The 230,686-nt window shown below is 44.7% G+C and carries 222 protein-coding genes, 2 pseudogenes, 2 riboswitches and 1 other annotated feature (1 of these 227 running past the window's edge); of the genes and pseudogenes, 65 read left to right on the top strand and 159 right to left on the bottom strand.

Annotation, left to right across the window (positions count from 1 at the left end; genetic code table 11):
- Positions 1-99: 99 nt before the first annotated feature.
- Both spxA and EJA10_RS01845 read right to left on the bottom strand, forming a co-directional pair.
- A complete protein-coding gene (gene spxA / locus EJA10_RS01850; RefSeq protein WP_125478284.1) occupies positions 100-495 on the bottom strand; it encodes a transcriptional regulator SpxA in 396 nt (131 codons plus the stop codon).
- A 433-nt stretch (positions 496-928) separates the two neighbouring features.
- A complete protein-coding gene (locus EJA10_RS01845; RefSeq protein ID WP_125478283.1) occupies positions 929-1,498 on the bottom strand; it encodes a GNAT family N-acetyltransferase in 570 nt (189 codons plus the stop codon).
- A 207-nt stretch (positions 1,499-1,705) separates the two neighbouring features.
- Between EJA10_RS01845 and EJA10_RS01840 the strand changes: the two genes are divergently transcribed.
- On the top strand, positions 1,706-1,894 hold the full coding sequence (locus EJA10_RS01840) for a hypothetical protein (RefSeq protein WP_125478282.1): 189 nt from the start codon (positions 1,706-1,708) through the stop codon (positions 1,892-1,894).
- A gap of 101 nt (positions 1,895-1,995) precedes the next feature.
- Here the strand turns inward: EJA10_RS01840 and EJA10_RS01835 are convergent, their stop codons facing one another.
- The 6 genes from EJA10_RS01835 to EJA10_RS01810 all read right to left on the bottom strand — a co-directional run bounded on the left by EJA10_RS01835 (position 1,996) and on the right by EJA10_RS01810 (position 9,204).
- Positions 1,996-3,180, bottom strand: coding sequence for a putative glycoside hydrolase (locus tag EJA10_RS01835; RefSeq protein WP_125478364.1), 1,185 nt, complete (start codon positions 3,178-3,180; stop codon positions 1,996-1,998).
- 194 nt (positions 3,181-3,374) lie between these two features.
- Complete coding sequence (locus tag EJA10_RS01830) at positions 3,375-4,316, bottom strand: ABC transporter ATP-binding protein (protein WP_125478281.1); 942 nt, start codon at positions 4,314-4,316, stop codon at positions 3,375-3,377.
- 22 nt (positions 4,317-4,338) lie between these two features.
- A complete protein-coding gene (locus EJA10_RS01825; protein WP_125478280.1) occupies positions 4,339-5,373 on the bottom strand; it encodes an ABC transporter ATP-binding protein in 1,035 nt (344 codons plus the stop codon).
- Between the two features lie 18 nt (positions 5,374-5,391).
- Positions 5,392-6,420, bottom strand: coding sequence for an oligopeptide ABC transporter permease (gene opp3C / locus EJA10_RS01820; RefSeq protein ID WP_125478279.1), 1,029 nt, complete (start codon positions 6,418-6,420; stop codon positions 5,392-5,394).
- Positions 6,420-7,349, bottom strand: coding sequence for an oligopeptide ABC transporter permease (gene opp3b, locus EJA10_RS01815; RefSeq protein ID WP_125478278.1), 930 nt, complete (start codon positions 7,347-7,349; stop codon positions 6,420-6,422). The genes opp3C and opp3b overlap by 1 nt, the downstream gene beginning before the upstream one ends.
- A gap of 145 nt (positions 7,350-7,494) precedes the next feature.
- On the bottom strand, positions 7,495-9,204 hold the full coding sequence (locus EJA10_RS01810) for a peptide ABC transporter substrate-binding protein (protein WP_125478277.1): 1,710 nt from the start codon (positions 9,202-9,204) through the stop codon (positions 7,495-7,497).
- 272 nt (positions 9,205-9,476) lie between these two features.
- On the opposite strand from EJA10_RS01810, the gene EJA10_RS01805 reads away from it, so the two are divergent.
- Together EJA10_RS01805 and trpS are read left to right on the top strand one after the other, a co-directional pair.
- Positions 9,477-9,836, top strand: coding sequence for a DUF3899 domain-containing protein (locus EJA10_RS01805; protein WP_125478276.1), 360 nt, complete (start codon positions 9,477-9,479; stop codon positions 9,834-9,836).
- 68 nt (positions 9,837-9,904) lie between these two features.
- Positions 9,905-10,131: a binding site (T-box leader), on the top strand.
- A gap of 81 nt (positions 10,132-10,212) precedes the next feature.
- On the top strand, positions 10,213-11,202 hold the full coding sequence (gene trpS / locus EJA10_RS01800) for a tryptophan--tRNA ligase (RefSeq protein WP_125478275.1): 990 nt from the start codon (positions 10,213-10,215) through the stop codon (positions 11,200-11,202).
- A 179-nt stretch (positions 11,203-11,381) separates the two neighbouring features.
- Here trpS and EJA10_RS01795 read toward each other — a convergent pair whose 3' ends face one another.
- Entirely contained in the window at positions 11,382-12,128 is a 747-nt protein-coding gene (locus EJA10_RS01795; RefSeq protein ID WP_125478274.1) for a YjbA family protein, read from the bottom strand.
- 81 nt (positions 12,129-12,209) lie between these two features.
- Positions 12,210-12,425 carry a YuzI family membrane protein gene (locus EJA10_RS01790; protein WP_211340515.1) on the bottom strand — a complete coding sequence of 72 codons (216 nt, stop codon included), beginning with the start codon at positions 12,423-12,425 and terminating at the stop codon, positions 12,210-12,212.
- A gap of 501 nt (positions 12,426-12,926) precedes the next feature.
- On the opposite strand from EJA10_RS01790, the gene EJA10_RS01785 reads away from it, so the two are divergent.
- Positions 12,927-13,715, top strand: a complete 789-nt coding sequence (locus tag EJA10_RS01785; RefSeq protein WP_125478273.1) for a nuclease-related domain-containing protein — start codon at positions 12,927-12,929, stop codon at positions 13,713-13,715.
- A 36-nt stretch (positions 13,716-13,751) separates the two neighbouring features.
- On the opposite strand, the gene opp4C (EJA10_RS01780) is transcribed toward EJA10_RS01785, so the two are convergent.
- From opp4C (EJA10_RS01780) to EJA10_RS01720, 13 genes are all read right to left on the bottom strand, one after another.
- The gene (gene opp4C / locus EJA10_RS01780; protein ID WP_125478272.1) at positions 13,752-14,660 is read right to left on the bottom strand and encodes an oligopeptide ABC transporter permease; all 909 of its coding nucleotides are present in this window, start codon (positions 14,658-14,660) and stop codon (positions 13,752-13,754) included.
- Positions 14,661-14,671: 11 nt separating this feature from the next.
- Positions 14,672-15,637 carry an oligopeptide ABC transporter permease gene (gene opp4B, locus EJA10_RS01775; RefSeq protein WP_125478271.1) on the bottom strand — a complete coding sequence of 322 codons (966 nt, stop codon included), beginning with the start codon at positions 15,635-15,637 and terminating at the stop codon, positions 14,672-14,674.
- A 37-nt stretch (positions 15,638-15,674) separates the two neighbouring features.
- Positions 15,675-17,396 (bottom strand): oligopeptide ABC transporter substrate-binding protein, encoded by a 1,722-nt coding sequence (opp4A, locus tag EJA10_RS01770; protein ID WP_246017640.1) that lies wholly within the window; start codon positions 17,394-17,396, stop codon positions 15,675-15,677.
- 47 nt (positions 17,397-17,443) lie between these two features.
- Positions 17,444-18,430 carry an ABC transporter ATP-binding protein gene (locus EJA10_RS01765; protein ID WP_125478270.1) on the bottom strand — a complete coding sequence of 329 codons (987 nt, stop codon included), beginning with the start codon at positions 18,428-18,430 and terminating at the stop codon, positions 17,444-17,446.
- Positions 18,430-19,452: an ABC transporter ATP-binding protein gene (locus tag EJA10_RS01760; protein ID WP_125478269.1), complete on the bottom strand. Its 1,023-nt coding sequence runs from the start codon at positions 19,450-19,452 to the stop codon at positions 18,430-18,432. Before EJA10_RS01760 ends, EJA10_RS01765 begins: the two co-directional genes overlap by 1 nt.
- Before the next feature lie 179 nt (positions 19,453-19,631).
- Positions 19,632-20,414: a DUF2268 domain-containing putative Zn-dependent protease gene (locus EJA10_RS01755; RefSeq protein WP_246017639.1), complete on the bottom strand. Its 783-nt coding sequence runs from the start codon at positions 20,412-20,414 to the stop codon at positions 19,632-19,634.
- A 138-nt stretch (positions 20,415-20,552) separates the two neighbouring features.
- Entirely contained in the window at positions 20,553-21,392 is an 840-nt protein-coding gene (gene opp4C / locus EJA10_RS01750) for an oligopeptide ABC transporter permease (RefSeq protein ID WP_246017647.1), read from the bottom strand.
- Positions 21,393-21,479: 87 nt separating this feature from the next.
- Positions 21,480-22,430, bottom strand: coding sequence for an ABC transporter permease (locus EJA10_RS01745; protein WP_125478267.1), 951 nt, complete (start codon positions 22,428-22,430; stop codon positions 21,480-21,482).
- 124 nt (positions 22,431-22,554) lie between these two features.
- Positions 22,555-24,204 carry a peptide-binding protein gene (locus EJA10_RS01740; RefSeq protein ID WP_125478266.1) on the bottom strand — a complete coding sequence of 550 codons (1,650 nt, stop codon included), beginning with the start codon at positions 24,202-24,204 and terminating at the stop codon, positions 22,555-22,557.
- Between the two features lie 95 nt (positions 24,205-24,299).
- Positions 24,300-25,328: an ABC transporter ATP-binding protein gene (locus EJA10_RS01735; RefSeq protein WP_125478265.1), complete on the bottom strand. Its 1,029-nt coding sequence runs from the start codon at positions 25,326-25,328 to the stop codon at positions 24,300-24,302.
- The gene (locus EJA10_RS01730; protein WP_125478264.1) at positions 25,325-26,308 is read right to left on the bottom strand and encodes an ABC transporter ATP-binding protein; all 984 of its coding nucleotides are present in this window, start codon (positions 26,306-26,308) and stop codon (positions 25,325-25,327) included. The genes EJA10_RS01735 and EJA10_RS01730 overlap by 4 nt, the downstream gene beginning before the upstream one ends.
- 414 nt (positions 26,309-26,722) lie before the next feature.
- Positions 26,723-27,964 (bottom strand): beta-ketoacyl-ACP synthase II, encoded by a 1,242-nt coding sequence (gene fabF, locus EJA10_RS01725; protein WP_125478263.1) that lies wholly within the window; start codon positions 27,962-27,964, stop codon positions 26,723-26,725.
- Between the two features lie 57 nt (positions 27,965-28,021).
- Entirely contained in the window at positions 28,022-28,954 is a 933-nt protein-coding gene (locus tag EJA10_RS01720; protein WP_125478262.1) for a beta-ketoacyl-ACP synthase III, read from the bottom strand.
- Between the two features lie 181 nt (positions 28,955-29,135).
- On the opposite strand from EJA10_RS01720, the gene EJA10_RS01715 reads away from it, so the two are divergent.
- Positions 29,136-29,507, top strand: a complete 372-nt coding sequence (locus tag EJA10_RS01715; RefSeq protein WP_125478261.1) for a hypothetical protein — start codon at positions 29,136-29,138, stop codon at positions 29,505-29,507.
- 31 nt (positions 29,508-29,538) lie between these two features.
- Here EJA10_RS01715 and EJA10_RS01710 read toward each other — a convergent pair whose 3' ends face one another.
- The 4 genes from EJA10_RS01710 to EJA10_RS01695 all read right to left on the bottom strand — a co-directional run bounded on the left by EJA10_RS01710 (position 29,539) and on the right by EJA10_RS01695 (position 32,463).
- On the bottom strand, positions 29,539-29,727 hold the full coding sequence (locus EJA10_RS01710) for a ComZ family protein (RefSeq protein WP_125478260.1): 189 nt from the start codon (positions 29,725-29,727) through the stop codon (positions 29,539-29,541).
- A gap of 21 nt (positions 29,728-29,748) precedes the next feature.
- A complete protein-coding gene (locus tag EJA10_RS01705) occupies positions 29,749-30,699 on the bottom strand; it encodes a BMP family ABC transporter substrate-binding protein (protein ID WP_125478259.1) in 951 nt (316 codons plus the stop codon).
- A gap of 143 nt (positions 30,700-30,842) precedes the next feature.
- On the bottom strand, positions 30,843-31,658 hold the full coding sequence (locus EJA10_RS01700; protein WP_125478258.1) for an NAD-dependent epimerase/dehydratase family protein: 816 nt from the start codon (positions 31,656-31,658) through the stop codon (positions 30,843-30,845).
- A 67-nt stretch (positions 31,659-31,725) separates the two neighbouring features.
- The gene (locus tag EJA10_RS01695; RefSeq protein ID WP_125478257.1) at positions 31,726-32,463 is read right to left on the bottom strand and encodes a hydrolase; all 738 of its coding nucleotides are present in this window, start codon (positions 32,461-32,463) and stop codon (positions 31,726-31,728) included.
- A gap of 481 nt (positions 32,464-32,944) precedes the next feature.
- Between EJA10_RS01695 and EJA10_RS01690 the strand changes: the two genes are divergently transcribed.
- Positions 32,945-33,133, top strand: coding sequence for a YjzD family protein (locus EJA10_RS01690; protein WP_125478256.1), 189 nt, complete (start codon positions 32,945-32,947; stop codon positions 33,131-33,133).
- Positions 33,134-33,172: 39 nt separating this feature from the next.
- Here EJA10_RS01690 and clpB read toward each other — a convergent pair whose 3' ends face one another.
- Positions 33,173-35,773, bottom strand: a complete 2,601-nt coding sequence (gene clpB / locus EJA10_RS01685) for an ATP-dependent chaperone ClpB (protein WP_125478255.1) — start codon at positions 35,771-35,773, stop codon at positions 33,173-33,175.
- A gap of 202 nt (positions 35,774-35,975) precedes the next feature.
- Positions 35,976-36,158: a YjzC family protein gene (locus tag EJA10_RS01680; protein WP_125478254.1), complete on the bottom strand. Its 183-nt coding sequence runs from the start codon at positions 36,156-36,158 to the stop codon at positions 35,976-35,978.
- Positions 36,159-36,310: 152 nt separating this feature from the next.
- Between EJA10_RS01680 and EJA10_RS01675 the strand changes: the two genes are divergently transcribed.
- Entirely contained in the window at positions 36,311-37,123 is an 813-nt protein-coding gene (locus tag EJA10_RS01675) for an undecaprenyl-diphosphate phosphatase (protein ID WP_125478253.1), read from the top strand.
- Between the two features lie 502 nt (positions 37,124-37,625).
- On the opposite strand, the gene argF is transcribed toward EJA10_RS01675, so the two are convergent.
- The 7 genes from argF to argC all read right to left on the bottom strand — a co-directional run bounded on the left by argF (position 37,626) and on the right by argC (position 47,047).
- Positions 37,626-38,582: an ornithine carbamoyltransferase gene (gene argF / locus EJA10_RS01670; protein ID WP_125478252.1), complete on the bottom strand. Its 957-nt coding sequence runs from the start codon at positions 38,580-38,582 to the stop codon at positions 37,626-37,628.
- A complete protein-coding gene (locus EJA10_RS01665; RefSeq protein ID WP_125478251.1) occupies positions 38,579-41,680 on the bottom strand; it encodes a carbamoyl-phosphate synthase (glutamine-hydrolyzing) large subunit in 3,102 nt (1,033 codons plus the stop codon). The genes argF and EJA10_RS01665 overlap by 4 nt, the downstream gene beginning before the upstream one ends.
- Entirely contained in the window at positions 41,673-42,752 is a 1,080-nt protein-coding gene (locus tag EJA10_RS01660; protein WP_125478250.1) for a carbamoyl phosphate synthase small subunit, read from the bottom strand. The genes EJA10_RS01665 and EJA10_RS01660 overlap by 8 nt, the downstream gene beginning before the upstream one ends.
- 75 nt (positions 42,753-42,827) lie before the next feature.
- On the bottom strand, positions 42,828-43,982 hold the full coding sequence (locus EJA10_RS01655) for an acetylornithine transaminase (protein WP_125478249.1): 1,155 nt from the start codon (positions 43,980-43,982) through the stop codon (positions 42,828-42,830).
- Positions 43,979-44,752, bottom strand: a complete 774-nt coding sequence (argB, locus tag EJA10_RS01650) for an acetylglutamate kinase (RefSeq protein ID WP_125478248.1) — start codon at positions 44,750-44,752, stop codon at positions 43,979-43,981. Before argB ends, EJA10_RS01655 begins: the two co-directional genes overlap by 4 nt.
- A gap of 13 nt (positions 44,753-44,765) precedes the next feature.
- Complete coding sequence (gene argJ / locus EJA10_RS01645; protein ID WP_125478247.1) at positions 44,766-46,001, bottom strand: bifunctional ornithine acetyltransferase/N-acetylglutamate synthase; 1,236 nt, start codon at positions 45,999-46,001, stop codon at positions 44,766-44,768.
- 11 nt (positions 46,002-46,012) lie between these two features.
- Positions 46,013-47,047: an N-acetyl-gamma-glutamyl-phosphate reductase gene (argC, locus tag EJA10_RS01640; protein WP_125478246.1), complete on the bottom strand. Its 1,035-nt coding sequence runs from the start codon at positions 47,045-47,047 to the stop codon at positions 46,013-46,015.
- A 221-nt stretch (positions 47,048-47,268) separates the two neighbouring features.
- Here argC and EJA10_RS01635 point away from each other — a divergent pair, with 221 nt between their 5' ends.
- A complete protein-coding gene (locus tag EJA10_RS01635; protein WP_125478245.1) occupies positions 47,269-47,961 on the top strand; it encodes a Crp/Fnr family transcriptional regulator in 693 nt (230 codons plus the stop codon).
- Between the two features lie 35 nt (positions 47,962-47,996).
- Here the strand turns inward: EJA10_RS01635 and EJA10_RS01630 are convergent, their stop codons facing one another.
- The 4 genes from EJA10_RS01630 to EJA10_RS01615 form a co-directional block, all read right to left on the bottom strand.
- Positions 47,997-48,713 carry a YwiC-like family protein gene (locus tag EJA10_RS01630; protein WP_125478244.1) on the bottom strand — a complete coding sequence of 239 codons (717 nt, stop codon included), beginning with the start codon at positions 48,711-48,713 and terminating at the stop codon, positions 47,997-47,999.
- A 225-nt stretch (positions 48,714-48,938) separates the two neighbouring features.
- Entirely contained in the window at positions 48,939-49,367 is a 429-nt protein-coding gene (locus EJA10_RS01625) for a respiratory nitrate reductase subunit gamma (protein WP_125478243.1), read from the bottom strand.
- 144 nt (positions 49,368-49,511) lie between these two features.
- Positions 49,512-50,039, bottom strand: coding sequence for a molybdopterin-guanine dinucleotide biosynthesis protein B (gene mobB, locus EJA10_RS01620; RefSeq protein ID WP_246017638.1), 528 nt, complete (start codon positions 50,037-50,039; stop codon positions 49,512-49,514).
- Positions 50,027-51,292 carry a molybdopterin molybdotransferase MoeA gene (locus tag EJA10_RS01615; protein ID WP_125478242.1) on the bottom strand — a complete coding sequence of 422 codons (1,266 nt, stop codon included), beginning with the start codon at positions 51,290-51,292 and terminating at the stop codon, positions 50,027-50,029. The genes mobB and EJA10_RS01615 overlap by 13 nt, the downstream gene beginning before the upstream one ends.
- A 223-nt stretch (positions 51,293-51,515) precedes the next feature.
- Between EJA10_RS01615 and ric the strand changes: the two genes are divergently transcribed.
- On the top strand, positions 51,516-52,214 hold the full coding sequence (gene ric / locus EJA10_RS01610; RefSeq protein WP_125478241.1) for an iron-sulfur cluster repair di-iron protein: 699 nt from the start codon (positions 51,516-51,518) through the stop codon (positions 52,212-52,214).
- Positions 52,215-52,378: 164 nt separating this feature from the next.
- Here ric and cls read toward each other — a convergent pair whose 3' ends face one another.
- The 3 genes from cls to EJA10_RS01595 form a co-directional block, all read right to left on the bottom strand.
- Positions 52,379-53,890, bottom strand: coding sequence for a cardiolipin synthase (gene cls / locus EJA10_RS01605; RefSeq protein WP_125478240.1), 1,512 nt, complete (start codon positions 53,888-53,890; stop codon positions 52,379-52,381).
- Positions 53,891-54,134: 244 nt separating this feature from the next.
- On the bottom strand, positions 54,135-55,151 hold the full coding sequence (moaA, locus tag EJA10_RS01600; RefSeq protein ID WP_125478239.1) for a GTP 3',8-cyclase MoaA: 1,017 nt from the start codon (positions 55,149-55,151) through the stop codon (positions 54,135-54,137).
- 333 nt (positions 55,152-55,484) lie between these two features.
- Complete coding sequence (locus EJA10_RS01595; protein ID WP_125478238.1) at positions 55,485-56,984, bottom strand: MFS transporter; 1,500 nt, start codon at positions 56,982-56,984, stop codon at positions 55,485-55,487.
- A 374-nt stretch (positions 56,985-57,358) separates the two neighbouring features.
- Between EJA10_RS01595 and EJA10_RS01590 the strand changes: the two genes are divergently transcribed.
- Positions 57,359-58,057 (top strand): Crp/Fnr family transcriptional regulator, encoded by a 699-nt coding sequence (locus EJA10_RS01590; RefSeq protein ID WP_125478237.1) that lies wholly within the window; start codon positions 57,359-57,361, stop codon positions 58,055-58,057.
- A gap of 94 nt (positions 58,058-58,151) precedes the next feature.
- Here EJA10_RS01590 and EJA10_RS01585 read toward each other — a convergent pair whose 3' ends face one another.
- The 3 genes from EJA10_RS01585 to EJA10_RS01575 form a co-directional block, all read right to left on the bottom strand.
- Entirely contained in the window at positions 58,152-59,279 is a 1,128-nt protein-coding gene (locus EJA10_RS01585) for a TIGR04053 family radical SAM/SPASM domain-containing protein (protein ID WP_125478236.1), read from the bottom strand.
- A 195-nt stretch (positions 59,280-59,474) separates the two neighbouring features.
- On the bottom strand, positions 59,475-59,786 hold the full coding sequence (locus EJA10_RS01580; RefSeq protein ID WP_125478235.1) for a metal-sulfur cluster assembly factor: 312 nt from the start codon (positions 59,784-59,786) through the stop codon (positions 59,475-59,477).
- Between the two features lie 76 nt (positions 59,787-59,862).
- Positions 59,863-60,630: a prolyl oligopeptidase family serine peptidase gene (locus tag EJA10_RS01575; protein WP_125478234.1), complete on the bottom strand. Its 768-nt coding sequence runs from the start codon at positions 60,628-60,630 to the stop codon at positions 59,863-59,865.
- Between the two features lie 213 nt (positions 60,631-60,843).
- Between EJA10_RS01575 and EJA10_RS01570 the strand changes: the two genes are divergently transcribed.
- The 3 genes from EJA10_RS01570 to EJA10_RS01565 all read left to right on the top strand — a co-directional run bounded on the left by EJA10_RS01570 (position 60,844) and on the right by EJA10_RS01565 (position 62,191).
- Positions 60,844-61,662: a Cof-type HAD-IIB family hydrolase gene (locus EJA10_RS01570; protein WP_125478233.1), complete on the top strand. Its 819-nt coding sequence runs from the start codon at positions 60,844-60,846 to the stop codon at positions 61,660-61,662.
- A 184-nt stretch (positions 61,663-61,846) separates the two neighbouring features.
- The gene (locus tag EJA10_RS23180; protein WP_170169028.1) at positions 61,847-61,999 is read left to right on the top strand and encodes a hypothetical protein; all 153 of its coding nucleotides are present in this window, start codon (positions 61,847-61,849) and stop codon (positions 61,997-61,999) included.
- The gene (locus EJA10_RS01565) at positions 62,000-62,191 is read left to right on the top strand and encodes a DUF3813 domain-containing protein (RefSeq protein WP_125478232.1); all 192 of its coding nucleotides are present in this window, start codon (positions 62,000-62,002) and stop codon (positions 62,189-62,191) included.
- A 44-nt stretch (positions 62,192-62,235) separates the two neighbouring features.
- Here the strand turns inward: EJA10_RS01565 and EJA10_RS01560 are convergent, their stop codons facing one another.
- Both EJA10_RS01560 and EJA10_RS01555 read right to left on the bottom strand, forming a co-directional pair.
- A complete protein-coding gene (locus tag EJA10_RS01560) occupies positions 62,236-63,021 on the bottom strand; it encodes a BsuPI-related putative proteinase inhibitor (RefSeq protein ID WP_125478231.1) in 786 nt (261 codons plus the stop codon).
- Between the two features lie 22 nt (positions 63,022-63,043).
- Positions 63,044-63,886 carry a YitT family protein gene (locus EJA10_RS01555; RefSeq protein WP_125478230.1) on the bottom strand — a complete coding sequence of 281 codons (843 nt, stop codon included), beginning with the start codon at positions 63,884-63,886 and terminating at the stop codon, positions 63,044-63,046.
- Positions 63,887-64,015: 129 nt separating this feature from the next.
- On the opposite strand from EJA10_RS01555, the gene EJA10_RS01550 reads away from it, so the two are divergent.
- Positions 64,016-64,876 (top strand): DegV family protein, encoded by an 861-nt coding sequence (locus EJA10_RS01550; protein WP_125478229.1) that lies wholly within the window; start codon positions 64,016-64,018, stop codon positions 64,874-64,876.
- Between the two features lie 64 nt (positions 64,877-64,940).
- Complete coding sequence (locus EJA10_RS01545; RefSeq protein WP_125478228.1) at positions 64,941-65,072, top strand: DUF3941 domain-containing protein; 132 nt, start codon at positions 64,941-64,943, stop codon at positions 65,070-65,072.
- A 24-nt stretch (positions 65,073-65,096) separates the two neighbouring features.
- Here the strand turns inward: EJA10_RS01545 and EJA10_RS01540 are convergent, their stop codons facing one another.
- Positions 65,097-65,960 carry a CvfB family protein gene (locus tag EJA10_RS01540; protein ID WP_125478227.1) on the bottom strand — a complete coding sequence of 288 codons (864 nt, stop codon included), beginning with the start codon at positions 65,958-65,960 and terminating at the stop codon, positions 65,097-65,099.
- A 143-nt stretch (positions 65,961-66,103) separates the two neighbouring features.
- Here EJA10_RS01540 and EJA10_RS01535 point away from each other — a divergent pair, with 143 nt between their 5' ends.
- The 3 genes from EJA10_RS01535 to EJA10_RS01525 all read left to right on the top strand — a co-directional run bounded on the left by EJA10_RS01535 (position 66,104) and on the right by EJA10_RS01525 (position 69,821).
- A complete protein-coding gene (locus EJA10_RS01535) occupies positions 66,104-66,595 on the top strand; it encodes a YajQ family cyclic di-GMP-binding protein (protein WP_125478226.1) in 492 nt (163 codons plus the stop codon).
- Positions 66,596-66,864: 269 nt separating this feature from the next.
- Complete coding sequence (locus EJA10_RS01530; protein ID WP_125478225.1) at positions 66,865-68,517, top strand: CoA-disulfide reductase; 1,653 nt, start codon at positions 66,865-66,867, stop codon at positions 68,515-68,517.
- A 437-nt stretch (positions 68,518-68,954) separates the two neighbouring features.
- Positions 68,955-69,821 (top strand): SDR family oxidoreductase, encoded by an 867-nt coding sequence (locus EJA10_RS01525; protein ID WP_125478224.1) that lies wholly within the window; start codon positions 68,955-68,957, stop codon positions 69,819-69,821.
- A 42-nt stretch (positions 69,822-69,863) separates the two neighbouring features.
- Here EJA10_RS01525 and EJA10_RS01520 read toward each other — a convergent pair whose 3' ends face one another.
- The 5 genes from EJA10_RS01520 to EJA10_RS01500 form a co-directional block, all read right to left on the bottom strand.
- Positions 69,864-70,907 carry a LacI family DNA-binding transcriptional regulator gene (locus tag EJA10_RS01520; protein ID WP_125478223.1) on the bottom strand — a complete coding sequence of 348 codons (1,044 nt, stop codon included), beginning with the start codon at positions 70,905-70,907 and terminating at the stop codon, positions 69,864-69,866.
- A gap of 125 nt (positions 70,908-71,032) precedes the next feature.
- The gene (locus EJA10_RS01515; protein WP_125478222.1) at positions 71,033-72,565 is read right to left on the bottom strand and encodes an alpha-amylase family glycosyl hydrolase; all 1,533 of its coding nucleotides are present in this window, start codon (positions 72,563-72,565) and stop codon (positions 71,033-71,035) included.
- Between the two features lie 71 nt (positions 72,566-72,636).
- Positions 72,637-73,479, bottom strand: a complete 843-nt coding sequence (locus EJA10_RS01510; RefSeq protein WP_125478221.1) for a sugar ABC transporter permease — start codon at positions 73,477-73,479, stop codon at positions 72,637-72,639.
- A gap of 1 nt (position 73,480) precedes the next feature.
- The gene (locus EJA10_RS01505; protein WP_125478220.1) at positions 73,481-74,764 is read right to left on the bottom strand and encodes a carbohydrate ABC transporter permease; all 1,284 of its coding nucleotides are present in this window, start codon (positions 74,762-74,764) and stop codon (positions 73,481-73,483) included.
- A 417-nt stretch (positions 74,765-75,181) separates the two neighbouring features.
- A complete protein-coding gene (locus tag EJA10_RS01500; protein WP_125478219.1) occupies positions 75,182-76,459 on the bottom strand; it encodes a sugar ABC transporter substrate-binding protein in 1,278 nt (425 codons plus the stop codon).
- 287 nt (positions 76,460-76,746) lie between these two features.
- On the opposite strand from EJA10_RS01500, the gene EJA10_RS01495 reads away from it, so the two are divergent.
- Both EJA10_RS01495 and EJA10_RS01490 read left to right on the top strand, forming a co-directional pair.
- Entirely contained in the window at positions 76,747-78,507 is a 1,761-nt protein-coding gene (locus EJA10_RS01495; RefSeq protein ID WP_125478218.1) for an alpha-glycosidase, read from the top strand.
- Positions 78,508-78,720: 213 nt separating this feature from the next.
- Complete coding sequence (locus EJA10_RS01490; RefSeq protein WP_125478217.1) at positions 78,721-80,079, top strand: MATE family efflux transporter; 1,359 nt, start codon at positions 78,721-78,723, stop codon at positions 80,077-80,079.
- Positions 80,080-80,266: 187 nt separating this feature from the next.
- On the opposite strand, the gene EJA10_RS01485 is transcribed toward EJA10_RS01490, so the two are convergent.
- The 8 genes from EJA10_RS01485 to asnB form a co-directional block, all read right to left on the bottom strand.
- Positions 80,267-81,325, bottom strand: coding sequence for a tartrate dehydrogenase (locus EJA10_RS01485; protein ID WP_125478216.1), 1,059 nt, complete (start codon positions 81,323-81,325; stop codon positions 80,267-80,269).
- 216 nt (positions 81,326-81,541) lie between these two features.
- Positions 81,542-83,512 carry a TRAP transporter permease gene (locus tag EJA10_RS01480; RefSeq protein ID WP_125478215.1) on the bottom strand — a complete coding sequence of 657 codons (1,971 nt, stop codon included), beginning with the start codon at positions 83,510-83,512 and terminating at the stop codon, positions 81,542-81,544.
- A gap of 54 nt (positions 83,513-83,566) precedes the next feature.
- The gene (locus EJA10_RS01475; protein WP_125478214.1) at positions 83,567-84,610 is read right to left on the bottom strand and encodes a TAXI family TRAP transporter solute-binding subunit; all 1,044 of its coding nucleotides are present in this window, start codon (positions 84,608-84,610) and stop codon (positions 83,567-83,569) included.
- Between the two features lie 79 nt (positions 84,611-84,689).
- Positions 84,690-85,742: a DctP family TRAP transporter solute-binding subunit gene (locus EJA10_RS01470; protein WP_246017637.1), complete on the bottom strand. Its 1,053-nt coding sequence runs from the start codon at positions 85,740-85,742 to the stop codon at positions 84,690-84,692.
- Positions 85,743-85,918: 176 nt separating this feature from the next.
- A complete protein-coding gene (locus tag EJA10_RS01465; RefSeq protein ID WP_125478213.1) occupies positions 85,919-86,578 on the bottom strand; it encodes a response regulator in 660 nt (219 codons plus the stop codon).
- Complete coding sequence (locus tag EJA10_RS01460) at positions 86,575-88,173, bottom strand: ATP-binding protein (RefSeq protein WP_125478358.1); 1,599 nt, start codon at positions 88,171-88,173, stop codon at positions 86,575-86,577. Before EJA10_RS01460 ends, EJA10_RS01465 begins: the two co-directional genes overlap by 4 nt.
- A gap of 165 nt (positions 88,174-88,338) precedes the next feature.
- Positions 88,339-89,418: an NAD(P)H-dependent flavin oxidoreductase gene (locus EJA10_RS01455; protein WP_125478212.1), complete on the bottom strand. Its 1,080-nt coding sequence runs from the start codon at positions 89,416-89,418 to the stop codon at positions 88,339-88,341.
- 310 nt (positions 89,419-89,728) lie between these two features.
- Entirely contained in the window at positions 89,729-91,576 is a 1,848-nt protein-coding gene (gene asnB, locus EJA10_RS01450; protein ID WP_125478211.1) for an asparagine synthase (glutamine-hydrolyzing), read from the bottom strand.
- 186 nt (positions 91,577-91,762) lie between these two features.
- On the opposite strand from asnB, the gene EJA10_RS01445 reads away from it, so the two are divergent.
- Positions 91,763-92,323 carry a DUF2777 domain-containing protein gene (locus EJA10_RS01445; RefSeq protein ID WP_125478210.1) on the top strand — a complete coding sequence of 187 codons (561 nt, stop codon included), beginning with the start codon at positions 91,763-91,765 and terminating at the stop codon, positions 92,321-92,323.
- 35 nt (positions 92,324-92,358) lie between these two features.
- Here EJA10_RS01445 and EJA10_RS23870 read toward each other — a convergent pair whose 3' ends face one another.
- The 7 genes from EJA10_RS23870 to EJA10_RS01415 all read right to left on the bottom strand — a co-directional run bounded on the left by EJA10_RS23870 (position 92,359) and on the right by EJA10_RS01415 (position 99,378).
- The gene (locus EJA10_RS23870; RefSeq protein WP_281274455.1) at positions 92,359-92,619 is read right to left on the bottom strand and encodes an EAL domain-containing protein; all 261 of its coding nucleotides are present in this window, start codon (positions 92,617-92,619) and stop codon (positions 92,359-92,361) included.
- Complete coding sequence (locus EJA10_RS01440) at positions 92,616-94,427, bottom strand: putative bifunctional diguanylate cyclase/phosphodiesterase (RefSeq protein WP_281274454.1); 1,812 nt, start codon at positions 94,425-94,427, stop codon at positions 92,616-92,618. The genes EJA10_RS23870 and EJA10_RS01440 overlap by 4 nt, the downstream gene beginning before the upstream one ends.
- Positions 94,428-94,557: 130 nt before the next feature.
- Positions 94,558-94,911 carry a YisL family protein gene (locus EJA10_RS01435; RefSeq protein ID WP_125478209.1) on the bottom strand — a complete coding sequence of 118 codons (354 nt, stop codon included), beginning with the start codon at positions 94,909-94,911 and terminating at the stop codon, positions 94,558-94,560.
- A gap of 95 nt (positions 94,912-95,006) precedes the next feature.
- Entirely contained in the window at positions 95,007-95,915 is a 909-nt protein-coding gene (locus tag EJA10_RS01430) for a fumarylacetoacetate hydrolase family protein (RefSeq protein WP_125478208.1), read from the bottom strand.
- On the bottom strand, positions 95,912-96,442 hold the full coding sequence (locus EJA10_RS01425; protein WP_125478207.1) for a DNA topology modulation protein: 531 nt from the start codon (positions 96,440-96,442) through the stop codon (positions 95,912-95,914). Before EJA10_RS01425 ends, EJA10_RS01430 begins: the two co-directional genes overlap by 4 nt.
- Entirely contained in the window at positions 96,442-97,626 is a 1,185-nt protein-coding gene (locus tag EJA10_RS01420) for a DUF418 domain-containing protein (protein ID WP_125478206.1), read from the bottom strand. The genes EJA10_RS01425 and EJA10_RS01420 overlap by 1 nt, the downstream gene beginning before the upstream one ends.
- A 159-nt stretch (positions 97,627-97,785) precedes the next feature.
- Positions 97,786-99,378, bottom strand: coding sequence for a long-chain-fatty-acid--CoA ligase (locus EJA10_RS01415; protein ID WP_125478205.1), 1,593 nt, complete (start codon positions 99,376-99,378; stop codon positions 97,786-97,788).
- Positions 99,379-99,612: 234 nt separating this feature from the next.
- Between EJA10_RS01415 and EJA10_RS01410 the strand changes: the two genes are divergently transcribed.
- From EJA10_RS01410 to EJA10_RS01385, 6 genes are read left to right on the top strand one after another with little or no spacing between them, the layout of a single operon-like run.
- Positions 99,613-99,834, top strand: a complete 222-nt coding sequence (locus tag EJA10_RS01410; protein WP_125478204.1) for a spore germination protein — start codon at positions 99,613-99,615, stop codon at positions 99,832-99,834.
- 14 nt (positions 99,835-99,848) lie between these two features.
- On the top strand, positions 99,849-100,118 hold the full coding sequence (locus tag EJA10_RS01405) for a spore germination protein GerPB (protein WP_125478203.1): 270 nt from the start codon (positions 99,849-99,851) through the stop codon (positions 100,116-100,118).
- A gap of 24 nt (positions 100,119-100,142) precedes the next feature.
- The gene (gene gerPC / locus EJA10_RS01400) at positions 100,143-100,760 is read left to right on the top strand and encodes a spore germination protein GerPC (RefSeq protein ID WP_281274453.1); all 618 of its coding nucleotides are present in this window, start codon (positions 100,143-100,145) and stop codon (positions 100,758-100,760) included.
- Entirely contained in the window at positions 100,757-100,939 is a 183-nt protein-coding gene (locus EJA10_RS01395; protein WP_125478202.1) for a spore gernimation protein GerPD, read from the top strand. Before gerPC ends, EJA10_RS01395 begins: the two co-directional genes overlap by 4 nt.
- Positions 100,940-100,941: 2 nt before the next feature.
- The gene (locus EJA10_RS01390) at positions 100,942-101,325 is read left to right on the top strand and encodes a spore germination protein GerPE (RefSeq protein WP_125478201.1); all 384 of its coding nucleotides are present in this window, start codon (positions 100,942-100,944) and stop codon (positions 101,323-101,325) included.
- Positions 101,326-101,356: 31 nt separating this feature from the next.
- On the top strand, positions 101,357-101,575 hold the full coding sequence (locus EJA10_RS01385; protein ID WP_125478200.1) for a spore germination protein: 219 nt from the start codon (positions 101,357-101,359) through the stop codon (positions 101,573-101,575).
- Here EJA10_RS01385 and EJA10_RS01380 read toward each other — a convergent pair.
- The 3 genes from EJA10_RS01380 to addB form a co-directional block, all read right to left on the bottom strand.
- Positions 101,572-101,880: an HNH endonuclease gene (locus EJA10_RS01380; protein ID WP_125478199.1), complete on the bottom strand. Its 309-nt coding sequence runs from the start codon at positions 101,878-101,880 to the stop codon at positions 101,572-101,574. The genes EJA10_RS01385 and EJA10_RS01380 overlap by 4 nt on opposite strands.
- Before the next feature lie 131 nt (positions 101,881-102,011).
- Positions 102,012-105,794, bottom strand: a complete 3,783-nt coding sequence (gene addA / locus EJA10_RS01375; RefSeq protein WP_125478356.1) for a helicase-exonuclease AddAB subunit AddA — start codon at positions 105,792-105,794, stop codon at positions 102,012-102,014.
- A gap of 1 nt (position 105,795) precedes the next feature.
- Entirely contained in the window at positions 105,796-109,371 is a 3,576-nt protein-coding gene (addB, locus tag EJA10_RS01370; RefSeq protein WP_125478198.1) for a helicase-exonuclease AddAB subunit AddB, read from the bottom strand.
- 237 nt (positions 109,372-109,608) lie between these two features.
- Here addB and EJA10_RS01365 point away from each other — a divergent pair, with 237 nt between their 5' ends.
- Positions 109,609-110,754, top strand: a complete 1,146-nt coding sequence (locus EJA10_RS01365; protein ID WP_125478355.1) for an MFS transporter — start codon at positions 109,609-109,611, stop codon at positions 110,752-110,754.
- Between the two features lie 16 nt (positions 110,755-110,770).
- Here EJA10_RS01365 and EJA10_RS01360 read toward each other — a convergent pair whose 3' ends face one another.
- From EJA10_RS01360 to EJA10_RS01310, 11 genes are all read right to left on the bottom strand, one after another.
- A complete protein-coding gene (locus tag EJA10_RS01360) occupies positions 110,771-112,297 on the bottom strand; it encodes a class I adenylate-forming enzyme family protein (RefSeq protein ID WP_125478197.1) in 1,527 nt (508 codons plus the stop codon).
- Between the two features lie 224 nt (positions 112,298-112,521).
- Positions 112,522-112,854 carry a hydrolase gene (locus EJA10_RS01355; protein WP_125478196.1) on the bottom strand — a complete coding sequence of 111 codons (333 nt, stop codon included), beginning with the start codon at positions 112,852-112,854 and terminating at the stop codon, positions 112,522-112,524.
- A 315-nt stretch (positions 112,855-113,169) separates the two neighbouring features.
- On the bottom strand, positions 113,170-113,910 hold the full coding sequence (fabG, locus tag EJA10_RS01350) for a 3-oxoacyl-ACP reductase FabG (RefSeq protein ID WP_125478195.1): 741 nt from the start codon (positions 113,908-113,910) through the stop codon (positions 113,170-113,172).
- 12 nt (positions 113,911-113,922) lie between these two features.
- On the bottom strand, positions 113,923-114,825 hold the full coding sequence (phaZ, locus tag EJA10_RS01345) for an intracellular short-chain-length polyhydroxyalkanoate depolymerase (protein WP_125478194.1): 903 nt from the start codon (positions 114,823-114,825) through the stop codon (positions 113,923-113,925).
- Positions 114,826-114,831: 6 nt separating this feature from the next.
- Complete coding sequence (locus tag EJA10_RS01340) at positions 114,832-115,866, bottom strand: 3-oxoacyl-ACP synthase (RefSeq protein WP_125478193.1); 1,035 nt, start codon at positions 115,864-115,866, stop codon at positions 114,832-114,834.
- Positions 115,863-116,045 (bottom strand): hypothetical protein, encoded by a 183-nt coding sequence (locus EJA10_RS01335; RefSeq protein ID WP_125478192.1) that lies wholly within the window; start codon positions 116,043-116,045, stop codon positions 115,863-115,865. The genes EJA10_RS01340 and EJA10_RS01335 overlap by 4 nt, the downstream gene beginning before the upstream one ends.
- Positions 116,045-117,052, bottom strand: a complete 1,008-nt coding sequence (locus tag EJA10_RS01330; protein WP_125478191.1) for a branched-chain amino acid ABC transporter permease — start codon at positions 117,050-117,052, stop codon at positions 116,045-116,047. The genes EJA10_RS01335 and EJA10_RS01330 overlap by 1 nt, the downstream gene beginning before the upstream one ends.
- A 7-nt stretch (positions 117,053-117,059) precedes the next feature.
- A complete protein-coding gene (locus EJA10_RS01325) occupies positions 117,060-117,920 on the bottom strand; it encodes a branched-chain amino acid ABC transporter permease (RefSeq protein ID WP_125478190.1) in 861 nt (286 codons plus the stop codon).
- 17 nt (positions 117,921-117,937) lie between these two features.
- Complete coding sequence (locus tag EJA10_RS01320) at positions 117,938-118,645, bottom strand: ABC transporter ATP-binding protein (protein ID WP_125478189.1); 708 nt, start codon at positions 118,643-118,645, stop codon at positions 117,938-117,940.
- Positions 118,623-119,396 (bottom strand): ABC transporter ATP-binding protein, encoded by a 774-nt coding sequence (locus tag EJA10_RS01315; RefSeq protein ID WP_125478188.1) that lies wholly within the window; start codon positions 119,394-119,396, stop codon positions 118,623-118,625. Before EJA10_RS01315 ends, EJA10_RS01320 begins: the two co-directional genes overlap by 23 nt.
- A 129-nt stretch (positions 119,397-119,525) precedes the next feature.
- A complete protein-coding gene (locus EJA10_RS01310) occupies positions 119,526-120,770 on the bottom strand; it encodes a substrate-binding domain-containing protein (protein ID WP_125478187.1) in 1,245 nt (414 codons plus the stop codon).
- 183 nt (positions 120,771-120,953) lie between these two features.
- On the opposite strand from EJA10_RS01310, the gene EJA10_RS01305 reads away from it, so the two are divergent.
- Both EJA10_RS01305 and EJA10_RS01300 read left to right on the top strand, forming a co-directional pair.
- Entirely contained in the window at positions 120,954-121,211 is a 258-nt protein-coding gene (locus tag EJA10_RS01305) for a DUF3949 domain-containing protein (protein ID WP_246017636.1), read from the top strand.
- Between the two features lie 346 nt (positions 121,212-121,557).
- Entirely contained in the window at positions 121,558-121,875 is a 318-nt protein-coding gene (locus EJA10_RS01300) for a hypothetical protein (RefSeq protein WP_125478186.1), read from the top strand.
- A gap of 3 nt (positions 121,876-121,878) precedes the next feature.
- Here EJA10_RS01300 and EJA10_RS01295 read toward each other — a convergent pair whose 3' ends face one another.
- The 6 genes from EJA10_RS01295 to EJA10_RS01270 form a co-directional block, all read right to left on the bottom strand.
- A complete protein-coding gene (locus tag EJA10_RS01295) occupies positions 121,879-122,280 on the bottom strand; it encodes a VOC family protein (RefSeq protein ID WP_125478185.1) in 402 nt (133 codons plus the stop codon).
- A gap of 11 nt (positions 122,281-122,291) precedes the next feature.
- Positions 122,292-125,540 carry an AfsR/SARP family transcriptional regulator gene (locus EJA10_RS01290; RefSeq protein WP_125478184.1) on the bottom strand — a complete coding sequence of 1,083 codons (3,249 nt, stop codon included), beginning with the start codon at positions 125,538-125,540 and terminating at the stop codon, positions 122,292-122,294.
- 100 nt (positions 125,541-125,640) lie between these two features.
- A complete protein-coding gene (gene lepB, locus EJA10_RS01285; RefSeq protein ID WP_125478183.1) occupies positions 125,641-126,195 on the bottom strand; it encodes a signal peptidase I in 555 nt (184 codons plus the stop codon).
- 36 nt (positions 126,196-126,231) lie between these two features.
- Positions 126,232-126,846 carry a TVP38/TMEM64 family protein gene (locus EJA10_RS01280; protein WP_125478182.1) on the bottom strand — a complete coding sequence of 205 codons (615 nt, stop codon included), beginning with the start codon at positions 126,844-126,846 and terminating at the stop codon, positions 126,232-126,234.
- A 125-nt stretch (positions 126,847-126,971) separates the two neighbouring features.
- Complete coding sequence (locus EJA10_RS01275; protein ID WP_125478181.1) at positions 126,972-127,919, bottom strand: LCP family protein; 948 nt, start codon at positions 127,917-127,919, stop codon at positions 126,972-126,974.
- Between the two features lie 140 nt (positions 127,920-128,059).
- The gene (locus EJA10_RS01270) at positions 128,060-130,045 is read right to left on the bottom strand and encodes a S9 family peptidase (protein ID WP_125478180.1); all 1,986 of its coding nucleotides are present in this window, start codon (positions 130,043-130,045) and stop codon (positions 128,060-128,062) included.
- Positions 130,046-130,555: 510 nt separating this feature from the next.
- Here EJA10_RS01270 and EJA10_RS01265 point away from each other — a divergent pair.
- The gene (locus EJA10_RS01265; protein WP_125478179.1) at positions 130,556-130,957 is read left to right on the top strand and encodes a YhjD family protein; all 402 of its coding nucleotides are present in this window, start codon (positions 130,556-130,558) and stop codon (positions 130,955-130,957) included.
- A 20-nt stretch (positions 130,958-130,977) separates the two neighbouring features.
- Here the strand turns inward: EJA10_RS01265 and EJA10_RS01260 are convergent, their stop codons facing one another.
- Complete coding sequence (locus EJA10_RS01260) at positions 130,978-131,559, bottom strand: competence protein ComK (RefSeq protein ID WP_125478178.1); 582 nt, start codon at positions 131,557-131,559, stop codon at positions 130,978-130,980.
- Between the two features lie 192 nt (positions 131,560-131,751).
- Between EJA10_RS01260 and EJA10_RS01255 the strand changes: the two genes are divergently transcribed.
- Positions 131,752-131,988, top strand: a complete 237-nt coding sequence (locus EJA10_RS01255; protein WP_125478177.1) for an IDEAL domain-containing protein — start codon at positions 131,752-131,754, stop codon at positions 131,986-131,988.
- Positions 131,989-132,094: 106 nt separating this feature from the next.
- On the opposite strand, the gene EJA10_RS01250 is transcribed toward EJA10_RS01255, so the two are convergent.
- The 10 genes and pseudogenes from EJA10_RS01250 to EJA10_RS01205 all read right to left on the bottom strand — a co-directional run bounded on the left by EJA10_RS01250 (position 132,095) and on the right by EJA10_RS01205 (position 141,881).
- On the bottom strand, positions 132,095-133,378 hold the full coding sequence (locus EJA10_RS01250; protein ID WP_125478176.1) for a M48 family metallopeptidase: 1,284 nt from the start codon (positions 133,376-133,378) through the stop codon (positions 132,095-132,097).
- Between the two features lie 140 nt (positions 133,379-133,518).
- Positions 133,519-134,517 (bottom strand): aliphatic sulfonate ABC transporter substrate-binding protein, encoded by a 999-nt coding sequence (locus EJA10_RS01245; protein ID WP_125478175.1) that lies wholly within the window; start codon positions 134,515-134,517, stop codon positions 133,519-133,521.
- 16 nt (positions 134,518-134,533) lie between these two features.
- The gene (locus EJA10_RS01240) at positions 134,534-135,289 is read right to left on the bottom strand and encodes an ABC transporter permease (protein WP_125478174.1); all 756 of its coding nucleotides are present in this window, start codon (positions 135,287-135,289) and stop codon (positions 134,534-134,536) included.
- A complete protein-coding gene (locus EJA10_RS01235; protein ID WP_125478173.1) occupies positions 135,273-136,061 on the bottom strand; it encodes an ABC transporter ATP-binding protein in 789 nt (262 codons plus the stop codon). The genes EJA10_RS01240 and EJA10_RS01235 overlap by 17 nt, the downstream gene beginning before the upstream one ends.
- Before the next feature lie 159 nt (positions 136,062-136,220).
- Positions 136,221-136,526 carry an AzlD domain-containing protein gene (locus tag EJA10_RS01230; RefSeq protein WP_125478172.1) on the bottom strand — a complete coding sequence of 102 codons (306 nt, stop codon included), beginning with the start codon at positions 136,524-136,526 and terminating at the stop codon, positions 136,221-136,223.
- Positions 136,519-137,247: an AzlC family ABC transporter permease gene (locus tag EJA10_RS01225; RefSeq protein WP_246017635.1), complete on the bottom strand. Its 729-nt coding sequence runs from the start codon at positions 137,245-137,247 to the stop codon at positions 136,519-136,521. Before EJA10_RS01225 ends, EJA10_RS01230 begins: the two co-directional genes overlap by 8 nt.
- A 274-nt stretch (positions 137,248-137,521) precedes the next feature.
- Positions 137,522-138,297: pseudogene (locus EJA10_RS01220) on the bottom strand (enoyl-CoA hydratase-related protein).
- A gap of 104 nt (positions 138,298-138,401) precedes the next feature.
- Complete coding sequence (locus EJA10_RS01215; RefSeq protein WP_125478171.1) at positions 138,402-139,958, bottom strand: fatty acid--CoA ligase family protein; 1,557 nt, start codon at positions 139,956-139,958, stop codon at positions 138,402-138,404.
- A gap of 167 nt (positions 139,959-140,125) precedes the next feature.
- A complete protein-coding gene (gene lplA / locus EJA10_RS01210; RefSeq protein WP_125478170.1) occupies positions 140,126-141,115 on the bottom strand; it encodes a lipoate--protein ligase in 990 nt (329 codons plus the stop codon).
- A gap of 31 nt (positions 141,116-141,146) precedes the next feature.
- Complete coding sequence (locus EJA10_RS01205) at positions 141,147-141,881, bottom strand: MBL fold metallo-hydrolase (RefSeq protein WP_125478169.1); 735 nt, start codon at positions 141,879-141,881, stop codon at positions 141,147-141,149.
- Positions 141,882-142,051: 170 nt separating this feature from the next.
- Here EJA10_RS01205 and yhfH point away from each other — a divergent pair, with 170 nt between their 5' ends.
- On the top strand, positions 142,052-142,186 hold the full coding sequence (yhfH, locus tag EJA10_RS01200) for a protein YhfH (RefSeq protein WP_125478168.1): 135 nt from the start codon (positions 142,052-142,054) through the stop codon (positions 142,184-142,186).
- Positions 142,187-142,298: 112 nt separating this feature from the next.
- Here the strand turns inward: yhfH and EJA10_RS01195 are convergent, their stop codons facing one another.
- The 5 genes from EJA10_RS01195 to hemE all read right to left on the bottom strand — a co-directional run bounded on the left by EJA10_RS01195 (position 142,299) and on the right by hemE (position 148,825).
- On the bottom strand, positions 142,299-144,500 hold the full coding sequence (locus EJA10_RS01195; protein WP_125478167.1) for a YhgE/Pip domain-containing protein: 2,202 nt from the start codon (positions 144,498-144,500) through the stop codon (positions 142,299-142,301).
- A gap of 76 nt (positions 144,501-144,576) precedes the next feature.
- Positions 144,577-145,149, bottom strand: coding sequence for a TetR/AcrR family transcriptional regulator (locus EJA10_RS01190; protein WP_125478166.1), 573 nt, complete (start codon positions 145,147-145,149; stop codon positions 144,577-144,579).
- Between the two features lie 146 nt (positions 145,150-145,295).
- On the bottom strand, positions 145,296-146,723 hold the full coding sequence (gene hemY, locus EJA10_RS01185; protein ID WP_125478165.1) for a protoporphyrinogen oxidase: 1,428 nt from the start codon (positions 146,721-146,723) through the stop codon (positions 145,296-145,298).
- 25 nt (positions 146,724-146,748) lie between these two features.
- A complete protein-coding gene (gene hemH, locus EJA10_RS01180; protein WP_125478164.1) occupies positions 146,749-147,687 on the bottom strand; it encodes a ferrochelatase in 939 nt (312 codons plus the stop codon).
- A 91-nt stretch (positions 147,688-147,778) separates the two neighbouring features.
- Complete coding sequence (gene hemE / locus EJA10_RS01175; protein WP_125478163.1) at positions 147,779-148,825, bottom strand: uroporphyrinogen decarboxylase; 1,047 nt, start codon at positions 148,823-148,825, stop codon at positions 147,779-147,781.
- Positions 148,826-149,477: 652 nt separating this feature from the next.
- Here hemE and EJA10_RS01170 point away from each other — a divergent pair.
- Positions 149,478-149,984: an antibiotic biosynthesis monooxygenase family protein gene (locus EJA10_RS01170; protein WP_125478162.1), complete on the top strand. Its 507-nt coding sequence runs from the start codon at positions 149,478-149,480 to the stop codon at positions 149,982-149,984.
- 32 nt (positions 149,985-150,016) lie between these two features.
- Here the strand turns inward: EJA10_RS01170 and EJA10_RS01165 are convergent, their stop codons facing one another.
- From EJA10_RS01165 to liaF, 3 genes are read right to left on the bottom strand one after another with little or no spacing between them, the layout of a single operon-like run.
- Positions 150,017-150,658 carry a response regulator transcription factor gene (locus tag EJA10_RS01165; protein ID WP_125478352.1) on the bottom strand — a complete coding sequence of 214 codons (642 nt, stop codon included), beginning with the start codon at positions 150,656-150,658 and terminating at the stop codon, positions 150,017-150,019.
- Entirely contained in the window at positions 150,658-151,692 is a 1,035-nt protein-coding gene (locus EJA10_RS01160) for a sensor histidine kinase (RefSeq protein ID WP_246017634.1), read from the bottom strand. Before EJA10_RS01160 ends, EJA10_RS01165 begins: the two co-directional genes overlap by 1 nt.
- A 17-nt stretch (positions 151,693-151,709) precedes the next feature.
- The gene (gene liaF, locus EJA10_RS01155) at positions 151,710-152,471 is read right to left on the bottom strand and encodes a cell wall-active antibiotics response protein LiaF (RefSeq protein WP_125478161.1); all 762 of its coding nucleotides are present in this window, start codon (positions 152,469-152,471) and stop codon (positions 151,710-151,712) included.
- 272 nt (positions 152,472-152,743) lie between these two features.
- On the opposite strand from liaF, the gene EJA10_RS01150 reads away from it, so the two are divergent.
- Together EJA10_RS01150 and EJA10_RS01145 are read left to right on the top strand one after the other, a co-directional pair.
- Positions 152,744-154,135: a hypothetical protein gene (locus EJA10_RS01150; protein ID WP_125478160.1), complete on the top strand. Its 1,392-nt coding sequence runs from the start codon at positions 152,744-152,746 to the stop codon at positions 154,133-154,135.
- A 210-nt stretch (positions 154,136-154,345) separates the two neighbouring features.
- Entirely contained in the window at positions 154,346-155,509 is a 1,164-nt protein-coding gene (locus tag EJA10_RS01145; protein ID WP_170169032.1) for a M20 family metallopeptidase, read from the top strand.
- 822 nt (positions 155,510-156,331) lie between these two features.
- Here the strand turns inward: EJA10_RS01145 and EJA10_RS01140 are convergent.
- The 3 genes from EJA10_RS01140 to EJA10_RS01130 form a co-directional block, all read right to left on the bottom strand.
- Positions 156,332-157,054: an EcsC family protein gene (locus EJA10_RS01140; protein WP_125478158.1), complete on the bottom strand. Its 723-nt coding sequence runs from the start codon at positions 157,052-157,054 to the stop codon at positions 156,332-156,334.
- Between the two features lie 101 nt (positions 157,055-157,155).
- Positions 157,156-158,367, bottom strand: coding sequence for an ABC transporter permease (locus EJA10_RS01135; RefSeq protein WP_125478157.1), 1,212 nt, complete (start codon positions 158,365-158,367; stop codon positions 157,156-157,158).
- Entirely contained in the window at positions 158,360-159,100 is a 741-nt protein-coding gene (locus EJA10_RS01130) for an ABC transporter ATP-binding protein (RefSeq protein ID WP_125478156.1), read from the bottom strand. Before EJA10_RS01130 ends, EJA10_RS01135 begins: the two co-directional genes overlap by 8 nt.
- Positions 159,101-159,691: 591 nt before the next feature.
- Here EJA10_RS01130 and EJA10_RS01125 point away from each other — a divergent pair.
- The 3 genes from EJA10_RS01125 to EJA10_RS01115 all read left to right on the top strand — a co-directional run bounded on the left by EJA10_RS01125 (position 159,692) and on the right by EJA10_RS01115 (position 161,999).
- Positions 159,692-160,111, top strand: a complete 420-nt coding sequence (locus EJA10_RS01125; protein WP_125478155.1) for an HIT family protein — start codon at positions 159,692-159,694, stop codon at positions 160,109-160,111.
- Positions 160,112-160,271: 160 nt separating this feature from the next.
- The gene (gene serC / locus EJA10_RS01120) at positions 160,272-161,354 is read left to right on the top strand and encodes a 3-phosphoserine/phosphohydroxythreonine transaminase (protein ID WP_125478154.1); all 1,083 of its coding nucleotides are present in this window, start codon (positions 160,272-160,274) and stop codon (positions 161,352-161,354) included.
- A 123-nt stretch (positions 161,355-161,477) separates the two neighbouring features.
- The gene (locus EJA10_RS01115; RefSeq protein WP_125478153.1) at positions 161,478-161,999 is read left to right on the top strand and encodes a tryptophan transporter; all 522 of its coding nucleotides are present in this window, start codon (positions 161,478-161,480) and stop codon (positions 161,997-161,999) included.
- Positions 162,000-162,142: 143 nt separating this feature from the next.
- Here EJA10_RS01115 and yhzF read toward each other — a convergent pair whose 3' ends face one another.
- A complete protein-coding gene (gene yhzF / locus EJA10_RS23175) occupies positions 162,143-162,334 on the bottom strand; it encodes a membrane protein YhzF (protein WP_125478152.1) in 192 nt (63 codons plus the stop codon).
- Between the two features lie 172 nt (positions 162,335-162,506).
- Here yhzF and EJA10_RS01105 point away from each other — a divergent pair, with 172 nt between their 5' ends.
- Both EJA10_RS01105 and EJA10_RS01100 read left to right on the top strand, forming a co-directional pair.
- The gene (locus EJA10_RS01105) at positions 162,507-162,875 is read left to right on the top strand and encodes a YtxH domain-containing protein (RefSeq protein ID WP_125478151.1); all 369 of its coding nucleotides are present in this window, start codon (positions 162,507-162,509) and stop codon (positions 162,873-162,875) included.
- 242 nt (positions 162,876-163,117) lie between these two features.
- Positions 163,118-163,693: an HTH-type transcriptional regulator Hpr gene (locus tag EJA10_RS01100; RefSeq protein WP_125478150.1), complete on the top strand. Its 576-nt coding sequence runs from the start codon at positions 163,118-163,120 to the stop codon at positions 163,691-163,693.
- Here EJA10_RS01100 and EJA10_RS01095 read toward each other — a convergent pair.
- Positions 163,690-163,845: pseudogene (locus EJA10_RS01095) on the bottom strand (DUF1878 family protein); the annotation flags it as partial. The gene EJA10_RS01100 and the pseudogene EJA10_RS01095 sit on opposite strands and share 4 nt — an antisense overlap.
- Before the next feature lie 151 nt (positions 163,846-163,996).
- On the opposite strand from EJA10_RS01095, the gene EJA10_RS01090 reads away from it, so the two are divergent.
- On the top strand, positions 163,997-164,185 hold the full coding sequence (locus EJA10_RS01090; protein ID WP_125478148.1) for a hypothetical protein: 189 nt from the start codon (positions 163,997-163,999) through the stop codon (positions 164,183-164,185).
- Positions 164,186-164,378: 193 nt separating this feature from the next.
- On the opposite strand, the gene EJA10_RS01085 is transcribed toward EJA10_RS01090, so the two are convergent.
- From EJA10_RS01085 to EJA10_RS01075, 3 genes are all read right to left on the bottom strand, one after another.
- Positions 164,379-164,471: a YjcZ family sporulation protein gene (locus EJA10_RS01085; RefSeq protein WP_125478147.1), complete on the bottom strand. Its 93-nt coding sequence runs from the start codon at positions 164,469-164,471 to the stop codon at positions 164,379-164,381.
- Between the two features lie 91 nt (positions 164,472-164,562).
- Positions 164,563-164,646: a YjcZ family sporulation protein gene (locus EJA10_RS01080; protein ID WP_125478350.1), complete on the bottom strand. Its 84-nt coding sequence runs from the start codon at positions 164,644-164,646 to the stop codon at positions 164,563-164,565.
- Positions 164,647-164,740: 94 nt separating this feature from the next.
- Complete coding sequence (locus EJA10_RS01075; protein ID WP_125478349.1) at positions 164,741-164,821, bottom strand: YjcZ family sporulation protein; 81 nt, start codon at positions 164,819-164,821, stop codon at positions 164,741-164,743.
- A gap of 194 nt (positions 164,822-165,015) precedes the next feature.
- Between EJA10_RS01075 and EJA10_RS01070 the strand changes: the two genes are divergently transcribed.
- A complete protein-coding gene (locus EJA10_RS01070) occupies positions 165,016-165,897 on the top strand; it encodes a peptidylprolyl isomerase (protein ID WP_125478146.1) in 882 nt (293 codons plus the stop codon).
- Between the two features lie 134 nt (positions 165,898-166,031).
- On the opposite strand, the gene EJA10_RS01065 is transcribed toward EJA10_RS01070, so the two are convergent.
- The 7 genes from EJA10_RS01065 to EJA10_RS01035 all read right to left on the bottom strand — a co-directional run bounded on the left by EJA10_RS01065 (position 166,032) and on the right by EJA10_RS01035 (position 174,731).
- A complete protein-coding gene (locus EJA10_RS01065) occupies positions 166,032-166,214 on the bottom strand; it encodes a sporulation YhaL family protein (protein ID WP_125478145.1) in 183 nt (60 codons plus the stop codon).
- 143 nt (positions 166,215-166,357) lie between these two features.
- Positions 166,358-167,302, bottom strand: a complete 945-nt coding sequence (gene yhaM, locus EJA10_RS01060) for a 3'-5' exoribonuclease YhaM (protein WP_125478144.1) — start codon at positions 167,300-167,302, stop codon at positions 166,358-166,360.
- Between the two features lie 75 nt (positions 167,303-167,377).
- Positions 167,378-170,380: an ATP-binding protein gene (locus EJA10_RS01055; RefSeq protein ID WP_125478143.1), complete on the bottom strand. Its 3,003-nt coding sequence runs from the start codon at positions 170,378-170,380 to the stop codon at positions 167,378-167,380.
- Between the two features lie 18 nt (positions 170,381-170,398).
- Positions 170,399-171,622, bottom strand: a complete 1,224-nt coding sequence (locus EJA10_RS01050) for a metallophosphoesterase family protein (RefSeq protein ID WP_125478142.1) — start codon at positions 171,620-171,622, stop codon at positions 170,399-170,401.
- Positions 171,623-171,743: 121 nt separating this feature from the next.
- The gene (locus EJA10_RS01045) at positions 171,744-172,439 is read right to left on the bottom strand and encodes a Type 1 glutamine amidotransferase-like domain-containing protein (RefSeq protein ID WP_125478141.1); all 696 of its coding nucleotides are present in this window, start codon (positions 172,437-172,439) and stop codon (positions 171,744-171,746) included.
- A 146-nt stretch (positions 172,440-172,585) separates the two neighbouring features.
- A complete protein-coding gene (locus EJA10_RS01040; RefSeq protein ID WP_125478140.1) occupies positions 172,586-173,839 on the bottom strand; it encodes an ABC transporter permease in 1,254 nt (417 codons plus the stop codon).
- Positions 173,832-174,731, bottom strand: a complete 900-nt coding sequence (locus EJA10_RS01035) for an ABC transporter ATP-binding protein (RefSeq protein WP_125478139.1) — start codon at positions 174,729-174,731, stop codon at positions 173,832-173,834. The genes EJA10_RS01040 and EJA10_RS01035 overlap by 8 nt, the downstream gene beginning before the upstream one ends.
- Positions 174,732-174,879: 148 nt before the next feature.
- On the opposite strand from EJA10_RS01035, the gene EJA10_RS01030 reads away from it, so the two are divergent.
- Positions 174,880-175,065: a YhzD family protein gene (locus EJA10_RS01030; protein WP_125478138.1), complete on the top strand. Its 186-nt coding sequence runs from the start codon at positions 174,880-174,882 to the stop codon at positions 175,063-175,065.
- Positions 175,066-175,112: 47 nt separating this feature from the next.
- Here the strand turns inward: EJA10_RS01030 and EJA10_RS01025 are convergent, their stop codons facing one another.
- The 4 genes from EJA10_RS01025 to EJA10_RS01010 form a co-directional block, all read right to left on the bottom strand.
- Entirely contained in the window at positions 175,113-175,904 is a 792-nt protein-coding gene (locus tag EJA10_RS01025; RefSeq protein ID WP_125478137.1) for an enoyl-CoA hydratase, read from the bottom strand.
- A gap of 422 nt (positions 175,905-176,326) precedes the next feature.
- The gene (locus EJA10_RS01020; protein ID WP_125478136.1) at positions 176,327-177,835 is read right to left on the bottom strand and encodes a coproporphyrinogen III oxidase; all 1,509 of its coding nucleotides are present in this window, start codon (positions 177,833-177,835) and stop codon (positions 176,327-176,329) included.
- Positions 177,836-177,973: 138 nt separating this feature from the next.
- On the bottom strand, positions 177,974-178,846 hold the full coding sequence (locus tag EJA10_RS01015; protein ID WP_125478135.1) for a Cof-type HAD-IIB family hydrolase: 873 nt from the start codon (positions 178,844-178,846) through the stop codon (positions 177,974-177,976).
- Between the two features lie 139 nt (positions 178,847-178,985).
- On the bottom strand, positions 178,986-179,342 hold the full coding sequence (locus EJA10_RS01010; protein ID WP_125478134.1) for a YlbF/YmcA family competence regulator: 357 nt from the start codon (positions 179,340-179,342) through the stop codon (positions 178,986-178,988).
- Positions 179,343-179,540: 198 nt separating this feature from the next.
- On the opposite strand from EJA10_RS01010, the gene EJA10_RS01005 reads away from it, so the two are divergent.
- From EJA10_RS01005 to EJA10_RS00980, 6 genes are all read left to right on the top strand, one after another.
- Positions 179,541-180,644: a YheC/YheD family endospore coat-associated protein gene (locus tag EJA10_RS01005; protein ID WP_125478133.1), complete on the top strand. Its 1,104-nt coding sequence runs from the start codon at positions 179,541-179,543 to the stop codon at positions 180,642-180,644.
- 20 nt (positions 180,645-180,664) lie between these two features.
- Positions 180,665-181,750: a YheC/YheD family endospore coat-associated protein gene (locus tag EJA10_RS01000; protein WP_170169027.1), complete on the top strand. Its 1,086-nt coding sequence runs from the start codon at positions 180,665-180,667 to the stop codon at positions 181,748-181,750.
- The gene (locus tag EJA10_RS00995; RefSeq protein WP_125478131.1) at positions 181,747-183,114 is read left to right on the top strand and encodes a YheC/YheD family endospore coat-associated protein; all 1,368 of its coding nucleotides are present in this window, start codon (positions 181,747-181,749) and stop codon (positions 183,112-183,114) included. Before EJA10_RS01000 ends, EJA10_RS00995 begins: the two co-directional genes overlap by 4 nt.
- The gene (locus EJA10_RS00990) at positions 183,111-184,295 is read left to right on the top strand and encodes a YheC/YheD family endospore coat-associated protein (RefSeq protein ID WP_125478130.1); all 1,185 of its coding nucleotides are present in this window, start codon (positions 183,111-183,113) and stop codon (positions 184,293-184,295) included. Before EJA10_RS00995 ends, EJA10_RS00990 begins: the two co-directional genes overlap by 4 nt.
- A 365-nt stretch (positions 184,296-184,660) precedes the next feature.
- Positions 184,661-184,873: a YheE family protein gene (locus EJA10_RS00985; protein WP_125478129.1), complete on the top strand. Its 213-nt coding sequence runs from the start codon at positions 184,661-184,663 to the stop codon at positions 184,871-184,873.
- A 101-nt stretch (positions 184,874-184,974) separates the two neighbouring features.
- Positions 184,975-185,160: a hypothetical protein gene (locus tag EJA10_RS00980; RefSeq protein WP_125478128.1), complete on the top strand. Its 186-nt coding sequence runs from the start codon at positions 184,975-184,977 to the stop codon at positions 185,158-185,160.
- Positions 185,161-185,380: 220 nt separating this feature from the next.
- Here the strand turns inward: EJA10_RS00980 and EJA10_RS00975 are convergent, their stop codons facing one another.
- Positions 185,381-185,641, bottom strand: a complete 261-nt coding sequence (locus EJA10_RS00975) for a metal-sensitive transcriptional regulator (protein WP_125478127.1) — start codon at positions 185,639-185,641, stop codon at positions 185,381-185,383.
- Positions 185,642-185,807: 166 nt separating this feature from the next.
- On the opposite strand from EJA10_RS00975, the gene EJA10_RS00970 reads away from it, so the two are divergent.
- Positions 185,808-186,707: a PucR family transcriptional regulator gene (locus tag EJA10_RS00970; protein ID WP_125478126.1), complete on the top strand. Its 900-nt coding sequence runs from the start codon at positions 185,808-185,810 to the stop codon at positions 186,705-186,707.
- 138 nt (positions 186,708-186,845) lie between these two features.
- A complete protein-coding gene (locus tag EJA10_RS00965) occupies positions 186,846-187,946 on the top strand; it encodes an ABC transporter ATP-binding protein (protein WP_125478125.1) in 1,101 nt (366 codons plus the stop codon).
- A 51-nt stretch (positions 187,947-187,997) separates the two neighbouring features.
- Here EJA10_RS00965 and EJA10_RS00960 read toward each other — a convergent pair whose 3' ends face one another.
- Positions 187,998-188,240: a hypothetical protein gene (locus EJA10_RS00960; protein ID WP_125478124.1), complete on the bottom strand. Its 243-nt coding sequence runs from the start codon at positions 188,238-188,240 to the stop codon at positions 187,998-188,000.
- Between the two features lie 367 nt (positions 188,241-188,607).
- Here EJA10_RS00960 and EJA10_RS00955 point away from each other — a divergent pair, with 367 nt between their 5' ends.
- Positions 188,608-188,811: an alpha/beta-type small acid-soluble spore protein gene (locus EJA10_RS00955; RefSeq protein ID WP_125478123.1), complete on the top strand. Its 204-nt coding sequence runs from the start codon at positions 188,608-188,610 to the stop codon at positions 188,809-188,811.
- A gap of 85 nt (positions 188,812-188,896) precedes the next feature.
- Here the strand turns inward: EJA10_RS00955 and fumC are convergent, their stop codons facing one another.
- From fumC to EJA10_RS00920, 7 genes are all read right to left on the bottom strand, one after another.
- Positions 188,897-190,276 carry a class II fumarate hydratase gene (gene fumC, locus EJA10_RS00950; protein ID WP_125478122.1) on the bottom strand — a complete coding sequence of 460 codons (1,380 nt, stop codon included), beginning with the start codon at positions 190,274-190,276 and terminating at the stop codon, positions 188,897-188,899.
- Positions 190,277-190,751: 475 nt separating this feature from the next.
- A complete protein-coding gene (locus EJA10_RS00945) occupies positions 190,752-192,749 on the bottom strand; it encodes an ABC transporter ATP-binding protein (protein WP_125478121.1) in 1,998 nt (665 codons plus the stop codon).
- On the bottom strand, positions 192,736-194,502 hold the full coding sequence (locus EJA10_RS00940) for an ABC transporter ATP-binding protein (protein WP_125478120.1): 1,767 nt from the start codon (positions 194,500-194,502) through the stop codon (positions 192,736-192,738). The genes EJA10_RS00945 and EJA10_RS00940 overlap by 14 nt, the downstream gene beginning before the upstream one ends.
- A 433-nt stretch (positions 194,503-194,935) precedes the next feature.
- Complete coding sequence (locus tag EJA10_RS00935) at positions 194,936-195,142, bottom strand: sigma-Y antisigma factor component (protein ID WP_125478119.1); 207 nt, start codon at positions 195,140-195,142, stop codon at positions 194,936-194,938.
- Positions 195,139-195,483 (bottom strand): YxlC family protein, encoded by a 345-nt coding sequence (locus EJA10_RS00930; RefSeq protein WP_125478118.1) that lies wholly within the window; start codon positions 195,481-195,483, stop codon positions 195,139-195,141. The genes EJA10_RS00935 and EJA10_RS00930 overlap by 4 nt, the downstream gene beginning before the upstream one ends.
- Positions 195,455-196,000, bottom strand: coding sequence for an RNA polymerase sigma factor SigY (gene sigY / locus EJA10_RS00925; RefSeq protein ID WP_125478117.1), 546 nt, complete (start codon positions 195,998-196,000; stop codon positions 195,455-195,457). Before sigY ends, EJA10_RS00930 begins: the two co-directional genes overlap by 29 nt.
- 144 nt (positions 196,001-196,144) lie before the next feature.
- The gene (locus tag EJA10_RS00920; RefSeq protein ID WP_125478116.1) at positions 196,145-197,425 is read right to left on the bottom strand and encodes an MFS transporter; all 1,281 of its coding nucleotides are present in this window, start codon (positions 197,423-197,425) and stop codon (positions 196,145-196,147) included.
- A 258-nt stretch (positions 197,426-197,683) separates the two neighbouring features.
- Here EJA10_RS00920 and EJA10_RS00915 point away from each other — a divergent pair, with 258 nt between their 5' ends.
- Positions 197,684-198,007, top strand: a complete 324-nt coding sequence (locus tag EJA10_RS00915; RefSeq protein WP_125478115.1) for an HPr family phosphocarrier protein — start codon at positions 197,684-197,686, stop codon at positions 198,005-198,007.
- A 258-nt stretch (positions 198,008-198,265) separates the two neighbouring features.
- Here the strand turns inward: EJA10_RS00915 and EJA10_RS00910 are convergent, their stop codons facing one another.
- A complete protein-coding gene (locus EJA10_RS00910; protein ID WP_125478114.1) occupies positions 198,266-200,581 on the bottom strand; it encodes a transglycosylase domain-containing protein in 2,316 nt (771 codons plus the stop codon).
- A 285-nt stretch (positions 200,582-200,866) separates the two neighbouring features.
- Here EJA10_RS00910 and EJA10_RS00905 point away from each other — a divergent pair, with 285 nt between their 5' ends.
- Positions 200,867-201,385 (top strand): universal stress protein, encoded by a 519-nt coding sequence (locus EJA10_RS00905; RefSeq protein ID WP_125478113.1) that lies wholly within the window; start codon positions 200,867-200,869, stop codon positions 201,383-201,385.
- A gap of 57 nt (positions 201,386-201,442) precedes the next feature.
- On the opposite strand, the gene EJA10_RS00900 is transcribed toward EJA10_RS00905, so the two are convergent.
- Positions 201,443-201,907: a helix-turn-helix transcriptional regulator gene (locus tag EJA10_RS00900; RefSeq protein ID WP_125478348.1), complete on the bottom strand. Its 465-nt coding sequence runs from the start codon at positions 201,905-201,907 to the stop codon at positions 201,443-201,445.
- A 184-nt stretch (positions 201,908-202,091) separates the two neighbouring features.
- Here EJA10_RS00900 and EJA10_RS00895 point away from each other — a divergent pair, with 184 nt between their 5' ends.
- From EJA10_RS00895 to EJA10_RS00885, 3 genes are all read left to right on the top strand, one after another.
- The gene (locus tag EJA10_RS00895) at positions 202,092-202,286 is read left to right on the top strand and encodes a hypothetical protein (RefSeq protein ID WP_125478112.1); all 195 of its coding nucleotides are present in this window, start codon (positions 202,092-202,094) and stop codon (positions 202,284-202,286) included.
- 81 nt (positions 202,287-202,367) lie between these two features.
- The gene (locus EJA10_RS00890; protein WP_125478111.1) at positions 202,368-202,811 is read left to right on the top strand and encodes a nuclease-related domain-containing protein; all 444 of its coding nucleotides are present in this window, start codon (positions 202,368-202,370) and stop codon (positions 202,809-202,811) included.
- 76 nt (positions 202,812-202,887) lie between these two features.
- Entirely contained in the window at positions 202,888-203,325 is a 438-nt protein-coding gene (locus tag EJA10_RS00885) for a hypothetical protein (RefSeq protein ID WP_125478110.1), read from the top strand.
- Positions 203,326-203,384: 59 nt separating this feature from the next.
- Here EJA10_RS00885 and EJA10_RS00880 read toward each other — a convergent pair whose 3' ends face one another.
- The 4 genes from EJA10_RS00880 to thiT all read right to left on the bottom strand — a co-directional run bounded on the left by EJA10_RS00880 (position 203,385) and on the right by thiT (position 206,625).
- Positions 203,385-203,540: a FeoB-associated Cys-rich membrane protein gene (locus EJA10_RS00880; RefSeq protein WP_125478109.1), complete on the bottom strand. Its 156-nt coding sequence runs from the start codon at positions 203,538-203,540 to the stop codon at positions 203,385-203,387.
- A gap of 21 nt (positions 203,541-203,561) precedes the next feature.
- Positions 203,562-205,571: a ferrous iron transport protein B gene (gene feoB / locus EJA10_RS00875; protein WP_125478347.1), complete on the bottom strand. Its 2,010-nt coding sequence runs from the start codon at positions 205,569-205,571 to the stop codon at positions 203,562-203,564.
- Positions 205,571-205,795 (bottom strand): FeoA family protein, encoded by a 225-nt coding sequence (locus EJA10_RS00870; RefSeq protein WP_125478108.1) that lies wholly within the window; start codon positions 205,793-205,795, stop codon positions 205,571-205,573. Before EJA10_RS00870 ends, feoB begins: the two co-directional genes overlap by 1 nt.
- 233 nt (positions 205,796-206,028) lie before the next feature.
- Positions 206,029-206,625 (bottom strand): energy-coupled thiamine transporter ThiT, encoded by a 597-nt coding sequence (gene thiT / locus EJA10_RS00865; RefSeq protein WP_125478107.1) that lies wholly within the window; start codon positions 206,623-206,625, stop codon positions 206,029-206,031.
- 107 nt (positions 206,626-206,732) lie between these two features.
- A riboswitch (TPP riboswitch) is annotated at positions 206,733-206,839 on the bottom strand.
- 247 nt (positions 206,840-207,086) lie between these two features.
- Here thiT and EJA10_RS00860 point away from each other — a divergent pair.
- Entirely contained in the window at positions 207,087-208,217 is a 1,131-nt protein-coding gene (locus EJA10_RS00860; RefSeq protein ID WP_125478106.1) for a histidine kinase N-terminal domain-containing protein, read from the top strand.
- Positions 208,218-208,344: 127 nt separating this feature from the next.
- Here EJA10_RS00860 and EJA10_RS00855 read toward each other — a convergent pair whose 3' ends face one another.
- A complete protein-coding gene (locus EJA10_RS00855) occupies positions 208,345-209,619 on the bottom strand; it encodes a dicarboxylate/amino acid:cation symporter (RefSeq protein WP_125478105.1) in 1,275 nt (424 codons plus the stop codon).
- A gap of 112 nt (positions 209,620-209,731) precedes the next feature.
- Here EJA10_RS00855 and EJA10_RS00850 point away from each other — a divergent pair, with 112 nt between their 5' ends.
- Positions 209,732-210,274, top strand: coding sequence for a GNAT family N-acetyltransferase (locus EJA10_RS00850; protein ID WP_125478104.1), 543 nt, complete (start codon positions 209,732-209,734; stop codon positions 210,272-210,274).
- Between the two features lie 3 nt (positions 210,275-210,277).
- Here EJA10_RS00850 and EJA10_RS00845 read toward each other — a convergent pair whose 3' ends face one another.
- Positions 210,278-211,345, bottom strand: a complete 1,068-nt coding sequence (locus EJA10_RS00845; protein ID WP_125478103.1) for an ATP-binding protein — start codon at positions 211,343-211,345, stop codon at positions 210,278-210,280.
- A gap of 495 nt (positions 211,346-211,840) precedes the next feature.
- Between EJA10_RS00845 and EJA10_RS00840 the strand changes: the two genes are divergently transcribed.
- Positions 211,841-213,190, top strand: coding sequence for a hemolysin family protein (locus tag EJA10_RS00840; RefSeq protein WP_125478102.1), 1,350 nt, complete (start codon positions 211,841-211,843; stop codon positions 213,188-213,190).
- Positions 213,191-213,228: 38 nt separating this feature from the next.
- On the opposite strand, the gene EJA10_RS00835 is transcribed toward EJA10_RS00840, so the two are convergent.
- From EJA10_RS00835 to EJA10_RS00795, 9 genes are all read right to left on the bottom strand, one after another.
- Positions 213,229-214,188, bottom strand: coding sequence for a cation diffusion facilitator family transporter (locus EJA10_RS00835; protein ID WP_125478101.1), 960 nt, complete (start codon positions 214,186-214,188; stop codon positions 213,229-213,231).
- 130 nt (positions 214,189-214,318) lie between these two features.
- On the bottom strand, positions 214,319-216,115 hold the full coding sequence (locus EJA10_RS00830) for a TIGR04190 family B12-binding domain/radical SAM domain protein (RefSeq protein ID WP_125478100.1): 1,797 nt from the start codon (positions 216,113-216,115) through the stop codon (positions 214,319-214,321).
- A 259-nt stretch (positions 216,116-216,374) separates the two neighbouring features.
- On the bottom strand, positions 216,375-216,728 hold the full coding sequence (locus EJA10_RS00825; protein WP_125478099.1) for a hypothetical protein: 354 nt from the start codon (positions 216,726-216,728) through the stop codon (positions 216,375-216,377).
- 125 nt (positions 216,729-216,853) lie between these two features.
- Positions 216,854-217,198, bottom strand: a complete 345-nt coding sequence (locus EJA10_RS23865) for a DUF4153 domain-containing protein (RefSeq protein WP_484177328.1) — start codon at positions 217,196-217,198, stop codon at positions 216,854-216,856.
- Positions 217,107-218,315, bottom strand: a complete 1,209-nt coding sequence (locus EJA10_RS23860; protein WP_125478097.1) for a DUF4153 domain-containing protein — start codon at positions 218,313-218,315, stop codon at positions 217,107-217,109. Before EJA10_RS23860 ends, EJA10_RS23865 begins: the two co-directional genes overlap by 92 nt.
- A gap of 102 nt (positions 218,316-218,417) precedes the next feature.
- The gene (locus EJA10_RS00810; RefSeq protein ID WP_125478096.1) at positions 218,418-219,059 is read right to left on the bottom strand and encodes an HAAS signaling domain-containing protein; all 642 of its coding nucleotides are present in this window, start codon (positions 219,057-219,059) and stop codon (positions 218,418-218,420) included.
- Positions 219,046-219,387: a PadR family transcriptional regulator gene (locus EJA10_RS00805; RefSeq protein WP_125478095.1), complete on the bottom strand. Its 342-nt coding sequence runs from the start codon at positions 219,385-219,387 to the stop codon at positions 219,046-219,048. The genes EJA10_RS00810 and EJA10_RS00805 overlap by 14 nt, the downstream gene beginning before the upstream one ends.
- 121 nt (positions 219,388-219,508) lie before the next feature.
- Positions 219,509-219,832 (bottom strand): quaternary ammonium compound efflux SMR transporter SugE, encoded by a 324-nt coding sequence (gene sugE, locus EJA10_RS00800; RefSeq protein ID WP_125478094.1) that lies wholly within the window; start codon positions 219,830-219,832, stop codon positions 219,509-219,511.
- A gap of 60 nt (positions 219,833-219,892) precedes the next feature.
- Positions 219,893-219,989, bottom strand: a riboswitch (guanidine-I (ykkC/yxkD leader).
- A 48-nt stretch (positions 219,990-220,037) separates the two neighbouring features.
- Positions 220,038-222,395: an EAL domain-containing protein gene (locus EJA10_RS00795; RefSeq protein ID WP_125478093.1), complete on the bottom strand. Its 2,358-nt coding sequence runs from the start codon at positions 222,393-222,395 to the stop codon at positions 220,038-220,040.
- A 441-nt stretch (positions 222,396-222,836) separates the two neighbouring features.
- Between EJA10_RS00795 and EJA10_RS00790 the strand changes: the two genes are divergently transcribed.
- A complete protein-coding gene (locus tag EJA10_RS00790) occupies positions 222,837-223,493 on the top strand; it encodes a DUF3939 domain-containing protein (RefSeq protein ID WP_125478092.1) in 657 nt (218 codons plus the stop codon).
- 200 nt (positions 223,494-223,693) lie between these two features.
- On the opposite strand, the gene EJA10_RS00785 is transcribed toward EJA10_RS00790, so the two are convergent.
- Positions 223,694-224,062: a YidH family protein gene (locus EJA10_RS00785; protein WP_125478091.1), complete on the bottom strand. Its 369-nt coding sequence runs from the start codon at positions 224,060-224,062 to the stop codon at positions 223,694-223,696.
- A gap of 138 nt (positions 224,063-224,200) precedes the next feature.
- On the opposite strand from EJA10_RS00785, the gene EJA10_RS00780 reads away from it, so the two are divergent.
- Both EJA10_RS00780 and EJA10_RS00775 read left to right on the top strand, forming a co-directional pair.
- Complete coding sequence (locus tag EJA10_RS00780; RefSeq protein WP_125478090.1) at positions 224,201-224,887, top strand: DUF421 domain-containing protein; 687 nt, start codon at positions 224,201-224,203, stop codon at positions 224,885-224,887.
- Positions 224,888-224,985: 98 nt separating this feature from the next.
- Complete coding sequence (locus EJA10_RS00775; RefSeq protein WP_125478089.1) at positions 224,986-225,306, top strand: ArsR/SmtB family transcription factor; 321 nt, start codon at positions 224,986-224,988, stop codon at positions 225,304-225,306.
- A 32-nt stretch (positions 225,307-225,338) separates the two neighbouring features.
- Here the strand turns inward: EJA10_RS00775 and EJA10_RS00770 are convergent, their stop codons facing one another.
- The 3 genes from EJA10_RS00770 to EJA10_RS00760 form a co-directional block, all read right to left on the bottom strand.
- Positions 225,339-226,268 carry a cation diffusion facilitator family transporter gene (locus EJA10_RS00770; RefSeq protein WP_142999641.1) on the bottom strand — a complete coding sequence of 310 codons (930 nt, stop codon included), beginning with the start codon at positions 226,266-226,268 and terminating at the stop codon, positions 225,339-225,341.
- A gap of 696 nt (positions 226,269-226,964) precedes the next feature.
- Positions 226,965-228,377: a SpoVR family protein gene (locus EJA10_RS00765; RefSeq protein ID WP_125478087.1), complete on the bottom strand. Its 1,413-nt coding sequence runs from the start codon at positions 228,375-228,377 to the stop codon at positions 226,965-226,967.
- Positions 228,378-228,445: 68 nt separating this feature from the next.
- Entirely contained in the window at positions 228,446-228,769 is a 324-nt protein-coding gene (locus EJA10_RS00760; protein ID WP_125478086.1) for a DUF3889 domain-containing protein, read from the bottom strand.
- A 224-nt stretch (positions 228,770-228,993) separates the two neighbouring features.
- Between EJA10_RS00760 and EJA10_RS00755 the strand changes: the two genes are divergently transcribed.
- Positions 228,994-229,248: a YhdB family protein gene (locus EJA10_RS00755; protein WP_125478085.1), complete on the top strand. Its 255-nt coding sequence runs from the start codon at positions 228,994-228,996 to the stop codon at positions 229,246-229,248.
- 110 nt (positions 229,249-229,358) lie between these two features.
- On the opposite strand, the gene EJA10_RS00750 is transcribed toward EJA10_RS00755, so the two are convergent.
- Together EJA10_RS00750 and EJA10_RS00745 are read right to left on the bottom strand one after the other, a co-directional pair.
- On the bottom strand, positions 229,359-230,018 hold the full coding sequence (locus tag EJA10_RS00750; RefSeq protein WP_125478084.1) for a response regulator: 660 nt from the start codon (positions 230,016-230,018) through the stop codon (positions 229,359-229,361).
- A gap of 18 nt (positions 230,019-230,036) precedes the next feature.
- Positions 230,037-230,686, bottom strand: the 3' portion of a protein-coding gene (locus EJA10_RS00745) for a GAF domain-containing sensor histidine kinase (protein WP_125478083.1). It continues 469 nt past the right edge of the window; 650 of the gene's 1,119 nt are visible here — the last part of the coding sequence; its start codon lies beyond the right edge, outside the window; the stop codon is at positions 230,037-230,039.

Raw genomic sequence — 230,686 nt, 5'->3', positions numbered from 1 at the left:
TCGTACTAAAATAAACAGAAAGCCACGTGCTCGGAATGGGCTTTCGGATAATCGATTTTTGTAAACAAAAACAAAAAGCCCCCATAAGGGAGCCTTGTATTAGTTGACCAGTCTTTGAGCTTCTCTCAGCTGGAATGTACGTACTTTTCTTGGCAGGAATCGTCTGATTTCATCTTCATTGTACCCAACCTGCAGTCGCTTTTCATCAATGATAATCGGGCGTCTCAGCAATCCCGGATTTTCTTTAATCAATTCGAATAATTCCTGTAATGGCATGGTTTCGAGATTCACATCCAGCTTTTGGAATGTCTTTGAACGTGTTGAAATGATTTCATCCGTCCCATCCTCGGTCATGCGCAGGATTTCTTTTATTTCATCAATAGATAAAGGCTCAGAGAAGATATTCCTTTCCTGATATGGAATCTCATGTTCTTCCAGCCATGATTTCGCTTTTCTGCAAGAGGTACAACTTGGTGAAGTGTATAAAGTGACCATTGGTTATTCACACTCCCTTAGATTTACTTATATATTATTTGCTGCAAATGAGCTGTCATTTTCTTAAATAATAATAAGTTTAATTTTATAATTCCTATTGATTATTATACACCAAGGATCGGATAAAAGGTATCCCTTTCAAGAAAATATTCCGGGTAACTATGTAAGAATTTTCTCTTCTATATATATAACGAACTAAAAAGAAAAAGGTTTCATTAAATTTAATTATTTTTCATCGCCCTTCTAGTCCTATCTATATAAATATTCGTATAATTTTCGCTGCATGTGTCCGTATCGCTTGATTTTTCATAATTTAATAATTTATACCCGCCTTCGAGAAGAATAAACTGTTTTTTAAAAAAATATCATTTCTCATTTAAGTGCATGAAAATGAAAACGCAACCATGGTTGATACACCAGGTTGCGCTGTTTTTTATAAGTCCTCGAGCAGGTCGTCCCGCTTGTCTTCCATGGTCAAGACTTCATCAACCGGCTGGTACGACTCTCCGTAGAACGTTTTGTCCTTATATGTGTGGATTAAATTATAGGTTTTTTTCATTGCCTCATACACAAGCTCTTCTGATTCCTGATTTGGGGCCCGAAACAGGATTTCCATTTCATTGATTTCTTTTGTGGCCAGCGACCTTCTCCTGTAACCGATCGTCCTCGCGTGTTCAAAGCCTTCGCGTTTATAGAACTTAAGCCGTTTTTCTGTATCGGTATCCTCATAATTAATGGGCTCTACTTCAAGAATGATGGGCTTTCCTTTTTCTTTCAGCATCTCTATGAGCTTGTGTCCTAAACCCTGCCCTCTCGTTTCCTTTGATACAAATAGATAATCGATGAAGACAAAGTCATCTGTTTCGACGTACATAAGCACATGGCCCGAACCTTCATCTTTATGATAAATCTCTGGCCGTTCCTTCAACAGGGTTTCCATATGTTCTTTTGATTTCATTTCCTCAATTGGGAAATACTGATTCAATTTTTCATACCAATGCATTGCTTATCTCCTTTTTACATTTATTCCATCCTGATAAGCACCCAGCTTTTCTTATATATACATGATCAAAATGCTAGTATTATTTTTTCTTTATAAAGTTCTTTTAATACGCGAACAATTCTTTTAAAATAAAGATGAACGGGGATCATGAATATATTTATCACAACTGCATTCTTTAGATTGTGAAAAAAAAGGTGGAGGTTTATCATGGGCGGTTACATAATGGATTTAACCATCGTTGCTTTGCTGATCGTGGGAATCACTGCTACAATTGGTGTCATCACCAATGGAGTGGGAAACAAATTCTTCAGCGGCAATAAAAGAAATGAATTCGTCGACCAGTCAACACGATTGCAACACGGCTGGAAAAACGTTGGCGGCGGACATAAATCCTAGATTCCGTTTCCGATTATTTATTATACCGATAATTCCAAAGATAATCTAATGATATGAAAAAGGCTGAAATGAGTTCATTTCAGCCTTTTTCATTTTCTTTACTAAGGTGTGTAATCGACATTCGGGGTGTATCGGTTGCTTGCGTTCCATAGCAGGTATTCATCAATTCCCTGATCCTTCAGTGCCCTGATCTGGTCCTCAACCTCTTTCTTTCCATATACAAGGTAATTTCCTTTTCCTAACCATGAGGCAGTGAAGTCCTGAAGCCACGGGCGTGAGACTGGAGGGGTCTTCAACTCAGAAAGTTTTCGGTTCTCGAGCTTTGCATATTCTTCAACAAGTCGATACGGTTCAGTATCAGGCTTGGCGATCCCAAAATAAGAAGTCCAATGGCTCGGATAAATCATGGAAGAAATGACATCCACATTTTCGGAAATCTTCGAAAAGTTTTGGCCGATGCCCGGAGCCTCAGGCAAAGTAGCTGTATAACCAAAAATGTCTACCGACACTTTTACATCATAAGGTCTCAGTTTTTCGCGTGCATAGGCTACAAAATCAGTTACTGCTTTTACACGCTTTTGCACATTATCCATTTCCACATCTTTATAGTCCCCAATGGAGTACTCAAGAGTCGCATCCCTTTTTTCGAATCCCTCAGGGAAGCGTACATAATCAAACTGGATTTCCTGGAAGCCCATTTTCGCCGCTTCAATCGCAATCTGTACATTATAATCCCATACATCCTGGACAAATGGATTTACGAACGACTCTCCCCTTCCATTCTTCCAGACCTTGTCCCCATCCTTGAAAGACCACTCAGGCTTCTTATTGGCCAGTTCTGTATCCTTGAACACAACTACCCTTGCAATCGGGTAAATTTGTTTTTCCTGAAGGGTATCCATCAGCTTTTTCATATCTTTGATATAAGGCTTGCCAATATCCCTAAAAGGAGAATTTTCTTCCGGTTTGTATGTAAGGTATCCATGATCTTCTTTGATGTCAATAACCATAGCATTCAGGTCTGTCTCATCCACCAGCTTAGTGAGGCTTGAAAACTTCTCTCCGCCAGCAGAGTTCCCGGTCACATAAATGCCTCTAACGGCATCAGGATATTCGAATTCATACCCTGAGCTGAATTTGAATCTAGGCATTTGCTCTGGAATATCCCTAACCAATGATTGATGCTCCCTAACAGGAAGCTGTTCTGTTTGCTGTTCGGCAAAAGCGGTGCCGCCAGCCTGTGAAAAAGAGGCAGCCAATAGTGCTGCTGCTGCGATTTTTTTCAATTGCACATGCATCTCTCCCTTCAAACTTCCATGACTCATACATGATAGCGAAAAATAGTATATTTATCTATATGTCTATTTTACCCACTTTCGACAGTTTTAGATATTATAGTTTAATATTTTCACTTGGCATATATTTCCTGCATTTGTAACTTCAAAAAAAGAACGATCTCAAATGAAGAGATCGTCTAAGTTTATTTCACATATTGCTGCTGGTATTGCTTTAATTCTTTTTCAGAACAATACACGTAGTGCCCTGGCGAAACTTCGCGCATCTTCACTTCTTCACCGTCTGCGTACTGATGTACGTTCGGATCATATGTCTTGCGTCGGCGTGTACGCTCAGATTCTGGGTCTGGAAGCGGAATCGCAGACAGAAGCGACTGAGTGTAAGGATGCAGCGGGTTGTTGTAAAGGTCTTCAGCAGGAGCTAATTCTACCAGCTTGCCGAAGTACATAACACCAATTCTGTCACTGATATATTTAACCATTGATAGATCGTGTGCGATAAACAAGTATGTTAAACCTTTTTCACGCTGAAGCTTCTTCATCAGGTTGACAACCTGTGCCTGAATCGAAACATCAAGAGCTGAAATTGGTTCGTCTGCGATAATGAATTCGGGCTGCACTGCAAGTGCGCGTGCAATACCGATACGCTGTCTTTGTCCGCCTGAGAACTCATGCGGATAACGGTTGGCGTGTTCTCTGTTTAATCCAACGGTTTCGAGCAGCTCATACACCATTTCCATTCTGTCCTTATTGCTTTTAGCAAGACCATGGATATCAATGCCTTCAGCAATGACGTCGGATACCTTCATTCTTGGGTTCAAGGATGCATAAGGATCCTGGAAAATCATCTGCATGCTTCTGTTGAATTTCTTTAGATCTTTTTTATTTTTCTTGCCATGAACATTTTCGCCTTTGTAAAGGACTTCTCCATCAGTCGCTTCATACAGCCTGATGATCGTTCTGCCAGTTGTGGATTTACCACAGCCTGATTCACCAACAAGCCCAAGTGTCTCTCCTTTAAAAATATCAAAAGAGATTCCATCAATGGCTCTTACTTCATTGGGTTGACCCATGTTGAAGTACTGCTTAAGATTCTTTATTTCAAGAAGCTTTTCTCTATTTTCCATTAGGCCAGTCCTCCTCCTACAGTTATTTCGCGCCCATGAATTTGCGCATTCTGCTCTTCACAGCTGCCGGTGGTTCTACTTTAGGAGCATCTGGATGCAACAGCCATGTAGCAGCGTAATGAGTGTCGGAAACTTTAAACATCGGAGGCTGTTCTTCTAAGTCGATTTGCATTGCATATTCGTTACGCGGCGCAAATGCATCTCCCTTTGGAGGGTTCAGCAAGTTAGGCGGCGTTCCTGGAATTGCATACAGTTCTTCTTCTTTTGCATCCAAACTTGGCATTGAGCTGATCAATCCCCAAGTGTAAGGGTGTTGCGGGTTGTAGAAAACTTCATCAACAGTACCGATTTCCACGATTTTACCACCATACATAACGGCTACCCTGTCAGCAACGTTCGCAACGACTCCAAGGTCATGCGTGATAAAAATAATCGAAGTGTCGATTTTATTCTGCAAATCCTTCATAAGCTCAAGAATCTGTGCCTGAATCGTTACGTCCAAAGCAGTTGTCGGCTCATCGGCAATCAAAACCTTCGGATTGCAGGCTAGGGCAATCGCAATAACAACCCTTTGCCTCATACCGCCAGAAAATTGGTGCGGATATTGCTTTATCCTTAATTCAGGTTTAGGAATTCCTACAAGCTTAAGAAGCTGGAGTGCACGCTCTCTTGCAGCAGATTTACTCATGTCCTGATGCTTGATTAGCGGCTCCATGATTTGTTTCCCTACAGTCATTGTCGGGTTCAATGAAGTCATCGGATCCTGGAAAATCATCGAAATATCTTTTCCGCGGATCTTTTGCATTTGTCTATCCGTCAATTTTGTTAAATCCTTACCATCAAACAAGATTTCACCCTGCTTAATTTCAGAGTTGCCTGGCGGCAGAAGTTTCATGATGGCCTTGGTTGTTACCGATTTACCTGAACCAGACTCACCCACGATCGCAAGGGTTTCACCCTTTTTCAGTTCAAAGTTCACACCGCGGATCGCTTTCACTTCGCCCGCAAATGTATGGAAGGAGATATTTAAGTCCTTAACTTCTAGAATATTTTCCATAATACATTCACCTGCCCTTTAATCACGCATTTTCGGATCAAGCGCATCGCGCAATCCGTCTGCCAGCATATTGAACGTAATCATGATAATACTGATGACAACAGCTGGAATTATCATCTCATGTGGGTGCAATCTCAGCACTTTAAATCCTTCATCAATCAATGTACCAAGTGATGCATAAGGCTCCTGAAGTCCCAGTCCGATAAAGCTCAAGAACGCTTCGAAGAATACCGCATTCGGAATCGTGAACATCGTGTTGATAATAATGACACCCGCAAGGTTTGGCAACAAGTGTTTTGAGATGATCTTTCCATCACTGTTACCTAAAGTTTTGGAGGCAAGGACAAATTCCTGCTCCTTAAGTTTAAGTGTTTGCGCACGTACGACACGGGCCATACCTACCCAGCCAGTGATCGTCAATGCGATCGTAATAGATATGATACCAGGATCAAGTACCAGAATCATCAGAATTACAACAATCATCGTAGGAATACCAACAAGAATTTCAGTAATCCTCTGCATGACATTATCCAGTCGTCCGCCGAAATATCCAGAAATCGATCCATAGGCAACACCGATGATCATATCAATCGTCGCAGCCAACAGTGCGATATACAAGGAAATCTGTGTACCTTTCCAGACACGGGTAAAGAGGTCGCGTCCGAGAGCATCGGTACCAAACCAGTAGTATTCATCTACCTTTTTCACTTCATACATATCAATTTCCTTGCCCGCTTTATTCACCTTTACTCCATCAAATGGAAGCCAGCTGATATGTTCAAGTCCCTGAATTTTTGGCGGCAAGTTGTTGTGGCTAACATTTTGCTTGTCAAACTCTTTTCCGCTGATCAGTGGTCCAACCAGGGCAAGTATCACAACAATTCCCATAACTATTAAGCTGAAAAGCGCACCTTTATTCTTACGGACACGCATCCAAGCATCCTGCCAGAATGTTAAGCTTGGCTTGTTGATTTCCTCGCTTTTAGACGCATCAATTTCAGCCGGTCTAAAACGATCTTTTGAAATTTTTGGTTCAAAGTCAGCCATTACTTATTCCCTCCAGACAGCCTGATGCGTGGATCGATGATTCCATAGAGAATATCCACAACAAGGATGATAACTACGAATAAAGCAGCAAAAAGAATGGTTGTTCCCATGATAACAGGGTAATCATTAACTGTAATTGATTTTACGAACTGTTCACCTAGACCCGGAATCGCAAAAATCTTCTCAATTACAAGAGAACCTGTCATCAATGAAATCGCCAACGGTCCTAGTACAGTAACCAATGGAATTAAAGCATTTCTTAAGGCATGCTTAAAAGCGATTTCAAAGAAGCTTGCACCTTTTGCTTTCGCCAATGTGATATAGTCAGAACTTAGAACTTCAATCATTTCAGTTCTCATGAAACGTGCCGCAATGGCGATTGGCAACATGGATAGAGCAATTGTTGGCAGGATGGTGTATTCAAATCCACGCCAGAAGAGAACTGGGAACCAGCCTAATTTAACGCCAACAAAATATTGAAGCAAACCAGCAAATACGAAGTTCGGAATCGATTTACCCAAAACAGCAACAAATGTAGAACTATAGTCAACCCAGGTATTCTGCCTCAAAGCCGCGAATATACCAAGCAAGATACCGACAATCGTTCCCAAAAGCATGGCCTGTGCTCCTAGCTGCATGGATGGTCCAAGGCGCTTAAACATCAAGTCCGTAACTGGTGTGTTGTTGAACTGGAAGGAAATTCCAAGGTCACCTTTCAGCAGATTGCCAATATATATGGCATACTGCACAGGTACAGGCTGATCCAGACCATATTTTGCCTTCATGATTTCCATTTGAGCAGGACCTAATTTATTTGCACTAGCAAATGGTGTACCTGGAATGATCTTCATTAGGAAGAATGTTAGGGACGCAATGATGAATAGTGTCAAAAACATATAAAGTACCCTTTTTAACAGGTATTTTGCCATATCTGTGCACCTCCTGTATTATTTCAATTTTCCCTATTGTTCGACAAATGCCGCACAGGGAAAAAGAGAGTATATCTAGATATACTCTCTTTCTATCATCAGAATTATTACACTCTGAAATAAGAAACTGCTTCAATTATTATTATTATTCAGCTTCAGTGATCTTAACCCACTGGAAGCTATAGTCAGGACCGTAGTTATAGATCGCAAGACCTTTTACTGCTGGGTTTAATAGGATGTTATTTGCACGCTGGTATACAGGAGCTAGACCAGCATCTTCTTCAAGCATGATTCTTTCAGCTTCCTGCTGTGCTTCCCAGTTCTTTTCTGGGTCAGTAGCTAGTTCGCCTTGAGCAGCTTTGATCAGCTCATCATACTTCTTGTTAGAATATCCCATTCTGTTGCTTCCGCCATCAGTGATCCAAAGGTCAGTGAACGACAATGCGTTACCGTAGTCAGGACCCCATCCAGCGAATTGAAGATCGTAATCCATAGCGTTGTCACGCTCTAAACGTACTGCGAAAGGAACACTTTCAAGTTTGACAGTCAAACCAGGAAGATTTGTTTCTAATTGGTTCTTGATGTAAGCATCTGTCTTCTTAGCTGCTTCAGTGTCTCCACCAAGGTAGCGGATTTCAAGCTTATCTACACCAAGTTCCTTAAGACCTTGTTCCCAGTGCTTCTTAGCTTCTTCAGCATTGAAAACGATTAGGTCGCCGTGCTTTTCACGGAAGTCTTCTCCGTTAGGGCCTGTTACGAAGTCTTTTGGTACAAAGTAGTTTGCAGCTACAGATCCATTGTTAAGGATGCTATTAGCAAGGTCTTCTTTATTGAAGCCCATAGCGATCGCTTTACGGATATTAACGTTTGCAAGAGCTTCGTTCTTTTGGTTCATCTTGATCCAGAATACTACTGGGTCATTCCATCTAAGCATACGATCGTCGCCTTCGTATGAAGGTACGATGTCAGAAGAAAGCAATCCAGTCATGTCTGTTTCGCCAGCTTCAAATGCATTTACAGCAGAGTTTGAATCTTTAACGACGTTAACAGTGATTTTCTCAAGAGTTACATCGTCAGCACTGTGGTACTCAGGGTTTTTCACAAGTACCCACTCAGTTGCGTCAGTACCTTCCCATTTTTCCATTTTGAATGGACCGTTGTAAAGTAAGTTTTCAGCATTGCTAGCGAACGCGTCGCCTTTTTCAGTTACGAACTTTTCGTTCTGTGGGTAGAATGTTGGGAATGCGAATAGGTCTTCCCAGTATACTACTGGCTTTTCAAGAGTTACTTCTAGAGTCTTGTCGTCAAGCGCTTTAACGCCAAGGTCCTCAAGGTTGTAATCTTTCTTAGCAGCACCAGCTTCTGTGATTTCAGCTGCTCCCTTGATTTTGCCACCCATCATGTAAGGACCATATGGTGAAGCAGTTGCAGGGTCGATCGCACGGCGCCATGCGAACACGAAGTCGTGTGCAGTTACAGGCTCACCGTTAGACCATTTAGAATCTTTAAGTTTGAAAGTGTAAACTTTCTGGTCATCGCTGATTTCAGGTGCTCCGTCTGCAAGTGCAGGAACAGGCTTGTGATCCTGGTCAAGACGGTATAGACCTTCACCTACGTTGTTTATGTAAGTGAAACTTGTAGAACCTTCAGCAAGTACGGTGTCCATAGTTGGGATTTCAGAAGAATCCAGCATTCTTAATTCCTGTGGTACGTTAGCTACTTCTTCGCCTGTTGCGTCATCTTTGTCAGCAGGCTTTTCTCCCTCAGTATTGTCTTTTCCGCCGCTGCACGCAGTCAGGAAAAGAGAGAATACTAGAGTCAGAATCAAAAGCAATGAAAATTTTGACTTTTTCAAAGGTATGCCCCCTCTTTTTTGTTGTTTTCTGAAAACTTTTTACATTCCCTATTATACATAGATTAAATTAAATGTTCAATATTTTTACGATAAAAATTTACAACATTGAAACAATAGTAATAATTTTCCTTGATAAAATGTGTTATAATGGTGACTTATCAGCCTTTTACCATAAAAATAAGGGTTTTTCTTTTGTAATATTTCGCGTTTTTCAACTGAAATATTCACGGAATTACTTTTATGAAATAACAATATAAGGGAGAAATTATAAAATGCGTAATAGAGTTGGGAAAATTTTTTATGGATTTTTTGGCTCACAGTTACTAGTTACTATCATTTCGTTAGTTAATTACGGAGGATTGTCACTGCTCAACTATATAAATATCTCTTTTTACGTTGCAAGCATCCTGCTGTTCACATCCCTGATGGTCTTCACCATTAATTCAGGTTTCTTCGATACAATGTCCTATTCTTTCCGGACAGTTTTTGCCGGAAAGGAAGAGAAAAAGAAATCATTCGAAGAAATGACACCCTTGTCTGAACTGATCACTTTCAATGCCAATCCCCTCCTCGTTGTCGGGCTCTTGGATTTCCTGCTGATGCTTGCAGCATTGTACATTTATTATTTGTAAAAATCAGCCTGAGTCCCTTGCTTATTGACCAGGATTTGATTATAATCTTTTTAATAATAATCCATGGTTACAAAGCAATGATGAAGAGTAGTACCTTTGCATTAGGCTTTCAGAGAGTTTGTGGTTGGTGGGAACAAACAGCCTGGCATTGGGAATGGACTTCTGAGCTCCTGTTTCGAACCCAAGTAGATTCAGGCGTAAATCCTGCGTTAAAGGAATCCATGCTTCACTGGCATGGGCAGAGTGACTCATTCGTGAGTAATTAGGGTGGCAACACGGACCATTCGTCCCTACGTAGGTAGGGGTGAATGGTCTTTTTTTATATTCTTTTGGCTTTGCAAGCCCTAGGAACACTTTTTTATCAGGAGGAATTTATATGCAAACCATTTTTTCAGGCATTCAGCCAAGCGGCACGATCACCCTTGGCAACTATATCGGCGCCATGAAGCAATTTACTGAACTGCAGGAAGAATATAATTGTTACTTCTGCATCGTCGACCAGCATGCCATCACTGTCCCGCAGGACCGCCTGGAGCTTCGCAAAAACATTAAAAGCCTGGCGGCACTGTATATCGCTTCCGGAATCGATCCGGATAAAGTTACACTTTTCATCCAGTCGGAGGTCCCTGCCCACGCTCAGGCAGGATGGATGATGCAATGTGTCGCGTATATCGGCGAACTGGAAAGGATGACACAGTTCAAGGATAAATCAACGGGCAAAGAAGCGGTATCAGCAGGGCTTTTAACATACCCTCCTTTGATGGCTGCGGATATCCTGCTGTATGGAACGGATCTTGTACCTGTTGGAGAAGACCAGAAGCAGCATCTTGAACTGACAAGAGATCTGGCTGAGCGCTTCAACAAAAAATACAATGACATCTTTACAATCCCGGAAGTTCGGATCGCCAAGGTTGGTGCAAGGGTCATGTCCCTTCAGGACCCATTGAAGAAAATGAGCAAATCCGATCCAAACAATAAAGCTTTCATTTCCATGCTGGATGATCCCAAGCAAATTGAGAAGAAAATCAAGAGTGCTGTCACAGACTCAGAAGGCATCGTGAAATATGACAAAGAAAACAAACCGGGAATCTCCAACCTCTTGTCCATCTATTCCATTTTGTCCGGCAAGTCAGTTGAAGATATTGAGAAAGAATATGAAGGAAAGGGTTATGGCGATTTTAAAGCTGACCTTGCTAAAGTAGTAATTGATGTAATCGAGCCAATCCAGAAAAAGTACTTCGAACTCATTGATTCACCTGAACTGGATGCTATTCTTGATCAAGGTGCTGAAAAAGCCAACCGCGTAGCAGGCAAAATGATCAAGAAGATGGAGAACGCGATGGGCCTTGGCCGCAAACGCAAGTAAATATAATCGAGAGCTGGATGATTCCGGCTCTTTTTTTGTGCAATTGCAAACAAAAACGCATGCGCTTCGAAGGGCTAGGCTCTGGAGCTTGATTAGGAAATCTTCATGAAGTGATCCATAACTCAATACTTTATAATTTCCTTAACCACAAGAAAAAGAGCTGATACAGATTCAGCTCTCTAGTTTACTTTTGGACCATGCTCCATTTCCCATAGCTTTTCGAAAAAGGATTGTCCTTTTATGATGTTTTCGCAAAACTTTTCATGTTTTCCCGACCAGCCATACTTCGTTTCTTCATAAAGCTGCTCCCATACCTCTTCAAAAGAAAGCTGTTGGATTTCTTCATATAACTCCGGCTTCCATTCCGTGAACCAATAGCGGACTTCGGCCACATTTTTCGAAGAGCTGAGCTGGTCCATCGCCATGAACAACAGCTGCTTCAATTGTCTTTCTTTTCTCGTCAACCCCCGCATCAAGTCCGGAGATGGGGACAGGATGTGGAAATCCTTCAATGCGGTTTGGTCATTGAATCCGTAATGGATTGTATCCTGGTTTTCAATCATTTCATAAACCAGCTGTTCCTGTCTTGGGATTAGTCGGCTCTTCCGGATCGGAATATTGTAGCCGATCGTATCGACCGCCAGTATTCCAGTACCATCCGATACGACGAAACAGTAATCCAGCTGTGTGCGTTCATGGTTTTTCCTCAAGTATGCCTTGCGGTAAATATCATCCAGAAGCTGTTGAGGCAACTCTGATAAATCATTTTCAATGTAATTAAATAACAGATGGTCAATTTTCAGAAGCGGCACCTGATCAAGGAGCTCCACTCCATCATCTTTGCGCCATTCATGGAAATGACAGACATTATAGCCGTTCTCTTCCCCTTCGAACCAGTTTACCCAGACATCATGAAGATACAACATGATTTATAACCCCTCACTTCAAGAAACTGTTTGTCCATCAGTATGGGCAGCACTAAGTAAAATTATTCCTTAAAAGGAAGATCAATTTGCATCATGATCGTGGGGCCAATAAATGCTCATCCAGATAATCCCGATCCCCGCAGGCAGAAGGTAGCACTCCACCCTCCTGGAGATAAAAGCCAGATACTCATCAACTCCGTGGCCAGCCGTAATCAAATTTAAGTAAGCAATCGTGCTGACCCCTCCGGAAACAGCCAGTCCAAAACCAATCGTCAGCACAAATAATCTAAAAATCATCAGAGTGGCTCATTTCAATATATTTTCTTCTACTACACACTACCCTCACCCCGGCCTGTCCATTTTTATCATTTATATGAAGGAATGGGGGTGGAAAGTACCTGTAACTGCTTTAATTGTGGCATTTTAGAATATAATCAGTTTTTCATGAATATCTGACCAGTTTAAGGAATATATCGTCTACTTAAGGAATATATTCATTTTTTAAGGAATAACCCTTCTTTGTCAAAAGATCTCCACATTTATCTATAGGAAATCATACTTTTTCAACGAATTTTCTTCAATAATCCATCTAAAGGAGTGAGATTTTGTTTTCCAAAGACAGAGATGTACCTTATAAACTGAAAGCCCAAGAGGCCCTAATGCGCCGTCTCCGTGAAAATCACCCCATACTGCCAATCATTGAAGAAGATCACCGAAAAAAGCTGGCCGGATTAAGAGGTGAAAAGGAACTGGATTATCAATTAACGTTCCTGCCGGAAAATAAATACCTTATAATCAATGACCTGCGCTTACAGCAAGGCGGCCACTTTTTTTCAAATCGATACCCTCCTGATTTCTCCTCATCTTTCCTTTATTATCGATTCCAAAAATATTGCAGGAACAATTATCTTTGATCATGAATTCAGCCAGTGTATCCGGATCTTTAATGAAAAGGAAGTAGGTATCCCTAATCCCTTTACCCAAGCACAAAGACACTTTCGCCAATTGTCTCAGTGGCTCGCTGAACATAAACTCCCGCCTTTGCAATTCGAATACCTTGTGGTCATTGCAAATTCTTCTACAATTATAAAATCGAAAGGGTCACATCATCATCACAATTTCCGCGTTGTTCATGCTGATCTTCTGTTATCAAGATTAATTGATTTAGAGAAACGTTATCCTAAAGGCGCTTTTGACATGAAAGAGATTAAAAGAATTGCAAAACAATTGGTCAAATTCCACGTTCCCTTCAAACCAAATATATTTGATATCTATTCAATCCATCCGGATGAAATCAAAAAAGGAGTCCAATGCCCTCAGTGTATGGCAATCCCCATGCGAAAAATCCACGGCACCTGGTATTGCCCTAACTGCCATAAAACTTCTAAAACTGCTCATATCCACGCACTTAGTGATTATTATTTTCTTTACGGACAACATATAACTCTCCGTCAATTTTCTGATTTCCTTCTGTTCCCGAGTACAAAAACGAAGGCTGCTTCCACTCACCTTATTTCCCTTAATCTTCCCTTTACTGGCACAAAAAAGGGGCGGGTCTATGACCTCACCCCTCTAATAGAAAAATAGACAAAATAAAAAATCTACCTGTTAATGGTAGATTTTTTAACGGCGTGATCTTGGATTCAATGCGTCCTTTAATCCTTCACCTACAAAGTTGATTGACAAGATTGTAAGAGTGATGGCAAGGGCTGGTGGAATCCAGATCCACGGCTTTCCTTGTAGTACGTCTGGTTCATTTGCGAATGCCAGCATATTTCCCCAGCTTGGGATTTCTGATGGAACACCGAATCCTAAGAAGCTTAGTCCTGTTTCGGCAACGATCATGGAAGCGAACAGGATTGTCGCTTGTACGATGATGGTTGATAATACGTTGGGAAGCAGGTGCTTCGTGATTACCTTGAATGGTGAGCAGCCGATTGAAATGGCAGCCAGAATGTATTCATTCTCTTTTTCAGCCAGAATCTTGCTTCGGACAATCCTCGCAACACCGCCCCAGCTCAGTAAGCTGATAACCAAGATCAAGATGACTAGACCATTGATTTTACCATGGAAAATGGTAGCCAATACGATTACGAAGACCAGGAATGGGAAGTTCAGTACGAAGTCAGTGAAACGCATCAGCATGCTGTCAACGATTCCGCCGAAGTAACCAGCGATTGATCCGACAATTGTACCAAACAAGATAACGAATAGCGTACAGCTAATTCCAACTAATAGTGACACCCTGCCGCCATAGAGCAATCTTGTGAATACGTCACGTCCGTTTTTATCCGTTCCAAGCCAGTGTTCCGCAGATGGCTTCAGGGACATGGAACCAATATTGATTTTTGTAATGTCAATTGTAGTGATATATGGTGCCAGGAAAGAGAGTACGGTTACGAAGATCAAGAAGATCAAGCTTGTCATCGCCAGTTTATTTTTTATAAACTTTCTGCGGGCGATGGCCCAAGGAGAGAGACCCTTTTCTGGCTTCAGGTTAATCTGTGTGTTTTTTGCAGTTGAAATTTCCATAGCCATCCTCCTTAATCAAGCCTGATCCTTGGATCAACGATTCCATAAAGAATATCTGCAACCAGGTTGCCAAACAGTGTCAGGAATGAGAACATCATCGTCAATGTCATAAGAACTGGATAGTCCCGCTGACTGACTGAGTTCAGGAATAACTGACCGATTCCCGGATATGTGAAGATGGTTTCGGTGATGATTGCGCCGCCAACCAATGCCACGATATCGAATCCAAGGAATGTAATAAGCGGAATGATTGAATTCCGTAGGATGTGCTGATTGTAGATCTTGCTTTCTGGTGTACCTTTTGCTCTTGCTGTTCTTACAAAATCCTTGCGGCTGTTTTCTATAATGTCATTACGCAGGAATTGCGTATAGCTTGCAGTACTCAATAAACCTAAAACAAGTGCTGGTAAGAACACATGATGAATTCTGCTTAACCAGTAGCCAGCTGTACCTTCTGTTGTCGAGATATCAACCGATCCATTGGAAGGAAACCACCCTAAATTGAACGAGAAGAAATAGATGGCGAACACACCTGCAACGAATGAAGGCAGTGCCAATCCTATATAGTTTGCGGTACCTATGGCGTTGTCGCCAATTGTGTACGGCTTCCTGCCGGCATAAATACCCATGATAAATGCTAAAACATAAGTGATTAAAATACTAGAAAAACCAAGGAAAATTGTATTTGGCAAACGTTCTGCAATGATTTCACTTGCCGGAATCTTATAACGGGTTGATTTCCCGAAATCTCCCTGCATGAAGTTTGTGATCCATGTGAAATACTGGATGTGGACCGGGTCATTATATCCCAGCTTTTCGCGCATCTCTTCTATGTATGCCGGATCCGTGTTGTTCGGATCGATCTCCCCACTAAGTGAGTCCCCTGGCATAAGTTTCGCCAGGGAAAACACTACAATGGAGATAAGGAAAAGCATAGGTATCATTCCGAGTATGCGTCGTAAACTGTACTTAAGCATATGCATTCTCCTTAACTGAATAGGTGGGGCTTAATGATTATTGCTTGATCCACCATTCATGAGGTGAGTTAGAACCAGAAACGTCGAACTTAACGCCTTGAACACGCTTGGAAACAGCCATAACTTCTTCTAGTTCAAGGATTGGAAGTGATGGAACTTCTTCGTTGAAAATCTTCTGCCAGTCAGCATACAGCTGTGCACGCTTCTCAGTGTCAGTTCCAACTACTTCAAGGTCAACAGCATCTTCCAGAAGCTTTTGAGCTTCATCATTTACCCAACGAGGGTAGTTCCATACAGACTCGATACCCCAAAGTGGTAGTGGATCTGGATCTGCGCCAGTTCCCCATCCGCCGTAGAATACTTCTAGAGCTGGGTCGTCTTTTTCAAGCTGATCGTAGTAAAGGTTAACGTCAGTCATTTGAAGCTCAGACTTCAGGCCAACAGCTTCCCAGTACTGAGTCATAGCTTTTGCACGTGCTTCGAAAGTAGGGTTTCCAGTTGCATAGTGAGAGAACTTAACAGTGAACTTCTCACCTTTTGGATCTTCACGGAATCCATCTCCGTCTTTGTCAACATAACCAGCTTTATCAAGGATTTCTTTTGCTTTTTCTGGATCATATTCATATTGGATCGGCATATCTTTGTTGTCTGCAGCAATCCAGTGTGAAGATGGGATCGGACGGTTTAACGGCTTTCCTAATCCGCTGAAGAATGCGTCTACCCACTCTTGACGGTTGATTGCGAAAAGCATAGCCTGACGCAATTCTTTGCTTGCATACTTGTCTTTATCCATTACGTTTTTCTTGCCATCGTACTTACCAAGCTTGAAGCCAATGTAGTAGTAAGATAAGCCAGGGAATCTTACAACTTCAACGTTATCAAGAGCTTCGATTTCAGGAAGAACTGTTGGGTGGAATGGAGTCATATCAAGTGAACCATTCTTAAGTTCTCCAGTTGTAAGAGAGCTGTCGATAACCTTAACAACGATCTTGTCCAGGTGTGGCGCACCTTTCCAGTAGTTTTCGTTTTTAACTAGTTCTACTGATTCACCAGGGATAACCTTTGCAACTTTGAATGGACCAGTTCCTACAGGCTTCGTACGAACCTGCTCAGAAGCAGCCATGTCTTTAGGATCGATTCCTTCGAATTCTTTGCGTGAAAGCGGGTAAGCCCAAACGTTTTCAAGGTTGTTTACGCGAGCTTTGTCAAAAGTGATTTTCAAAGTATAGTCGTCAACTACTTCAAGACCAGCAATCTTGTCAGCCTTTCCTTCGTTGAAATCCTTTGCACCTTCGATTGTGTTAACGTTAGACCAGCGCTGGTGTTCTCCACCAAGAGTAGCGATTGTTTCAAGAGCGAATACCCAGTCATGAACTGTAAGTTCTTCGCCATTGTGCCATTTTACACCTTTTTCAAATGTGAAAGTGAAAACCTTGTTATCATCGGTAGTCCAGCTAGCGATGTTTGGCTCTGCCTTAAGGTTCTCATCATAGTCGATCAATGCATCGTCGAAGAATGCGATGATGTCATCGTCTCCGTCAGCATCGTAGAAGTTCCAGTTCAAAAGGCCTTTGAACTCAGAGCTTAAAGCGTAAGTCAATGTGCCGCCATCTTGCGGTCCTGTTTCTTCTGCTGCGTTGTCCTTGTCGTTTTCTTTTGGATCATTTGATGTCTTCTTCGTGTCTCCTCCGCTGCACGCAGCAAGGAATGTTGATAAAACCAATACTAGCATCGCTAGCCAAAGCAATGGTTTCTTCATGATTTTCCCCCCGTTTTTTATTGTATTTTTTCGCAAAAATTATTGCCCTAGTAAAGGTGGCAAGCAACTCGGTGTCCTGGCTTCACCTCCTTTAAAGCTGACTTCACTTGGGAACACTCTGCCATCGCTGCCGGGCAGCGCGGATGGAATGGGCAGCCAGTCGGAGGGTTCAATGGACTTGGCACGTCTCCTTCCAGGACAATCCTTTCCTTCTTCCTGCGCGGGTCCGGCATTGGAATGGCTGAAATCAAAGCCTGTGTATATGGGTGGAGCGGCTCAGCATACATGCTGTTGCGTTCAGCAATTTCAACCATATTGCCGAGGTACATTACGCCGATCCGGTCACTCATATGCTTAACGACACTAAGGTCATGAGCGATGAATAAGAAAGTGAGATCAAATTCCTTCTGAAGCTGTTTTAATAGATTAAGAACCTGGGATTGCACGGAAACGTCCAGTGCTGATACCGGCTCATCGGCGATGATCAGCTTAGGTCTCAGCGCTAGTGCCCTGGCAATGCCGATCCTTTGTCTTTGTCCGCCGGAAAATTCGTGGGCGTATTTATAATAAGCATCTTCAGGAAGACCTACTTTAGTTAATAAATCCATTACTTCATCCTTCAGGTCGTTCATGCTGACATTCTTGAAGTTCCTGATTGGTTCGGAAACGATATCGCCAACCATTTGCATTGGATTAAGCGAAGCGTATGGATCCTGGAAAACCATCTGGATATCCTGGCGGATCGCCTGCAGTGTTTTGCCTCGCAGTTTGGTGATATCCTTCCCTTCGAAAAGGATTTCCCCATCTGTGGCATTCAGCAAGCGGATGATCGTCCTGCCTGTTGTTGATTTACCGCAGCCTGATTCTCCTACAAGCCCGAGTGTTTCACCCTTTTTGATTTCGAATGAAACATCATCGACAGCTTTTACATTGCCGATGGTGCGGCGGAAGAATCCGCCTTTCACAGGATAGTAGGTTTTCAGGTTTCTAATTTCCAGCAAATTCTCGTTATCTATCAAAGTTGTATTGCTCATTATGCCTTAACCCCTTCTTTTGGCATACTTGCTTCATATAGAATGCACGCCACTTCATGTCCCTGTTCGATCTCACCAAGCTGTGGTGTGATCGTTGTACACTCAGGCATTGCTTTCGGGCATCGGTTCGCAAATCGGCAACCGGTTGCCGGCATGTTCTTGAGGGATGGTACAATCCCTTTAATGGAGCTCAACTCTTCTTTATCTTCATCCATTTTTGGAATCGCGCCCATCATCAGTTCAGTGTATGGATGCTTTGGGTTGTAGAAAAGAGTATCGACATCCGCTCTTTCTACGATTCTGCCTGCGTACATGACGATGACTTCATCACACATCTCCGCGACAACTCCAAGGTCATGAGTGATCATGATGACGGACATATCGTTTACTTCCTGAATGCTTTTAAGCAATTCGAGGATCTGGGCTTGTACCGTTACATCCAATGCTGTAGTAGGCTCGTCTGCAATCAGAAGCTTCGGCTGGTTCGCGATTGCCATCGCAATCATTACCCTTTGCCTCATTCCGCCGGAAAGCTGGTGCGGATATTCATCCACAATCTTCTCTGGTCGTGATATACCAACGCTCTTCAGCAATGCTACGCTTTTTTGCCTTGCCTCTGCTTTCGATATCTTTGTGTGATTGAACAGGACTTCCTGAAGCTGGAACCCAATCGTGAACACCGGATTCATGGATGTCATTGGTTCCTGGAAGATCATTGAGATATCACGGCCACGGATTTTGTTCATTTCCTTTTCAGACATTTTTTCCAGGTGTACACCTTCAAAAATGATTTCTCCGCCGCGGATTTTTCCGACCCCTTTTGGAAGGAGCTGCATAACTGACAGACTCATTACCGATTTCCCGCACCCTGATTCGCCAACAACCCCGACAATCTGCCTTGGTTTGACATTGAAACTGACCTTGTCAACAGCATTATAAAACTCTCCATCAATATTAAATGCTGTCTCCAGGTTCTTGACCTCAAGCAAAGGTGCTTCTTTATGTATTGAATAGTTGCTCATTGGGACACCTTCTCACATTTTAAATAATATAATATTCTGCAAATTCAATATATTTTAATAAAATGTTATTACAGATTTATTACATTTGCAATACTTTTTTTTCAATTGGGAAATTTATTACTTTTAAAAAAATTAAAGAAACCCCTTTGTTACGGGGTTCTTAAGCACAAAAAAATATTTTAAAATTTTAGCAACTTTGTAAATTCTGTGGATGGAATAATGAATGATGTTTTTTCAGTAAAATTTTCACGTTGCTTATATTGTTTTACAATTTCGTAGCCTAATGCATAGCCTAGTAGTCTCGGGCGGCTTCCTAAACCAAACAAAATTTGATCATGCAACACATCATTTCTATTGATGGAGAGCTTTTCTGAGATATCTTTCTTCCAATATTCCGCAAGGCTTTTTGTCGAATATCGCCTGCTCCATTCACCAGTGTATTTTTTTCCGCAATGATCAGCAACGGCATGCTCTGCCAGACCTTCAAGTATGATGGAATCCAGCAATGTATATTCCTCTGGGTTGCGCTTCTGTGCCTGCATCCTGCACACATGGTGATATTCATGGACAAACAAGGCTTCTATCTCTTTTTCATCCTCAACTGGAGTCAGGAACAAAAACATCTTATCCATGAAAGAAACACCGGATTTTCCTTTCCCCTCCCTCATTAACCTTGCATTCGATTCATCCATTGGAAAAATGAAAATGGGGATATCCGGGCCATTCCATTTCTTTTTATACTTAGTGAAAATCCTTTCAATCAGCTTCCAGAATCCCTTCACTTTCAGCTGTTCGTAAATTTTTTTTGTTCGGCGGTCCGGCTTGTACATACCAAAATTCTTTAAATAGTTGTAAATTTTTTTCGGGTCATCGACACCCGGAAAGTGTTCAAGCAGGTTTTCACATATTTTCTTTGGATTGTTAAATTCATTTTCAAGCCACTTATCTGTCCTGACGATCACATTGCATTCCCTCCAAATCCATTCTCTTTTACAGCTATTCTATGAATTTGGCAGCCAATGGTTCGGAAGGTCGGAACAGAGCTGAAAATTTTCCCAACATATTAAAAAGCCAGGAGAATCCCTGGCTATTCAATGTATTTATTCATTTATTTTCGGATCAAGCGCATCCCTTAGTCCGTCGCCGACAAAATTAAAGCAAATGACGGTCATCAGGATCATCAATCCTGGCGCCAACGGATACCACCAGGATTTTAAAAGGATGGTGAAGTTTTGTGCATCCTGAAGCATATTCCCCCAACTTGCGTGCGGCGGCTGAATTCCGAGTCCAAGATAACTCAGGCCAGACTCCGCCAGGATGACGTAGCCTACAGCCAATGTAGCGGATACGATGATCGGCCCCATTGCATTGGGCAGGATATGCGAGAAAATAATCGTCATCGTCTTGGTTCCGATTGTTTTGGATGCTAGAACGAATTCCCTAGTCCTTAAGGATAAAAATTCCCCTCTCACCAATCGGGCAGTGGTTGTCCAGCCAAGCAGAGCGAAGATCAAGATCAGCTTATCGACACCTGGCTTGAAGATCGTCACCAGCGTGATCAGCAGGAAAATGGACGGTATCGATAAAATAACATCAACGAATCTCATGATCATCGCATCGACAATTCCCCCAACATACCCTGCGACTGCACCAAGGAAGGTTCCGATTGTAATGGATCCCAGCACTGATGCAAAGCCGACCAGAAGGGAAATTCTTGCACCATAGAGCAGCCTTGAAAAAACATCCCTGCCAAACCGGTCTGTCCCAAGCCAGTGCTCACTGTTTGGCGGCTGCAGCTTCAACAGCAGGTTTTGCTTTGATGGTGAATAGGGTGCAATGACCGGTGCCAGGATTGCCGCTGTGATGATGACAATCAAGAACACACCGCCGAAAACCGCCAGTTTATTTTTAAAAAACTTTCTTGCCATGATCCCCAGCATCGTGTCACGACTGGTATTGATACCGTGCACGTCAAGACTGCCTGAGGTATTTCCAGCCAGATTTGGATTTGCCATATTTACCTCCCCTTAGTACTCAATCCTCGGATCAAAGATTGCGTATAAAATATCCGCAATCAGGTTCCCGATTACGACGAACACTGCCGAAATAACCGTTAAGCCCATCAGCACCGGATAATCGCGCTGGAACGCTGAGTCTACGAATAACAAGCCAATTCCTGGCCAGGTAAAAATCTTCTCCACGATGACGGCACCGCCGATGAAAGAAGGAATCATCAATCCAAAAATCGTGATGACCGGGATTAATCCATTTCGCAGTCCATGTTTGTATATGACCTTGTTCTGTTTGAACCCTTTTGCTCTGGCCGTCCTCATGTAATCCTGCTTGATGACCTCGATCATGCTCGACCTTGTGTATCTTGTCAGTCCGGCCATATCCGCGGATGCGAGCACAAAGGCAGGCAATATCAAATGATGTATTCGGTCCCAGAGGCTGAACGGGGCGTTCAAAGTCGCTACTCCTCCAGTCGGGAACCAATTCACCTGGACCGCAAAAACCATGATCAAAATCAGCCCAAGGAAGAAGTTAGGCGTCGCAACACCAAGGAAAGAAGTTACCGTTACTGTATAGTCTAGCTTTGAATAGGGCTTTGTCGCGGAAATGATGCCAAATGGAATTGATATCAGCAGGGCCAGCACTGTGGAAACGACCATCAATAAAATTGTATTCGGCATTCTGTTCATAATCATTTCAATTACCGGAACACCTTTGCGAATCAGCGAAGTTCCAAAGTCACCTTGCAGCATGGCTCCGAGCCATTTAAAATACTGGATATGAACTGGATCATTCAGCCCGTACTTCTCCATGAACCTTTCCTTGTCAGCCGGACTGATCGTCGGGTCCATCATCAGGCTGGCCGGATCCCCGGGAGCAAGTTTCATGATCGCAAAGGAGACTATTGTAATTCCTAACAGCAAAGGAATGGCCATCAGTATTCGGCGAATGATATAAGATAGCATGGCGATTCTCCTTTTAAAAATAAGAGATTTATTTTCATGACTGGGATTGTCTTGTTTTCAGGGTTAAAAAGAAAGGGAAGGGAATCCCCCTTCCCTCTCAAACTCTATACGGGTGTGAAAGGATTTACTTTTTCAGCCACCATTTGTTGATTTCATAGAAATCGTCCTTGGCGTGGAAAACATATCCTTCAAGATTCGCTGGCATAACCCTGTGTACATTTGGATAGTACAGGAATGTGTATGGCTGATCTTCTGCCAGGATCTTGTAAATGTCAGCATACGCTGCTTTATATTCATCTTGGTCAAGAATCTGTTTTGCTTCTTCCATCAGCTTATCTGCCTCAGGATTTGAGTACCAGACGAAGTTCAAGCCTTTTTCCATCTGGCTTGTGTGGAAAATATCATATTGATCTGGGAATGTAGACAAGCTCCATCCAAGTACAAGCGCGTCATAATTCCAGTTCGGTGCGGAAATCTGCTCAATGAAGGCACTCCATTCCACGATTTCCGGCTTTGCTTCAATTCCTACTTCCTTCAGCTGTTCCTGAAGGACTACGACGATATCTTCACGGACTTTATTGCCCTGGTTTGTTTTAACAGTGAAAGAGAATTTCTTTCCATCTTTATCGAGAATTCCGTCGCCATCAGTGTCTTCCCAACCAGCTTCGGCAAGCAGCGCCTTGGCTTTATCGACGTCGTAACCAAATACTGTAACATCATCATTGTAGGCAAAAGACAGCGGGCTTTCCGGTACATGCGCAACTTTGCCGTCACCATTCATGACAGAAGAGACAATTGCTTCCCTGTCGATCGCATGAGTGATTGCCTGACGTACTTTTTTATCTTTGAACAGGTCATTTTTCTGGTTATAGCCTAGGTATGTGTAAGAAAGAGCTAAGCCTGACTCCACTTTCACACCTGGGAATGATTTAACGGTTTCGATGTCTGTGCCCGGGACGCCAGCTGCGAAGTGGATATCACCAGCCTGAATCTGCGCGATCATCGCATCCATATCAGGAACAATTTTGTATGTGAGAGTATCTAGGTATGGTCTGCCCTGGAAATAATCATCAAATGCCTCAACCTTTACATACTCGCCATCTTTCCACTCAACAAATTTGAATGGACCGGTACCAATTGGCTTCTTCGTGTTGAATTCATGCTCACCCAAGTCAGCTACTGGTACATCCTTCAAAATATGTTCAGGAAGGATGAAGTAGCTCAAAGAAACAGGATAGAAGGAAGCATCCTTTTTATTCAGCTTGAACTCGACAGTATAATCATCGATTTTTGTGACGGTCTCCAATGCCTCGAAAGCAGAGCCGCGCTCTCCGTTATAATCCGGATCTTTCGGAACACTGAAGGTAAAGACGACGTCATCAGCAGTGAATTCTTCACCGTCATGCCATTTGATTCCTTTTTTCAATTTTGCCGTGAATGTCAGGCCATCATCTGAAGCCTGAATGTCCTCCGCCATGCTGAGCGTCGGGTTGAATTCAGTATCAGAGGACACCAGACTGTCAAAGATGAAACCTTCGATATTCGAGCTAGCCGTGTCAGTAGAATATAATGGATTGAACACGGTTGGTGATCCAGTTGAACCAATGATTAAATCCCCGCCTTGCTGCGGACCACTCGCTTCCTCTTCCTTTTTGCCGTCATCACCAGGAGTTTTTTCTGGATCCTTCGCAGAGTTTCCTGTACATGCAGTCAGGAAAATCGACAGGATCAAGGTAAGACTAATCAACAACCAAGAAGCTTTTCTTAATTTCACTTCATTTCCCCCTTAATTTTCATCGTATTTTTTTATGGTTATAAAATGTGTTGAAAGGTGCTGCTATCTCCTCCTTTCAATCCTTGCAGCTGCCGTTATGTATAAAGATGGCAGGCAACAAAATGATTGTTCTTGACTTCTTTGAAGTCAGGATTCACTTGCTTGCACAGGTCGAATGCAGCAGGGCACCTTGTATGGAAGACACACCCTTTAGGCGGGTTTGCAGGGCTCGGAAGCTCACCTTTTAGGATTACCCGCTCCCGTTTTACTGCCATGCTGCCTTTTTTTCTTGGAACAGGAACAGCGGACAGCAGAGCCTGGGTGTAGGGGTGCAGCGGCTCGGTATAAAGCTCCTTTTTCGAAGCGAGTTCCATCATTTTTCCCAGATACATCACGCCAACCCTGTCGCTTATATGCCGCACGACACTCAAGTCATGCGAGATAAAGATATAGGTGAGGCCAAATTCCTCCTGAAGATCCTCCATCAAGTTGATGATTTGGGCCTGGATTGAAACGTCCAGTGCAGATACTGCTTCATCCGCGATGATCAGCTCTGGATTCAATGCCAGCGCTCTGGCAATCCCAATCCTTTGTCGCTGTCCCCCTGAAAATTCATGAGGATAACGATTGATGAAGGAAGCATTCAATCCAACCTTTTCTAATAGGTTCTCTACCTTTTCATCACGTTCTTTGCCTCTTAGGAGATGGTGGGTATCAAGAGGCTCCCTGATGATGGATCTTAAAGTCTTTCTAGGGTTGAGAGAAGCGAACGGGTCCTGGAAAATCATCTGGATATTTTTTCGTACATCCTTACGCAGATCACTCTCAGACAGATGCGAGATATCCTTGCCATTGAAGATGATTTTTCCATCAGTAGGTTCATAGAGACGAATCACTGTCCTTCCGACAGTAGATTTGCCGCAGCCGGACTCACCGACGATTCCCAGTGTCTCTCCTCTATTCACCTTCAAATTTATTCCGTCGACTGCTTTTATATGACCGACAGTCTTTTGGAGGAAGCCGGATTTGATAGGGAAGTGTTTTTTTACATCTATTAATTCAAGCAAGCTTTCTGAGCTCTTTTTTTCCAGGCTGGCCTTTTCAGCTTCGTTAATAGAAATCATCGCTGCCCCTCCTTCCCATCATGTAAAAAGCATCGAACAGAGCGATTTCCAAACTTCCTTGAAAGCTCGGGAAGTTCACTGAAGCAGCGGTCAAATGCATTCGGACATCTCGGAGCAAAGCGGCAGCCTGACGGCAGGTTTTCAGGCGAAGGAACATTCCCTTCAATCGAGACAAGGCGGGAATGGTCTTCATCAATCGATGGGATCGAGCCCATCAAGCCATTTGTATATGGGTGAAGCGGGTTTTCAAACAAGTCTTCAACCAGGGCTTCCTCCACAACCTGGCCTGCATACATCACGACAACCCGATCCGCCACCTCAGACACTACCCCCAGATCATGGGTAATAATTAAAATGGAAGTGTCGAACCTTTTGCTCAAATCCTTCATCAAATCGAGGATTTGTGCCTGAATCGTCACGTCCAATGCGGTTGTTGGCTCGTCCGCAATCAGCAGCTTTGGATTGCAGCTCATCGCCATCGCAATCATGACACGCTGGCGCATCCCGCCCGACAAGCGATGAGGATAGTCGTTGATGATTTCCTTCGCTCTTGAGAATCCGACCAGCTCCAGCATCTCAATCGCCTTCAATTTTGCCGCCGACTGATTCAGCCCCTGGTGATAGGTCAGGACTTCTATGATTTGTTCGCCAATCGTAAGGACCGGATTAAGCGATGTCATCGGCTCCTGGAAAATCATCGAGATGTCATTTCCCCGGATCTTGCACATCTCCTCCTCACTCAACTTCACAAGGTCCCGTCCTTCGAAGTGAATCTGCCCGTCCACAATTTCCCCTGGAGGGCTCGGAATCAGCTTCATAATCGATAGAGAGGTAATGCTCTTTCCTGAGCCTGACTCCCCTACCAAAGCAACAGTTTCCCCTTTATTAATAACGAGATCAACACCATCTACCGCAGGAATCACTGTCTTTTTTCTTTTAAAATAGGTTTTCAGATTCTTTAGCTCCAATAAGGCTGTCACGTTTCTTGCACACCGCCCATCAAAAGAGATTAATATAAAGAGAAGTGACTATATGACCAAGGAAAATATTCTAATAATTATTAATTATTAGAAAGATATGGCTTTTATTACACTTTCATTACTTTTTTCATGGCAATTTATTAAAAGTTTTGGGATAGGTAAATAGAAACCCTGTTTATTAGGTGTGGAAAAGCCTTGGTGTCAGATGAGAACGTGGCAGGCATTTAAGGGAAGGTCAAGTAGGTTGCTTGCCGGAATGAGGGGTACTGTACCATTGTAGTGAATGCAGGACTGGAGCTTTTTCACCAATGTAAATTAGATGACTTTAGAGGGAATACAAGGGCTCTGCTTCTACTGAAATGAAGACTTTGAGACCATCACAAAAAAAGACGGGGACAGTCCCCGTCTTTTTCCTTATGCTTCATATTTACGGAAGGCGATGGTGGCGTTGTGTCCCCCAAAGCCCAGTGAATTGCTGATTGCGGCGTTGACTTGTTGTCTGCGCGCTTCATTTGGTACATAGTCCAGGTCACAATCCGGATCTGGGTTTTCAAGGTTGATTGTTGGAGGCAGGATGCCTTCTTTCAATGCCAGTACGGTAAAGATAGCTTCAATTCCGCCTGCTGCTCCAAGCAAGTGGCCTGTCATTGATTTGGTTGAGCTTACGGCAAGGTTGTATGCGTGCTCGCCAAAAACGGTCTTGATGGCCATTGTCTCAAATTTATCATTATACTCAGTGCTTGTGCCATGAGCGTTGATGTATCCGACTTCTTCAGGTGATAGTCCGCCATCCTCAAGGGCCATTTTCATCGCTCTTGCTCCGCCTTCCCCTTCTGGAGCAGGGGCTGTGATATGGTATGCGTCGCCAGTTGCGCCATAGCCTACGATTTCCGCGTAGATTTTCGCGCCGCGGGCCAATGCATGTTCAAGCTCTTCAAGCACGACAATTCCTGCCCCTTCTCCCATGACGAATCCATCGCGGCCTTTATCGAACGGCCTGCTGGCTTTTTGCGGGTCCGGGTTAGTCGACAGCGCTGTATTTGCACAGAATCCGGCAAAAGACATTTTGGTGATTGGCGCTTCTGCTCCCCCAGTGACCATGACATCTGCATCACCGCGCTGGATGACCTTGAAGGCATCACCAATGGAATTGGTCCCTGTCGCACATGCTGTTACCGTACAGGAGTTGAAGCCTCTCGCTCCGAGTGTGATCGATACCTGTCCCGTTGCCATATCAGGAATCATCATTGGCACAAAGAATGGGCTTACCCTCCGGTACCCTCTGTTCATGAATGTTTCATGCTGCTGCTCGAATGTTTCCATCCCGCCAATGCCTGATCCAATCCAGACACCCACCCTAGGAGCATTTTCATCTGTAATTTCAAGAGCGGAATCCTTCACAGCCATCAATGAAGCCGCGACTGCATAATGTGTGAAGCGATCCATCTTCCTCGCATCTTTTCTGTCCATGAAGTTTTCAACATTGAATTCTTTTACCTCTGCTGCTACCTTCGCAGGGAAGTCATCGGCGTTCAGTCTCGTAACCGGTCCGATACCAGATACACCTTCCACTATATTCTTCCATGTAGTGCCGGCATCATTTCCAAGAGGCGTGACAGCCCCAATTCCTGTAACTACGACTCTGCGTTTCTCCATCCTTACTGCATCTCCTTTTATTCGTCTCTTATTTTATCGCAATCATTAGTGGGAAAGTTATTTGCCCCAGCGCATGGCAATGGCGCCCCATGTCAATCCGCCGCCAAAGCCGACCATTACTACTACGTCTCCATCTTTGATTTTTCCTGCTTCCAGCTCTTCAAATAGGGAAATCGGTATGGAGGCTGCTGATGTGTTGCCATATTTATGCACCGTTTTCGACATTTTTTCTTCAGGCAGCTCCAGTCGCTGTCGTGCTGATTCCATGATCCTGATATTCGCTTGATGGGGAATCAGGAAGTCGACGTCCTCTTTGGAGAGTCCTGCCTTCTCAAGAACATTGATGCTGCTCTCGCCCATTTGCCTTACTGCAAACTTGAAGACTTCACGGCCATTCATCACAATATAATCTTCCTGGTATAAATACTTGCCGCCTGAGCCATCTGAGCCCAGTTCGAATGAAAGTACACCCTTGTCTTCGGATACCGGTCCCATTACGACAGCACCTGCTCCATCTCCGAAAAGAACAGCGGTATTACGGTCATTCCAGTCGGTAATCTTGGACAGCTTCTCTACACCTACGATTAAAACATTCTTATAAGTACCCACTTCGATAAATTGTTTCGCTGTCACCATTCCATACATAAATCCGGCACATGCAGCACTTAAATCCATAGCCGCTGCCTTCTTTGCGCCAAGCTGATCCTGAAGCATGCAAGATACTGTAGGAAAAGGCTGGTCTGGCGTAACAGTCGCTACAAGAATCAGATCTAAATCCTCTGCCGTGATACCTGCATTATTGATGGCTTCAACCGCCGCGCGATACGCCAAATCGGAGGTATCCATGTCATCACTGGCGATTCTCCTTGCTTCAATCCCTGTTCTGGTACGGATCCATTCATCGGAAGTATCCATTTTTTTCTCTAAATCCAGATTTGTTACAATATTCTCTGGCAAGTAACGCCCAACCCCAATTATCCCTGCATTCATGGGATCCATCTCCTTTTATCCTGAAATATGTCTATTCTCTCTATAAGTATTATTATCAATTATTATGACTTGGTACTAATTTTATCAGATGATCCTCTATTACTGCAACTGTAAATTCAGATTTCCGCTTCTGCCCTAGTCCATGAATCAAGCTTTTTCATAGACTATTATGGAGAAACGAATGAAAAAGCCAGCTTCACCAGTTGCAAAAAAGCCATCATATAGAGACAGAGAATCAGGAAGGATGGGAGTGAAAGTGGAGAATGAAAGACCGAGGGACCCATTTGGTTTCAGGTTCAGGGATAATACTGAAGGAGAAAGTAATTCCAGCCGTGGAAATGATCCACTCGACCGTTTCATGTTTGGCGGACCGAGGAATCATGAACAAAACCCCGAAAGTGAATCGACAATAGGAAATGCACTCGGACAGATGGATTACGAAGAAGTTTTCAAGCATGTCGATACATTGATCACGTCAGCCAGAGAGCTAAAGCCTCTAATCGGGAAAGTCATGCCATTTATAGACCAGTTTATGGATAAAAACAAAAGCTGAGGCAACCGCCTCAGCTTTTGTTTTAGGTAAATCATTCTTTTGCTGCATCTGCTTTCCCAAGTTCGTATGCCTCGTTCATCACTTTCGTGAAAAGCGTAAAAAACGGCTGCAGATTGTCCATCGTCAATTCTACTCCTGCTTCTTGAAGCTTTTGCTGCGCTTCGGGAAGATATTTCATCGCAATTTGCATGAATTCCATCGTTTTGTCGTTATTTTGCATTAGGTTTGTCTCCTTTATGGTTTATTGATTAGGAAGCTTGCCACTTTCTTTATATGTATTGATATACGTATTGAGCTTCTTCCGGTATTCTGACCCTACCTGCGGGCTGAACTTACCGAGGGATATGACGCCGTCCTGAAAATCAAAAGATACATTGCCTGACTTTAGCTCGCCATTATTGTATTTTTTCGCCGTCAATTCATACAAATCATCGACATGCTGTACGGTGCTCGTCAAAACGGTCGACTCACCAAAATCAGATTGATCTGATATGTACCCAATTACATACAGCCCTTTGTCCTTCACCTTTTCAATGATCGGCACGTTAAATCCGTCTCCAGCAGGATAGATGACATCTGCGCCAGCTGTCAGCACTTTGTCAAGGTCGTCCATCGCCTGATCCTGGTCATCCCAATGGCCAACGTAACGGATATCAACCTTCATTTCTTCATTTTCAAAAATCGCCCCGTCATAAAAGCCTTCCACTTCAGGCTGCCATTCATACGCAGCAATGATCCCGACTCTTCCTGTTTTGGACATGTGGCTGGCGACCATGCCTCCAAAAAAGCCCATCGCATAAGCATTAAAATTCAAGCTTGTCGTATTGTCATTCCTGGCATCACCATTGAAGCTGATAAAATGGATATCCGGATATTCCTTTGAAATTTTATTGAAATAGGCCGCGTATTCATTCCCGTGTCCGAATATGAGATTAACCCCTTTACGGTCGAATTCCTTGACTGCTTGTACCACCACTTCCTCTGAATCCATCCCTTCCTTGAAAAAAACATCAACACCCAGGTTGGATTGAACTTTCAGCAGCCCCCGATATCCTTTCGTTCCCCACACCTGATCATTTATGGTTTCAGGCACCAACAATCCGACTTTCTCCACCTTGCCCGTTGAAAGAGGTTGTCCGCATCCCCCCAGCAAAAGCAGGCTGATCAATATGAGCCCGAAACGTCTTAGCATCCGATGCATCTCCTTTGTGCGTCACTGGCTGTCCCTGTCTACTCCAGTACCCGCGAAAATAAAAATGGAACCGATTAAAAGAATCTTTTACCATTTTACTCTGTGGAGGTTCACTTTGAAAAGTTATTTCTAAAAAAATGGGTTTAGACCCGGCTTTCCTGTAAGCGGCAATAATGCTCCTTCTGCCTGCTTAAGCCTGTGCTGACTTCTCCATTACCTGAAACGATTCTGATTTTTACCGAATCTTTCATAATAGGGGACTTGGAAGAATTTCTTACAGGCAAACCCTCTTTTCCTAACAGCTGTTCGGCACATTGAATCCATCTATTCTCTTGTCCGCTGGCAAGAAGGTATTCTCCCGTTGTGCCTGATTCCGCCATTGCCAGGATTTCGCATGCGACATCATCAATATACAAGGCGTCATATGTCCATTCGAACTTGCCTAAACGAGGAGCAGGCCTTTCCGCTTCCATACAGTTCATTGCTTGCTGGAAAAAACTCTCTTCCGGCTGCCAAGGTCCAAATACGGTTGGCAAATAAATTGTTAGAACCTCGCCCTGGCGGAACCGTAGAATCTGCTGTCCTTTTGCCTCCTGAGGATTGGGCTTAACGGCGAGATTAGCCGGAAGAATCAAGACGGGGGCCAATTTACCAGATTTACATTTTTCTAGTTTTTTATTGATTGCCTCCAGCAATTTACCTCTTTGGTTTCGAGTTTTTCCGCAGGCAAATAAAGAGATGAATAAATACTCTCTCCCGTCACCTGCTTCCCATTCCTCCAGGCTGATTTCTTCAAAGTTGGCATTCCGTCCGATTTCCAGTCTCTTTTCTTCTGTAAAATAATCATCCGCTGTACTTTCAGGATGAATCCCTTGTACTTCCATACCAAGGTCCAGCATGCGAAGGCACAGGCTGTACCCGATATACTCATATACTCCAAAAATTGCTGCCTCTTCCATGTTGATTCCTCCTTGCAAATACTCTCTTGTATCCTATGAGTCTATTCTTCAAATTATTTGCCAGGAGTTACAGGACACGCTCATGTTTGGCGAAAAAATGCGTGATTTGGCTTCCAAGCTGGAGCTTTTTTTCAGGCAGAACATAGCTGATGCTGACAGGGAGCTTTTCTTTTTCCCATTGCAGTGAAAGGCTCTTGAGGTTATTTGATTGCTTATAGGCCCTGTTGCCCGATAGAACATGTATGATTTTCACAGGCGTTTCATGATTGAATGGAGGAGAATTTCCCTCAGAATCGATCCGCGCAAGCAGCTGCTTGATTTCGGTTTCATAAGCCGTTTCCAATTCAGCCACCAACTTTTTGTAAAAAAACTTATTTTCTTTTTCCTGTTCCAGGTGGCCGCTCAAAGAAAAGATCGGATTGATCAGAGCCAGTGACCTGATCCTGATGCCACTGTTCTCAAGCAGCTTGAGCGCTACAAGAGTACCCATCCCTTCAGCCACAACGTGGAAGGAATTATTCAGAATTTCGTTGCGCATGATATGACTGCAAAGCCTCATCGCCAAATCCACAGCCTTCTCACTGCCCCAATGCTTACCGTATAAATTAGAGTAAAAGACCGTATACCCTTCACCTTTCCATGTGTTCAACACTGAACGTTTTCCTTCATTCTGTGTCCAAAAACTGGTGCTGTTGTTCACAAAATGCCTTTCATCACCAACCACGAGGATACCGAAACCATTTGGTTTTTCAGGATAATGGATGACATTCCACTCGGTATCCAGTCTAAAGTTCCGGCTCTCCATACTACCATCTCCTTCCTGAAAATCATTCATAATACAGTATGTAAATTACTAAGAAATGAAAGGGAGTTTGCCCATTTCCACCGGCTTAATCTCCTTTTTTTAAGGATTGTTCCCGGATTTGTCTTCATATTAATATGGATCAATGTCCATTGTTCCTGTAAGACATTTTAGATGAATCATTCTTCGAAATATCCATTTAACGTAGGTTATTAGAAATTATGAAACCAAAAATCCTCTGAAATGTCCTTTAAATCTTGTTTATTAGAAATTTAAAAGTACAAATCATTTGAAAATGTCCATACAAAATTTTCTCTTTACATATCCTGTCTGTCGTCCCATCTTTTACGGATATAATATACCAGATTCACTGAAGTTAGAATGGATACGTGAAAACGCTTTTCATTTTCTTTAAAATTCATTTATAATTTATATGGCTTATGGTAAGATGAGATAAGATTCAATAATGTAAGAGGTGAAAATCGTGAAATATTTCTGGACTTTATTCTGGACTTTCCTATTAGTTCTAATGTTAAACTACGTGGCTGGCGCGATGATCGGCGTTGAGTTGGATTTAACAGCAAGCGCGATCCTGGCTGTTCTATCAACAATCGTCATCCTTGTGATTCCTGCTGTCCTTCCAAATGGCGAAGAAAAGCATGGTCTTCACTAAAGTACATAAAAAAAGTCATCCAATCGGATGACTTTTTTTCTATATATGGTTCAGATGGATTTCATCATTTGCAACTGTAATTTCCACCTTGCTCTTTTCCTTGATGCTTCCGGCAATAATCGCTTTTGCCAACTTCGTTTCAACGCTCCTCTGAATGTATCTTTTCAGCGGCCTTGCACCGTAAACAGGGTCGAATCCATGTTCAGCCAGGTAGGCTTTGGCTTCGTCCGTAATCGAGAGCTGAATCTGCTGGCCGGCGAGCCTTTCCTTCAATGCAGAAACCAGCTTTTCGACAATCAGTTTGATTTCTTTCAATGCAAGTGGTTTGAATAGAATAATTTCATCCACACGATTGAGGAATTCCGGACGGAAATGGCTTCTCAGCTGGGACATAACCAAATCCCGTGTTCCTGCAGAGATGGCATCTTCCCCTTCATGGCGCTCCAGCAAGAACTGTGAGCCAATATTGGAAGTCATAATGATGACCGTATTCCTGAAATCGACCGTCCTTCCCTGGGAATCTGTTACCCGGCCATCATCCAGCATCTGAAGCAGGATATTGAACACTTCAGGATGGGCTTTTTCGATTTCATCAAGCAGGATGACGGAATAGGGATTCCTTCTTACAGCTTCGGTTAGCTGTCCGCCCTCTTCATAGCCAACATATCCTGGAGGGGCACCAATCAGCCTGGATACCGCATGCTTTTCCATGTACTCCGACATATCGATGCGAATCATATGTTCTTCGCTGTCAAAAAGAGATTGGGCTAGCGTCTTAGCCAGTTCCGTCTTTCCTACCCCTGTAGGACCGAGGAAAATAAAAGATCCGATTGGCCTGTTTGGGTCCTTGATCCCTGCTCTTGCTCTTAAAACCGCATCGGCAACAAGGGAAACTGCTTCCTCCTGGCCGACAACGCGTTCATGCAGGATACTTTCAAGCTTGAGGAGCTTTTCCCGTTCCCCCTCAACCAGCTTCATGACAGGAATGCCCGTCCAGCGGGATACAATGGATGCAATTTCCTCTTCGGTCACCTCTTCGCGCAGGAGCCGGTCACCTGAATTATCACTAATTTCTCTTTCTAGTTCCTTCAATTCTTTTTCAAGGGAAGGAATTCGTCCGTGCCTTAATTCAGCAGCCTTGTTAAGGTCATAATCATTCTCGGCCTTTTCCAGCTCACGGCGAAGCTTTTCAAGCAGTTCCCGCTTTTCCTGAACTCTTTGAATACCTTCTTTTTCCTTCTGCCACCTTGCCTTCATCTCATTAGCGTTTTCACGGAGATTCGCAAGCTCTCTTCGCAGTGCCTCCAGCCGTGCCTGGCTGGCTTCATCTTTTTCCTTGGTTAAGGCTGCTTCTTCGATTTCAAGCTGCATGACTCTCCTTGTAACTTCATCCAGTTCTGAAGGCATCGAGTCGATTTCGGTCCGGATCATGGCACATGCTTCGTCTACCAGGTCGATTGCCTTGTCAGGGAGGAATCGATCAGTGATATATCGGTCAGACAGGGACGCTGCTGCGACTAATGCCCGGTCATGGATGTTTACTCCATGGTGAATTTCAAACCTCTCTTTTAATCCTCTTAAAATGGAGACCGTATCTTCCACATCTGGTTCCTGGACCAGGACTTGCTGGAATCTGCGTTCGAGTGCAGGATCTTTCTCAATGTACTTCCGGTGTTCATCGAGGGTGGTCGCGCCAATACAATGCAGCTCCCCACGGGCAAGCATCGGCTTCAGCATATTTCCTGCATCCATTGCTCCTTCCGTTTTACCTGCGCCTACAATCGTATGAAGTTCATCGATGAATAAGAGGATTTTCCCTTCGCTCTTTTTCACTTCATTTAATACAGCCTTCAATCGTTCTTCAAACTCTCCTCGGAACTTTGCCCCAGCGATCAATGCACTCATATCCAGCGAGAAAACCGTTTTGTCTTTCAGTCCTTCCGGGACGTCCTTGCGCACGATCCTTTGGGCCAGGCCTTCAACAATGGCTGTCTTCCCGACTCCTGGTTCCCCGATCAGGACTGGATTGTTTTTTGTCTTCCGGGAAAGAATGCGGATGACATTGCGGATTTCGCTATCCCGGCCAATTACAGGGTCAACTTTGCCTGCACGAACTTCTTCGACGAGATCGCGCCCATATTTCTTTAACACTTCGTAAGTAGCTTCAGGGTTTTGTGAAGTCACTCTCTGATTCCCCCTAACCTCTCTGATTCTTTTTACTAATTTCTCTCTTGTAAGTCCCAGCTGTTTAAGAGTCTCACCAGACACGGATCCGGAAGTTTCAATGACAGCAAGCATAATGAGTTCTACCGATAAATAATCATCCTCAAACTGTTTCATTTCCATTTCTGCCTGTGCCAAAACTCTTTGCAATGCTGCGGTTATATATAATTTGCCCTGTTCCGCACTGCTGCCAATGACCTGGGGCTTTTTGGACAGGGACGTCAATAACTCTTCCTTAAACTGTTTTATATTGACCCCCAGACCCGACAACAATGATTCTGCCAGGTTGTTTTCCTGCTCTAATATGGATAGAAGGAGATGTAAATCATCGACTTCCTGATGGTTATGCTGAACAGCCAGGGTCTGGGCTGAGACAAATGCATTCTGCAAGCTTTCCGTCATTTTATTCAAATCCAACCCAACCACTCCTTTGACCTTTTTTGACCTTTATTTTTATTATAATAAAAATTTCCAATAAGTAAAGCCATCCGCACTGGATGGCTTTTTACATTTATTTAAGGCTCTTTTTTTCATACTGTTCTCTTCCACGCTGAAGATTTAAACTTTCGCCCGTTCAGGTCATGCTTTTCAGAAAATATTGACCCAGGCGAATACAGACTTATTTAAACTTTGGCATGTAAGTCCAGTGGCGATTATGATTCGAGTTTTCAGGGAAACGGTCTCCTGCTCTCAGCTTGATTTTCTGCGGATTGTTGACATTGCTCCCTGTCTCGCCAATTTCAATATAAACCCCATTATTCGGTGCCTTTTGTCCCGCACGGAACTGATGACTTTGACCCATTTGCCTTCCTCCTTCATAAGTATTCCGGCTATTTTATTATTTGCGGATTCAAATAAAGTATTATTGTTTATTTTATCCTTCACAAAAAAAAGTGAATGCGTTACATTAGTGTGTATGAGTTAAAAAAATTTGCGGAGGACATGGATTTTATTATGGAAAATTTTTATGATTTGCTGAAATATATTTTCCTGGGCCTGTTCCAGGGGATTACGGAACCTATCCCGGTTTCTTCAAGTGGACACCTAGAAATCGCTGAGCATTTTTTTGGACTGACAATTGAAGGGATGAGTTTTGCCCTTTTGGTTAATACAGCTTCCCTATTCGCAGTGCTGCTGATTTACCGTAAAGATATTATGCGTTTAATCGTTAACGGTCTTGCGTATCTTAAAAATAAAGACCCTGAAGCAAAGTCAGATTTTATGTTCATTATTTATCTGATCGTTGGTACGATTCCTGCTGGTGTCATTGGGGTCGTGTTTGGGGATTTCATTGAGGAACATTTGGCATCGATTAAAACTGTCGGCATTACATTATTGGTCACTGGACTTGCTCTTTGGCTGATCCGCAATATGCGCGGCCGTAAAAATGACGGAGATTTGAGCTTCAGGGACGCTATTATAGTGGGACTTGCACAGGCAGTCGCATTGATTCCCGGAATTAGCCGCTCAGGGGCAACCATTGTCGCGGCGATGACTCTTGGGATGAAGCAGGAAACAGCATTAAGGTATTCCTTTCTGCTCTATATTCCGGTCAGTGTAGGCGGAATGATCCTGGGATTTTCCGACATTTTAAAGGATCCATATCTTGATGAATTGGCCATTCCTTATATATTCGCGTTTATTGCATCACTGATTGCTTCCTACTTCTCGTTAAAATGGTTCATGAATATCATGGCCCGCGGGAATTTGAAGTACTTTGCAATTTACTGCTTCATCGTTGGTCCACTGGTTATTTTCTTTTCTTAATATACGTTAAAAACCGGCTATCGAAAATAGCCGGTTCTGACTGTAGACAAACTCGATGAAAATCGTGATTGTTTACAGTCTTTTTTGTTGATGGACACACTGGGCTGTTGATTTCCGTTCCAGGAGCTTCACTTTCCTCTGGAAGAATATGAAAAAGACCAACTGCCGTCTTTTTCATAAGCAATTCTTCCTTGGGGCTGGGGTTGATTCTCCTCATCGCTTCGCGCTTGCGGGGTCTCACCTGTCCAGCTGCTCCCGCTGGCCCTGAAAAGCTTCCCCGAATAGACCCACGCACGATGGAAATGCGTTAGCATTTTCGGTGGATTCTTCGCGCCTTCCACTCCAATCAACAGAGCTTCTAAACTTAACGAGGGAACTCAACTAGAATCTATTTTAAAATAAAACTTGATAATTCTTGAAGTGACATAGGTGCTTTCGAAAAAAAACCAATCCAACGGACCAATTATTACTTGCTTTTCTGGGCCCATGATTTTCATTCATTTCAATCCTTCAAGATCTCCACTAACAGGGCTTTTTGTGCGTGGAGCCGGTTGCCTGCCTGGTCGAAGATGACGGAGTGCTGGCCATCGATTACGTCTGCTGTTACTTCTTCGCCTCGATGGGCTGGCAGACAGTGCAGGAAAAGATAATCTTTTTTTGCTCCCTGGAGCAGACTTTCATTTACTTGATATTCATGAAAATCCTTTAATCTCTGCTCATTTTCATTTTCCTGGCCCATACTGGTCCAAACGTCTGTGTAAATGATGTCGGCATCCTGGACAGCTTCTAACGGAGATTCCGTAATGACCAACTTTGCTCCGCTGTTTTTTGCAAAATCCTCACAACGTGCTGTTATAGCTTCATCTGGAAAATAACCTTTGGGAGAAGCAATCGATACATTCATTCCGACTTTTGTACAGGCAATCATCAGTGAATGGGCAACATTGTTGCCGTCCCCGATATAGGCAAGCTTGAGACCTTCCAAACTTCCCTTCTTTTCTTGAATCGTCATTAAATCAGCCAGAGCCTGGCATGGATGATACAGGTCTGTCAACCCGTTGATGACCGGAATGTCAGCGTGCTCAGCCAGCTCTTCAACAGATTGATGTGAAAAGGTTCTGATCATGATGCCATCAAGATATTGAGAGAGCACCTTTGCGGTGTCTGCTACAGATTCGCCGCGTCCAAGCTGAAGGTCATTGCCGTTCAGGTAAAGAGCACTTCCACCAAGCTGGATCATCCCTACCTCAAAGGAAACCCTGGTACGAGTGGACGATTTATCGAAGATCATTCCTAGGATCTTGCCTTTTAACGGATATTCATATTGTTTGTTTAACGTCTTTTCCTTCAGGACCCTCGCTTTTTCTAGCAGCGCCAGGATCTCATGCTTCTCCAAATCTGCCAATGTCAGCAAGTCCTTACCTTTTAAGTCAATACCAAGCTGTTGCAATGCCGTCATTTTGCCACCACTTCCTCATTTTTTTTTGTGAGCCACTCACCCAGTGCCTTCACTTCCCATGTTTTCACACGCTGACTTTGCAATAGAGCAGTTAAAGTCTCCGGCTGGGTCATCACGATTTTCCGATTCTTGACCGCCCATTCCCTTAACGCAACATCGTTCTCTGTTGTCCCCGGACAATACAAAGCTGATAGCTGCTGCAGGTCCTTGACATTTCCCATCTGCATTAACGTCGAGTTTGGAAACTGTTTTTCAAATTCAAAATGATCATCCTGATCAGTAAATGCAATGGCTCCCTTAAACGCTTTGCCTCCGATGGAATGAAAACTTTTATTCAGCGCTTCCTCAATGGAGGCACCGATACTGATGCCTTCACCTGTAGAAATCATTTGCGGACCTGTCTTGGAATCCAACCCTTTCAAGGCAAAATTCGAAAATACCGGGTGCTTTACACAAACAAAAGATGCCTTGGAATCCAGAATGATTTCGTCTTTCGACAAAAAGTATTTCCCGAGCAATATTTTTGTCGCTTTTTTCACTAACTCCACGCCGGCTACCTTGCTTACTATTGGCATTGTCCTGCTGGAACGCGGGTTAACTTCAAGCAGATATACTTCTTCGCCTTTTACGATGAATTGAATGTTCATTAAACCTTTATAGCTTAGGTGCTTTACAATCTTCTTTGCGTAAGACACCATCAGTTGCTTTGTCTCTTCTGTCAAGCTTTGCGCCGGGATGATACAAAAGCTGTCACCTGAATGGACTCCCGTTTTTTCGATGTGCTCGACGATTGCTGGAACCAGGATATGTTCCCCGTCAGAAGCGAGGTCCAGTTCGGCCTCCCTTGCTTCAAGATACTGATCAACCAGAATGGGGTAGTGGACTTTAGCCCCTTCTAGAACATGCTGAAGCTCCTGCTGGTTATGAATCACGACCATATTCAATCCGCCGATCACATATGAAGGCCTGATCAAAACCGGGAAGCCCATTCGCTCAACAGCAGCAAGCAGCCCAGCCTCATCGGCCGCAGTTTCTCCTTTTACCCGAGGGATTCCAAGCTGATCGAGCATCTGATAAAATTGATCTCGGTCTTCAAATAAGTCAATTGTCGCTGAACTTGTTCCCAGCAACTTCACCCCAGCCTCTTCAAGATCCCTGGCAAGGTTCAAAGCGGTCTGGCCTCCCAGCTGCACGATCACTTCCTGAATCCCTTCCATTTCAATAACATTCAAGATATCTTCCAAGGCTATGGGTTCAAAGTATAAGCGATCAGAAATCGCAAAATCTGTTGAGACTGTCTCTGGATTATTGTTGATCATAATCGTTTCTACATTTTCCTCACGAAGGGCAAAAACACCATGAACTGAACAATAATCGAATTCTATCCCCTGGCCGATGCTGATCGGTCCGCTTCCAATGACAAGCACCTTTCGTTTGCTCGTTGGTGCCGGAGTTTCATTCTCTCCGCCATAGCAGGAATAGAAATAATTAGACGCAGATGCAAATTCCGCTGCACATGTGTCAACCATTTTATAAACTGGATTTATTCCGAACTTCCTTCTCAGCGTCCTAACTTCTGCCTCTCCTGCCTTCCATTCCTGAGCAAGGAAAGCATCACTGAATCCTCTCGCCTTTAAAAATTCAAGTTCAGAAGCCGTAATACCCTCGATATCAAAATGCGGAATCGAATTTTCAACCTCAATCAAAGACTTGAATTTTGACAGGAAGAATAGGTCAATTTTTGTTTTCTCATGGAGACTCAAGATTCCTTCGCCCCGACGCAGCAGTTCGAGCAATACAAATAACCGCTGGTCCGTCTGTTTTTTTGCCAGTGCATACAGTTCTTCTATCGATAAACTGGCTAAAGCAGGCAGCTTCAAATCCACGGTTTTGATATTCAATGACCGGACCGCCTTGAGGAAAGCCCGATCGAAGCTTCTGTCGATTGCCATTGCTTCTCCTGTTGCCTTCATTTGCGTACCTAGCGTCCTGTCGATTTGAGGAAATTGCTCAAACGGCCATTTCGGTATCTTCACCACTACATAGTCAAGTGCTGGTTCATAGCTTGCGAAAGTGTTCCCTGTAACGGGGTTCTTCAGTTCTGCAAGGTTATAGCCCGCAGCGAGTTTAGCCGCCATCCGGGCAATTGGATACCCGGTCGCTTTTGAAGCGAGTGCCGATGACCGGCTGACTCTTGGGTTTACCTCGATCAAATAGTAATTTTTGCTCTCAGGATCGAGGGCGAACTGGATATTGCACCCGCCGACAATTCCTAAGGCGGAAATGATTTTAACGGCCGATGTCCTTAGCATTTGATACTCACGGTCGGTCAGCGTTTGTGATGGTGCGACGACGATGGAATCCCCAGTATGGATTCCCACCGGATCGATATTCTCCATATTGCATATCGCAATACACGTCCCTGCTGAGTCACGCATCATCTCGTATTCGACTTCTTTATAGCCAGCAATGCTTCTTTCTACCAGGCATTGCTTGATTGGACTTTCATTTAAACCGCCACTGACAAGCAGTTTTAAATCTTCCATTGTTCCTGCAATCCCTCCGCCAGTACCACCCAGTGTATAAGCAGGTCTGACGATCAGCGGGAAGCCGATTTTTTCGGCAAAAGCAACAGCCTCTTCAACTTGTTGAACGATTTCACTTTCCGGAACCGGCTCATTCAATTCGTGCATCAGGCTGCGGAAGGCCTCCCTGTCCTCCCCTTGCTTAATGGAGGCTACCGATGTCCCAAGGACTTTCACTTTGTGTTTTTCAAGAATGCCGTTTTCACTCAGCTTAAAGACGAGATTCAATCCGGCCTGGCCTCCAAGAGTTCCAAGGATGCCATCTGGTTTTTCCCGCTCGATGATTTTCTCTACACCTTCGAGGGTCATCGGCTCAAAGTAAACCGCATCGGCATATAGATGATCTGTCATTACGGTTGCCGGATTATTGTTCACAAGAATGACCCGGTACCCTTCCTCTTTTAATGCAATGCAGGCCTGTGTCCCTGCATAATCGAATTCAGCGGCCTGGCCGATAATGATGGGGCCCGAGCCGATTACTAAAATGGATTCAACACTTTTATCTTTAGGCATAGCTGACTTCTCTCCGCTTTCTGTATTTGACTGTTTGAATGAATTCCTCAAAAATAAAGGCGCTGTCTTCTGGTCCCGGGCTTGCTTCGGGATGGAACTGGACCGTGACCAGCGGCCATTTTTCATGAATAAGCCCTTCAATGGACTGGTCATTTCGATTGTAAAAACGGACCTTTAAGCCTGTGCCTGCAATGCTGTTTGCATCCACTGCATAGCTGTGGTTTTGTGAAGACATAAAGACGCGGTTCTTTTTCAGATCGAGTACCGGCTGGTTGGCTCCACGGTGACCGAAAAGCATTTTCTTTGTATCCCCGCCAAGTGCCAGGGCAGCAAGCTGATGGCCCAGGCAAATGCCCAGCACCGGGTAATGCTGAATCACTTTCTTAATTTCCTCCAGTTGGGCTAATAATTCCTTCGGGTCCCCAGGGCCATTTGATAAAAGCACTCCGTCAGGGTTCAATGATCCAATTTGTTCAAAGGTATAATCGTAAGGGACGATTGTCACCAGGCATTTTTGCCTGACCAGATATTCTGCGATTGATTTCTTGAAGCCGTAATCAATCAATACGATGTGTGTATCTCCCATCCCGATTGTTTCAGGTTGCGATGCAGATACCTCCTGAACCTTGAGGCCTTCAAGAGTGTCACAACTTGTGCCACATTCTGGTTTACTAGATAAAACCGCTGGCATCGTTCCATTTTGCCGTATGCTTTTAACCAGCTCCCGGGTATCAACGTGTTCAAGTAAAGGGATGTTCCATTTCTTCAGATATTCCGTAAATGAATATTTTGCTTCATAATGATAGGCGTCTTTGGCTGCTTCATGGACAATTACAGCTGCCACATGCGGTTTTTTGCTTTCAAAGTCCATATCATTGATGCCATAATTTCCAATCAATGGGTACGTGAAAACGATTATTTGATTTTTATAGGAGGGATCTGTCAGCACCTCCTGATATCCTGTCATTCCTGTAAAAAATACGATTTCCCCGGCAATTCCTTCCTCAGTTATGCCTCCGTGCAACTGCCCTTGAAATGTTTTGCCGTCAGCAAGATGCAGGTATCCTTCCATTAGACACCCCTCCAGTTGAATTTTTATTTAACAAATTTTATTTTTATGCATTTTACTGCGAAAAATATACAGCCATTAAGCTGTGATTACATGCTTTCTTAGTGTTCCTTTCAGGATATGAACAGCTTTTTCTATCTCTTCCCTGGTCACATTAAGCGGCGGAAGAAGTCTGATCACCTTTTCTCCTGCCGGCAGGGCAAGGATTCCCGCTTGCCTCATTTCTGCAAGGATCGGCTGGGCTGTCACCGTAAGTTCAATTCCCGCCATCAGTCCAAGTCCCCTGATTTCTTTTACTATATCCATACTGCAGAGATGTTGTTGAAGGAGATCGAACAGATAGTTTCCATTCTCGGCTGCTTTCTGTAGAAAATCCTTGTCAAACACAATTTCCATAACGGCTGATGCCGCTGCAGTACTAATCGGGTTTCCGCCGAAAGTGGATCCATGGCTGCCCGGACCGAAAAACTCGGCGAGTTCCGCTTTGCCTGCAGCAGCGCCGATTGGCAGCCCGTTACCCAGTCCTTTCGCCACGGTAATGATATCTGGTTCAATGCCGAAATGCTGAAAAGCAAATGGTTTTCCTGTACGGCCGATTCCTGTCTGAATTTCGTCGACAATGAGCAGCACACCATTTTCAGAGCATAGTTTAGCTGCCTCTTTTATGAATTCTTCATTTGCGACATGGACACCGCCTTCACCCTGAACGATTTCAATCATGACAGCGGCTGTTTCTGCATCCAGTTCATTCTCGAGTGCCTGCAGATCATTGAATGGCAAGTGGATGAATGTTTCCAGCATGCTCCCAAAGCCCTGTTTGATTTTATCCTGGCCAGTAGCCGCCATGCCGGCAAAGGTCCGGCCGTGGAATGATTGCAGGAATGTAATGATTTTTGGACGGCCGGTTGCCTTCCTTGCCAGTTTGATCGCAGCTTCATTTGCTTCGGCACCGCTGTTTGCAAAGAAAACACAATCCAGTCCTGATGCTTCTGCAAGCTTTTCAGCCGCTTCTTCCTGAATGCTTTGAGGGAACAGATTGGAAACATGCCAGAATAACTCGAGCTGTGTCTTGATCGCCTGTTCAACTTCCTTTGGACGATGGCCCAGATTGCTGACACCAATGCCGGAGGTGAAATCAAGGTACTGACGGCCGTCCTTACCGAAAATCATCGTTCCTTCTGCCTTTTCAGGTTCAATTTCCCACCTTTGATAAGTAGGGAATAAATAGCTCATCTTAACTCCCCTTCTGCCGCCACAATCGCTGTCCCGTGCCAGCTGTTATTTTTATAGAATGGCTTTTTTCCGGATATGATCATGACTTTCCCTGCTCCAGCTGCCGCCGCCGATAAAGCGGATTGAACTTTTGGAACCATCCCTCCGTGGATGCTTCCATCCGAAATATGGTTTTCTGCTTCACTTTCGTTTAGTTCACTGATTAGCTTCCCTCCGATCAGAATGCCATCGACATTGGTGACAAAAGCACAATGCCCGGCTTTCATTGCCTTTGCGATGGAGGCTGCAGCATAGTCTCCATTGATATTCAGCCTGGAGCCATCCTCAGCGATCCCGATTGGCGTAATCACTGGTATATATCCATTTTCAATGACCATCCCAATCAATCTGGTATTCACATCTCTGATTTCCCCCACATAGCCCAGCTTTTGCTTATCAATGTACTCAGCCTGAAGGCATAAGCCGTCACTGCCATTGATGCCTAGCGAAAGGAATCCATTGTTCTTCATGAGACTGCACAATTGGCGATTTGTCTTGCCTGACAGGACCATTTCAACAACTTCCATCGTCTTTTCACATGTTACTCTTAGACCGTCCACGAACTGTGCTGGAATCCCATATAAATCAAGCATCTTATTGATTGCTGGTCCGCCGCCGTGGACTATGACCGGACTATATCCATCGTCCATCAACTCTTGTAAGCTAGTAAAGAACTGTTCACTCAGCTCCTCCAGCACACTTCCGCCGCATTTTATGACCACCGTTTTCAATTGATCCGCCCCTTTATGTCCGATAGCTTGCATTTATTTTCACATAATCATAGGAAAGGTCACAGCCCCACGCCATCCCGCTGCCGCTCCCCAAATGAAGATCGACGAAAATCTGTATCTTGTCGTTCATCAGGTACTCCCTGGCTAAATCTTCATCAAAGGCGACCGGGGTACTTGCGTTTAACAATGCTATATTCCCAAGGGATATATCGACTGTCTTCGGATTTACCTCCGCCTTGCTCTGGCCTATCGCACCGATGATCCTGCCCCAGTTTGCATCTGCCCCAAATACAGCTGTTTTCACAAGATTCGATCCTGCAATTTGCTTGCCTATTTGTCTTGCTTCTTCATCGGACCCCGCACCTTTAACGGAGATTTCCATCAACTTCGTCGCTCCCTCTCCGTCCCTGGCAATTTGTTTCGCAAGACTTCCGCAGCTTTCTTGTAACAGTTTGATGAAAACTGGCCACTCGGGATGGTTTGGATTCAAAGGTCTGTTTCCTGCAGCTCCATTAGCCATCACCAGCACCATATCATTTGTTGATGTATCGCCATCAACAGTGATTTGATTGAAGGTAGTGTTCGTTACTTCTTTTAGCGCAGCAGAGAGATGTTCACTTGGGATATTGGCATCGGTTGTCAGAAAGCCGAGCATCGTGGCCATATTAGGGTGGATCATTCCAGATCCTTTGGCGGCTCCTCCCATATGAATCGTCTTACCGTCAATCTCTGCAGAATAACAGCAGTGCTTCGTGACAGTGTCCGTAGTCAGAATAGCTGTTTGGAAATTCTGTGCATCTTCAGCTGTTTGGCCAATAGCAAGATTTTCAATCCCTGCTGCGATTTTGCCCATTTGCATGTATTCCCCGATGACACCTGTAGAAGCTACCGCAACATGATGCGCATCGATACCGAGCTTTTCGGCAGCCATCTTCCTCATATTCAAAGCATCCTTGTACCCTTGCTCTCCAGTACATGCATTGGCACATGCGCTGTTGACGATGACCGCCTTCAATATACCTTCGCTGGCAATGCTATCTTGTGTGACAATTAATGGTGCTGCCTGGAAGCTGCTTGTAGTGTACACGGCCGCACAGCTTGCCGGAATCTCGCTGACGACCATTCCTAAATCCAGCTTGTTATAACGCAAGCCTGCATGGACCCCGCCGCACTGGAATCCTTCTGGCGTCAAGATGCTGCCATCCGTAATTTCTTTTATCGATTTCTGGCCAGTTATGATTTGATACATATTGCCCTCCTTTATGGATACAGCGGGACCATTTCCAGTCCTGCTTTTTCATCTAGCCCAAACATGATATTGGCATTTTGGACAGCCTGCCCTGCAGCGCCTTTCATTAAGTTATCGATCACCGACACAATGGTCAGCCTCCCGGTCCTCTCGTCGGCATGAAGCCCAATATCGCAGAAATTGGATCCTTTTACCTCTTTGATTGCAGGGAAGACGCCTTTTTTCCTAACTCTTACGAATGGATGGCCGGAATACACCTTCTTATATAAATCTATCAGCCTATCAGTAGTCCACTCTTCCTTCAGCTCCACATACATCGTCGCCATGATTCCTCTTGTGACTGGTATCAGGTGAGTGCTGAATGTAATACGCAATTCCTCATCATTCCAAAGGCTTAGCTGCTGTTCAATTTCTGGTATATGCTGATGTTCGTTCACCTTGTAAATTTTGAAATTTTCATTCAACTCAGCGTAAAGAGTACCAATTGAAGCCGATCTCCCCGCTCCGGAAACACCAGACTTGGCATCGATGATGATGCTTCTCGGATCAACCATTTTTCTTGTCAATAACGGTGCCAGCCCCAGGAGGACAGCCGTGGGATAGCAGCCTGGATTCGCAATGAAACTTGCCTCTCTTATCTGATCCTTGTTCCATTCAGACAGCCCATATACGGCTTTCTCCAGCAGCGATTGATCGACAGGGTCGTGCTGATACCATTTTTTATAAGTTGCGGGACTTTTCAATCTCAAGTCCCCAGATAGATCAATGACTTTTATATCCTTATTAAGAAAGGCGCCGGCAAGTTTCCCAGAAGCTTTGGAAGGAGTAGCAAGGAACACTACGTCTGCTTCCTGGACAATTTTCTCTGTATCAATCTTGGTGAGGACTTTATCAAAAATACCTGTCAAATGGGGATATTCTTCCGAGACCGGTTTCTCATCTCTCGTCGTGTGGATCGAGTGAATGGTAAACTCGGGATGATGGGAAAGTATTCTGATCAGCTCTCCGCCCCCATATCCTGTCGTTCCTATTATTGCTGCTTTCACTTTTTCCCTCCTCCCATCCTATGCATAAATAAACAACTAAACTTATATTTATAAATAAATTACTTTTTATTATAAGAACAGTTTTTTAAAAACGCAACTAAATTTTTAACAATATGTGAACAATTCACAATTTTATTGATGATTTTATATGCTTTACAATATAATAATATTAATATTTGATACGGAAGGGAGTATCATTCCCGAAATAAGGTGGTATTTACATGCTAGCTGCTACAACCCTGTCACCAAATTTGAATAAGCTGTTTGAAAAGGTCCATTCAATCAAAAAGTTCGATAAAGGCAGCTTTCTCTTTGAAGAAGGAAACACAGCGAATGAGCTCTACATTGTCCAAAGCGGGAAGTTCCAGATCAGTAAGATGGTTCCTGATGGCCGGGAGCTGACCATCAGGATGTGTTCGGCTGGGGAATTGGTTGGTGAGCTGGCTTTGTTCAGTCCGGCATCGAGCCATATCGTAAATGCCAGAGCATCTGAAAGCGGAAGTGTCGCAGTCATCCAAAAGGAGAAGCTTGAAGATGAACTCGCAAGGGATAATGGCCTGGCTCTCGAACTGATCAAATGGCTGTCCCTGCAGAACCGCAAATCACAAACAAGATTCAGGGATCTTGTCCTTCACGGTAAGAAAGGAGCTCTTTATTCCACGCTCATCCGCATGGTGAACAGTTATGGGGTTGACACGGAAGACGGGAAAAGGATAGACGTTTCCCTCACCAACCAGGAGCTCGCAAACTTCTGCGGTACCTCTCGTGAAGTCGTGAACCGGCTGTTGAGCGAGCTCAGAAGGAATAAGATCATCTCCATCGATAAAGGGTATATTACCGTACATGCCATTGATACATTAAAGAGAGAAATCGATTGTGAGGGCTGTCCAATCGAAGTTTGCAATATAGAATAGAAGAAGCCGCCAGCAATTTGCTGGCGGCTTTCGTATTACAGGATGGCAAACAGCATGATAATGAAGAACAAGGCTGCGTTGACAATTTCATAGATTCCAACCTTCATGACTGAGAGGGGTTTGCCATAAAAAGCAACTGCTCTGATTAAGCTCGACAGCATCGCGATGGCCACGACCATCTCACCGATTGCTAACCATAAGACAGGAACGATGAAATGATAAGACCAGGAGATCCATTTGAACTGCGCATTCTTTTTTTCCCGGATCATCGTTTTCACATAAAAGGTGCTTCCTGTAAAAAAAAGGATGGATGCTGCAAATACAAGAATGGCATTCTCATTGATTTCGGTTGCGGCCATGTAACTGCTTGCCAGCCCTGCTATCGCAAAAACGACAATAGCGCTCAAATCATTCATTAAGGCACGATCCTTGTTTCTAGCTGAAAAATAGGCATTAATTATAAAAAATGGAATCATGGTGAAACCAAAGTAGACAATTGTTGGCTGTGTGAACAAGGGAACCATCAAGAACAATAAAGCCGGCAGCATATAGATGATTGTCCATTTACGATAGAAGGACATTTTCTTCTTCTTGAACATCAGCAAAAGTGGATACGTTCCCAAATATAATAAAAGCCACCCGATGAAAAACGGGATATGCTGCCATGTCACTTCACTGGCGGCCGCTCCAAGCCAGAACGGGATGATCAGCATCGCCCATGCTCCATGCTGCTTCGGCATAAATAACTTCATGATTCAACACTCCCTTATCTTTCATACTTTAACTATAATGGAGCCCGCACTGCTTAAAAGTGAAACACATCACATTTTCCCGCCAGAAATGGCAAAAGACACTGAACTGTCAAATCTCATCAGAAAAGGACAACGCCTAGGACAAAGAGCTGATTCGAGGGGCTGGGCACTGTTCACGAAAATTTATACTTTCTTTAAAATAGAAAAGGCTAAATCCTAAGGGATTCAGCCTCTTTTTTCAAATTGGAGCTTCAATATTTTCTTTTTTAAATATAAATGGGGCTTGAACAGGTAATAAAATTCTTTCGTGAACGCCAGGCTTAAAAGAAACAGGAACACGACGATAAAATGGACCTTGGAGAGAATGGAAATGTCCAGGATCAGGGTAAGGTCCGGCTCCAATTGGGCCAGGCTTACGAGCCATTTAAGCAGCAATATGGGTTCATCTGAAATCTTGCTGGAGAGCACGATGACAATGCCTGTTGCTGTGCTTGCCGCCATCAGACCTTTCACCACATATACGAGGATCTTCCCCGATGTGGACGCAGCTGCTTCTTCTCCTGCTGCATCATATCTCCATACTATCCCCATCGCAACGATTGCTGCCACTGTATAGGGAAAAACAATCCACATAAAGACCTGTAGCATTTCCATCGCTCTCACCTCACACGTATCTAACAAACATCAACCCCATTAACATTCTAACTGGGCAAGTGTGATGTGACAGTGATAAAAGTCGCCGAATATGTCTAATTTAAGAACTTTTCCTGGCTTTTTTTCGAACGAATTTGGGGTTTATCACCTATTTTGATTTTCAATATAGGCAGTAATCCACTTGAGTCCGTTTGGATCATCCGTGTTAAACACCGGAAGATCCAGATGCTGCAGCTGATTTACAAGCTCTTGGTCACGGCAAAATATAACCTTGGTATGTTGGAGCCTTTCCAAAAGCTCCAAATCAGCTTCGTCACGAAGGATGACCGCTTTCGGGTATGGCTCGTTTTTGTACCCCTCAATCAAAATCAGATCCGTCTTGAAGGAGGAGAGAATCTCAATCTCTTCAGCAAGCGTCCATAGGCCATTTTCAGCCTGGATGATGATTCGGCCTCCCCCTTCTACAAGGGAGACTGCAGCGCCCGCTTTAATATGGCGCCCTGAATCCTTGGATTCCAGAATATCCGGCTTTCCACCATGTCCATGGTGCTTCACCGTCGCAATTTTCAATCCTGTCGCAGACAGGTGTTCAATCAGTGTGGTGACAAGGGTCGTTTTCCCGCTATTCTGATAGCCTGCAATCTGGAAAAGAACGGGCTTTACCAAGGCCAATCACTGCCCACATGGTCTTCCAGCATCAGCACTTCCACTTCCGTTCCTTCTTCAAAACCACGAGTGCCGCCAGGGAGAATCATGAGAGAATTTGCACCCGCAAGGCTCATGATGATGTTAGATTTATCAAGTCCGCTAGGCGTTACAACGAGTTTTCCATCCTGAATGGCCAGGGCGCTCCTGACGAATCTGGTAAATGGATTTGCTTTTGGGAAGTTCGCATCCAGGATCGCTTTTTCCTTCCGCAGATGAGGCTGTTGGGTAAAGAGCATGGTCCTGATGATTGGTCGGGCGAACAGTTCGAAGCCCACATAGCAGGCTGAAGGATTGCCGGAAAGGCCGAATAACAGCTTGCCGTCAAACTGGGCCACTGTTGTGACGCTGCCAGGTCTCATGGCTACTTTATTGAACAGGACTTCAGCTCCAAGCTTTGCATAGATCTCCGGAAGATAGTCATAGTCTCCGACCGAAACCCCGCCAGTCGTGATGAACAAGTCGACTTCCTCAATTGCCTTGCTCACTGCTTCGAAGCAAGTATCGAAATCATCAGGAAGCTGGCCAAAGTATTTCACATCCGCTCCAGCTCTGAGAATCTGTGCTGAAATCATGTACGAGTTGCTGTTGCGGATTTTCCCGGGTTCTAACGGCTCATGGACATCGAGCAGTTCCGTACCCGTCGCATAAAGGCCAATCACCGGCTTCCTGGCAACAGGAACTCTCGCATATCCGAATGTCGCAAGCATGGCTTGGATGCCCGGGTTGATGAACGTCCCTTTTTTAACCAGGACTTCCCCTTCTTTTGCATCTTCGCCGCGGTAGGATACATTCTCGCCTTGTTTATGCTTCCGCTTTGTTTCCATATATTTTTTTCCGGCGCGCTCCACTTCACTGGCCAATTCAAGCATGACCACCGAATCGGCGCCGACAGGCATCTGTGCCCCTGTCATGATGCGGACTGTCTGGAACGGGCCAAGCTCCTTATCAGTCAGCATTCCGGCCCCAATGTGGTCCACTACTTCAAATTCAACTGCATTTGATTGTGAAGCTGCCTCGGTGTCGATTGAACGGATTGCATATCCATCATACGGCGCTCTGTCAAAATGAGGGACATCACTTGTTGCCTTCAGGTCCTCAGAAAGATATCTGCCGTAGCTTTCGTTGATCGAAACATATTCAGTGGAGCCCTGCTTCTTGTGCTCCATCACTCTTTTTACTGCCTCTCCAATTGGAATAGGGTTTCTTTTCTCTAACATATAATCAGCTCCTATTACACGCTTAACTTCTAGGATTACCCTTTTTCATTATAAGAGTAATGTAAAATCGGTAACATAACAAACCTCACAGTATTCTCTCATAAAAACGAGGGAAAATATGTAGATTTTTTGTGAAGTGTGATGCACATCACCAAGTAGTAAAACCATTTCCTTTATGATGAGTATGTAAACAGTACTAAACAAATCATTGGAGGTTTTTTACATGAACATGCCTTTTGATCAAAATTCTTTAGTTAAAGATATTGTCAATATATTCCCGCAATCTAGTGATTTATTCAAGAAAAACAGACTCGATTTCTGCTGTGGAGGCAATCGTCCCCTCTCCGAAGCTGCAGGAGAACAGAACCTGGATGTACCCGCAATCATGGCTGAGCTTGAAGAGCTTTACAAGAAGCATAATGGTACTGCTGAAAACATGGAAGTCTGGACAGAAACTGGGTCTGAAGAATTGATCGAGCATATCAAGAATAAGTACCACCGCGAACTGGAAGAAGAATTGACGATGCTCAGTCCTTATGTGACCAAAGTTGCGAAGGTCCATGGCGACCGTCATGAAGAACTATTAAAGGTATATGAGCTGTTCTATGAATTAAAGAAGGAATTGCTTGAGCATACAGCAAAAGAAGAGGCAACGGTGTTCCCTCTGCTTCTTGAACTGGATTCAGCAAGTGAAGGAAAGCGTTCAGAGATATTGGCTGAAATTGCAGAACTGGAAAAAGAACATGACCATGCCGGCTCCATTCTCAAAGAGTTGCGAGAAATTACCGCTGACTTTAATCCGCCGCTGGATGCTTGCGGAACATACCGCCTGGTGTACAAGCGTCTGGAAGCACTGGAATCCCATACATTCATGCATGTACATCTGGAAAACAATATCCTGTTCCCGAGGTATATTGCATAATTCAAGAAAATGAGGGTGCCCGAAAGGTAGAACTTTTGGGCACCCTCTTGTTTTCTTATAGTGGCTTGTAAAAATAGTCCGTTGATTTCCATTCCTCTGGCATTCAGTTTTGATTCCTCAACAGTTCTTGTCCGATTGAGTCATTTTCCTTTGAATAGAGACAACTATAATACACCTGAGAAAAGGCGGGCAAATGATTCTTTAGATCTCTCCCAAAATCCGCGTTTGTAATATTGGACGGGGCTGATTTTTTCCGAATCTTCCATATCCTCTTCATAATGGGCGACAAGATCCCTGATGGAACTGGTGCCAAACAGGAAGACATTCACTTCAAAATTCAAGTGGAAGCTCCGCATATCCATGTTGGCTGTTCCAATTGAAGCGATGTTTCCATCGACAATAATGACTTTCTGGTGCAAGAAACCTTTCTTATATGAGTAGATCTCAGCGCCGTTCCGCAGCAGCTCTGAAAAATAAGAGCGGCTGGCATACTGGGTCAGATAACTGTCATTGATTTCCGGAACCATGATCCTGACCTCGATACCTTTGGCTGCAGCCACGCGGAGTGCTGTACGGATCGCTTCATCCGGCACAAAATATGGGGTAGCAATCCAGATGGACTTTGTCGCACAGGACATCATCGTATAGTAAAAATCGCTCATGATTCCCTGCTGTGTATCAGGTCCGCTGGCAACAACCTGGATGGCTCCATCCAGTTCGTCCTCCTCTTTCGGTTCTTTTACCGCACGGTGATTTTCCAGAACCTTTTCACCACTAACATATTCCCAATCAAGCAGGAAGACATTGTGAAGTGTATACACAGCCTCACCAGTAAGCACCATATGCGTATCACGCCAGAATCCGAATTTCTCATCTTCCCCGAGGTATTCCACCCCTACATTCAAACCGCCGACGAACCCAATTTCCCCGTCGATGATGATAATCTTGCGATGATTGCGGAAATTAAATTTTTGGTTGAAAAATCCATACTTCAATGGAGAAAAAGGCATGGCTTTAATCCCCGCATCCTGCATATCCTTTAGTTCCTTCGCCGCCAGCTTCATGCTTCCAGCCGCATCGAACAGAAACAGTACTTCTACTCCCTGCTGTGCTTTCTCAATCAGGATTTCAATGATTTCACGTCCAAGCCTGTCTGAGCGGAAAATATAATATTCCATATGAATGAATTCCTCTGCTTCCCGCAGCTTCCGTTTGATTTCGGAAAATGTCTCTTCTCCATTTTTGAGAATTTTGGCCTTCGAAGCTGTCGTAATGGGAGTCAGGGACGCATTCTTCGCATACTGGGCAAAGCATAGCTGGTTCTCGATTAGAAAAGAAAGATCCCTCGATTCTTCCTTCCTCATTATTCTTTCCCATTCATCGCGGTCACGCGTCCGCTTGCTCTTATATAGATAACCTTTCAGATACAGCTGGCCGGAAAACAAATAAAAGAAATATCCGACCACTGGAAAAAGAACCATCACGTACATCCACATCAGCGTGTGCTGGGCAGAGCGGTTTTCAAGCATCAACGAATACATGCTGATCAGGATGATGACACCATAAGTGATGATCGCCGCGCCTTTGACATACTGACTGTAGCTCGTAAAGAAAACGAGGTAAACACAAGCAATCAAAATGAAAACAAATAAAAATTCAATTCTTCTTTTTATCATCAGGCATTCTCCAACAAAGTTATAGTAGATAATCATATACCCATATTCCCATCAGTCGGAAACATAGTATGCCCAAATTGGCAGGGGCAGATGATTTATCAGATTCAATCGTCAGGACATGCCTCATTATCGGCTAATTTTGAATTATATCGGCCACATTTTCGAAATATCGACCAAGTCAAAAGATAACGCTCATTCGTTTGGCTAAACACGCTGCCACCAAAAAAGACCCCCGAAGGAGTCTTTAACCGCCGATATAGGACATTTCAATTTTCTTTCTGTTTGCGACTGTTTCAGCTGTTCTTTCATCAGAATACCGGTCTGTACGGTGGTTCCAAATATCGGTGATCCGCTGGCGGATTTCATCATCTGTCGCGCCTGCACGTACGAAATCACGGATATCATGGCCATTTCCATTGAACAGGCAGGTGAAAATCTGGCCGTTCGCCGATAAGCGAGATCTTGTGCAGCTTGAACAGAATGATTCGGATACGGAGGAGATGAAGCCAACATTGATATGAGTTCCTTTATATCTGTATTTCTTTGCGACCTCACCAAAGTATTCGGGATCAACTGGTTCAAGTTCAAATTGTTCCTGAAGCATATCAAAGATTTGTTTTTTCGTTATGACATCATCCATTTTCCAGCCATTCGTGCTGCCTACATCCATGTATTCGATGTATCGAAGCTCTAGGCCTTCATTCTTGCAGAATTCAGCCATTGGCAGAATCTCGCTGTCATTGAGACCTTTTTTGACGACCATGTTGATTTTGACGCCTAGCCCTGCCTTTTTTGCCGCTTTGATTCCTTCAAGGACGGGACCGACACCGACATTTCGGCCGTTGATTTCGCCAAACAGCTCATCCTTCAAGCTGTCGAGGCTGATATTCACTCTCTTCAAACCTGCTGCTCGTAACTGTTCCGCATGCTTTGGAAGAAGTACACCATTCGTTGTCAACGCGATATCCTTCAGGCCTTCGATTTCGTTCAGCTTTTTCACAAGAATTGGTAAATCTTTGCGCATCAATGGTTCGCCGCCTGTGAGCCTGATTTTTTCCACGCCTAATTCTATGAATATTCTTGCCAGGCGTTCGATTTCCTCATATGACAACAGCTCGCTTTTTGGAAGGAAAGCGAAGTCAGGACCAAAAATATCTGCAGGCATGCAGTACTGGCAGCGGAAATTACAGCGATCTATAACAGAAATTCGCAAATCGCGGAGTGGTCTATTCAAATTATCTTTGATTATGTTTTTTACCATCTGTGTCAACTCCAATTATAGAAGTTATGATTATTGACATTGTATCAGCAAGAAACGTTGTTAACTGTTAATATTCTCACAGTAACATCAATAGCCCTCTATTTAAATAGTAGATTGTATCCTTATATCTATATTACAACATAAAAACTGCCAAGACAGTGTTTTTATCAAGAATTGTCACGATGTTGTCATAAAATTCTCCTTAGCTGCTTCTATCAGAACATGTGCGTGTACGATAATGTAATCGGCTAATGTCGTGCAAGCATCCTCGTTACCGAAAAGAGTTTAAACAAAGAACTGCATCACGTCAATGATGCAGTTCCAAAATAAAGCTTATTTGGCTTTCTGGTTCATTTCACTGAACATGCCAACGAAGTTCTTGATTTCACCTGCTTCGTTTTTTACAGGGCTGATGGTCAGCCATTCAGCGTAAATTTGTCCATTTTTCTTCCTGTTCCAGATTTCGCCTTGCCAGAAACCCTTTTCCTTAATCGATTTCCACATCTCTCTGTAAAAATCCTCGCCGTGCCTGCCAGAACGCAGGATCCTCGGGTTTTTCCCGATCACCTCTTCTGCACTATAGCCTGTCACTGTGGTGAATGCAGGATTCACATGTTGAATCGTCCATTTCACATCTGTGATCATGATTCCTTCGATCGTATGGTCCATGACCTTGGCCGCAAGACTTAATTTATCCTGATAGTACATCCATATCACAATGATCAAGCTTGCCAGCGCAACCTGGGAGAGCGCCATGAAGCCGATCGCATAATGGCCTGTAAGGTTGAACAGAAATGCCAGCATAAGCGGCGGGAAGAAGCCTCCTAATCCCCCCATTGCTGAAACGATGCCATTGACGATTCCGGCCTGTTTTGAAAAATAAAGCGGAACGAGCTTGAATACTGTTCCATTCCCGATCCCCGCAGAAATTGCCACAGCCAGGCAGCCGATAGTATACCAGGCCAGCGAAGGCATGAAAGATAACAAAATACCGGAAATCGTCATACCCGCGAAAACGAACATCAGGATGATGAAAGAATTGAATTTATCTCCCAGCCAGCCTCCAATCGGCCTGAAGAAGGTAGCAAGGGCGATGAATCCCGCAGTCCGCAATCCAGCATCCACCTTATCAAGTTCAAAATGTGACACCAGGAAGTTCGGCAAATAGATCGTGAAAGCAACAAAGGCTCCAAATGTGAGGAAATAGAACAAGCTTAACGCCCAGAGCTTTTGATTCTTATAAACGCTCCGGAATTGTTCCGCTAAAGGAGTGACAACTTTCGGTTCCTTCCTGTCACCAAAGAAGAAATTCAATAAAGCAAAGGCCACAAGCAGGACCATATATAGCTTAACTGTATTCTGCCAGCCATATTGGGCAGCAATAACGGGAGCGGAAAAAGTCGTGAGTGCTGTTCCCAGGTTGCCTACTCCATAAATTCCATTAACAAATCCATGACGATCCTTCGGATAGTATTTCGGAAGGGAGGTCACACCAACCGAAAAAACAGCCCCGGCAATACCGATGAACAATCCTCCTATAAGGAGATCTCGATAAGAGTCGGCGAGACTGATGAAATATACCGGAAGCAGCAGAAACGCAAAGCTGACCGAAAATAGTTTACGTGCTCCATATTTATTCGTCCAGTATCCGATTGGGATTCTCAGGACAGACCCAAGGACAACCGGGCTGGCTGTTGCCATCGCAATCTGGTTGGCAGACAGTTGGATCTCTTCTTTTATGAAAGGCATCAAAGAAGATAAAATCACCCATACCATGAAACCTGCAACAAGACTAAGCGTTTGAAGCGGCAATTGGATTCTTGCGTTTTTCACGATTCATTATTACCCCTTTCCTTAAGGAATGAATTGATGAAGTGAATTTGACGGCCATATTTCTAATTGAATAGTACAAAAATTGAAAACATTTTGATGTGGTGAACTTCACACCTCTTCTTTGTTCAATAAACCGTCACATATAACTCCAAACATGCCAAACAAACGCCCCTCACACTCGATATAATGAGACTAGACGAATATTGTTTCAAATCTGTGAACAAAAAAAGCCTTATATTGTGACGACATTTTGACAGTTCCTGTATCAATATTTAGTTAACACTACCGTGATGTTATTATTGTGACAACAGTAATCAAGTCACGGAACCAGGCTCTTCAAGATAAGAGCCAATCTAAGTAAAAGGGTGATGACCATGCCAAATACAACGAAAGTAACTCATTCGATTGAAATTAAAGAATTGCTCCAGTTCGCCGACCGGACGATCCATGTCAAGAAGGGTTCATATCTGTTCCAGGAAGGCATGGAGGCAGAGGAGCTTTACTTGATTCTTGGCGGCAAGGTCCAGATCAGCAAAGTCACCCAGGACGGCCGCGAGCTTGCCTTAAGAATTTGTGGTGAAAATGATATTTGCGGGGAGCTGACGTTATTTACCGATGCACCAAAATACCTCTTGAGTGCATTGATTCTTGAGGATGCGAAAATCGCCGCGATCAGAAAAGATGTCATTGAAAAGGAAATTTTCCAGAACCCATCACTTGCTTTTGAGTTCATGAAATGGATGAGCGACCATTTCCGCAAAACACAAACAAAGTTTCGCGACCTGGTCCTGAACGGAAAAAAAGGCGCACTCTTCTCCACCTTGATCCGGATGACAAACAGCTATGGAATCCAAAAGGATACCGGCATCTTGATTGACCTGCCATTGACGAATCAGGAACTGGCGAACTTCTGCGGCACTTCCCGCGAGAGCACAAACCGTATCCTGAACGACCTTAAGCGGGAAGGAATCATTTCGATTAAAAAAGGAAAAATCATCATACACGATGTTGATTATTTGCGCCAGGAAATCGGCTGCGAAAATTGCCCTGCAGTCTTTTGCTCAATAGATTAAGCTTTCCCCTCATATAAAGAACGCTGGTGAACCCTCAGGCTCACCAGCGTTTTCTAGTTTGCAGCTCCATTGATTGATGGAGCTGCATTTCATTTTAATTTTGCTGCTTCTGCTTTCTCAGCGCTTTTGGAATGTACACACAGAATGGTTCGCTCTCCAGATAATCTCCGGTCATCGCAAAAGCACGAGAGCGTGATCCGCCGCATACATGCCTGAATTCACATACACCGCATTTCCCTTTGTACTCATCAGGATTCCTCAAGGATTTGAAGACAGGAGACTCCCTGTAGATTTCAGCTAACGGCTGTTCCCTCACATTCCCAGCTTTTACAGGCAGCAATCCACTTGGGTAGACGTCACCGATATGAGAGATGAACACAAAGCCGTTACCATCATTGACCCCTTTTGGTGCACGGCCAAGACCATCAATTGAACCTGTGAGCCCCTCTTTCGTGAGCGCGGTCAAGTAATCGATTTCTTCCGAATGGTCTTTTGCTTCCCGCATTTTCTGCTGGATGACGACACGGCGGTAATGCTGTGCTGCAGTTGTTTTAATATCGAATTTCACCCGTTTGCTTAAATCGTACAGCCAGGTGAATACTTTTTCATGTTCAACAGGTGAGATCATGTCCTTCTCCTGGCCTCGACCTGTCGGCACAAGGAAAAACACACTCCAAAGCACGCAATTCAATTCCTCGATCAGCTTCGCCATTTCCTCCAGATAATCAATGTTGTAGCGGGATATGACTGTATTGATCTGAATTGGTATCTCCAGTTCATGGAGATACTTAATACGCTCAATCGTCAGATCAAAGGAGCCCGCAGTCCCGCGGAAATGGTCATGAACTTCAGCAGTAGGGCCGTCAAGGCTAAAGGCCCAGCGTGAAAGGCCGACTTCTTTTGCCTTTTCAATGGCTTCCTTCGTCACATTAGGTGTTGCACTAGGTGTCATTGAAACACGCACACCTTTTTCAACCGCATACGCAGCGATATCAAAAACATCCTCCCTCATCAGCGGGTCTCCACCCGTAAAGACAAGCATCGGATTATTCATTTCATATATCTGGTCAATCAGCGCTTTGCCCTCTTCGAAGGACAATTCCCGCGGATCTCGTCTATATTGTGCTTCCGCACGGCAGTGCAGGCATTTAAGTTGGCAGGCTCTTGTCAATTCCCAAATCACGATGAATGGGTCTTTATTAAAATCTCTGGCAAACATCATTGGCGCCTCCTTTAAAACATCTCTATATAAGGAGTATATATGTGTTTCCAACATGCCTAAGTGAACTACCTCACATAAAATCGCGCAATTGGACAGTTTGTATGACAATTTTGTGACCTTGGAAGTCACGATCCGGATGGAAGCTATCGCTTTCCATTAAAAAAGCAGCAGGATTCATTCCTGCTGCTGCCTCTGTTAATCTCTGACGCCAAGGGCGATTTTCGCATAACGGGACATCATGTCCTTTGACCATGGCGGGTTGAAAACGATGTTAACCTCAGTATCCTTTACTTCAGGAAGGTCAGCCAGTGCCAATTTGACTTGCTCAACAATCGTTCCTGCCAGCGGGCAGCCCATTGATGTCAATGTCATCGTGACAGTAGCAAGTCCTTCTTCGTTCAAATCCACATCATATACAAGCCCCAGATTGACAATATCCACGCCAAGTTCAGGGTCAACAACCATTTCAAGCGCGCCCATTATGCTATCTTTCAAATCTTGATCCACGGTGAACACTCCTTTTGTATCGCTTTTCTTATTTCCATCATAACAATCATTCATGCTCATTTAAAGCATAAAGGCATTATACATGCTTTTCAAACCAGTCTGCCGCAGCCATGACTCCAGCATTTGAAACATTATGTCCCGCTTTTTCATCGGTAATGAATCCGAATATCCCTTCTTTTCCCTCATAGCTTTTCCTGTTTTGCTCATAAAAATCATACGCGGCTTTGTATGGAACAACCGGATCTAGCTTTCCATGCCAGAACAGCAGCGGGCGATTATTCAATTTTTCCGGCTGGAGGCTGAGATCGTATTTTTTAATTTCGTTCAGAAGCTCGGTAATGTCCTCTTTAGATAATCCAATCTCCACATTCCTTTTTTCCATTTCATTCAGCTGCCATAAAGCAAATTGTTCGAACGATGGGTTGCCCATCAAGCTGACTCCCGCCGTAATCCATTCATATTTCGCCAGGGCACCAAGCGTCGTGATGCCGCCCATCGATGTACCTGCAACGCCAATCCTGTTCGGGTCAGCCAGGCTTTCTGCCACTAATTCCTCTTTTATTACTGACAGCTCGTCGATTGAAGCAAGGACGATTTCCCAGAATTTGAAGCCCAGCTCCATCTCTGTTAATCCCTCGTTCCGTTCACCATGATATTTGGCTTCAGGCATGATGACCCTGAATCCTTTTTCGGCAAAAAGATAAGCGTAGTGCATGTTGCGTTCTTTTGTGCTTGTAAAACCATGCAGGAATATAATCAATGGGATTTCTTCTGAAAATTGCTTTTGTTTTACGACATGGAGAACGGGAATATGTTTAATGCGTTTCTTCTCGACTAAAATCAACTTAGGTTCCTCCCGGATGTGAAACGGTTTTACAAACTTTACCGCTCTTTTAAGTATCAAGAATGATTTATTTACAATTTATATGTAAAATGGTTACCATAGTGGTTATACAACCAATTAACCTGCATCCAATATATGTATTGTAAAACTCTTACGAAAAAAGAGCCACTCATACGCATATCATAAAAAAAAGAGATAAAAGAAGGAGTAATTATGGCTGAAAAACATTTAATTGCACTGGACCTTGATGGTACTTTACTTACAGATGAAAAAACCATCTCAGACAAGAACAAACATGTCATCCAAAAAGCTCGTGAGGCGGGCCATGTTGTGATGATTGCTACCGGAAGACCATTCCGTTCGAGCGAAATGTATTACCATGAGCTTGAACTGGACACGCCAATCGTCAACTTCAATGGAGCATTCGTACACCACCCGCTTGATAACAATTGGGGAGTCCATCATTCACCACTGTCCATCGATGTGGCAAAAGACATTGTCGAAGCGCTCGAGGACTTCAAATTCCACAATATCATCGCCGAGGTCATCGATGATGTGTACGTTCATTATCACGATGAAAAATTGATGGATATCTTTAATATGGGCAATCCGAACATCACGACAGGCGATTTGAGGAGATTTCTAAAGGCTTCTCCTACAAGTATGCTGATTCATTCAGACGAGGACGATGTCCGCAAAATACGCAAACACCTGTCCGAGGTACATGCGGAAGTCATTGACCACCGCAGCTGGGCAGCTCCGTTCCATGTGGTGGAAATCGTCAAAAGCGGTCTGAATAAAGCGGTTGGCTTGAAGCGGGCTTCGGATTACTTCCAAATCCCGGCTGAAAGGATCATTGCCTTCGGTGATGAAGACAATGACCTGGAAATGCTTGAGTACGCAGGGCGCGGAATTGCGATGGGAAATGCGGTCGACGAAGTGAAAAACATCGCAAATGACATGACGCTGACAAATGAAGAAGATGGGATCGGTGTGTATTTGAACGATCTGCTCAATCTAAAAGCTCTCTAAAACGTCCCTTAAAGCCCGACAGGCATGCCTGTCGGGCTTTTTTTTCTGCTACTCACATTATTGGCCTCCTGCCAAATCGAACCTCTTGGCGCAACGCTGTTTGTTTTTCCAGTGAAAGCACATACTATGCTTGAAGCGGCTTCAAGCCTGTTTCAAATTCGCTCGTAGATGGAGGGGTACAACGATGGGTAAAAGCAATAAATCCAAGCGTTTTGTACAGCAAGGTGTAGATACTGTCGCCAAGCATGATCAAAGAATCCCTTACCACACCACGTATGCCGAAGCTGAAGCTCAGAAAATGGCCAATGTCAAAGAGTCCTCATTAGGAGGAATCTAAATGGGAAACAGGCTTTTTCAGGAAGCAAGGAAAGCTGTCCAGCTAGCCCAGACTGCAGAGCCTGCGGAACAAGCGGCGGCCATCAGCACAGCGAAAAACGCTCTCTCTTCAGCCTATGCCAACACGACAATGGCTGAAAAAGAGCAGCTTCGGTCATTTCAGGACGAGCTGAATTCTATCGAAAGCAAGTAAAAGCAGAAGCTGGCGGAAATCACCGCCAGCTTTTGCTTTTATTCTTATTGATTATTGAATCTTTCGAGCAAAACAGGATATGTGTGAATAATTTCGCCGTCCTTGCTTCTCTCGTACAAATTCAGGATGAGCGAAGCATTTTGAGGCAGTTTGTTCTCGGGAATGGAAATGTCGATGGTGAACGGTTTCCACTGCGGGTACTTTTCTGTAAAAATCAGCTCAGTTTCACCGACCAATTCATTGTGGCCATCCTCTACCGTATAATAAAATTTGCCATGGATCGGCCTGGCTTCCCCGGAGACTTTATATGTCCCCTTGCTACCTTCTGCCCGCACTCCTTTAAAAACCGGATTTTCGCCAGGGATGTACATCGTTTTTGCATCAGTCATCAGCTTTTTGTCAGCAATCGGCTTGCCATTGACGCTGATGGCCTTCAAATTCGCGGTAACCGTATATTCGCCTTCTTTCACACGCTCCCCTGCTGCTAGATAATCCCAGCTTTCCTTCCAGCTGATTTTTCCCCGCGGCTTTAGTGTCACTGTTTCGAAAGCCTGGGTGAACGCCTTTCCATCTGAGTATTGATAAACTTTCTTCCCCGACGGATCGTTTACTGTCAGTTCATATTTCTGCGAGGTTGGAAACTCAAAGGCAAGCGGATTATTACCTGTGTTTATCAGAACGAGTTCAAACACCGCTTTTTCCGGTCCCGCTACAGGGTCGACATAAAAACTGAATTCCGTTTGTCTTGATGATGGCTTTTCTTCTCCGATTGCCAGTACAGGTGCTACGGCCATCAGGAGGAGAATGATCAATAAGCTGATTTTCCTCATTCACAAACCTCCTTTTTCAGTATTACTCCCTTCTAAAGAACCCGAAGATTCCTGCTGTTTCCACGATATTGGTGAATGCCTGAGGATCGACGTCTTTGATAATGTGTTCGAGATCATACAATTCATACCTCGTGATGACGATGATCAGCATCTCCTTTTGTTCCCCTGAAAATGCCCCCTTTGCCGGCAGCAATGTTATGCCGCGGACGAGCTTGTCATGGATGGCCTTCTTTAATTCATCAGACTTCTTGGTAACTATCATCGCCGTCAATTTCTCATGGCGGGTATGGATCGCATCGATCACCCGGGTCGACACGTACAAGGCGACAAGGGTGTATAGCGCATTTTCCCATCCGAACACAAAACCAGCTGTCATTATAATGATGCCATTCAGGAGAAAGAAATATGTACCAACCGGACGATCATTCATGCGCGAAAGCACCATCGCGATAATATCCATTCCACCTGTGGATGCCCCCCACTTCAAAGTCAGCCCGACACCGATTGCTGCTACCACGCCGCCAAAAACAGCGTTCAGCAGAATGTCGCTTGATACTTCTTTTACCGGGAGAAGTTCGAGAAAGAAGGATGATAGCGCAACAGAGATAAAGCTGTACAGCGTAAATGATTTCCCTACTTTCATCCAGCCGAGGATGGTCACCGGGATATTCAAAAGTAATAAAAGGATACCAGTAGAAATATTGAATGGTGCAAATTCCCCAAGGATACTTGATACGAGCTGCGCAATACCAGTGAAGCCGCTGGCGTATACATTAGCCGGTATCAAAAAGAAATTCAGCGACATCGCATTCAGGAATGCCCCGATGACGACAATGATGATTTTTTTCGTTTCCAACCAGATCATGTAAATCCCCCTTATTTTTGTCTATTCATCCTCTACCCCTATTTTGCCGAAAATCACTACATTTAATTGTCTTTTTGCGATATTCCCGATAAACTATTATCATATATAGGTTGAAAGCAGGTGAAAGTTATGTCAGTAAAAATCATGGCTGACAGTGCATGTGATTTGCCACTGAATTTTTATGAAGAAAATGGAGCAACTTTATTCCCATTGAAGGTCCAGATTGATGGCACCGAGTATGAGGACCTTCGAACCATCCAGCCTAAACAAGTTTACGATGCAATCAGAGCTGGCAATCTCCCTAAAACCTCACAGGCTTCTCCTGCTGGTTTTAAAGATGTTTTTACAGATATGGCCGAGAATAATCAGGACGGAATATACATAGCGTTCTCATCTGAATTATCCGGAACATACCAGACGGCCGTCATGATCGCTGAACAGGTCAAGGAGGACTATCCAGATTTCAACTTGACCATTATTGACACAAAATGTGCTTCCCTCGGTTATGGACTTGTTGTGAAGGAAGCTGTCCGTTTGGCTAAGGAGAACAGATCAAAAGAAGAGATCGTCGAAGCAGTCCACTTCCACAGCCAGCATATGGAGCACTTATTTTCAGTTGATGACCTTGACCATCTCGCAAAAGGCGGACGAGTCTCAAAAGCTTCCGCATTTGTCGGCGGCCTTTTGAATATCAAACCGCTGCTCAATGTCGAAGATGGCAAACTGGTTCCAATCGAGAAAATCCGCGGAAAGAAAAAGCTGCTCCGCAGGATTGTCGAAGTGATGAAGGAGCGCGGTGAAGGATTTGAACAGCAGGTAGTCGGAATCAGCCATGCGGACGATCTTGACACAGCGACTGAGATGAAAAACATGATCTTGGAAGAGCTGAAGGCTAAGGATGTCTACATCACCTCTATTGGTGCAGCAGTCGGATCCCATACCGGCCCTGGCACAATTGCTATTTTCTTTTTAAACAAACTGCCATCATAAGTTACATACTCCTTTCAGGTTTTAGGGAAAATAAAATGTACCTAACTTGAAAGGAGTTTTTATTATGCCGCATACCTCTGATAACGATAAAAAAGCAAAGGACAATAATGCCCTTCGCCATGAAAAAAATATGATGCGGGAAAAGAACCGCAAAGCAGGCAAGAACGAATACTCCAAGAAAACCGATCATCTGTAAAAAGAAAAATAGAGCCGGCCGGCTCTATTTTTCTTTTTTATATGTCCAGTTGTCTTCCTGATAGATCTTTCCTTCCTTCATGAGCCTGCCCAGCGCCCTTTTGAAAGAGCCTTTGCTCATGCCGAAGCGCTCCTGGATATCCTCCGCCATGCTCTTGTCATGATAAGGCATCGCTCCGTTCCGCAGGTCAAGATAATTCATGATCTTTTCGGCATCTTCATCGAGAGCCTCCTGCTTCCGCGGCAGCAGCGAAATATTGACGGACCCGTCCGGTTTGACATCGATGATGCGCCCTTCGACTTTTTCGCCAATCCGCGGCTCTGTGCTGCGCTGTGATTCATGGATAAAGCCTTTATAGCCTTCAGCCGTGATGATCCAGCTGCCGACCCGTGCTGTACGGTAGATGTAGCCATGAACGTTTTTATTGAATGCACTTCTTGTTGCAGGAACGGAAATCTCCTGAATGACTGGATCGGTCGCCACACGCGCGTAAATCATATTATTCCGATTGACCCGCAGCGTGGTGTACAGCAAGTCCCCTTCCTGAGGCCAAACCGATTTCACGACCGGCAAATCTTCTTCCCCAAGCAAAATATCCTTGCTGATGCCGATGTCCAGGAATACGCCGATCCCTTCCTTTACACCTGCAACAGGAACCCAATCATATTTTCCAACCTGTACTTTGGGGATGGTCGTCGTTGCCGTGAGACGACCACGTGAATCAACAAACAGGAAAACTTCCACCTCATCCCCTTCCTCAAACGACTTGTCCGTATCGTTGGAATGGAGCAGCACATCCTCTTCTCCATCCGTTAAAAAATAGCCGTATTCAGCAATCCTCGCGACAGTCATCTTCAAAGTCTGACCTGTATATTCATTTAAGGACATAAAATCCCTCCTAAGTTTTTAAAACAAAAGATACCCAATTACGTAAAGTTGTTTGAACTGCTATATTTTACTATAATGTAAGCAAAAGCGAAAGCGCATTGGCAAAAGCGTGCGCCGCAAATTTTCCTATTCCGGAGGTAGACATGTCTAAAGAGAGCTCTTTTGATATTGTATCCAAAATTGAAATGTCCGAAGTGACCAATGCAATCAGCATCGCAATGAAAGAAATCCAGACCCGTTATGATTTTAAAGGGAGCAAAAGTGAAATCTCGCTTGATAAGGAGGAACTTGTCCTCATTTCCGATGATGAATTTAAGCTTGACCAGTTGAAGGACGTTCTATTCAGCAAAATGATCAAACGCGGGATTCCTGTAAAAAACCTTGACTACGGAAAAGTTGAACGTGCTTCAGGAGGAACTGTCCGCCAGAGAGCAAAGCTGGTTCAAGGGATTGACAAGGAAAACGCGAAGAAAATAAACACCCTCATTAAAAATAGCGGTTTGAAGGTCAAGAGCCAGGTTCAGGATGATCAGGTCCGTGTTACCGGTAAGAACCGCGATGACCTCCAAAAAATCATAGCGGCAGTTAAGGAAGCTGACCTTACTGTAGATGTGCAGTTTGTGAATTATCGATAATAATTGGGCTAAAACTAAATAGGATGGGCAAAAGCGGACAATGGAAACATCGTCCGCTTTTTCTATATATAAAAGTCATGAATGCTTCACAAAATTATGGAAGCTTCTTTGTATTCTAAATGTAGTATAGAAGATGTGATATTTATCGGTCAGAATTTCAAAGTTTCACAAATCCTTCACAAAGTTCTATTGGTTTCCCCCTATTTTCACGTTAATATACCAGTAGGGGTATAAAAACATACATTTTCACGGAAAGGATGACTAATACAATGGGTAAAAAAACCGTGATCGTAGGCGGCGTAGCAGGTGGAGCAACTACAGCAACAAAACTTAGAAGATTGGATGAACAAGCAGAGATTGTTCTTTTTGAAAGAGGCGAATTCATTTCGTTTGCAAACTGCGGTCTGCCTTACCATATCAGCGGCGTAATTGAAGACCGAAAGAAATTGCTCCTTCAGACAGTTGAAGGCATGAACGCACGTTATAACCTGGATATCCGCAACTTCTCTGAAGTGACTGCAATCAATCGTGAAGAAAAAACGGTAACGGTAAAACATGTCCAGACTGGCGAAGAATACACTGAGGGCTATGATGTCCTTGTTTTATCACCGGGAGCGAAGCCAATCGTTCCTCCAATCGAAGGCTTAAAGAGCGCGAATGTTTTCACTCTAAGAAACATTCCTGATATGGATAAAATCAAAGCATATCTTGAAGACAATAAACCAAAGAATGCAGTTGTCATCGGCGGCGGCTTCATCGGATTGGAAATGGCTGAAAACCTCGTCCATGCAGGAGTAGATGTTACGCTTGTTGAGAAATTGCCGCAGGTAATGGGTCCTGTCGATCCTGAGATGGCTGCAATCGTCGAGGATGAACTGAGAAAGAACGGCGTTGAGCTGGTCCTTGGCGACGGAATCACAGACGTACAGGATAATGGCACGAAGGTTGTGCTTGAAAGCGGCAAAGTTCTTGATGCAGAGTTGATTATCCTGTCAATCGGCGTACGTCCAGAAAACCAGCTTGCAGTCGGTGCAGGACTAGAATTGGGCGAACGCGGCGGCATCAAGGTCAATGAATACCTGCAGACATCAGACGAGTCGATCTATGCCATGGGTGACGCGATTGAAGTAACAGACTACATCAATGGGCAGCCAACGATGATTCCGCTGGCATGGCCGGCTAACCGACAGGCTCATATTGTCGGACATCATATTAACGGCCGTAATATTGCCTATCCTGGTACACTTGGCACATCAATCGTTAAAGTTTTCGAGCTGACAGCAGCGACTACTGGAAACAGCGAAAAGCTATTGCGCAGACTCGGAATTCCATACGAAGTGGTTCATATCCATCCCCTTTCACACGCTGGCTACTACCCAGGTGCAGAGCAAATGTCACTTAAGGTTATCTTCGACAGAGAAACCGGGAAAATCTACGGCGCACAAGCTGTTGGTAAAGACGGTGTAGATAAGCGCATCGATGTCATCGCCACAGCAATCAAAGGCGGATTGAGTGTCTATGACCTTCAGGAACTTGAGCTGGCATATGCACCGCCATTCTCATCTGCTAAAGACCCAGTGAACATGGCTGGTTATGTTGCATCCAACATTGTCGATGGAACAATTGAAACGGTCCAGCATTACGAAGTTGACGGCCTGATCAAGGATGGCGCAGTGATGATTGATGTTCGTACTGAGAAAGAACACGCAGACGGCATGATCGAAGGTTCCAAGAATATTCCGCTTGATGACCTGCGCAACCGCCTGGATGAGCTTCCAAAGGACGAAACCATCCTGATTACATGCCAGGTCGGTTTGAGAGGATATCTCGCATCCCGTATCCTTCAGCAGAACGGCTTCAAGGTCAAGAACCTGACTGGCGGTTACAAGACGTACTCCATCTTTAAAAAGAAAATGGGTTGATGATCAAGCGGCTTCCTTTTTGGGAGGCCGCTTTTCTTTTACAAATTATGTCTAAAAGTGAATTAAAATCGAGTTTTGGTTAATTAAAATGGAGAAAAGGTAAATTATAATGGGAAAAAGGTAAATTAAAAACTGATTTTGGTTAATTAAAACGGCAAAAAGGTTAATTAAATTAAAATCATAGAAAATTAACTCTGCAAAAGGCAGGGTCCCCGCCCCTAATTAGGTTATTTTTGATGCTTAGCACTCCCACATTGCTGTGAGAAGGGATTTCTGCTATTTTTTCTACCATCAAGGCTTAGATAACGCGCCATTCATGTTTTTTTACCAAATCTAATTACTCCTCCCCCCATTAAGAAGGAATTTCCATGTTTTTTCTCTGGTTTTTTAAGGAATTTAATATATGTGACTTAAACTATCGGGGAGTGAAGTGAATCATGGCAAACGAAAATAATAAGCAGGGCTTTCCGCCCCAGCATCAGGACCATCAGCCGGGTACTGAACCGGAAATGAAGCCGGAGCCAAAGTCGGTTGATGAAAACTATAAGGGTTCCGGGAAATTAGCTGGCAAGGTTGCCTTGATCACGGGCGGCGACAGCGGCATTGGGAAATCGGTGGCGATTTATTTTGCCAAGGAAGGTGCCGATGTTGCTATTGTTTATCTCGAAGAAAGCAATGACGCAGAAACCACGAAGCAACTGGTTGAAGCGGAAGGACGCAAATGCCTGCTTCTGGCGGGTGATGTTGGCAGCGAGCATTTCTGTGAGGAGGCGGCCAAGAAGACGATTGATGAGTTTGGTAAGATTGACATCCTTGTCAATAACGCAGCGGAGCAGCATCCGCAAAAGAGCCTGCTCGATATTTCTGCCGATCAGCTTGAGAAGACATTCCGCACTAATGTATTCTCGATGTTCCATCTGACAAAAGCTGTCCTTCCACATTTGAAGAAAGGCAGCACCATCATCAATACCTCATCGATTACGGCCTACAAGGGCCATGAGAAGCTCATTGACTACTCTGCGACCAAAGGGGCGATTGTTACGTTTACGCGTTCCCTTGCGATGTCTCTCGCTTCACAAGGCATCCGTGTTAACAGTGTGGCGCCAGGTCCGATCTGGACTCCTTTGATTCCATCGACCTTCTCTGCTGAAGAAGTAGCGAAGTTTGGAACGAACGCGCCAATAGGACGAGCTGGCCAGCCATTCGAACTGGCTCCTGCCTATGTCTATCTGGCAAGCGACGATTCCACTTATGTCAGCGGCCAGACCATCCATGTCAATGGCGGCACAATCGTAAATGGTTAAACACAAAAAAAGCAAAGCGCATGCGCGCTTTGCTTTTTCTCATTAAATCATAACCTCTTTGTGGTCCTTTGGCTGGCTGCAGGAGAATCGTGATACGATTTTGAATGGCACGATGATCCGCTTGATTGGTTCATCCGGATTTTCTATTTTTTGGATCAGGCTTTTTGCTGCCTGGAAGCCAAGCTCGAAAATATTGATATCCACTGATGTCAATGGAGGTCTTGCCATTTCAGCAATCAGGACGTTATTGAAGCTGACAATGGAAATATCATCTGGGACGGAAATTCCCATTTCATCGAGTTTATTCAACACACCGAGGGCCATCAGGTCGTCTGCAACCACCATAGCGGTCGGCGGCTTGTCCAGCGATAGCAAAACCTGGACTGCATCCTGTCCGCTCTCACGGAGGAATTCATCATTGACGATGTATTCATCGACAAGCTGGATTCCTGAGTTGCGCAAAGCTTTTTCATAACCAAGCAAGCGTTCAACTGTCACGACCAGGTCAAGGTTTCCACCGATGAATCCGATCCGATCATGGCCAAGCTGAATCAGATGCTCTGTCACTTCTTTTCCTGCTTTAAAATTGTCATTATCGACATAGCTTGTATTTTCATCATCTTTAAACGGTTTACCGATTACGACGAACGGAAAGTCTCTTTCCTTCAGATAGGCAATGACCTTGTCTTCTACCTTTGAATATAAAAGGACTACGCCATCTACTCTGCCGCCCTGAACCATCGAAACGACACCATCAAAAATCTCGTCCTCCGTCTTGCCGGTTGTCATATGGAGAGCATATTGCTTGGCATGTGCCCCCTCGCTCAATCCTGTCAAGGCTGTTGGAAAGAACGGATTCTGGAAAACAACATCGGTCGAACTCGGCATGACTAGCCCGATAGCCCGTGTTGACTGACTTGCAAGGCTTCTGGCGATGAAGTTTGGGTGATACCCAAGCTGGTCCATAACCTCCCTGACTCGTTCCTTCGTTTTTTCGCTGATTCTAGGACTGTTGGCGATTACACGCGAGACAGTTGAAGGCGCGACATTTGCTACCTTCGCAACATCTTTAATTGTGACAGCCATTAAGTTCCCCTCCCTTTTGCCAGAAAAAATCCTTATCTTTATTATAATGAATTACTCGTGTTTTTTCCGTATTTTTTTCAGTGTTGCCGTAATTGCCATTGGCAATATTGGTGAATATTTCCCCGTTACTTCTTCTTCCGTTTCGCCCGTCTGACAAGCATGAAAATGAATGCGAAGAATGCAATATAAACTGCGCCCATTGCTGTTAAATATGGGATGTTCAAACCCGTTCTGTCAGCGAGAACATAGATTTCAGCTTCCTCCCGGTCGATTGAAAGATGGTATTCTCCATCCTTGCTCTTCACCATATCATTGGCAAGCAACCCTCTTAATTCCTTGTCACCCTCCAGCTGGTCTGCAGTCAGTGTGACATTTTGCGTATTGGATGTGTTATTGATGGCGACGACGGACGTCTCATCCTGATATGTCCGCTTAAAAACAGCCATGCCCTTCTTTTCATACAGAAGCTCGAGATCCCCGCGCTGCAAAGAAGGCAGCTGATTTCTCAGTTCGCCAATTTTGGTGATGTAATCGATCAGTTCCTTATCCGCCCTGAAGCTCATCAGTCTGCGGTTATCCGGGTCTTCTCCTCCATCAAGGGCAATCTCGCTGCCATAATAGACAATCGGAATTCCAGGTGCTGTGTACATATAAGTCAAGGCCATCTTCCATCTTGTGCCCGGGTGCTGCCTGTTCTGGACCGCTTTCCTTGTGAACCGGACCATATCATGATTATCGATGAAATTCCCCATCAATTCAGGATTCTCATAAATCGTTTCATTTCTTTTAGCTGTCGTAAACAGCCAGTCCAGCGTTTGGTCAGGCTTTTCAAAAGCCGTGCGCAGCTGCTCATTCAAAGGGAAATCGACAAAACCGTCAATTCCGGCTTTATCATATTCAGCGATATAGTTTGGATCGTTGGACCAAACCTCGCCGATCAAGTAAAAATCGTCCTTAACACTCTTCACTTCTTTTGAAAAATCAGCCCAAAAATCGACAGGTACGTGCCTGACTGTATCAAGTCTGTAGCCGTCAATATCCGTTTCCTCAATCCACCATTTAGCAGCGTCAAGCAGATACTGCCTGGTCTCAGGGTTTTCCTGCGCTAAGTCCGGCAGGCCATATAGCCAGTTGTTTTCCAGCTCTTCCTGGTTGGTCCAGTCAATGATATCTTGCTTCTCATGGAACCAATCCTTCTTAGCCGGGTCATTTACCCATTCATGTTCTGGTGCAACATGGTTGACGACAAAATCAAGGATGATTTTGATGTCGCGGTCATGTGCCTCTTTTACCAGTTCTTTGAATTTGTCAACGCTTCCAAAGTGCTCTTCTGTATTGTAAAAATCACTGATCCAGTAACCATGGTAGCCTTTGTCGACATTATCGAACACAGGTGTCAGCCAGATTGCTGTGAAGCCCATGTCTTTTATATAATCCAGCTGGTTGATAACCCCCTGGAAGTCCCCGCCATGATAGGCCTTTGGATCATTGGTGTCAACCTTGAAATCATTGCTGTTGTCTCCATTGTTAAAACGGTCCACCATCAGAAAATAAATTGTTTCATCCTGCCAAGCTCGTCCTTCTTTTTCAACCGCTCCTACAGGGAGAGCGCTAAAAAGAAGCAACGGAATCAAGATGAAGATGAGAACTTTTTTCATCTCCGCTCCTCCTCATAATTTAAGCAAAGGCCAAAAATGGCCTTTGCTTAAAAATTGTCTGCCCTAATAGATTATCCTTTTGTTCCACCAGCCGTCAAACCTGATACAAAGTACTTCTGGAATGACAGGAACAGGATGGCGATCGGTACAGCGATCAATACAGCACCAGCAGCGAAAGTGGTGAATTCAGCACCGAACTGCTTGGCAACCATATCGTAAAGACCGACAGCCAGGGTGTATTTTTCTTCTGTACGCAAGAGGATCCTTGCCAGGATGAAATCGCCGAATGGCGCGATGAATGCGAACAGCGCAACAACGGCAATGATTGGAGTGGCAAGCGGCATGACGATCTGGAAGAAGATTCGCAGATGTCCCGCTCCGTCCATTTTAGCTGATTCATCAAGTTCTTTTGGAATCGTATCAAGATACCCCTTCATGAGCCAAGTATTCATCGGGATCGCACCGCCGACGTATACAAGGATCAAACCAAGGTGTGTATCAAGCAATCCAGTCAATAATGCAAGTATAAAAATCGCGATCAATGCTGCAAAGTTTGGTATCATCTGCAGGATCAGGAATGTCATCAAGCTGTTTTTACGTCCGATAAAACGGTATCGTGAAAATGAATACGCTGTAAGGCTGACAAGGATGACTGTAAACACCATTGTCAGTACACTTACCTTCAGCGAGTTCCAGTACCAGTACAGGTAATTGCTTCGGCTTGTGTCGAATAGCTCCTGATAATGGGCAAGCGTCGCATTTTTCGGGATGATGCTTGAACCGGACAAGCTCTGCCCTGGATTGAAGGAAGAGCCGACAATCCAGAGGAGCGGATAAATGATGATCGCAAACATTGCCAAAATCACAAGGTAGGTTAGTGTCAGTCTGATATATTTCTGTCGTTTGATACCCATATTACATCATATCCTCTTCTTGGAATGATTTCGTTCTCTTGAACTGCCATAGCGCCACACCGATAACAATCAATGAAAGCAGCATGGTGATGGCAGCAGCTTTGGAGTATTGTGCAGATGTCATCGTCAGGCTGTAAATCCACGAAATCAGGATATCTGTTCCTCCGGCATTCGCACCTGAAACTGCAGGTCCCCCGCCATTGAATAGATAAATAATATTAAAGTTGTTGAAGTTGAATGTATACTGCGTAATCAGGATTGGCGCTGTAGCGAATAGTACGAGCGGCAATGTGATGTTCTTGAACTTTTGGAAGTTCGTCGCTCCGTCTACTGTCGCAGCCTCATAAAGCTCTTCTGGAATGGACTGAAGGACTCCAGTCGTCATCGCGAAGATGAATGGGAAACCTAGCCATGTCTGAATCCCGATCAATGCGATTTTCGTGTACATCGCCTCTGTCATCCATGGAACTGGATCAATACCGAAAAAGCCAAGGATGTCACGGTTGATCGCCCCGAATGATTCATTGAACATACCAGCGAACACAAGGATGGAAACGAATGCTGGTACAGCCCAAGGTAGGATAAATACTGTACGGATAATTGCTTTTCCTTTTACATCCTTCTGGTTCACGAGAATCGCCAGGAACATTCCCAGGGAAACCTGGAATGTCGTAGCGACGAATGTCCAGATGATTGTCCATGATAATACCGAGAAGAATGTCTCACGCCAGGATTGAAGCTGGAAAAGGTCAAAGAAGTTTTTAAGGCCGACCCAGTCAACAAGCTTTGCTGGCGGTGAATGATATAGATCGTAGTTCGTGAATGCAAGCAAAACTACGAAAATGATTGGAAATACAACGACGAAGATGAGAAGCAGGAATCCAGGTGACATGATCAGATATGGGAATCCATTGTCGATCAGGTTATGGTATTGCTCCTTCACTGTGCTCAGGCGTTCGCCCATGTCCCTTTTCAAGCCGACCTTATAGGCGTCGTTTAAGTTGAATAGATAGAATCCGATTCCAAAAAGAAGGACAATGACGGCCAGGATCCCTTCAACCATCAGGAAGATAGAATGGTCACGAGGCGTTTGTTCTCCAAGAGTGAACAAACCCCATAACCCCATGTTTAGAAGGTCTGAGAACACTCCAAAGAATGCACCCGTCAAGATCAGAAAAGCAATCCCTTTTAAGTATTGTTTGTTGTATAGCTGTCCTAGCCCCGGAATAATCGAAAGGGCTGCTGCTATTTTGCGGTGGTTGGTTTGATAGGACTTCTCTTTCATCCTATATTCCCCTTTCTCTTTCTATGATTGATAAGGCTCATTTTTCGTAAACGCTGTGCTTTCACATAGGAGAGATCTTTGGTGACTTTCACCCCTATAGTAGGTTTTGCAGCATTCAAATTTGCCTTTATAAAAGCATCAGATGCTTTATGAGAACGAATACATTGTCATCCATACTGAAGCGTTTCCACTCAGTATTATGCCGAACTCTCTTGTTTTCACTCTCATGAAGCATCTGATTAATCTATCTCTATTCTAGCGCAACCGTTTGCTCAATGAAAGACTTTTTTACTGCAGTTTTCGTAAACTTTGTGACTTTTCGATTGGATGTCTACGAAAAAGCAGAAACTGGAATTTCCTATTGGAAAATATAACAGTACCCCCACAAGGGAGGTACTGCTATGCTTTATCACACTATTATTTTGCGTGGTTTTGCTGGATGTTTTGTTCAATTTGCTTAACAGCTGAATCAAGAGCTGCCTGTGGCTCTGCTTTGCCTGTTACAACAGTTTGCAACGCGCTTGCCATTGGTCCCCAAACCTCTCCCATTTCAGGGATGTTTGGCATTGGAACTGCGTCTTGAGTTTGAAGTGCAACAGCTTTAGCGCCTTCGTTTTCAGCAAGAGCTGGATCGTCAACTAGTGCTACGTTTGTTGGTACTTCAGCAGTTTGCTCGAAACGGTATTTCGCGTTTTCGTCGTTTGTGATGTACTCTAGGAACTTAGTAGCCCAGTCAATGTTCTTTGAGTATGAAGATACGTGCCAGCCTTTAACACCCATGAAAGTCTTCATTGGAGTGCCATCAGCGAATTTAGGGAATGGAGCAACACCGAAATCGATGCCAGCATCTTTCATGCCGCCGAATGCCCAAGGTCCGTTCATGACAGAAGCAACATTACCTTCGTTGAATAGTCCGTCCATAGCAGAACCGCCGTTTTCGCCGATGATTCCGTTAGGGAATAGCTTTTCAGCATACCACTTCTGGATGTACTCAGTACCTTTTACAGCACCTTCGTTGTTCAAGCCAAGGTCTTGAGGGTCAAGAGCTCCGTCTTTTTCGCCAAAGACATAACCGCCGTTGCCGCCGATTGGAGCGTGTGCAAAGTAGAAGTTATCCCAAAGAGCAAGGAAACCGTATTTGCCGTCTTTAGTATTAGCTTTTGCGAATTCATAAAGGTCTTCCATTGTAGCAGGAACTTCAGTCATAAGAGCTTTGTTGTAGATGAATACTGGAGTTTCAGCAGACTTTGGAAGTCCGTATAATTTTCCATCGAAAGATTGTGCAGAGATTGAAGACTCAGAGAAAGTGCTCTTCACATCGTCGCTAACGTTCAGTTCCTTAATGTGTCCCTGAACTGCAAGTTCACCGATTTGGTCATGTGGAAGAGTGATGATGTCCGGACCAGTACCAGCTGGACCGTCAAGACGTAATTGTTCTTTCATTTTTGAAGCCATTTCAACTTCTTTGAACTCGATTTTGATACCGTGTTCTTTTTCAAAGTCTGCAGCTACCTTTTCAAGCCAGCCAGACTTGTCTTTATCTTCCCAAACTACCAGCTTTTCTGGTTTTGAAGCATCTTCTGTCTTCTCGCCGTTGTCTTTTGAACCCGTGTTCTCTTCTTCTTTAGGTCCGCAAGCAGCAAGAGCGCCAATCACCAAGATCAGCATCATGAAAATCGACAATGCCTTTTTCATGTGTATACCCCTCCTAAAAATGTGTAATTTACTTTTCATTGTGCAGAATGTCTTCCTATTTGTGCAAACGTTTGTAATGTTGTTTGCAAGTCTATGAAAACGATTGCACAACCTACCTCTTATTATAAAGACTTAAATGATTTTGACAACTAGTTTTTTATTTTTTTTTTGCCAGAGTAAGGAATTCGTTAATTTTCTGTGAATCTGCATTTTTATAATTGACATTTAAAAATCGGTGGTCTACCCTTGTTTTAATCTTGATCATAAATGAAAGGAATGGTTCTCTCTTGTTAAAAGAAGCGATTTATCACCGCCCAAAAGATAATTATGCATACGCTTGCACCAATGAAGAGTTACATATCCGCATTCGTACTAAAAAAGACGATATAAAAGAAGTTTCCCTACTAAATGGTGATCCATATGACTGGCAGGATGGTACTTGGAACACGAATACCGTTCCGATGATTAAAAGTGGATCGGATCAGTTATTCGATTATTGGTTTGTCTCCATTAAGCCGCCTTACAAAAGGATGCGCTATGGCTTCATCCTGAATGATGGCGTCGAAACCGCATGTTTTACTGAAAAAGGTTTCTACGACCAGCCGCCTTTGGACGATACAGGATATTATTTTGCCATCCCCTACATTAATAATATCGATGTTTTCCGTGCCCCGGGCTGGGTGAAGGATACAGTATGGTATCAGATTTTCCCGGAGCGCTTTGGAAATGGCAATCCTTCGAATGATCCGGAGGGCGCGTTGCCATGGGGCAGTGCACCGCCTGAAAGAGACAATTTTTTCGGCGGCGATCTCGAAGGCGTAATCCAGAATATCGATTATCTGGCGCAGCTCGGTATTACCGGTATCTATTTTACGCCAATTTTCAAAGCGTATTCGAACCATAAATACGATACGATTGATTACATGGAGCTTGACCCACAATTCGGCGATAAGGATACGCTAAAGCGTTTAATCCAGGTTTGCCATGAAAAAGGAATCAAAGTCATGCTGGATGCCGTGTTCAACCATAGCGGCTTCTACTTCCCTCAGTTCCAGGATGTTTTGGAAAAAGGCGAAGAATCTCCTTATAAGGATTGGTTCCACACAAAAGAATTCCCGCTGGTTATGGAGCCAAGGCCCAACTATGATACATTCGCCTTTGAAAAATCTATGCCAAAGCTGAATACAGAAAATCCGGAAGTCATTGAATATCTGCTCGAAGTTGGACGTTACTGGGTGCGTGAATTCGATATCGATGGCTGGAGACTGGATGTAGCGAATGAGGTCGATCACTCTTTTTGGAGGAAATTCCGATCTGAAGTGAAGGCCATCAAGCCTGAACTCTATATTCTCGGCGAAATTTGGCATGACTCAATGCCATGGCTGCGCGGCGACCAATTCGATGCCGTCATGAACTATCCTTTCACGACGAATATCCTGAACTTGTTTGCCCGTAAAACGATTACAGTAAAAGAATTCATTGAAAATATGACGACGGTCAACCATATGTATCCAAAGAACGTGAACGAGGTGGCTTTTAACCTGATTGGCAGCCATGATACGCCACGGATTTTGACAGAATGCGGCGGTGACGAGGACAAAGTAAAACAGATCTTCACCGTCCTGCTCTCCTACATCGGAACTCCTTGTATCTATTATGGCGATGAAATTGCCATGAGCGGCGGGCAGGATCCAGGCTGCCGTGAATGCATGAAGTGGAATGAAGAGGAGCAAAACAAGGACATGTTCGCACACGTCCAGAAGATGATCCAGCTTCGCAAAGAATATCCGCTGCTGGCAAATGAAGGCGAACTGCACTACATCCCTTCCGATTATCATGATAGCTGCTTTGCCTACACGAAATCCAATGGCACATCAACTATACTGGTTGTTGTTAACATGAGTGATGAAGAAACAGATTACCCTCTTCCTTTTAACTTAAAAGGCAAGAAAATCACCAACATCTATACCGGTGAAGAATACGCAGCCGAAAGCGAAGACCTGACTGCGAAAATTTCCGGTAATGGCTTTGCCCTGTTCCATTTTTAAACGAATAGACCCCTTTCCTTATTTGGAGAGGGGTTTGTTGTGTTTTGTTGGTTATGCTTTTGCATATTGAGTTTTCTATCTTTCTATTAAAAATTCCCGATATTCCCCCAGGTATCTTATTAAATTTTTTCCTGGAAACTGAACACAAATCACTTCAAATTCTTCCCAATGTCTGTATAATGAAAGAATTACAACTTGGAGATGTAAAACCCTATGAAAAAAACTGCTAAGCTATCTTTATTTGCCATTACGTGGCCATTATTTATCGAAATCCTGCTGTATATGCTGATGGGAAATGCGGATACGTTGATGTTATCTCAGTACTCAGATAACTCCGTGGCCGCTGTCGGGGTATCGAATCAGATCCTGTCGATGATTATCGTCATGTTCGGGTTCATCGCGACTGGAACGGCAATCCTTGTCGCACAGAATCTTGGAGCCAAAAATGACAACGAAGCCCGCGAAGTTTCCACTGTCTCGATCGGCGCCAATCTCATTTTCGGATTGCTTCTTAGCGCGGGAGTGTTTATTTTTAGTGAGCAATTGCTGAACTTGATGGACCTGCCGCCCGAATTATTTGATGAAGCCAACTCTTATTTGAAAATTGTCGGCGGATTTTCGTTCATTCAATCCCTGATCATGACTGTCAGCAGCATTGTCCGCAGCTATGGTTTTACCCGTGATATCATGTATGTCACCATCGGCATGAATATCCTGAATGTCATCGGTAACTATTTGTTCATTTTCGGACCATTCGGATTCCCTGTACTTGGAGTGGAAGGGGTAGCAATTTCGACAACTGTCAGCCGCATCCTCGGGTTGCTTGCCGCCTTTTATGTGATGATGAAACGGATTCCAGGCTCGCTGCCAATGTCGATGCTGTTCCGCTTCCCGAAAAAACATCTTAAAAATCTGCTGAACATCGGTATTCCTTCTGCCGGAGAGCACCTGAGCTATAATGGATCCCAGATGCTGATCACCTATTTTATCGCAACCCTGGGCACCCAGGCATTGACGGCCAAGGTGTATACCCAAAATGTGATGATGTTCATTTTCCTTTTCAGCATAGCCATCAGCCAGGGCACACAGATTCTGATCGGACATATGGTGGGTGCCAAGGATATTGAGAGTGCCTATAAACGGGCACTAAAAAGCCTGAAGCTGGCAATCATTATTTCAATAGCTGCCGCTGCCATCGTGTCATTTTTCTCTAGAGACCTTCTTGGCATTTTCACAGATAACATGAGCATCATTGAGGTTGGGACGACATTGATCCTGCTGACGATCATCCTGGAACCCGGCAGATCCTTCAACCTCGTGCTCATCAGCTCACTGAGGGCTGCTGGTGATGTGAAATTTCCGGTGTATATGGGAATCCTGTCGATGTGGGGAGTCAGTGTCACGCTTTCTTACTTTCTTGGAATCTACCTCGGCATGGGACTCGTCGGCATTTGGATCGCCTTCATTGCCGACGAATGGCTTCGCGGCCTGCTCATGCTCTGGCGCTGGAGATCCAGGGTTTGGGTGAAAAAGTCGTTTGTGCCTGACGTGAAAGCTGTGGAGGCGGAGTAATGTATACTTTCCATCTTTCACTGCACCGTCCGTTATTTCTTTGAAACTAGAACTCAACTGAAACTACTGCCAGTATTAGCAATCTTGAAGTGGTTTTAATATTCACAAGTTAAATTAGAAATGATTCTCAAAAATATCCCGGAAGGAATGTGAATTTCCAGCCGGGATATTTATTGATTAAGGGATTTTAATAGGATAAGATCTTAGAATTTATATAGCTGATAACTTCATCAGTAGTAAAAGAACCTCCGATATCACGAGTTTTTATTCCGTCAGCAATCGTATCTTCAATTGCATTTAGCAATAAACTTCCAAGCTCATCTAGCCCGAGATGATCGAGCATCATTTTTGCTGTCCAAAGCTGGCCTATTGGATTGGCTATTCCGCGGCCGACAATATCTGGAGCCGAACCATGTACCGGCTCAAACATGGAAGGATATTGTCCCGTGAGATTAATGTTCGCCGCTGGAGCGATGCCAATACTCCCCATAATTGCTGCTCCCAGGTCGGTCAGGATATCACCAAACAAGTTACTAGCAACGATGACATCAAAGTGATGAGGCTTGGACACTAAAAAGGCACATAGCGCATCTATATGGTTGCTTTCTGTCTCGATTTCCGGGAAATTCCCGCTGATTTCGTTAAATACTCCATCCCAAAAAGGCATGCTGTGAACTATCCCATTTGATTTTGTTGCACTTGTAACTCTTCCTCTTCTGTTTTGAGCCAGTTTAAAGGCATAGCGGATTGTTCTTTCCATTGCCTTACGTGTAAAAATCGCATTTTGGACCGCGATTTCATCCTCACCCTGGTGTATTCTTCCTCCGGCTTCACTGTATTCCCCTTCACTATTTTCACGGACGACAATAAAATCAAAACTATGTGGTTCAGCAAGCGGAGATTTGATTCCCTCAATATATTTCGCTGGCCTGATATTGATTACCTGCTCGCATTCCCGTCGGATCTTGATCAGTAGGCCCCATAACGAAATATGATCGGGAACTAGCTGGGGATTACCAACCGCTCCAAGATATATGGCATTTGTTTGCTTTAGCTGTTCCATCCCATCTTCAGGCATCATCTGACCATATTCCAGATAATATTCACAGCTCCATGGATGAGTTTGATAACGGAATTTTATCCCGCCATGAAGGTCGGCTAGAGTATCTAAAACTTGCAATGTCAGTGGGACAATTTCCTTGCCTATTCCATCTCCCGGTATTACGGATATATCTAGTTGTTTCATTTGCAATTCCCCCCGTCAATGATAATTTATGTACCCAGAATCATTGCTATATGATCGTGATTAGAGTTGCGCTTTCATTCCATTAAGGCCCAGCTGCTCACTTCCCCAAAGGTTATGAAAGTTTTTTGAGTGCATGAAGCTGAAAGTTAATTAATGCCAAAAAAGGATCAGGGAATCCCTGACCCCACCTTTCTTCAAAAACCTTATCACTTGGAATTAGACTGCAAGTGGTTTTCCTTCATCTTTTTTCACAATCATCAACTGGATAGCAACAGCTGACGCAATGATAACAAGACCGATTAAATCTGTCTTAATGCCAGAATCAATGGAAAGAAGCGATGCTATGACTAGCAAAAACCTTGTGAACCAAATAGCACGCCGTCCCGCAAACCAGCCCTGTACACTGGCGGAGAGCAGGTAAATACCAATGGCTGCAGTAATAACAGCAATTGCAATTTCCACGAAACTTCCTACCATTAATAATTGCGGGCTGTAGATAAACATGAAAGGAACAATGAAGGCTGCTATTCCTAGTCTGAACGCTTCTACTCCCGTTTTCATCGGGTCTGTACCAGCAATTCCTGCTGCCGCATAGGCTGCTAAAGCAACAGGTGGGGTAATGGCTGACATTACAGCATAGTAAAAGACGAACATATGCGCAAACAATGGTTCAATTCCCAGGTTAACCAAGCCAGGTGCAACGACGGAAGCACCCACTGCATATGCGGCTGTTGTTGGCATACCCATTCCTAGGAAAATAGCTATGAACATGGCGAACAATAAAGCCAGGAATTCACTGTTTCCGGCAACTGATAAGAGCATAGAGCTAAATCTTAGGCCAACGCCTGTCAAGGCGATTACCCCAACGATGATACCTGCACAGGCACAGACAGCCAATAATTGAATTGTATTCTTCATTCCAAGCTCAAGAGCTTCAAGGATTTTCTTTAATCCCATTCTTGTTTCCTTGCCAATCCAACTGATTACAAGACATGCCAAAATGCTGTATGTTCCTGACATGATGACAGAGTACCCTTTCAGGAGCATGCCAATTAAAAGAATAATTGGTACAAATAAGTAGGCCTTCTTCAGAATGCTTTTAATGCTAGGCAGATCTTTTCGTGATATTCCCTTCATGCCCTTCTTAACTGCTTCAAAATCGACCATGAAATAGACAGATAGAAAATATAATATTGCCGGAATGGTCGCTGCAATAACAATCTCGCTATAGCGGATCCCCGTAATTTCGGCCATCAGGAAAGCTCCTGCTCCCATGATCGGAATCATAATTTGGCCTCCAGCCGAAGCAGTTGCTTCAGTGGCTGCTGCAAATCGCCCATTATACCCGACACGCTTCATTAAAGGAATCGTCAATGAACCAGTAGCCACCGCATTTCCAGCAGATGTGCCGTTCATCATTCCCATTAATCCGCTTGAGATGACCGCTACTTTGGCCGGCCCTCCGCGCATCCCTCCTGCGAGTGAAAAAGAAAAGTCAATGAAGTAGCGTCCTACACCAGACATCTGCAAAAACGCACCAAAAATAATAAAAAGCAAAATATATTTAGACGAAACGTCTAGTGTCACTCCAAATATGCCATCAAGACCATAAATATAGGTTGTGAAACGTTCTACACTGTAGCCGCTATGGTTAAGGATGCTCGGAAGGTACGGCCCTACGAATGCATAGAGAATAAATATGCCTGCCAAAATTGGGAGCGTCCATCCGCTTGTCCTCCTTGTAAGTTCCAAGACTAGCAATATTCCGGCTAGTGCCACAATAAAGTCCATTGTTGTTGGCATAACTCCAAAACGGAAGAGCAGTTGTTTTAAATTCATATAAATATAGATGAAGATGCCGATACTTGCCAAAATTAGCACCCAATCCACGATATGGATCCGGCCATTACCTTTTTTCATCCCCGGGAAAAGCATGAAGCCAAGGACTGCACCAAACAATAAATGAGCGCTGCGGAATAGCCATGGATCAATCGGGTTAAAGTTTAAAATATATAAGTGGAACAAAGCCCCAATAACAGCAATCGAGGTAAACAGAATCTTAGTCCATCCAGTGAACTTTCTTGCCTCAGTTGCACTTTCAACCTGCTCCTCCTCTTCGGCTTCTTCAAGCATCTCAAGGACTGGCTTATCGGTCAATTCAGTTTGCTCGATTTTTTCCTTGCTCATTTCTACACCTACCTTCGAAAATATACCTATCCCCAGTCAGGGGATAGGTGAATATTATTTCTTGTTCATTTCTGGCGGATACACTGATTCCGGAAGCTCAATTCCTTTTTCTTCGTAATATTTAATTGCCCCAGGATGCAATGGAACATCCTTATTGATTTTAATTGCTTCTTCTACAGCTTCTTCCATTGAAACATGTGTTTTTACTAGCATCTCATTATTCTCGTGATAAGCTTTAACCAGATCATAAACAAAGTCCTTATTAGCATCCTTACGTACGATACCAAAGTTGAACATCGCAATCGTTTCGATGTCTTGGTCCAGGGTCGTATATGTGTCTGCAGGTATTGTGAACGGGAAGAAATATGGGAACTTTTCAATCACCTTGTCTCTCATTTCCCCTTCAATTCCAAAGAAATTGATTTTCCTTTGAACTTCAATCTCTGATACGGCAGAGATAGGAATACCTGCCGCATATCCGATGATGTCAAGCTGTCCATCCATTTGCTGAGATGCCATGTCACTTGCCCCAGCCTGAATATTCTCAGTATCCAAACCTAAAACCTCATGGATTAATGGAACGTACGTTCCTGAAGTGCCGCCCGCCGGTCCAACCCCAACACGTTTCCCTTTGATATCATCAATACTCTTAACTCCTGACTTTTCCAACGCCCACCAGTGAATCGGTGTAGTATACATAGGGAAAACAATTCGGACATCCTCCATCTTGTTTCCACCTGTCCAGTCACCAGTTCCTGTATATCCTTCATAAGCTGGCCCAAGTGTTACCATACCTATATCCTGGTCTCCCGCCTGCGTTAGTTGCATGTTATGAACAGGTCCTCCTGTTACTTCAACATTAGCCGTCACATCCAGCTTTTGTTCTAATAATGACGCTAAACCGCCTCCAACAATAAAATAAGTTCCCCCCTGTGAAGCTGTGCCAATTTTAACGGTCTTTGGATAATCTTGATACTTGATATCAGCTGCTGCTCCACCGCTGGTCTCGGTGCCTCCACCATTCCCGCATGCTGATATCAAAACCAGTGACAGTCCAGCAACTGCAGCGATTGCTTTCTTTTTCCAATTGAACTTCATCCTATTTCCCCCTTATTTTTTTCTTGACTGTTCGGCTCTTAAGGAAATGGTACTTGGTATCCATAACAGAGCCCGGCACTCAATGTTCTGCCCCTTTGTTCCTTGGAAGCTGATTTATATATTCTGCTCCAAACCGATCTTCGAATCTCTGATAAATCGGCTTAAGAGCTTCTTCCCATAACCGTTTTTCTTCTTTTGATAAAAAGTGGATTTCAACACATTTACAATCCTTCAATTCTTGTAAACTCTCTTCATTCATTTTCCGGGCCATTTCTTTTTCCCAATCAGTAACCTCTTTAATAGATTCCTGGAGAATTTTTTGAACCTCTTCAGGTAACTGGTCCCAGAATTCTTTTTTGAGCAATACGACATAGCCAAGGTAACCATGATTGCTTGCTGTCAAATATTTCTGTTGGGTATGGATCCTTTTACTGACAATGTTGGAATATGTATTTTCTTGGCCATCGATCTTGTTTTTCTCCAATAATTGATAAACTTCATTGAAAGAGTTGGATTGTGTACCTGCTTCTAACTCCAGAAATTGCTGTCTGATTATCTCACTAGGCATGATTCGAAACTTTAACCCTCGAAAATCTCGAGGCTGTGTAAGCGGCTTTGTCATATTGGTCATTTGCTTGAATCCATTGTCCCAGAGGCCCAATGGATAGAAACCTTCCCTCTGGAGCCCGTACATTAATTTGCTTCCAATCTCCCCTTCAAGATACTCATGAACCTCACCGATGCTATTGAACGCAAAAGGCAAATCCAAGGCTTGCCATTCGGGTACAAAGGAAGTGATTTTGGCTGTGGCCGGAGCAATCATTTGAATATCATTCTTAAGCAGTCCATCAATTTCTTCGCCATCCCTATAAAGATATCCATTCGGGAATACCTGGACTTCTACAAACCCGTTTGACTTCTCTTTAACAAGGCTGGCAAACCTCCTTGCCGCCATTCCTTTTGGGGTTTTTTCACCAACGATATGGGAAAAACGGATGACGATTCTCTCTTCCCTGCTAATCTGCTCATGATCTACTGCACGATTCTGGGGTTGACAGGATGACAAAATTAATGAGGTGGATACCAGCATTAAAATCATCACGAACTTAATACGGAAAAGGTTATGAATCACTAGTTCAATTTGCCCCTCCCTCTATTTATGGCAAAATAATGACGTTTTAAGGAAAATACTTTGTCAATATTTTGATAATTCGAATTATAAAGCGCTTTCATATGCACAACAAGAAAAAGACCATATTGGTCTTTTTGGTCTTTTTGGTCTGAAATATTTTCAAAACTCTAATGTAATTAAATATAATAATAATGACTTGGCCGTCCTACACTTCCATATTTGATATTCACTCTGATTTTATTTGATTGGACCAGATATTCCAAATATCTTCTTACCGTTACCCTCGCCATGCCGGAACTGGAAGCAAGGCTTTCGGCAGTAACGGGTTCTGTTTGTTCCATCAATACCAAAAGGATCTGTTTGAGTGTTTTGTCACTTAACCCTTTTGGAAGATATTCCTCCTGCCCCTGCATTTGTTTGAATTCGTCGATGTCTTCCTGTTTCAAGCTAGGTTTAGCATTTAGTTTGTTCCACATTTTCTCGTAAGCGTCAAGCGCAGATTTGAATCGGTTAAAACGAAAGGGCTTCACCAGATAATCAACTGCTCCTAACCGTAACACATCCTGGATTGTCTGGGCATCTCTTGCTGCAGTAATCATGATCACATCTGTCGGGATTTCCTGCTCCCGAATCGATTTCATTACATCCAGGCCGGATAGGTCAGGCAAAAACATATCTAGCAGCACCAAATCAGGCTTCAACTCTTGAATCTTTTTCACTGCTTCTACTCCTAAGGTAGCGGAACCACAAAATTGAAAGAAGGGAAGCCTTTTCAGGAATCCAATATTTACATCAAGAACCATCGGATCATCTTCAACTATAAATACCTTTATCATTTTTCTCCCCTTCTTTCCACTTCAATGGTTATTTTTGTCCCTTTATTGATTTCGGATTCTAACCTAACCAATCCCCCCTGAGCCTCGATTATTTGCTTGACAAGCGCCAGTCCAATCCCTCTTCCATCCTTTGCCTTCGTGCTGAATCCATATGTAAAAATATTGTTCCGATCTTCATCCCTGATTCCTTTTCCATTATCCCGGACCACAATCAAGAGATGATTTCTATCTCCCTGCAGTAAGCATTCCACAATTTTGTTTTTTTCCTGGGGTGAATATGCTTCAAAGGAATTCTCAATTAAATTTCCCAGGACAGTAATAATATCCCCTGCACTGAAGCCATCCAAAAGGTAGTGAAGATAACTTTGTCTGTCAAGATGAAACTGGACTCCAAGCTCACGGGCTCTTGCCCGTTTTCCCAAAAGTAAACCGGAAACGGAATAATCCGTAATCGATTCCTTCAGAAATTGAATAATATTCTCTTCATCGTTGGTTTCATCAATAATTATATCAAGGGCTTCTTCAGTCCTTTCCAATTGAATCAAACCGGCAATGCTATGGAGTTTATTCATGTATTCGTGATTTTGTGCCCTTAAGGCATCTACTAGCGTTTTCACTCCAGTAAGCTCTTCAGCGAGACGGTTTGCTTCAGTCTTATCCACCATTGTTATAAATGAACCAGCCGCCTGACCCTTAACATAAATTGGATAAAGAGATACCAGGTAAACTTTGTCATATATATTCATGCTTCGATTTACAATTTGCTGGGAGTGAGGCATATTGAGGATTTTTGTTATAACCTCATTTAAATTAGGCAAGAACTCTATCAGGCTATTGTTCCTTGTTATTTCTTTTTCTGAATCATTAAACACGAATTCTTTAGCCAGCCGGTTCATAAAAGTAATTTTCCCGTGTTCATCAACAGCAATGATTCCCATGTCCATTGCCTGCATAACCGCAGAACGTTCCTCAGCCAGCCTGGCAATTTCATAAGGCTCCAGGTTAAATGTTTGCTTCTTTATATTGTTTGCGAGGAACAAAGAACCGAACAACCCGATTATCAACCCCCAAACGAGAGATAAGAAGATATCATTTCGATATTGGGCGACAAGTGACTGAAATGTAGGAGTAAGTATTCCGACAACAGCAACCCCTACCTGAACAACACCTTCCTCATCCATAATCGGGACGAAAGCTCTGACTGAATTGCCCAATGTCCCTTTTGCTTTTGATACATATTCGTGTTCTGACAAGGATGCCTTCTCATCCCCTCCGACAAACTCCTTGCCAATTAGGCTTTCTGATGGGTGTGAGTAACGGATACGGTCCATATCAATGATAACAATGTAATCCACGTTCGTAGCCAGCCTTGTCCGTTCTGCAAATGGCTGGATAATTGTTTCTCCACCCGGGATCCCGACATTTTCTCGTATACTGGGCATTTGCGCTACTGTTCTGGCTATGGCCGTTGCCCTTTCACCAAGTTCTTTCTCGAAAGCATCTGAAATACTGTAGACCATAATTAAACCGCTTGTAAAAATAGAGATTGAAACAACCAAAAAGGACATACTTAACATTTTAGTCCTTAGACTCATTCTCAAAAAATAGCACTCCTTTAGGTGAACAGAATATATAAAACTGGCAGAGGGCCGGCCAATTGTTTCGAGGGACGAAAACCCGCTTATAAAGGCATCTCGCCCCTTATTTTTATGCTAACATATGAACCTGAAAGATTCCGGGACTCTGGTCTGGATACCAAATCATTTAAACGATGCCCTTATTTTCTCAGCTTCTAAGACAATATTTCCGATCAGCTCTATGACGGTTTGATCCTTTGCCAGCCTAGGACTTTGTCCAGACCAAAGCGACATATATCGGCTATCATTCTTTAATGCTGCCACCTTCCGTATTTTCCCCGTCAGTTTATTTTGAACTGGATAATCAGGGACGGTAATCTGTCCAGCCTCCATTTCCTTAATGAATTGATTTTTTATTCCTCTGGCCCATTTTCCAGAAAAAGCACGAGTCATAACGGCATCTAACTCGGTTGCTTGGAGAATTGCCTCCTTATGTACATTATGGGCACCGCTCTCTTTGCATGTTAAGAAAGCAGTTCCCATTTGTACTCCCTTTGCCCCTAAACAGAGCGAAGCCATAAACCCTTTCCCATCCATTATCCCTCCAGCTGCAATAACTGGTATCGAGAGTGTGTGTGTCATCTGAGGAATCAAGGACAAGGATCCGACTAAATGATTTCCTGCATTACCCATGAAAGTGCCACGGTGCCCACCTGCTTCACTCCCCTGCCCCACGACAATATCCATGCAGGCATTTTCATTCATTACCGCTTCGTTTACGCTTGTAGCAGTTCCAACGAGGATGATTCCCGCGCTTTTTAACCTGGAGATGATTGGTGCTGAAGGAATGCCAAATGTAAAAGAACAGACGGGAACCTTTTCTTCGATGATGACATCCAGTAGCAGAGCGAACCTTATTTGATCATCTTCCGGTTTTGGGTGTGACGGTACTTCTTCAATTATATTCAACTCATCTCGAAACGGCTGAAGCCTTTTGAAGGCCAAGTCGAATTCAGGCTTGGCAATATTAAAATCCTCCGGGATGAACAAATTTACTCCAAATGGTCTATCCGTCAACTCTCTAATTTCCTTAATCAGACTTCTCAGCTGGCCGGGTTCCAGATATCCTGCCCCAATCATACCCAGGCAGCCTGCGTTTGACACTGATGCTACCAGTACAGGGGTTGTCAGCCCTCCTGCCATTGGTGCTTGTATGATTGGGTAATCAATACTCAATATCTCCGTCACTCTATTATTCCACATACTGTCGGCTCCTCTCGATTATCATTTTTCTCATTGTCGGTATGCAGCCGCACTTGAGGATAACTATCCATTGATTCATCCGGAATTATGAATCAGGTTGTGTTCCTGTGATTTTCTGTCCCCAAAGCTATTAATATCCTAGTATTCATTTTACAGAATTTTTTGATAGGTTAAAATTGAAATTATTCTTTAATAGATAGATTAGATATTTTATATAAAAAAGTCCCCATTAATCCCCAATGGGTAGCACATAAGGTATAATTTTATAATGATAAAAGTTTAAAGCAAGCCCAACACAGGGCTTGCTTTTTCATTCCACAATATTAATATCATAATCCCTGAACCAAATATGAATCTGCGCAAGCTGGGCGAGCAGCTGCGGTCCTGTCATCAGCTGGCCGAACCATGGTACCTTGAAGGAGGCTCCTTCGGTTTCGATCATGGTTTTCAGTGTGTTCCTGTCGAAGAATTCGTGGAGTGCGCTGTTGGAGTCGGCCATGAATTCGGAGAGCATGGTCTGGACTGCCTGGGTATAGCCTGGGTGATGTGTTTTTGGGTACGGGCTTTTTTTGCGGTAAAGGACTTCATCGGGAAGCACTCCTTCCAGTGCTTTACGCAATATGCCTTTCTCTCTGTTGCCGTGCATCTTCATTTTCCATGGGATGTTCCATACATACTCGACAAGGCGATGGTCGGCAAACGGGACGCGGACTTCTAAGCTCGCTCCCATGCTCATTCGGTCTTTCCGGTCCAGGAGAGTTGTCATGAACCAGATGATATTCAAATAGAATAATTGTCTGCGTTTTGCTTCTTCTGGAGTTTCTCCGTCAAGTACCGGAACCTCGGCAATTGTTTCGGTGAATTTCCCCATCATATATTCTTCCAGATTCAATTTTTTCCGCCAATGGTCGCGGAGCATATTTTGACGCTCGTTGATGGAGCGCATCCATGGGAATCCGGCCCTGCTCAAGTCTTCCTGTCTATGGAACCATGGATAGCCGCCAAATATCTCATCCGCACATTCACCTGAAAGACTTACGGTAAAATCCTGTTTGATTTCACGGCAGAACCAGAGGAGCGAGGAATCGATGTCCGCCATGCCAGGCAAATCACGGACATGGACGGCTTCCGTCAGATATCCAGCTAAGTCGCTTTGAGTAATGATGCTGTTGTGATGTGTCGTGCCGAACATTTCGGTCATTTTATTGATCCAGTATCCATCGGCATTTGGCTGGAATTCGCTTTCCTTGAAATACTGATCATTGCCTTCATAATCAATGGAGTAAGTATGCAGGCTCCCCTTGCCTTCTGCCTTATAATGATTCGCGGCAATCGCAGTGATAGCGCTGGAATCCAGGCCCCCTGAAAGGAATGTGCACAAGGGTACATCCGATACAAGCTGCCGTGTGACCGCATCTGTGAAAAGATCGCGTACTTTTTCGGCCGTCTCATCAAGACTGTCTGTGTGTTCTTCACTCTTCACGTTCCAGTATCTCCAGGTCTTCAGCCCATTTTTAGAAAAAATAAGCCCGTGTCCTGGCCTCAGTTCCTTCATATTCTTGAAAATACCTGCACCCGGAGAGCGGGATGGACCTAGCCCAAAAACCTCACAAAGGCCTTCCCTGTCTACCTCGGCCTTCACTTCTGGATGAGCCAGAAGTGCCTTTTGCTCAGAAGCAAACATAAGACCCGATGGAGTTTCCAGGAAAAACAGCGGTTTTACTCCAAGCCGGTCACGCCCGATGAACAATTTTTCCTCCTGCGCATCCCAGACAGCAAAGGCAAAGATCCCATTTAGATGCTCAAGACAATTTTCCTTCCATTCCATGAAAGAAGTAAGCAAAACCTCTGTATCAGAATGACCTTTAAAAGAATATCCTTTTAATAACAGCGCTTTTCGGAGGTCTTCGGTGTTATAAAGTTCACCGTTATAACAAATGGTATAGCGGTGATCTCCTTTTGCCCTGGTCATTGGCTGCTTTCCGCCCTCAGGGTCTACAACTACCAGTCTTTTGTGGCCGAGAGCTGCATGTTTTGAAGTCCATACATTTGTATCGTCGGGACCTCTTTTAGCCAAAGTTTCCGCCATCTTTGCCATGTTCTCACGTTCATGGTCCAAATTCTTCTTATAATCTACCCAGCCGGTTATTCCACACAAATTGATCATCCTTTCAGCGGAACTTTTAATTGAAACATACTCAACGAATACGTGGTGTTCGCTTAAGCATACTCATCATATGCACCAGCACCCAAACTGGTTAATTGCCTATCTTTCTAAACCATGTTATAAATTCGCCAAAATCTGTCTACAAAGAAGGTGAGCGATAATTAACGGAGGAACCAGATGAACCGACAACAACGAAGCAACCTTATTGAATTCCAGCCCCGGTCTTTCAATACCGGTACAGTTGAATACATTAATTCCCAGTGGGTATTTTTTGATGAAGAAACAGAGGAAGCAGCCCTCGTTGATGAGTTTATCCATCAGGAAGTAGAGGTTCTGCGGAACAATAAATGGTGCAAGGGATTCCTGCTGGATAACGGCTGCATCCAGACAGGGAATGAACAGTTCTTTTTGCAGGACCAGGAAATGATCCGTATCAGGAAACAGCTGATCTATTCATTTGAGCGGCTCCTTGATGAGCTGAACGATGAAGCATTTGTCCAATTTATCAATACATTGAATTCGCTCAATTTCTCAATTTACGACTGTATTTATTGTTATAATCACCTGACTTTCCTTGATCAGGAAAACGGAGCATCGGGTGTGAACTTTTTGATCCTGGACAATGAAGAATCAATTTGCAGTGTCCAGCACCATTTTGATTATTTCGAAATACAAAATGACCGATTTGAACTGACGTTGAGCAATGGAAAACGGACAGTAATTGAGAGAATATCATAAAAAAGGGCCTGCACCATACATGCAGGCCCTTCTGGTTATTTGACTGTATACGCCGTTTTTTCCACGGTCCTGAAGCCTTTTTCGAAGGCTATTGTTTCAAGCGGTTTCTGTATATAGTATCCCTGTGCATAGTGGCAATCCAGGTCTCTTAAGATATTTAGCTGTTCATAGGTTTCAACACCCTCAGCGACAACTTTTACCGATAAGCCCTTCCCCATGGTTATGATTGCCTTGACGATCGCAATGTCGGACGGTTCATCATGCAGATTATTGATGAACGATTGGTCGATTTTCAAGGTGTCGATTGGTCGATTTTCAAGGTGTCGATTGGCAGATTTCGCAGATAGCTCAGCGACGAGTACCCTGTACCAAAATCATCTATCGAGACTTTCACGCCCAAATCCTGCAATGCCTTCATGACGGAAATGCTGTAGGCAATATCCTTCAGCATCGCGCTCTCGGTCAGTTCCAGTGACAAGGCTTCCGGATCGAGCTGTGACACCTGGAGCGCATGGATCACCTGGCCGATGAAGGCATGCTGCTGGAACTGGTAGGCTGAAACATTGACCGACACTCCAAGATTAGGATAACCCTTCATTTGCCATTTTTTTGTCTGGACACATGCAGTTGTGAGTACCCAGGCTCCGATTTCCTCGATCAATCCGGTTTCCTCAGCAAGCGGGATGAATTGTGCTGGCGATACCAATCCCAAATGAGGGTGCTGCCAGCGAATCAACGCTTCCGTACAAGTAATCTCGCCGGACTTCAGATCCATTAGCGGCTGGTAGCAAAGATAGAATTCATCCTTTTCCAGCGCCTTCCGCAAATAGCTTTCGAGCTCAAGCCGGACCATTGCCTGATCATTCATGCCGTTTGAAAAGAAAGTAATTTTGTTGCCGCCCTGATTCTTTGAACGATTCATTGCAATATCAGCATTTTTAAACAGGAGATGCTCATCAAGGCCATCTCCCGGAAAGAAACTAATGCCAATGCTGGCAGTGACAATGAATTCCTGCTGCTGGTAGTACAGAGGTCTTGAGATGATCCTCTGCAGCTCCCTCGCTAATGTCGTTGTTTCATCAACGTGTACATCTTTTGAGAGCATCATGGTGAATTTATCACCACTGAACCTGCCAAGATACGCACCCTTCGGCAAATGACTTTCTATTCTCTCCGCCAGTTCCTTCAGGACAATATCGCCAGCATAATGCCCAAGGCTGTCGTTGATGATTTTAAAACGGTCAATATCCAGGACCAGAACTGCAATCATTTCCTTCTTTTTCCTGGCAAGGCTGATCGATTCCTCGAGCTGCTCGGTGAATCTCATTCTGTTGGGCAGTCCTGTATCATGGTCATAATAGGCAAGCTGGATGATTTTCTCTTCTGTTTTCTTCTGGCTTGTGACATCACGCCCAATTCCATAAGTGCCCACGCATTCTCCATTGATGGTAATGGGGATATTTTTAATCTGGAATATTCGGGATTCCCCGCTTTTCATCCGTATTTCAATGGAATATGTCTGGTCCTTTCCCCTCAGCGCCTGGACAAAATGCATTTTAGCCCTTGGTACATCTTCAGGGTTGATAAAATGAAGCGCCGGCCTGCCGATCAGCTCATCTTCCCGGAAACCAAAAGTGGCAAGGAAGGCCTGATTCACGCTTGTGAATTTTCCATTCAAATCGGTTGAATAAACAAAATCGCCATTGTTATCAAAGAGGGACCGATAATATTGCTCAGATAGTTTAAGGCTTTCGTTAAGATGAAGGATGTCTTGTTGAGAGGCTTCGACCATATTGGTCAAGGCACTGATTGCATACTGCTTCTCTTTATTCAGGAATGCATCAAGTTCTTCTCTGGTGAAGGTCGTAAAGGAAAGGATCATCTTGCTCCCGGGTATTGTGTTCTCTTCCAGTTCACACTTTATCACGGAAGCCTGAGGCAGGTTCTTGGTTAGCAATTGTTTAAGGTGCAGGAGCTTTTGTTCTTCTCCCTGGCGAAAAAAAATCTGTACTAAAAGATTCGTACTGGCTTGGAATGAATTGCTCACTATAAAGCTATTAAGTTGTCTGTCATTTTCGTAAACACAGCTTTTTGTCGTAGCCATTGCAATCTCCAATTTTCTCTTATTTCTCCAATATCCCTTACCTCTAAAAATACCATATAACTACAGGGGAAGATATGACAAAAAAAGAAAAAAAGCCGTCTCAAAGGACAGCTTTTTTCGACAATCTTATTTAGAACAGGTAAGTTCCTAACGGCAATGAGAAACCTAAATACAGAACAAGAAGCAAAGCAACGATAAATTGAATCCATAGAATGGATGCTTTTTCGTTTTTCTTCGTACGGATTAAAATCATTTCGAGCATCGCGATGACCCACAGTCCGACTGCTGCTTTCAGAACATACATCATGTTGATGTTAATGCTGAACAGAAGCATGAAACCAGTCAACAGAATCAACAGGTAAAACAGTCGCAAAACCATATGGACGATCTTAGCGCCCTTTTCCTTGCCGCTTTTATGTAGTCCGAGTGAAACGAAAAATAAAATCAGCGCTAAAAACCACGCTGTCATATGGGCATGTATCATGTACCCGTCCTCCTAACGTCAAATTCTAAAATATCATACCATATTGAAGCCGAAAATCCTAAAAATATGGTGAGAAGATAAGTATATTAGAGTGCTCAACCTTTTACCTGATTTCTTAAAGTACCAATTCCTTCAACCGTTATTTCAATCGTGTCTCCTGCCTTAAGGAATCTTGGCGGCTTGAAGCCTTTGCCGACTCCTGCTGGCGTTCCTGTTGCGATGATATCGCCTGGCTCTAGAGTCATTCCCTGTGAGAGCACAGAAATTACTTCTTCCACAGGAAAAATGAAGTTTTCCGTATTTGAATCCTGCCTGACTTCGCCATTAACTGTCGTTTTAATGTTCAGGCTGTTTGGGTTGTCGATCGCCGATTTGTGCACAAGCCAGGGACCAATCGGACATGTAGTATCAAGGCTTTTTCCAATAAAGAATTGTTTATGCTTCGACTGCAGGTCGCGAGCTGTGACATCGTTGAGAATCGTATAGCCGAAAACATAATCGAGGACCTCTTCCCTCTTGATTCCCTTCCCCTTCTTGCCGATCACCACAGCAAGCTCGCCTTCGTAGTCAAGCTGTTCCGTCAGCTCCCTGTGGTCATGGATGCTGTCTTCATGGCCAATGACAGTTGTAGGAGCTTTCGTAAATACCATCACATGTTCAGGGATATCATCCTTGCTGCCCATTTCAATCGCATGCTCTGCGTAATTCTTACCGACACAGAAGATATTTTTTGCCGGACGCGGGATCGGGGCCAGCAATTCGACTGACTCCAGCGGAATGGATAACTCATCTTCAAGCTGGTTTTCTTTTATCCACGCCACAATATTCTTCGCTTCCTTGTAAAATTGGTCACCAAGAGCGATACCTTCCAGCAAACTTGCAGGGAGAGCAGACTCTCCATTCATTTTTTCAGAAGCGGCTGCCAGCGAAATGATATGGTTTTCTTCGTCATTGACTGCCCCAATAAATTGTCCAGTTGCATTTCTGAACGTAACGAATTTCATGCGGATACCCTCCTATTATTTGAAAGTTTTTCTATAAACCTTGCAGTCTCCCCCGGGCTGGTAAAATGGTATATCTCTTTTCCCTGTTCGCGGAGTCTTTCCATTCTTGCCTGGATATCCGGAGCCTTTTTGCGCTTGTATGTTGCCACCCATTTGATAAACTCCCAATCCAGCTTTTCCGGACAGCCTTCATTCATGTCCGGTCTGGTCTTTCCATGGTACATGATCCTGCGCTTAAAAATGCCATAAAGGCATCTTAGCGTTGAATAATCCAGAAAAATGATGGTGTCCGCAGCCTCGGCACGCATCTCCAGGGTACTGCCGAAATTACCGTCCATGATCCAGGAATCTTTTTTCAAAATTCCCGAGACAATCAATTTCCACTCGTCCTTCGGAGTCATCTCCCATCCTGGTTTCCAGTACAGGGCGTCCAAATGATACACCTTTATACCAAGGACTTCTCCAAGCTTGACGGCAAGGGTTGACTTACCTGCCCCGCCGCTGCCGATGATGATGACCTTCTCCATCAGGCTCCTCCTTTTTTAAAGCGTTGCTTTTTCAAATAGGTTCCGCTTCGCCAGAGCCATTCGACTGGACCATAGTGATAGTTTTTTACCCACCAGACACTTAAAGCGAGCTGGATCGCATAAATCACCAATGCCAGCACCGATCCGGTGAAGATCGATACTTTTCCGTAATAGCCGAGTCCGTAGCTGTAAAAAATCATCGTCGAGAGAATGGACTGGAAGAGGTAATTGCTGATGGACAGCCGGCCGGCAGCCTCGAGCGGGTACAGAAGCCTGTCAAATCGCCTGTTTTCAGAAGCCAGTGCGACCAGCAATGCATAAGCCATTGCCAGCAGTGCTCCTCCAAAAACATCCTGGGCAAAATCTGTCATGAACGTCCTTCCGGAAAGGTATGGAAGCGACTTGATCAACAACCCCAGAACGGCGAGAACTCCAGCGGCTCTCGTCAGCCTCCTCTTCTTTGAAGCAACATCCTCAAACAGCTTTAGTTTTGCAGCCCCTGCCCCAATCATGAATAGAGGCAGAATCGTAATCAGGTAAAAAAACAGCCCGAAAAGGTCATTGTGTTTTGACCATTCCGCTATCCGCTGTTGGGTCACCTCTGCAAAGCTGCCAGTTTGATAGACATTGATCGCCTGCTCCGCAGCCTGTCCGTCATACATGGAAAACTCCGTACCTCCATTGACAAAGGAGGCAGCACCAAGCATCAATAGCAGCAGAAGATTTGGCACAACATACAGAGTGATTCCTGCAATGAACAGTCTTCTGGCGGTCCAGCCAATGACCAGGAGGAACACAAAACCGCAAATGGCATACGTAATGAGAATATCCCCTTCCCAAATGAGGAAGGCATGGACAATTCCCATCAACAGCAAAATGGAAAGCCTCCTTATGGCCAAAGGAGTGAAACTCAGCCCTTTATCCAGCGTCCTTTCTCTTAAAATGACCAGACCATATCCGAAAAGCATCGCAAACAACGGATAAAAACTAGCTTGAACCAATACATCAATCAATCGGTATGTAAATAAATTGTGTTTCCCATCCCACCATGTTTCATGGTCAATATAAAACAAAGGCGAATGGAATGAAATCATGTTAACTAAAAAAATCCCCAATATAGAAAATCCCCGCATCCGGTCAATAGAAACAATCCTGCCTCCAGACCCGCTCCCGTTCAACTCCATACTTCCCCTCATCCCATCCAAAAGTTTACATCTACATCATACATGAAAACACGGGGACGGTTCTACTGTTTCATCATTCGGGAAAGAACTGAAACAGCAGAACCGTCCCTCTGTTTCACAAAGAAGGACTGCCCGGGTTTCTGGCAGTCCTGCAGTTTATTAGTTTACGAATCTTCCTTCTTTGCCTTTGGATTCCCAGTATTCATTTCTTAGGTGCACTTTCTGGATTTTACCGGAGGCTGTTTTTGGCAGTTCTTTTACAAAGGTGACTCCGGTAATTGCTTTGAAGTGGGCGAGTTTTTCTCTTGAGAAGGCGATGAGGTCTGCTTCGGAAACTTGCTCGTTTTCCCGAAGGACGATATAGGCATGAGGGGTTTCGCCCCATTTTTCATGCGGCACTGCGATGACCGCTGCTTCAAGGACTGCCGGGTGGTCATAGAGTACCCCTTCGACTTCGATGGAGGAAATATTCTCACCGCCGCTGATGATGACATCCTTTTTGCGGTCGACGATATCGATATTGCCGTATGGATCGACGGTTGCCATGTCCCCTGTATGGAGCCAGCCATTGCGGATCGTTTCCATGGTCGCCTCTTCATTTTTCCAGTAGCCTTTCATGACTCCATTGCTGCGGGTAATCACTTCCCCGATTTCCTTGCCGTCATGTGCCACCTCTTCACCGTAATCATTCACGACTTTCACCTGGCAGCCGATCATTGAAATCCCTGCCTTGGCTTTCATGCGATACTGTTCGCTCAGCGGAAGGTGCTTCAAATGGGATCTTACGGTTGAAATCGTGCTGAGCGGCGAGGATTCAGTCATTCCGTATACCTGGATGAACTCCCAGCCCAGTTCTTTTTCGACTCTTGTCACAAAGGCTGGCGGCGGTGCGGAGCCGGCGATGACAACGCGAACCTGCTGCTCGATGCTCGGGACATTTTTTTCATAATACTGCAGAAGAGAGTTCAGAACGGTCGGAGCCATATGCATGATGCTGACCTTATGCTTTTCCAGCGCTTTAAAAATAACCTCTGGAGTCGTTTTGCGCAGACATACCTGCGAGGCGCCATTCGCAGTGTAGTAAAATGGTGATCCCCATCCATTCACATGGAACATCGGCAGGACATGCAGCAGGACATCCTCGTCACTGACCCGCAAATGATGCATCGTGGTCAAAGCATGAAGGTAATTATTCCGATGTGTCAGCATGACACCCTTTGGATTTCCTGTCGTCCCGCTTGTATACAGAAGGCTGCAAACATCCTCCTCCTCCAGTTCTTCTCGTTTGAAAGTGTCAGGAGAGTGCTGGAGCAGCCATTCATCATAACCTGTCTCATCCAGGCTATCGTCTTTGTAATGAACAATGATCTGCTCGACCGTTTCAAGGTCATTTTTAATTGGTTGGATCAGATGATATAAGTCCTGATCCACGAACAACACCTTAGATTCACTGTGGTTCAAGATAAACAGGTAGTCATCTGGCTTCAAGCGGATATTCAAGGGAACCATCACGGCGCCAACCTGAAAAACACCATAGAAACCTTCCAGCATTTCCACAGAATTTGGTGCAAGATAGGCAATCCGGTCTCCCTTGGCCGCACCAAGCTTCCGCAATCCATCAGCCAGCCTGTTCACCCGCTCATTCAGTTCAGAATATGTAAAAGCTCTGTCTTCGGAAAAAATGGCCTTTTTGTCTCCGTATAGCGCTACCGCGCGGTCCAGGAACTGATTCAAAAGCAATGGAACGTTCATAATCTGCCTCCTAAAGAATAATTTTAAAATTCTAAATATATAAATATACTACCATATTATTCTTCTGTTATATAACTTTCCATCTGTTATATAACATAATTTCAGCCGCATAATTCGACATCACATCAACCATGAATTTGCATGCACCTTTGACGAAAGAAATGGGCATTTTAATCACATTCTTTAATTGGGCACATAGGATAATAAAGAAATCCAAGTAAAAGGGTGTTGCTCATGCCAGCAATAGTTGGAGTCGCACAGGTCATTTCTCTCGGGAACAGCGCCGTATTCCATATTGGCGATGTATATAGAATAAGCCCTGTATCTACAGCCAAAACTTTTTCAGGTGCTGGATCCTTCAATACCGGAGATGGATTGACCGTGTACAATAACCAAAGCTCAACCAATACCTATGACCAGGATGGAGTCGACCAGGGAAATTATCTGAATGTATAATGCGGGTGAGTTGAATGAATTTTTATATACAGCAGTCCATTCATATCAATATGCTGAGGATTGATGGGATCACGAACTCTTCTGTCTTGCAAATTGGAAGTGCCGGACTGATCAAGCCTGTTTCCTACCTGTACAACACTGGCGGATTTACAGAGCCCGCTCCAGAGGCTGTACATCCCAGCCAAATCATGACAGGAGTCCAGGAGACAACAACCAGCACATTGGAAGCCCCTGCCGTTCCACTGCAGGGACCGGTCCGTCTGCATGGAGAAGAAAACAAATAACTGGCCTGAAGCGAGGTGGTTCGTTTGGATGCGGAATTCTTGGATTATTTAAAAAAGCTGCATTTATATGTGGAGCACCAGAGCAGAAAAACAGCCAGGCTGGAAAAGATGGTTCTGGATTTGCAGGAGGAAATTGCTGCATTGAAGGAGCGCCCTCCTGTACAAATCGGGAATATCGAATATAAATTCGACCAGTTAAAAGTAGAAACACTCGAGGGGACACTGAATATCGGTTTAAACCCGACTGATCTGGATGGAATCGAGGATTTTACCGTCGATCAAAAAGCGGTGAATGTGCCTGTTCCTCCTAAGCAGATTTTCAAAAGAACAATCGAAATAGAATCCGCTTTGCATCATTATCTTGAAACGGAATTAGAGAATATCTACCGGGATGCCCAAACGAATCTTGGAATCAATATTGACGACTCTTATTTTGATTTTATAAAAGAGGATATAAAAAAGCAGCTGTCTGGCAGAGTGGCTGCCCACTTACAAGAGCGCACCGCTGGTGAGCGAGGGACGCAGCAAGGTCCGGAACTGAATGAACAAGTCATCGATGCACTGAAGCAGGAGATTCATAATGGGGTTTTCCTGTTCCTTAAAAACCTGCCAGACAATGTGAAGGAAGGACGTTCAGAATGAATTTTCAAGTCTATAACCGCGATATTTGCGTCGGGGACATTCGGATAATCGGTGTTTCAAGCTCCTCACTGCTCATGGTCGGGGATGCCCAAACCATCAACCTGGCAGCGACATTCGATACTCCGGCTGAATCCCTGATTGTCGGGCCGTTCGTCCCGCTGGCACCGGAAACGAGATAGCGATGATTCAAAGAACAGCATGTGTAGATAACATAAAAATTAACTCAGTGACGTTTGCCTCGATTTTGCAAATTGGTGATTCAGAGCAAATCGCTGCAAACTCAAAAGCATTGGCCGTACAAAGGGAAGCTGAGATTTTTTTTGGTAATGAAGGCAATTTTGCTTCCTTCCCCATTTTTTCGGAAGCCATTCCATTTCAGCCTCCAGATGAAACCATTTCCAGTTCTACTCAAAACCTTAATCCGATCTTGAAAGTTAGAAGTATTGATATTCTTGGTGTCTCCTCTTCATCGGTAGTCCACCTTGGAAACAGCTGTGATATAAACATGGAAGCCAGGGTTAAGCACATTCGCCAGCTGCTTCCTCGCAGTGGGCGAAATGGTTGAATAAGAGCTTAAAAAGAAAAGGATGTTTTAAATGCCAGCAATAATTGGTCCTGTGCAAATCTTGAATGTTGGCGGCGGGACAGTGCAGTTTGGCGACACGCTGTTCATCTCGCCAAAAAGCAATTCGAAAACAGTCGCTGGGCAGGGTGGATTCAATACTGGCGGATTCATTATTACAAACAATGGATTAAATGCCAGCAATGTTCTTGATGCCAACCTGATCGACCAGCCGACAGTAGGGAATAACTAACGTTTTTTCCGTTTACGTGAATTTGATTTTGAAATCCTCGGCAGCCTTGAAGAAGGCTGCTTTTTTATCCACTTCACAAAAGCATGGATTTTAGGATGTGAACGCAGTGATTCAATCGTATTCAATCCCGCTGCCAGCTCATCATTGGTAAATAGAGCATGGATCTGTTTATGGCACGGGATACAGAGATCTGCGGTAGGAAGAAAAGTACCTCCCATTTCTTTCGGAGTCAGGTGATGGACTGTTACCTCCACCTCCTCCCTCAGGCATAATTCGCAAGTGCCCGATTGTTTTTTCTTGGCCATGATTAACTCCCCTCCCGAAAAGAGTCTCATTATATTTTTCATACCCCATTCAAGTCAATGTCCGGCTAATAAAAAAACCGGTCAGGATTATTGTGCACATCCGACCGGTTTTATGATGAAAATCTTTATAGTCAATCCAGTTCAAGCAGGTGTCCGCCATCGAAGAAGTATAAATACTTCTCCTCGACTGGCTGCTTCCATACTTGCTCGATCGCCTTTGCATAAAGGCTGATCTGGATTCGGTAACGCTCTTCCAAGATGGGTCTGGCCTGTTCGAAACCGCCTTTAAAGCGGTCATGGATGCCGTCTGTCTTAAAATCGAGCAGGACGGTCCCTTTGTCGTCACGGAAAATGCAGTCGACGACCCCCTGGATAAAAATCGGCTCATTTTCTCCTTGCCAGCCAGGATAGACCTCAGCTGCTTCCAGCGACAGGTAGAACGGGACCTCTCTGCTGACCTTTTCTGCGTTCAAAAGGCGCACGCCGATTTCGGTATCAAAAAAGGCAAGGATCCATTTCTTATCGATTGCTTCTCTTTGCTCAGGGAATAGCAACTCTTTTTCAACCATTTGATTGAGCTGAAGATCAAGTGAGGCTTCAGTAACAGGATTGGTTAAATCGATATGCTGCATGACCATATGCATCGCTGTTCCGCGCTCTGCAGGTGTCAATTTTTTCTCCTGCATGAATCTTGGCCGGTTAAGAATTGGCTTTGCGAACCTGCGGACGATTTGGGTGCCGCTTTCTTCATCCCTTGTCTCGTGATTGCGTTTCAGCTCTGTCACGGATTGCTTCGATCGATGACTAGCTGCTTCCCCGAACTGATACTTCCATGAAAGCTGCCTGTTGACCGTTTCTGCCAGTTCGGAATTCAGCCCCACAGGTTTCCCGGCTGCCACAAGCTGCATCAAGCTTTCCTGCTCATCGGACTTTTCATCTGCATATGTGGCGACTTCTTCTGCTTTGATGCTCTCGATTTTCCAGCGGGAAGGATGGCAGGTGATTTCTTCACCAAGTCCTGGGTGAACGATATCCTCGCTTCCCCTTAACGGGCTGCAATCCTTGTGACGGATCACCGCAGGACCTACCCAGTCAATATAACCTGATGCAGACGCCCTCAGGTATTCATCGAGCAGCCAGTCCGGGTGGCTGGCCTCTTCCTGCCACTTGCTGATTGTTTTTTCAGCATCCTTGACGGACCCAATCAGGTAGAGTTTCTCCTTCGCCCTCGTCAACGCCACATACAGCACGCGCATTTCTTCAGCCAGCATTTCCATCTTATGCTTTCGTTTGAACGCCAGCTGCGGCAGTGATGGGAAGGAGATCCGCTTTTCTGGATTGATATATTTAGCAGCAAAACCAAATTCCTTATCCAGCATGTAAAATTTCTTCAGGTCCATCGTATTGAAATTCCTTGCCAGTCCGGCAACGAATACGACCGGGAATTCAAGCCCCTTGCTGCTGTGGATGGTCATGATCCGGACAACATCCTCCTGCTCTCCCAGCGCACGGGCAGCACCAAGATCATCTCCGCGTTCACGCATCCTCTCAATGAAGCGCAGGAAGCGGAAGAGACCCCTGAAACTTGTGGCTTCATATTGCCTCGCACGGTCATAAAGCGCGCGGAGGTTAGCCTGACGCTGTTTTCCGCCTGGCATGCCGCCGGCAAAATCGAAAAATCTTGTTTCCCTGTAAAGCTGCCAGATCAAATCCGACACGGACGCCTTTCTTGCCGCTGTCCGCCATCTTTTCAAGCCTTCAAAGAACCGGCTTGTTTTTTCATGCAGGGCTTCATTCTGCGGGGCTGGCTTTTGCGAGCAGAATACCGTCAAAGCCTCGTAAAAAGATCCCCGTCTCTGGCTGATCCTGATGACGGCAAGCTCTTCCTCGTCCAGACCGACAATCGGCGATCTGAGCACGGCTGCGAGCGGGATATCCTGATATGGATTGTCAATCACCTTCAGCAACGACAGCATGATCGCAACCTCTGTCGCCTGGAAGTAGCCGGTGGAGAGGTTAGCGTAAATCGGGATGCCTTGCTGCTTGAACTCCTCCATGATTTGCGGTGCCCATGTCATCGATCGAAGGAGGATGACGATATCACGATAATTGACCGGTTTTGAAGTCCTGGTTTTGGGATTATAGACGCCCCGGCGTTCTTTGACCATATCCTTGATATGCTTGGCCATCAGCCTTGCTTCCAATTGAGATTGCTCCAGATCATCTCCATCGAATCCGTCAGCTGGAATCTCATTCTCATCAGCTGCTTCAGCTTCTGTCGAAGAACCTTCGCCATGATCAATCAAAAGCAGCTCCACCGGGTATTCCTCATCCTCCGGGTAAGGAGCACCCTTCTTCAACTCTGCATTTTCATCGTAATGAATCTCGCCGACCTTGATCCCCATGATTTGCTTGAAGAGATAATTTGTTCCGTCAAGCACCTCGCTGCGGCTTCGGAAGTTTTTCGCAAGGTCTATCTTTAATCCGGTTTGTTCCCCATCCTGGGTAAATCGATTGTACTTCCCTAAAAACAGATTCGGCTCGGCGAGACGAAAACGGTAGATAGACTGTTTAACGTCGCCGACCATGAACAGGTTTCCTGACGCTTCCCCATCTGCGGTCACAAGCTGGAGAATGGCCTCCTGCACCATGTTCGTATCCTGGTATTCGTCTACAAGCACTTCCTTAAACTTATTCCTGTACGCAAGGGCTGCTTCGGACGGACGGACTCCGCCATGCTGCTCGCCCTCCCCATCAGCTTTTGCCGTCAGAATATCAAGTGTATAATGCTCGAGATCCGAGAAATCAACAAGGCCGCGTTCCTGTTTAACTACGCCAAAGCGGCGCGAAAATTCTTTTACAAGATTGATCAGCACCGCGATTAATGGCTTCATTTCCTGCATATCCTTCAGAAAGCTTTCAGGTTTCCTTGAGAATAGTTCGCTTTTCAGATCCTGGACGATTTTCTTTGCCCGGTCCCGAAGCTTGGCCGCCTTATCTACCAGGTCCTTATTGAAATCATCGCCCCTGCAGGTTTTTGCCCGGCCGAAGCTTGCAAGCTGAATTGCCTCGTAAAGGGCAGACCAGGATTGTTCCTTTGCATTCAGCAGTGTTTCGATCACATGGATATCTTCTGTAAAATTGGCAGACCGGGGTGCAGGTCCGCCCGGCATTTTCGTCATTTCCAAGCCTTTTTCAAGCAGCTGCTTCGCCCCCTGAAGCTGAAGTTCGATATCCCCCATGAGCACCTTCATGAAAGGCAGCTCTTCGATTGCCGTGCTGCCTGCTGCGTCATACATGGAAACAATCGAATCAAGATAGTCTTCCGGAGAAGGATTCGATCTGGCAAAATCGAACAGGTCGACGATGATATCCTTCAACCCTTCGTCACTGCGGTCATTCGTGAACGCATCGACCAGGTTGAAAAAAGGCTGGTTTTCTGCCTTTCCGTATTCCTCTTCGAAAAGTTCCTCAATCACTTCATCCCTTAACAACTGGCCCTCAGTTTCGTCGGCAATCCTGAAACCAGGATCCACATCAATCAAGTAATAATATTTTCTGATCACTTCAAGGCAGAAGGAGTGCAGGGTGGAAATTGATGCCCTGTTGAGCAGGCTCAGCTGTTTTTTCAAATGAGTTGAATTCGGGTTGCTGTCGATGGCTTTTTCCAGTGCTTCGCCAATCCTGTGCCGCATTTCCGCTGCCGAAGCATTCGTGAAGGTAACGACAAGCAATTCATCAACATCAATTGGTTGATCATCCGAAATGATTTTCTTGATGATCCTTTCTACCAGCACCGCTGTTTTTCCGGAACCGGCCGCTGCGGCAACGAGGATATCCTGACCGGATGCCATGATGGCTTTCCACTGGTCTTCCGTCCATGTTGCGCCTTCTGGTATAGGCGGGATATTCATTCTAGCCAAGATCCTCTTCCTCCTCCCCTATGGTTGTGAACAAATCCATTTTCTTCAGTTCTTCTAATCGGCCTGAATTTACTGACAGGCCATCCTTTGCCTTCAGATTTTCATCTTGGCGAAGCGCCTCCAGCAAATCTTCCTTCTTGATGACAGGAAGCTTCCTGAAATCGTTCGATTCCACTCCCTGGTCAAACTGGCAGACAGGCTTGAATGAGCAGAATGTACATGGAGCACGGTCCTTGAGCTTATATGGTGCCACATCAACGATCCCGCTTACAATGCGATTGCCTGTTTCAACATATTTATTTCGCACGAATTGCCGTAAATGATCAAAATCTTCCTTGCTGGCCACTTTTGAGCTCTTCAGCAGGCTGCCATCCTTCTTGAAACCGGCTGAAATAATTTGCGAGCTTCCTGAATCAAGACCCTGATCCATCAATCTGATGACATTCTCATCATTCAGCAGCAAGCCGTTCATTTTGAAACGCTTGAGGATTTCCTCTTCAATCTCCTCGAGCGTCAGCATTTTCGAAGCATTGACAATCGGATTATGGACATGGAAGTACAGCACTCCCGCAGGATCCGCAGGCTTGCCGACCAACAGCGGCGAGTGGGTGATGATGATATCCAGATAGGTCAGCATCTGCAAAGCCACTCCATAATAAACCTCTGTCAAATTGACATCCTTCACGCTCGATTTATAATCAACGACCCTCAGGTACACACCATGGTCATCTTCAGCCTTATCGACTCGGTCGATCCGGCCCATCAATTCCATCCTTGTTCCATTTTTCAAAGAAAATGCAAGCGGAGGCAGCTGGCCCTGACGGCCGAAACCGAGCTCGAGGCCAACTGGTGAAAATCCGCTCACCTTTGCATGCTCACTCAAAACGAGCGAAGCCCGGCTTATGATATTTTGCAGCTTTTGCCTGATATAGTGATGCCTGTTCGAGCTGAGCAAAATTTCATTCTGCAATCGAGGCGCCAGCTTTTGTACCGCGTTCCTGGCCAGTTCTTCTGCCTGCGCCCTCGTAAGCTGGGCCCAGCTTAGATTCTGCTGCATCACGGTTTCAGCAATTTCCTTTAAGGCCGCATGGAACAGATCCCCGATATCCGGAGCCTCAAGGCGGAAGATCTGGCGGTCGCGCAGCTTTAAGCCGTGCTGAACATAATGCGAGAACGGACAGCTGTTGAACAGCTCCATCCTTGATACACTCGCTTCGATCTGTTCGCCATAAAGCTCCTTCGTGACAGCCTCTGAAAGCTGCTTCGTCCGATTTTCATAGAACAGGCTTGAAAGAACCATTCGGGCAGTGTCCGCCCAGCGATGGTTATTCAAGTAATAGTCGTACACATCCCACCAAAAATCATAAACAGGATAATTGCGTTTTTTCAGCTGGAGCTGGGATGTCAGATAAGAAAGAGCAACATTCTCCCCTGCTGCATATTCGAGCTGCTCCTGCTCTGGCAATTCAGATGGGTCCGGCAGGAAGACATGGGTTTGATGCTCTGGAAAAAGATCCGCAATCCTTTTAATGAAGGAGGAAGGCATCAGTGCTTTTCCTTCTTCATTTGCAATCGGGTAGCTGATAAAAAGCTTCTCGGATGGGGTGACGAAAGCTTTGTAGGCGATGAAGTTTTCATCCAGCAGCTTCGTCCTGCTGCCAGGGGCAAGCTTTATACCTTTGGACTGCAGCAGTTCCCTGTCATCATCCGCAAAAATCCCTTCCTCATTCATCTTTGCAGGAAGGACACCTTCATTGACGCCAATGACAAAAGCGACCTTAACATCCGCAAGTCTTGTTTTTTCAAGATCGGCGACCAGTACCTGGTCGATTGCCGGAGGAACAAGGGAGAATCTGAGTGATTCAAAACCTGCATCCAGGATCGAAACGAATTGTTTCGGAGCCACTTTGCTTTCTCCGAGCATTTCGACGAACTGGTCAAGCAGGTTAATCACACCATCCCATGCCTGCTCATGCTCTCTCGCTTCTACCAATCTGCCTTCCTGTTCGGCGGCCATTCTCCAGGCTTCAAGCTTAGCCGGAATATCAAGCTCCTCAATGAAGAGATACACAGCTTCAGAGAGCTTCCTTCCCGTGTCGGCACGCTTCAGGCGGCGAGCCAGCCGCTGCAGAGGGGATGTAATCAAATGCCTAAGGTCATTCAACTCCTGCTCCATTTGCTTTTCAGCGTCGGTCTGGGCCAGGCCATCAAATTCAAGACCGCGGATCCTCTTGTATTTCCAGCGATCCTTTTTCGTCCATTTATCCCCCTGGATTCCATACGCAAGGACATAATTCTCAAGCACATCCATCTGTTCACGCATCTTATTGAGATTGGAACCCTCAGGGAAAAGCAGGTCGGTCTTCACCGCCCTGAAGATTGGTTCATAGCGCCAGTTTCCAAGAACGGTTTCAAGGCTGGAGCGAACAAGCTCAATCAGTGGATGGTGGAGCATATTCCTCTTCTGGTCGATAAAGTATGGAAGGCCATAATCATCAAAAATCGTTTCAAGCACTTCGCGGTAATCGCTGCCTCGCATCAGCACGGCCATATCGCGATAGCGGTACCCATGATTCCTGGCCAGCCCGAGAATCTTCCGGGCAACTCCCTCCAGTTCTGCCCTCCTGTTCGCTGCCTGGGCAATGTGAATGGAAGACTCGCCAATGTATTTCACCGCCGGCCTTGAATCGAATTCGTTTTCAAGATGCCTCAGCGATTCATCCTGCCAGCGCCTTTGCTCTGTTAATACCACATCTTCCTCTTGGTCATAGCCCCTCGTTTTGATGAGATCATTTAAAGTGCTGCACGTGTCTGCTGTCACCCTGAACAGATTCAGTTCATCCGGCTGTTCGCCGGCATAGTTCCTGTCCGCAGGAATCGCAATCGTCACTCGTCTGCACGTGGCAATCAACTGGTCAATGATCATCATTTCAAGGGGAGTGAAGCTGTAAAAACCGTCGATATAAATTTCGGCATTTTTCAGGTATTGAGATGCTGGGACCTTCTCAGCAAGCAGTCTGAAATAATCTTCAGAGTCGATATATTTGCCGAACAGCTCGTCTTCAAATTGACGATAAACAAGCTCCAGATCATGGATTTTATCCTTAAGTGCTTTGTTGCCGCCGGAGCCATCCTCCATTTTCCCGGCAAGTTCATCCGGATTGATCGCATATCTTTTAAATTCGATCAGCATCTGCTCCATCTGCTGGATAAACCCATTTTTATCTGCTGCCTTCTGGAAAATTTTCAGGTCTTCCTTTTTGTCTTCGATGATTTTGCGGATCATCATACTGATCCCGACACTGTCCAAATGATGGCGCGTGTAGCCGCCAGTTTCCTGAAGGATCCTCCAGGCAAGGCGGGGAAAACTGTATACCTGTGCCCTGATCATTCCCCCCAGGTCAGGGTCAGTGGACAATCTATATTCGGAAAGGAATGACATTTGTTCCGGGACAAGATAAACGACCGGGTCGCCCTGCGGGTCCTCGATCAGCCTGTCCTTTATTTCATTAATGATCATCTCGGTTTTTCCGCTTCCCGAGCGCCCGAGCACCAAACGTACAGACATCTGACTTCCCCTTTCTCTCTATTAATCTTTTAATCTTATACTATCATTTTAAAATTGAAAAAGGCGCTCCAGTTCCATGCGCCTTCTGATGCCAAACAATTGTTCTGTATACATTCAATTATACCTTTTTTACCGTCCATTTTGGAAGTGAAGAGCCCGTTAATTTTTCCCAAAACAACCTTCGAACTGCCGGGTGCCTGCATATGTTATTGATGGCAGGTGATCAACTTGAAATCCATGTCCTTTTTTCAAAAGGTATCCATTCTTCTGACTGTTTGTGCCATCATGGTCGCAAGCAATATTTATACGCTGATTCCCATTTATTCGCTCCTTGCGGATAGTCTGTTCATTGCTGAATCTCACGTCGTCCTTGCCGGCGGGCTGTTTACGTTTTTCTATGCCTGCGGATTGCTGTCGTTCGGACCTGTATCTGACTATACAGGTCCAAGGAAAATCCTTGTGTTAGGCCTTTTGGCCTCTGCATTGGCGACACTGGCTGTCGGCTTTTCTTCCGGCTCGGTCAGTTTATGGGTTGCCCGCTCGGTTCAGGGTATCACACTGGCTACTTTTGCTTCAGTTGCCTTCGCCTACTCCTATGATTTATTTAATTTCCGACAAAGAACGATCCTGGTTGTGCTGATCAATACCGGTTTTTTGATTGCGGGTATTTTTGGGCAGGTTGCCAGCGCATTTCTGGCCGATGTCCTTTCCTGGAACAGCGTATTCTATTTCTTCTCAGCCGTCTATTTCATTCTATTTGCTGCCGCTTTTTTCCTGCTGAAAGAATCATCTCCCCCATCGGTGGAAAGCACGCCTTTATGGAGGGTCTTTTTTCAATTACTGAAAGATTCACGCTTGTTGAAGTGCTATATGATTACATTCTCCCTGCTGTTTGCGATTATCGCCTTCTACGATGCCATCGGCCGTTTTTTTAACGGACCCGAATCGGACCTGCTGATGATTCGGCTCGTCGGATTGATTGGCGCTTCTCTTTCCCTTTTCACAGGAAAACTGATGGAGCGCTGGGGCGAGCTGCGGACCTTGATGTTTGGATTGGCGATCGGGTCTTCCAGTGCGTTTATGCTGCTATTCTTTCATTCCACGGGAGCTTTGATTTTCTTCTCGATCTTCTTTGTTTCATCGATTTCACTCGTGATCCCGACGGTCATTACCCTTATTGGCTATTACGGCAGCAGCCAGCGAGCCAAAGCGTTGTCGCTTTATTCCTTCATCCTGCTGACTGGAGCGAGTCTTGCTCCTCCAGCTGCTGCAATGCTCTCATTCAGCGGTATCATGGGCCTCCTATCCTCACTTTTCCTTTTAAATATTGGTCTTTGCATATTGATTCAAAAAAAGGCATTCCAGTCAGCAAAAGCTGGCTGAAATGCCTTTCCTATTTTTAACTGACTGGCTTCTGATTGGAAACTCCCGTTGCGGTTTCCTTCAATTCCTTTTTATCAATCTTGCCAACATGCGTCTTTGGCATCTGGTCGATCACGTGGATCCGCTTTGGGACTTTATAGCCGCCGAGCTTCTGCCTGCAATGCATTTTGGCTTCCGCTTCCCCGAATGAAACACCCTCTTCAAGCACGATGAAGGCGGTCACGACTTCACCCCATTTGTCGTCCGGCATGCCGACCACAGCCGCCTCACGGATCGAAGGATGGGAACAGAGCCAGTGCTCAACCTCTAGAGGATACACATTTTCCCCACCCGTGATAATCATTTCTTTTTTCCGGCCAACAATATAGTAGTAGCCATCCTTGTCTCTTTTTGCCAGGTCTCCTGTATAGAGCCAGCCGTCCTTCAGTGTGCCTTCAGTCGCCTCTTTATTTTTCCAGTAATATGAGAATGCATGATTTCCCTGGATGGCAAGTTCCCCGACCATATCTGCTCCAGCCTCGTTTCCGTCTTCATCGAGGATTCTGACTGAATGGAACAGCATCGGCTTGCCGACTGACCCCCTTTTCACATCCGCTTCAGACGGATCAATGCAAAAATTATTCGGACCCGCCTCTGTAAGGCCATACCCCTCCTTGAAGGAGATTCCCTTCTGCTTGTAAGCTTCATAGATTTCAAGCGGACAAGGTGCACCTCCGGATAAAAATACCTTTATATCTTTGAACTCTGCATTTCGGAAGTGTTCCGACTTTACAAGCATATGGTGCATCGTCGGGACAAACAGGACGATTGTAGCCTTATACCTTATTAAATTCTCAATCGCTTTTTCCGGTGTAAAGTCGTTGGCCAGGACAACGGTTCCGCCGGCCATCAGGATCGGGATCGAAAGCGCATTCAAGCCGCCAGTGTGGAATAACGGCAAGTAAGTCACCGTCCGGTCTTCATGTGTCAAATTCCAGCTGGCAATCGTTGAAATCCCGTTCCAGATGATTGCCCGGTGGGAGAGGACCGCTCCCTTCGGCTTGCCGGTCGTTCCGCCAGTATAGATCATTGCCAGAGGATCTTCCTCCTCTACTCTCACTCTTTCAGCATCCAACCTTATCGTATTTTGTGCAAAAAGCATCTCGTAATGTGACCCATTGATTTGGATGCACCGGTCTTCTCGATCCCACATCATCGTCACTTCTTTTATATAATTCGAGTGGAACGCCAGCAGGCTGGGTTCACAGTCATTTATGATATAGGCCAATTCATCGGGGGACAGCCTCCAATTCAGCGGCACAAAAATGGCGCCGATTTTTCCGCAGGCAAACAGCAGATCAAAATAATTGATCCCATTTGGCGCCAGCAGCGCAACCCTGTCGCCCTTTTGGACCCCTTTTTCACCCAGCCACACCGCGATTGCTTTTGCCCGATCATTGACCTCCCTGTAAGACCATACCTGATCCGTGCCTGCATCGGCTATCGCAGCAGCCTCTGGTGTCAATCCCGCCCTAGATTCAAGCCAGTCGAGCTCCCACCTCACCGCAATCTCTCCTTCTCTTGTCTTGATGGATACATTTTAGGCGACGGCAGTTACAGGATAGTTACATCATTGCCTTTGGCTTATGTGTTTACTGACCAAAAGCCGGCTTTTGGATTTTGATGATCCTCCATGCATGGTTAGTGAGGGAGCAGCAGTTATCTGATGAATGCGTTGATAGGTTTTATGCAAAAAAACACCACAGCATCAGCTGTGGTGTCCTGTATTTAGATTCCTTTTAACTCTTCTTCAGTAAAGATTCCCATGGTTTTCACATGGTTCCTGGCCTCTGCATCACCTAGCTTGTAGACCATCGCATAAATTTCCTTCATGGCGAAATCATATTCGGCATGTTCACGATCTGGATCCGTAAAAGGGCGCAGGTGGGAATTTTCGAAGGTAGCCCAATCCGCTTTGTAGTTCTCGGTGAGATATTCCCGCAAATCCTTGATTTCCTCACCAGTAGCGAGCAAGGTAAAATGACCCTCCTGCTCAGCCGGCCTGTCCAGCACCTCGCCGCTTTCTATGTTAAAGTAATACGTTTGCTTTTGCTCTTCCATGTACAGCACCTCATTCTTTTTTATACCTTTTACCACTTTGGGCGGGGAGTTAATCTTAAAAATAGCTGGCAAATCTGCGAATCGGTGCGAAGCTGGGGAGTGGACACGCAGAAATAAAGGAAAACATGTCATTCTGAATTTGTTTTGAAGGTTGGTTTGGCAGGTTTGGCAGGTTTATTCCCCGTTGGACCGGTTTTATTCCCCGTTGGCGGAAGTTTATTCCCCGTTGAGCCAGATTTATTCCCCGTTGGCAGCATTTTATTCCCCGTTGCCTCCTTTCCAGGGCAAAATAAAAAAGCGCAGCAATGCGCTTTTTTACATCATGATCCCGCCGTCTACATGGAGGGTCGTTCCGTTCACGTAATTGGATTCGTCTGAAGCAAGGAACAGATAGGCGTTGGCGATATCCTCCGGCAGGCCGAGCCTTCCGAGCGGAACAAGCATTTTCATTTGCTCGAGCACTTTATCCGGTACTTTTGCGGTCATCCCGGTTTCAATGAAGCCAGGTGCCACGGCATTAACGTTGATCCCTTTGCGGCCGAGCTCTTTTGCCCATGTTTTGGTCATCCCGACCACGCCGGCTTTTGTTGCTGCATAATTCGTCTGGCCGACATTGCCGTATACACCGGATACCGAAGACGTGTTGATGATTTTTCCTGAACCCTGCTGCACCATGGCTGGCACGACGGCCTGCGCACAATTGAACACGCCTGTCAGGTTGACATCGACGACCTTCTGGAAGTCCTCGACCGCCAGCTTATGAAGCATCCCATCACGCGTGATGCCTGCGTTGTTTACTAAAATATCAATCTTGCCAAACCGGCTGAGGACGTTTTGTACAAGCAGATCCACGTTGTTTTTCTCAGCGACGTTCACCTGAAAAAAAGCAACGTCATAACCTTCTCCGGAAAGCTCTGCAGCCCGCTTTGTACCTGTTTCTTCATCGAAATCTGCTATTGCCACTCTTGCGCCTTCGCTTGCGAAGGTTTTTGCCGCTGCCAGGCCGATTCCATTCGCTGCTCCAGTAATAATTGCTACTTTATCTTTCAATCTCATACATACACCTTCCTACTCTGCTAAAAATCCCTCTATTTGCTCCAGCAACTGATTCAAATCATCCACCAGAGGAGAATGACCGCAATCCTTAAGCTCCACAAATCTTGCCCGGCCATCAAAATCCTCGATTATCTCCTCTGTCATCCTCTGGGTGACCACAAGATCCCGGTCGCCCCGGAGGATCAGCACCGGAATCGTGATATCCTTAACCTGATCAGTGCCATCCTTCAACCCGTTATTCCCAGCGCTTATATTAAAAGTATTTAGAGAATGATAGACTTCCGCCAGATTCCGCTGTGTCAGCATATCATCGACATACTCTTCATATTGGCGTTCGTCCGGCTGATGCTTCGTATAGATCAACATATTCCACATCGCCTTAAGAAATCCTCTATTTTCCTCGTCATAAGCGGTTTGGACTGCTACTGTCTTCCCAGGGTCCGCTTTTACATCTTCATAGCCAGCCAGACGGTTATTCACATCTGGCAAGCCTTCTGCGCTTGTGCCAAAGAATGGATACCCTCTTGTTGATGCTGACGCCAGCAGGATCAGTTTTTCGCAATAACCCGGATAATCAGCGGCGAACTGCATTCCCACCGCTCCGCCGGTAGACCAGCCAATGATTGTGAAATCCTTCAGGCCAATTTCATCAACAAACAGCTTTACATCATCTGAGAAATCCTTGATTGACATGATTGGCTTATGATAGGTGGATCCCCCGAAACCTCTCAGGTCCACTGCAAAAACTTTATACTCCGGGTCCATCTCATCCATCAACAGGTCCCAATGCTTGGATGATGTCATGTTGCCGTGGACCAAAAGCACGGTTTTCGTCCCTCCGTCCCGTTCGCGGTACGCAAGCGTTTCCCCATTTGGCAACTCAGCTTTTTTCATTTGCACTGCCATCTTTTCCATTCCAGCTCACCCTTTTCCCCATCGTATTGTGGTTGCTCCCCAGGCATAACCGATGCCGGCACTGACAAGGACGACGATGTCCCCATCCTTAAGCTTCCCTGCCTGTTCAGCCAGTTCAAGCGACAAAATTTGGTCAATCTGGCCAATATGCCCATAATCTTCAAGATAAATAGAGTTCGAATCTTCCAATTCCAGTTCCCTCAGGACAAAATCATGTGCGGACCGCTTCATGTGAAGCATTCCCACGTATGAAATTTCTTTCTCGGAAAAACCGCTCTTTTCAACAGAGGACCGGATGACCTTCAGGAAATTGGCCATTGATTTATGCTCAAGCCGCTGTTTCATTCCTTCTGGGTCAAGAACATCGAGCTGGTACAGCCCTCGCTTCAGGCTTTCTGCCGAAATCGGATTTTTTGTTCCCCCTGCGACGACCACGACATCCTCGGAAAAAGATCCGTCTGTGATTATTTCCGTTTCAAGCAACAGGTTTTCCCGATGGCCTTTCTTCAGTAAAATCGCTCCCCCTCCGGCTCCAAGATTGTACATGAACCGGGTGCGGGGATTTTGGTAATCGATAAAATCTCCGTTGCGATAGCCGCCTGCGAGCAGGACGGTATTGATACCGGGATCAGAAAGCATCAAGCCTTTAGCGAGCTTCAATGCCATGACCGTCGTTCCGCATCTTAGTGCTGTGTCAAATGCCCAGGCATTGCGCGCCCCGATTTCTTCCTGGAGCTTGATTCCTGCGGTCCATAACGGATACTCCTTGTATTCCTCGCCGATGTAGATGACAAGGTCAATCTCCATGGGATGAATGCCTGCTTTTTCAATCGCCTTCTTCGCCGCCCTGATTCCCATCTCGCAGGTATGGTCATCCGGGCCTGGAACCGGCTTCTGCTTTATTCCCATTTTCTCTTCCACAACCGCCTCTGGAATTCCTGCCTTCCTGCCAATTTCCGCGCCAGTAATATACTGTTGGGGAAGATAGATTCCAGTGCTCATAATCCCGATTTCCACCTGTTCTCCCTCCTCAGCGGTCATGTTTCCCCAACAACTTCTTTTATGAACTCCATAGCAGCATCAATGGAATCAAACAATGCTTCTTTTTCATCCTGCACATGGGTGACCTTGACCCGCCAATATTTCTTTCTGTTGTCCATTTCAAGATCCGCCAGCTGGAAGCGGAGCACGAATGAGGTGACCTGCTTTGTTTCCATCATTAGTCCCCCTGGCTTACGGTTTCCGATTTAACCGGAACGGAATCTTTCTTTTTCCTGCTGAACTTCAGTTTTTTCAATGAACCGACAATTCCCATCGGGAAAAACATGACAACGAGAATATAGATGATTCCAAAGAAGATGATCCATCTCTCGAAAATCCAGTGGACCTTCGCCAGCTCTGTCAGCCAGTGGTGGGAAAACTCAATGATGCCGGCTCCGATGATCGCACCGACAAGCGTTCCAACGCCGCCGATAATCGTCATCAGCAGGGCATCAAGCGTGATGTCCATCGTAAATACGCTTGTATTGACGAATCTGAGGGACACCGCATATAAAATGCCAGCAATTCCAGCAAGGACACCCGATACGACACTGGCAATGATTTTGTACTGTAGCACGCTGTAGCCAAGTGATTCGGTCCGCTGCTCGTTTTCCCTGATCGCCTGGAGGACCTTTCCGAGCGGCGAGTTGGTGAATCTTTTCAGTAAAATAAAGACAACGACCATCGAAGCGAGGCAAATCAAGTAAAAGTCGGTCCTGTCACGCAGGAATTCCGGCACACGGAAGGTGAAGCCATCGTTTCCATAGGTGACCGTCCGCCATTTTTCCGCCAGCACCAGGAACAGCCCCGCAAAGGCGAGCGTCAGCATCGCATAGAAATGGCTTTTGAGACGCAATGTCAGCAGACCGACAATATAGCTGACCACCGCAGTGAGAACGATGGTGACCACGACTGCCAGCAGGAAGTAACTTGTTTCCGGTTCGAATCTTTTCATGAAGACCCCGACCGTGTAGGCCCCGATTCCAAAAAACATCGCATGACCAAAAGAAACGATGCCAGTATAACCGAGCAAAATATCATAACTCATTGCCAATACGGCGAAAATGAACACCTGTGAGAGCAGAATCAGCAAGCTTCTCGAGTCATATACAAAAGGAAGCACCGCCAGGAACGCGGCAATCATCAGGTACAGGATATTCATTCGATTAGACAGTATTCTCGTCATTGACTGCTCACCCCTTTGCCCCGAACAAGCCCTGCGGCCTGAAGATTAAAACGACTGCCATCAGCAGCATATTGGCTGCAAGTGCCAGGTCCGGTACATAATAGGCCATAAACGAGCCTGACAGTCCGACGAGGATCGCAGCCATGACCGAGCCAGAAAAGCTTCCCATACCTCCAATGACTACCACGATGAAGGCAAGGATCGCGAACTCCATGCCCATGTCCGCATGGATCACCCCTGAGTAGGGGCCGAGCAGCATGCCGCCAAGGGCTGCCATTCCTGCACCGATCATGAAAACGAGCATGAAGACCTTCTGGATATTGATTCCCAGTGATTGGACCATCTCTTTATTCATGACACCCGCCCGGACAACGAGACCGATTTTCGTCTTTTTAAGCACATATTGTACAGCCAGAAAGACGGCCAATCCAACGGCAATGATGAAGACGCGGTATTTAATGATAATGACTCCCCCAACTTCCCAGCTCCCGGAAAGGTAGCTTGGTGTAGAGGCTGAAATCTGGTTTGGCCCCCAGACCACTTTTAACATTTCCGATAAAACTAGCATCAAGCCAAGCGTAATCAGGATTTGCTGGACATGGTTTCCATAGACAGGTTTTATGATCCAGCGCTCTGTCAGAATCCCGAGGAGCATTCCTGTAAGAATCGCTCCGATAATCCCGACCAGGAAGCTTCCTGTTGCTGTATAGATCCAGATGCCGCTGTAGGCTCCCCAGGCAAACAGCCCACCATGGGCAAAATTGAGGACATCCATCAAGCCAAAAATCAACGTGAGGCCGGCTGCCAGAAGGAAAATCAGCATACCCGTAGCCAGGCCGTTAAGACTCAAATTAATCAACACATCCAATGTGGCTTCCTCCCTTCTTATGCGATACCGAGGTATTTCCTCCTCATTTCTTCATCCTCACGCAGAACATTCATCGATCCATTCGAGACTGTCCTGCCATCATCGATGATGTAAAAGCTGTCACCGATCGTGCTGGCCATCATGAAATTCTGTTCGACGAGGATGATGGTTGTTTTGTCCTTCATTTGCTGGATGGACTCCATTACTTTCTCGACGATGATGGGGGCGAGGCCTTTGCTCGGCTCGTCAATCAGCAGTAATTCATTTTCATTGACGTAAGCCCTGGCGATGGACAGCATCTGTTTTTGCCCGCCGCTCAGCAGCCCGCCAGGTTTTTTCCAGAACTTCTTCAAGTCTGGAAAAAGATTTAGGATCCAGTCCAGCCGTTCATGTGTTTCCTCATTCTCTTTCTTGATCGCAACTTTAATATTTTCTTCTACAGTAAGGCCGGCAAAAATACCCTGGTCTTCAGGAACATAGCCAATCCCTTTATTGGCAATCGTATAGGTTGGCAGATCCTTGATTTCTTCTCCCTTGAATGAAACCGAACCCTTCGATGCATGGTTCAATCCCATGATGGTTCGAAGTGTCGTTGTTTTTCCTGCTCCGTTCCGGCCGAGCAGGACTGTGACTTCTCCCTTCGGCACCTCAAACGTGACACCCTGAAGGATGTGGTATTGGCCGATGAACGTCTCGACATGGTCAAGCTTTAGCAGCGTGCTCACTATGCAAACCTCCCAAATATGCAGACTGGACCGTTTCGTTCTTCATGATCTCCTCTGGTGTCCCGTCGGCGAGCAATGCCCCATTGAACAACACCATGATCGTATCCGAGAGATCCATGATCATATCCATCTTGTGTTCGATCAAAATGATCGTCCGGTCGCCCCTTTGTTTGATTTTCCTGATTACATCAAGGATCGCCGGCACCTCTTCAAGCGACATGCCTGCAGTTGGCTCATCAAGCAGAAGCACCTCGGTATTCAAGGCTAACAGCATGGCAATCTCCAGCTTCCGCTTCTCTCCGTGGGCAAGGTTCCGGGCCAGTGCATCCTTTTTGTCATCTAACAAAACGAGCTTCAGCCATTCTTCTGCCTGCTCTTCAAATTTTCTGAAGGATTGAAAATGCCTCAGCATCTGATAGCGCACTCCGGCTTGTGATTGGACCGCAAGCCGGACATTTTCCATTACGGTCAGGTTCGGGAAAACATTGGTAATCTGGAAGGACCGTCCGATTCCTGCCCTGGTTCTTTTGGTTGGGGACAGGTTCGTAATTTCCGTTCCTTTATAAAAAACCTGTCCTTTTGTCGGCGAAAGCTGACCGCTCAACAGGTTAAAGAAAGTCGTCTTTCCGGCGCCATTTGGTCCAATGATCGATTTAAAATGGTTATGGGGAACCGAAATGCTGACTGACTCGACAGCGGTATGGCCGCCAAAAGTGATGCTCAGATCCTTCGTTTCTAAAATTGCCGTCATATCATTCACCACCTGTAGGTTTATTGATGCTGTTTCGTACGATTCTCAACGATTCTTAGGAGTTATGTCGCTATTGAATAAAAGCATAATGAACTCCGGCTGGTTTACCGAAGTTCATTATGTGCTCTGTTAGTTGCGGATTGGCGGAGCGGTTTCCTCCGGCGTCAGCTCGCGAATCAGGACAGGAACCGGATAGTTTACTCCTTCCTTTTTCTCCAGCTTGATTGCATATAATGCCTGCATTGCCTGGTGGTCTTCTTCACGGAAGGTCATCTTGCCTTTTGGCGTATCAAAACTCATGCCTTCCATCGTTTCAATCAGCTTCTTGGAATCGGTGTCACCCTCTGTTTTCTTCAGCGCTTCGACAATTGCCATCGCTGCAGTCATGCCTCCTGGCGTGAAGAGATCAGGAAGGTCGCCATTGAAACGCTTTTTATGCTCTTCCACCAGCCACCTGTTGATATCATTCTGTGGGAGATCATGGTAGTAAACGGTGAAACCTTCCATGCCGACAAGCGGCTCCATCGTCGCAAGTGCGGCGATATCAGGAGCTCCAGTAGAAATCTTAATGCCTTTTTCCTGAACCTTCATATCAGCAATCTGGTTCCATGGGGAGTTCGCCCCAGCCCAGACAACGAATAAATAATCAGGCTTCTTGTCAATGATCTTCTGGATGTTCGAGGTGAAATCTGTTGCAGCCGGATCTGCATATTCTTCATGGATAATATCCGCCCCAAGCTTTTCAGCGGCTTCCCTGAAGGCAGCAACGCCATCACGGCCAAACGAATAATCAGGAGCAAGAGTGGCGATTTTCACACCATCCTTCGCGATCGCAGCAGCACCTGCAACAGCATCCTGGGAAGAGTTGCGGGCCGTGCGGAATATAAACTCATTGAACTCAGAACCTGTGATGCTGTCTGCCACAGCAGGCTCGACAATCATGATTTTTTCATATTCTTCAGCCAGCGGCAGAACGGCTAGTGTATCACCAGAACTTGAAGAACCAACAAGGAAGTCTACTTTATCCTCTTCTAAAAGCTTTGTCGCCTTCTGTACAGCTACTTCCGGTTTGGTTTCTGTGTCTTCAACGATGAACTGAATCTTGCGTCCTGCTACTTCATTTGTTCCATCCGTCGCGTACTCAAGACCCAGCTCGAAGCCGCGGAGCGTTTGCTTGCCATAAGCCTCAAGTCCGCCAGTCTGGGATGCCAGAACACCGATCTTGATCGGTTCTGTATTTTTCGGCTCCTCTTTACCATCTGTTCCTTCAGTTCCGCCCGACTTTTCTGATCCGGAACCACTGCAGGCACTCGCAAACATCAGGACCAAAATCAGCATAATAGATAAAGCAAAATTCCGATTACCAGCTTTCATTTCCTTTCCCCCTTTAAAATCGTTAAAGCTCACGAAGCTTTGACATCATCATAAAAAACGGCAGTTACAAATGAGTTACATCAAAAACAGGGCATTGAGAAGGGGTGGAAAAAATAGTATTTCACGAAACTTTAAGCTAGATTTTTCCGTATTAAGAGTATCTTCAAAAGGAGGGCATCATCCATGGATTCCATATATTTTTTCGTCGCCATGCTATTTGCTGTGCCGCTGATCATCACAACAGCCATCATGACGCCAATCCAGTATCGGTATATTAAAAAAATGGAAGAGTTGAAGAAAAAGAAAAGTATGAAACAGCATGAATTGTACGAAAACATGCCTGTCCAGGAAGAAGTGCTGCATATGAACCTGCAATCTAACCCACTTTTCATTCCAGCTAATATCCTGGCAGGGCTCATCTACAAATTCCGTCATCGGTAGAAATGGGGGATGAGATTTGATCCTTAACTTGCCGCAGAGCATCAAAACGTTCTTCTGGAGACTGTTTCCCTTTATTTTTATCCTCCACAGTATTTATAAGTTATTTTTTTCACTGGAAATTCAGAAGTTCGGGTTCACCGAACTTGAAGACTTGGGGAGAGTGTTGTTCGAACTGGCCATAAGCGCGTGTGAAAGCGCCCTGATTGTCATTGTGATATGGTCTTTGTTCAGGTTGTGGAAGAGAAAAATGAATCATTTGAAACGCGGAGAAAGGTAAGAAAGTATCCCCTCCTAATTTTATGGCAATAATTGAACTGTATTGCCTAAAAAATGGAGGGGATTTTCTATGCAAGGAATCTATTTTATCAATGAACAGATTCATATAAACGGGCTTTCCCTTGATGAAAGTTCTGTTTTCCAGCAAGCTGCCCTAAAAGAATATATGGAGGAGAGGGGCATCACGCCTGTGAAATTGAATCCATATCAGCTTCACCAGCACTATACGATCCCGCACGCCCTCCTCTATGACTTAAGGCTGCATAAACGGCAGGTGGACTGCCTGATGATGTACTCCAATGAATCAATCGAAGACTTTGCAACCACTTACCCTGCAAGATGGCTGATTCTTAAAAGCTATTTCGACCGGATCATGACTGCGGTATAATCTTTACGTGCCGTCCGTGCCGCCGAATGCAATGCAGTAGCCATCAGGATCCTTGATGGCGAATTCCTTCCAGGGGCCATTGTTTTCATCCACCCATGGCTCTTTTGCAATGAAAGCCCCTTTTACCTTGAATTCCTCATAAAGTTCATCCAGCGACTCCCAGTCCTCTGTGTAACAATATAGGTCGAATCCCAGCTCCTCGCCAGCTGCCGGCGGATTGGGCCTTACATCCTGCGGATTTCCTGCTTGGAGCAGCTTCATCGCCATCCCGGTAAAACCATCCCGCAGAACCCACCAGTCTGTCACTTCACAGCCCAAAACTTCCTTGTAAAATTCTTTCGATTTTTCAAGATTGGCTACTAGTAAAACTTTTAGCGAACTATGAATCTGTTTTTTTGCTGTCATTTGCCAGTCTCCTAGACTCCTTGATTTTGTCCTTCTATGATCATCTCATACATATGCCTGGTAGGTTCAAGAGGAGTGACCCCTAATTCCTCTTCCAGCACTTCACAGCATTTTTTGTACCATTTGATCCCCTGCGGCCGATTATTTTTTCGATAATAGCAAAACATCAACAAGCGGTAGGCCTCTTCCCAGGTCCTGTCCTTTTGCAAGATCTTCTGGCACCAGTGAATGGCCGAATTATAGTCTTCCCGCCTGACACTCAGCTGGGCCAGTTTTTCGGCACTGCGTAAAAAATAGACTAGCAGCCGTTCACGTTCATTGATGCACCAATCCTCATATCTTCTTTCCGGAAGATAGTCTCCATGATACAAACGAAGGGCACGGCCGAGCTCCTCTATCGACTTTTCTGCGTTTCGCTCGTCCAATCCTGCTTCAGCCCACTCTTCAAATAACTGTGAATCCAATTCAACTGCCGCCTGGGGATTCAATCCGTATCCTGCGCCTTCCCTGATGATGAAAAACGGAGCGGCCCTTGCCTTTCTCGCTGGTTCTAGTACATTATTCAACGCATTCAATGCAACCTTGAAATCCCTGTCCGCATTCTTTTCCTCATGCATTGGCCAAAGAATCTGGAAGAGATCCTCCTTTTGCAGGTATTGGTTCCTCTTTGTCAAAAACAATTGAAAAAGCTCCTTAGCCTTTCCTCTTTGCCAATCCCTGTCCTCCACTTCCCTGTCACCAAGCCATACCCTGAAATGGCCGAGCGTCTGGATTTTAAGGGTGTAGCCAGGATGGGAAATCAGGCGCGGGAGCTTGAGGTCCTCCAAAAGCTTCTCCGCGTAGGATGGGACAATTCCCTTCTTTACTGCCTCGATCAGCATGGGGGCAAATACCTGCAGATCCCTCGGCCCAAATGTGGTCCGTTTTTTCAGGAAAAACTCATAATCACCCGATTTCAACTGCTTTAAAAACCGATTGAACGCAGCCTTGAATCCCTGTTCATCCTGCAGCAGAAATAAATAATAGGATTCCCAAAATGCCATCAGCATTTTGCCATACTCATCTCCGCACTGGCTGAAAAGCACTTCAGCTTTGCAAAGTCCTTCTCCGGCTTCCGCGAACTTATGGTTGTAGATTGCCGATATGGCCATGCATAACGTAATCAGGGCAGAAAGCCAAATATCCTTTACCCTTTCTGTTTCAAGCAGGGCCTTTCTCCCGGCGTCAGCAGCTTTTTCAAACTCACGCCTGCTTCCATACAGAAGGCAGAGGCCCATCAAAGGTTCGGCCTTTCCCCTCTCCATATCCAACCGTCCCATAATCTGGAGCGCGGTTTCGTAGCATTTTTCAGCCAGCTGCCAATCGTATTGGCCGAGCAATTGGACACTGTGTCCCATCCTGATCCAGCCGCATGCTTCTACATATGGAGCCTGCATCTTGATTCCATGCTGAATCCCTGACTGGGACAAGGCTTTCGCCTGCATTCCATTCCCAATGAATGCTTCAATCAAAGCAAGGAGTAAATCCGTTTCACGGTGGGATTGCGGCAGATGCTCATTTCCTGCTCCCCCATCGACTTCTTTCATCGCTGTTAATATCCTTCTTGCTTCTTCAAATCTGCCTGTCCTTAGGTAAAGCCGCGCTTCAAGGTTGCCATCCTCCATATGCACCCCCATCGACTTCGCCCGTTCCATCCACTTTTCAGCCTTCAAGGCCTGCCCGGAGTTGATCAAATTCTCAGCGAGAAGCTGGTACAGTCTCCCTGTTTCCTTTTCTGTACCGGAAAGCATCGCTTTTTCCCGCAGCTCGATTGCCTGTGCAAGGATCCGCTCTGCCTTTAGCGGCTGAATCGTATCAAGATAGATTTTTGCTTTGCCCTCGAGCGCCTTGCTTTTCCAATGTATATCACCCTGTCTGTCAGCTGTTTGGACGGCAAGGTCATAGCTCGTTTCGGCCTGCCCGTACAAAGAACGATATCGATACACCTCGCCCTCGAGGAACAACAGGGAGCTGTAGCGTTTCTTTTCTTCCAGCGGGATCTTTGTCAATCGCTCATACAGGTTTTCAAGCTTCCCGTGCTCAAGAAGCTCCAGTCCCTGTTCATTCATGATCGCGGCGGCCGCATCAAATTGTCCGATTTTCTCATAGCAATACAATGCATCTTCCCATTGCCCCCGTTTTTCGTAAAACCGTGCACAGTTCAGCATCAAATTTTTGTATTGGCCTGTCTGGCCATGGATCAGCCTGTTTTCAAGGAACTCGCGAAAAAGAGCATGATAGCGGAATTGGCTGTCACCAACCTGGTGGATGAACAGATTCTTTGAAGTCAGCTGCTGAAGCATTTGGATCGAGCCGTTCATTCCGAGGATATGATCGCACACATCGGGACTGATTTCTTCAAAGATGCTGGTCTGTTCGAGGAATTGCTGAATCATCGGCGGCTGTTTTGAAAACACCTCATAGACGAGGTATTGGAACAGATCCTCAAGTGACTTTGCCGGTTCTGCCAAGAGCTCATCCAGGCTCTGCAAATGGGGCAGCTGCTGGGCAATCATGCCGATCGCAATGACCCAACCTTCTGTAATGTGATACAGCTGGTCAACTTGTTCATCTGAAATGGCAAGCTGGTAAAAATCCGATAGCAGTAACTCAATTTCATCTTTGCCAAAAATCAGGTCTGTCTTTGTAAGTTCATTTAACTCGTTTTTTGCCTTGAGCTTTGCGAGGATTTTCCACCCTGGCCTTGTCCGGGTCGAGATGACAAGATGGAGTTGTCCTGGCATATGCTCGAGCAATTTTTCCAGCCAGACATTGATATGATAGGAGTGCTCAATCGCGTGGTAATCATCCAGTATGATGGTAAGGGGCTCAGGTATCTGAAGGATTTCATTGATGAAGATCGAGCAGAGCATCCCCAATTCTTCTTCCCTGATGTAGCGGTCCATTTTTTTCATATAGGTGACCAGTTCGCTGCCAAAATCTGGATGCAAAGTTTGGATCGAGGCTGTCAAATACGATAAAAAAGGAAGAATATCATCATCTGAAGAAGTGATGGTATACCAGCAGCACATCTGCTTTTCATCCTGGACAAACATCGTAAGGGCCGTGCTCTTCCCGTAGCCGGCCCCTGCCTGGATGATTGTCAGCGGTTTTTCCGAAATCGCTTTCATTTTTTTTGAGAATTTAGCCCGCCGGATCCATTGCTCCTGCAAGCCAGGAACCATCAATTTTGTTTTAATTAACGGCAATGTTCCCTGCATATGATCTCCGTCCTATTTTTGTAATATTTATACTATTCTAACATAGTGGAAACAAAAAAAGACTCGAAAATTGCCGAGTCTTTTTTATATGTAAGACATCTTAAAATGATACATCCATTTCCTCCAGCGGCCAGTATCGGAGATTGACCTTGCCAACGACCTGTTTCTCGGAAATGAACCCGAATTGCCGGCTGTCCCAGCTGCCAAGACGGTTATCCCCGAGGACGAAGAGCATTCCCTTCGGAACCCGTTCTTCCCCAGTCAGGTCTTCAAGAGTGAAATCGCCAGTCAAATAGCCCCCGGGCGATTCGTTTCTGTAGACCTCCAGGAACGGTTCGTTCACTTTCTTTCCGTTGACAAACAGCTGATCCTCACGGTATTCAATCTTGTCACCGGGCAGGCCAATGACACGCTTCACAAAGTCTTCCTCTTCATTCGCATGAAAAACAATGACATCAAACCTCTTTAGATCGTCTGTCTCGTATCCCAGCTTGTTGACAACGACTTTATTTCCTTCCTCCAGAGTGGGAACCATTGATTCTCCCTCCACTATATAGTTGGAAAAGAAGAACACCCTGATAAAGACAAAAATGACCATGCCAAGCGCAAAAGCCTTGATCCACTCGAATCCCTCTTTTTTTACAGCGTCTCTCATTGAATACGTCACCACCTGTTTATCCTGAACCAGCTATCAATCATTATCGTCTTTTCCGACACTCATATTCATTTTTACTTCAATTCTTTTGCCGATATACCAAAGGATTGCGATGATTACTAGAACAAGGGCTGTCCGCGCAGGATTGGTGATCAAGGAACGCAGGTCATACCCGACAAAGCTGATCGTGAATATCATCACCATTTTCCCCGTAATGACTGCCAGCATATATTGAGCCATGCTGATTTTCGAAAGCCCTGCCACAATATTGACGAGGGCAGACGGGGTAAAAGGAAAGCACAGGATCAGGAAAATAGGGCCGAATCCATGTCGTTCAATCCAGTTCATCCCTTTCTGGACCTTTGGATGACGCTGCAGAAAGCGCAGGATCCGTCCCTGTCCATAATTTCGGAAAATCAAAAAAACAATCAATGCTCCAAGCACCGCACCGATCCAGGAAAAAAGAAAACCAAACCAAAGCCCAAAGGCATTTACATTCGCCATCACAAATAAAAACAGCGGCAAAAATGGCAGAAACGCCTCAAGCATTGGCAGCAATATCCCAGGTATCGGGCCGAATGACCGGTACTGTTTAAGCAAATCCATAATATTCTCGATTGTAAACCATTCTTTCATCCATTCAAGATCCATTGAAATCTCCTTGTCCAACAACTAAGGTCTTCTCTCCGTCTATTCAGCAGGAACTTACCCTCACTATCCTCTTTACCTCTTCAGGATAAATTGTACACCTCATTGCCTGCTGTTGTGTGACGAAATTAACGAGATAAAAATTCCTTCAGGGCCTGCCTGTTTGCTTCGAGATCGATTGCCAGGACCGCGCCTGCGCTCACCCTCTGGTTCTCAAAAGAACCTTCGACCGGGATTCTCATTGTTTCAATATCGCGGTTATCCTTTGATAACAGCCCTTTCCCCATGAAAAGGATATCGCCACTGTCCATATTCGTATTGATAAACGGGGTCACGACTCCTACCAGTTTTGGCAGCTTCGGCAGCGTCTGGATGCTGGCAAACTGTCTGCCTACTTCCTTGATGACATTTTGCTGCCGCTCCACACGGCCAAAATCTCCGACCGCGTCCTGCCGGAAGCGGACATATCCAAGCAAGTGTTTTCCGTCCAGCCTCTGTAACCCTGGCTCCAGGGTTACACCAATCCCCTTCGACATCCGCTTCTCGACGTTGACTTCAACGCCCTCAGGGAAGGCTTCATCCACCAGACGGACAAATCCCTCGAAATCAACGATGGCATAATACTGAAGACTGACCTCGAAATTTTCCTTGATCGTTTGCCGGAGAAGCTCAGGCCCGCCGTTTTTCCCGCCAAGAGCCAGTGCGGCGTTAATTTTATTTTTCCCGTAGCCCGGTATGTCCACGTAGGTATCCCTCATGATTGAAGTCAATTTGTAGGATCCTGTGTCAGGATTATAGCTGGCGATCATAATTGTATCCGCACGCGAATTTTCATCGCCTCTCGCATCACTGCCCAGGAGCAGAATATTGGTAAGGCCATTCGCGTCACGCTCACCATCGAAGTGATATTCCTGCTGGTTCTGCTCGGCAGACTTGGCCGAATCATTCACACCGGAACGATATTGGAAATAGGAGTATAATACTGCTGCCCCGACCAATAGGAACAAAATGAGGAAAACACTCGACCACCTGATTCTCTTTCTCTTCTTCTTGCGCTGATGCCGCTCATATCTCATGGGAAAAATCCTTCCGATTATAGGTAGTGTTAAGAACAATCATTATTAGTATATTTTCCTTCTTTCACTATAACCTTAAACTTTTCTGGAGAAATTTTCAAAAATAAACCGCGGCATTGAGCAAGGCCGCGGAAATAGACTTATAAATATTTATTAAACCAATCGACAATGGACTGCAGGCGGCTTAAGCGAAGATTAGGCTTGCCGCTTCTTGAAAGCTCATGGTTCGACTCAGGGAAGCGGATGAATTTAGTTTCCTTGCCCTGCCTTTTCAAGGCGATAAACAGCTGTTCTGCCTGTTCAATCGGACAACGGTAGTCCTTTTCACTATGAAGAATCAGCAATGGTGTATTGATTTGATTCGCATAAGCCAGCGGCGAATGCTTCCACAATGTTTCCAGATCATTGAGATCGGCCTGTATTTGCCACTCTGTGAAATAATAGCCGATATCGCTGACGCCGTAAAAACTAATCCAGTTCGAAATCGAGCGCTGTGTGACAGCTGCCTTGAACCGGTCAGTGTGGCCGACAATCCAGTTGGTCATAAAGCCGCCATAGCTTCCTCCGGTGACACCGAGCCGCTCGCTGTCGATGAAATCATAGTGCTCAAGCGCATAGTCAACGGCATCCATGACATCCTGATAATCTCCGCCGCCATAGTCCCCTCTTACGGCATTAACGAACTGCTGCCCGTATCCATGGCTGCCTCGCGGGTTGATATAAAGCACTCCATAACCTTCAGCCGCGAGAATCTGGAATTCGTTAAAATACGAATTTGCATACATGGCATGCGGGCCTCCGTGGATTTCAAGAATCAGCGGGTATTTCTTTCCGGCTTCATATCCAGCCGGCTTCATGATCCACCCATGAAGCGGCGTGCCGTCAGTTGCCGCAAATAAAATCGGCTCTGGCTTCGATAAGGTAACACCCTCAAGGAACTTTTCATTCACTGAGGTTAACTGCTTCATTTCTCCTGTCGGTACTTCGAGCTGGAACAGTTCGCCCGGGAAAACCGGGTTGCTGATTGCAGCAATGATCCTCTGGTTCTTTGGATCAAGTGTATAGCCATATACATGCTGCTGATCCAATAGAGCCGGGTAAATTTCGCCGCCAAGGTTGCCAAAGTACAAAACGGTATTCCCCTCGTCGCTCGCCAGAAAATAAAAGCTCTCGCTGTCCTCTCCCCAAATCAGTCCCGGACTATATGCTCCCTGCTGGAAGTCCGCGGCAACTGCATCTCCGACAAGGATATCCATGTTCTCGGTGATGCACTGGACATTTCCTGTCTCCAGTTCTTGAACCCAAAGCTGGGTTAAGGTTGCATTTTCGTATTCCCGCTCATGCCCTGTGTAGCCAAGGTATCTGCCATCCGGTGAACAGGAAGCATTACCGAAGTAACCTTTGCCATTGGTGATTTTTGTTTTCTTACCCGTTTCAACCTCAAGCAGCCATAAGTCGCTCTTGAAAGAGAAATCCCTCTCGGTTGTGTCATCTGCTGAAACGACGATGCTTTTGCCATCAGGTGACCAGCATTGCAAATGGAAATCCATCTCACCTTTCGCAATCAACTCTGATCCGCCATCCGCCAGATTGACTACAGCTGTCTGCTTATATTTGCCGTCCCAAAATCCAGCAGCGTCTGATTTGTACTTCATTTCTTCCGCTGCAAATGGTTCCAGCTTCTTATCGTCCTTCTTCTCTTCTTCCTTCTCCAGCAAATCCTCATCAGGCTTCAGCGAAACCGAACAGGCAATTCTTCCTCCATCTGGCGACCAGACCGGCCCGCTAGCCCCATTCTTGAAGGAAGTAACCTGCTTTGCTTCTCCTCCATTCGCATTCAGCACATAAATCTGACTTTTACCGCTACGGTTGGATACGAAAGCAAGCTTCGTTCCATCCGGTGACCAGCGCGGCGAATGGGCACGGTGCTCACCGAAGGTCCACTGCACTGGCTCACCGCCATTTTCTATGTCAAGTATGTATAAATTTGAAGCATAATCATTCTTCTTTTCCAGCATTTCAGTCTGGACAAACACACACTTTTTTCCGTCAGGAGAAAACTGCGGATCTGTCACCGATTTTAACTCGAATAAGTCCTCTGCTTTAAGAAATCTTTTCTCAGCCATTCTAGAGCCTTCCCTTCCTGTATAAAAATCGTTCCATTTAGTTTATTTCGATAACAGAAATAACTTTCCTGCTTTATTTTTAAGATTATTTTTGATTCTTTTTTTCTAAGTCCATATGGATCACCTTATTGGCTCATTTTTCTAATTACTGGATTTTTCGGACGCCTATCTGCCTTATTGGTGACCTATTTTTCAAATTACTGGATTTCCAGGGCGCCAATCAGCCTTATTGGTGACCTCTTTTTCTAATCACTGGATCTTCAGGGCGCCAATCAACCTTATTGGTGACCTATTTTTCACATTACTGGATTTTCAGGGCGCCAATCAGCCTTATTGGTGACCTCTTTTCCTCCAAACATGCTTTTTTGGACACCAATCGTAAGTTTTCATTTATGATTGGCAATTATGTTAGTAATGAGAAAAATATTTTCGCTCTTGAAATTCGCTTGTGAATCCAGTACGATTATTACGAACAGATGTTCTTATTATATCCTGAAGGGGCAGAGCAAAATGACGAGGATTCCTGAAAAAGACCGCGATATTATGGAACAGGCCATCTATTTGCCTATGGTGCTGGTGGTACTGAATCGGGATCTTTCTGTCGTGGAGAAAAGTCCATTTAAATTGAAGAAGCCATATTTGGAACTAATTGAAGAAACAATGAAAGCAGTCCAGAAAGAACTCGCGAAAGTGAAAAGCTACCTCAAGAAAAACAATCTAAAGGTGGAGGAAGTCAAGCGGGATGATGCCTTTACCATGTTTCTCTTCATCTATCAAGGTTATGAGGAACACCATAACTATTTCAATCCCCGCATTCGCAATAAAGTCCAGGAATTGATGGTGTATTACCTGTTCAAACGCTTCAAATCGTTTGATCCTGCAATCAAGGCAATAGAAAAGGAATCCGGCTGAGAGCATGGATTCCTTTTTGGCTACTCTTTTTGGAAAGCCTCACTGACAAGGTTGGCTTGGGGATAGCCCTGTGAATCATTGAATTTTGGACCATGAAGCAGATAGAGGGCTTTCCGTTCTGTTTCCTTCATCCGCTGCATGAATTTTGTTCGCAGGAGGGACGTCCTCAGCACCTGGTTTTCAAATGAGTGATGGGATACGGGCAGGATCAGTCTTTTTTTATTTCGAAAAGTGACTTGAGTACTTTGGGCGTCCACCTTCTTATGGAACAGCACATGTTCATGTGCAACCCAAATACAATCCGGTTTTGTGGGCGAACTTGTGGGCATGAAGTAAATGGAGCTTATGGGGTCAACAATGATGGGGATTTTATGGGTGATTCCGGTAAGCTGCTTTGTTCCCTCTTTCCTTCCCTCATAGCTGCTGCCAAAGTACTTGCAGCTCTTCTTGATAATATCGATCGGTCTGAATGGGGACAAAAATTCTTCTTCGAGCTCGATCACCCTTGAATAAATCCTGCTTCCATACACTTCAGGAAGAATAATCATGGTAAACGGATTGATTTCGTACTCTTCTACTAGGTTTCCAGAGTTTCCTGCCATTCCTTCATCTCCTCAAAAATACCTTATACCCTATTTTATCATAATTGCTAAAATTTTCTCCAATAACAAAAAAAGTTCCGATTTTAGCCACATTTGATATCCTGATAAAAATTTTCTAAAAATTATAAAAATTATGTTGATTATCTTTTCCATCCTCCATATAATATAAAAAAGGTCTAAGAGGTGAGGTCAGTGAAAGAAAAATCGTATTCTGAAGTCATGAAGGCTAGTGTAATGAAACGCATTAAAGCCAAGGAATCTTTTGTTCTGGACCTGTATGTTGACATGCTTATATCCGAAATCCAGCTGAATACGAAAAAAGAAAAATTGCTGTCGAAAATTGATAAAGCAATCGATGACCGTGACAAAATTTTGTTCTTGACCCTGACAGAAGAATTGAAGGATCTCAACAAACAATTTGGCACATAGATAAGTGAAATCCCCTATAAAGGGGGTTTTTTATTATTGTAAAAAAATTTACAAAACCAAAAAGCCCTCGGATATCGAGGACTTTTTTCTGGCAAGCATCTAACTTCTAATATCCTTCCTGCTCATTCCTCTTCTCGACTTCAAATTCCTCAAGGCGTGATATTCGTTCCAGCATCGTCGGATGGCCGTAGCGGAAGATTTTGACCAGCAATGGTGGGTTTACCTGGCTCAGTCCTGCCTTCGTCAATTCCTGGAAAGCAGAGATGGCAGCATCGGGATTTTCGGTCATTTCGATGGCGTACCGATCCGCTCTTGTCTCCTGATAGCGGGACACAAGGTTGGAAACTGGACTGGCCGTAAACATGATCATTGACAGGAACATCAGAAAGAGCGGAAGAGACCTCAAGTCTCCAGGATGCTTTAGCTTGAATTCCTTGCCCCAGCGTCCGATGGCCCAATTCATCAACCTGGAGACAAAGTAAAGGCCAAATAACGACAGCAGAAGATAACCGGCAATCCCGACATATAAATGCTTCTCCACATAATGCGCCATTTCATGGGCCATGATGAACAAAATCTGATCGTCATTCAGCCGGTTCAGCGTCGTATCCCAGAGGACAATGCGTGAATTGGAGCCGATTCCTGATACATAGGCATTAAGCGCATTTGTTTTTTCAGCCATATCCACTTCGAATACATGCTCAGCAGGGATATTCGCTTCACCTGCCAGCTCAAGGATCTTGGCTTCCAGTTCCTTATTTTTCAGCGGGGAAAAATCATTATAGAGCGGGTCGATCACTACAGGCTGCAGGAACATGATAAACAGCGTGAAAGGCACGGAAAGCATCCAGGCGAACAGCCACCAGAACCTCTTGAATTTGTTCATCAGCCAGTACAGGACGGTAACAATGACGAACATCAAGGCATAATTGACCCAGAAGTCGATCAGTTCGTCCTTCATCCATGAAGCAAATGTCTGGGTTGAGATATTGTAGGTCTTTGACAGCGTATAACTTATATAATTCAGCGGAAAGGTTGCGACGAACGCAAAAAATGACAGCCAGATCAAGTAAATTGCCGTTTGCCCATATTTATTCTTTGTATTTTCTTCGCCCCACTTCTTGAAGGCTTTTGAAAGACCCAACAGCAGGATCAGAAAATAAAACAGCCATTCAAATGGCGTGGACAGGAAAAATAATAGATTCCTGACTTTTGAATATTCCTCGCTCAGCATCAATTCCCTTCCGTTCAGGAACGTGGCCGGATCCGCCCTCGAGCCTTCAAACTCAAACGGAAGATTACTATCAGCAAAGTAAAAGAGATACCAGTAGACCGCAAAACCATATAGCACGTAGGCGATGACTCCATAAAAGCCCATCTTTCTCGCCATAGCTTTTCCCCCTTTACGTACAACCATATCTATAACTATTTTAATCCTTTGTCCCAAAAATAGAACAGGTTATTGATGGGGAGGGATACGTTATGAACTGAAAAAAGGCACCAGGCAATCTCTGCCCGGTGCCTCACTCTTTAATTCAGAAAGTTGTTATCAATCAATTTAGCGAAATCTGGCTTATCCTTAAGGAATTTTAAAGCGTAGGAAGAATCGGAGAAGTCCTGGATCGCCTCTGCATCGACTTCATATGTGAATCCGATTCGTTCCCAGGCTAGCTCAACAACGTCCTTTTCAAGCTCTTGCCCTGTCGTTTCTTTAATATCTTTGATTGTGATTTGCTGGGCCTCTGCCGGATTTTCATTGATGAAGTTTACCGCTTCCTTATGAGCATCTATTATTTTCTGGACCGTATCAGGATTTTCTTCAATCATTTTACCTGAAGTGACCATGACAGATGCAGGAAGAGTCTCGCCAAAGGATACTTCATCCCAGCCAATGACAACCTCTGCATCGGTTTCTTTTTGAATCACGGCTGCCCAAGGCTCAGGTGCAACAGCGATATCAATTTTGCCTGCCTTCAGCATCGCAGCGTATTGTGCCGGCTGGCCGGTAAGATGTTTCATGGTGCCGCCGATCCGCTGTGATGTGATGCCTTCTGCTTCCAGGTAGGTTTCATACTGAACATCATGGGTGCAGCCTACACCCGGAGTGATGAACGTTTTTCCCTGGAAGTCTTCGACTGAATCAATCTTGACGCCTTTCCTTGCCAACACAACCGTACCGCCAGTGGAGGCACCTGCGATGATTTTAACGTCCGCACCTGTTGTGTAGTTGTTCATTGCCGGGCCTGGTCCCACAAGCCCCGCATCAATTTCACCGGTTTTCAGGGCTGTCATGAAAGAACCGCCCTCTGCAAATGTCTTGTACTCAATAGTCGTTCCATCACCAAGCTGCTTTTCGAAGTACCCTTTATCCTTTGCTACCATTGCGGGAACATGGTTGATATTAGGGAAGTAGCCAATGACGATTTTCTCTTTTTCACCTGAAGCTTTATCTGCTCCGCTGGACCCGCATCCTGCCAAAAGCACCGCGAACGTAAACAGAAATGCCAAAAATAAACTTGCTTTTTTCATTTGATTCCCTCCTATTTTATGATTCAAGTCCCCAGCGGTTCAGTACCGATTTCTCAATACGCTGGAAGATCAGCTGGTCGACGATTGTACCGATAATACCTATGATGATCATGACGCCGATAACAAGCGCCATGTTTCCGAAATCGGATGCATAACGGAGCGTGTAGCCAAGGCCTGGTCCTGTGCTCAGCAGTTCCCCTGCCATCAGGGCTCTCCAGGCAAATGCCCATGCAAGCCTTGAACCTGTTACGACATAAGGGATGGCTGCAGGGAAAATCACCCTTTTATATAAATCCCAGCCATTTACTCCCATTGTTTTCGCTGCCTTGATGAATAAAGGCGAAACATTTTTGATGCCCACTCTGATATTAAGTGTCATGACGAATGTTCCGCCGAGCACCACAACGAAGATGACGGCTTTTTCATTCATCCCGAACCACATGATTGCCAACGGCAGCCAGATGATGCTCGGTACGCTCTGCAGCGCGAGTACGACCGTACCCAGCGTCTCATCGGCCGTTTTTGATTTTGCGAGCAGGACACCTAGACCTGTACCGATGATGAGAGAAAGCCCGAGACCGATTGCAAGCCTTTTGAAGCTGGCAATAAGGTCGTAAATCAATGTCTTATCCTCGAATCCGATTATCAATGCTTCCATTACTTTTTCGGGTGAAGGAAGGATGATCGGCAGCCACCATTCGAGCTTGCTTCCGGTATACCAGAAAGCGATAATAACCGTGAAAAATAGAATTCTTTTAATGTTTGGATTCATGTACAAGCTCCTCCCTGATGACCTTGTCAATTTCCTTCTTCAGGAAGCCCATGATGTATTCCTCAAGCTCAACCATTTCTTTTTTATGCTCATGGCGGGGTCTTGGTATATCGACCTTGATATCTTTCAGGATAATTCCAGGCTTTGTTCCCATCACGATGATCCGGTCTGATAGCTTAATGGATTCAGAGATACTGTGGGTGACGAACAAGATGGTCTTTTTCGTCTCTGACCAGATGGTCTCAAGCTGATCATGAAGCCGCGTACGCGTCTGCTCATCAAGTGCTCCAAACGGTTCATCCATCAAAAGGATATCCGGGTTCATCGCCAGCGCCCGGGCAATCGCCACACGCTGCTGCATCCCGCCGGAGAGTTCATGAGGATAATGAGCCAGGTAATTGCTCAGCTGGACCATTTGCAGGTACTTTTTTGCCTCTGCCTCAGCCTGCTTCTTTGGCATTTCTTTTTTTAAAGGAAACACGACATTTTCAAGGACATTCAGCCACGGGAAAAGCGCAGCCTGCTGGAACACCATTCCCCGATCTTTCCCCGGTTTCTCAATCACTTTGTCAGCTACCAGTACTTCCCCTCCCGTTGCCGGTGTAAGGCCTGCAACAATTGAAAGGAGCGTTGATTTCCCGCATCCGGAAGGTCCAAGGATTGAAACAAATTCACCTTTATCTACTCCAAGATTAATATCTTTTAAAATATCAACCTGGTGATTATTTTTGTCTGCGTATTGTTTTTGGACATTGCTGATATTGATAAACAATTTAATCACCTTTTCCTTATAAAACACATTAGTTTAGTCGGAATTAATAAAGTTAATTATAATGTATTCAAGAATCTTGTCAACATTTCTTTTTCATTTGAGATTTCCTGCCCTTTTTTGATTGCCAGGCAAAAAAATAAGACCTGCACGGCTGCAGGTCTAGAGAAAATAAGAATATACACTTAAAACGGCTATTGAGCCGATGACGACGACAATGACATTTGCGCCAAGAAAAGCGACAATAAAGGCAGCGGCTGCTCCGATGATGCCGTACCAGATGTCTTCCTGGATAAATAGTATTGCCGGGAAGATCAGTGCTCCGAGTGTTGCATATGGGACATTTTTTAGGACTCCCTGCAAGAATGGCGGCAGTTCTTTGCCTCTGAACATGACAAATGGCAGCATTCTTGGAATGTAGGTGACCACTGCCATACCTATGATCATGATGACTATCTCTTTACTCATCTGCCTCTGTCCTCCTGCCAGTCTTGAATGTCTCCACCGTCTCTACCAGAATGGCTGACAGTAAAGTAGCCAGCACGATTGACCAGCCGGTGGACATGAGTTCGCCCATCGTGAAAATGGAGTTAAATGCAGCCGCCAGGGCAGCAAGGTAAACGACCTTCACGTTGCTTTTCATGGATGGAACCAACAGGCCGACGAACATCGCGTACAGCGCGACTGACATGCTTTCCTGCAAGGTCTGTGGCAAACCGGCGCCAATCAGGAAGCCGAGGCCCGAAAAGAACACCCAGCTTGAGTAAGCGGTCAGGTTCAAGCCGAACATATACCCGGCATTTACCGTTCCCTCCCGTGTCGCGGCGACCGAAAACGTTTCATCGGTGATTCCGAACGAATAGCCCATCCTTGCACCAATACTGTCTTCTTCCGCTTTTTCATTCAGCGATGCCGACATAAGGAAGTGGCGGATATTCACGATAAAAGTAGTGAGGATGATTTCAAAAATGCCAATTCCCTGAGCCAGGAGGCTCAAAGATATGTATTGTGCCGCACCGGCAAACACGAGCATGCTCATCATCACCGTTTCTCCCAATGCCAGTCCTGTCGTCTTGGCAATCAGCCCAAAGGTAAGCGCAATCGGCATATAGCCTATCGCAATGCTGATGCCCGACTGGACTCCTTTCTTGAAATCAGTCGCCTGCTTAACAGCCAATGTGCTTTCCACGCGCTTCCCGCCTTTCTTTAAAAATATGTATATAGTAAAATCCTTTAATCAATTAAACTATATTATACATACTTCCAGCTTCGTGGAAAAGTATTTCTTTTCCCGAAAGAAAAAAGCGCAAGCGCCTTGATCAGCCCCGACAGGCATAAGACTAAAAGGAGGAGGCAGTTCCCCAGCCCCCCACAGAAGGGCTTATGAACCGAGGGACCCAGTACTGGATCTAGGATCATCCCCTGAAAAAAGATAAAAACACGGACAGAGCCGTGTTCGTCAATTATTTCCCTTTAAAATCCGGCTTGCGCTTCTCGCTGAATGCCGCCAGTGCTTCCAGTCTGTCTTCGGTCGGGATGGTCACTTCGTAGGCCTTTCGTTCGATTTGCAGTCCAGTCTGCAAATCTGCGTTCATCCCCTGCTTGATAGCATACTTTGCCTGCTGCAAGGCCACGGGACCGTTCGCAAGCATCATGCCGGCGAGTTTGAAGCACTCATCGAGCAAGCTTTCTTTTTTACGACCACTGTAACAAGCCCATATTCGAGAGCTTCCTCTGCCTTGAGCCTGCGGGCGGTCAAGATCAGTTCCAGCGCCTTTGCCTGTCCTATCAGCCTTGGCAGGCGCTGTGTCCCTCCGGCACCCGGAATGATCGCCAGGCTTGTTTCTGTTAATCCCATTTGAGTCCCTGAAACAGCAACGCGGAAATCGCATGCGAGGGCAAGCTCCATTCCGCCGCCGAATGCAAATCCATTAATGGCGGCAATGGTCGGCTGTGGCAGCTGGTCAATCATGCTGAATACCTCTCCGATTTTGTAGATATTCCGTTTCACGTCTTCATCAGACAAGGTCCTGCGCTCCTTCAGATCAGCTCCTACACTGAACGCTTTTTCACCCGCCCCGGTAAAAATAACGACTCTGATGTCACGATTTGTCCTGATTTTTTCCACTGTCTTCTGCAATTCATCAAGCGTTTCATAATTGAAGGCATTCAGCGCGTCAGGCCGATTCAGCGTGACAATCGCAGCATGCCCTTTTATTTCGAATTGGATATTCTCCATCCTGATCATCTCCCCTTGTTTTGACATTCTAGCTGGCCAGGTAAAAGTCCTGCTTACTTACAATAAAGAGGCAGACACTGGCGCCTGCCTCTCAACCAAAAGGATTATTGTCCTTGCAACACCTGGTTTTTCAATGCTCTTCGTAAAATTTTTCCGGTTGTATTTTTCGGAAGCTCCTCAAGGAACTCAATTGCGCTTGGCACTTTATATTTCGCGAGGTGCTCATGGCAGTATTCAAGCAGCTGAGCTTCTGCCAGCTCAGGATTCTTGCTGACAACATAACAGCGGACTGCTTCACCGAAATTCGGGTCAGGCACTCCAAGAACGGCAACTTCGACCACATCCGGATGATTGTACAGCACTTCCTCGACTTCACGCGGGTACACGTTATAACCACCGACAAGAATCAGGTCTTTTTTGCGGTCGACGATATAGAAATACCCTTCATCATCCATACGAGCCAGATCTCCGGTATATAGCCAGCCATCCTTGATCGTTGCAGCAGTTTCTTCAGGCATTTTATAATAGCCTGCCATGACATTTGGTCCGCGTACGATCAACTCGCCAACTTCACCCGGAGCCACTTCCTCTCCCATCTCATTGACTACCTTGTTCTCAACATTGATGATTGAGGTTCCGATTGAACCCGGCTTGCGCGGACGGTCAAGCGGATTAAAGCATGTCACTGGTGCCGCTTCAGATAATCCATAACCTTCCGAAACCATGACATTGAACTTTCTTTCGAAATTCTGCAGGAGGGCTACCGGAAGTGATGCGCCGCCTGAAATGCACAGGCGCAAAGTTTTCAGGTCACCAGGATCTCCTTCAGGATATTGGAAAAGGAAATTGTACATCGTTGGCACACCTGCAAATACTGTTGCCTCATACTTCTTCGCGATCCTGAAAACTTCGGCAGGACTGAATTTAGGTACAATCAGCAGCGTTCCTCCGTTCATGAGCGGCGCGTTGAGTGCGACGGTCAAACAGAAGACGTGGAACATAGGAAGTGCGGTGATGACTCTGTCTTCTTCGTTCATCTTCAGGTAATCGCTTACATCTTTTGCGTTGCTGTACAGGTTCTTATGTGTCAGCATCGCTCCCTTAGGCTTGCCTGTCGTACCTGACGTATACAGGATGACCGCCACATCTTCAGCGTTCAGTTCAGGTCCGTTGAAAGCAAGGTCACCTGAGCCGACAACATGTGTAAACGGTTTCAATTTCGAGCCTAATGAAAGCTTAGATACTTCCTCCTCAGACAACGGATTCTGCCCTGTTTCACAAATGACAAAATGCTCGACTTTTGGCAGATGCTGATGCATTTTTTCAGCGAGCGGCAGCATCAGGTCCAGCCCGACGACCAGCTTAACATCACCATTGTTCAGGATATAACCTATTTCATCTGCTGTGTAGATTGGGTTGATTGGAATGACTGTTGCACCGAGCCGGAGCGCTCCGTACAAACTGATGACAAAATGTGGAGAGTTTCCTAACAGAAGTGCGATATGATCGCCTTTTTTTACCCCTAATTTCTCCAGTCCAGAAGCAAACTTCGTAACAGACGCATCGAGTTCAGCATATGTACTTGCTTTGTCCATGAAAAAATATGCCGGCTTATCGCCAAGCATTGTGGCAGTGTGATGAAGCTGTGATGAAAGATTCATTAACTCCCTTCCCCCTTTGCGGTGAAAAATCACCAAACTCGTAAAAAGTTTTCTAAATATATTATATTGAAAGAAAATTATGTATTCAAGAAAAATGTGCTGAATTTCTAACGAATTTACCTTTTATAAATAATAAACGCGGCATCATTGATACCGCGTTTCGCTTGTTAATAGATCAAATTAATAAAATCTTCTTGAGAAATATTTCCGAAATAATGTTTAATGTCTACATCTTCCATTGCAGCCGCAATTTGTGACCGCTCATATTTCAAGCCTGTCAGCTTGTCCTCAATCTCCGCAACATCGCCGATTCCGAAGAAATCACCATAGATTTTGCAGTTCTCAATGATTCCTTTATTCACATCGAAACGGACATCGACCTGGCCAACCGGGAATCGGTGGGAATGCTGAAGGTTGAACTTAGGAGATTTTCCATAGTTCCAGTCCCAGTTCTGATACCTTTCCTTCGAAAGCTCATGAATCTTCTCCCAGTCCTTTTCAGTCAGCACATATTCAGGAATTTCGTCTTGACCTTCAAAGATATTTTTTAGCAGGAGTGAACGGAATTCCTCGATTGTCACTTTTTCCTGAAGAAATTCAGAAATGTTTGCTACCCTGCTGCGGATCGATTTGATTCCTTTCGATTCGATTTTATCCTTCTTGACGTTCAAGGCTGATACAACACTTTCGATTTCAGAATCGAACAATAAGGTTCCATGACTGAACATCCTGCCTTTGGTCGAAAATTGGGCGTTTCCAGAGATTTTCCTTCCTTCAGCCAATAAATCGTTCCGCCCGCTTAATTCTGCGTTCACGCCCAGCTTGTTCAATGCCTTGACTACAGGCTCTGTGAATTTCCTGAAATTATGGAAGCTTTCTCCATCATCTTTCGTGATGAAACTGAAATTCAAATTGCCCAGGTCATGGTAGACTGCACCGCCGCCTGACAACCGGCGGACGACATGTATTCCATTTTTCTCAACGTATTCCGTGTTGATTTCCTCAATGGTATTCTGGTTTTTGCCAATGATGATGGATGGTTCGTTTATATAGAACAAGAGATACGTTTCGTTGATGTCGAGGTTCTTAAGAGCATATTCTTCAATCGCCAGGTTGATTCTGGGATCAGTAATCCCTTTATTATCGATAAATAACATGGTTGACTCTCCTTCATTTAGCCAGTTTTGATTAAATCGTGATTTCCAAACCTTCTTTGGCAAGGGTGATGCTGCCCTTAAAGATGGAGGATGCTTCTGTGACGAGCTGTTCTAGTTCTCCATAATGAGGAAGGTGTGTCAGGACAAGCTGTTTCACCCCAGCGGCCTTTGCAAACTTTCCATTATCATAGCTGTTCATGTGTCCTGCACCTTTGCCATCCTGATTTCCATAGAAATTGCATTCGGACAGGAGCAAGTCGGCCCCCGATGCAAAAGAGATGAAATCATCCTTATAGGATGTGTCCGCTGTGTAAACAAGAGACTTGCCGCCTGCTTCGATACGCATTGCATAGCATGGGACGGGGTGAACGGCAGGAATGAATGAAATGGTAAATGGCCCTGCTTCAAGTTTTTGGTCAGGGTTATAGGCAACGCCTTTTGTAATGTTCTTATATGTAAGCTTGGCAAACTCATGTTGGTCCTGAGCATGTCCATAAATCGGCAGTTGAGATGACTTTTTACCCAAAAAGCCCTGAATGAGCCTTGCATGCTGCAGGACCCCGATATCAGCCACATGATCAGGATGATAATGCGACAAGATTAAAGCATCCAATTCCTCAGGCTGTACGAAGTTCTGCATTTTCGCCAGTACTCCGCTGCCAAAATCAATCATCAGCCTGAATCCGTCATGTTCGAGCAGGTAACCGGTGCTCGCCTCATTCACTTTGGGATATCCGCCCCAAAAACCTATTATTATCAGCTTCATGAGATTCCTCCTTATAACTCGCATTTTCTTTCACTATACTTCATTTTGCCCATTTTTTCACTTTAGCGGTTTTTTCAGAAAATTATGATTGACCTTATGAATCTGTTATAATACAATAAACTTAATAGTATAACTGTATCAAAACACTTCACTTAATTGGAGGGAACAGCATGATCGAAAATGTCGTAGAATTCTTTCGCAATTTACCTAAGAAACAGTGCATTGAGTGTGGAGAAACCATTAATGAACAGCATGAGTGCTACGGAAACAAATGCGACGGCTGCATGGATCCTGGTAAACTGTAAAACTCGTTTTCCTTCCCCGGTTATCCGGGTGTAATACAATCCCTTTCCCGCAGTGTAAAACTGCAAATGAAAAGCCAGCTCGTTCTTTTTGAACGGCTGGCTCTTTTTTGCATCAATTTTCCGAAAGGACAGCGAACTTCCTCTTGTAGCTCCATTTGAAATAAAAAGCGGAACCAAATGATAGAAGGACGATGTAGGCTCCAAGAATACCGGTATTCAACCACATAAAGTCTAGATCTCCGCTTGAAATGACTGCCTTGAATCCTTGCACTGAATAGGTCATTGGCAGATAAGCATTGAACTTTTGCAAAAAACCAGGAATCAATTCCAAAGGGAATGTGCCTGCACTTGTGGTTAGCTGCAAAATCAGGATGATGATGGCTGCAAATCTCCCCGGATCTCCTAACAGTGTAACAAGGAACTGTATGAGCGCAATAAAGGTAAGGCTGGTAACCATAGAAAAAATCAAAAAAAGAGGAATACTCTCAACGTGTAAACCCAATCCTCCAAGCAGAATCGCATCGGCGACAATTGCCTGTAAGATCCCGATTGCCGCCAAAATACCGAACTTGCTTATGAACCAGTTAAACCCGCTTGCAGGCACACCTGCTGGTTCTCTCAGAGGAAACACAATGGACAGCAGCAATGCGCCTACGAAAAGCCCTAAAGATAAAAAGTATGGAGCAAATCCTGTTCCATAGTTTGGAACTTCGTTGATTTTTTCGCTATCCAAATTCACTGGAGCAGCAAGCATATTGTACGTCTGTTTGCCTGGATTGATTTCAGCCTGTTCAGCTCCTTCCTTGAGCTTTTCAGCTAATTCAGATGTCCCTTCTGCCATTTTGTCATTTGCTTTTGATAGCTTCTCAGCTCCTGAAGCCAGTCGGCCTGTTCCATCCGTCATGGCTGACGAACCAGCAGCAAGCTGATTCAATCCGCCGGCAAGCGTTGAACTGCCTTCGTACAATTTAACCGAGCCCGCCTTCGCTTCGCCCAGCTTATTGCCGAACAATTCCATGCTTGAATGAAATTGTTCCTGCCCGGCTATCAGCTTGCCAGCTCCTTCTTCAAGCTCTTCGCTTCCGGCAGCCAGGGCTCCCAGTCCTTTTTGCAGCTGGATCTGGCCTTGAACTAATTCATCCAAACCGTTAGAAAGGCTATGAGCACCGCCGGCTAGGGCATCTGCGGAGCCAGAAAGTGTTTTCGTTCCTTCTGCAAGTCGAGTGCTTCCTGCCTCCAGGTCCTGCAATGCTTTTGTAAGCTGTTCCTCCTTATCAGGATAGGCACTTAACAGTGGTCCCAGCGCATCCATTTGCTTTTGCAATTCCCTGATTCCCGCCTGAAGTTCAGCCGCACCGCTTGCAGCCTGATCGGCTCCATTACTCCAGGTCGACATATTTCCAGCCAATAGTTCAGAACCTTGCTTCATTTTAGCTGTTCCCTCGATCATTGAAGGAATCTTGCCATTCGCTTCGTTTAAGCCATTATTCAATTTTGAAGCTCCCGTCTTCAAATCCTGCTGGCCTGCAAGAAGGTCACCAGAAGCATTTTCCAGCTTTCCATGTCCTTCTACCAGTTGTTCCATTCCATCAGCCAGTGACTTTGCCCCATCAGACAGTTCTTTTGTTCCAGAGCTGGCCGTACTGATTCCCTGATTAAACTCGATTGATTTGCCTGCGAGGGTTGCCAGGTTCTCATAAAGCTCCTTGCTCCCCTCTTTTAACTGACCAGCGCCATCATTCAGGTCGGTTGCACCATCACTCGCCAAGCCAAGACCATTTGCCAGTTCTCCGATCTTATCAAACATTGTTTCAGCGTAAGTTTCAGAAACCTTCTCGGAAACGGATGCTTTTATTTTCTCTGCAGCTGTTTCACCTATCTGCGCAGATAAAAAGTTAAAGCTTTCGTTTGGCATGTACACAAGTTCCAGCTTTTTAGGATGGGTGTCCATTAAGGTAGTAGCATTTTCAGAGAAGTCTTCCGGGATTTTGATCAGCATATAATATTTTTGCTGTTCCAACCCCTTTTTCCCTTGCTGTGCAGATACAAATTCAAATCCGAAATCTTTGTTTTCTTTCAGCTTTGCTGCCAGATCATTCCCCAATTCAAGTTTTTTTCCATCGATCGATGCACCCGAGTCTTCATTAACAACGGCAACAGGAAGATCGGAAAGATGTTCATACGGATCCCAGAATGCCCACAAGAACATTCCGCTGTATAAAACCGGAATGAACAGGACAGCGATGATTGGGATCAACAGCTTCTTATTGCGGAAGATGGCAAGCCATTCCTGAGTGATTAGTTTGTTTTTCATAGATGTTCCTCCTTTAATAAGACAAATTGACCATTTTGATCATTTGGTCATTTTTCTGCTTAAAATAAGGATTACCCTATGCAGATAACCCTTTAAAGATATAAAACTCAAACAACTCGGAGATTTTATCTTTATCCAGCGGTTCATGTTTTTTCTCCCAGTCAAAAATAAGCGCAATATAAAGCTTCATCATGATGAATGACGTTATTTCCGGATCGCATTCCTTTATTTCGCCCTTGTCAATCGCTTGAATGACTTGTTCTTTTATAAAATTCAAAATGGCCTGTTCCAGTTTTTCCATTACCTCCAGAACGGCCGGTGTTCCTATATCACGCGCCTCCTGTGAAAGCTTGATCGTTAACTGGTGTTGTTTGCGGAATTCCAGTAAATTATACAAACCTTTGTGGACACTTTCATAAAAAGAATCAGTTGAATTCACTGCCTCATTTGCAACTGCCTTCATTTCCTTGATCAGGCCAGTGATAATCTCATCGAAGAGCATTTCTTTATTCTTGAAAAAGGTATAAATCGTCCCTTTGCCGACATTAGCCAGCTTTGCGACCTGGTCAATCGTGGTTGCTTTGTACCCATATAAAGAAAAAGAATTGGCTGCTGCTTCAATGATTTGCTGCCTTCGGTCTACCGCCATGCCATCACCTCTTTTTTAAAAAATGACCAAATGAAAGAATCGGTCAATACGTCGAAATTTAATTTATCATAGGTTTTGTGGAAATACAAGATTTAATCCACTATTTTTAAGTTGGAAAAATAAAAAACCCTTTAAGGGTTTTTTATTTAAGCGTTAAACTTTAAGTAATTTAATATTTTTTCAACAGCCGCTTCTCCCTGGTCAATGCAATCTGGGAGGCCGACTCCTTCATAGGAGCTCCCGCCAACAAATACACCTGGCAGTTCAGCGGCAAGGTCTTCCTTCAGCTTTGTGACTCTGTCTTTATGGCCAACCGTGTACTGCGGCATCGCTTCTTTCCATCTGGACATGACTGCAAATTCAGGCTGTGCCTGGATGTCCATTGTCTTGTTCAAATCCTCAAGTGCGATCTTGATGATTTCATCGTCCGAAAGCTCGACAATCGCCTCGTCACCAGGCCTGCCGACATATAAACGGAGCAATACTTTCCCCTCTGGAGTGGTATGCGGCCACTTCTTATGTGTCCAGGTGCAAGCCGTAATTGTATAATCACTGTTCCGGGAAACGACGAATCCGGTACCATCGATATCTTCTTTTATGACACTTTCAGGAAATGCCATTGCCACAGTCGCGACAGATGTTGAGGGCATATCGCGGAATGGGTCGAAAATATGCTCATGGTCAGCGAACATATGCAGGGCTGCCTCATGAGGAGCGGCCACCAGGATACTGTCCGCATCAAGGGTTTCCCCGTTGCTCAATCGCATGCGGTACCCATTCTCCTGTTTGCTAACCTTGTCAACGCGGATTCCTTTGATCACAGAACCTGGATCAAGCTTCGCCTCTATTGCATCCACAAAGGACTGCAAACCTGTCGTCACTGTCAGGAACATGCCTTTTTTCTTAACAGGACCAGCGTCAGCAGGCTTCTGTTTTGGTGCAGGAGTCGCTTTCTTCGTCCCCAGTATCAGGCTGCCATACTTTTGCTCAACCTGATAAAACTGCGGGAATGTCGATAATAGACTCATATTATCAATGTCTCCTGCATAAATCCCGGAGAGCAATGGCTCAATCAAATTCTCGACAACCTCATCACCAAGCCTCCGCCGGAAAAACTCACCCAGGGACTGGTCTCCCTCCACCTTGGAAGGCGGCAGGAAGAAGTCGCCTGCTGCCCTGAACTTGCCAGGCCACGAAAACAGCCCAGTGGTGACGAATGGCCCGATCTGCGTCGGGATTCCCATCACCGATCCGCCCGGCATAGGATGAAGCTTGTCCTTGACAAGGACATACGATTTTCCGGTACTGTTATTGACAAGCTTATCACCAAGTCCTACTTCCCTTGCAAGGCGTCCGGCACTTTCCTTCCTTTCAAGAAAAGAATCGGGGCCCCGCTCAATCACAAAACCATTTTTAACATACGTCTGCATTTTCCCGCCAACACGGTGGGAGGCTTCAACAAGCTTTACATCAAGAGGGATCTTATGTTCCCTGGCATGCTTTTGCAGGTAATACGCTGCCGCCAGACCCGTTATGCCTCCCCCGACTATTACTGCTTTCTTGTTTTCTGTCACGGTAAATCGCCTTCTTTGTTAAATTTTAGCGTGAAGCATCCAGCTTCTTTAAAATGACATCTGCCATTGCGTCAATGAATTCCGGTTCCGCATTCGGCATAGAAGGCCTGTAATAGCTGGCTCCGATTTCATCCGTGACAATTTTGCATTCATAGTCATTGTCATACAATACTTCCAAATGGTCGGAAACAAAGCCGGCAGGTACGTAAACGAACGCTTTGTACCCATGTTTTTCGAACAGGTCCCTTGTCAGGTCCTGGACATCAGGTCCAAGCCAGGGCTCAGGCGTGTTGCCTGCACTCTGCCAGCCTACAGCGTAGTTCTTCACGTTGGCTTGCTGCGCAATCAGGTCAGCCGTCTCTTTCAATTGCTGTGGGTAGGGATCGCCCATCTGCAGGATCTTTTCTGGAAGACTGTGAGCAGACACAATCAGTACTGCATTCTCTTGCTCATCAGCAGGCATTTCAGCAAAAGTTTTTGCTACTCGATCTGACCAATAGTTGATGAATTTCGGCTCTTCATACCATTGTTCAACCGATACGATTTCAGGACCGCCCAATTTCGCTGCTTCTTCCTTGGCGCGGCCATTATAGGATTTCACACTAAAAGTGGAGAAATGCGGCGCCAGCACGATGCTTACCGCTTCTTCAATCCCATCGTCATGCATTTGCTTGACTGCATTCTCGATGAAGGGCTCGATATGCTTTAGTCCAAGATACATTTTGAATTCAATGTCATCCTGGATGCTATTCAAATGCTGTTCAAGCTTTTCTCCCTGCTCGACCGTGATTTTTGCCAGCGGGGAAATTCCACCGATCGCTTCATAGCGCTGGGTTAAATCCTCGAGCATTTCAGGAGACGGCTTCCGCCCGTGGCGGATATGTGTATAGTAACGTTCAATATCTTCTTCTTTATAGGGCGTGCCGTATGCCATCACAAGCAGACCCATCTTTTTCTTTGTCATGATTGCACCTCTTTTTTCCTGTCTCTAAGTTTTTATTCTGCCAAAAATACGACTAAATTACCAAACGTAATGCTCTCCAGCAGATTAGAGACTATCTGCCCAGCTTGGAAGCAGAATACTCATGGATGAATGCAGTCAGTTTTTTCAATGTTTCCGGGTTCACTGAAGGGAACACACCGTGTCCAAGGTTGAAGATGTAGCCTGGCTGTGCCATTCCCTGGTCAAGAATTGCCTTTGCCCTTTCTTCGATTACATTCCACGGTGCAAGAAGGATGGCAGGATCAAGATTTCCCATGACGGTTTTCTGGATTCCAAGTTCACGAGCCTCGCTTACCTGAAGACGCCAATCCAATCCTACTACATCAAGCGGCAGGTCGTTCCACTCAAGTGCAAGATGGCTTGCTCCTACGCCAAACATGATCAAAGGTACATTTTCTTTCTTCAGTTCGGAGAAGATCCTGTTCATGACAGGCTTGATAAAGGTGCGATAATCCTGGACATTCAGCGCTCCTACCCATGAATCAAAGATTTGGATCGCCTTTGCCCCGGCTTTGATCTGTGATTTCACATATGTAATCACCATGTCGCCCAGCTTGTCCATCAGCGCATACCACGCTTCAGGCTGTGAATACATGAAAGCCTTTGTTTTGTTATAATTCTTCGACGGACCGCCTTCAATCATATAGCTTGCCAGCGTGAACGGTGCTCCAGAGAAACCAATCAAAGGTACTGAAAGCTGTTCTTCTGTTAGAAGCTTGATTGTGTCAAGAACGTACGGTACATCGGATTCAGGATTGATGGTCCCAAGCTTCTCCACATCTGACTGGGATGTGATCGGATTGGAAATGACCGGACCAATTCCCGTTTTAATCTCGACATCTACTCCCATTGCCGGTAGCGGGGTCATAATATCCTTATAAAGGATCGCAGCATCTACATCATATTGCTCAACAGGCAGCCTGGTCACATAAGCACATAATTCAGGCTGGTGCGTGATTTCAAATAAAGAATACTTTTTCTTTATCTCTCTATATTCAGGCTGTGATCGTCCAGCCTGCCTCATGTACCAGACAGGAACATAATCCGTTTTTTCTCCTCTGGCTGCTTTTAAGAATGTATCATTGATCATCTTGCTCATTAAGGGGTATCCACCTTTCAGTAATGTCTGTATTCCATTGTAATATAAATGTTGTAAAATAAAAAACACCTATTTGTCAGCTAACCACTTTCCATAGCTTGTTTACTAAGAATGCTGTTTTGCAGCAATAGCATTCTTAATGTACACTCATTTAAAAACGTCTTTTCTAGCTCATGAACTTCAATAATAGTTCTGGTTTTTTACATAGAACCTGTTGATTGTAGTGGAAGGCGCGAAGACTCCTCCGAAAATGCTACCGCATTTCCATCGTGCGTGGGCATGTTCGAGGAAGCAAATTCAATGTCCTGCGGGATCAGCAAGTCATGGGAGACCCCGCAGGCGCATTAGCGCCGAGGAGGCTCGCAGACTGCCCAAGGAAGAATTGTTTTGAAAAAGACGGCAGTTGGTCTTTTTCATATTCTTCCCGCGGAAAGCGAAGCGCCTGGAACGAAAATCAAATGGATATAGGCTTAAATAACCCAAACTATATTTACTATATCCTTTTTAGGGACTCTTTTCATAGAAGACGCTCGGAATTGTCATGAAATTGACGATTTTTGTTTTCATTTTTCCGGAAAACGGGAAATTAGATGATGGAAATGGTAAGGAGTATAATAGAAGGAAAGAAACTAATCTATGATGGGGTGAAAAAATGAACTTGTATATTACTTCGGGTACAGCAGATTTCCTGCTGAAGTTGAAGGAAAAGCATGCCGGGGAAACTATGGTCCTCATGAATAATAACGAGTCTTCTATCCTTGTTCATGAGACAAATGGAAAAACCGTATACAGTGCGCCAAGGAAATATGAAGTGATTGATTCTGCTGGTACATTCCGAAACGAAGGTTTTGCCGTATTGAATAACATTCCGGTGACTGATGAAGGGCGTCCCCTATTTGAGGATCGTTTTTTGAACAGGCCGAGGATGATTGAAAGTGAACCAGGTTTTATAGCCATCCGCGTGCTCCGTCCTGTATCTTCTAACACATATATCATTTTAACAATCTGGGAAAATGAATCCGCCTTCTTAAATTGGCAGAATTCAAAGGCATATGATCACGCCCATAAAAAACGCGGAACAGAAGCGGGAATCGATCAAACAAGGCCTAATATTTTTGAAAGTGCGTCCTATGTATCGAAATACTATATTTCTGAATAAGCGAAAGGGAGGGGTTATACCCCCTCCCTTTTTTATGAGCTTTTGATCAGGCCGTTTCTGTTTGCATACACGGCTGCCTGGGTCCTGTCTGAAATCCCGAGTTTACCAAGGATATTTGACACATGTGTTTTGACGGTCTTGACTCCGATGAATAATTCCTCACTGATCTGCTGGTTTGTCATCCCTTCCCCGATGCATTTCAGGACATCCATTTCCCGTTCTGTCAGTTCGTCATGCGGCTTGCGCTCTGGGGCCCTTAGTTTGTTCATCATGCGGTTCGCTACCTTTGGTTCTATGACCGCCTCCCCTTTGGCCGCTTTTTCGATGGCTTGAATGACTTCTGATGCTGTCGCTGTCTTCAGCATATAACTGAAAGCACCCGCCTCAATAGCTGGAAATACTTGCTCATCGTCATAGAAGCTGGTAATGATGATGATTTTGCATGCGGAATTAAACTGGAGGATTTCCCTAGTCGCTTCGATCCCTGTGCCATTTTCCATCAGCAGATCCATTAAAACCACATCAGGCTTTGTCTCTTTTACAAGCGTTACCGCCTTTTTCCCACTGTTTGCCTCGCCAACAATTTCGATTCCGGCTTCAGTTTCCAGGTATGAGAGGATTCCCTTCCGCACCATTTCGTGATCATCGACGACAGCCACTCTGATCTTTCCCATCATTCTTCCCTCCTCATGGCAGGTATCCTAATTTCAATATATGTTCCTTCCTGTTCTTTTGAACGGATGTTATATGTACCGCCAATTTGTTCACAGCGCTCTCTCATTGTCTTCAGTCCGTAAGAGGCCATTTTTTCTTCATGGATATCAAAGCCCTTCCCATTGTCGCTAATGAACAGATAGATCTGATTGCCTTCCTCGGTCAATGTTAATTTTACCTTTGAGGCATCTGCATGCCGCAGGATATTGGACAGGGCTTCCTGAACGATGCGGAAGATATGCTCTTCCGCTGCTTGGGAGATCTGTTCAATCTCATCCACACTCGCTTCGAATATCAGGCTCGTTTTTTGCTTCAGTTCACGCAAGAGCTTAATGATTCCTTCACACAGACTTTCACCGCTTAATTGGACCGGACGTAAATGGAGCAGCAGCGCCCTCATTTCCCCCTGTGCTTTTCCGGCAATCTCCGATATTTGCTCCAGCTGTGTGCGGGCTTTTTCAGGATCGCGATCAAACAATTTCAGTGACGCGGATGACATCATGCTCAGAGCAAACAGCTGCTGGCTGACAACATCGTGAAGGTCCCTGGCGAGGCGCTGCCTCTCCTCCATAGTCGCCGCTGCCTTTGCCGTTTTGGATAACTCTGTTTTTTCTTCTGCAAGCTGCTGCAGCGAGTATACTTGTTCCTGGAGATTTTCGGATAGTTGATTAAGTTCATCTGAAATCAGGCCGAATTCATCCTTTTCATGCACATGGATTTTCTCAGCGTATTTGCCTCTGCGCAATGCCGTTACATGCAATAGAATATCGCTGAGGCGCCCCTTGATGGCTTGACTCCCTTTTAAACTAAAGTAAAAACCGACAGCCGAAAGGATCAGAAAATTGTAAAGCCAGAGCCAAAAAGTCACCGCTGTTGTCAGGACGCTGCCCTGGACAAGGTACAGGTAAATTTGCAGGCCAATAAAGAAGATGAGTGATGAAATGAACGCCATCATCAAAAACGTCTGAATAAACCATAAACGAATACTGGTCATACGTTCATCTACCTCCCCTACACCCGGTCAAGACGCACTGAACCAATCTTCAGTTCAATCGTGATGTTCAATTTCCTGACTGCGTCATCATAATCATCGGATTTATACTCCATCACATGCCTGATTTGTTCAGGTGCATAATCAAACAGCTTCACTTCACCAACGCCGACTGTGGCATTGATTTTTACCGGGATATCCTCGGGAATGAGCATTCTCACTTCCCCTACCCAGCCTCTTACCTTTATGGGAGTTTCCCGCTCAGGAATGAAGGCCTTGCTGAAATCAATAAAATAATCACCGACCATATTGTATAAATCCATTGGCTCCACGGCCCAGTTTTGTTTCTTGAATGTCACTTTCCCGACTGAGACTCCTCTTATTTTTTTCATCGAGTGCCCGGCTATCTCCTCAGTCTGTGTTGCCGATGGCAAGTCCGTTTTGTATATCACCTTCACCTTCTTTTTCTGAAACAGTATGCTGAACCCAAGATAGACCAGCAGAAGCGGCCAAAGCTTCCATATGTCAAGGAATTGGAACGAAATGATCCCCAAACGGTCCAAAATCAACAGCCCGGAAAAAATCATCACAAACGAACCCCACCAGTACTGGCGCTTAATGACCTCGGCCAAGCCATATATGAACAAAATAAATGGATAGGTTACGACAAAGAGCTCTTTTAGCTGCAGGGAAATGATCCCTAAATTGACCAGCAGCAGAATAATTCCCAGCCCTGATAATATGACAGCCATGGCGATCTGATTCATCGAATGATTGCGCACCTGTTTTCCCTTCTTTCCGACAATCCTAATCTCTTATTCTTTTCCATGCAGGTAAATCCCTTTTTTCTTCACAGGTTTATTTTAACGGAAATAGAGCTGCTGCTCGCCCCTCTCCGGAAGCTTTTTTCCTCCGTCCCGAGACGGAGAAATTAATTTACCATCCCCCTCACAACTTTCAAGCGCCAACATATTCTGTAGTACTTAATTAGGAAATTTGCCTATAGGAAACAGCAAAGACATACAGGAATCCTTTAAGGAAGGAGTATTTTAATATGGTTGTAGAATTGACAGCACTTCATTGGATATATGTATTATTTATCTTTCTGATTATCGGCTTCATGGTCATGAAAAGGGACACAACTCTTGTGTCCATCACCGGCATCTTCTTATTGGCAATCGTAGCAACAGGGTCATTGAGCGGATCGGTCAGCAGCATTTTCAATAGTTTCATATTCGCGATTACCGAGCTCTTGCCTACAATCCTCGTCATTTCCATCATCGTCGGGATGAGCCGGACACTTACGGTAACAGGAATAAACGACGCGATGATATCACCGTTCGCCAAGCTGATCAGGACACCAGCGCTCGCTTACTGGACGATCGGAATTTTAATGATGACGATCTCCTGGTTTTTCTGGCCGTCGCCAGCGGTTGCCCTGATGGGGGCGGTGCTTCTGCCAGTCGCTGTCCGGGTCGGCCTGCCTGCTCTTGGGGTAGCAGTGGCTATGAACCTTTTCGGGCATGGGATTGCGCTCTCAGGTGATTTTGTCATCCAGGCCGCACCGAAATTGACAGCCGACGCTGCCGGTATCCCCGTAAGTTCTGTTGTCCAGGCGAGCATCCCGCTTGTAATCGTCATGGGAGTTGTCACGACGGTCACCGCTTTTTATCTATTAAAAAGGGATATGAAAAACGGAAAACTAAAGGCTGACAGCAGCTTTGAGACTGAGTTGAAAAACACAAGTGACCCAGGCTTGCTATCTGCAAGGGCAAAAAAGTTTTTCGCATTGCTTATTCCAGTACTGTTTGCCGCCGACGTGGCAGCAATGTCCATCCTTGACCTCCAGGGAGGAGACGCGACAGCCCTTATTGGCGGAACCTCCGTTTTCATACTCTTGCTCATTTCTATGGCTGCACATAAAAACAAAGGGCTGGAGAAAACAACAAGTTATCTAATCGAAGGCTTCCAGTTCGGCTTCAAGGTTTTCGGGCCGGTCATCCCGATCGCCGCATTCTTTTACCTTGGAGATTCCGGCTTTTTAAAAATCATCGGTGAATTCCTCCCTGGCACATCAGCAGGAATAGTCAATGACCTTGGAGTAGCATTGGCCTCCGTCGTTCCTCTCAGCGCCGAAGTTGGAGCAGTCACACTGACGGTCGTCGGCGCGATTACAGGCTTGGACGGATCAGGTTTTTCAGGTATCTCACTAGCCGGTTCTGTGGCAACGATTTTCTCGACGGCAATTGGTGCAGGAGCGGCTACGCTGACTGCTTTGGGCCAGATTGCTGCAATCTGGGTAGGCGGCGGCACCCTGGTTCCATGGGCATTGATCCCTGCAGCTGCAATCTGCGGCGTCGATCCTTTTGAATTGGCCAGAAGGAACCTTCTTCCTGTCACAATCGGGTTAGTAGTGACCACGATCGTGGCAATGTTCCTGATCTAGCAGTCTATAAAAATACTGGAAGCCATAATGGCTCCATTTATATATACGAAGCTTCCAGCCGGAGGCTTCTTTTACTGTGCAGCAAAATCCTTTCATTCTATTGCTATATAAGTGTTATAATTATTTAAATTATCAATTTACTTTCAGTTAAGGAGATGAATCAATTTGCAGGATCAGCTTTTTAGAAAAATTGAGAACCTATACCCAGAAATGGTGGAAATCCGCCGGTACATGCACCAACATCCTGAATTGTCTTTCCAGGAAGTGAACACGGCAAAGTATATCCAGAACTATTATGAAAAACTTGGAGTGGAAGTACGGGGAAATGTTGGCGGAAACGGAGTGGTGGCTCGGATTTACGGTGCCAAGCCGGGGAAAACGGTCGCCTTGAGAGCTGATTTTGATGCCCTGCCAATACAGGACGAGAAGGACGTACCATACAAGTCGCTTATCCCGGGTGTCATGCATGCGTGCGGACATGATGGGCACACTGCGACGTTATTGGTGCTGGCAAAAGTACTCCATGAAGCCAGGGAACAGCTGCAGGGAACCTATGTAATGATCCATCAGCATGCCGAGGAATATGCACCCGGCGGCGCCATTTCCATGATCGAGGATGGGTGCCTTGAAGGCGTCGATGTAATCTTTGGTACCCATTTATGGGCAAGCGAACCCACAGGCACGGTCCAGTATCGGATTGGGCCGATCATGGCGGCAGCTGACCGTTTTGAAATCGCCATCCAGGGAAAAGGCGGCCATGGAGCCCAACCACATAAAACGAAGGACGCCATTGTCGCTGGAGCACAACTGGTGACAACCCTCCAGCAAATCGTGAGCAGACGTGTGGATCCTGTGGATTCAGCTGTCGTGACGGTAGGCTCATTCGTCGCAGACAATGCTTTTAATGTAATTGCAGATAAAGCAAAACTCATTGGCACGGTGAGAACGTTCAACGAGGCAACCAGGGATTTCATCGCATCCGAAATCGAAAAAGTGGTCCATGGCACTTGCCTGGCAACAGACTGCACCTATGAGTATGATTACAACAAAGGCTACCCTGCAGTAGTAAACCATGCGGCAGAAACGGAATTCCTGATTGATTGTGCAAGCAAAGTTCCCGAGGTGACCAAAATCGAAGAAAGCGACCTGCAAATGGGCGGCGAGGACTTTGCCTATTACCTCCAGCATGTAAAAGGCACCTTCTTCTTCACAGGTGCCAAGCCGGAAACAGCAGGGTCCTACCCGCATCATCATCCAAAGTTCGACTTTGATGAAAAAGCAATGACCATCTCAGCCAAAACCCTATGTGCCGCAGCCCTCCACTACCAGACCCAGGAACAGCGCACACAGGAAAAACGCGAGACACTGGCATAGAAGCACGCTTTAAGCTGTTCCAAAGACCGTCCAGTGACGACGCCTTTGGGGCAGCTTTTTTATGTCTCATTTGAAGTTATAGCCTCTATCGGTTTCAGCAAATACCATATACTGGTTTAAACGAGAACTAATAGCGTGAATTAGTATCTCGAATTACCAGATACAGGTAAAAATGAACTCTAATAACGTCTATTGGTTTCATGTAATACCATATACTGGTTAAAACGAGAACCAATAGCGTGTATTAGTATCATGAATTACCAGATACAGGTAAAAATGAACTCTAAGAGCATCCTTTGGTTTCTGTAAATACCAGACACTGGTAAAAATGAGCTCTTATTACACTTGTAGGTGTCCTGAGATACCAGATAATGGTAAAAATAAGATTCTATGAAGTATATTAGTGACCTAAAAAAGTATATTTCTCTAAATAAGGGCACCAATAACCCCTGTTGGTGACCTAAAAAAGTATATTTCTCAAAATAAGGTCACCAATAACCTCCATTGGTGACCTAAAAAAGTATATTTTCTCAAAATAAGGGCACCAATACCCCCTATTGGTGACCTAAAAAAGTATATTTCTCTAAATAAGGGCACCAATAACCCCTGTTGGTGACCTAAAAAAGTATATTTCTCAAAATAAGGGCACCAATAACCCCTGTTGGTGACCTAAAAAAGTGTATTTCTCATAATCAGGTCACCAATACCCCCTATTGGTGACCTAAAAAAGTATATTTCTCATAATCAGGGCACCAATAACCCCCATTGGTGACCTAAAAACACAGGTACCGCAAAATCCGGACTCCAATCACGCCATCATAATCAAATCCGAGGCGGTGTTTCCAAAATTCTCATTCGATAGGCGTTCATAGCGGTTTCTCCTAGCTGATCGAGCAGATTGTAGTTGGCATATGCCCCGACTACTGCACCGACCCCAGGAATCATCTGCAGCATTTTGACAAAATCGATATAGTCCCTGTACTCCTGCTGGAAGTCCTGCCAGTCCAGTTCAAGCAGCTCAGTCTTCCTGGATTCCCAATTTTCCACCTTATCCAATATCTCTTTCCGCTTCTCATCGCTAGAGAATGCTAGCTGGAACACATGGAGGATGTAGAGTCTTTCCTCATATTTCGATGGATCGAAGCCATATATGGAAGCTGCCTCAAAAAGGAATTTCATTTTAATTGATAACAGCAATGGGAAATCGGCCATGCCGAGGAGGATTCCACCGGCTCCGGTTCCTGCTCCCTCTACGGCGGCTGTCTTCCTGAAGCCTGCCAGCTTTTTCTGAAGCAGTTCATCTTTTTCCGCAAGGCTCTTTCCTGCTCCCTGCTGCTTCTTCGTCGTCAGATTGGATCCGGCAAGCGTGGCCTTGACCATGTTTTTAACGCTTTCCGTCAGGATTTGATGGACTTTTTCAGGGATTACCTGATTGACTTTTGTTTGTGCCTTCTTTGAGACACGCGCCAGGACTCCAGAACGTTTCTTCAGTTTTCTTTTCCATTCAACAATTTCTTCATATATCTTTAATTCATATTCGTTCACAGCAATTCACTCCTTGTTTTTACTTATACGCAGCAACCAATATTTGGTTTCAAAAAAATCCTTTTCATAAAAGCATTGAGCATTTACGAAAAGGATTCTGATTACGATTTAAGCTTTCTTTGGCTGTAAAAATAAACAAAGAACAAGGAAAAGGCAATTCCGGCAGCCAACAGTAGCAGCCCGAAGAACCAGTCTCCTTTTAACAGTACGATCGCTGCAAATAACGCTGACTGAACCGTCAAGATAGTAAAAAGCAAAGTGGTGTACGATTTCTTTCTTACTTTTTCTGATAATGGATAAAGATTGATCCACAGCTTGTTCTCGTGATGGTTCCATAGTGGAAGCAGCTGGAATCCTGTCAAATAGATAAAAAGCAAAGCAATCAGGATTTGTCCAGGGCCATATGTTAAAAAGTACAATGCCGCTCCGCCGATAAAGGTGAGACGCACGAACAGACCAAAATAATCACCGGCCCTCGCAAAAGTCCTCAAGTAAAGCTGACTGAACGTAAGATCCTGCCGGTATGGCACAATATTGACAAGCCAGTCCAGCCATCTGCGCCTTTTCGTGCGATCCCGCAGTTTCGGTACGTCTGTAAACAGGTTGGCTACCCGGTAAAACCCATTCATGCGCCTTTCTTCATCCTCGATTAACTGCTCCCATTTGAGCCCCTTATCTTTTGTCTGTTTTTTATAATAGACATAAAGGAGACCAAGAATGACTGCTGGAATGGCGGTGAAAACAAGATGAGCCCCTGAGAACAGGAAGTACAGCAGCACTGCATTGACAGAGAAACGAATGACGCTGTCTGTCAGCTTCGTGCTCGATTCAATGAAATGCAGGACTTTCCAGCGAATCATTATATTGACCATCTTAATAAGAACAACTACCAGCAGCAGAATGAAAAATGACTTGAAATCGGCTCCATGCACTTTTACATGAAGCGGCATAAGCACTGCCAGGATCAGCAGCAGTAAATATGATTGCAAACTAAGGCTGAATATTCTCGATTTCCTGAAGTAATCCGCAAGCTTCGTTTCAAGCGGCAAAAGAAATATTTTATCAGCCTCTGTCAAAAATGTCTGGATTGGGCTATATGTAAGGACAGCCGCAAGGATCAGCGCCGTGACCCAGGCTGCCGGGAAGTCCGGCTGCAGAGTGTCAATCCATTCCTGGTAATAGAAGGCCGCTGTTCCCAATAAAAAGAGGACGACGATCACTAAATGCCCGTTGAAAATATAGCGTAAATAACTGCCTGTTTCCTTGGAAAAAGCGCTAAAACGCTCTCTCCATAAGTTCTGTGGATTAAACATAGTCTTCTTCCTTCGTCAGCTGGATATACAGGTCGTCCAAAGTGGCGCCAGGCATTTTGAACTGCTCGCGAAGCTCTAGGAGTGTCCCCTGGGCCCTTACTTCTCCGTTATGCAGGATGACAAAACGATCACAGTACCGCTCCGCTGTAGCCAGTATATGCGTGGACATTAAAATGCCCGCTCCGCTTTCCTTCATCTGATTCATCAAGTCAAGCAAGGATTGAATCCCAAGTGGATCGAGCCCTACAAATGGTTCATCCACAATATAAAGGGATGGCTGGACCAGGAAAGCACACATGATCATTACCTTTTGCTTCATGCCTTTGGAGAAATGAGCAGGGAACCATTTCAGCCGTTTGCTCATCCGGAATTCTTTCAACAACGCTTCAATGCGCTGCTTATATTCTCTTTCATCAAGACCATAGGCCATCGCAGTTATGCGCAGATGCTCCTCAAGCGTCAATTCATCATATAAAATAGGTGTTTCCGGTACAAACGTGAATTCTTTCCTATATTCTTCCCTGTCCTCAATGAAGGTCTTGCCATTGATCTTGATATCTCCCTGATGGGGTTCCATGAGGCCAATGACATGCTTGATGGTCGTACTTTTCCCAGCACCATTGAGACCGATCAGGCCAACGATTTCATTTCTGTTTACAGTGAAGCTGACATTTTTCAAGACCGGATTCCGTGTGTATCCTCCGGTCACGTGATTGATTTCCAATAAAGTCATCTACAACGCCCTTCCGCTTCATATTCGTGTACCGCTATTTTAACAAATCCGTCTTCATAAGGAAAAGCTTCAACTTTTTTTAGCATATAACCAGATAAACGGGGCATCATAATTTATGAAGGGGAAACAAGCAATAATTCGAAATGAGGTGTCTGTTAAAGACATATTTTTCGATTTATAAGCACACTGATTTCAACGTTCAAACAAGGGGATGGTTGCATTGCGCTACGTAAATGTTAACCCAGCCGTTCAGTAACACCACTCCACATTTTGAAATGAGGTGTGTGTCGCAGATCACTTCCCGCTTTATAAGTTGTGAAACCGACTAAAGCAGACAGGGGATGGTCCGATTGAACCAGGTACTGAATAACCCATCATTTTTGTAAATTCAAATGAATTGACAAATGAGGTGTTTATCAAAGGTAAACCTGCTGAGAACGTCAATGAACAGTAGTCAGTTCCCCCTTCAGGGACAGGATTCCATGCGGATCCTGTCCTTTCTTTCTTTATTAATATTGGCGAAATGTGATAAAATACCAAAAAAGCGCAATGGTGATCCGGAGCGTGAAGAATGCTGAAAGGGTGAAGAAAATGAGTGATTGTATTTTTTGCAAGATCATCAATGGCGACATTCCGTCTGCGAAGGTCTATGAAGATGAGAACGTCCTTGCTTTCCTGGATATCAGCCAGGTGACAAAGGGCCACACGCTCGTGATTCCGAAAGTACATAAAGAAAATGTCTATGAATTAACTGACGAAGTTGCTGCAAATGTGTTCAAAGCCGTTCCGAAAATTGCTAATGCCATTAAGTCGGCCTATGAACCCATTGGTTTAAATGTTCTGCAGAATAACGGAGAAGCAGCAGGCCAGTCGGTCTTCCACTTTCACATGCATTTAATTCCACGCTACGGAAAAGGAGACGGCTTCGGTGCAGTCTGGAAAACACATCAGGATGAATATACACCTGACGATTACCAAAAAATCGCCGCTGAAATCAACAGCAAAATTTAGACTTCCGCATCAGCGGAAGTTTTTTTATTTGGCAGTAAACTTATTACTGGATAAAATTAATTTTTCTGAAAACATTAGAATTTCTTTTCTTTTTCTGGTAGCATGATAATAACTTTAATCCATTAACGAAATGCCGTATTTTTATCTGGGGGGATTTGCTGTGAAACGTGCTTTGAATTTTAACGCTGGGCCGGCTGCATTGCCAGAGGCTGTATTGAAGAGGGCCCAAAAAGAGATGATGAATTATCAGGGAAGCGGGATGGGGGTTATGGAATTCAGCCACCGCAGCAAGGAATTCGAGGAAATCAATGATCGGACAAATTCACTGTTGCGCAATCTTCTCTCTATCCCGGATGATTATGAGATCCTGTTTCTTCAGGGCGGTGCAAGCCTTCAGTTTACAATGGTTCCCATGAACCTGCTGGAGGAAGGTTCGACTGCCGGGTACGTCATGACTGGCACCTGGTCGGAAAAAGCGCTGAAGGAAGCGCAGAAAATCGGAAATGCAGTACCGGCAGCGTCTTCCAAAGATTCTAATTACAAGGCCATTCCCGACATCTCAGAGATCAATGTATCAGCAGACGCCTCCTACCTCCACATCACGACCAACAATACGATTTTTGGAACTCAATGGCACTCTTTCCCTGAAGACATGAGGGTCCCGCTGGTAGCCGACATGTCCAGCGATATACTGAGCCGTCCTATCAATCTTTCAAACTATGGCCTCATCTACGCAGGTGCCCAGAAAAACCTAGGGCCATCCGGAGTGACTGTCGTCATCCTGCAAAAAGATTTGCTGAAGCGCTCAAAGAAAGAGCTGCCTTCGATGCTCAATTACCAGGTTCACGCTTCTTCGGGGTCTCTCTATAATACACCTCCAACTTTATCTGTCTATTTTTTGATGCTTGTCCTTGAATGGGCTGAAGAACTGGGCGGTGTATCCAGGCTTGAACTTATGAACAAACAGAAGGCCGCATTGCTTTACGATGCGATTGACCGGAGCAGCGGGTTCTACACGGGACATGCAGAGTTGGAAAGCCGCTCATTGATGAACGTAACCTTTACTTTGGAAAGCGACGACTTGACGGCTTCCTTCCTCCATGAAGCAGAAGAATCCGGTTTTATCGGTCTTGCTGGCCACAGGTCTGTCGGCGGCTGCCGGGCGTCCATTTATAATGCTGTTCCGCTCGAGCATGTGGAGAAATTGGCAGGATTCATGAATGATTTCAGGCGGCGAAATTAACAGATAATTTTTCTTTACGTCAATTAAATATGTGTTATAATTGTACCAAGCTTTTCGCTGCAGGCACAGAGAGCACTGCAGGAGGAGCAATAGCTAGATAGATTAGCAGAGGAGAGATGAGAAATGAATACGAAAAACCTTGTTGCCTTGTCACTTTTGGTGGGAATGGGGGCAGTACTTCACGCGGTCATACCCGGTTTCTTCCTGGGGATGAAGCCTGATATGATGCTGACCATGATGTTCCTGGGAATCATCCTTTTCCCTGACAAGAAGAGTGTATTATTAGTCGGAGCTGTAACCGGATTGATTTCCGGATTGACCACCACCTTTCCGGGAGGCCTTGTTCCAAATATGATCGATAAGCCTGTGACGGCATTCGTCTTTTTTGGGGTTCTTATGGCACTTAAAAATCTGAAGTCATCCGTCTATACAGCAACTGTTCTTACAGCGATCGGAACCATTGTTTCAGGTATTGTTTTCCTTGGTTCAGCCTATTTCCTTGTCGGCCTGCCAGGTCCATTTGCGGCCCTGTTTGCAGCAGTAGTCCTGCCTGCAGCAGCCTTCAATGCAGTCTTTATGGCGATCCTGTATCCAGTAGCAACGAATATTTTCAAAAGAGCGAAACTGACAGAATTGAATGCATAATGACAGCCCCTGTCCACTCCGGACAGGGGCTTTATTTTATTCATCACATAGATTTTACTAATCAAAGTTACATTCGTCTCCAAATAGTTTCTTGAAAACTTCCGGGGCTGCTCCTTTGCAACCTATTTTCTAAAAAAACCTCATTAATGAAATGCCGAGAAAATGACCCCGATCAGCAGCAGAATTGCCCCTCCGCCTGCCAGTGATCCTGCCCTCTTCCGTAAAAGCGCCTTTGGAGGATACATACCTGGTTTCTTTAATGAAAGGAGATTATGGACCGCCCCAATAAAGAAGCCAATGCTGACCAGAAACACCATGCTTATAAAAATCCCCACTCCCCCACTCCTTCCTGCACGTAAATTTACTTTATCTTTATGCCTGTTAATTTAAGCCTATGAAGCTTAGTACGTTTATTTGACCGAGAATAGGAAATTAAATATAGAAGGAAAGAGGAATTTCCATCCTTTTGGAGAACATATACAGGAAAAATGTAGAGGTGGTTTAACTATGAAGACGAAATCATTGTTAATGGGAATGCTCGCAGGCGGTGTTGCAGCCGGGATCGCCACCCTGCTGGCAGCTCCGAAATCAGGTTATGAAACAAGAAGAACCCTTATAGCAAATAAGAATGAGTTCATGGGTTCAATCAAAGATATCAAGGAAGCCGCCGTTGAATTAAAGGATACGGTATCCACTGCTTCAAAAGAAGGAAAAGATGTCATCCAATCCTTTGTTACGGATGTAAAAACGGCTATTTTTGAGTGGAAGATGCAAACAGAAGCAAATAAGATTGAACTGCAGAAAGATGTGATGGAGCTTGAAGAATCCATCAAAGAGCTTGAATCCGAGCTTGCTTCATCAAATGCAAAAGAATAATACTCGCTGGCATAATCCTTCCATTCAGTAAATTTTTTTGCCGGGAAGGATTTTCCTTTTTTATCAAGAAAGATATATTATGCAAATGGCCTTTTATTTATGACAATGAATTTCTACATAACTGCACCCCGACTTTGGATGCAATTTAACAAATTCAAAAAATTTTGTAAATTTATATCTTTATTAATTTTTGTTTTATTGGCATAATGAAAATAGAAACAATAAAGTAGGTGAATATGAGAATGGGAGATAAAAATTATTCTATGAAAGAAGCAATGATGTTTAGCCAACGAGTTGCACAGCTGAGCAAGGCTTTATGGAAGTCTGTCGAGAAGGATTGGCAGCAATGGATCAAGCCATTCGACCTGAATATCAATGAGCACCATATTTTATGGATTGCGTATCATTTAAACGGAGCATCCATCTCGGATGTAGCAAAATTTGGGGTCATGCATGTGTCCACTGCCTTTAATTTTTCTAAAAAGCTTGAAGAACGCGGGTATCTGAAATTTTCCAAAAAAGAAAGCGACAAGCGGAATACGTATATCCAGCTCACCGAAGAAGGTGAAGGCATCTTGCTCGCCCTGATGGAAAACTATGAACCTGATAAAAATGCTGTCTTCTCAGGGGCTATGCCATTGAAGGAGCTTTACGGCAAGTTCCCGGATATCATTGAAATCATGGCAATCGTCAGAAATATCTACGGCGATGATTTCATGGAGATCTTCGAAAAGTCATTTTCGAACATTGACAACAAATTTACAGATGAAGATGGGACGTTAAAGAAAAAAGATCCAGCCGAAAAGGAGTATGTCTAATTCATCATGCAATCGATGAACTCCGTCATAAGAGGAAGGAATAACTCCTGGGAAATACAATCATTGTCCACTTCCTCTGGCTGCAGTTTTGGCTGGATCAAGGATATACCCTTCTTGTAAAGCGGATGAAATTCATGCAGATCCTTCCGCTTTTTATTCTTCTTCCTTTTTGCTCATAAATTCACAAAAAAATAAATTCACCTTCTCCCTTATCCTATTTCAACCAGCATAAAAAACTATCTTTTTCTCTAAATATTTGTTATTGTATTTAAGATAAAAAGATTGATAAGGAGGGATTCTTCGATGATCTCCATTTGGTTCGTGTTTGTCCTTTTTGCTGCTATCATCCTTTTCTATATAAACAAGCTTACAGACTCCCTCTGCATCCAAAAGGAAATCCCGGAAGACAAACATGCAAAGATCTTCAGGACGATCAATATATTAGTTACAATTCTGCTGATTTCATCATTTGTTGAAATCTTGTATACGTGACTACATAAACCAAGCGGTGAGGCTTCCCTCACCGCTTTATTCAACGCATATCATTTTCACTTCATGCTTTAAAGGTTAAGAAACTTCTCGGAAAGAGTTTCCACCAATTCACCCAAAAAGCATCGACCGCCTGCTCTGAAGCTGGATGCTGTGCTTTTTGTTCAGGGCATGAAAGCATTGCCGCATCGGCTGCTTACAACCAAGAGGCACCAATGATGATTAACAGAATGAACAAGACAACGAGTAAAGCAAAGCCGCTGCCGAATCCACAGCCTCCTCCAGACATTGAGGTCCCTCCTTCCTTTTTCCGAACTTGCCTTTTGATCAATTTCAAGAAATATGGGAGAGCGATTGGTTCCCCATACCCTATTTATCGGTTAAAACCAAGCAGCACCCACAATGATTAACAGAATGAATAACACGACAATTAACGCGAATCCGCAGCCGTGACCTGCACTCATATTAACACCTCCTTCCAAAGTGGTTAGGATATCTTATTCAAGTAACATCATTTCCGCATAGGCAGTTACCCTGCTTTGTTAGGCATTTTATTGATTAGCAGAATGACGCTCCTACGATAATCAGCAAAATGAACAGGACAACGATTAACGCAAATCCCGAATGATAGTGGCCCATAATGAATTACCTCCTTCTTTTCTCTTCCCTACATCGTATGCACGTTTGACCAATCGGTATAGATATCCGCCCATTTATGCGGGCACATCCAAAAATACCCATTGCTAATTTTTTGCAGTAATCCGAATTTATGTTATAGTAGACTTTGTGGATTGAAAACGGCCACTAGAATTTTCTGTTTAGGAGTGTTCACCATGAAAAAAATGTTGATTTCCCTCACGGTAGCAGCCGGAGTTATCGGGTTAGGCGCATGCAGCAACGATAATGGCGATTCATCGGAAGTAATCGTTGAATCGAAAGCTGGCAATATTACCAAAGAAGAACTGTATCAGTCAATGAAGGAAAAATACGGAGAGCAAGCACTTCAGGAAATGCTTTACCAGAAAGTCCTTGCCAAAAACTATAAAGTAACAGATGAAGAAGTGGACGCAAAAGTGGCCGAACTGAAAGAGGAGCTCGGAGACAATTTCGAATTGGTCCTTCAACAGAACCAGCTTAAGGACGAGGAAGAATTGAAAGACATCTTAAGGGACCAGCTTTTAATGGAAAAAGCAGCACTCAAAGACGTCAAAGTCAGTGAAGAAGACGTGAAGAAACGTTATGAGGAATACCAGCCTGAAATCAAGGCAAGCCATATCCTTGTAGAAGATGAAAAAACAGCACAGGAAGTAAAGAAAAAGCTTGATGAAGGCGCTAAATTCGAAGACTTGGCGAAGGAATATTCACAGGATCCTGGTTCAGCTGCACAGGGTGGAGACCTAGGGTTCTTCGGACCTGGAAAAATGGTTCCTGAATTCGAAGAAGCTGCCTACGCACTAGAAGTGAACAAGATCAGCGAGCCTGTTCAGTCACAGCACGGTTTCCACATCATCAAGGTAACAGAAAAGAAAGAGAAAGAATCCTACGAAGAAATGAAGGATGAATTGGAATACGAATTGAAGCTTGCACAGCTTGATTCCAATAAAATTCAAGAGGTCCTTAAGCGAGAACTTGACGCTGCCAATGTAAAAATCAAGGACAAGGACCTTAAAGGCGCTGCTGAGTTCCCAGAAGCAGAAGCACCGACTCAACCATAATGAATAAGCAAAAAACACTGGTTCCATTTCTGGAGTCCAGTGTTTTTTAATTGCGGCTGATATTTTGTTCCGAGAGGCTTCGCCCGCGGGTTGTCAGTCTTGTAGCAGCCTTGCTCTTCACACACTATTATCTTCTATGCCCCTGCTGAATTTTCGCGACGTTCTTTTTCTCTTTCAAGCCGCTTCATATACAGCTCACCTTCGCGTTCAATGCTTTCCATTTCTTCTTTTCGTTCTTCTTTTCCTGTTTTTACTGCCATGATGGCACTGAATACGATTCCTGCTGCGACTGCTATTACCCAGATTGGAATTGACATTTTTTCATACCCTCCATTTAAAGGTTGTCCATATTGAACTCTTACTGTATAGATATGATTTCATGTCTCAAATATGACTATTTATATACAGAAAGATAAAAAAGAAGTCCCATCAGCTTTATGACGGGACTTGTGGGATGATTTTATTTATGGAAAACCGGTTTATAGAATGACCGGTTATCGAGCGCAAATACTCTTTCGGAAAATTCTCCTGGCTTTACCCTTGCAAGCGCACGGTCCAGCATGTTCATTTTTGCATCGAGATTGTCGATGTAATGGAGGATTTCCGCTTCTTTGATCATTGGCGGCTTCGGACTGCCCCATTCAGCCTTTCCATGATGGGACAATACCATATGCTGAAGGATTACGACTTCCTCGCCTGTGATTCCCAGTTCATCTGCGGCCTTCCCGATTTCATTTACCATAATGGAAATATGTCCTAGCAAATTCCCTTCAATAGTGTAAGTCGTCGAGATTGGGCCAGAAAGTTCAAAGACTTTGCCGAGATCATGGAGGATGACTCCTGCGTACAATAGGTCTTTATCCAGACTCGGGTACAGAGCGGCGATGGATTTTGCCAGGTCAAGCATGGATACCACATGATAGGCTAATCCTGAAACGAATTCATGATGGTTTTTGGTAGCCGCAGGATATTCCATGAATGCCTTCATATGCTTTTTCAACAGATGTCTGGTAATCCTCTGGATATTGGGGTTCTTCATTTCAAAAATATATTGTGTCAGCTTGCTGCTCATCTCATCCTGACTGACAGGAGCTGTTTCAAGGAAATCAGAAAGTTTTACAGAGTCGGCAGCAGAAGCTGGACGGATTTGTCTGATCTTCAGCTGGTTGCGGCCCCTGTAATTTTGGATGTCTCCCTGTACTTTAACAATATTTTCAGCGCAATAGGTGTTTTCATCCTCATCAGACACATCCCAAAGCTTTGCTTCTATTTCCCCGCTCTGGTCCTGGAGAATGAGTGTCAGGAACGGCTTTCCGTTGCTGGCTATCCCCTTTGCCGAGTGTTTGATCAGCAAGAACAACTCTACCTGGTCACCTGTAGCATGATTCAATATTCCTTTATTCATCTCTATCCGACCTCTCCTCTCTGCAACAGTATAACATACAGAGTCTATTATCTATATTTCTTGACACCTGCCATCTTAAACGACGTTTGTGCTGCTTTGCTCGAGGTTCATAACTTCGCCTTCCCTGAAATGCTGCAGCAGATGCCGGTGACAGGTAAAAAAGAAAATTTGATGATGTGCGCTCATTTCCCGCAGCAAGCCGATGATCCTTGCCGTCCGGTTATGATCGAAATTCACGAAGCTGTCATCGATGATGATCGGGAATGGATAGCGCTCAAAATGCACTGCAGCAAGGGCCAGCCTGATGGAAACATACACCTGCTCAGCAGTTGCCTGACTGAGTTCATTTGCTTCGAAAAGCACATGATCCTTCCTTTCAATCAGAAAGCCGCTTCCCTCGGCCTGCGGAATGATCCTTCCATAGTTTCCATCTGTCAAAAGCGCAAGAAAGCTTTCTGCCTTTGCCAGCATCCTGGGCAACCGCTCATCCTTATAGCGGTCGATCGTCCTGGAAAGCAGATCCCTTGCGACCGCATAGCTTGCCCACTCCCTGGCATCCTCGGCAAACTCATGCTGAAGCTGCTTATATTTATGAAGCAATTCACTATATAGGCCACCCTCTTCAAGCACCTTCATTTTATGCTTCACATCTGCAATCCGGTCAATCAGATTGGAGTGCTCTTTTTTACACTGTTTGATGGCTTCTTTGGTTTCGCTGAGCAGTTCCTCTAATGGGGCACCTGTTATAATAGCCTCACGGTCTGAATCTGTGATCCCTCCGGCCTCTAACTGGTACAACAAGTCCTCAAGCCTAGAATTCAATCCTTTAAACTGCTCATCATTCCCGGCTTTGTGCCTGAATTCTTCTTCGTCCTGTGCTCCTGCCTGCGTCAGCAGCCCTGAGATATCTTCACTGATCAACTGTTCTTCCTTCAGCAAGGATTCATATTCTTCATCGATTTCCTCCAGCTTGATGGCCAGTTCACGATGTTTTGCTTTTTTATCAATAGCATCACGCAATAATGTTTTGAGCAAAGCCGCTGTTTCCACTGGTTCAAGATTAGCGTTCTTCAAAAAGCGTTCTGCCAGGATTCTGAGATTTTCTTCTATTTGAAGAATCGTCGAAGTGCTGGCTTTCAGCCTGTCTTTTGTCCGATTCCGTTCACGGAAGTTTTGCTTCTGCTTCTCGATCAGCAGGAATGCATCCAGGATTTTAATAGGGCCAGTTTTTTCACCTAAGCCTAGGTCTGCCATTAAATCAGCCTTCATCTTTTTAAGCTCGGCATTTTCTGCTTCCCATTTTTCAAATTGAAGGAGGACTTTTTCAAATCGGACCTGCTGCTGCTCAAGTTTAACAAGGATTTCACGGTGGCGTTGCCCAGCCTCTTCGTCCTTAGCCAGCAAACTCTTGATAGAAAAAAGATTGCCGGATGGCTGGCTGTTCAGCGCTTCTGCCAGAGTTCTTTCCCGCACAAGTAAATTCGTAAGCACCTCGTCCTTTTCTCCCTGGGGGTGTTCTTTGTTTTGCATAAGATGAGTTGCAGCCAAAAATACAAGGCCGACAATGCCAATCCCGGCCAACACCCACTGGTTATTTGCCATACCCCATACCATCACGAGGAGAAAAATACCTCCAAAAAGAATGAGCTGCGACAGCCCCTTTTTCTTTTGACTTTCTCTTCTTGTCTTTTCGTTTTCCCGGCTGGTTTTATGAAACTGGATTTGGTCGCGTACATAATTCAGTTCGGAAACGATTTGTTCCTTATTTTCTAGTACTTCGAGCTCCATCTTCAATTTTTCTCGCTCATTGGCAGAAAGTAAATCTTTTTTTGCCGCTACCGCTCTGTCCTCCAGATCGGCGAGCGTTGTTTTTTCCTCTTCAAAGTCAGCTTCCAGCTCCAGCTTCTTTTCGGCCATTCTTTGCTCTGAATGCTGTATGGCCTCTGCCTGTTCCTTAATAAAAATACTGGTATTCACTTCCTGGATGGTTGATTCGTTGAAATCCACATGAAGGTGATCATTGATTTGGCTGATTTCTTCTGTCATTTCCTCCAGCTTGATCTCAAGCACCCTTTGTTCCTGTTTCAATTGATTATAGAGCGGAATGCTCTCAAGCCTTGCTTCAATTTCCGCTTCCCTTTCAAGCAATTCAGGGTCTGGTCTTGTGTTGTCAGCGACTTCCCTGATCTCAAGCTGCTTATCCTGAAGCCTCATCTTTTTTGCCTTGATTTGGTTCATATGATGATCTAATTTTTCAAACCGGTTCAGGCCATCCAGGGGGAAGTTGACTTGCCCCATTTCAGAAAGCTTTCTTTCGAGAGCAGCTGTTTCAATCACAAAGGGTTCATTGCGCTTATACTCCCTCAGTTTACTTTCCTTTTGTTCCAGCTCCTTAAGCTCACTTTCAAGCTGGGCAATTTTAGCAAGAAGATTCCCCTTTTCCCTGACCAATTCAGAATAGCGTTCATTTTGCTGTTCTGCTATTTTCAGTGAGGACTGTACTTCCTTTAATTCTTTTAATTTCTCATTCAAGACAGGCTTTTTTCCGCTAGGCTTGAAGCGCTGCTCCATTTCCTTGAGCAGGGTCCCCTCTATAGTGAAAAGCTTGTCTGTCCCAAGCGTACCCGCCGAGAATAAATATCGGCCAAGGTCTTCACCTTTAATGTTCTGGATATTCTGGAGTCCATGAACGTTAAACGAAAATATGGCCTGGAAAATACTCTTATCGATCCCTTTCAACAGTTCCTTCAGAAGCTCTTCCCCGCCAATCGTTCCGTCCTCGAGTGACACCGTGACATCGCCGGCGGCCCTTCCTTTCACCCTTTCAATCACGGCAATCCCTTTGTTCTCAAAGGAAGCTTTTATTTTTCCGCCGTATTTCGAATGATGCTTCGGTTGATAGCGCAATTCTGCACTTTGCTTTGCAGGAAAGCCGAATAAGATGCTATGGATAAAAGACATGATCGTGGACTTTCCAGCCTCATTCTCTCCATAAAAAACCTGGAGTTGATCCAGTGATTCAATAACCCGGTCTTCAAGCTTGCCATAGCCGTATATATGCAGTTCAATCAGCTTCATGATGCTGCCTCCTTCCCATCAATTTTTCAACAGCAGCTGCAGCACTATTTCTTCTGCATCGGCAACCAGTTCTTCCTTTTCCTGTTCAGACAGCATCCCGAGGTGCCGCCTCGCCTGACTATGCTGGAATAGTGGAGAGAGCGCAGAATGAATGTCATCATATTGTTCAATCGTGCTGAATAGCTCTTCGTAAAAATCGCTTTGCTTTATCAGTTCCCCGCGGTCGACAACGAGGTTATCCGTATACTCGATCCTGTGAGTCCAGACAAAGGATGCTTCCGCTTTTTCAGTCTCTTGAAGCAGTTCCAGCAACTCGCCATTGTCGAGTTTCTCCTTTACGTCTGTCAGGTCCGGGTGCAGCTGGTCTATCCGGATTGCCAGCAGGGTTCCTCTGCCATCCTTTCGTTTCTCATCGATGGCTGCCAGGCAGCTTTCATAGACTTCATTAAAACTTGAAGCCTTTTTCCCATCAATGACTGTCTCGTCCCAGAAAACATCGGCTGTTTCAAAGAACGACAGCTCCGATCCCGCCTCCGTCAGGGTAACGATATACGCCCCTTTATCACCATGTTCCTTCCTGTTGCGTCCCTGCGGGTTGCCTGGGTAAATGACATAAGGCTGCTGTGATAGAATGGACCTTTTGTGGATATGACCGAGTGCCCAGTAATCAAAATCCTTGTCCAGAAGCTCAGATAAAGTGAATGGAGCGTACTTTCCATGCTCGCTCACTCCTTCGAAATGGCCATGTAGCAAGCCAATGTGAAAATCTGCTCCTTCGACCTTTTCATATTGAAGGATCCAGCGTTCCATTACGTGGCGTTCCGGATAGCTGAATCCATAAAGATGGACGACTGGACCATCCTTTTTCCGGAAGACCGCATGCTCAACCTTGTCATTGAAAAAATGGACATTGTTAGGAAAATCGAGAGCCACGGACCGGGCACCCAGGTGGTCATGGTTCCCATGGATGGCAAAAACCTTTATTCCCTTTTCAGCAAGCCTTTCCATTTCATTCCTGAGGGCCGCCTGAGCGCGAATGCTTCGATCCTCACCATCAAACAGATCCCCGGCCATCACGACAAAATCCACTTCATGCTTGATCGCAGCATCTGTGATATTTTTCAGTGCGGTGAAGGTACTTTGCTGAAGACGCTGGAAAATATTCTGAGGCAAGTGGCGCAGCCCGACCATCGGGCTATCGAGATGAAGATCGGCCGTATGTAAAAACTTCACCTTTTTCATAAAATTAGTCCTTTCCCGTCGATATTTGCCTTTATTTTAACACTCCAAAAATACGAATGCACGTTCTTGTCCTTTCTTTCATAAAAAAACTGCAGCTTCATGATGAAACTGCAGTTTTTCCTTATCCAAGATAGAATGTTGGCAACTTGTTTTCTCTTAATTTGCCTTCTTCCATTTGCAAGTAGTACGCCCCGGCTTCCGGTCTTGAACAGACTACCTTGAAGAGCTCCTCGTCGTTAAAATGCAAAGCCGCTCCGTCATCAACTGCATATCCGCCCATAACCTCTTCAGACCACACAAGGCGTTCGTAGGCAGGGCGCCGCTCTTTCTCACCATCATAATGCGGGCAGTTGCTCCCTTTTAAAAATCCAAGGCTTTTCAGCGGTTTCAATTCCCCGCCAAAAGAGTCAGAAACTCCCTCCTCAAACCAGCAAATCGAGCCTGCGCTGATCCCGGCGAGTATGACTCCTTCCTGATAGGCTTTCTTCAGAATGAGATCAAGCCCCCATTCCTTCCACAATGCCAGCAAATTCTTGGTATTGCCGCCGCCCACGTACATGATATCCTTACTCAGGACGTATTCCTCTAAATCACCTGAGGGCGGACTGAACAAGGAAAGATGTGAAGGTTCACATTCATGGCTGTTAAAAGCCTGATAGAATCTCGAAATATAGTTTTCCGCATCCCCGCTTGCCGTCGGGACAAAACAAACCTTAGGTCTTTGTTTTTGTGACTGTTTTAAAATATATACATCCAATAACGGATTCTCTGGCTCCATCGAAAACCCTCCGCCGCCCATTGCAATGATTTGCCGCATTTCAGACACTCTCCTTCTATCATGTGATTGTCATAACTTATTCAACTTCATGTATCCAAAAACCTTTTAAGTATTTCGCCAAACGCCCTTTTTAAAGAAAGCGCATATAAAAAAGCCGCTAGTGACAGCATGCGGCTTTAGTAAGTTCATTCATTTTTCGTCAGCTGAAGTGCCTTTTTAATATCCTTGAAGGAGTTGGACTTGCCATACATCAGGACTCCGCCGCGATATACTCTCGCCCCGAACACCGCCAGGAAGGCAATGGTGGCAACAAGGATGCCGATGGACAGCGCAATCTCCCAGAATGGTATGTTGAGCATTCCCACGCGCAGGAACATCAACATTGGCGAGAAGAACGGAATGAATGATGTGTATTTCACGAACGGTGCCTCAGGCTGGCCTAATCCGAACATCGCCATCATGAAACCGGCAATCACCAGCATGGTCATAGGCGTGATCATTTGCTGGACATCCTCTATCCTGCTGACAAGCGATCCAAGGAAAGCCGCCATGGTTGCATAGAGGAAGTAACCAAGGATAAAGAAAATCACAGCATATGCAATCGTGCTGCCGGCGATGTTACCGAAACCAAAGAATTCAAAGAATCCGCCCTCCATGTTCTCCAGGTTTTGTTTAATGGAGATATATCCTACCATCAACAGAACAGCCAGCTGGGTTAAGCTTAACAAGCCGATTCCCAGTATTTTCGCAAACATTTGCTTGATTGGGGAGACGCTTGAAATCAAGATTTCCATTACCCTCGATGATTTTTCAGTCGCTACCTCCATCGCGATCATATTTGCATACATGATCACTGCGAAGTAGATAATGAACAGCAGGACGTACACAAGACCTCTCGCCTGGTTCAGTTCCTCCTCGGTCTTTGCGTCTGCCTCAAGCGCTGATTTCTCAAATTCAACCGGAGCATACAGCATCTCGAGCTGTTCCGGATCAATATTGATCTGATTGGATGCCATTACAGTCTTCATTTGCTGCAGGGATGCCTGCAGATCGGCAGGGATGCTTGAATCGGCGATGCTCATTGCTTTGTAGGAAGCAACCGGCAGGTTTTCGCTGTTCAGGCTTACTTCAAGGAATCCCTTGTATTTGCCCTCCTCTACCGTTTTGATTGCTTCTTCTTCATTTCCGGAGAATTTTTCAAGAATCAACTGATCGTTCACCATCTTCATCTGTTCCTTCAACGGCTCGAACAGTTGCCCGGTAGTGTCGACGACCGCAACCTTATCTGCCTCACCGTCTTTATTGAAAAAGTCGATGATGTTCGTCATATTGGTCAATGCCAGCATGATCACTGCTGTCAGGATCGTTGTAACAAGAAAGGATTTTGTCTTAAGCTTACTCAAATATGTATGGAATAGGATGATGAAAAAGTTATTCATAGGAAGCACCTACCTTTTCTATAAAGATATCATTGAGGCTTGGTTCCTCCAGGACAAACTTGCGGATAAATCCTTTTCCGACGATTTCCTTGAGAATATCTTCGGCAATCCGTTCTCCCTCAATTTGAAGATGAATGCCTTCGGTGGTCTGTTTAGCTTTTGTGACACCAGGAAAATCCTTCAGGTATGCCGGATCAAAATCAGCATGGATGACCAGGTTCTTTTTGCCAAATGAGCGCTTGATTTCCTTCAGGGAACCGTGAACCACAGGTCTCCCTCTGTGCATGATGCAAATATGTTCACACATTTCCTCAACATGTTCCATGCGATGGCTCGCAAAAACAATCGTTGTGCCAGCATTCTTCAATTCAAGCACCGCATCTTTTAATTGCTCAACATTGACTGGGTCAAGACCGCTGAAAGGTTCATCAAGGATGAGCAGTTTCGGCTTATGGATGACCGCGGCGATGAATTGGATTTTCTGCTGATTGCCTTTTGAAAGCTCCTCTACTTTTTTATCTCCATACTCCGGAACCTTGAAGCGGTTCAGCCAATAATCCAGTTCTTTTAGGGCCGCTTGCTTCTGCATTCCTCTTAGCCTTGCAAGATAGACAATCTGGTCCCGTACCTTGAGTTTTGGGTATAGTCCTCTTTCTTCCGGTAAATAACCGATGATGCTGCTAGTTTGATAGTTGATGGGTTTTCCGTCCCAAGTAATTCTGCCCTCGGAAACATCCAGAAGACCCAGGACCATCCTGAAGGTTGTTGTTTTCCCCGCACCATTGGCGCCTAGAAAACCAAACATTTCTTTTTCCGGTATATTAAGTGAAAGTGAATCCACCGCTGTAAAATTGCCAAAGCGCTTCGTAACGTGTTCAAGCTGCAATACCATTTTCCTTCTCCTCCTTTTCCAATAAATTACTACGTATTTAATCTGGTAATAGTTTCATATTTTGATGGATTATTTGTTTTGCATAATCAAAAAAATTATGCAAAAATAATAGTAATCATCAGAATTTTATAACAAAGGGGAATTTGTTATGGATACCTACAAACTGACTGCTTTTGAATCAAACGGTGAAAAACTCATTGACGAATCATTCCAGGCCGGAAATGATGACGAAGCAAAAGAAATCGGCGCCAGGATGCTTGAAGAAAAGAACCTTAGTGACAAGACACATCGCTGCACTTCACCGAGAGGGAAATTAATTCTGTTTCGTCCATAAAAAAGCAAAGAGGCTTGAACAGCCTCTTTGCTTTTTTGCTTGCTTGCTTATTTACCTTTGAAAACTGGTATTCTTTTTTCAAGAAATGCTTTGATTCCTTCCTGGTGGTCTTCTGTCTGGCGCATTTTGAATTGGCCGTATTTTTCCAATTCAAGTATTTTCAATAAAGATGGCCTGTTTTTTTCGGCGAGAATCTTTTTCGTTTTGATCATGGCCTGTACTGGTTTTGCCAGCCACTCTTGAACCTTGCCTTCCACTGCATCAGTAAAATCTGTCTCTGGGACCTCATCGATCAGCCCCAGATCAACCGCTTCGCCAGCTGATAGTGTTTTGCCTTCCCAAATCACTCGCTTTGCCTTCGTTTCACCAAGACGTTCCTCCATGAAGAAGTGGCCTCCTCCATCTGGAATCAAGCCGATTCCAATGAAGTTCATCGCGATTTTGCTCGACGGCTCAGCAATTATGTAGTCAGTTGCCAGCGCAAGGCTGAGGCCGAGACCCGCAGCTGCACCGGTAACAGCGCTGATGGTTAACTTCGGCATGCTGTAAAGAGTCACGATCATATCGTGTATATCATCCATGACATGATAGAAATCGCTTTCATTTGTATTCGAAAGCATCGTCTTAATATCACCGCCGGCAGAGAAAGCGCGTCCTGCTCCCCTGATGACCACGATATCCACATCATCCGATTTGCAGATTTCCTTCAGAGTCATCGTGACCCCTTTGATCATTTCCCCATCCAGTGCATTCAAAGCTTCCGGCCTGTTCAGCTCCAATACTGCCACACGGCCGTCGATTGCCAATTTCACCGACTCTGTCGTAGATTCAATCGTCACCCTTCATCCCCTCCAAAAAGTTCTTATATCTTCATTATAATGTGAGAAGTTATATTTAAAAACTTTTTTCTCACTATTTTGATTTTTTTACTAATCGAATTAGCTAATAGGGCTAGCTAAAAAGGGGTTTAATGAAAAACTAAAGCAGTATTTGAATCAATACCGAAATGGCAAAGATTTCACTCCTCTTCTAAGTATGGAAAACTGTTGATTGGAGTGGAAGGGCGTAGACTCCTGCGGGATTATCTGGCCAGGTGAGACCCCGCAGAAGCCGGAGGCGCCGAGGAGGCTCAGCGCCAGACCCGCGGAAAGCGAAGCCCCTGGAACGGAAATCAACCTCACCATTCCCCCTACAAACAAAATAAGACTGTAAACAAACTCTATTTCCACAGAGATTGTCTACAGTCTTTAGCTTTCTAAGTTTAAATCTTTGCTTTATTGAATAGGGAATCGAGGATTTCGATTTTTTTATCGGCGTATTCTTCGAAGTTATCGTTATATGACTTTGGATCCTTTGGATTGGCGAATTGGGTGATCACGCCTGTTTCCGGATCGATGAATTTGCTTGATGCGCCGCAGCCCAGGCCGATGATGGTCTGTTGCTCTTCCATGATAATGATATTGTACAAGCTTTCCTGTTCAGGAAATGCGTAGCCGACATTCTCTAGGTTGCCAAGAATATTTTTTTGTCTGTACAGGTAGTATGGGACATAGTTGTTTTCCTTTGTCCAATCCTCAGCCATATTCATCATTTTCTCGATTTCGCCGCGGTCAGCGACTTTGTATTTAGCCTTATTCCTTGTCATTTCGGAAGCGCGCTTGAATGACAATGTATGGACGGTCAAGGACTCTGGCATCAATTTTTCCCTTTCCGCCAATGTATGGGCGAATTCCTCTGTTCCTTCACCTGGAAGGCCGATGATCAAGTCCATATTAATATTGTTCATACCCATTTCGCGGGCAAGGTGGAATTTTTCAATTGTTTCTTCCACCGTGTGATGGCGGCCGATTGCCTTCAAGGTTTCCTGGATATAGGATTGTGGGTTGATGGAAATCCGGTCGATGTTCCACTTTTTCAGCACTTCCAGTTTTTCAGGTGTGATTGTGTCAGGCCTTCCTGCTTCGACGGTTACTTCCCTGATGTTTTCCACATCCGGGAAGGATTGATAGACCTCTTCATACAGCATGTCCATTTCTTCTGCGGTAATCGAAGTCGGTGTCCCCCCGCCATAATAGACCGTGGTAATTTTTAGATCATTCCTCTTCAGCCAGTCACCAATTTTCCGTATTTCATAATGAAGGCCGCCAAGGAAGGAATCGACGGATCCCTGCCTCCCGTTGATCGCATAGGCCGGGAATGTGCAGTACGCACACTTGGTTGGGCAAAAAGGGATGCCGATATAAATGCTGACGCCATTTTTCAAGTCGTATAGATCCGGCAGGACGGCCAGCTGGCGATCCACGATTTGCTGCATCAATTGGATTTTTCCATCTGAAATCAGGTATTGTTCCTTCAGCTCTCTATGTGCAGCTCCCTGTTCCATACCTTCGCGGAGCTTTTTATGAAGAAGCTTTGTAGGGCGGACACCCGTGAGGATCCCCCACTTTTGGATGATGCCTGTCCAATCCTGAAGAACCTGCAAATAAGCCCTGGATACAACCGTTTTCAGCTGCTTTACTTCTTCTTTTTCAGTTAGCCCTTCAGGCATTTCCTTCTCAGCCATTGCTGAAAAAACCGAACCGTCTTTCGCAGTTAAGGATGCTTCCACAAGGATTGAGCCCTTCACGCCAATTTTGAAAACAATCGCCGCATCGGCGTCAAAATCTTTTTCGCCTAATACGACCTCAGATTCCTCAAAGAACAAATTCGCGATTAACTCCAAAGGACGCTGGAACCTGTCATCCTCTATTCCTTTTATATAAATTCTCATGAATTATCACCTTTTCATTTAAACATGCTTCAATAAGTGTAATAGAAGTTGGATTCTCCGGTCAAGACAGTGCAAAAGCTACCATTTTTCCGGACGAAAAAAGCACGCCGATGATTTACACAGGCATGCTTCTGTTTTTTACATTTTAATAATATTCATCTTCCTCAGGAATTCGATTGGCTGCTGCTTGCGGAAGTGTTCTTTGACCATGTAGCTGACACCATGCTGGTTGTTTGAGCGTGTTACCCAGTCGGCTGCCATTTTCACATCATTGGAGGCATTGCCCATTGCAACGCCAAGCCCGCATGCTTCAATCATATCGATATCGTCATTGCCATCGCCAATGGCAACCATCTCCTTTAAAGGGATGCCGAGGTGTTGACCAAGATGGATCAGTCCGCTCAGCTTTGATACTCCCTCTGGCATGATATCGAGCCTGTAGTCATTCAGCTTGGATAGGGACACTTCCGAGAACATCCCCTTAATCGCCTGCTGGGCATCCGCCAAATCTTCCTCATATTCGAAATAGACTTCTATTTTAGGAGGAGAGACGGGATCGCTGACCAGTGTTTCACTTACGGAATCGGTAAATTGCTGTGAGTAGAAAATCGGGTCTCCCGAAGTGAACACAGTTTTAGCCAGCAGGTTATGGTTCAATTTATATTTATTGGCGAGCGAAAACTTCTCATGGACAAGCCGGATCTGGCATGGGAAGCTTTCCAGGAACCTTACTAGCTGGAATGTTACGTCCTCCGGAATCCGTTTCTCGTAGACAGGATCACTGCGAAGGTCATTCGAAATATAGGAACCAAGGTGTGTTACAAGCAAAGAATTTATTTTCAGCGCTTTTGCCACTTTTTTGGCGGATGGAAAACTCCTGGAAGTTACTAGAGTCACGTACACCCCTTTTTGCTGTACGTACTCGATAGCATCCCTTGTTGATTTATGGAGCCTTCCATTTGATTGGAGAATTGTTCCATCAACATTTAGCGCAAGAAGACGGTAAATCATTTTTTTGCCCCCATTTCTTCGGTGTTTTTGTCCTTATTTAACTTGTATGATAGAAACCGAAAGAATAGAACAGGAGCGCGGTCAACAGTTCCCTGAATGGAAAAATCCCGGCAGGATGCCGGGATTTCTGTAAACTCTATTATTGCTGGTTTGGATTGCCGTATAATTCCTCAAGCGGCTTCATGATGATCTGGTTAAGCTCGCCAATGACCATGCTCATCCTTTGCTCTGCTTCCATCAGCTTTGAAATCAATTCATGCTGCTGTACAAGAGCAACTGTTTTTTGAGCCTGCTCGACTTCTTCCTGTGTGATTTCCTGTCCAGTCATCTGCTTTTCCTGCAGCTGCAACTGGATGTTTCGGAAGCTCTCAAACATCTGTCTTGCTGATTCATCACTGTTCACAGCATCATAAAGGTTTTTCAAGTTGGTGTATTCCGCACTGTTTCTTACTGCCTTTTCAAGTTCATAAGCTGAGTCATAAATATTGACTGCCATGTAAATCACTCCTTCTCCGTTAAACGCTCCATACCACTATAACAAACTATGCACCCATTTGCCAAAAGTTCGAAAGCTGTCTCTGCACGCTTTTCTCTTCAAAAATCACCAATAACTGAATCTATTCATAATATGCACTATGTGTGTTTGCCTATTTTAAAAATCGACTGACAGCTAATTAGAAAATGAGGAGAAGCTATGAAGCCAGCAAAATCGCAAGGCCAAACAATCAGCCCTGTCATCGCTTTGCTGACTGAAATAAAAGAAGACAACGGACCGGACTTCGGCAAAGTCCACTCCTTTTGCGAAGAGCTTCACCAGGGAATCTCAGAGTTGGGTGGAAGCTTTTATGTTTTTTCAATGAAGGGCTTTTCTGAGGAAGGTGTCGAAGGCTTTTATTACGATGGCGATGATGATGAATGGAAGAAAGGATTCCTTCCCCTGCCAGCCGTGATCTATAACCGGATTTCATCCCGCCGGACTGAAATAAGCAAGGGATTTAAGGGATTTCAAAATAAATTGGATTCAATGGGAATAAAGTTATTTAACCACCGCTTTCTTTCCAAATGGGAAATCCATGAGTTTTTATTGAACGAGGAGCATCTGCATCCGTTCATTCCTGAAACACATCTTTATCATGAGCAAGTTCTTGCAAGCATGCTTGGGATGCACGATGAGTTGTATATCAAACCCGTCCACGGGAGCCAGGGCAGGAATATCATCCAGGTAGTCCAGGATGAGGGAATGATCCAGGCTTCATTGTCCTCCCTTTCTGCAAAGGAGCTTCCCGCCTATAAAAATGCCGGAGATTTGGCTCGTGCCATTGCTCCCCTTACCGAAAACCGCATGTGCATCATCCAGCAAGGATTAAAGCTGTCAGAACTAAATGGAAGAAGGATGGACTTTAGGATCCTTTGCCATAAAAATGCCCAGCAATTCTGGAAGGTAACCTCCATCGTCGCCAGGGTTTCAGCTGAACAATTATTCGTTTCCAATATCGCTCGCGGCGGTGAAGTCATGAAGCCGATTCAGACACTCAGCCTGATTTTTGGAAAAGAACAGGCCAGACAGCAATTGTCACTGATGAGGGAATTGGCTCTGGAAACAGCAGAAGCCATCGGCCGAAATGCAGAGGGGCTGACCGGAGAGCTTGGCATTGATATTGGTGTTGACATTAAGGGAAATCTTTGGCTGATTGAAGCCAACTCCAAGCCCTCTAAAAACTTTGAAGAGCGCGGAATGAAGATCAGGCCATCAACAAAGGCCATCATTGACCATTGCTATGGACTTTGCAAGCTGTAAAGTCCCGAAGGAGAATGCTTATGATTTCATTTGGAATGATGTCACTTTCCTTAAAAAGTGAGCTTTCCTATTTTACCGAGATTGCCAGGCGTGCGAATCCAGATTTGTTCACCTGTTATCGATTCGCACCGGCCAAGATCCACCCGCTGACCGAAATGGTCACGGGAAAACGCTTCAACCATGAAAAAGATCTATGGGAAGATACTGAATTTCCGCTCCCGAAAATAGTTTATGACCGTTGCTTTTATACAAATGACCTTGCTTCAAAACAATCCATGGCCATTGTGAAGTGGCTTAAGAGCAGGCGGGACATCACTTTCCTTGGAAGCGGCCTGCCAAATAAGCGCGCTATTTATGATGTACTGGCAAATTCTGAACTTTCCCCTTATATTCCGGCCACATTTCCTGCAGATAACGGAAAAATGGTGACAGCCCAGTTGAATAAGTGGAAAAAGGCGATTCTAAAGCCTGTGTTCGGTTCAGGCGGTGCCGGGATTTACAGCATTGAAAAAAAAGGGAAGGATTACGCAATTGCAGCTGACCATGGAGGCAAACTGGCCAGCAAATCCTTCAGCACCGCAATGGAAATGGAAGCCTGGCTCGACAGGCTGTTCAGCAAAAGTGAGTATTTGCTCCAGCCTTACCTGAATTTGAGAGATTCAAAAGGATGCCCGTTCGATATAAGACTGCTCCTGCAAAAAGACCATACAGGAAGCTGGACTCTCAGGGGCAAAGGGATCCGCAGGGGCAGCAAGGATGGGATATTATCCAATTTAAGTGCAGGCGGAGAAATCATTGCTGTTGAAGAATATATCGATACGCTCGAACCCCGCACGAAAAAATTCATTTTACAAGAGCTTGATGACATCATTTTAAAACTTCCAGCGATCCTTGAAGCTGCCTTCCCTCTGCTTTTTGAACTTGGCGTGGATATCGGTGTTTCAAATGATCATGCACTATGGGTGCTGGACACGAATTCAAAGCCAGGCAGGAAAGTCATTGTCGCCGCTAACCCAGCCTTAAAGGACATTCTTTATACAGCACCGCTGGATTACGCCAGGCTGCTTTCCGAAAATCTGACAGAAAGAGAGGAACAGCACTTATGAGAAAAAAATATCCCATTGAATTCATCGACCATTCCAAGCAGGTTGTTTTCATCCCTGCAGATCTTCCGAATAGCAAGGATATTACAAGAATAGCGTTCGGCAATAAGGTACTTGATGTTACGTGCGCTCCTCACCCTAAAGGGCGGAACGTCATAGTCCTGAGCGATGACGTCCAGAAGGAATTGTCGATGCCGGAATTGCCGGCTCCCCTGCATGTTTTTATTGACCAGCAAACCTTATTCATCGGGCCGCTGATCGGCATCCTTACATCCGGGTTCACTCCGTATCCATTCAGGCCGATTGGGGAAAGATCGATGTTTTTCGCGAAGCTGCTTTCAGTAAACAAATCCGTCGGGGCCCTTCCCTTTGTATTCGGCGAGGAGCATATTGATTGGGACCAAGGATTGATTGATGGCTACTTCTTTGTTGATGGAGGCTGGAAAACCATCAAAGTACCATTTCCTAATGTTGTCTATGATCGACTGCCAAACAGGCGAACAGAAAGAAAAGCGGAGCTCCGCGATCTGAAAGCGAGGATGCAGACAGATTACTTGATTCCATGGTACAATCCCGGCTTTTTCAGCAAGCTGGACGTTTTTGAACGGCTGCAGCAGGACGACCGCGCTGCCGAATACCTGCCGGAGACCCACGAGTTTTCTTCTTTCTCCGTGATTGAAAGAATGCTCTCCAGTTACGGGAACGTCTATGTAAAGCCTGCGAATGGGAGCCTGGGTCTCGGTATCCACCAGATCCTCTACGATAAGCATAACGGTGATTATTACTGTCGTTACCGCGATCAGGAGGGCAACAACAAACTAACGAAGTTTGACACTCTTGAAAAACTGGTGAAGAAGATTTTCCACAAGCGCAACCTATCACAAATGATTGTCCAGCAGGGAATCAGCTTATTGAGATCTGAGAAAAGGCTGATTGATTTTCGGGTGCACACTAATAAAGATGAGTATGGAGAATGGCAGGTAGCAGCAATTGCGGCGAAGATAGCGGGCCAGGGCAGCGTCACGACACATGTGAACAATGGAGGAGTTGTCAAATCGCTTGATGAATTATTTGAAGATCAGAATGAACGGGAACGGATTGAAAAAGAACTGTGCGATGTTTCCCTGCTTCTTAGTTCCATTTTGGAAAAGAATATGGAAGGGATCATCGGGGAAATCGGGTTTGATTTGGGCATAGATAAGTCCGGTAAGGTTTGGCTATTCGAAGCCAATTCCAAACCGGGCCGATCGATTTTCAAGCACCCAAAGCTTAAGAACTTCGATTTGCTTACCCGCAAACTATCCCTTTCGTTCGGGATTTTCCTTGCTGAAAAAGCGATTACGGCGCCAGAGGATATCTTCAAATGATCCTCCGCTATAACACCAATTCAAAGGAATGGACGCATGAAGCCAAAGCTGAAGAGAAAATCAGCTTTGGCTTTAATAAAATGAGCATTCCGGCAGCATCGTCCCGTTACGTGCCGAGCGACAGCCATCAATTCCGCTTTAGAACAAGTGACGGCAACATTGGCCCACTTGTCGGAATCATGACGTCGATGAGCAAAAAATGGGGCCTTTCAGGGAATGGACCTTTATTTCAGGCGCTGCAAACAGAAGTATTCAAACGGAATGGAATGGTCGTCGTTTTCCCTCCTGAAACGCTTGTGAAGGACAGCCTGACTGGGGTCACCTATTTGCCTGATTCCAAAAGCTGGATTCCTGTCAGGACGCCGCTTCCCCATCTGGTTTTCAACCGGGTGCCTTTTCGGAAGGCTGAGAACCTTCCTGCTTTTACCGATGCTGCGAACTACTTTTCCGCATTAGGAATTCCTTTCTTTAATCCTTCCTTCATCAATAAGGATCGTTTGTATACGTTATTTGCCAGACATCCACATTTAAGAACACTCATGCCCGAAAGCATCAAAATAAAATCAATGATTCAGTTAGCAGCTTTCCTGGAGAAACACACGGGAATCTATCTGAAGCCAGCTTCGTCGTCAAAAGGGATTGGCATTTTCCGGCTGCGGGAGAAAGATGGCCAAATTGAATTCGAAAGTCATTCCCACCGCCACCTTTACCCGGGCATGAAGGAATTCTGGAAGATTAAATCAAAACAGTTGCTTAAGCATGAGTACATTGCCCAAAAAGAAATCCTGCCGGCCTCTATTGAAGGAAAGAGGTTCGACTTCCGAGTCCATGCCCATGACGGACCGGATGGTTACGAGGTTACTGGCATCGGCATCCGCCAGTCCCAAAAACAGGATTTGACCACCCACCTCCCAAACGGCGGGGTGCTGTTTCCTTATATAAAGGTGAAAAACGAAAGACATGACCAGTTTTTCGCATGGGTAGTAAAAGAAATCGGTGAATTGCTCTCTGAGGAATTAGGCTATTTTGGTGAATTTTCCCTTGATGCCGGGATGACGGAAACCGGAGAGTATGCCATCTTTGAGGTCAATTCCAAGCCAATGAGCTTCGATGAGCCCAAAATTGAAGAAAAAAGGATTGCCGCCCTCACTGATTTATTTTTCAGGAAAGCCGGGTTTTAAGTGGCTTATTTAGTAGTGTGGGTTGTTGATTTCCGTTCCAGGCTCCTCGCTTTCCGCGGGTCTGGCGCTGAGCCTCCTCGCAGCCTTTGGCGTCTGCGGGGTCTCACCTGGCCAGATGATCCCGCAGGACACTGAATAGCTTCCTAGAATTTACCCACGCACGATGGAAATGCGTCAGCATTTCCGGAGGAGTCTGCGCACCTTCCACTCCAATCAACAAGACTTCAAATTTTTTATAACATATAAAATGATATTAACGCCATGGCCTTCCCTTGTACTTCTTGGTTCCTTTTATAGCACTCTCCCCTATCTTGTCTTTTTTACTATATAATAAGTACACATCTATTTTTCGGGAGGATTCGATTTTGATAACACATTTCCAGTTCAAACCGTTATTTGAGAATAGGGATATGCCCGGATGGCATTTTTCATTTTATTTTAAAAAATTGAAGTATACCGGCATCTATCACAGGAATGGAGAGGTTGAGTGGACTTCAGGCCAACCTGAAGATGAATTCAATGAGCAATTAAAAGCGCAAATCCATGAACTCATGCTCTTCCATGTCTACGATCAATAAACATGTTTTTTAAAAGGCGATTTATCCAAAGAAACTAACTTCCATGTATGTTTCTCCTATTCCCCGGTATTCTAAGCGTAAAAGCTTGAAGGAGGACTAACATGAAAGAAAAGAAAAACAGGGAATTTGCTGAAGACGTGCAATATGAGGGCCGCGACAAGGTCTATGTCGATGTGGATCGCATGATCAATGAAGGCATGGCCGGAGGCACTGTCCACAGGCTGGACACCTCGCCGAATATTGAGGAAGCGCGCAAATTGTACCCGGAAGATCCGCCAAACGAATGAGACAAGAACAAAAAGCGCAAGCGCCTCGATAAGCCCCGACAAGCGCTGGAGGGCCGACCAGTGAAGTCGTTCTTTGACTTCATTGGGCGGACCGAAGCGACTCGAGTGGCTAGGCGCTGGGGCTGGATTAAGAAAAATTCTTGGAGTTATCCACAACTCAATAATTCTATAATTTCCTTAACAAAAAAAAGACACCACATCCATAATGGATGCTGGTGTCTTATCTGCTTTTTACGATCATGTTTACTGCTTCTTTGATAGCCTCGTCTGCATCTATGCCTTCCTGTGCGGCTTCCGTGATGCAAGATTCAAGATTTTTTGCGACGATGAAACCGATCGCACGGTCTACTGCAGAGCGGACTGCAGACAATTGTGTGACAACATCCTTGCAGTGATTTTCTTCTTCCATCATGCGGATGACGCCGCGAACCTGACCTTCCAGACGCTTTAAGCGGTTTTTCATCTCAGCTGAGTATTCCATTTCCTTACACCTCTCTCTTACGGTACCCCGTATTGTATCTATTATACCAGCATGATTTCCTTTTTTCTACCAGTAATCACATTAGCATGAATTACAAATTAAAAGCTACACCTGTTATAATAAAAGAAATGTCAGCTTTTATCAAATTAATTCTGAGGATACTTATATGATTAATAAAATATTAGCCTATTTCCCTGATTCTGTCACGCATGAAATATTCCCGGACAAGCCTTCAGCAGATTATCTATGGTTCAAGGAGGAGGACGAAGGGGGCTTGTGGATCGGCATTCCTAAGGAGCATGTTTCTGAAAGTCAGCTTGATCTCTTGAAAAGCTTATTTCATCATTTAAATGAAAATGATAGCAGAGAACTATCAGGTCCGGCACATATATGGAAACAATTTTTGTTCCACGAGGGTTCCTCCCCTTATGCCACTAATAAAGAAGTGCGCTTCATCCAATTTCAGCTGAACGCGAAAGAGAACGTTTCCGATGAAATGGACGAGGCTTTCCAAGGATTCTTTCCAGACCATACAATTTTATGGGTAACGAATTCTTATGGAATCATTGTGGAAGAAAAGAAAGAGGTTTCTGAAGACGAAGAGGAACTTGAGGCCATCTCTGCAACATTTGAAAGTGACTTTTTTATAAAAATCAATTTTTACATAGGCAAGTTCCAGGAAGTCACGCCTCAAATCCGTGCATTCTTTCATAAAGAAAAACAGTTATTCGAGCAGTCTTTGAAGCTTTCTACCAGGGAGAAAATTTTGACTTTTGAAAAGGCGTTTCCAACCATTTTAGCTTCCAGTCTTCCAGAGCATTTGAAAGTCATAATGAAGTCAACCATTTTGAAAGCCTTTGAAGAAGACAACGAGCTGATGGCAACAATCAAGGTTTTCCTTGAAAGCAACTCGAACGCGTCCCTTGCTGCAAAAAAACTGTATGTCCACCGGAACACGCTTCAGTACAGAATGGATAAGTTCATGGAAAAATCCGGTGTGAATTTAAAGGATTTTGATACAGCGGTAATGGTTTATCTGGCATGCCTTTTTGCAGAATTTCCATAAATCCTGCTCACCAAACTGTCACTTTGAACAAACTGCATAAAAGGGCTTTCATAAATTTTGTGCAGGCTGCCGATGATTAATGGCCACCCTTTTCGCTAGACTGTTAAGTGTAGACAAACATTAGGGAGGCTTTAAAAAATGGCCGAGTTAAAATTAGATCATATTTATAAAATCTATGACAATAAAGTAACTGCTGTAGAAGATTTCAACCTTCATATCCAGGATAAAGAGTTCATCGTATTCGTAGGTCCTTCTGGCTGCGGTAAATCCACAACACTTCGTATGATTGCTGGTCTTGAAGAAATTTCAAAAGGTGATTTCTACATTGATGGCAAGCGCGTGAATGACGTTCCTCCTAAGGACCGTGACATCGCGATGGTTTTCCAGAACTACGCACTATATCCGCATATGACTGTTTACGATAACATGGCATTCGGATTGAAGCTGCGCAAGTTCGCTAAAGATGAAATTGACCGCCGCGTAAAAGAAGCAGCAAAAATCCTTGGTCTTGAACCATACCTTGACCGTAAGCCAAAAGCACTTTCTGGCGGTCAGCGCCAGCGTGTTGCTTTGGGACGCGCAATCGTCCGTGACGCTAAGGTATTCTTGATGGACGAACCTTTATCTAACCTTGATGCCAAGCTTCGTGTACAGATGCGTGCTGAAATCGCCAAGCTTCACCGCCGTCTGAACACAACGACGATTTACGTAACACACGACCAGACAGAAGCGATGACAATGGCAACTCGCCTTGTCGTCATGAAGGATGGCATCATCCAGCAGGTTGGAGCACCTAAGGATGTATACGAAAATCCAGAAAACGTATTTGTTGGCGGATTCATCGGATCTCCATCCATGAACTTCTTTAATGGTAAGCTTGAAGAAGGCAAATTCACGGTTAACAACTCTTCCATCGCTATTCCGGAAGGGAAAATGAAAGTTCTTCGTGCCCAGGGCTATGTAGGAAAAGACATCATCCTAGGAGTAAGGCCTGAAGACCTTCACGATGAGCCAGTATTCATCGATGCTTCTCAGGGATCCACTGTAAAAGCTACTGTTGAAGTATCAGAATTAACTGGTGCAGAGACAATGATTTATTCCCAATTCGAAGGCCAGGATTTTGTGGCACGTGTAGATTCACGCACAGACGTCACTCCAGGCCAGGTAATCGAGCTTGCATTCGATATGAACAAGGTACACTTCTTCGATGCTGAAACAGAAGTAAGAATCCGTCCTTAATCCAGAATAGCTAAAACAACCGCGAACGAATCGCGGTTGTTTTTTTTTGCGTCATTCTTTAATTAAGTACACCTGGCTTGTCCCGCAATCAGGACATTTGAAAAGATGCGGGCATTCTCCCTCTTTATAATCTTCAGGATAACCATCTTCGAGTTTCATCTGATCGATCGGCATATAGGGGCTGTAATCATCGTAATAATCGGCTTCTCTTCCGCTGTTCTCCATTCCTCCGCTGCACTTTGGACAGGTTGGTTTGATTGCCCTGAATCCATTGCATAGTGGACACATCCCCATATTTATCAGTCCTTTCCGCTTTGTATGCGCATTTGCTAAGAATAGTTTGTGTTGAATAAAAACGGTTATGTAGGATGTTTCTTCTGGTATTAATTACCTCTGTTGCTCAGCGCATAAACTTTCTCAAACAAAACATACTAGTTATTAATAAAACAGCAACAAACAAACCACAGCGAACAAAACAAGCAGCAAAGAACATTGGGTTAAGCCTTAGAAGGCAGCTAAACGCGCGCCGGTGCAATTCCGGCTAGCCCAGCCAATTATCCTCAACACGGGTTCAGCCAGGCGGCATGGTACCAGCCATGATTGGTTCGATTCCAAACTAACCCAAAATACAACTGTGAAAAACACAAAGGAGGAAATATTAATGGCTAGTAGCAACAACTCTAATCAATTATTAGTTCCTGGTGTTCAACAAGCTCTTGATCAAATGAAGTACGAAATCGCTTCAGAATTTGGTGTACAACTTGGCGGCGAAACTACTTCTCGTGCTAACGGTTCAGTTGGTGGAGAAATCACTAAGCGCCTTGTTCAAATGGCTGAACAACAACTTGGCGGTTTCCAACGCTAATTTGTAGAAACAAAACAATCATATAGAATGGCTTAGGCCCCCTTTTTAAAAAAAAGGGGGCCTTTCAATTTTAATGGAACAATCGTTATATCATTTTCTCGGGTTTTACCCATTCATCATACTGCTCAGATGTCAGATAGCCTGTCTTGATGGCTGCTTCTTTAAGGGTCGAGTTTTCTTCGAAAGCGAGTTTGGCAATTTTCGCTGCTTTTTCATAGCCGATATGCGGGTTCAAAGCCGTGACAAGCATTAATGATCTCTCTACATGGCCGGCGATGATGTCAAGATTGGCTTCGATTCCAACTGCGCAGTTATCGTTGAAGGATCTCATTCCGTCAGCCAGGAGCCTTGCGCTTTGCAAAAAGTTGTAGATGATGACAGGCTTGAAGACATTCAATTCGAAATTGCCCTGGCTTGCGGCAAATCCAATTGTCGCATCATTGCCGAAAACCTGGCTGGCTACCATGGTCAATGCCTCACTTTGGGTAGGATTCACTTTACCCGGCATAATCGAACTGCCTGGCTCATTTGCCGGAATCGCCAATTCCCCGATCCCGCTCCTTGGACCGCTTGCCAGCCAGCGGACGTCATTGGCAATCTTCATTAAATCTGCAGCCAATGCTTTCAGCGCGCCATGGAGGAATACGATTTCATCATGGGACGTCAATGCCTGGAATTTGTTCGGTGCAGAATGAAATGTATCACCTGTTTGTTCAGCGATCTGCTTTGCCATCTTGACGCCAAAATCCTTTGAAGCATTTATGCCCGTCCCAACAGCTGTTCCGCCGATCGCTAAGTCCTGGACGTATTTAAGACCATCCTTGATCATTTGTTCATCCTTATCCAGCATCGCCCTCCAGCCGCTGATTTCCTGGCCCAATGTGAGCGGTGTCGCATCCTGCAGGTGCGTGCGGCCAATCTTGATGATGTCCTGGAATTCCTGTTCCTTTTTCTTTAAAGTCCCTTTAAAAAGTCCAAGTGCAGGCAATAATTCACTTGTCACTTTTTTTACTGCAGCAATATGCATCGCGGTCGGGAAGGTATCGTTTGAACTCTGTGACATATTCACATCGTCATTCGGGTGCACCTTTTCTTCCGAGCCTTGTTCTGCGAGCAGTTCATTCGCTCTTCTTGCTACTACTTCATTTACATTCATATTCGATTGAGTACCGCTGCCTGTCTGCCAGACCACCAGCGGGAAATGGCCATCAAATCGCCCTTCAAGGATTTCATTGCAGGCTGCCTCAATCGCCTTCTCCTTTGCTTCTGGCAGCTTGCCAGAGGCAGCGTTCACGGTTGCTGCCGCCTTCTTCACTTCGGCAAAAGCATAGATCACTTCTAATGGCATTCTCTCATCGCCAATCTTGAAGTTCTCTTTGCTCCTCTGAGTCTGCGCTCCCCAATACTTATCTGAAGGAACTTTGATTTCTCCAATGGTATCTCTTTCAATCCGATAATCTGACAAAACAATCCCTCCTCAATCTAATTATTTACTTGTCAAAACATTTCAAACATTATCGCCTTTAGGATATCGCTTTTTCATGAGAATTTACAGGAATGTGCATATATGGGTGCTTACAATCAAAAAAGCGGAAGCAGTTTGGATCCTGCTTCCGCTTTTCATTATGTCTGTTTTCATTCCAATTTATGCCTTATAAATGGCATAACCAATATAATAGCCCAGGATCATGATGCTCGCGATGCTTAAAGTTACCGTTAACTCCGCCATCCTCAAAACCTCCTGATTTTTGTTCGTAATTTTAAATTACCATAGTCTATCAGGAGGCAGACGGTGGGTTTCGCAACATTCTGTGACAAACTAATACCTCATGGCGATTTATATCACAACCCATCTCTTAAAGCATTTTTTGCCGTATATCGGTAATCCCCACCAGCACCTAATGAAAAAGCCGCACCAATACAAATGGCGCGGCCTTTCCTTAACCATCTTTTTTGCCCAGCTGGAGCTGATACATTTGATAGTACTTTCCTTTCTGTTCCATCAATTCATCGTGACTGCCTTTTTCCACGATCCGTCCTCGGTCAAGGGCAAGGATTTGGTCCGCATTCCGGATGGTCGATAATCTGTGGGCGATGATGAACGTTGTTCTGCCTTCTTTCAGGACGTCCATTGCTTCCTGGATGATGGTTTCCGTCTCTGTATCAATGCTAGAAGTGGCTTCATCAAGAATCAGGATAGCTGGATTGAAGGCAAGCGCTCTTGCAAAAGAGATCAGCTGACGCTGTCCGCTTGACAGCGTGCTGCCCTTTTCAATCACCGGTTCATCATAGCCTTTTTCAAGATGCTTCAATACCCTGTCAGCTCCGACGCTTGAAAGTGCCTGTTCAATTGTTTCCCTGGAGATATCAGGGTGTTCCAGGCTGACGTTCGAAGCGATTGTTCCCGTGAACAGGAACGGATCCTGAAGAACGATTCCCATATGTCTGCGCAAGGTCTGCCTTGGCATCCCGGTAATGTCCATTCCATCGATAAGGATTTTTCCTTCCTGCGGGTCATAAAATCTGAACAGCAGATTCATGATTGAGCTTTTCCCCGATCCGGTATGGCCAACAAGCGCCACAGTCTCTCCTTGTTTTGCTTCAAAACAAAGGTCCTTTAAGACATACTCTCCGTCCTTATAACCGAAGGAAACGTGGTCGAAGACGACATTCCCTTTATAGCGAGGAACCTCTTCAGCACTGACGTCAATTCCTTCCTCATCCATCAGCTGGAATACCCGTTCGCCTGCGACGAGGGCCTGCTCAAGATTCGCCAGCTGGTTGACGATTCCCTGTACAGGGTTGAAAAGGCGGTTGATATAATCGACAAACGCATAAAGCATCCCGAGGGAAATCGCAGCTGAAGGCTGAAGGGCTTCCCCGCCGAAATACCAGATGAACGCCACGAATACAATATTCCGAAGCACTTGCACAAGGTTATGGGATGTTGATGAGTTAAGGCTGAGCAATTTATTCTGATACGTAAAATGCTCCCTGTTTAGCTTCTCAAAGTCCTGATGAGTTTCCTTTTCCCGGCTGAATGCCTGGATGATGCTCATCCCCTGGATCGATTCATTGATCATCCCATTGATATCGCTGACTCTCGAACGGATGACATGATTGTATTTCGAAGCATATTTGCGGTAAAGCTTTGCCCACACATACAGGATTGGCAGCAGCAATAAACAAATCGCAGCAAGCTTCGCGTTCAGGATGAACAAAGCAACATAGATGCCTGTGATATAGATAAAACTCGTGAAAAAAGTCGACAGCACGGTTACATATAGTTCCCTTATCGCTTCCGTATCATTTGTAATCCTCGCTACTACCTTTCCAGCCGGGAGATTGTCAAAGTACTGGATCGGCAGCCGCTGGATCTGGCGGAAAACATCCTCCCGCAGCTTCTGGATGATTCTGTTCGCAGACTTTTGCAAATAGAACCTCTGCCCATACTGGAAGATCGAAGCTACAATCATTAAAACGAAATAAAACGCTAAAAGCTCAATGATACTTGGTAATTCCAGCTTGTAAAAGTTCATCAGCTCGTCACTCGATAAAAGCTCTGCTTCATACTGGGCAGCCTTTGCTCCCTGGCTGATTGTCAGAATGCCATCCTCATAGCTTCGTTTCCCATCGAACTCAATATCAGTTTCTGTGACCACAAACCCGCGGCCAGCCTGTAAAATCCGTATGGACTCATCATCAGCTGACTGGGGGTCTTTCGTATAATAGCTGCCTTTCAATTCAGCGGTCCCTGTTTCTGAATCTGTCTTGTACCATACCGATTCAATCCCCAGTATATGGTCATCAATCATCTTTTTCGCAATGAATGGTCCAGCCAGGTCGGCGGCAACAGCGACCGAAAGCATCGCGAGGGCAAATACAATGATTCTCTTGAAATTTAACGCATACTGAAACAGTCTTTTACCTGTACTCATATGGAGTGCACCTCTCTTCGACTGCTTCTGCCTGCTGTTTGATGTATTGCTCATAATACCAGCCTTGAAGGGACATTAATTGTTCATGTGTTCCTTCCTCAATGATTCTGCCGCTTTCAAGGACAACGATATGGTCAGCATGTTCAACTGCAGACATTCTGTGTGTCGTAATGATGGTTGTTTTCGCTTTCCGCTCCCTGCGGATATTTCCAATGATTTTTTTCTCCGTTTTCGCATCGACCGCCGAAAGTGAGTCATCGAGAATCAGGATTTCAGGATCCTTAATCAGTGCCCGGGCAATTGAAATCCGCTGTTTCTGTCCTCCGGATAATGCTACACCTTTTTCTCCGACAAGAGTTTCAAGGCCTTCCGGAAGCATCTCAAGGTCCTTGCGGAATGCCGCCAGGTCAATGGTATCCTGCAGTTCCTGTTCAGTCGCCACCGGGTTTCCGAACAAGATATTCTCTCTCACCGAGCGGGAGAAAAGGATATTTTCCTGCGGGACATACCCCATCCAATTCCTTGTCTCGTTCAGGCTGTGCTTCTGGATTGGAACTCCTGAAACGAGCAGGTTCCCGCTGCCTTCCGGATATTCCCTGAGCAGCTGCCTGACAAGGGTCGTCTTTCCGCTCCCCGTCTTGCCAACAATTCCGAGAGTTTCGCCGCGGTTTAAATGCAGCTTGATATTCTCCAGATTGGTGACATTGGAGGAAGGATATTGGAAAGTCAGTTCAGACATTTCGATATGTTCTGGCTTATTGCCTTCCACTGGCTTTTCCGGTTCCGCCACGTCCTCTTTGTAGGATAAGGTCTCATTCAGCCGGTCCAGGGAAGCATTTCCGCGCTGCATTACATTGATCAGTTCACCGATTGCGAACATCGGCCAGATCAGCATCCCGAGATACACGTTGAAGCTGACCAATTCCCCCAGTGTCAGCTTTTGCTGGAACACAAGAAAAGAACCATACCCCAATCCAATCAAATAGCTTAGACCTACAAGGATTTTAATCGTTGGGTCAAACAAAGAGTCGATTTTTGCCACCTCGACGTTCTTCCGGTAGACATCCTCCGTCAGCTCATGGAATCTCGCTTCATCTTCTTTTTCCTGGACGTAGGCACGGATGACCCTTACACCCGAAACCGATTCTAATACACGATCATTCAATTCGCCGAAGGCATCCTGAGCAGCCGTGAATTTTGAATGAATCCTTTTGCCATAAATATTGATCAGGAGTGCCATAATCGGCAGAGGAATGATCGAAACGAGCGTAAGTTCCCAGCTGATGAAAATGCCCATCATCAACAGGATTGTCAGCATGAAGAAACTTGAATCCACAAGAGTCAGGACTCCGAATCCGGCCGTGACCGAGATCGATTTCAAATCATTCGTTGCCCTTGCCATCAGGTCACCCGTCCGGTTCTTCTCAAAAAAGGTCGGAGTCATTCTCAGCAAATGCTTCATGAATCGGGTCCTGAGCTTTCTTTCAATCAGGAACGCACCGCCAAACAGCTGGTACATCCATATATAGGTGATTCCATAGGATACTACCGTGATCAGCGCCAGGCTGCCTACATATTGAAAAATCACGGTACTGGTGATCGATCCCTGCTGGATCGCATCAATGGCCATTCCAACAATTTTTGGCGGAAGTACATCCAGTACCCCGGCAAAAATCAATAATGAAATCGCCACACTATATCTCTTCCAGTTTTCTTTAAAAAACCAGCTTAACTTCGATAATACAGATAACATAATTCCGTCACTCCCTTCTGTTGTAGAAACAAACTAGCCACTTTCTAGATGATCCTTTTTCACTAATTTTTTAACAGTTGCACAGCTCATTGTTATTCCTCCTTGATATGGTTTCGGAATAGAAATGATCCCTCTGGAGACGAAAAAAGACATACCGCGGCATGCGATATGTCTTGAATCAATCGATAAAGACAGAAAAAGGCATACGTCACGCAATGCGCAACCCATGCCTTACCTTATACGTGCATCTTCATCAAAAAAAGTCTCACATATGGTAAAAGGATGGGTTACAATTATTCAATTGAATATCTCTTGCGTTCATTACAATCATCATGTCTGTAACCCTCCTTTTTAGTTATTTTTTCCATTCCTTTTGTAAGGTTACCACCTGTTTAGCACTCATGTCAATTCTAATTTTTCTAAAAGTTTTCCTTTAAAGCTGTTTGGGCTTCTTCTGCCATATTTTCCGGACAAAAAGCAAATAGAACAGAAGAGGCATCGGAGCCTGGATCAAACCAAGGATCCCCCATAGCCAATAATTATGGCCATACTTCCTGGCATTGGTGAATAGAAAAATGCTCTGCGTTAAAAGAATGGCAGCGACTGCAGCAAGCAATCCGGGTGTCAGTTCCCCATTCATTGGCTATCCACCTGCTTTTGCACCCCTTTATAGCTGTAAACGACCGTTACCACAACAGCTGCTGCCTGGAGGAGGTAGAAAAGCTGTGGAAGTTCCAGTAATGTGAACAGTACGATGCTCAAAATGAAAAGCGCACTGATTAAAAACCAGCCCAATTCCCTGCTATGCTTCCTCCTCAGCTGCTCCTGCTGCTCCAGGACGGTTCGTTCAAACCAGTGTTCATCAGGTGTATTAACATCCAGGGAATCCAGTTTCTTCAATCCATCATCGAGCGCACTGATCGTCTCGAGAAATTCCTTGTCCAATTGTTCATCACTTGGCAAGTTCCCTTGATTTTTCATCTACTTTCAGCTCCTTTCTTACCGCTAAAAGCCCATGGTGGACTCTTGATTTTGCAGTACCTGCAGCGATTTTCAAGATTTCCCCTATTTCATCATAGGAATATCCATAATAATGTTTGAGGATCAGAGGGATGCGCATTTCTTCTGTCAGCTTGGCTAGTGCAGCCATTGCGTCTGTCCATTCCTCATTCCTTGACTCCATATGCCATTTCAGTTTCCGCAATGCTGCCTCTCCTTCGTTCCACTCCCGTTCCCGTTTCTTCTTGCGATACTGATCGATATACAAGTTCGTCGCAATACTGATCAGCCATGATGAGAATTTCGATTTTCCATTGAACAAATGTATTTTTTCTACACATTTTGCCATCGTTGCTTGAGCCAACTCTTCCGCTAGATCAGGATTCATCGTTATTTTCATCAGGTATTTGACAAGCAGGGGGTAATGATTCCGGAACAGGACAGCGAACGAACGGTGGTCACCTTTTTTAGCACTGCTGATTAACTCTTTCTCTTCCATAAAAGCATGCCTCGCTTTCCCCGCCATACCTATAAATTCTTTCTATATTTGATTATTCATTAATAAGACGGCTTAAGTAAAGAATCGTTCAAAGTTTTTTTAAAGAATTCTATGAATAGAAAAAAAGCTCCGGATGGGACTTCTCTAAACGCCTTGTTCAGCTGCATTTTCTTCGACAAGACTTGCTTTTTCTTCTGCAAGTTTAGGCAGCACGATCATATAAAAAATTCCGACGATGGCTAAACAGCCTCCGACAACCCAATAGAGCATTTCTATGGTGAGGCTGGCCGGGAAGCTGTATGCGATAAAGGTCAGAGTCAATGAGTGTGACACCATATTCAGCGGGCTGATCAGCCCCTGCACCCTGCCCATCATTTTTGGATCAATAATCCTCGGGAACCACCCGCCGATCCCGATGTTCACAAGCGGGAGTGCCAGTGCCGAGATAAACAGGACCCCAAGAAAGAGATAAATATCGTCCGGGATAGATGCAAGTGCGGTAAAGCTTCCTGCTATGATAAGCCCCACTGATATCATGTAGTACAGTTTGACCTTTTGCGCCAGCATGGAAGCGATGAAACTGCCAAGCAGAACGCCAATCCCAAATACAAAACCGACCACGATTGAATATTGTTCATAGCTTTCAGGTGCCAGCTTGTATTTCAGGATGAAAATTGGCATGACAGAGAAACCTCCATTCACAATCCCGAACACAAAAAAACCGATGATCAATGTAAACAAAAGCTTGTTGCTCAAGACATAGGAAAAGCCCTTTTTAAAATCCCTGAATACCATCCTGAGGTTCAATTCATTCAGTTTGTGAGGACCGTTGGGAAGGCGGGCTTCCTCTGATACCACGGTAGTCTGAATGAGCAGCGCGCTGATGATGAAAGAGATGGTATCCACGAGAATCGCTCCGTAAATTCCTGCCGTCCAGTATGCAAGCACGCCAAGTCCATTCCCAAATAACATAAACAGGCTCATTACCAGCTGGTTCAGTCCTGCAGCAGTAGTATAATCCTCTTTTTTAAGAATTCCCTGGATCATTCCATGCTCTGCAGGAAAGAAGAATTTTTGAACACCGCTCCGTAAAAACAAGACAGCAAACACGAACGGCATCCAGCCAATATAAATGGCCCCGATCAGCATCAAAGATAAACCCGCGCCAATCCAATCACAGTAAACGGTAATTTTTTGCCGATCGACCCTGTCTGCAAGCACACCAATCAGGAAAAAGACGGCGAGCATCGGCAAAGAATACATCAATTCAGTGATCGTCGCGTACACAGGCTGGGAACTGAACCGATCGAGCAGGTAAAACATGAAAGCAGTCAAACCAATCGTGCTGCCCATCTGGGAGGTGAAGTTGGCCAAGAATAATTTCGTGAAACTCCGATTCTGGAAAATCCCCGCAAATTTTTTCATTCTGTTTACTCCTTGCTTTTTCTAAGGTTATTCTCAGATTAATCGACTTTCACTAAATCCATAAGCTTCTCGTGGCCGTTTTCTTCTCCATCTTGAGGCGGAGAAGGAAAGTGCTCCAGGCCTACCTGTTATTCACAAGGGAACTTTATAGAAATGCCAACATCCCCCAATCTGTTTTAACAGGTTTTCTTTCGTTCATACCGGGGTATTATTCTACTAACCTAATAAATTGATACTTTTAAAGGAGTTATATATAAAATGAAAGAAATTATGTCATCAAACGTTATGGTTCAGAAACGATTCACAATGAAAAAAATGCTTGAAATCTATCAGGCTTCCAAAAAACTGAATGGTACTACTTATTTATACAGCCGACAGAAAGCAGTTGAAGCGACTTCTTTATCAAAGCTGGTTTCCTTCTTGCTGACGGTTGAACCTAATACTACTCTTAAGATCATTATGGAAGGTACAGATGTGGAACCGCAATTGAATCAGCTGACGCAATTGCTTACAAACGAAGCTTCTGTTTTGCGAGTGAACCGCAAACGACTTCTTGAAACATCAGAATCATTCCAAATTTAATTCCATTACTAGACCAAAGATATTGAGGTGAAGTTTCGTGGTAAGAACGATTTTAATGATCATCGGCGCAATCGTCGTGATTGGATTCCTTTTAAGAATGCTATAATAAAATTATTCTAAGACCTGCTTTAAAAAGCAGGTCTTTTTATGTACACATAACTTTATTTATAATGGGGAATCCATCTTTTCAGAAGACTGGCTCGCCATAAAAACATAGAAAAGCACAGGGTACGTTTTCCCCTGTGCTTTTCATTATTCCTAGTTACCATCCTTATCGGACCCTTCATCATCTCCAGTGGTACCGCCTCCGGAACCACCATCGGAACTTCCAGAATCCCCAGCACCGCTGTCTCCGTCTCCGTCTCCTTCCCCACCGCCGGAATCTCCAGTTCCTCCAGTGTCGCCAGATCCCCCGGAATCACCATTGGAACCACCCGAATCTCCGTCAGTTCCTCCGGTATCTTTCTTTTTATCCGTGTCGTCTGTATCTTTCTTTTTGTCGCTGTCGCCGCTATCCTTTTTTTTCGATTCTGCGGGAGCGGCTTCAGCAGTTGATTCCTCTTTCTTTTTATTATCCTTCGCTTCATCTTTAGGCTTTTCTTCTTTTTTATCCTTTGATTTCTGCTTTGCTTGTTCCCATTGTTTTTTCAGTTTTTCTGCTTCTTTTTTGACTCTTTTCTCTAATTCTTTTACCGATTTCGCACGCTGCGTTCTTTTATGTTCCTCCACATATTTAGAAATAGGGGGAACGTTAAAGGATTCTGCTTTTGTATTTTTCAATGCCTCAGACATAAAATCCTTGAAGATCAGCGCTGCACCCTCACTGCTTGTCGTCGTCAGGTAGTGTTCCTTATCGGTCTTATCATAGCCGACCCACACAGCGCCAACGAGCTGCGGCGTATATCCGACGAACCACTGGTCTTTCGTCCCTTTGATTCCGTCAATCGGAACCTGGGTGGAACCCGTTTTACCTGCCAGTTCTCTTCCTTCGATTTGTGCGCCTTTACCTGTACCATCCTGGACGACATTCAGGAGCATCGTTGTCATTTTTTCGGCTGTTTCTTTAGAAATCACCTGGCTTTTCTCGCCTTTGTGTTCGGCAATCGTGTTGCCTTCTTTATCAACGATTTTCGTGATCGCATGAGTTTCGTGACGCTCTCCATTATTGGCAAATGCAGAGTATGCTTCCGCCATGGTGACAGGAGATACACCTGTAGATAGACCGCCAAGCGCGAGCCCCAAATTGCGATCATTGATAGGATCAAGGTCAATGCCGAAGTTCTTGACAGATTCCATTCCTTTCACGATGCCGATTTCATTCAACAGCCAGACTGCCGGCACATTCAGGGAGTCTTTCAATGCTTCATACATCGGCACCTCGCCTTTATATTTACCATTAAAGTTTTCAGGCTTATAATCCTTTAATTCCAATTCTTCATCCTTGAGCATGTCTGTTACAGCCCAGCCTTCTTCAATCGCCGGGGCAAATACAGCAAGTGGTTTCATGGTTGAACCCGGCTGTGCCTTCAAATGGGTTGCCCGGTTATAGCCCCTGAAGACGTGTTCTCCACGGCCGCCTACCAGAGCCCGGATGCCACCAGTCTTAGGGTCGACCAGCACTGCTCCGCTCTGGACGATTTGCTTTTCCGTCCCTTTAGGAAAGATTTCCTCTTTGGCATAGGTTGCTTCTACTGCTGATTGCATTGTGACATCCAGCTCTGTATAAATTTGCAGGCCGCCAGTCAATATTTCTTCCTGTGTAAACCCGAATTTCTTGATTGCTTCATCAATCACGTGATCTACATAATATGGATAACGGCCTCTCAATGGATCGCCGCCATTTTCATTTAATGCAATTTTTTCGGACTGTGCTGCCTTATATTCCTCTTCCTTGATGAAGCCATGTGTCTTCATCATCAACAGGACGACATCCCTTCTTTCCATTGCCTTATCATAGTTTTTGTATGGATCCAGAGAAGAAGGAGCTTTGATCAATCCAGCAAGCAGCGCTGATTCACTGATGGTAAGGTCCTTAACATCCTTGCCAAAATAGCCCATTGCCGCCCGCTTTACACCCCAGGTTCCATTCCCGAAATAAATGCGGTTCAAGTACATCTGCATAATTTCATCTTTTGAATACTGCTTTTCGATTTCCCTTGCGAGGAAGAATTCCTCAAGCTTTCTCTTGTATGTCTTTTCGCTCGAAAGCAATGCATTCTTGGTCAATTGCTGTGTGATCGTACTTCCGCCTTCCACAATTCCTCCAGCTTTGACATTCTGTACAAACGCCCTTGAAATACCAACCAGGTCCACTCCGTCATGTTCATAAAAGCGGTGGTCTTCGATAGCAATGACGGCATTTTTCACATGGTCCGGTACTTCTTCTATCTTGATGCCTTCATTTTTTAACGCCGAAATCTTGCTTGCAACCTCGCCATTCGCGTCATAGATGACGGTTGGCTGTGCCAGGTCATCATTCAGCGCGCTGATGTCTGCCCCTTCTGAATACACATGGAAAAAGCTTAAGAATGCCAAAACAGCCGTGGAAACAGACAGGACGATTACCTGGTTCATATGTAGCCTCTTCCAGCCTCTTAGAAAACGTGTTGCTATTGAATTTTTGCTCACTGAGCACCCCAACCTTTTAAAAATAGTTTAGAAATAAGACACTTTCTTTTACCCATTTTTAAAAAGGATTAACACATATTGGCTGATTACGAGGAAAAAAGACTTAAAAACTTACTTAAGTTTTACCAGTGTCGGAAGATATTTTGGTTTGAATGGATAAATCCGGGGAGTTAGACCTTTATCTAAAAGGGGTAATGAAGCAGTAAGAAGTAATCTTGGAGGCTGATAGAGATGATCTCATTTAAAAATATCGTTCTTGCATACGATGATTCTGATGGCAGCAAGAATGCACTGCAATTGGCAAAGGAGATGGCGAGAGACCTGAATGGTGTCCAGCTTTTTGTTGGACATGTATATGAGGAGAAGGTAAGAAGCGAGGTAGTGGAATCCACGGGCCGTCCTATTGAACATTTGCCGATCAACAACTTTCCGGCAGATGGCATCCAAGTGCCGCCTCTGGCCATGGAGCAGGGAGCACTCGATAAATCTGAGCACGCCATTATTACCCACAGCTCTGAGCAGGCTTTTAACAATGCCAAGGCTGAGTTGGATGCCTTAGGCTTGGACGTCCAATACTCCATCCTGGAGGGGAACCCTGCAGAGAGCATTATCGAATATGCCACGGATGTTAACGCCGACCTGATTATTATCGGCCAATCAGGCAATGAAGGACTCAAGCGTAAACTGCTTGGAGGCGTTAGCCAAAAGGTGTCGAATAATGCCGATTGCCACGTTCTGATTGCAAAATAACCATGACAAAAGCCGGATGCATTTATAAATGCACCCGGCTTTTTTAACAGTGGTGTATCATCCATTCCTGACTTCAGCAGCCAGCTCCTCGAGGCGCTCCCTTGTTTCTTCCTCCTCAAAGCTGCTGAAAATACGGAAATCGTCTTCATCCAGAATCCTGAAATGCTGGCTGAGTATGTTCTGCTGCATCACAAACCCCTCGGCCCTGGCGACTTCACGCCACCAGACTTTCCCGCCCAGCGTTTTTTCCTTCCGATAATCCGTTCCTTCATGAGCAATTGTTTCAAGGACTTCAAGCGGCTCATTGCCAAACAAAAATTGAATGGTCTCGGTTTCCCTGAATAACGCACAAATGGTGACAACGGTTGACCACCCCGCCTGAGCCCTGCCCTTTTCAATCTGGACAAGCGTCTTTTTGGAGATCCCGATAATATCCGCCATTTTATCCTGGGTATAGCCGACTTCCGCACGCAGCACTCTTAACTTATCTGATACCCTGATGATGATTTCATCCCTTGTCATCCACTTCATTCCCTTTACATTCTTTAAGTGTAATTTTACACTAAATTATCTAGAAATCAAAATATTTTTTTTCACTCTTACGAAAATTAACTGAGGCTAGGGCTATGGTGGAGGCAGTGCAGAACATTAGGGTGACCCATGTTATGTATTTGGCAATTGATTTTTTCAACGTGAGGACTTCCTTATGAGTTCAGGGCTGAAATTTTACCTTTATATGGAAAAAGTAGTGAAAAGGGGCAATATCATAGTGAAAATGACGGATTTCGTAGTGAATCCCCTTAAATTCGTAGTTATGAAGGCCATTTTCGTAGTGGAAATCACTCTTTTCGTAGTGATGGCGGTATTAGCAGTCTTTCAATCTACAAATAAATACCCGTGATCTTGCAAAAAGCAGAAGTTTCACTCCAGGTTAGCGAATCTATTTACCGTAATCACACAAAATGAAAGGAATGAAACAGTTTTGATTGTAAAAAGACGACTATTTCCCCTCCGGATCAAAGTAAATGAAGTCATTAAATGGAGATTACCTGTAAATCACCCCAAACTCCAGGACGTCATTCAAGATTCAATGAAGGCTCGGGCTGGCCATAAAGGTGAAGAGGCTTTGGATTATTACACCGGCCTCCTGCACGAAGATCAATTCCACATCTTCCAGGGGTTGCGGCTTAAATCAGGTCAAACACACTTCCAGATGGATTCCTTGCTTCTCTCTCCCTCATTTGCACTTATTATCGAGGCCAAGAACATGGCAGGCACCCTCACTTTTAACTCCTCTTTTAATCAAATGGAACGCACACTTAATAACCAAACAGATACTTATGAAGACCCCATCCTTCAGGCAAAAAGACATCGGCTGCTTTTGCAGAAATGGCTAAAAGATCACCATTTCCCCCGATCCCCATAGAGTACCTGGTCTTCATCAGCAACCCCTCAACAGCTTTGCGCAATCCCTTAAATGACCCGGAAGTATACGAGCGCGTGTGTCCCCGGGGAAACTGATCTTTAAAATCGAAGAGTACATCTCCACGCATACCCGTGAGCTGCTGTCCGTTAAGGACCATAAAAAACTGAGCAGGCTTTTATTTAAAAGCGATATTCCTCTCAGCTCCCACCTTCACCAATTCAAAATTGACCCCTCTGAATACCTGACAGGTGTCCAATGTCCATTTTGCTCTCAGTATGCAATGGAGCGATACAGCGGAACCTGGAACTGCACAGTTTACGGGCATACTGCGAAGGATGCCCATTTCCAGGCTGTTGACGATTATTTAATCCTGATCAGCGATACCATTACCAACAGGCAGTTCCGCGAATTCCTTCACCTTCACTCTCCTAAACTGGCAACCAAACTCATGGCAAACATGAACCTGAACTGTGAGGGGACCTCACGAAAAAGCTGTTTTTATACGCAACATTAAACAGTTCACAGAATTTGCTGAAGTAAAAAAAGGAATGCAACATGCCGCATTCCTTCACTTTATTTTTTATCCTTGCTTATACTGCAACTGCTTGAGCAGGAGTCCTGAATGGAACAGGCAGCACATTTGCCTTGCTTTGACTTTTGGATGAAACGGTATAAGGCCCAGCCTGCATATCCAAAAATGGAGCTGCCGATTAATAGATTGGCGATCATGAAACCTTCCTCCTTCCAAAGTCAGCTAAGCCCCAGGAGCCTGCCGCCTTGATATATGACCAGAGACAAGATATAAGCAATTGCCAGTGCATAAAGGATTGAAAATGCCGTCCAGCGTTTGGAGGCTGTTTCTTTATAAATCGTTGCAGTGGTGGCTAGGCATGGAATATAAAGCAGGATGAATACCATGAAGCTGTATGCTGCCAGCGGCGTGTAATGAGATGCCATCAAACCTTGCAGAGTTGCTTCATCAGGGACAAAGTAAATGATGTTCATCGTTGAAATGATTGACTCTTTTGCAAGGAACCCTGTGAAAAGCGACGCGCTGGCCTGCCATGTGCCAAAGCCGATTGGAGCAAACAACGGGGCAAAAATGCTCCCCAGGGATGCCAGATAGCTTTCATCCATGCTGACATTTACGCCTTCAGGACCAGCATAAGAGAGCAACCAGATCAGTACAGAACCGGCAAATATGAAGGTTCCGGCCTTTTTTATGAAACCCTTTCCCTTATCCCATGTGCTTCTCCAAAGTGCTCTTGCCTGCGGCAGCCGGTACGGCGGCAGCTCTATTACAAAGACAGAGGTTTCCCCCTTCAGCAAGGTCTTCGAGAATACTTTGGCGAGAATGAGCGCTGCCACTACTCCTAAGACATACAGGCTCAAAACGACAAGCGCTTTATTCCCCAGGAAAAACGCCCCGACAAACAAGGCGTAAACAGGAAGCCGGGCAGAACACGACATCAAGGGAGTCAGCAGAATCGTCATCAGCCTTTCCTTCGGTGTCTCGATTGTCCTTGCTGCCATGATACCTGGTACATTGCAGCCAAAGCCGATCATCATCGGAATGAATGCCTTCCCGTTCAATCCTACCGATTCCATAAGCCGGTCCATGACCAATGCTACGCGTGCCATATACCCTGAATCCTCCAACAAGGAGATGAAGAAGAACAAAATGAAGATTTGCGGTACAAAGACCAATACGCCGCCTACTCCGGCAACGATTCCGTCCAGCACCAGATCCTCTATGAAGGAGGAAGCCCCAGCCGCAGAAAGAGCAGCGGTGATTCCCGCTGTGACCGGACCTGAAAGAAAAGCATCCAGTGCATCGGACAGCGGGAAACCAAGCCAGTCAAACGTAAGCATGAACATCACGTACATCAGCAGCAGGAAAATCGGGATGCCCAGGAATTTATTCGTCACAATCATGTCGACTTTTTCGGTTAACGGTACTTTTTTATCGTCGGATTTCGCGGCCACAGCATTAACGATCTTATCGATCGCCTCACTTCTCTTCCGGTGGATTACCTGGTCGAGTGCTTGCTCTTTCCCTGTTTGCCTGTTTTGAGCCTCAGAGACAGAAATCACCAGTGAGTTTAATTGTTCAGCAGATAAATAGCTTTCCAGATAGCTTCTTACAAAAGGATTGCCTTCAAATAACTGGAGGGCCAGCCAACGAACTGGCTGGTTTGTACGGCCATTGAGCATTTTCCCAAGTTCCAGTACTCCATCCTCAACCGCTTTTCCATAATAGACGAGATTGGCTTTGCCCGGGCAGGCAATTTCATCTGTCACCATTTCAGCAAGATCCTTGACCCCTTTTCCGGATCGTGCCACTACCGGGGCGACTGAAACCCCCAGTAAGGCAGCAAGCTTATCGATGTCAATTTCGATTCCCCTGCTCCTGGCTACATCGAGCATGTTCAGGCCAATGGTGACAGGAGCGCCATATTCCAATAGCTGCAAGGTCAGGTGAAGGTTCCGCCTTAACTGCGAGGCATCAAGGATATTGAGCAATTTTTCGAAGGATTCACTCAGGAAGAAATTCGTGACCACTCCTTCATCCTTCGAGAGCGGATTGAGGGTGTATACGCCAGGAAGGTCAATCAACTGCCCTTTGCCATTCTTGAAGATCCCGACTTTCTTCTCGACCGTGACCCCGCTCCAGTTGCCAACATATTCATAGGATCCCGTTATATTATTGAACAGTGAAGTTTTTCCCGTATTTGGATTACCTATAAGCGCGATATTCATCATACTCTCTCCACTTCGATCCTTAACGCTTCCTTGCGGCGGATCCCAATGCACTGTCCGCATGACTCGACCATCACAGGACCGCCAAATGGAAGGATACACTTCACACAAACTTCTGAGCCTTCGGCAATCCCGAAATCAAGCAATCTTCTTCTGACAAATTGATCCGCTCCTGCTATATTCATGATCCGGCCTTTTTCACCAGTCTTTAATTTTCCCAGCATAGCCATCACCTTTTTTAAAAGATTTCTAAATGAGAATGATTATCTTTATTTAACCAATATTGAGCGTTTCTCACTGTGACTTAAATCACTAAACACCGCTTAATCTCTTGTACTAAAGGAAAACTCCATATAATTGACAATATTTTTCGGCGGTTGCCATCATTACAACTATATACCCTCTTAGGTATATGGATAAATAGAAAAAGAGAGCTTATTCAGCTCTCTGGATAAATCTATGCTTTTTTGCTTACAGGTGAAGACTTTATCATTCTTGTCGGAGCATATCCGATGACAAGGATGACAATGATGGCACTAAGGATCATGCTTGGAAGCATGTAAGTTCCATTATAGATGATGGAATACAACCAGGCAGGCTGCCCTTCAGGAGCCCAGATACCGAAGAATATCCACCCGGAGAAGAAATGGGCAATAAAGCGCAGCATGCTTCCCAGGAATGTCCCGGCAATGATATACAGCACCCATTTCTTTTTAAGCCCGTTTTGGATCCCGTCTTTGACCTGTCTGGCGAAAATTCCTGCCAGGCCCAGTACAGTAAAGGCCACAAGATAATCAATGATTCCCTGGACCGGATGATAAATCTGTGAAAAGCCCAGGATGAATTGCAGTAAACCCAATAGCAGGCCAGTAATGGCACCGCCTTTGATTCCCCATCGGAATGCCATCAGGAATACAGGCACCATCGCAATCGAGACTGAACCGCCCTGCGGCCAGATTCTCGAAAATAAAAAGCCGGAAAATAAGTCGAGCAAATAGGCCAGTGCGGAAAATACCGCAATTTCGACCAAAAAGAGAGTTTGTTTTTGTTGCATGATTGTTCCTCCTTCTTTCCAGAATGAGGTCCGTTTCCAACACGCCTTTTCTGCTTCAGAAACAAAAAAAGCAATCAGGGGATCGATATAGGATTCCCAAGATTGCTTTCCTATCGCATCCACATTCCTTCGCTAGCATTAACTAACAGGTTCAAAGGGTAAGAACTCGGCCGCTCACTCTCAGCTGCTTTTAGCAGCTCCCCTTGTGGTTATTATTTAATTTCTACACTATGAATATACTACTTCTCTTATCTGATCACAAGCATTACATTCAGCATTTTCACAAAATGTCGAACAGAGGGCAGACAAAACTCTTTCGGAAATGATAAAAAACTCGGTCTTTTGTCACGTTTTTAGCAATTCGACTTGTTTCATCGCATCTTCTTAATATTCGACAAAGGGTTTTAATGTTTTACCGCGAATCCTTATTACGGAATAGAAAAACTGGGGGACTTAATAAAATGCTGCCAATTACGGATAACCGATTGCTTAGCTTCCTGACTAGTGAAAAAGATCACCTCATTGCCGACTGGACCAAAAAAATCATCGTATCTGAAGATGATCCATATAAAGAAAAAATTAGCTTAAACGCTGAAAATATGTATGGCATCATTCTTTCTGTTTTTTCAAAAACGAATCAGGAACTGGAAGAGCATCTCCAGAAGCTTGCTTTTATAGTTGGTGAAGAACGCGTCCGGGCGGACATCAATATTGGTGACTTCGTCTACAATGTAAATGCCGGAAGATCTGTTGTGTACAAACACCTGCACAAACTGAACATGGAATGGGATGAGCTGCAGGAATCCATCAACCGGATCAACTATTGCTTCGACACCTTTTTGTATTACGCCGTTTCTTATTATAACGAACAAAAGAACAAAATCATTGAGGAAAAGAATCAGTTCATCGACTCGACCCATAAGGACAGACTTACTTTGCTGGGACAAATGACATCCAGCTTCATCCATGAATTCCGCAATCCGCTGACCTCGATCCAGGGCTTCATTCAGCTCCTGAAATCGGAACATGAGGACATGAAGTATCTTGATATCATTTCAAGCGAACTGGAGCAGCTGAATTTCCGAATTTCTCAATTTCTTTTATTATCCAAGAAAGAGCTGATTGGAAAAGAGAAGACACTCTTTTCATTGAATAAAATGATCGACGAAGTACTGAACTTCCTTTATCCAAGTATCCTTGACACGAATGTGAGGATCGTCAAGGAAGTCGCTGATAATATGGACTTGTATGGATACGCAGATGAAATCAGGCAGGTCATGATCAATATCATTTTCAACGCAATTGATGTATTAAGCCAGTACCGTGATGATCCTAAGATTGAGATCAAAGGATTCTTCGTCAATGACACGCATATCAAGGTCGAGATTTCCAATAATGGGCCTGTCATACCAGACCATCTGCTCAAGACGATCTTTGAGCCCTTCGTCACGACGAAAACGCTGGGAACTGGTCTCGGCTTATTCGTTTGCCGCGAGATCATCGAAAAGCACAAAGGAATTCTCGCCTGCTCCTCTGAACCTGATAAAACGTCGTTCATCATTCTGCTGCCGCTTACAGGGTATGAAAATTAAGCTTGTTGTTTCTTTTTCTGCAGCAGATTTTTGAGCGAAGCAGCTTTTTTAAGTACAGAGAAATGATCTATAAGCGACCATCGCAATCGAAAAAGAGACCCGGCCATCTGGCCGGGTCTCTCCATGTTTATTCTGAATACTCGAGCGAACGGTTGTCTGCCATGTTGTTTACTCTCTTCTCCTCTGTCCTTGCAAGGTGCTTTTTTTCAGATTCAGCAACGATAACAGCACAGGCAGCATCACCGGAAATATTGACTGCAGTACGGGCCATATCAAGCAAACGGTCAATACCAAGAATCAGGCCGATCCCTTCAACTGGAAGTCCGACTGATTGGAGAACCATCGCCAGCATGATTAAACCGACTCCTGGTACGCCTGCCGTGCCGATACTTGCAAGCACTGCTGTCAGCACTACGGTGAGCAGCTCACCCATTGTCAGGTCAGCGCCGAATACTTGAGCGATAAAGACGGTGGCCACCCCTTGCATGATCGCGGTACCATCCATATTGATTGTTGCTCCCAGCGGCTGGACGAAGCTGCTGACAGATTCAGGGACGCGCAGCTTTTTCTGTGCCGTTTCCATTGAGATCGGAAGCGTTGCATTACTGCTGGAAGTACTGAAGGCTACCCCCATCGCAGGCGAGAATTGTTTAAAGAACCAGAAGGGGTTCTTTTTGCCAAGGAAATATACAGCTGAACCATAGGTTACCAGCGCATGCACGACGAGGGCAAGTACGACCACGATCATGTATACACCCATTGCCTTGATGGCGTCGATTCCCTGGCTGCCAATCGCAGTAGCAATCAAGCCAAATGTTCCGTATGGAGCAAATTTCATCACAAGTCCAACAAGATACATCATGACTTGATTACCTTGCTCAACAAGATTCAGGATCCCCCTCGTTTTTTCACCAAGCGCCGTAAGGGCAAGCCCGATGAAAATCGCAAACACGATAATTTGCAGCATATTTCCGGTTGTCAGTGCTTCAAATGGATTACCGGGAATAAGATTTAAAAGGGTTTCCCCAACTGGCGGGGCCTCTTCTGCATCGAACTTGGCACCACTTGTATCGAACTGCCCCATCAGTCCCGGTTTAATCAAATAGGCCAGTGCCAACCCGATCGAAATGGCAATCGCTGTGGTCGCCAAAAAGAAACTTACAGTCTTAAAACCGATTCTTCCCAGCTTCTTCGGGTCGCCTAAACCGGCAGTTCCTAAAATGATGGAAAACAATACAATTGGCACAACCAGCATGCTGATCAGGCTGATGAAAATCTTGCCAAGCGGCGTGAATAGAAATCTATCTAAAATAGCGAACAATTCAGATGAAAAAATGTTAAGGATCAGTCCTGTCAATGCGCCAAGCCCCAGGCCGATCAATATCTTTGTCGTCAGTTTCATGTTCTTCCTCCCAGAAAAAAGTATAAAAAACAATGTAAAGCTTTTTTCCCTCTCTTTGAGAAATTAAACACAAAGCCATGAATTGCCTGATTATACCAAACAGGAGGTATATATGGTTTCAATCAAAGTGGATTCTGAACTTGAACTGAGGATTTTCGAGACGAATGAAGCTTGGGAATTGTTTTGGCTCGTGGATTCCACCCGTGGGTATTTGCGTCAATGGCTTCCCTGGGTTGACAGCCTACGCTTCCCAGAGCAATTTTATTGGGTGATCCAGATGTGGCAAAAGGGCTTCCAGGAACGGAGGAGCTGCCATTTTGGCATATGGTACCGGGGAAGGCTTGCAGGCAGTATCAGTCTCCATGGAATTGACTGGGGCAATTCCTATGCAAGCATCGGCTATTACCTGTCGGAAAAAATGCAAGGAAAAGGCCTCACGACCAGGACGGTGAAAGCCCTAATAAACTATGCTTTCTCTGATTTGTCCCTCAATCGAATCGAAATCCGCTGCGGAAAAGACAATCACAAAAGCAAAGCGATTCCTGAGAAAATGGGGTTTGTAAAAGAGGGGCTGATTCGAGACGGGGAATTCGTGAATGGACATTTCCACGACTTGATGGTATATGGCGTCCTTTCAAGAGATTGGAGGGGATGAGCACTATTCTTCCTTGACTGGCAAATGGATGGTGAATGTCGTTCCCTTCTTGCCCGAATTGACCGTAATCTTCCCGCCATGCTCTTCCACGATCTTATGGCAAATCATCAATCCAAGACCATTTCCATTTTCCTTTGTGGTAAAAAACGGCTTTCCGATCTTGTCCAAATCTTCCGCAGGAATTCCTTTGCCAGTATCAATAATGGATACCCTAAGGTCCTTACCGGATTCTGATATGGCAACAGTGATTTCCCCGGGAAGGTCCATAGCATCAATGGCGTTCATCAGCAGGTTGATCAGTACCTGCTTGATTTTATTTCCATCACAAAGAAACTTTCCATCCTTCAGAGTGGAACGTTTGGAGATTTCCACACATTTTTTGGCCGCTTCTGCCATCAGCAACGTAATGGCATGATCGGCCAATTCATTTATATCAAAGGTTTTAAAATCAGATTTATGCGGCTTTGCCATCATCATCAATTCTTTGGAAACCGCCTCCATACGCTTGATTTCCTCTTCCATGATGGAAAGGTAGCTGTGATTCAATTCCTTCCCTGCTTTCATAAGCTGGATAAAACCTTTTAGGCTCGTCAAAGGGTTTTTGATTTCATGCGCAATTCCTGCTGCAAGCTGGCCAACGACATTCAATTTTTCATATTCAAGCATGAAATGCTCAGCCTTCACTTTTGCAGATACATCACTCGTCATCGAAATGAATTCGAACGGTTCTTCTGTTTCAGGATGGCGCACGACCGAAATTTGCGAACTGACCCAAATATACACTCCGTCTTTCCGTTTGATTCGATATGTGAGACAGCACACTTCTTCCCCTTCAGGCACAGCAATCCCAGAGATCCTTTTATAATCCTCAGCATGTACGAATAATGTATACAGCCTCCCAACTAATTCAGAAGGTTGATACCCGAGCATAGAGACAACCGCTGGAGACACATATTTAATAAGCCCTTCCGGGGTCCGTTTGCAAATGAAATCCATGGCAGGCTCGACCCAGATCTTGTCGTTAAGTTTTCCGAGATTTTTCAATTTACTTTCCAGGGTGGATAAAAGCATACGTATGGACAGCCTCCTCTCTCTTCGATTTTACAGAAAATTTGGATTTGTTTCAAACTAAAATTGTTAAATACCTTATTATAAGGGCATTTTTACCATTGGGAAAATTTATGGCATCCAGTATTTGATGAGATTTGTTAAAATCAGAATTTTCCAATATAATTAATCATAAACTTCATACTTTATGTGTCCTTTTCATACATTATAAGCAAACCGTATTTATGTTCCCTTTACTTATTCACAATATGGTATAATTAAATTTAAATGATAAAAGCTGAGGTGGTATGATGGGGCACTCTATCGTATCAAGAATGTAACAGCCCTGGCTGCGGACGGAACAGACTAACAGGATATGGGCCCTGGCTGTCCCAAGCCGCACGGAAACGGGCCATGAATGGTTCTTGATTTAAAAAATCAAGCCTGTAAGCAGGCTTCATTTTCAGTTTATTGGGAGGTGACTCCTTACCCGCTAATCCGCGGGATAAGGGAACTTATTTGGACATATTTAACTTGGTTTGGATAGCCATTTTAATTGCTTTAACGGCATTTTTTGTCGTATCAGAATTTGCGATTGTTAAAGTGAGAAGTTCCAGAATCGATCAGTTAATAGAGGAAGGAAGCAAAAAAGCGGTGCTCGCCAAAAAAGTGATTTCCAATCTGGATGAGTATCTATCCGCTTGCCAGCTCGGTATTACCATTACCGCACTTGCAATAGGCTGGCTTGGTGAACCGGCAATTGCTGATTTGCTAAAACCGGTTTTTCAAAACCTGGAGATCTCTGAATCCTTTGGACATGTTTTGTCAATTGCGATTGCGTTCTCGATCATCACCTTCTTGCATGTCGTAGTGGGTGAGCTGGCGCCAAAAACACTGGCAATCCAAAAAGCCGAATGGGTTTCATTGAATACTGCCGGTCCTCTGATTCTGTTCTATAAGATCATGTATCCATTCATCTGGCTGCTGAACGGCTCTGCCCGTTTTGCTATAAGACTCGTGGGGCTTAAACCTGCCTCAGAGCATGATCTGGCGCATTCTGAAGAAGAGCTTCGCATAATCCTGTCTGAGAGCTTGAAAAGTGGTGAAATCAACCAGTCAGAGTTTAAGTATGTAAATAAAATCTTCGAATTCGACAATCGGATCGCCAAAGAAATCATGGTGCCCCGGACGGAAATCATTTCATTGTCAATTGAAGATACTCTGGAGACTTTCCTCCAGGTGGTGAAAGAAGAGAAATTCACCCGCTACCCTGTCATTGACGGCGACAAGGACCATATCGTCGGGCTGGTCAATATCAAAGAAGTAATGACTGACCTGATCAATGAGCCAGGCCGCGGCAAAAAATCGCTAGATTCATATATTCGTCCCATCATCAGGGTCATCGACAGTATCCCAATCCATGATTTGCTGGTAAAAATGCAAAAGGAACGGATCCACATGGCGATTTTGATGGATGAATACGGTGGAACTTCCGGGATGGTAACTGTCGAGGATATTCTTGAGGAAATTGTCGGCGAAATTCGTGATGAGTTTGATATGGATGAAGTTCCGATGATCCGCAAAATCAAGGAGAGCCACTATATCATTGATGCCAAGGTACTTGTGAGCGAGGTTAATGACCTTCTTAGCCTGGATATTAATGATGAAGATGTCGATACAATTGGCGGCTGGATCCTTACCGAGAATTACGAGGTCAAGCAAGGAGATTTCATAAGCTTCGGCTCCTACCATTTCAAAATTATTGAGATGGAAGAACACCACATAAAATATATTGAAGTAACAAAACAACCAGAAACAGAAAAACCGGCGGAAAACTTCTTCCTGAACAAGACTGAGGTTGTATCATAAAAAAAATCCAGGCTGAATTCCAGCCTGGATTTTTGTTTTTATTTCAGCTGCCAGTTTTGGACATCATCTGCTTCAATGATGCCCATAATCACATCATCCACATCCGGGTCAGTCAAGACCTTGTCCCTGACTCTGAACTTAATATCATCTGCATCAGCAAGGGTCAGTCCTTTTCGGAGTTCCAGATAACTCTCGACGTGATACTGCCTTCCCTCCTGAACGATCCTGAGAGTATTTATATCGATGACATCAGGATCAGATAAAATGGTCCTTGCGATTCTGTCTTCCACTACCTTTGGTGCAGCAACCCCGATCAAGCCCACGGTGTTCTCATAGCCTATTTTCAAGGCGATCCCAACCAGAAGGATGCCGATCAGAAGGGTTCCGATGCCATCGAGGAAATAAAAACCTGTCACATGGGCCAGCACAATGGATACCAGTGCAAGCAGAGCGCCAAAAGTGGCAATCAAATCTTCGTAAAAAACCAGCTTGGTCGGCGGTGATGCCAATCCGACATTTTTGAACGCATTGGCGACTATCCCAAAGCCTGTTGCCTCGCTCCTTGTCTCATGAGCAATCTCCTTCATGGCTTTGATGAGAATTCCACCGTCAACCAGGACCGCCACTATCATAATAATGACATTAAGCCACATATTGGTTGAGGCCTTTGGATGCTGGATCAATTCCCATCCTTTAAGGATTGTCTCATAGGCCATGATGGAAACAATGATCACAGCCACTAACACAAACAAATTGACTACCCGTCCAAATCCGGTCGGGAAGCGTTTTGTTGCTTCTTTTTCCGAAATCGCACTGCCGATGAAAACAAAGAATTGGTTCAATGCATCCGCAACAGAGTGAAGTGTTGTGGCAAGCATCGTCCCGCTTCCGCTGATGACAGCAGCAATTCCTTTTACGATTGCCAGAAAAGTATTCCCGAGGGCGGCAATCCCTGAGGACTTATTCCCTCTTTTAAAAAATTCAACAACTGATGACATGCCTTCACCCGCTTTGCAGTTTTCTTTTAATAGAATTATTTTCTACTTTTTCACGTTATTGAACTGTTTAAACCTTTTTTAAAAATCTACCAAAACAAAAGCCCACCAGGAAGTTCCTGGTGGACCGGTTTTATGACCTGCTTTTTGATGCCTCAGCGACTCTCTTATTATATGAACTTAAGCGCTGTTTCATGTTGATGACAATGTCATCAACCAATAGCTCAATTCCAATGGCCGTAAGGGAAAAAATGTTGGCGTAATGTTTTTTCACTTCCCACTTCAATTCATGTTTGCCACAGATGCTGTATTTGTTCACTTCCTCCATCTCTTTGCTGAGCAAGGAGAGCTGCCGTTCTTTCTCCTGTTCAGGAAGGGCAACAATCTCATCAATTTTATCAATGTATTCCAGAGATTTGGCTATTTTTTCATTTACATCATCATGTGTTTTTTGATCGACAAGTCCATACTTAAGTTTAAATGTATTAAGGTTTCTGGCAGATTCATAGGTAGATCTTACAATATCATCCCTTGTCATGAAATCTGTCTCGAAGCTGAGCATGTATTTCCAGGATGGCTGAGTGATTGCCTTTCTATGGTCCTCGATGGTATGGCAAAATTTCTTATAGCCGTATTTTTCCGGATTCTCAAAAGCCGGGCTTGCAGGGTCAAGGAACGGCGCAAGCGGTGCGACAAAGTAGGAAAGGCGTTTATCCTGCCCGCACTCGTTGTGAATCCTTTCACAAAAATCGACATTCTCAAGGGCACTTTGGTAATCCTGATGCGGGATGCCGACCATGAAAAAGATATCAATCTTCTTGCAGCCATGCTTCAGTGCAGATTGCAGCGTTTCGATTACCTTTGCGTTCGTGCAATTGAATTTTCCATTATAGCGCCTGATTTTTTCATCATGAGTCTCCAAGGTCAGCTCGACACTGTACTTAGGGACAACCTTCTCGATTTTTTCGAAAAACTCTTCGTTCGCATATTGGAAAAGCTCGAAAACCAATTCATTCTTCAGGTTGATTTTACCGAGCCGTTCAAAGAATTCATCCACATATTCTTTGCCCGCCTGGCGGATATCATGAAGAATGAAAATCGGTGCCCTGCTGAAACGCTGGATGAAAAGAATATCCTCCACGAGTTTTTCAGGGGAGCGCTTAGCCAGCACCTTCCTGTTGCAGTTATCCTTATAGGATTGTTTCGAGCCGCCGCAAATCAGGCAGCCCTGTGTACATCCCTTGGCAGTCAGGATGGCGGTATTGGGATACTGCAGCCAGCCGTTATACGGAAGCGGATCCAGGAAATTCTTATATTTGAAGACTGATTTAATTGTATATCGATAGCCTGGGATATCGAATTCATCGAGGCTGTCTGGCACATGGCTTAATGGATTGTAGACAGGGTTTCCTTGATCCATCCAGGTAAGGTTTGGGATCCCGCCAAGCTGATGGGTGCCATTTTTCAAATGGTTAATCAGGAGAAGCATCAATTTTTCAGTTGCATCGCCCCTCATGACAAAATCAATGAATGGATACTGAATCAATTCTTTATGGTAATAGGTTGCGGAAAGACCGCCGAAGATGATAGGAGTTTCCGGGTGCAGATTCTTCACGATTTTTGCAAGTTCGATGCTGCCATGTGCATGTGGAAGCCAATGCAAGTCGATACCGAATGCCCTGGTCTTGATTCTTTTCAATTTCCTCTCAACATCGAAATTCGCATCCATCAGCATTCTGTTGGCGATGTTGATGATTTTCACGCGCAATCCCTGGCGCTCAAGATATTCGGCAATGCTTGTCAGCCCAATCGGATACATTTCGAAAACAGGAGAAGAGGGCACGACATCACTGATTGGCCCCGCCAGAAGCGCATTCTTCCGGAAATCGTAAACACTTGGAGCATGAAGAAGAACTAAATCGTATTTCAAAGGACTCACCTCGAAGGATAATATACTCAGCTAATCTGCCAACAATGGCTATATGATTACACTTCAATCATACCTCTTCCATCCCCGGTCCTTGTTGGGCAATGGCAACTTTTTTGTGAACAGTTGAGCATTTGAGTGCGGATAAATGGCCTGAAGGCTTATAAATAAAGGGGTTGAGCGTTTTTGAATATTTTGTGGAGGTTTTGATTTGAGGGATATTTTGAGAGACTGCATAACATACAGTCTCTCTAAGCAGGAACTATTTCTCCTGCTGTACCATCAGGATTTCTTCCTCGACCCTGCCTAATTTAAGCAGATGTGAGTCCAGGCGTTTATGAATAGTGCTGAATTCGGCATTGTTTTTCTTTTCCACTCTCGCCACTAATTCCTTCAGCATGCTTTCGATTTTGGCGCTTTGCATTTCTTCCATCCGTTCCAGCGCGTCTTTAATATCTGTTATATCAATCTGATTGGATGTTACCCGATGTTCGATGCTGTCGACTTTTTCAAGGCGCTCCAGTCTTTTTTCGATTTCTTCCGTCCGTTTATGCAATGAAGTCATTGAGCCCTCAATACTTTTTAAAAGTTGGATGATATCAGAGATTCCTTCCATGTCAATCATGCTCCCCTTTGTATGGCTTAAGGTTATTTTATCATCATTAAACATGTCGATATGTTACAAATCTAGGAACAAATGATGAGGTTGTTTTCATTTTCGCCATATTTGGCTTCACCCCATTACAATTCCAGATTCATCAAAGCCTCTTCTGCTTTTTTTCTGGATAGATTGATAGAATTCCAGCTGACCTCTTCATCCAGGAATTCTCCCTTCCTGATTTGTAAAAGTTCTGCCAGTCCTGGATGTCCCGGATTCAGCTTATAAAGTCTTACCAGCCCTTCTACCCCGTCGTAGGAAAGGGAGTTCAAGTAGTGTATGTCTATTTTCCCTGTCTCCTGATAGCGCTTCAGGTTTTGCTCAACCACAAAGCGGTCAAGCGGCACCGTATTGATGATTGTATAGAAAATAATGGCCCAGATAACATAAAAACGAATCAACGATAGTTTTTCCATCCAGATCCGCATGAACGAATACCCCAGGACCACGAGCAGGAAGACCATAAAGGAATGTGCCAGCACTCTCGAAAAAAGTAAATCCATACGCTTCTTCATACATTAACAGCCTGATGAATGCCGAATAAAGCATGACTCCGGAGAAAAAAACGAGCAGGGACAGCAATCCTTGCAGCAGTCGCCTTATGCCCTTGGCATTCGCATCAACAAATGTAATGACGGTCGAGATAATCAGCAAATTGAGAATCGTGACAAAGAGCAATTCAAAAAATCCCCTCCGTGCAAACTCGGCATACGTATATCCTGCGTGAAGTGTTTCACTGAAAAAATACTTGAATTGAACAACGACAAAAAGCAGATAAACCAGATTCAATAGGATCAGGACCGTCAAACTGATGACGCTATCCCAGCTCATCCTGACATTTTTCTCAAAAGGCTCTGCAGGAAGCGGCTGTTTTTTCCTCAGCACCTGCATGACTCCGAACATAACCAGCGAGTAAAAGAGAATCGCGATTGTCCGGAGGATTTCTTCTTCTATTCTCAGCCCCGACAGCCAGCGGGGAAGAGTCCCCAATATTTCGCCAAACTGCTGGTCAGCTGAAACAAGCAGGTTGATGATCACAAAAAGCAGCGGGAAAGAAATGGCCACCCCGATCATGACCTTTCTCAATACCATGCTATTTTTCTCATCCATTCCTTTAAAGCCAAGTTTCGGTCCATACATGAGGAATCTGGCGACGTAGACAATCGCAGCTCCTGCTGACAAAAACAATTTTTGGACAAAGGGCCATCTATGCCACTGATTCTGCAGCGGATAGGTCACAAGCACAAGCTGGACAAAAACCAGTGCTGGAATCACAAGTATATTGAGCATATACAGAATCATATTGGACCGTAACAAGAAGCTCGCTGCCAGGAACCAAACAGAAATAATCAAGAGCAGCCCAAGTTTTTTATTGGTAAAAGGGTGCGAACGGAATCTCCATAAGAAAACACCATAAAAACCAGTGATGAATACAAGATAGGACAAGCCGATCTGTCCATTCAGAAACGACCTTTCAGCCAGCAAACCTAACGCTAAACACACAATGAAAAAAATCCAGTCTCCTTTGTTTATTCTAAATTCCATATAAACCCTCTCCTTCTTTACCTAGTTTTACTAGGTATTTAATTAAAAAAACACCTTTCTATTCTATATACATAGATATTCTATGTAATGTAGCAAAAAAAATTAAACAGAAGCTCTTTTCCCCCAGCGATATCCTGCCCAGCAAATAGGATACAACAGCGCTGTAAACAGGATGCAGATCATGATGAATGACGGACTGAGCAGCGGCTGGAACCATCCATGCGGAATAAGCTTGAATAAGGTAAGGTTCATCAAAATGATGTTAGGAAGGATTGAAAGAACAAATGTCCTTCTCATCAGCTTCCTCCCTTTGTGGCCAAAGCCTTTGCCGATTTCATAGCCAAGCAGTGCCCAAAATATAAGATAAAGCATAATGATCAACGCAGGAATCGAAGTCAGGCTCCGCCACACCATATCAATCAATCGTATATCATAAAGATTATGGAGCAGGGTCAGAATCGAGCCGCCTGCGAAAAACACAAGATTTGCGATGATGAACAGCCACTGGGTCTTACGGGGTGTGACCGACAATTCCTCTTTCCAGCTCGCGGCAATTTCTTCGGGGCTTCCCAACCGTGAATAAAGTTCTGTCATGGTTTCTTTTTCTTCCATATCATCGCAGTTGAGCTCACTCAGCATCTCCGCTAAATGGTTCTCGTATTCAGCTAAAATTTGCTCTTTCTCCGGATGCTTTCCTAATTCATGGCCAAGCAGGCGAAGAAATTCATTCTTAGGTTGGATCATTTTCCGTTCTCCTGATCACTTTGTTCATGACGCTGACAAACTGCTGCCATTCTTTTGTTTTCTCTACGAGGACAGCTCTGCCTGCATCTGTAATCCGATAATATTTCCTTGCTGGTCCCTTCTCCTGCTCCTGCCAGTAAAATTCAATATATTCCTGTTTCTCAAGCTTATGAAGCGCTGGATATAAGGTCCCTTCCTTCACCTGCAAGCTGTGGTCACTTCGCTTATCAAGTTCTTTGACAAGTTCGTATCCATACATATCCCTCTCGTTCAGCAGCTGAAGCAGTACGAGCGAGGTGCTTCCTTTTAAAAGTTCACGATTAAACATCCTATCACCTACCTAGAATTAAAAGGTATCTATCCGCATCTTAATATATGGAGGGAAATTTTGCAAGATGCATTTTTCAAAAAACAAATAAGCGGACTGCACCGTGACAGTCCGCTTGTTGTTAATTGCTTCCGGAGGTTGCCTTAAGCCCGATGATGCCGACCAAAATGAATCCTACGAATAACAGTCTCAGGAAATTACGCGGCTCTCCAAACAGGATGATTCCAAGAATGACAGCGCCCGCTGCTCCAATTCCAGTCCAGATTGCATAAGCGGTGCCGATCGGCAAGGTTTTGATTGCCATCGATAAAAAATAAAAGCTGATTGCCATTCCCACTACAGTAATGATTGATGGAAAAAGCTTCGTGAAGCCTTCTGTATACTTCAGGCCAATCGCCCATACAACCTCAAAAATACCCGCTACGATTAAAAATACCCAAGCCATCTCATCATGCTCCCTTCTTATTTATCACAAAAAAATAAAACCCGGAAGATATCTTTTGATATCTCCCGGGTTTTTATCCCTCCGTGTACACAGGTGTTCCTGTGCGCCCTCTCTCGGACCAGGCCAGCCATGCTGCGGAACCCTAGAGGACTTTACTTATAAGAAATAGTAACATATCCGAAACCTTCAGTCAAAGAGGCTTTCATCATGTCGCCTGCAGTTCCTTGTTCATCATCGTTTCATACTGGTCGTACGGCAGCGGGGGTGAGTAAAAGTAGCCCTGCACTTCCACGCAGCCAAGCGATTTCAGCAGATTGATCTGTGACTCCGTCTCCACACCTTCGGCAATGACCTTAAGCTTCAGATTGGTTGCCATCGAGACGATTGTCGAGATGATTTCACGGTTTTCCTGGGAATGAGAGATGAAGCTTTGATCAATCTTCAAGCGATCCACTGAAAGCTTACTCAGGTAACTCAAGGAACTGTACCCTGTACCAAAATCATCAATGCTGACTTCGATCCCAATCTCCCTAAGCGCCTGCAGCTGGGCATTGATGCTATCTTCTTTCTTGATCATGATACTCTCTGTCACTTCAATCTCAATCAATTCACCATACAGCTGAAATTCCTTAAGGGACTGCTGCATGAATTTCACAAAGTCTTCCTGGTAAAAATGGATGATTGAAATATTGATCGAGGTACGAGGAACATCATATCCCTGCTCTTTCCACTTAACAAGCTGTTTGAATACCTGCCGGATAATCAACCTTTCAAGCGGGACTATCAAGTTAGCTTCTTCTGCAATCGGGATGAAGACTCCTGGCGGAATCATCCCGTGCCGCGGATGCTTCCATCTCGCAAGTGCCTCGGCACCAGTGATTTGATTTGTCGCTGCATTGTATTTTGGCTGATAAAATACAGAAAGCGAATCATTGTTGATCGCATTCCGCAAGTCATTCTCCAGTTCAAACTTATTCACGCTTTGGTCGACCATGCTCTGATCAAAGAACTGAAAGTGGTTCGCTCCACTCTCCTTGGCTTTATACATGGCCATATCTGCATATTTCAACATTAATTCAAGTTCATTCGTATCCTCAGGATACTTTGATATCCCGATGCTTGCGGTAATAAGGAATTCCATTCCTTCTGCAAAAATAGGAGTCTGGAAGGCAGCCACAATTTCGGCCGCGATTTCTTCCGGCTTGCGATCACCCGGTGTAAGGATTGCAAATTCATCTCCGCCAATCCTCGCTACAAGACAATTTTCCGGAACGACCTCCGCAAGTTTTTTTCCGATTTGGACCAATATTTTGTCACCGAAGCTATGCCCAAATGTGTCATTGATCCTCTTGAAACGGTCAAAATCCAAATAAATCAAGGAAAATTCTTCGCCCTCAATGAACATGGCAGCCATCATTTTCTCCAGGTTCCGCCTGTTGGGCAAGTTAGTCAATTCATCATGATAGGCAAGATATTGGATCAGCTTGTCAGCCTTTTTCTGTTCCGTGATGTCCCTGACAATTCCGAAGACACCCACCGTCGAATTTTTGACGATAATCCTCACTGCCGTAATCCGTACATCTGCAAAAGTAGAATCGGATCTCTTCAACGAGGTTTCAATTACTTTTGTTTCCCCGCTCAATACTTTCTGGAAGTACTTCCTGATCTGTATTTCTTCCTCACTGCCGCCCATCAGTTCAATGAAATGCATACCAGTCAATTCACTCGCCAAATACCCAGTCAGCTCTACGGCCTCTTTATTAACATTCAGAATATACCCCTTCAAATCCACTCTGAATACTGAATCCGGATTATGGCTGAACAAGGATAAATGTGATTGTAAGCTTTTCATGATCAATTTCTCGCCAAACAGGTCTGGTACCAGCATGAACAACAGATTTGCTGCCGCCATAAAAATGAAAGGCACAATAAAACCATACAATCCTGTATCTTCCTGTACTGGCACCATCGAGGTAAGTAAGATGTATGGTATGCCAGCAAGGGCTGCTCCGCCCAAAATGCTTCCTGCATATTTATAATTTTTTACAAACTCATAGATATCCTCGTTCGTAATCTGCATCAAGAATCTCAGCAGCGTAAAAGATGTAGCTGTAATCATGAAGAACGATAAGACAGCAGGTACCAGCTGAATCTCTACAGCCTCCTTAAAAATAATATAGAAGGCTGTAAAATCAGCCGTCATGATGCTGGCTGAAATTAAAAGGCTGGTGATTATGTATTGAGAAGTATTGGCGATATCCCTTTGTGCCAGACGAAGTGCTGTATAGGATCCAACAGCGCAAATACCAAAAAAGATGATGAAATATAAATAATAATTACTGGTTGAAAATGGCACCCCTGCCGAGATGACCACAAACAAATGTGTCAGCCAAAACGTAAAAGCAAGTAGCACCGAATAAAGGGCCATCTTTCGTGTCTTTCCAATCACCGCCCTTTTGACCTGCCGGCTGAATTCCACCGCCATCACGCCTGAGATCACCGAAAAAACGACGGTCAAAGCAATACTGTTAAAATCAAATATGTACATATGGGGAATATCCATACTGCCCCTCGTTTCTGTCTGATATTTTTTCCGTGAAATTCAGAGATTTTCGCACTAGAAGAGACACTGATTTATCTCATTATTATACATTATCCATCAGATTTTTTGTTTTATTTACCGAAAATTCAGATCCTAGGTGAGGTTGTTTTCGGAATTATCAATTTATTTCATTATCTAATTATAGGAAAATTTTATATAATAGAGAGAGAAGGTCTCTTTCTTCTGCCTTATGATAACCTCTAGATATTCCTCTGAATATTCTAAATCCACACAGACTCTTCCTTATATATCGACAGATCCTGGAGTTTCTTAACTGCCAGCGTGGATTTTAGCCGAAGCTGTTTGTCTCACCGGAATTGGCCACCGTAACCTCAAACGCTCTCCATTGAACCTGTTACATGCTAACAAAATACCTGAATTGAATGGAAGGAGGGATTCAAAATGCAAAGTGAAAAGAAACTCGAACGGATTCACAGGAACAATTCCCTTTATGTCATCCTTGTCACTGCAGGAGTCCTCATTGGGTTAATCGCCGATCTCCTTTATGGACTATTGCCCATCGCAATGCTGAGCGGGGCTTTGGGAGGTATGACGCTGGCTTTTCTTATCGGAATTTCCTCAGGGAGTAAAAAAGTTATTGCCAGCCCAGAAACAGAACACGTCTGGCCTGTGATCGAGGTTTCTGCAGAGGATGTGAAGAAGGCTGTGAGGGCCTATTCCGAAAAACTGCCTAAAGGCGTTTACCGCACCATCCTCGTGAAGGAAGACAACAGCATCGATGCTGAGCAGCTAGCTCCCTTTCTTAAAGGCCTGCCATCGCGAAAGTTTTACATGTCAAAAGAAACATATGACATTTTCGGCGAGGACGAAAAAGAAATCGCAATCACGATCGATAAAGTGCAAAAGGCTGTTGACCTTTATGTAAAAGAGCATAAGGAGTTTCCAATGCTTCCCTATGATCCGCTTAACCGGGTCAACTACTACCAGCTGCTTCAAGCCCACTGCCTGGATACCAAGCCGGAAATCGAGCTGTATATCACGAATTACGATGGGCTCGTGACCCATATCAAGCCAAAGAAAAACAGCACGGGAAATTGATGGTGTTTTCAGGAGGAAATGCCTGTTCAGACAGCTTGAGGTTTAGACGGTAACTTATACGAAGGCGGAGCTGGTTTGGACAGCTTTGAGGATTTGATAACTTGTCCGAAGGCGGAGCTGGTTTGGACAGCTTTCGAACTGAATATGGGAAAGCTGTCCGATGGCGAGGCTTATCGCCTCCCCCGCCAAGAGGTTCTAGACTAAAACAAAATACTGATTAAATAAAAGCCCAGCAGCAGGAAAATCGACAGTATAATTGCTGTGGATATTTTAATCAAATGATTGGCAGATGCGAAGGTCTGCCTGTTTATGTTTTTACGGACCGCGAAATACTGAAAAGTGGCAAAGAATATAATGATCAACCCGATCAGCAGAGAAAAAATGCTGATAAAAACGGCGATCGTATCGGCAAACTGGCTGACCTCCCGTATACTGTTAAAATGCAAAGTCGATGCCAGAAAACCGATTCCGATGATTGCAATAGAAGTTCTTACCCATGCCAGATACGTCCGTTCGTTCGCAAGATGCTGCTGTATATATTTCGACTCCAGACTTTTGTCCTCTTCCATTCCAATCACTCTCCTTTCCCAAAGTATAAACTTTAATTTACTTTATTTCATTTTGCCGGCTCTCCAACCACTTAATTCCTGTTTTATGTGATCTCCTTCGAGGGAATAGTTATTCATCCTTTTGAGAGGGGGCTATACATGGTATATCCATTAATCGCAGTTAAATTAGTAATAGGTCTTTCAGCATTAATCGCTGTCACCAGACTGCTTGGCAAAAAGGAGATGTCCCAGGTTACACCATTCGATTTTGTCTATGCCATCGTCCTGGGTGGATTAGTCGAGGAAAACCTCTTTGAGAAATCTCCGTCTACCATTTGGGAAATGCTTTTCGGTATTGCTGTATGGGGTATATTAATATTTATTGTAGAAAAAGCAACCCAGAAGTCAGACAAGCTCCGACCTATTTTAAAAGGAAGAGCCGAGCCAATTGTGAAGAATGGGGAGGTACTGATTCAAAACCTCGAAAAAGCGGAGCTCGAAATGGAGCAGTTAAAGTCCCTCTTAAGGCTAAAAGGTGTCTTTTCGATGAAGGAGGTCAAGGATGTGATACTTGAAACAAGCGGTGACATCAGCGTCCTTCTCAAGCCAGAAGCACAGGCAACGACCTATGCGGGATTGCATGTAAAAGCACCATCCACTGATATACCTGAATGCGTGGTGGATGAGGGTGAGATTTCGCATAAAGGTTTGGAGAATATCGGGGAAAATCAAGAATGGCTGATGGAAAAGTTAGCTGAAGAAGGACACAAAGATGTTTCCTCCATCTATTATGCTGAATGGTCAGAGGCGGATGGATTGTATGTCCAGCAAATGCATTCTTCATAACCAGCAATTCAATCTATGAAAAAAATCAAGGCAGTTTCCAAAGCCTTGATTTTTCTTTTCTCCTGTTACGTTATAATAGTATCGGGAGGCTGATCAAGTTGGATGATAAGAAAAAAAACACTCCAAATCTGGAGCTGGATGAAGAGACGCTATTTATTGTTTCACAGACTTTTAAAGCCCTTTCGGATCCGACACGATTAAGGATTCTTCATTTGCTTTTCCATGGAGAGCATTCGGTAAACGAAATCGCAGAGAAGCTCTCCTTGCTGCAGTCCACGGTCTCACACCAGCTTCGATTTCTGAAAAACCTGCGGCTGGTAAAATTCAGGCGTGAAGGCACTACACTTTTTTACACACATGACGATGAACATGTCATCGACCTGTTAAAACAAAGCATAGAACATGCCAGCCATCATTGACGGCTGGCATTTAACTTTGCATATTAGAACCGCTAATTACATGGCCCATGGGCACAAGGGCATCCATGCTCCACACCTTCAACCTGAAGGGTGCTGTGGTCGATCCCAAAGCGGTCATGCAGGAGCTTTTGCGCTCTTTGGAGTACGCGGTCATGCGCTCCTTCCCCTTCTACGGCAATATGCCCGCTCAGCATGAAGACTCCAGATGTGATGGACCAGACATGAACATCATGAACGTCTTTCACCTCAGGAATTTCCATGATGGCATCCTTCACTTCATCCACTTTTATCTGTTCAGGTGAGCCCTCCATCAATACGTGGAAAGCGTCCTTCGTCACCCTCCAGCCGCTGATGATGATCAAGATGGCCACTGCAACACTCGCAATCGGATCCGCAAGGCCCCAGTCGAAGAAATAGATGAGCAAGGCGGCCGTAATTGCTCCAACTGAGCCAAGCATGTCACCCAATACATGTAAAAAAGCGCTTCTTACATTTAGATTTTCATCTTTGTCACCGCGCATTAGAATCCAGGCAGCAATGATGTTCACGATCAAGCCGATCACTGAAATAGTCAGCATTCCAAGGCTCTGCACCTCCGGTGGATCATTGAACCGGTGGTATGCCTCTACAAAGATATAAATAGAAATAACAATCAATGTCAGTCCGTTCAACGCAGCAGCAATGATTTCAAAACGCTTGTATCCGAAAGTTTTAGAATGGGTAGCTTTCCGTTCCCCGAGCTTCATCGCGAAAAGGCTCAAGCCCAAAGCTGCAGCATCGCTTAGCATATGTCCCGCATCGGAGAGCAGCGCAAGGCTATTAGTCATAATCCCTCCAATCACTTCAACGACCATGAAGGTAGAAATTAACAGGAAAGACCAGAATAGTGCCTTTTTATTGCTTGTGTGGCTGTGACCATGTCCATGGGAATGGCCGTGACCATGTGAGTGATGATGGCCCAATGTATTCGCCTCACTTTCTTTTTTATATGAATATATGTTCATATATATCATTATGAATCAATTGCTAAAATGGTTCAATCTTTATTTACACGACATGGTTGTCCATATTTTAAATACCTTATTATTATGGTTTTTACACAATAAAAAATGGGTTAAAACCTAAGACAATTTAATTAGCAGTGATGTTAAATAGGAGTCCAACTGGGTTCGGACATTTCTGAAGGAACTACCGCTTATTTTGTCCGAAGTTACCACAGCTTCGGACATTTCTGGAGGATCTCTCGCTCATTTTGTCCGAAGTCACTTCAACTTCGGACATTTCTGATGGATCTCTCGCTTATTTTGTCCGAAGTCACCACAGCTTCGGACATTTCTGATGGAATCACCGCTCATTTTGTCTGAAGTCACTACAACTTCGGACATTTTCAAAGGATCCGCCGCTTATTTTGTCCGAAGTCACCTCAACTTCGGACATTTCTAAAAGATTCGCCGCTCATTTTGTCCGAAGTCACCTCAGCTTCGGACATTTCTAAAAGATTCGCCGCTTATTTTGTCCGAAGTCACCACAACTTCGGACATTTCTGAAGAATCTTTCGTTCATTTTGTCCGAAGTAAATTCACCACAGCCTCAGTGCCCCTGTACCTAAAGGATCCAAACCAGAAAAAAACCGCTGGAATGATCAGCGGTTTTATACCTTATAAATATTTGCGATGAATTCCTTTGCCGTCGTATGTGTACAGCATGGCCCTGCCTTCTACAGTCGTTTCGATATGGCATTTGCGTCCCCAGAGCTGATGAATATAAGGCAATACCTTTTCCAGGTATTTGATATCCAATTCAATACCTTCAAAGCTATGGGTAATATACAATTCGCCATTCTTGAGATAGTCACCGTCTGTCACCATCAAATATGGGAAGCCTCCGTTGACCCTCATGCTGACGAGCTGGTCGCGGACCTGCTCCCACGCTTTGTCGACTACTTTATATTCCCTTCCTTGCTTCTGGAATAAATACATGTCTTCCCGCATGACCAGGTCCTTCGTCAGGTAATTGCGTAAGAAGGAAATGTCTGACTCGATCTCGCGGACCTCGAACATCTTTTCACGCCCGGAGCCGGGTTTCACCCCGCGCCGCTTCATTTCTTCAGTTGGGCTGTTATACCGCTCTTCGATATCTTCAAAAATCTTGATCCCCAGATAATATGGATTGATTCCTGTCTTGGATGGCTGGACAACGCCCGCATTAAGCTTTGCAAACTCGATCGCTTCACCGCTGGTCAGGTCCATTTCCCTGAGAATTCTCTGATGCCAGTAGGAAGCCCAGCCTTCGTTCATGATTTTCGTTTCCAGCTGTGGCCAGAAGTACAGCATTTCTTCGCGCATCATCGTCAGGATGTCTCTTTGCCAATCAGCCAGTTCCCGGCTGTAGCTCTCAATGAATAATAATAAGTCCTTTTCAGGGCGTGGCGGGAACTTTTTCCGCTTTTTCGTTTCGTTCGATTCCTGCTTTTTGGAATCAAGACCCCATAGGTCATCATATGGTGTAGAAACCGCACGTTCATCATCGTCATCCACATCATCTTCGATTGACCATGCAAGCTTTGGTCTCATAAGCGAAGGGTCAATATGTTCCTCAATAGCCAGTACAGCATCCAGGAAGGATTCGACTGCCTGCTTTCCATGCTCAATTTCATACTTGCGGATCCTTTCAGCAGTAGCTGCCATGCTTTCTACCATATCCCGCTTTGTATTCTGGAACCGGACATTATTCTTGAAAAAATCACAGTGGGCAAGCACGTGGGCTACGATCAACTTGTTCTGTATGAGTGAGTTGGAATCAAGCAGGAAGGCATAGCATGGATTTGAGTTAATGACGAGCTCATAAATTTTAGATAGGCCTAAGTCGTAGTGCAGCTTCATTTTATGAAATTGTTTTCCAAAGCTCCAATGTGAGAATCTTGTTGGCATCCCGTAGGCACCAAATGTATAAATGATTTCGGCCGGACAAATCTCATAGCGCATTGGATAAAAGTCGAGCCCAAACCCTTTCGCGATTTCGGTAATTTCAGAAATGGCATATTCAAGTGATTTCTGTTCTTCCGACACCATCTCTCCCCCTTTCACCTCTTACCACAATGTATGAGAAAAAAGGGAGAAAGATGAACGGGTTCTGAACTTTACTGCTGTGGCTGTTCTGTAACGGAGAGACTTACGAGCCTGTTGTTCTTCAAATGATGGGTGATCTGTACCGTAGCTAAAACAGGCTTGCCATTGACGCTTACTTTGTACTGGAAAGAATCCAGAACCTGATCATTGCTCAGCTGTTTTCTGCCCATATATTGATAATCACGAATTTCTTCACCAGGATAATCCTCCTTGATGACACCGGTCGCAATCCGTCCGTATTTCTCATAATCCGGTCTTTGTGCATTTGTGTCCAGGCTGAGGACTCCCATTAGAAGTATGAACAGTACCAATATCGATGCTACATATTTTTTCAATAAAAACACTCCTTTTTACAGTTTTTATTAGTTTTCTTCTCCTTTTTTCCATTATGTATGGAATCCGCAAAGGAAAATCCAACCTGTTTCCGCTTCCGCCATGGTGCGAGATTATACAGGTAAATCTTGAAAAGCCCTGAAAACAAGGACGTCCAACATTTTCTGAGGAAGTTCAGGCTGCAACTCCATATAATATAATCAACTCCTTACAAGGAGGAACGGAAATGACCAATACAGATTATGATCGTGCTTTGTATTACACGCACCGATCTCAATGGGATAACTTGCTCATCCTGATGGTCAGGACAGAGGACCAGTTCCTGGCTAAAAAGATCGAACATTTTCTCCACGCTTACAACTTTGAAAAAGACTATTCCGTCATTGAAAAACGCCTGTATTCCCTGCTAAGATACATCGACCACGCAAATGATGCCGCCGGCGAGGACTTCCTGGAAACCGCCGTAAACGGCATGATTTAACAAGAGAATTCCACCAAAAAAATAACACGGCCACCTCTATTAAGGTGCCGTGTTAGTTGTTTTTTATGCTGGATAACCCATGGTGGCAAAAACAGGCAGTAATGATCTTCCTAAGCAGAAGGAGGATCCTGTTCAACAATTCGGTTCCTGACCGCAAATAACGCTGCCTGTGTCCTGTCCGCAAGTTCAAGTTTGGCAAGCACATTGGATACATGTGTTTTCACGGTTTTTTCAGTGATGAATAGAGAGGCAGCGATTTCTTTATTGCTTTTGCCTGCAGCGATTTCCTTCAGCACTTCTAGTTCACGCTTTGTCAGGTCTTCAATCGGTTTTCTTTCCCGGCGGCTGCTGCCTGACAGATGCTTAAGCACAAGTGTAGTCGCTTTTGGGTGAAGCTGATTTTCACCTTTCATGATTTGCTTTATGGACTTTACCAGTTCATCTGGCTGGATGTCTTTTAGCTGATAACCGGAAGCCCCAGCCTCGATTGCCGGAATGACATGCTCCTGGTCAGAAAAACTCGTCAACATCATGATTTTGATTTCTGGCTGAGATGCCTTGATCAGTCTGGTTGCCTGAATGCCATCCATTTCAGGCATCACGAGATCCATAAGGACCAAGTCCGGATTCAGTCTTTTCGCAAGCTCGACAGCTTCTTTTCCATTGCTCGCTTCTCCGATTACTTCAATCGCCTCCTGGGTCCTCAAAAAGAAAACCAGCCCTCGTCTGACAACATGATGGTCATCAGCAATCAGGATTTTTATCGTCATTTCCTGATCCTCCTTTCTTTAAATTGGAATTTGCACTATGACCGATGTTCCATGTCCAGGCTTGCTGATTATGCTCGTGGTCCCTCCCAGTGCTCTGGCACGTGCTTCCATGCTTTTTAGGCCAAGCGATGGCAGTTCTGTTCCTGGATTCATAATAAAGCCGCAGCCTTCATCTTCGATTGACATTTGGATTTTATCGGTTTTGATTTCAAGTGTTAGCTGAACTTTCTCAGCCTGGGAATGTTTCTTGCAATTCCCGAGAGCCTCCTGCCCGATCCGCCAAAGCGCCTCTTCGACTTTTCCTGGAAGGCTCGCTACCCCCTTGACTTCCGTTTCAATCCGTAGCCCCAGCAGATCCGCGTAGCCGGCGAGGGCGCAAATGATGCCATTTTCCAAACCTCGCGGGCGCAGCTGCCAGATGAGTGCCCTCATTTCTCCCTGTGCCTCCTGAGCGAGATCCTGGATATACGAAAATGTCTCTTTAAGTTCTTTCTGATCTGTCATTTCCGTACCGGCCCTGGCCGTCAAGCTTAATGAAAACAACAGTTGGTTCACTGAATCATGAAGGTCTCTTGCAAGCCGGTTCCGCTCAGCTGCCAACGCCATTTCCTGTTCCTTCAGGGTCAGCCTGATCCTTTTGATTGCCGTTCCAATCTGGAAGGCAACTG

It is taken from the genome of Mesobacillus subterraneus (genome assembly GCF_003937825.1).
In the GTDB taxonomy this organism is placed as follows: Bacteria; Bacillota; Bacilli; order Bacillales; family Cytobacillaceae; genus Mesobacillus; species Mesobacillus subterraneus.
This window is presented reverse-complemented; position numbering and strand designations above follow the sequence as displayed.

Excerpts from the sequence above, each read along its gene's own strand:
- EJA10_RS01405 (WP_125478203.1), top strand. The coding sequence starts at position 99,849 with ATGAATTTTTATATACAGCAGTCCATTCATATCAATATGCTGAGGATT.
- EJA10_RS01485 (WP_125478216.1), bottom strand. The coding sequence starts at position 81,325 with ATGAAACAACTAGATATATCCGTAATACCGGGAGATGGAATAGGCAAG.
- EJA10_RS00765 (WP_125478087.1), bottom strand. The coding sequence starts at position 228,377 with ATGGTGTCGGAAGAACAGAAATCACTTGAATATGCCATTTCTGAAATT.
- EJA10_RS23860 (WP_125478097.1), bottom strand. The coding sequence starts at position 218,315 with ATGGAATTTAGAATAAACAAAGGAGACTGGATTTTTTTCATTGTGTGT.
- EJA10_RS01150 (WP_125478160.1), top strand. The coding sequence starts at position 152,744 with ATGGTTGTAGAATTGACAGCACTTCATTGGATATATGTATTATTTATC.
- EJA10_RS00955 (WP_125478123.1), top strand. The coding sequence starts at position 188,608 with ATGGCTAGTAGCAACAACTCTAATCAATTATTAGTTCCTGGTGTTCAA.
- EJA10_RS01520 (WP_125478223.1), bottom strand. The coding sequence starts at position 70,907 with ATGGCTGTCACAATTAAAGATGTTGCGAAGGTAGCAAATGTCGCGCCT.
- EJA10_RS01000 (WP_170169027.1), top strand. The coding sequence starts at position 180,665 with ATGATTTCATTTGGAATGATGTCACTTTCCTTAAAAAGTGAGCTTTCC.
- EJA10_RS01695 (WP_125478257.1), bottom strand. The coding sequence starts at position 32,463 with ATGGAGAGCCGGAACTTTAGACTGGATACCGAGTGGAATGTCATCCAT.
- opp4C (WP_246017647.1), bottom strand. The coding sequence starts at position 21,392 with ATGCTGGGGATCATGGCAAGAAAGTTTTTTAAAAATAAACTGGCGGTT.
- EJA10_RS00930 (WP_125478118.1), bottom strand. The coding sequence starts at position 195,483 with ATGAAAAATCAAGGGAACTTGCCAAGTGATGAACAATTGGACAAGGAA.
- EJA10_RS01195 (WP_125478167.1), bottom strand. The coding sequence starts at position 144,500 with ATGAAAAACAAACTAATCACTCAGGAATGGCTTGCCATCTTCCGCAAT.
- EJA10_RS01045 (WP_125478141.1), bottom strand. The coding sequence starts at position 172,439 with ATGCGGCAAATCATTGCAATGGGCGGCGGAGGGTTTTCGATGGAGCCA.
- EJA10_RS00795 (WP_125478093.1), bottom strand. The coding sequence starts at position 222,395 with ATGGATATTCCCCATATGTACATATTTGATTTTAACAGTATTGCTTTG.
- EJA10_RS01710 (WP_125478260.1), bottom strand. The coding sequence starts at position 29,727 with ATGCAAAATAACGACAAAACGATGGAATTCATGCAAATTGCGATGAAA.
- EJA10_RS01270 (WP_125478180.1), bottom strand. The coding sequence starts at position 130,045 with ATGGCTGAGAAAAGATTTCTTAAAGCAGAGGACTTATTCGAGTTAAAA.
- EJA10_RS01085 (WP_125478147.1), bottom strand. The coding sequence starts at position 164,471 with ATGTCTGGAGGAGGCTGTGGATTCGGCAGCGGCTTTGCTTTACTCGTT.
- EJA10_RS01415 (WP_125478205.1), bottom strand. The coding sequence starts at position 99,378 with ATGAACGTTCCATTGCTTTTGAATCAGTTCCTGGACCGCGCGGTAGCG.
- EJA10_RS01705 (WP_125478259.1), bottom strand. The coding sequence starts at position 30,699 with ATGCTAAGACGTTTCGGGCTCATATTGATCAGCCTGCTTTTGCTGGGG.
- EJA10_RS01590 (WP_125478237.1), top strand. The coding sequence starts at position 57,359 with ATGCCAAATACAACGAAAGTAACTCATTCGATTGAAATTAAAGAATTG.
- EJA10_RS00940 (WP_125478120.1), bottom strand. The coding sequence starts at position 194,502 with ATGTTATCTGTATTATCGAAGTTAAGCTGGTTTTTTAAAGAAAACTGG.
- EJA10_RS01505 (WP_125478220.1), bottom strand. The coding sequence starts at position 74,764 with ATGAAAGAGAAGTCCTATCAAACCAACCACCGCAAAATAGCAGCAGCC.
- EJA10_RS01205 (WP_125478169.1), bottom strand. The coding sequence starts at position 141,881 with ATGAAGCTGATAATAATAGGTTTTTGGGGCGGATATCCCAAAGTGAAT.
- EJA10_RS01135 (WP_125478157.1), bottom strand. The coding sequence starts at position 158,367 with ATGTTTAATCCACAGAACTTATGGAGAGAGCGTTTTAGCGCTTTTTCC.
- EJA10_RS01055 (WP_125478143.1), bottom strand. The coding sequence starts at position 170,380 with ATGAAGCTGATTGAACTGCATATATACGGCTATGGCAAGCTTGAAGAC.
- EJA10_RS01475 (WP_125478214.1), bottom strand. The coding sequence starts at position 84,610 with ATGAAGTTCAATTGGAAAAAGAAAGCAATCGCTGCAGTTGCTGGACTG.
- EJA10_RS01680 (WP_125478254.1), bottom strand. The coding sequence starts at position 36,158 with ATGGGTCAAAGTCATCAGTTCCGTGCGGGACAAAAGGCACCGAATAAT.
- EJA10_RS00870 (WP_125478108.1), bottom strand. The coding sequence starts at position 205,795 with ATGCTGGGAAAATTAAAGACTGGTGAAAAAGGCCGGATCATGAATATA.
- EJA10_RS01245 (WP_125478175.1), bottom strand. The coding sequence starts at position 134,517 with ATGAAAAAAGCAAGTTTATTTTTGGCATTTCTGTTTACGTTCGCGGTG.
- fabF (WP_125478263.1), bottom strand. The coding sequence starts at position 27,964 with ATGGAGAAACGCAGAGTCGTAGTTACAGGAATTGGGGCTGTCACGCCT.
- EJA10_RS01660 (WP_125478250.1), bottom strand. The coding sequence starts at position 42,752 with ATGGAAGGATACCTGCATCTTGCTGACGGCAAAACATTTCAAGGGCAG.
- EJA10_RS00805 (WP_125478095.1), bottom strand. The coding sequence starts at position 219,387 with ATGTTTAATCGTGAACTTTTAAAAGGAAGCACCTCGCTCGTACTGCTT.
- EJA10_RS01720 (WP_125478262.1), bottom strand. The coding sequence starts at position 28,954 with ATGAATGCAGGGATAATTGGGGTTGGGCGTTACTTGCCAGAGAATATT.
- EJA10_RS01560 (WP_125478231.1), bottom strand. The coding sequence starts at position 63,021 with ATGAGGAAAATCAGCTTATTGATCATTCTCCTCCTGATGGCCGTAGCA.
- EJA10_RS01625 (WP_125478243.1), bottom strand. The coding sequence starts at position 49,367 with ATGGAAATGCTACAGGTCTTTATGTGGATTGTTTTTCCCTATACAGTG.
- EJA10_RS00990 (WP_125478130.1), top strand. The coding sequence starts at position 183,111 with ATGATCCTCCGCTATAACACCAATTCAAAGGAATGGACGCATGAAGCC.
- EJA10_RS01585 (WP_125478236.1), bottom strand. The coding sequence starts at position 59,279 with ATGATGTTTGCCAGAGATTTTAATAAAGACCCATTCATCGTGATTTGG.
- trpS (WP_125478275.1), top strand. The coding sequence starts at position 10,213 with ATGCAAACCATTTTTTCAGGCATTCAGCCAAGCGGCACGATCACCCTT.
- EJA10_RS01435 (WP_125478209.1), bottom strand. The coding sequence starts at position 94,911 with ATGATACATGCCCATATGACAGCGTGGTTTTTAGCGCTGATTTTATTT.
- EJA10_RS00970 (WP_125478126.1), top strand. The coding sequence starts at position 185,808 with ATGATTAATAAAATATTAGCCTATTTCCCTGATTCTGTCACGCATGAA.
- opp3b (WP_125478278.1), bottom strand. The coding sequence starts at position 7,349 with ATGGCAAAATACCTGTTAAAAAGGGTACTTTATATGTTTTTGACACTA.
- EJA10_RS00995 (WP_125478131.1), top strand. The coding sequence starts at position 181,747 with ATGAGAAAAAAATATCCCATTGAATTCATCGACCATTCCAAGCAGGTT.
- EJA10_RS00975 (WP_125478127.1), bottom strand. The coding sequence starts at position 185,641 with ATGGAATACTCAGCTGAGATGAAAAACCGCTTAAAGCGTCTGGAAGGT.
- EJA10_RS01825 (WP_125478280.1), bottom strand. The coding sequence starts at position 5,373 with ATGGAAAATATTCTAGAAGTTAAGGACTTAAATATCTCCTTCCATACA.
- EJA10_RS00935 (WP_125478119.1), bottom strand. The coding sequence starts at position 195,142 with ATGAATGGGGAACTGACACCCGGATTGCTTGCTGCAGTCGCTGCCATT.
- hemE (WP_125478163.1), bottom strand. The coding sequence starts at position 148,825 with ATGAGCAAGATGATCAATGATACATTCTTAAAAGCAGCCAGAGGAGAA.
- EJA10_RS01250 (WP_125478176.1), bottom strand. The coding sequence starts at position 133,378 with ATGGCGAGAAAGATGGGCTTTTATGGAGTCATCGCCTACGTGCTATAT.
- EJA10_RS01665 (WP_125478251.1), bottom strand. The coding sequence starts at position 41,680 with ATGCCTAAAGATAAAAGTGTTGAATCCATTTTAGTAATCGGCTCGGGC.
- EJA10_RS01830 (WP_125478281.1), bottom strand. The coding sequence starts at position 4,316 with ATGGAAAATAGAGAAAAGCTTCTTGAAATAAAGAATCTTAAGCAGTAC.
- EJA10_RS01440 (WP_281274454.1), bottom strand. The coding sequence starts at position 94,427 with ATGGCTACGACAAAAAGCTGTGTTTACGAAAATGACAGACAACTTAAT.
- yhfH (WP_125478168.1), top strand. The coding sequence starts at position 142,052 with ATGATCGAAAATGTCGTAGAATTCTTTCGCAATTTACCTAAGAAACAG.
- moaA (WP_125478239.1), bottom strand. The coding sequence starts at position 55,151 with ATGGTAAAAAACATAATCAAAGATAATTTGAATAGACCACTCCGCGAT.
- EJA10_RS01330 (WP_125478191.1), bottom strand. The coding sequence starts at position 117,052 with ATGACGAGAATACTGTCTAATCGAATGAATATCCTGTACCTGATGATT.
- EJA10_RS01380 (WP_125478199.1), bottom strand. The coding sequence starts at position 101,880 with ATGGCCAAGAAAAAACAATCGGGCACTTGCGAATTATGCCTGAGGGAG.
- EJA10_RS00945 (WP_125478121.1), bottom strand. The coding sequence starts at position 192,749 with ATGAGTACAGGTAAAAGACTGTTTCAGTATGCGTTAAATTTCAAGAGA.
- EJA10_RS01165 (WP_125478352.1), bottom strand. The coding sequence starts at position 150,658 with ATGGGAAAGATCAGAGTGGCTGTCGTCGATGATCACGAAATGGTGCGG.
- addB (WP_125478198.1), bottom strand. The coding sequence starts at position 109,371 with ATGTCTGTACGTTTGGTGCTCGGGCGCTCGGGAAGCGGAAAAACCGAG.
- EJA10_RS01795 (WP_125478274.1), bottom strand. The coding sequence starts at position 12,128 with ATGTTGTATCTTCATGATGTCTGGGTAAACTGGTTCGAAGGGGAAGAG.
- EJA10_RS01420 (WP_125478206.1), bottom strand. The coding sequence starts at position 97,626 with ATGGAGTTGAACGGGAGCGGGTCTGGAGGCAGGATTGTTTCTATTGAC.
- EJA10_RS00790 (WP_125478092.1), top strand. The coding sequence starts at position 222,837 with ATGCAAAGTGAAAAGAAACTCGAACGGATTCACAGGAACAATTCCCTT.
- EJA10_RS01355 (WP_125478196.1), bottom strand. The coding sequence starts at position 112,854 with ATGGAAGAGCAAAAGCAAACGTATTACTTTAACATAGAAAGCGGCGAG.
- argF (WP_125478252.1), bottom strand. The coding sequence starts at position 38,582 with ATGACGGCATTGCAACAGCTTGGTATTGACTTAAAAGGTAAGGACTTG.
- EJA10_RS01125 (WP_125478155.1), top strand. The coding sequence starts at position 159,692 with ATGAGTGATTGTATTTTTTGCAAGATCATCAATGGCGACATTCCGTCT.
- spxA (WP_125478284.1), bottom strand. The coding sequence starts at position 495 with ATGGTCACTTTATACACTTCACCAAGTTGTACCTCTTGCAGAAAAGCG.
- EJA10_RS01515 (WP_125478222.1), bottom strand. The coding sequence starts at position 72,565 with ATGAAAAAAGTTCTCATCTTCATCTTGATTCCGTTGCTTCTTTTTAGC.
- EJA10_RS01735 (WP_125478265.1), bottom strand. The coding sequence starts at position 25,328 with ATGATTTCTATTAACGAAGCTGAAAAGGCCAGCCTGGAAAAAAAGAGC.
- EJA10_RS01005 (WP_125478133.1), top strand. The coding sequence starts at position 179,541 with ATGAAGCCAGCAAAATCGCAAGGCCAAACAATCAGCCCTGTCATCGCT.
- EJA10_RS00780 (WP_125478090.1), top strand. The coding sequence starts at position 224,201 with ATGGTATATCCATTAATCGCAGTTAAATTAGTAATAGGTCTTTCAGCA.
- EJA10_RS01630 (WP_125478244.1), bottom strand. The coding sequence starts at position 48,713 with ATGAAGTTATTTATGCCGAAGCAGCATGGAGCATGGGCGATGCTGATC.
- feoB (WP_125478347.1), bottom strand. The coding sequence starts at position 205,571 with ATGAATATCGCGCTTATAGGTAATCCAAATACGGGAAAAACTTCACTG.
- EJA10_RS01480 (WP_125478215.1), bottom strand. The coding sequence starts at position 83,512 with ATGAGCAAGGAAAAAATCGAGCAAACTGAATTGACCGATAAGCCAGTC.
- EJA10_RS01130 (WP_125478156.1), bottom strand. The coding sequence starts at position 159,100 with ATGACTTTATTGGAAATCAATCACGTGACCGGAGGATACACACGGAAT.
- EJA10_RS23180 (WP_170169028.1), top strand. The coding sequence starts at position 61,847 with ATGGGTAAAAGCAATAAATCCAAGCGTTTTGTACAGCAAGGTGTAGAT.
- EJA10_RS01765 (WP_125478270.1), bottom strand. The coding sequence starts at position 18,430 with ATGAGCAATACAACTTTGATAGATAACGAGAATTTGCTGGAAATTAGA.
- EJA10_RS01445 (WP_125478210.1), top strand. The coding sequence starts at position 91,763 with ATGAACCGACAACAACGAAGCAACCTTATTGAATTCCAGCCCCGGTCT.
- EJA10_RS01335 (WP_125478192.1), bottom strand. The coding sequence starts at position 116,045 with ATGATGGAAACAAAGCAGGTCACCTCATTCGTGCTCCGCTTCCAGCTG.
- EJA10_RS01635 (WP_125478245.1), top strand. The coding sequence starts at position 47,269 with ATGCTAGCTGCTACAACCCTGTCACCAAATTTGAATAAGCTGTTTGAA.
- opp4A (WP_246017640.1), bottom strand. The coding sequence starts at position 17,396 with ATGAAGAAACCATTGCTTTGGCTAGCGATGCTAGTATTGGTTTTATCA.
- EJA10_RS00845 (WP_125478103.1), bottom strand. The coding sequence starts at position 211,345 with ATGCTTTTATCCACCCTGGAAAGTAAATTGAAAAATCTCGGAAAACTT.
- EJA10_RS01540 (WP_125478227.1), bottom strand. The coding sequence starts at position 65,960 with ATGTCCTTAAATGAATATACAGGTCAGACTTTGAAGATGACTGTCGCG.
- EJA10_RS01365 (WP_125478355.1), top strand. The coding sequence starts at position 109,609 with ATGTCCTTTTTTCAAAAGGTATCCATTCTTCTGACTGTTTGTGCCATC.
- EJA10_RS01115 (WP_125478153.1), top strand. The coding sequence starts at position 161,478 with ATGAATACGAAAAACCTTGTTGCCTTGTCACTTTTGGTGGGAATGGGG.
- EJA10_RS01190 (WP_125478166.1), bottom strand. The coding sequence starts at position 145,149 with ATGGCGGTAGACCGAAGGCAGCAAATCATTGAAGCAGCAGCCAATTCT.
- EJA10_RS00915 (WP_125478115.1), top strand. The coding sequence starts at position 197,684 with ATGAAAGAAATTATGTCATCAAACGTTATGGTTCAGAAACGATTCACA.
- EJA10_RS01565 (WP_125478232.1), top strand. The coding sequence starts at position 62,000 with ATGGGAAACAGGCTTTTTCAGGAAGCAAGGAAAGCTGTCCAGCTAGCC.
- EJA10_RS01215 (WP_125478171.1), bottom strand. The coding sequence starts at position 139,958 with ATGAATCTTTCATCACAGCTTCATCACACTGCCACAATGCTTGGCGAT.
- EJA10_RS01065 (WP_125478145.1), bottom strand. The coding sequence starts at position 166,214 with ATGTCAATTCCAATCTGGGTAATAGCAGTCGCAGCAGGAATCGTATTC.
- EJA10_RS01545 (WP_125478228.1), top strand. The coding sequence starts at position 64,941 with ATGCCGCATACCTCTGATAACGATAAAAAAGCAAAGGACAATAATGCC.
- EJA10_RS00855 (WP_125478105.1), bottom strand. The coding sequence starts at position 209,619 with ATGAAACTGACGACAAAGATATTGATCGGCCTGGGGCTTGGCGCATTG.
- cls (WP_125478240.1), bottom strand. The coding sequence starts at position 53,890 with ATGATAAAAAGAAGAATTGAATTTTTATTTGTTTTCATTTTGATTGCT.
- sugE (WP_125478094.1), bottom strand. The coding sequence starts at position 219,832 with ATGGCTTGGGTATTTTTAATCGTAGCGGGTATTTTTGAGGTTGTATGG.
- EJA10_RS01160 (WP_246017634.1), bottom strand. The coding sequence starts at position 151,692 with ATGACCAGTATTCGTTTATGGTTTATTCAGACGTTTTTGATGATGGCG.
- EJA10_RS01845 (WP_125478283.1), bottom strand. The coding sequence starts at position 1,498 with ATGCATTGGTATGAAAAATTGAATCAGTATTTCCCAATTGAGGAAATG.
- EJA10_RS00895 (WP_125478112.1), top strand. The coding sequence starts at position 202,092 with ATGAGTTCAGGGCTGAAATTTTACCTTTATATGGAAAAAGTAGTGAAA.
- EJA10_RS01075 (WP_125478349.1), bottom strand. The coding sequence starts at position 164,821 with ATGGGCCACTATCATTCGGGATTTGCGTTAATCGTTGTCCTGTTCATT.
- thiT (WP_125478107.1), bottom strand. The coding sequence starts at position 206,625 with ATGCAACAAAAACAAACTCTCTTTTTGGTCGAAATTGCGGTATTTTCC.
- EJA10_RS01760 (WP_125478269.1), bottom strand. The coding sequence starts at position 19,452 with ATGAGCAACTATTCAATACATAAAGAAGCACCTTTGCTTGAGGTCAAG.
- sigY (WP_125478117.1), bottom strand. The coding sequence starts at position 196,000 with ATGGAAGAGAAAGAGTTAATCAGCAGTGCTAAAAAAGGTGACCACCGT.
- EJA10_RS00960 (WP_125478124.1), bottom strand. The coding sequence starts at position 188,240 with ATGGGGATGTGTCCACTATGCAATGGATTCAGGGCAATCAAACCAACC.
- EJA10_RS01015 (WP_125478135.1), bottom strand. The coding sequence starts at position 178,846 with ATGATTTACCGTCTTCTTGCGCTAAATGTTGATGGAACAATTCTCCAA.
- EJA10_RS01050 (WP_125478142.1), bottom strand. The coding sequence starts at position 171,622 with ATGAAAAAGGTGAAGTTTTTACATACGGCCGATCTTCATCTCGATAGC.
- EJA10_RS01840 (WP_125478282.1), top strand. The coding sequence starts at position 1,706 with ATGGGCGGTTACATAATGGATTTAACCATCGTTGCTTTGCTGATCGTG.
- EJA10_RS01020 (WP_125478136.1), bottom strand. The coding sequence starts at position 177,835 with ATGAGAATTTATATAAAAGGAATAGAGGATGACAGGTTCCAGCGTCCT.
- EJA10_RS01715 (WP_125478261.1), top strand. The coding sequence starts at position 29,136 with ATGAAAAAGCCAGCTTCACCAGTTGCAAAAAAGCCATCATATAGAGAC.
- EJA10_RS00860 (WP_125478106.1), top strand. The coding sequence starts at position 207,087 with ATGCTGCCAATTACGGATAACCGATTGCTTAGCTTCCTGACTAGTGAA.
- EJA10_RS01465 (WP_125478213.1), bottom strand. The coding sequence starts at position 86,578 with ATGATAAAGGTATTTATAGTTGAAGATGATCCGATGGTTCTTGATGTA.
- EJA10_RS01260 (WP_125478178.1), bottom strand. The coding sequence starts at position 131,559 with ATGGCAGGAAACTCTGGAAACCTAGTAGAAGAGTACGAAATCAATCCG.
- EJA10_RS01500 (WP_125478219.1), bottom strand. The coding sequence starts at position 76,459 with ATGAAAAAGGCATTGTCGATTTTCATGATGCTGATCTTGGTGATTGGC.
- EJA10_RS01290 (WP_125478184.1), bottom strand. The coding sequence starts at position 125,540 with ATGCAGGGAACATTGCCGTTAATTAAAACAAAATTGATGGTTCCTGGC.
- EJA10_RS01455 (WP_125478212.1), bottom strand. The coding sequence starts at position 89,418 with ATGTGGAATAATAGAGTGACGGAGATATTGAGTATTGATTACCCAATC.
- EJA10_RS01340 (WP_125478193.1), bottom strand. The coding sequence starts at position 115,866 with ATGACCGCTGAGGAGGGAGAACAGGTGGAAATCGGGATTATGAGCACT.
- EJA10_RS01040 (WP_125478140.1), bottom strand. The coding sequence starts at position 173,839 with ATGAATAACTTTTTCATCATCCTATTCCATACATATTTGAGTAAGCTT.
- EJA10_RS01035 (WP_125478139.1), bottom strand. The coding sequence starts at position 174,731 with ATGGTATTGCAGCTTGAACACGTTACGAAGCGCTTTGGCAATTTTACA.
- lplA (WP_125478170.1), bottom strand. The coding sequence starts at position 141,115 with ATGTTATTTATCGATAATAAAGGGATTACTGATCCCAGAATCAACCTG.
- EJA10_RS00850 (WP_125478104.1), top strand. The coding sequence starts at position 209,732 with ATGGTTTCAATCAAAGTGGATTCTGAACTTGAACTGAGGATTTTCGAG.
- EJA10_RS00880 (WP_125478109.1), bottom strand. The coding sequence starts at position 203,540 with ATGATCGCCAATCTATTAATCGGCAGCTCCATTTTTGGATATGCAGGC.
- fabG (WP_125478195.1), bottom strand. The coding sequence starts at position 113,910 with ATGAGATTGAAAGATAAAGTAGCAATTATTACTGGAGCAGCGAATGGA.
- opp4C (WP_125478272.1), bottom strand. The coding sequence starts at position 14,660 with ATGGAAATTTCAACTGCAAAAAACACACAGATTAACCTGAAGCCAGAA.
- EJA10_RS01555 (WP_125478230.1), bottom strand. The coding sequence starts at position 63,886 with ATGATCTGGTTGGAAACGAAAAAAATCATCATTGTCGTCATCGGGGCA.
- opp3C (WP_125478279.1), bottom strand. The coding sequence starts at position 6,420 with ATGGCTGACTTTGAACCAAAAATTTCAAAAGATCGTTTTAGACCGGCT.
- EJA10_RS01310 (WP_125478187.1), bottom strand. The coding sequence starts at position 120,770 with ATGAAAGCTGGTAATCGGAATTTTGCTTTATCTATTATGCTGATTTTG.
- EJA10_RS01390 (WP_125478201.1), top strand. The coding sequence starts at position 100,942 with ATGATTCAAAGAACAGCATGTGTAGATAACATAAAAATTAACTCAGTG.
- EJA10_RS00920 (WP_125478116.1), bottom strand. The coding sequence starts at position 197,425 with ATGAAAAAATTTGCGGGGATTTTCCAGAATCGGAGTTTCACGAAATTA.
- hemH (WP_125478164.1), bottom strand. The coding sequence starts at position 147,687 with ATGACAAAGAAAAAGATGGGTCTGCTTGTGATGGCATACGGCACGCCC.
- EJA10_RS01230 (WP_125478172.1), bottom strand. The coding sequence starts at position 136,526 with ATGAGTAAAGAGATAGTCATCATGATCATAGGTATGGCAGTGGTCACC.
- EJA10_RS01385 (WP_125478200.1), top strand. The coding sequence starts at position 101,357 with ATGCCAGCAATAATTGGTCCTGTGCAAATCTTGAATGTTGGCGGCGGG.
- EJA10_RS00965 (WP_125478125.1), top strand. The coding sequence starts at position 186,846 with ATGGCCGAGTTAAAATTAGATCATATTTATAAAATCTATGACAATAAA.
- EJA10_RS00900 (WP_125478348.1), bottom strand. The coding sequence starts at position 201,907 with ATGACAAGGGATGAAATCATCATCAGGGTATCAGATAAGTTAAGAGTG.
- EJA10_RS01030 (WP_125478138.1), top strand. The coding sequence starts at position 174,880 with ATGGATACCTACAAACTGACTGCTTTTGAATCAAACGGTGAAAAACTC.
- EJA10_RS00905 (WP_125478113.1), top strand. The coding sequence starts at position 200,867 with ATGATCTCATTTAAAAATATCGTTCTTGCATACGATGATTCTGATGGC.
- EJA10_RS01430 (WP_125478208.1), bottom strand. The coding sequence starts at position 95,915 with ATGAAATTCGTTACGTTCAGAAATGCAACTGGACAATTTATTGGGGCA.
- EJA10_RS01295 (WP_125478185.1), bottom strand. The coding sequence starts at position 122,280 with ATGACAGCAAAAAAACAGATTCATAGTTCGCTAAAAGTTTTACTAGTA.
- EJA10_RS01805 (WP_125478276.1), top strand. The coding sequence starts at position 9,477 with ATGCGTAATAGAGTTGGGAAAATTTTTTATGGATTTTTTGGCTCACAG.
- EJA10_RS01525 (WP_125478224.1), top strand. The coding sequence starts at position 68,955 with ATGGCAAACGAAAATAATAAGCAGGGCTTTCCGCCCCAGCATCAGGAC.
- addA (WP_125478356.1), bottom strand. The coding sequence starts at position 105,794 with ATGAATATCCCGCCTATACCAGAAGGCGCAACATGGACGGAAGACCAG.
- EJA10_RS01240 (WP_125478174.1), bottom strand. The coding sequence starts at position 135,289 with ATGAATCCAAACATTAAAAGAATTCTATTTTTCACGGTTATTATCGCT.
- EJA10_RS01010 (WP_125478134.1), bottom strand. The coding sequence starts at position 179,342 with ATGGCAGTCAATATTTATGACTCAGCTTATGAACTTGAAAAGGCAGTA.
- EJA10_RS01550 (WP_125478229.1), top strand. The coding sequence starts at position 64,016 with ATGTCAGTAAAAATCATGGCTGACAGTGCATGTGATTTGCCACTGAAT.
- EJA10_RS01410 (WP_125478204.1), top strand. The coding sequence starts at position 99,613 with ATGCCAGCAATAGTTGGAGTCGCACAGGTCATTTCTCTCGGGAACAGC.
- EJA10_RS01700 (WP_125478258.1), bottom strand. The coding sequence starts at position 31,658 with ATGGAAGAGGCAGCAATTTTTGGAGTATATGAGTATATCGGGTACAGC.
- EJA10_RS01300 (WP_125478186.1), top strand. The coding sequence starts at position 121,558 with ATGCAAGGAATCTATTTTATCAATGAACAGATTCATATAAACGGGCTT.
- EJA10_RS01675 (WP_125478253.1), top strand. The coding sequence starts at position 36,311 with ATGGAAAATTTTTATGATTTGCTGAAATATATTTTCCTGGGCCTGTTC.
- EJA10_RS01490 (WP_125478217.1), top strand. The coding sequence starts at position 78,721 with ATGAAAAAAACTGCTAAGCTATCTTTATTTGCCATTACGTGGCCATTA.
- EJA10_RS01425 (WP_125478207.1), bottom strand. The coding sequence starts at position 96,442 with ATGGAGAAGGTCATCATCATCGGCAGCGGCGGGGCAGGTAAGTCAACC.
- EJA10_RS01790 (WP_211340515.1), bottom strand. The coding sequence starts at position 12,425 with ATGATTTTTAGATTATTTGTGCTGACGATTGGTTTTGGACTGGCTGTT.
- yhaM (WP_125478144.1), bottom strand. The coding sequence starts at position 167,302 with ATGAATAAAGGAATATTGAATCATGCTACAGGTGACCAGGTAGAGTTG.
- EJA10_RS23865 (WP_484177328.1), bottom strand. The coding sequence starts at position 217,198 with ATGCGGATCTGGATGGAAAAACTATCGTTGATTCGTTTTTATGTTATC.
- EJA10_RS00785 (WP_125478091.1), bottom strand. The coding sequence starts at position 224,062 with ATGGAAGAGGACAAAAGTCTGGAGTCGAAATATATACAGCAGCATCTT.
- EJA10_RS01100 (WP_125478150.1), top strand. The coding sequence starts at position 163,118 with ATGGGAGATAAAAATTATTCTATGAAAGAAGCAATGATGTTTAGCCAA.
- EJA10_RS01170 (WP_125478162.1), top strand. The coding sequence starts at position 149,478 with ATGAACTTGTATATTACTTCGGGTACAGCAGATTTCCTGCTGAAGTTG.
- EJA10_RS00750 (WP_125478084.1), bottom strand. The coding sequence starts at position 230,018 with ATGACGATAAAAATCCTGATTGCTGATGACCATCATGTTGTCAGACGA.
- EJA10_RS01510 (WP_125478221.1), bottom strand. The coding sequence starts at position 73,479 with ATGGGTATCAAACGACAGAAATATATCAGACTGACACTAACCTACCTT.
- opp4B (WP_125478271.1), bottom strand. The coding sequence starts at position 15,637 with ATGCTTAAGTACAGTTTACGACGCATACTCGGAATGATACCTATGCTT.
- EJA10_RS01535 (WP_125478226.1), top strand. The coding sequence starts at position 66,104 with ATGTCTAAAGAGAGCTCTTTTGATATTGTATCCAAAATTGAAATGTCC.
- EJA10_RS01785 (WP_125478273.1), top strand. The coding sequence starts at position 12,927 with ATGACCTGCGCTTACAGCAAGGCGGCCACTTTTTTTCAAATCGATACC.
- EJA10_RS00980 (WP_125478128.1), top strand. The coding sequence starts at position 184,975 with ATGAAAGAAAAGAAAAACAGGGAATTTGCTGAAGACGTGCAATATGAG.
- EJA10_RS01105 (WP_125478151.1), top strand. The coding sequence starts at position 162,507 with ATGAAGACGAAATCATTGTTAATGGGAATGCTCGCAGGCGGTGTTGCA.
- EJA10_RS01615 (WP_125478242.1), bottom strand. The coding sequence starts at position 51,292 with ATGTTAGAGAAAAGAAACCCTATTCCAATTGGAGAGGCAGTAAAAAGA.
- EJA10_RS01570 (WP_125478233.1), top strand. The coding sequence starts at position 60,844 with ATGGCTGAAAAACATTTAATTGCACTGGACCTTGATGGTACTTTACTT.
- EJA10_RS00835 (WP_125478101.1), bottom strand. The coding sequence starts at position 214,188 with ATGTCATCAGTTGTTGAATTTTTTAAAAGAGGGAATAAGTCCTCAGGG.
- EJA10_RS01460 (WP_125478358.1), bottom strand. The coding sequence starts at position 88,173 with ATGAGTCTAAGGACTAAAATGTTAAGTATGTCCTTTTTGGTTGTTTCA.
- EJA10_RS01530 (WP_125478225.1), top strand. The coding sequence starts at position 66,865 with ATGGGTAAAAAAACCGTGATCGTAGGCGGCGTAGCAGGTGGAGCAACT.
- EJA10_RS01395 (WP_125478202.1), top strand. The coding sequence starts at position 100,757 with ATGAATTTTCAAGTCTATAACCGCGATATTTGCGTCGGGGACATTCGG.
- EJA10_RS01145 (WP_170169032.1), top strand. The coding sequence starts at position 154,346 with ATGGTGGAAATCCGCCGGTACATGCACCAACATCCTGAATTGTCTTTC.
- EJA10_RS01315 (WP_125478188.1), bottom strand. The coding sequence starts at position 119,396 with ATGACGGCAATTTTAGAAACGAAGGATCTGAGCATCACTTTTGGCGGC.
- EJA10_RS01305 (WP_246017636.1), top strand. The coding sequence starts at position 120,954 with ATGGATTCCATATATTTTTTCGTCGCCATGCTATTTGCTGTGCCGCTG.
- argJ (WP_125478247.1), bottom strand. The coding sequence starts at position 46,001 with ATGTATCAAATCATAACTGGCCAGAAATCGATAAAAGAAATTACGGAT.
- EJA10_RS00755 (WP_125478085.1), top strand. The coding sequence starts at position 228,994 with ATGACCAATACAGATTATGATCGTGCTTTGTATTACACGCACCGATCT.
- EJA10_RS01090 (WP_125478148.1), top strand. The coding sequence starts at position 163,997 with ATGATCTCCATTTGGTTCGTGTTTGTCCTTTTTGCTGCTATCATCCTT.
- EJA10_RS01080 (WP_125478350.1), bottom strand. The coding sequence starts at position 164,646 with ATGAGTGCAGGTCACGGCTGCGGATTCGCGTTAATTGTCGTGTTATTC.
- EJA10_RS00910 (WP_125478114.1), bottom strand. The coding sequence starts at position 200,581 with ATGAACCAGGTAATCGTCCTGTCTGTTTCCACGGCTGTTTTGGCATTC.
- phaZ (WP_125478194.1), bottom strand. The coding sequence starts at position 114,825 with ATGGAAAAGATGGCAGTGCAAATGAAAAAAGCTGAGTTGCCAAATGGG.
- EJA10_RS00810 (WP_125478096.1), bottom strand. The coding sequence starts at position 219,059 with ATGATCCAACCTAAGAATGAATTTCTTCGCCTGCTTGGCCATGAATTA.
- EJA10_RS01745 (WP_125478267.1), bottom strand. The coding sequence starts at position 22,430 with ATGCTATCTTATATCATTCGCCGAATACTGATGGCCATTCCTTTGCTG.
- EJA10_RS01275 (WP_125478181.1), bottom strand. The coding sequence starts at position 127,919 with ATGAGATATGAGCGGCATCAGCGCAAGAAGAAGAGAAAGAGAATCAGG.
- EJA10_RS01655 (WP_125478249.1), bottom strand. The coding sequence starts at position 43,982 with ATGAGCTATTTATTCCCTACTTATCAAAGGTGGGAAATTGAACCTGAA.
- EJA10_RS01265 (WP_125478179.1), top strand. The coding sequence starts at position 130,556 with ATGACGAGGATTCCTGAAAAAGACCGCGATATTATGGAACAGGCCATC.
- ric (WP_125478241.1), top strand. The coding sequence starts at position 51,516 with ATGAACATGCCTTTTGATCAAAATTCTTTAGTTAAAGATATTGTCAAT.
- EJA10_RS00825 (WP_125478099.1), bottom strand. The coding sequence starts at position 216,728 with ATGGAAGGAATCTCTGATATCATCCAACTTTTAAAAAGTATTGAGGGC.
- lepB (WP_125478183.1), bottom strand. The coding sequence starts at position 126,195 with ATGAGAGACGCTGTAAAAAAAGAGGGATTCGAGTGGATCAAGGCTTTT.
- EJA10_RS01280 (WP_125478182.1), bottom strand. The coding sequence starts at position 126,846 with ATGGATCTTGAATGGATGAAAGAATGGTTTACAATCGAGAATATTATG.
- EJA10_RS01070 (WP_125478146.1), top strand. The coding sequence starts at position 165,016 with ATGAAAAAAATGTTGATTTCCCTCACGGTAGCAGCCGGAGTTATCGGG.